General features: G+C 64.1%; 196 protein-coding genes, 2 tRNA genes and 5 pseudogenes (2 of these 203 only partly in view). 101 read left to right on the top strand and 102 right to left on the bottom strand.

Annotation, left to right across the window (positions count from 1 at the left end):
- The 5 genes and pseudogenes from J4G32_RS12740 to J4G32_RS12725 form a co-directional block, all read right to left on the bottom strand.
- A protein-coding gene (locus J4G32_RS12740) for a type I secretion system permease/ATPase (RefSeq protein WP_210493701.1) crosses the window boundary here: on the bottom strand, positions 1-1637 show its 5' portion. Its footprint begins 139 nt before the window's first position; the window shows 1637 of its 1776 coding nt (coding positions 1-1637); it begins with the start codon at positions 1635-1637; the stop codon falls past the left edge of the window.
- 517 nt (positions 1638-2154) lie between these two features.
- Positions 2155-2286 (bottom strand): hypothetical protein, encoded by a 132-nt coding sequence (locus J4G32_RS21975; protein WP_281413563.1) that lies wholly within the window; start codon positions 2284-2286, stop codon positions 2155-2157.
- Positions 2286-3329, bottom strand: coding sequence for a cytochrome d ubiquinol oxidase subunit II (gene cydB, locus J4G32_RS12735; RefSeq protein ID WP_210493700.1), 1044 nt, complete (start codon positions 3327-3329; stop codon positions 2286-2288). The genes J4G32_RS21975 and cydB overlap by 1 nt, the downstream gene beginning before the upstream one ends.
- Before the next feature lie 10 nt (positions 3330-3339).
- Positions 3340-4773: a cytochrome ubiquinol oxidase subunit I gene (locus J4G32_RS12730; protein WP_210493698.1), complete on the bottom strand. Its 1434-nt coding sequence runs from the start codon at positions 4771-4773 to the stop codon at positions 3340-3342.
- Positions 4774-4835: 62 nt separating this feature from the next.
- Positions 4836-5990 (bottom strand): annotated as a pseudogene (locus J4G32_RS12725) (DNA topoisomerase IB).
- 146 nt (positions 5991-6136) lie between these two features.
- Here J4G32_RS12725 and J4G32_RS12720 point away from each other — a divergent pair.
- The 5 genes from J4G32_RS12720 (at position 6137) to J4G32_RS12700 (ending at position 12057) form a co-directional block, all read left to right on the top strand.
- Positions 6137-7279 carry a glycosyltransferase gene (locus J4G32_RS12720; protein ID WP_246505056.1) on the top strand — a complete coding sequence of 381 codons (1143 nt, stop codon included), beginning with the start codon at positions 6137-6139 and terminating at the stop codon, positions 7277-7279.
- A complete protein-coding gene (locus J4G32_RS12715; RefSeq protein ID WP_210493697.1) occupies positions 7276-7926 on the top strand; it encodes a class I SAM-dependent methyltransferase in 651 nt (216 codons plus the stop codon). Before J4G32_RS12720 ends, J4G32_RS12715 begins: the two co-directional genes overlap by 4 nt.
- A 104-nt stretch (positions 7927-8030) precedes the next feature.
- Positions 8031-9338 (top strand): flavodoxin-dependent (E)-4-hydroxy-3-methylbut-2-enyl-diphosphate synthase, encoded by a 1308-nt coding sequence (gene ispG, locus J4G32_RS12710; RefSeq protein WP_210493695.1) that lies wholly within the window; start codon positions 8031-8033, stop codon positions 9336-9338.
- Positions 9339-9527: 189 nt separating this feature from the next.
- Positions 9528-11459 carry a potassium transporter Kup gene (locus J4G32_RS12705; RefSeq protein WP_210493684.1) on the top strand — a complete coding sequence of 644 codons (1932 nt, stop codon included), beginning with the start codon at positions 9528-9530 and terminating at the stop codon, positions 11457-11459.
- 43 nt (positions 11460-11502) lie between these two features.
- Positions 11503-12057, top strand: coding sequence for a GNAT family N-acetyltransferase (locus J4G32_RS12700; protein ID WP_210493683.1), 555 nt, complete (start codon positions 11503-11505; stop codon positions 12055-12057).
- 45 nt (positions 12058-12102) lie between these two features.
- On the opposite strand, the gene J4G32_RS12695 is transcribed toward J4G32_RS12700, so the two are convergent.
- The gene (locus J4G32_RS12695; protein ID WP_210493680.1) at positions 12103-13029 is read right to left on the bottom strand and encodes a polyprenyl synthetase family protein; all 927 of its coding nucleotides are present in this window, start codon (positions 13027-13029) and stop codon (positions 12103-12105) included.
- On the opposite strand from J4G32_RS12695, the gene mtgA reads away from it, so the two are divergent.
- The 3 genes from mtgA (at position 13028) to J4G32_RS12680 (ending at position 15936) form a co-directional block, all read left to right on the top strand.
- Positions 13028-13804 (top strand): monofunctional biosynthetic peptidoglycan transglycosylase, encoded by a 777-nt coding sequence (mtgA, locus tag J4G32_RS12690; RefSeq protein WP_210493677.1) that lies wholly within the window; start codon positions 13028-13030, stop codon positions 13802-13804. The genes J4G32_RS12695 and mtgA overlap by 2 nt on opposite strands.
- 136 nt (positions 13805-13940) lie before the next feature.
- Positions 13941-14126, top strand: a complete 186-nt coding sequence (rpmF, locus tag J4G32_RS12685) for a 50S ribosomal protein L32 (protein WP_210493670.1) — start codon at positions 13941-13943, stop codon at positions 14124-14126.
- 208 nt (positions 14127-14334) lie between these two features.
- Complete coding sequence (locus J4G32_RS12680; RefSeq protein ID WP_210493665.1) at positions 14335-15936, top strand: EAL domain-containing protein; 1602 nt, start codon at positions 14335-14337, stop codon at positions 15934-15936.
- A 24-nt stretch (positions 15937-15960) separates the two neighbouring features.
- Here J4G32_RS12680 and phaR read toward each other — a convergent pair whose 3' ends face one another.
- Positions 15961-16539, bottom strand: coding sequence for a polyhydroxyalkanoate synthesis repressor PhaR (phaR, locus tag J4G32_RS12675; protein WP_210493661.1), 579 nt, complete (start codon positions 16537-16539; stop codon positions 15961-15963).
- Positions 16540-16831: 292 nt separating this feature from the next.
- On the opposite strand from phaR, the gene J4G32_RS12670 reads away from it, so the two are divergent.
- The 3 genes from J4G32_RS12670 (at position 16832) to yddG (ending at position 19812) form a co-directional block, all read left to right on the top strand.
- A complete protein-coding gene (locus tag J4G32_RS12670; protein ID WP_210493655.1) occupies positions 16832-18010 on the top strand; it encodes an acetyl-CoA C-acetyltransferase in 1179 nt (392 codons plus the stop codon).
- Positions 18011-18151: 141 nt separating this feature from the next.
- Entirely contained in the window at positions 18152-18883 is a 732-nt protein-coding gene (gene phbB / locus J4G32_RS12665; protein WP_210493653.1) for an acetoacetyl-CoA reductase, read from the top strand.
- Between the two features lie 56 nt (positions 18884-18939).
- Entirely contained in the window at positions 18940-19812 is an 873-nt protein-coding gene (gene yddG / locus J4G32_RS12660; protein WP_210493649.1) for an aromatic amino acid exporter YddG, read from the top strand.
- On the opposite strand, the gene J4G32_RS12655 is transcribed toward yddG, so the two are convergent.
- Together J4G32_RS12655 and gloB are read right to left on the bottom strand one after the other, a co-directional pair.
- A complete protein-coding gene (locus J4G32_RS12655) occupies positions 19793-20545 on the bottom strand; it encodes a GNAT family N-acetyltransferase (protein ID WP_210493645.1) in 753 nt (250 codons plus the stop codon). The genes yddG and J4G32_RS12655 overlap by 20 nt on opposite strands.
- A 61-nt stretch (positions 20546-20606) precedes the next feature.
- Positions 20607-21374 (bottom strand): hydroxyacylglutathione hydrolase, encoded by a 768-nt coding sequence (gene gloB / locus J4G32_RS12650; protein ID WP_210493642.1) that lies wholly within the window; start codon positions 21372-21374, stop codon positions 20607-20609.
- Positions 21375-21488: 114 nt separating this feature from the next.
- On the opposite strand from gloB, the gene J4G32_RS12645 reads away from it, so the two are divergent.
- The 4 genes from J4G32_RS12645 (at position 21489) to J4G32_RS12630 (ending at position 25459) form a co-directional block, all read left to right on the top strand.
- Positions 21489-22238, top strand: a complete 750-nt coding sequence (locus J4G32_RS12645) for a class I SAM-dependent methyltransferase (protein ID WP_210493634.1) — start codon at positions 21489-21491, stop codon at positions 22236-22238.
- 120 nt (positions 22239-22358) lie between these two features.
- Positions 22359-23312 carry an acetyl-CoA carboxylase carboxyltransferase subunit alpha gene (locus tag J4G32_RS12640; protein ID WP_210493630.1) on the top strand — a complete coding sequence of 318 codons (954 nt, stop codon included), beginning with the start codon at positions 22359-22361 and terminating at the stop codon, positions 23310-23312.
- A gap of 199 nt (positions 23313-23511) precedes the next feature.
- Positions 23512-24879, top strand: a complete 1368-nt coding sequence (locus J4G32_RS12635; RefSeq protein ID WP_210493625.1) for a L,D-transpeptidase family protein — start codon at positions 23512-23514, stop codon at positions 24877-24879.
- A 160-nt stretch (positions 24880-25039) separates the two neighbouring features.
- Positions 25040-25459, top strand: a complete 420-nt coding sequence (locus tag J4G32_RS12630; protein WP_343232645.1) for a VOC family protein — start codon at positions 25040-25042, stop codon at positions 25457-25459.
- A 94-nt stretch (positions 25460-25553) separates the two neighbouring features.
- Here the strand turns inward: J4G32_RS12630 and secA are convergent, their stop codons facing one another.
- On the bottom strand, positions 25554-28358 hold the full coding sequence (gene secA / locus J4G32_RS12625) for a preprotein translocase subunit SecA (protein WP_210493612.1): 2805 nt from the start codon (positions 28356-28358) through the stop codon (positions 25554-25556).
- Between the two features lie 248 nt (positions 28359-28606).
- Here secA and J4G32_RS12620 point away from each other — a divergent pair, with 248 nt between their 5' ends.
- The 6 genes from J4G32_RS12620 to J4G32_RS12595 all read left to right on the top strand — a co-directional run bounded on the left by J4G32_RS12620 (position 28607) and on the right by J4G32_RS12595 (position 35356).
- Positions 28607-29512 (top strand): peptidylprolyl isomerase, encoded by a 906-nt coding sequence (locus tag J4G32_RS12620; protein WP_210493601.1) that lies wholly within the window; start codon positions 28607-28609, stop codon positions 29510-29512.
- Positions 29513-29673: 161 nt separating this feature from the next.
- Positions 29674-31065, top strand: coding sequence for a calcium-binding protein (locus J4G32_RS12615; protein ID WP_210493597.1), 1392 nt, complete (start codon positions 29674-29676; stop codon positions 31063-31065).
- Between the two features lie 195 nt (positions 31066-31260).
- Positions 31261-32502 (top strand): bifunctional glutamate N-acetyltransferase/amino-acid acetyltransferase ArgJ, encoded by a 1242-nt coding sequence (argJ, locus tag J4G32_RS12610; protein ID WP_210493594.1) that lies wholly within the window; start codon positions 31261-31263, stop codon positions 32500-32502.
- Between the two features lie 128 nt (positions 32503-32630).
- Complete coding sequence (locus J4G32_RS12605; RefSeq protein ID WP_210493588.1) at positions 32631-33071, top strand: (deoxy)nucleoside triphosphate pyrophosphohydrolase; 441 nt, start codon at positions 32631-32633, stop codon at positions 33069-33071.
- Between the two features lie 12 nt (positions 33072-33083).
- A complete protein-coding gene (locus J4G32_RS12600; RefSeq protein ID WP_210493583.1) occupies positions 33084-34004 on the top strand; it encodes a DMT family transporter in 921 nt (306 codons plus the stop codon).
- Between the two features lie 149 nt (positions 34005-34153).
- Entirely contained in the window at positions 34154-35356 is a 1203-nt protein-coding gene (locus J4G32_RS12595) for an autotransporter outer membrane beta-barrel domain-containing protein (protein ID WP_210493581.1), read from the top strand.
- A gap of 43 nt (positions 35357-35399) precedes the next feature.
- On the opposite strand, the gene J4G32_RS12590 is transcribed toward J4G32_RS12595, so the two are convergent.
- Positions 35400-35765 (bottom strand): DUF427 domain-containing protein, encoded by a 366-nt coding sequence (locus tag J4G32_RS12590; protein ID WP_210493577.1) that lies wholly within the window; start codon positions 35763-35765, stop codon positions 35400-35402.
- Between the two features lie 118 nt (positions 35766-35883).
- Positions 35884-36753: a methyltransferase domain-containing protein gene (locus J4G32_RS12585; RefSeq protein ID WP_210493571.1), complete on the bottom strand. Its 870-nt coding sequence runs from the start codon at positions 36751-36753 to the stop codon at positions 35884-35886.
- 182 nt (positions 36754-36935) lie between these two features.
- Here J4G32_RS12585 and J4G32_RS12580 point away from each other — a divergent pair, with 182 nt between their 5' ends.
- The 5 genes from J4G32_RS12580 (at position 36936) to nhaA (ending at position 40714) form a co-directional block, all read left to right on the top strand.
- Positions 36936-37661 carry a ComF family protein gene (locus J4G32_RS12580; protein WP_246505053.1) on the top strand — a complete coding sequence of 242 codons (726 nt, stop codon included), beginning with the start codon at positions 36936-36938 and terminating at the stop codon, positions 37659-37661.
- Positions 37662-37702: 41 nt separating this feature from the next.
- The gene (gene grxC, locus J4G32_RS12575; protein ID WP_210493565.1) at positions 37703-37957 is read left to right on the top strand and encodes a glutaredoxin 3; all 255 of its coding nucleotides are present in this window, start codon (positions 37703-37705) and stop codon (positions 37955-37957) included.
- Between the two features lie 15 nt (positions 37958-37972).
- Positions 37973-38836 carry a carbon-nitrogen hydrolase family protein gene (locus J4G32_RS12570; RefSeq protein ID WP_210493556.1) on the top strand — a complete coding sequence of 288 codons (864 nt, stop codon included), beginning with the start codon at positions 37973-37975 and terminating at the stop codon, positions 38834-38836.
- Between the two features lie 64 nt (positions 38837-38900).
- The gene (locus J4G32_RS12565) at positions 38901-39347 is read left to right on the top strand and encodes a DUF1178 family protein (protein WP_210493551.1); all 447 of its coding nucleotides are present in this window, start codon (positions 38901-38903) and stop codon (positions 39345-39347) included.
- Positions 39348-39469: 122 nt separating this feature from the next.
- Positions 39470-40714: a Na+/H+ antiporter NhaA gene (gene nhaA / locus J4G32_RS12560; RefSeq protein WP_210493548.1), complete on the top strand. Its 1245-nt coding sequence runs from the start codon at positions 39470-39472 to the stop codon at positions 40712-40714.
- On the opposite strand, the gene ubiG is transcribed toward nhaA, so the two are convergent.
- Positions 40664-41407 carry a bifunctional 2-polyprenyl-6-hydroxyphenol methylase/3-demethylubiquinol 3-O-methyltransferase UbiG gene (gene ubiG / locus J4G32_RS12555; protein ID WP_210493544.1) on the bottom strand — a complete coding sequence of 248 codons (744 nt, stop codon included), beginning with the start codon at positions 41405-41407 and terminating at the stop codon, positions 40664-40666. The genes nhaA and ubiG overlap by 51 nt on opposite strands.
- Before the next feature lie 143 nt (positions 41408-41550).
- Between ubiG and J4G32_RS12550 the strand changes: the two genes are divergently transcribed.
- The 6 genes from J4G32_RS12550 to J4G32_RS12525 all read left to right on the top strand — a co-directional run bounded on the left by J4G32_RS12550 (position 41551) and on the right by J4G32_RS12525 (position 48852).
- The gene (locus J4G32_RS12550; RefSeq protein WP_210493541.1) at positions 41551-42789 is read left to right on the top strand and encodes an aspartate kinase; all 1239 of its coding nucleotides are present in this window, start codon (positions 41551-41553) and stop codon (positions 42787-42789) included.
- 91 nt (positions 42790-42880) lie between these two features.
- Positions 42881-45148, top strand: coding sequence for a phosphoenolpyruvate--protein phosphotransferase (gene ptsP, locus J4G32_RS12545; protein ID WP_210493540.1), 2268 nt, complete (start codon positions 42881-42883; stop codon positions 45146-45148).
- Positions 45148-46236, top strand: a complete 1089-nt coding sequence (gene prfA / locus J4G32_RS12540) for a peptide chain release factor 1 (RefSeq protein WP_210493538.1) — start codon at positions 45148-45150, stop codon at positions 46234-46236. Before ptsP ends, prfA begins: the two co-directional genes overlap by 1 nt.
- Entirely contained in the window at positions 46233-46643 is a 411-nt protein-coding gene (gene fosX, locus J4G32_RS12535; protein ID WP_343232644.1) for a FosX/FosE/FosI family fosfomycin resistance hydrolase, read from the top strand. Before prfA ends, fosX begins: the two co-directional genes overlap by 4 nt.
- Positions 46640-47494 (top strand): peptide chain release factor N(5)-glutamine methyltransferase, encoded by an 855-nt coding sequence (gene prmC / locus J4G32_RS12530; protein WP_210493534.1) that lies wholly within the window; start codon positions 46640-46642, stop codon positions 47492-47494. The genes fosX and prmC overlap by 4 nt, the downstream gene beginning before the upstream one ends.
- A 371-nt stretch (positions 47495-47865) precedes the next feature.
- Positions 47866-48852 carry a DUF4167 domain-containing protein gene (locus tag J4G32_RS12525; RefSeq protein WP_210493525.1) on the top strand — a complete coding sequence of 329 codons (987 nt, stop codon included), beginning with the start codon at positions 47866-47868 and terminating at the stop codon, positions 48850-48852.
- 61 nt (positions 48853-48913) lie between these two features.
- Here the strand turns inward: J4G32_RS12525 and J4G32_RS12520 are convergent, their stop codons facing one another.
- Entirely contained in the window at positions 48914-49699 is a 786-nt protein-coding gene (locus J4G32_RS12520; protein ID WP_210493521.1) for an MOSC domain-containing protein, read from the bottom strand.
- Positions 49700-49741: 42 nt separating this feature from the next.
- Positions 49742-49990, bottom strand: a complete 249-nt coding sequence (locus tag J4G32_RS12515; protein WP_210493518.1) for a hypothetical protein — start codon at positions 49988-49990, stop codon at positions 49742-49744.
- 200 nt (positions 49991-50190) lie between these two features.
- Here J4G32_RS12515 and clpB point away from each other — a divergent pair, with 200 nt between their 5' ends.
- From clpB to J4G32_RS12495, 4 genes are all read left to right on the top strand, one after another.
- Positions 50191-52815, top strand: coding sequence for an ATP-dependent chaperone ClpB (gene clpB / locus J4G32_RS12510; protein ID WP_210493514.1), 2625 nt, complete (start codon positions 50191-50193; stop codon positions 52813-52815).
- A gap of 131 nt (positions 52816-52946) precedes the next feature.
- Positions 52947-53438 (top strand): hypothetical protein, encoded by a 492-nt coding sequence (locus J4G32_RS12505; RefSeq protein ID WP_210493508.1) that lies wholly within the window; start codon positions 52947-52949, stop codon positions 53436-53438.
- Between the two features lie 173 nt (positions 53439-53611).
- Entirely contained in the window at positions 53612-54700 is a 1089-nt protein-coding gene (locus tag J4G32_RS12500) for a TRAP transporter substrate-binding protein (protein ID WP_210493502.1), read from the top strand.
- A gap of 112 nt (positions 54701-54812) precedes the next feature.
- A complete protein-coding gene (locus tag J4G32_RS12495; protein WP_210493497.1) occupies positions 54813-54977 on the top strand; it encodes a hypothetical protein in 165 nt (54 codons plus the stop codon).
- Between the two features lie 55 nt (positions 54978-55032).
- Here the strand turns inward: J4G32_RS12495 and J4G32_RS12490 are convergent, their stop codons facing one another.
- Positions 55033-55896, bottom strand: coding sequence for a DMT family transporter (locus J4G32_RS12490; protein ID WP_210493494.1), 864 nt, complete (start codon positions 55894-55896; stop codon positions 55033-55035).
- 181 nt (positions 55897-56077) lie between these two features.
- Between J4G32_RS12490 and J4G32_RS12485 the strand changes: the two genes are divergently transcribed.
- Positions 56078-56977, top strand: coding sequence for a YihY/virulence factor BrkB family protein (locus J4G32_RS12485; protein WP_246505020.1), 900 nt, complete (start codon positions 56078-56080; stop codon positions 56975-56977).
- A gap of 19 nt (positions 56978-56996) precedes the next feature.
- Here J4G32_RS12485 and J4G32_RS12480 read toward each other — a convergent pair whose 3' ends face one another.
- Together J4G32_RS12480 and J4G32_RS12475 are read right to left on the bottom strand one after the other, a co-directional pair.
- Positions 56997-58943, bottom strand: a complete 1947-nt coding sequence (locus tag J4G32_RS12480; RefSeq protein ID WP_210493483.1) for a bifunctional 2',3'-cyclic-nucleotide 2'-phosphodiesterase/3'-nucleotidase — start codon at positions 58941-58943, stop codon at positions 56997-56999.
- 91 nt (positions 58944-59034) lie between these two features.
- The gene (locus tag J4G32_RS12475) at positions 59035-60189 is read right to left on the bottom strand and encodes a trans-sulfuration enzyme family protein (protein ID WP_210493479.1); all 1155 of its coding nucleotides are present in this window, start codon (positions 60187-60189) and stop codon (positions 59035-59037) included.
- A 70-nt stretch (positions 60190-60259) separates the two neighbouring features.
- Between J4G32_RS12475 and J4G32_RS12470 the strand changes: the two genes are divergently transcribed.
- Positions 60260-60766, top strand: coding sequence for a TspO/MBR family protein (locus tag J4G32_RS12470; RefSeq protein WP_210493474.1), 507 nt, complete (start codon positions 60260-60262; stop codon positions 60764-60766).
- A gap of 3 nt (positions 60767-60769) precedes the next feature.
- Here the strand turns inward: J4G32_RS12470 and hpt are convergent, their stop codons facing one another.
- The gene (gene hpt / locus J4G32_RS12465) at positions 60770-61336 is read right to left on the bottom strand and encodes a hypoxanthine phosphoribosyltransferase (RefSeq protein ID WP_210493467.1); all 567 of its coding nucleotides are present in this window, start codon (positions 61334-61336) and stop codon (positions 60770-60772) included.
- Positions 61337-61668: 332 nt separating this feature from the next.
- On the opposite strand from hpt, the gene ftsE reads away from it, so the two are divergent.
- The 5 genes from ftsE to J4G32_RS12440 all read left to right on the top strand — a co-directional run bounded on the left by ftsE (position 61669) and on the right by J4G32_RS12440 (position 65505).
- Positions 61669-62352, top strand: coding sequence for a cell division ATP-binding protein FtsE (gene ftsE, locus J4G32_RS12460; protein WP_210494289.1), 684 nt, complete (start codon positions 61669-61671; stop codon positions 62350-62352).
- Between the two features lie 5 nt (positions 62353-62357).
- Positions 62358-63332 (top strand): cell division protein FtsX, encoded by a 975-nt coding sequence (locus J4G32_RS12455; RefSeq protein ID WP_210493462.1) that lies wholly within the window; start codon positions 62358-62360, stop codon positions 63330-63332.
- A 184-nt stretch (positions 63333-63516) separates the two neighbouring features.
- Positions 63517-64158: a YdcF family protein gene (locus J4G32_RS12450; RefSeq protein ID WP_246505019.1), complete on the top strand. Its 642-nt coding sequence runs from the start codon at positions 63517-63519 to the stop codon at positions 64156-64158.
- A gap of 87 nt (positions 64159-64245) precedes the next feature.
- Positions 64246-64989, top strand: a complete 744-nt coding sequence (locus tag J4G32_RS12445; RefSeq protein WP_210493458.1) for a lysophospholipid acyltransferase family protein — start codon at positions 64246-64248, stop codon at positions 64987-64989.
- 78 nt (positions 64990-65067) lie between these two features.
- The gene (locus J4G32_RS12440; RefSeq protein ID WP_210493452.1) at positions 65068-65505 is read left to right on the top strand and encodes a hypothetical protein; all 438 of its coding nucleotides are present in this window, start codon (positions 65068-65070) and stop codon (positions 65503-65505) included.
- A gap of 13 nt (positions 65506-65518) precedes the next feature.
- Here J4G32_RS12440 and J4G32_RS12435 read toward each other — a convergent pair whose 3' ends face one another.
- Entirely contained in the window at positions 65519-66055 is a 537-nt protein-coding gene (locus tag J4G32_RS12435; RefSeq protein ID WP_210493448.1) for a gamma-glutamylcyclotransferase, read from the bottom strand.
- 76 nt (positions 66056-66131) lie between these two features.
- Between J4G32_RS12435 and J4G32_RS12430 the strand changes: the two genes are divergently transcribed.
- Positions 66132-67178 carry a DUF2125 domain-containing protein gene (locus J4G32_RS12430; RefSeq protein ID WP_210493443.1) on the top strand — a complete coding sequence of 349 codons (1047 nt, stop codon included), beginning with the start codon at positions 66132-66134 and terminating at the stop codon, positions 67176-67178.
- Here J4G32_RS12430 and J4G32_RS12425 read toward each other — a convergent pair.
- Genes J4G32_RS12425 through J4G32_RS12415 form a run of 3 tightly spaced genes read right to left on the bottom strand, consistent with a single transcriptional unit; the run spans position 67172 to position 70115 of the window.
- Positions 67172-68119, bottom strand: a complete 948-nt coding sequence (locus J4G32_RS12425) for a prephenate/arogenate dehydrogenase family protein (RefSeq protein ID WP_210493438.1) — start codon at positions 68117-68119, stop codon at positions 67172-67174. The genes J4G32_RS12430 and J4G32_RS12425 overlap by 7 nt on opposite strands.
- A complete protein-coding gene (locus tag J4G32_RS12420) occupies positions 68116-69216 on the bottom strand; it encodes a pyridoxal phosphate-dependent aminotransferase (protein WP_210493431.1) in 1101 nt (366 codons plus the stop codon). The genes J4G32_RS12425 and J4G32_RS12420 overlap by 4 nt, the downstream gene beginning before the upstream one ends.
- Positions 69217-69269: 53 nt before the next feature.
- The gene (locus tag J4G32_RS12415; protein WP_210493426.1) at positions 69270-70115 is read right to left on the bottom strand and encodes a chorismate mutase; all 846 of its coding nucleotides are present in this window, start codon (positions 70113-70115) and stop codon (positions 69270-69272) included.
- A 163-nt stretch (positions 70116-70278) separates the two neighbouring features.
- Between J4G32_RS12415 and metX the strand changes: the two genes are divergently transcribed.
- Both metX and metW read left to right on the top strand, forming a co-directional pair.
- Positions 70279-71448, top strand: coding sequence for a homoserine O-acetyltransferase MetX (metX, locus tag J4G32_RS12410; RefSeq protein ID WP_210493422.1), 1170 nt, complete (start codon positions 70279-70281; stop codon positions 71446-71448).
- A 5-nt stretch (positions 71449-71453) separates the two neighbouring features.
- Entirely contained in the window at positions 71454-72077 is a 624-nt protein-coding gene (gene metW / locus J4G32_RS12405; RefSeq protein ID WP_210494276.1) for a methionine biosynthesis protein MetW, read from the top strand.
- Between the two features lie 2 nt (positions 72078-72079).
- On the opposite strand, the gene xerD is transcribed toward metW, so the two are convergent.
- Both xerD and J4G32_RS12395 read right to left on the bottom strand, forming a co-directional pair.
- Entirely contained in the window at positions 72080-73012 is a 933-nt protein-coding gene (gene xerD, locus J4G32_RS12400; RefSeq protein WP_210493414.1) for a site-specific tyrosine recombinase XerD, read from the bottom strand.
- A gap of 13 nt (positions 73013-73025) precedes the next feature.
- Positions 73026-73181, bottom strand: coding sequence for a histidine kinase (locus J4G32_RS12395; protein ID WP_210493403.1), 156 nt, complete (start codon positions 73179-73181; stop codon positions 73026-73028).
- 116 nt (positions 73182-73297) lie between these two features.
- On the opposite strand from J4G32_RS12395, the gene J4G32_RS12390 reads away from it, so the two are divergent.
- The 3 genes from J4G32_RS12390 to J4G32_RS12380 are packed head-to-tail and all read left to right on the top strand — an operon-like array spanning position 73298 to position 76382.
- Entirely contained in the window at positions 73298-73924 is a 627-nt protein-coding gene (locus tag J4G32_RS12390) for a shikimate kinase (protein ID WP_210493398.1), read from the top strand.
- Positions 73921-75069 carry a 3-dehydroquinate synthase gene (gene aroB / locus J4G32_RS12385; protein WP_343232643.1) on the top strand — a complete coding sequence of 383 codons (1149 nt, stop codon included), beginning with the start codon at positions 73921-73923 and terminating at the stop codon, positions 75067-75069. The genes J4G32_RS12390 and aroB overlap by 4 nt, the downstream gene beginning before the upstream one ends.
- Positions 75066-76382, top strand: coding sequence for an HlyC/CorC family transporter (locus tag J4G32_RS12380; protein WP_210493395.1), 1317 nt, complete (start codon positions 75066-75068; stop codon positions 76380-76382). The genes aroB and J4G32_RS12380 overlap by 4 nt, the downstream gene beginning before the upstream one ends.
- Positions 76383-76417: 35 nt before the next feature.
- Here J4G32_RS12380 and J4G32_RS12375 read toward each other — a convergent pair whose 3' ends face one another.
- From J4G32_RS12375 to J4G32_RS12360, 4 genes are all read right to left on the bottom strand, one after another.
- Positions 76418-78226, bottom strand: coding sequence for a glucan ABC transporter ATP-binding protein/ permease (locus tag J4G32_RS12375; RefSeq protein ID WP_210493389.1), 1809 nt, complete (start codon positions 78224-78226; stop codon positions 76418-76420).
- 167 nt (positions 78227-78393) lie between these two features.
- Positions 78394-78894 (bottom strand): CAP domain-containing protein, encoded by a 501-nt coding sequence (locus tag J4G32_RS12370; protein ID WP_210493383.1) that lies wholly within the window; start codon positions 78892-78894, stop codon positions 78394-78396.
- The gene (locus J4G32_RS12365; RefSeq protein ID WP_246505017.1) at positions 78891-81383 is read right to left on the bottom strand and encodes a DUF3772 domain-containing protein; all 2493 of its coding nucleotides are present in this window, start codon (positions 81381-81383) and stop codon (positions 78891-78893) included. Before J4G32_RS12365 ends, J4G32_RS12370 begins: the two co-directional genes overlap by 4 nt.
- A 154-nt stretch (positions 81384-81537) precedes the next feature.
- Complete coding sequence (locus J4G32_RS12360) at positions 81538-81822, bottom strand: hypothetical protein (protein WP_210493378.1); 285 nt, start codon at positions 81820-81822, stop codon at positions 81538-81540.
- A gap of 237 nt (positions 81823-82059) precedes the next feature.
- On the opposite strand from J4G32_RS12360, the pseudogene J4G32_RS22190 reads away from it, so the two are divergent.
- Positions 82060-83364: pseudogene (locus J4G32_RS22190) on the top strand (glycoside hydrolase family 2 protein); the annotation flags it as partial.
- 1462 nt (positions 83365-84826) lie between these two features.
- On the opposite strand, the gene J4G32_RS12350 reads toward J4G32_RS22190, so the two are convergent.
- From J4G32_RS12350 to J4G32_RS12320, 7 genes are all read right to left on the bottom strand, one after another.
- Positions 84827-86062 (bottom strand): glycoside hydrolase family 1 protein, encoded by a 1236-nt coding sequence (locus J4G32_RS12350; protein WP_210493375.1) that lies wholly within the window; start codon positions 86060-86062, stop codon positions 84827-84829.
- 19 nt (positions 86063-86081) lie between these two features.
- Entirely contained in the window at positions 86082-87362 is a 1281-nt protein-coding gene (locus J4G32_RS12345; RefSeq protein ID WP_246505016.1) for a family 1 glycosylhydrolase, read from the bottom strand.
- 17 nt (positions 87363-87379) lie between these two features.
- On the bottom strand, positions 87380-88534 hold the full coding sequence (glf, locus tag J4G32_RS12340; protein WP_210493370.1) for a UDP-galactopyranose mutase: 1155 nt from the start codon (positions 88532-88534) through the stop codon (positions 87380-87382).
- Between the two features lie 4 nt (positions 88535-88538).
- Positions 88539-89756, bottom strand: a complete 1218-nt coding sequence (locus J4G32_RS12335; protein WP_210493366.1) for a glycosyltransferase family 1 protein — start codon at positions 89754-89756, stop codon at positions 88539-88541.
- Positions 89757-89952: 196 nt separating this feature from the next.
- Positions 89953-90264 carry a polyhydroxyalkanoic acid system family protein gene (locus J4G32_RS12330; protein WP_210493362.1) on the bottom strand — a complete coding sequence of 104 codons (312 nt, stop codon included), beginning with the start codon at positions 90262-90264 and terminating at the stop codon, positions 89953-89955.
- A 171-nt stretch (positions 90265-90435) separates the two neighbouring features.
- Positions 90436-90699: a hypothetical protein gene (locus J4G32_RS12325; protein WP_210493359.1), complete on the bottom strand. Its 264-nt coding sequence runs from the start codon at positions 90697-90699 to the stop codon at positions 90436-90438.
- Positions 90700-90874: 175 nt separating this feature from the next.
- The gene (locus tag J4G32_RS12320; RefSeq protein ID WP_343232649.1) at positions 90875-91180 is read right to left on the bottom strand and encodes a septal ring lytic transglycosylase RlpA family protein; all 306 of its coding nucleotides are present in this window, start codon (positions 91178-91180) and stop codon (positions 90875-90877) included.
- 438 nt (positions 91181-91618) lie between these two features.
- On the opposite strand from J4G32_RS12320, the gene crtI reads away from it, so the two are divergent.
- The 9 genes from crtI (at position 91619) to ispH (ending at position 102150) form a co-directional block, all read left to right on the top strand.
- Positions 91619-93169, top strand: coding sequence for a phytoene desaturase family protein (gene crtI / locus J4G32_RS12315; RefSeq protein ID WP_210493350.1), 1551 nt, complete (start codon positions 91619-91621; stop codon positions 93167-93169).
- A 9-nt stretch (positions 93170-93178) separates the two neighbouring features.
- On the top strand, positions 93179-93583 hold the full coding sequence (locus J4G32_RS12310) for a DUF2141 domain-containing protein (protein WP_210493344.1): 405 nt from the start codon (positions 93179-93181) through the stop codon (positions 93581-93583).
- A 6-nt stretch (positions 93584-93589) separates the two neighbouring features.
- The gene (locus J4G32_RS12305; RefSeq protein WP_210493341.1) at positions 93590-94678 is read left to right on the top strand and encodes an SAM-dependent methyltransferase; all 1089 of its coding nucleotides are present in this window, start codon (positions 93590-93592) and stop codon (positions 94676-94678) included.
- Positions 94679-94776: 98 nt separating this feature from the next.
- The gene (locus tag J4G32_RS12300) at positions 94777-96306 is read left to right on the top strand and encodes a phytoene desaturase family protein (protein ID WP_210494256.1); all 1530 of its coding nucleotides are present in this window, start codon (positions 94777-94779) and stop codon (positions 96304-96306) included.
- 92 nt (positions 96307-96398) lie between these two features.
- Positions 96399-97139, top strand: coding sequence for a lysophospholipid acyltransferase family protein (locus J4G32_RS12295; protein ID WP_210494246.1), 741 nt, complete (start codon positions 96399-96401; stop codon positions 97137-97139).
- The gene (locus J4G32_RS12290; RefSeq protein ID WP_210493336.1) at positions 97136-98242 is read left to right on the top strand and encodes a glycosyltransferase family 2 protein; all 1107 of its coding nucleotides are present in this window, start codon (positions 97136-97138) and stop codon (positions 98240-98242) included. The genes J4G32_RS12295 and J4G32_RS12290 overlap by 4 nt, the downstream gene beginning before the upstream one ends.
- 1 nt (position 98243) lies before the next feature.
- The gene (locus tag J4G32_RS12285) at positions 98244-99905 is read left to right on the top strand and encodes a squalene/phytoene synthase family protein (RefSeq protein ID WP_210493330.1); all 1662 of its coding nucleotides are present in this window, start codon (positions 98244-98246) and stop codon (positions 99903-99905) included.
- Positions 99905-101185 (top strand): hydroxysqualene dehydroxylase, encoded by a 1281-nt coding sequence (locus tag J4G32_RS12280; protein ID WP_210493325.1) that lies wholly within the window; start codon positions 99905-99907, stop codon positions 101183-101185. Before J4G32_RS12285 ends, J4G32_RS12280 begins: the two co-directional genes overlap by 1 nt.
- The gene (ispH, locus tag J4G32_RS12275; RefSeq protein ID WP_210493316.1) at positions 101182-102150 is read left to right on the top strand and encodes a 4-hydroxy-3-methylbut-2-enyl diphosphate reductase; all 969 of its coding nucleotides are present in this window, start codon (positions 101182-101184) and stop codon (positions 102148-102150) included. Before J4G32_RS12280 ends, ispH begins: the two co-directional genes overlap by 4 nt.
- On the opposite strand, the gene J4G32_RS12270 is transcribed toward ispH, so the two are convergent.
- Positions 102129-103484, bottom strand: a complete 1356-nt coding sequence (locus J4G32_RS12270) for an MATE family efflux transporter (RefSeq protein WP_210494239.1) — start codon at positions 103482-103484, stop codon at positions 102129-102131. The two genes, ispH and J4G32_RS12270, sit on opposite strands and share 22 nt — an antisense overlap.
- Positions 103485-103717: 233 nt before the next feature.
- Between J4G32_RS12270 and J4G32_RS12265 the strand changes: the two genes are divergently transcribed.
- The gene (locus J4G32_RS12265) at positions 103718-104695 is read left to right on the top strand and encodes an amidoligase family protein (RefSeq protein WP_210493306.1); all 978 of its coding nucleotides are present in this window, start codon (positions 103718-103720) and stop codon (positions 104693-104695) included.
- Complete coding sequence (locus J4G32_RS12260) at positions 104692-105417, top strand: gamma-glutamyl-gamma-aminobutyrate hydrolase family protein (RefSeq protein ID WP_210493302.1); 726 nt, start codon at positions 104692-104694, stop codon at positions 105415-105417. The genes J4G32_RS12265 and J4G32_RS12260 overlap by 4 nt, the downstream gene beginning before the upstream one ends.
- Here J4G32_RS12260 and J4G32_RS12255 read toward each other — a convergent pair.
- Positions 105396-106886 (bottom strand): response regulator, encoded by a 1491-nt coding sequence (locus tag J4G32_RS12255; RefSeq protein ID WP_210493296.1) that lies wholly within the window; start codon positions 106884-106886, stop codon positions 105396-105398. The two genes, J4G32_RS12260 and J4G32_RS12255, sit on opposite strands and share 22 nt — an antisense overlap.
- A gap of 133 nt (positions 106887-107019) precedes the next feature.
- Here J4G32_RS12255 and bglX point away from each other — a divergent pair, with 133 nt between their 5' ends.
- From bglX to J4G32_RS12230, 5 genes are all read left to right on the top strand, one after another.
- Entirely contained in the window at positions 107020-109263 is a 2244-nt protein-coding gene (bglX, locus tag J4G32_RS12250; protein ID WP_210493292.1) for a beta-glucosidase BglX, read from the top strand.
- A gap of 197 nt (positions 109264-109460) precedes the next feature.
- Positions 109461-110552, top strand: a complete 1092-nt coding sequence (locus J4G32_RS12245) for an ABC transporter ATP-binding protein (RefSeq protein ID WP_343232642.1) — start codon at positions 109461-109463, stop codon at positions 110550-110552.
- Complete coding sequence (locus J4G32_RS12240; protein WP_210493289.1) at positions 110545-111678, top strand: ABC transporter substrate-binding protein; 1134 nt, start codon at positions 110545-110547, stop codon at positions 111676-111678. Before J4G32_RS12245 ends, J4G32_RS12240 begins: the two co-directional genes overlap by 8 nt.
- Positions 111679-111777: 99 nt before the next feature.
- The gene (locus J4G32_RS12235; protein WP_210493285.1) at positions 111778-112611 is read left to right on the top strand and encodes an ABC transporter permease; all 834 of its coding nucleotides are present in this window, start codon (positions 111778-111780) and stop codon (positions 112609-112611) included.
- Complete coding sequence (locus J4G32_RS12230) at positions 112608-113522, top strand: ABC transporter permease (protein ID WP_210493282.1); 915 nt, start codon at positions 112608-112610, stop codon at positions 113520-113522. The genes J4G32_RS12235 and J4G32_RS12230 overlap by 4 nt, the downstream gene beginning before the upstream one ends.
- A 12-nt stretch (positions 113523-113534) precedes the next feature.
- On the opposite strand, the gene J4G32_RS12225 is transcribed toward J4G32_RS12230, so the two are convergent.
- The 4 genes from J4G32_RS12225 to J4G32_RS12210 are packed head-to-tail and all read right to left on the bottom strand — an operon-like array spanning position 113535 to position 120245.
- A complete protein-coding gene (locus J4G32_RS12225) occupies positions 113535-114749 on the bottom strand; it encodes an adenylate/guanylate cyclase domain-containing protein (RefSeq protein WP_210493277.1) in 1215 nt (404 codons plus the stop codon).
- Positions 114750-114797: 48 nt separating this feature from the next.
- A complete protein-coding gene (locus tag J4G32_RS12220) occupies positions 114798-118049 on the bottom strand; it encodes an error-prone DNA polymerase (RefSeq protein ID WP_210493272.1) in 3252 nt (1083 codons plus the stop codon).
- Positions 118046-119551, bottom strand: a complete 1506-nt coding sequence (locus J4G32_RS12215; RefSeq protein ID WP_210493267.1) for a DUF6504 family protein — start codon at positions 119549-119551, stop codon at positions 118046-118048. The genes J4G32_RS12220 and J4G32_RS12215 overlap by 4 nt, the downstream gene beginning before the upstream one ends.
- On the bottom strand, positions 119469-120245 hold the full coding sequence (locus J4G32_RS12210) for an ImuA family protein (RefSeq protein ID WP_246505015.1): 777 nt from the start codon (positions 120243-120245) through the stop codon (positions 119469-119471). Before J4G32_RS12210 ends, J4G32_RS12215 begins: the two co-directional genes overlap by 83 nt.
- A gap of 246 nt (positions 120246-120491) precedes the next feature.
- Between J4G32_RS12210 and J4G32_RS12205 the strand changes: the two genes are divergently transcribed.
- Both J4G32_RS12205 and J4G32_RS12200 read left to right on the top strand, forming a co-directional pair.
- Positions 120492-121211, top strand: coding sequence for a 4'-phosphopantetheinyl transferase family protein (locus J4G32_RS12205; protein ID WP_210493264.1), 720 nt, complete (start codon positions 120492-120494; stop codon positions 121209-121211).
- 40 nt (positions 121212-121251) lie between these two features.
- Entirely contained in the window at positions 121252-125241 is a 3990-nt protein-coding gene (locus tag J4G32_RS12200) for a Pls/PosA family non-ribosomal peptide synthetase (protein WP_210493262.1), read from the top strand.
- A gap of 118 nt (positions 125242-125359) precedes the next feature.
- On the opposite strand, the gene J4G32_RS12195 is transcribed toward J4G32_RS12200, so the two are convergent.
- The 5 genes from J4G32_RS12195 to J4G32_RS12175 all read right to left on the bottom strand — a co-directional run bounded on the left by J4G32_RS12195 (position 125360) and on the right by J4G32_RS12175 (position 133670).
- A complete protein-coding gene (locus J4G32_RS12195; protein WP_210493256.1) occupies positions 125360-126460 on the bottom strand; it encodes a hypothetical protein in 1101 nt (366 codons plus the stop codon).
- Positions 126461-126765: 305 nt separating this feature from the next.
- Positions 126766-128193: an FAD-binding oxidoreductase gene (locus J4G32_RS12190; protein ID WP_210493252.1), complete on the bottom strand. Its 1428-nt coding sequence runs from the start codon at positions 128191-128193 to the stop codon at positions 126766-126768.
- A gap of 168 nt (positions 128194-128361) precedes the next feature.
- Entirely contained in the window at positions 128362-130578 is a 2217-nt protein-coding gene (locus J4G32_RS12185) for a CHASE2 domain-containing protein (protein ID WP_210493248.1), read from the bottom strand.
- 70 nt (positions 130579-130648) lie between these two features.
- The gene (locus J4G32_RS12180) at positions 130649-133369 is read right to left on the bottom strand and encodes an Ig-like domain-containing protein (RefSeq protein ID WP_210493243.1); all 2721 of its coding nucleotides are present in this window, start codon (positions 133367-133369) and stop codon (positions 130649-130651) included.
- A gap of 224 nt (positions 133370-133593) precedes the next feature.
- A tRNA-Arg gene (locus J4G32_RS12175) sits at positions 133594-133670 on the bottom strand.
- A gap of 106 nt (positions 133671-133776) precedes the next feature.
- Between J4G32_RS12175 and J4G32_RS12170 the strand changes: the two genes are divergently transcribed.
- Together J4G32_RS12170 and J4G32_RS12165 are read left to right on the top strand one after the other, a co-directional pair.
- The gene (locus tag J4G32_RS12170) at positions 133777-134574 is read left to right on the top strand and encodes a thermonuclease family protein (RefSeq protein ID WP_210493238.1); all 798 of its coding nucleotides are present in this window, start codon (positions 133777-133779) and stop codon (positions 134572-134574) included.
- 6 nt (positions 134575-134580) lie between these two features.
- On the top strand, positions 134581-136005 hold the full coding sequence (locus J4G32_RS12165) for a M48 family metalloprotease (protein ID WP_210493232.1): 1425 nt from the start codon (positions 134581-134583) through the stop codon (positions 136003-136005).
- A 34-nt stretch (positions 136006-136039) separates the two neighbouring features.
- Here J4G32_RS12165 and J4G32_RS12160 read toward each other — a convergent pair whose 3' ends face one another.
- From J4G32_RS12160 to J4G32_RS12135, 6 genes are all read right to left on the bottom strand, one after another.
- The gene (locus tag J4G32_RS12160) at positions 136040-136912 is read right to left on the bottom strand and encodes an RNA polymerase factor sigma-32 (protein ID WP_210493220.1); all 873 of its coding nucleotides are present in this window, start codon (positions 136910-136912) and stop codon (positions 136040-136042) included.
- A 160-nt stretch (positions 136913-137072) separates the two neighbouring features.
- Positions 137073-137663, bottom strand: a complete 591-nt coding sequence (locus J4G32_RS12155; RefSeq protein ID WP_210493217.1) for a CarD family transcriptional regulator — start codon at positions 137661-137663, stop codon at positions 137073-137075.
- A gap of 344 nt (positions 137664-138007) precedes the next feature.
- Positions 138008-138346: a ferredoxin FdxA gene (fdxA, locus tag J4G32_RS12150; protein WP_210493213.1), complete on the bottom strand. Its 339-nt coding sequence runs from the start codon at positions 138344-138346 to the stop codon at positions 138008-138010.
- Between the two features lie 66 nt (positions 138347-138412).
- Complete coding sequence (locus J4G32_RS12145) at positions 138413-138715, bottom strand: RNA-binding S4 domain-containing protein (RefSeq protein ID WP_210493208.1); 303 nt, start codon at positions 138713-138715, stop codon at positions 138413-138415.
- Positions 138716-138727: 12 nt separating this feature from the next.
- Positions 138728-142090 carry a helicase-related protein gene (locus J4G32_RS12140; RefSeq protein ID WP_210493200.1) on the bottom strand — a complete coding sequence of 1121 codons (3363 nt, stop codon included), beginning with the start codon at positions 142088-142090 and terminating at the stop codon, positions 138728-138730.
- A 154-nt stretch (positions 142091-142244) separates the two neighbouring features.
- Positions 142245-143066, bottom strand: a complete 822-nt coding sequence (locus tag J4G32_RS12135; protein ID WP_210493196.1) for a DUF3108 domain-containing protein — start codon at positions 143064-143066, stop codon at positions 142245-142247.
- 249 nt (positions 143067-143315) lie between these two features.
- On the opposite strand from J4G32_RS12135, the gene rpmB reads away from it, so the two are divergent.
- Both rpmB and J4G32_RS12125 read left to right on the top strand, forming a co-directional pair.
- Positions 143316-143606, top strand: a complete 291-nt coding sequence (rpmB, locus tag J4G32_RS12130; RefSeq protein WP_210493190.1) for a 50S ribosomal protein L28 — start codon at positions 143316-143318, stop codon at positions 143604-143606.
- 82 nt (positions 143607-143688) lie between these two features.
- Complete coding sequence (locus J4G32_RS12125; protein WP_210493183.1) at positions 143689-144321, top strand: queuosine precursor transporter; 633 nt, start codon at positions 143689-143691, stop codon at positions 144319-144321.
- A gap of 6 nt (positions 144322-144327) precedes the next feature.
- Here J4G32_RS12125 and J4G32_RS12120 read toward each other — a convergent pair whose 3' ends face one another.
- From J4G32_RS12120 to J4G32_RS12105, 4 genes are all read right to left on the bottom strand, one after another.
- Positions 144328-145350: an esterase-like activity of phytase family protein gene (locus tag J4G32_RS12120; RefSeq protein ID WP_210493174.1), complete on the bottom strand. Its 1023-nt coding sequence runs from the start codon at positions 145348-145350 to the stop codon at positions 144328-144330.
- A 13-nt stretch (positions 145351-145363) separates the two neighbouring features.
- Positions 145364-147256: a cobaltochelatase subunit CobT gene (cobT, locus tag J4G32_RS12115; protein WP_210493169.1), complete on the bottom strand. Its 1893-nt coding sequence runs from the start codon at positions 147254-147256 to the stop codon at positions 145364-145366.
- A gap of 8 nt (positions 147257-147264) precedes the next feature.
- On the bottom strand, positions 147265-148251 hold the full coding sequence (gene cobS, locus J4G32_RS12110; protein ID WP_210493159.1) for a cobaltochelatase subunit CobS: 987 nt from the start codon (positions 148249-148251) through the stop codon (positions 147265-147267).
- A gap of 123 nt (positions 148252-148374) precedes the next feature.
- Positions 148375-149004 (bottom strand): J domain-containing protein, encoded by a 630-nt coding sequence (locus J4G32_RS12105; protein WP_210493145.1) that lies wholly within the window; start codon positions 149002-149004, stop codon positions 148375-148377.
- Between the two features lie 89 nt (positions 149005-149093).
- Here J4G32_RS12105 and J4G32_RS12100 point away from each other — a divergent pair, with 89 nt between their 5' ends.
- A complete protein-coding gene (locus tag J4G32_RS12100; RefSeq protein WP_210493136.1) occupies positions 149094-149360 on the top strand; it encodes a BolA family protein in 267 nt (88 codons plus the stop codon).
- 9 nt (positions 149361-149369) lie between these two features.
- Here J4G32_RS12100 and J4G32_RS12095 read toward each other — a convergent pair whose 3' ends face one another.
- Positions 149370-150536, bottom strand: a complete 1167-nt coding sequence (locus J4G32_RS12095; protein WP_210493131.1) for an acetyl-CoA acetyltransferase — start codon at positions 150534-150536, stop codon at positions 149370-149372.
- Between the two features lie 130 nt (positions 150537-150666).
- Between J4G32_RS12095 and J4G32_RS12090 the strand changes: the two genes are divergently transcribed.
- A complete protein-coding gene (locus J4G32_RS12090) occupies positions 150667-151086 on the top strand; it encodes an NUDIX hydrolase (RefSeq protein ID WP_210493126.1) in 420 nt (139 codons plus the stop codon).
- On the opposite strand, the gene J4G32_RS12085 is transcribed toward J4G32_RS12090, so the two are convergent.
- Positions 151066-151968: an EamA family transporter gene (locus J4G32_RS12085; RefSeq protein ID WP_210493121.1), complete on the bottom strand. Its 903-nt coding sequence runs from the start codon at positions 151966-151968 to the stop codon at positions 151066-151068. The genes J4G32_RS12090 and J4G32_RS12085 overlap by 21 nt on opposite strands.
- Positions 151969-152164: 196 nt before the next feature.
- Here J4G32_RS12085 and J4G32_RS12080 point away from each other — a divergent pair, with 196 nt between their 5' ends.
- The 3 genes from J4G32_RS12080 to J4G32_RS12070 all read left to right on the top strand — a co-directional run bounded on the left by J4G32_RS12080 (position 152165) and on the right by J4G32_RS12070 (position 155868).
- Positions 152165-153730: a D-alanyl-D-alanine carboxypeptidase family protein gene (locus J4G32_RS12080; protein ID WP_210493116.1), complete on the top strand. Its 1566-nt coding sequence runs from the start codon at positions 152165-152167 to the stop codon at positions 153728-153730.
- A gap of 94 nt (positions 153731-153824) precedes the next feature.
- A complete protein-coding gene (locus J4G32_RS12075; protein ID WP_210493111.1) occupies positions 153825-154721 on the top strand; it encodes a DMT family transporter in 897 nt (298 codons plus the stop codon).
- 4 nt (positions 154722-154725) lie between these two features.
- The gene (locus J4G32_RS12070) at positions 154726-155868 is read left to right on the top strand and encodes a CobW family GTP-binding protein (RefSeq protein ID WP_210493105.1); all 1143 of its coding nucleotides are present in this window, start codon (positions 154726-154728) and stop codon (positions 155866-155868) included.
- A gap of 7 nt (positions 155869-155875) precedes the next feature.
- Here the strand turns inward: J4G32_RS12070 and J4G32_RS12065 are convergent, their stop codons facing one another.
- The 4 genes from J4G32_RS12065 to J4G32_RS12050 form a co-directional block, all read right to left on the bottom strand.
- On the bottom strand, positions 155876-156649 hold the full coding sequence (locus tag J4G32_RS12065) for an ABC transporter permease (RefSeq protein WP_210493100.1): 774 nt from the start codon (positions 156647-156649) through the stop codon (positions 155876-155878).
- Position 156650: 1 nt separating this feature from the next.
- Positions 156651-157442 carry an ABC transporter ATP-binding protein gene (locus J4G32_RS12060; protein ID WP_210493099.1) on the bottom strand — a complete coding sequence of 264 codons (792 nt, stop codon included), beginning with the start codon at positions 157440-157442 and terminating at the stop codon, positions 156651-156653.
- A 55-nt stretch (positions 157443-157497) separates the two neighbouring features.
- Positions 157498-158541 (bottom strand): ABC transporter substrate-binding protein, encoded by a 1044-nt coding sequence (locus J4G32_RS12055; RefSeq protein WP_210493098.1) that lies wholly within the window; start codon positions 158539-158541, stop codon positions 157498-157500.
- A gap of 192 nt (positions 158542-158733) precedes the next feature.
- Entirely contained in the window at positions 158734-159195 is a 462-nt protein-coding gene (locus tag J4G32_RS12050; RefSeq protein ID WP_210493096.1) for an Lrp/AsnC ligand binding domain-containing protein, read from the bottom strand.
- A gap of 109 nt (positions 159196-159304) precedes the next feature.
- Here J4G32_RS12050 and putA point away from each other — a divergent pair, with 109 nt between their 5' ends.
- Positions 159305-162418 carry a bifunctional proline dehydrogenase/L-glutamate gamma-semialdehyde dehydrogenase PutA gene (gene putA / locus J4G32_RS12045; RefSeq protein WP_210493092.1) on the top strand — a complete coding sequence of 1038 codons (3114 nt, stop codon included), beginning with the start codon at positions 159305-159307 and terminating at the stop codon, positions 162416-162418.
- 106 nt (positions 162419-162524) lie between these two features.
- On the opposite strand, the gene J4G32_RS12040 is transcribed toward putA, so the two are convergent.
- From J4G32_RS12040 to J4G32_RS12010, 7 genes are all read right to left on the bottom strand, one after another.
- Entirely contained in the window at positions 162525-162926 is a 402-nt protein-coding gene (locus J4G32_RS12040; RefSeq protein ID WP_210493088.1) for a F0F1 ATP synthase subunit epsilon, read from the bottom strand.
- Between the two features lie 206 nt (positions 162927-163132).
- Positions 163133-164566 carry a F0F1 ATP synthase subunit beta gene (atpD, locus tag J4G32_RS12035; protein WP_210493084.1) on the bottom strand — a complete coding sequence of 478 codons (1434 nt, stop codon included), beginning with the start codon at positions 164564-164566 and terminating at the stop codon, positions 163133-163135.
- Positions 164567-164588: 22 nt separating this feature from the next.
- The gene (locus J4G32_RS12030; RefSeq protein WP_210493083.1) at positions 164589-165461 is read right to left on the bottom strand and encodes a F0F1 ATP synthase subunit gamma; all 873 of its coding nucleotides are present in this window, start codon (positions 165459-165461) and stop codon (positions 164589-164591) included.
- Positions 165462-165514: 53 nt separating this feature from the next.
- On the bottom strand, positions 165515-167044 hold the full coding sequence (gene atpA / locus J4G32_RS12025) for a F0F1 ATP synthase subunit alpha (protein WP_210493081.1): 1530 nt from the start codon (positions 167042-167044) through the stop codon (positions 165515-165517).
- Positions 167044-167616: a F0F1 ATP synthase subunit delta gene (locus tag J4G32_RS12020; protein ID WP_210493075.1), complete on the bottom strand. Its 573-nt coding sequence runs from the start codon at positions 167614-167616 to the stop codon at positions 167044-167046. The genes atpA and J4G32_RS12020 overlap by 1 nt, the downstream gene beginning before the upstream one ends.
- A 220-nt stretch (positions 167617-167836) precedes the next feature.
- Positions 167837-168400, bottom strand: coding sequence for a histidine phosphatase family protein (locus tag J4G32_RS12015; RefSeq protein ID WP_210493074.1), 564 nt, complete (start codon positions 168398-168400; stop codon positions 167837-167839).
- Positions 168401-168419: 19 nt separating this feature from the next.
- Entirely contained in the window at positions 168420-170582 is a 2163-nt protein-coding gene (locus J4G32_RS12010) for a primosomal protein N' (protein WP_210493066.1), read from the bottom strand.
- 56 nt (positions 170583-170638) lie between these two features.
- On the opposite strand from J4G32_RS12010, the gene J4G32_RS12005 reads away from it, so the two are divergent.
- On the top strand, positions 170639-171616 hold the full coding sequence (locus tag J4G32_RS12005) for a tyrosine recombinase XerC (protein WP_210493060.1): 978 nt from the start codon (positions 170639-170641) through the stop codon (positions 171614-171616).
- Positions 171617-171647: 31 nt separating this feature from the next.
- On the opposite strand, the gene lpdA is transcribed toward J4G32_RS12005, so the two are convergent.
- From lpdA to sdhC, 14 genes are all read right to left on the bottom strand, one after another.
- Positions 171648-173048: a dihydrolipoyl dehydrogenase gene (gene lpdA, locus J4G32_RS12000; RefSeq protein ID WP_210493056.1), complete on the bottom strand. Its 1401-nt coding sequence runs from the start codon at positions 173046-173048 to the stop codon at positions 171648-171650.
- Between the two features lie 88 nt (positions 173049-173136).
- A complete protein-coding gene (gene odhB, locus J4G32_RS11995) occupies positions 173137-174384 on the bottom strand; it encodes a 2-oxoglutarate dehydrogenase complex dihydrolipoyllysine-residue succinyltransferase (RefSeq protein ID WP_210493050.1) in 1248 nt (415 codons plus the stop codon).
- A gap of 63 nt (positions 174385-174447) precedes the next feature.
- The gene (locus tag J4G32_RS11990) at positions 174448-177408 is read right to left on the bottom strand and encodes a 2-oxoglutarate dehydrogenase E1 component (protein ID WP_210493046.1); all 2961 of its coding nucleotides are present in this window, start codon (positions 177406-177408) and stop codon (positions 174448-174450) included.
- A gap of 63 nt (positions 177409-177471) precedes the next feature.
- A complete protein-coding gene (sucD, locus tag J4G32_RS11985; protein WP_210493041.1) occupies positions 177472-178359 on the bottom strand; it encodes a succinate--CoA ligase subunit alpha in 888 nt (295 codons plus the stop codon).
- A 9-nt stretch (positions 178360-178368) separates the two neighbouring features.
- On the bottom strand, positions 178369-179568 hold the full coding sequence (gene sucC / locus J4G32_RS11980) for an ADP-forming succinate--CoA ligase subunit beta (RefSeq protein ID WP_210493039.1): 1200 nt from the start codon (positions 179566-179568) through the stop codon (positions 178369-178371).
- Positions 179569-179646: 78 nt separating this feature from the next.
- Complete coding sequence (mdh, locus tag J4G32_RS11975; protein WP_210493034.1) at positions 179647-180609, bottom strand: malate dehydrogenase; 963 nt, start codon at positions 180607-180609, stop codon at positions 179647-179649.
- Between the two features lie 226 nt (positions 180610-180835).
- Positions 180836-181471 carry a TetR/AcrR family transcriptional regulator gene (locus tag J4G32_RS11970; protein WP_210493026.1) on the bottom strand — a complete coding sequence of 212 codons (636 nt, stop codon included), beginning with the start codon at positions 181469-181471 and terminating at the stop codon, positions 180836-180838.
- Complete coding sequence (gene zapE / locus J4G32_RS11965) at positions 181468-182646, bottom strand: cell division protein ZapE (RefSeq protein ID WP_210493022.1); 1179 nt, start codon at positions 182644-182646, stop codon at positions 181468-181470. Before zapE ends, J4G32_RS11970 begins: the two co-directional genes overlap by 4 nt.
- Positions 182647-182702: 56 nt before the next feature.
- On the bottom strand, positions 182703-183338 hold the full coding sequence (locus J4G32_RS11960; protein ID WP_210493021.1) for an AprI/Inh family metalloprotease inhibitor: 636 nt from the start codon (positions 183336-183338) through the stop codon (positions 182703-182705).
- A gap of 45 nt (positions 183339-183383) precedes the next feature.
- Entirely contained in the window at positions 183384-183905 is a 522-nt protein-coding gene (locus tag J4G32_RS11955; protein WP_210493017.1) for a hypothetical protein, read from the bottom strand.
- A 74-nt stretch (positions 183906-183979) separates the two neighbouring features.
- A complete protein-coding gene (locus J4G32_RS11950) occupies positions 183980-184762 on the bottom strand; it encodes a succinate dehydrogenase iron-sulfur subunit (RefSeq protein ID WP_210493013.1) in 783 nt (260 codons plus the stop codon).
- Positions 184763-184802: 40 nt separating this feature from the next.
- The gene (gene sdhA, locus J4G32_RS11945) at positions 184803-186626 is read right to left on the bottom strand and encodes a succinate dehydrogenase flavoprotein subunit (RefSeq protein WP_210493008.1); all 1824 of its coding nucleotides are present in this window, start codon (positions 186624-186626) and stop codon (positions 184803-184805) included.
- A 12-nt stretch (positions 186627-186638) separates the two neighbouring features.
- The gene (gene sdhD, locus J4G32_RS11940) at positions 186639-187043 is read right to left on the bottom strand and encodes a succinate dehydrogenase, hydrophobic membrane anchor protein (RefSeq protein ID WP_210493002.1); all 405 of its coding nucleotides are present in this window, start codon (positions 187041-187043) and stop codon (positions 186639-186641) included.
- A 10-nt stretch (positions 187044-187053) separates the two neighbouring features.
- Positions 187054-187449 (bottom strand): succinate dehydrogenase, cytochrome b556 subunit, encoded by a 396-nt coding sequence (gene sdhC, locus J4G32_RS11935; RefSeq protein WP_210492993.1) that lies wholly within the window; start codon positions 187447-187449, stop codon positions 187054-187056.
- Positions 187450-187635: 186 nt separating this feature from the next.
- On the opposite strand from sdhC, the gene J4G32_RS11930 reads away from it, so the two are divergent.
- A complete protein-coding gene (locus tag J4G32_RS11930; RefSeq protein ID WP_210492987.1) occupies positions 187636-188523 on the top strand; it encodes a LysR family transcriptional regulator in 888 nt (295 codons plus the stop codon).
- A gap of 3 nt (positions 188524-188526) precedes the next feature.
- On the opposite strand, the gene folD is transcribed toward J4G32_RS11930, so the two are convergent.
- From folD to J4G32_RS11915, 3 genes are read right to left on the bottom strand one after another with little or no spacing between them, the layout of a single operon-like run.
- A complete protein-coding gene (gene folD / locus J4G32_RS11925) occupies positions 188527-189426 on the bottom strand; it encodes a bifunctional methylenetetrahydrofolate dehydrogenase/methenyltetrahydrofolate cyclohydrolase FolD (RefSeq protein ID WP_210492981.1) in 900 nt (299 codons plus the stop codon).
- Positions 189423-189737: a DUF167 family protein gene (locus J4G32_RS11920; protein WP_210492978.1), complete on the bottom strand. Its 315-nt coding sequence runs from the start codon at positions 189735-189737 to the stop codon at positions 189423-189425. The genes folD and J4G32_RS11920 overlap by 4 nt, the downstream gene beginning before the upstream one ends.
- Positions 189738-189745: 8 nt before the next feature.
- Positions 189746-190036 (bottom strand): YggT family protein, encoded by a 291-nt coding sequence (locus J4G32_RS11915; protein ID WP_210492973.1) that lies wholly within the window; start codon positions 190034-190036, stop codon positions 189746-189748.
- A gap of 190 nt (positions 190037-190226) precedes the next feature.
- Here J4G32_RS11915 and J4G32_RS11910 point away from each other — a divergent pair.
- Positions 190227-190302, top strand: a tRNA-Ala gene (locus tag J4G32_RS11910).
- Between the two features lie 193 nt (positions 190303-190495).
- Here the strand turns inward: J4G32_RS11910 and J4G32_RS22185 are convergent.
- The 4 genes and pseudogenes from J4G32_RS22185 to J4G32_RS11890 form a co-directional block, all read right to left on the bottom strand.
- On the bottom strand, positions 190496-190888 hold the full coding sequence (locus J4G32_RS22185; protein ID WP_210492971.1) for a DUF3489 domain-containing protein: 393 nt from the start codon (positions 190886-190888) through the stop codon (positions 190496-190498).
- Positions 190889-191551: 663 nt separating this feature from the next.
- Positions 191552-192880 carry a hypothetical protein gene (locus J4G32_RS11900; protein ID WP_210492965.1) on the bottom strand — a complete coding sequence of 443 codons (1329 nt, stop codon included), beginning with the start codon at positions 192878-192880 and terminating at the stop codon, positions 191552-191554.
- Positions 192881-192892: 12 nt separating this feature from the next.
- On the bottom strand, positions 192893-195718 hold the full coding sequence (locus tag J4G32_RS11895) for a hypothetical protein (protein ID WP_210492962.1): 2826 nt from the start codon (positions 195716-195718) through the stop codon (positions 192893-192895).
- A 183-nt stretch (positions 195719-195901) separates the two neighbouring features.
- A pseudogene (locus J4G32_RS11890) lies at positions 195902-196673 on the bottom strand (IS3 family transposase); the annotation flags it as partial.
- Positions 196674-196851: 178 nt separating this feature from the next.
- Between J4G32_RS11890 and J4G32_RS11885 the strand changes: the two are divergent.
- Positions 196852-198684, top strand: coding sequence for a caspase family protein (locus tag J4G32_RS11885; RefSeq protein ID WP_210492958.1), 1833 nt, complete (start codon positions 196852-196854; stop codon positions 198682-198684).
- Between the two features lie 3 nt (positions 198685-198687).
- Here J4G32_RS11885 and J4G32_RS11880 read toward each other — a convergent pair whose 3' ends face one another.
- The 3 genes from J4G32_RS11880 to J4G32_RS11870 form a co-directional block, all read right to left on the bottom strand.
- On the bottom strand, positions 198688-199152 hold the full coding sequence (locus J4G32_RS11880) for a hypothetical protein (RefSeq protein WP_210492955.1): 465 nt from the start codon (positions 199150-199152) through the stop codon (positions 198688-198690).
- The gene (locus J4G32_RS11875) at positions 199149-199967 is read right to left on the bottom strand and encodes a hypothetical protein (protein ID WP_210492953.1); all 819 of its coding nucleotides are present in this window, start codon (positions 199965-199967) and stop codon (positions 199149-199151) included. Before J4G32_RS11875 ends, J4G32_RS11880 begins: the two co-directional genes overlap by 4 nt.
- A 382-nt stretch (positions 199968-200349) precedes the next feature.
- Positions 200350-202005 carry an acetolactate synthase large subunit gene (locus tag J4G32_RS11870; protein ID WP_210494215.1) on the bottom strand — a complete coding sequence of 552 codons (1656 nt, stop codon included), beginning with the start codon at positions 202003-202005 and terminating at the stop codon, positions 200350-200352.
- A 558-nt stretch (positions 202006-202563) separates the two neighbouring features.
- Here J4G32_RS11870 and J4G32_RS11865 point away from each other — a divergent pair.
- From J4G32_RS11865 to J4G32_RS11855, 3 genes and pseudogenes are all read left to right on the top strand, one after another.
- A pseudogene (locus tag J4G32_RS11865) lies at positions 202564-202804 on the top strand (IS30 family transposase); the annotation flags it as partial.
- Between the two features lie 87 nt (positions 202805-202891).
- Positions 202892-203178: pseudogene (locus J4G32_RS11860) on the top strand (IS3 family transposase); the annotation flags it as partial.
- Between the two features lie 120 nt (positions 203179-203298).
- Positions 203299-204642: a metal-dependent hydrolase family protein gene (locus J4G32_RS11855; protein WP_210492949.1), complete on the top strand. Its 1344-nt coding sequence runs from the start codon at positions 203299-203301 to the stop codon at positions 204640-204642.
- A 467-nt stretch (positions 204643-205109) separates the two neighbouring features.
- Here J4G32_RS11855 and J4G32_RS11850 read toward each other — a convergent pair whose 3' ends face one another.
- The 3 genes from J4G32_RS11850 to J4G32_RS11840 form a co-directional block, all read right to left on the bottom strand.
- Positions 205110-205853, bottom strand: coding sequence for a TSUP family transporter (locus J4G32_RS11850; RefSeq protein WP_210492941.1), 744 nt, complete (start codon positions 205851-205853; stop codon positions 205110-205112).
- A 137-nt stretch (positions 205854-205990) separates the two neighbouring features.
- Positions 205991-207421, bottom strand: a complete 1431-nt coding sequence (locus J4G32_RS11845; RefSeq protein WP_246505014.1) for an acetyl-CoA carboxylase biotin carboxylase subunit — start codon at positions 207419-207421, stop codon at positions 205991-205993.
- On the bottom strand, positions 207384-207605 hold the full coding sequence (locus J4G32_RS11840) for a biotin/lipoyl-binding carrier protein (RefSeq protein WP_210492928.1): 222 nt from the start codon (positions 207603-207605) through the stop codon (positions 207384-207386). Before J4G32_RS11840 ends, J4G32_RS11845 begins: the two co-directional genes overlap by 38 nt.
- Positions 207606-207792: 187 nt before the next feature.
- On the opposite strand from J4G32_RS11840, the gene J4G32_RS11835 reads away from it, so the two are divergent.
- The 5 genes from J4G32_RS11835 to J4G32_RS11815 all read left to right on the top strand — a co-directional run bounded on the left by J4G32_RS11835 (position 207793) and on the right by J4G32_RS11815 (position 213491).
- Complete coding sequence (locus tag J4G32_RS11835) at positions 207793-209349, top strand: acyl-CoA carboxylase subunit beta (RefSeq protein WP_210492918.1); 1557 nt, start codon at positions 207793-207795, stop codon at positions 209347-209349.
- A 9-nt stretch (positions 209350-209358) separates the two neighbouring features.
- Complete coding sequence (locus J4G32_RS11830; RefSeq protein ID WP_210492913.1) at positions 209359-210102, top strand: acetate--CoA ligase family protein; 744 nt, start codon at positions 209359-209361, stop codon at positions 210100-210102.
- Entirely contained in the window at positions 210099-211601 is a 1503-nt protein-coding gene (locus J4G32_RS11825) for a CoA-binding protein (protein WP_210492905.1), read from the top strand. The genes J4G32_RS11830 and J4G32_RS11825 overlap by 4 nt, the downstream gene beginning before the upstream one ends.
- Positions 211598-212467, top strand: a complete 870-nt coding sequence (locus tag J4G32_RS11820; protein ID WP_210492887.1) for a TrmB family transcriptional regulator — start codon at positions 211598-211600, stop codon at positions 212465-212467. The genes J4G32_RS11825 and J4G32_RS11820 overlap by 4 nt, the downstream gene beginning before the upstream one ends.
- Before the next feature lie 88 nt (positions 212468-212555).
- Complete coding sequence (locus J4G32_RS11815; RefSeq protein ID WP_210492878.1) at positions 212556-213491, top strand: tripartite tricarboxylate transporter substrate binding protein; 936 nt, start codon at positions 212556-212558, stop codon at positions 213489-213491.
- Between the two features lie 59 nt (positions 213492-213550).
- Here J4G32_RS11815 and J4G32_RS11810 read toward each other — a convergent pair whose 3' ends face one another.
- Positions 213551-214453, bottom strand: a complete 903-nt coding sequence (locus J4G32_RS11810; RefSeq protein ID WP_210492871.1) for a LysR family transcriptional regulator — start codon at positions 214451-214453, stop codon at positions 213551-213553.
- 131 nt (positions 214454-214584) lie between these two features.
- Here J4G32_RS11810 and J4G32_RS11805 point away from each other — a divergent pair, with 131 nt between their 5' ends.
- Positions 214585-215616: a ketopantoate reductase family protein gene (locus J4G32_RS11805; protein WP_210492864.1), complete on the top strand. Its 1032-nt coding sequence runs from the start codon at positions 214585-214587 to the stop codon at positions 215614-215616.
- A 13-nt stretch (positions 215617-215629) separates the two neighbouring features.
- Here the strand turns inward: J4G32_RS11805 and J4G32_RS11800 are convergent, their stop codons facing one another.
- The 3 genes from J4G32_RS11800 to J4G32_RS22180 form a co-directional block, all read right to left on the bottom strand.
- Positions 215630-216682: an Ldh family oxidoreductase gene (locus tag J4G32_RS11800; RefSeq protein WP_210492859.1), complete on the bottom strand. Its 1053-nt coding sequence runs from the start codon at positions 216680-216682 to the stop codon at positions 215630-215632.
- A gap of 63 nt (positions 216683-216745) precedes the next feature.
- A complete protein-coding gene (locus J4G32_RS11795) occupies positions 216746-217903 on the bottom strand; it encodes a UxaA family hydrolase (RefSeq protein WP_210492854.1) in 1158 nt (385 codons plus the stop codon).
- Complete coding sequence (locus J4G32_RS22180; RefSeq protein ID WP_425515516.1) at positions 217900-218148, bottom strand: UxaA family hydrolase; 249 nt, start codon at positions 218146-218148, stop codon at positions 217900-217902. The genes J4G32_RS11795 and J4G32_RS22180 overlap by 4 nt, the downstream gene beginning before the upstream one ends.
- A gap of 315 nt (positions 218149-218463) precedes the next feature.
- On the opposite strand from J4G32_RS22180, the gene J4G32_RS11785 reads away from it, so the two are divergent.
- The 6 genes from J4G32_RS11785 to J4G32_RS11760 all read left to right on the top strand — a co-directional run bounded on the left by J4G32_RS11785 (position 218464) and on the right by J4G32_RS11760 (position 224804).
- Positions 218464-218922 (top strand): tripartite tricarboxylate transporter TctB family protein, encoded by a 459-nt coding sequence (locus tag J4G32_RS11785; protein WP_210492843.1) that lies wholly within the window; start codon positions 218464-218466, stop codon positions 218920-218922.
- 24 nt (positions 218923-218946) lie between these two features.
- Positions 218947-220434 carry a tripartite tricarboxylate transporter permease gene (locus tag J4G32_RS11780; protein WP_210492836.1) on the top strand — a complete coding sequence of 496 codons (1488 nt, stop codon included), beginning with the start codon at positions 218947-218949 and terminating at the stop codon, positions 220432-220434.
- 69 nt (positions 220435-220503) lie between these two features.
- Complete coding sequence (locus J4G32_RS11775; protein ID WP_210492814.1) at positions 220504-221721, top strand: mandelate racemase/muconate lactonizing enzyme family protein; 1218 nt, start codon at positions 220504-220506, stop codon at positions 221719-221721.
- A gap of 126 nt (positions 221722-221847) precedes the next feature.
- Entirely contained in the window at positions 221848-222852 is a 1005-nt protein-coding gene (locus J4G32_RS11770; protein WP_210494198.1) for a YeiH family protein, read from the top strand.
- An 829-nt stretch (positions 222853-223681) separates the two neighbouring features.
- Positions 223682-224302 carry a biotin transporter BioY gene (locus tag J4G32_RS11765; protein WP_210492807.1) on the top strand — a complete coding sequence of 207 codons (621 nt, stop codon included), beginning with the start codon at positions 223682-223684 and terminating at the stop codon, positions 224300-224302.
- A 205-nt stretch (positions 224303-224507) separates the two neighbouring features.
- Entirely contained in the window at positions 224508-224804 is a 297-nt protein-coding gene (locus J4G32_RS11760; protein WP_210494438.1) for a hypothetical protein, read from the top strand.
- Between the two features lie 210 nt (positions 224805-225014).
- Here J4G32_RS11760 and J4G32_RS21790 read toward each other — a convergent pair whose 3' ends face one another.
- The gene (locus J4G32_RS21790; RefSeq protein ID WP_246505013.1) at positions 225015-225410 is read right to left on the bottom strand and encodes a ParB/Srx family N-terminal domain-containing protein; all 396 of its coding nucleotides are present in this window, start codon (positions 225408-225410) and stop codon (positions 225015-225017) included.
- A 67-nt stretch (positions 225411-225477) separates the two neighbouring features.
- Here J4G32_RS21790 and J4G32_RS11750 point away from each other — a divergent pair, with 67 nt between their 5' ends.
- From J4G32_RS11750 to J4G32_RS11735, 4 genes are all read left to right on the top strand, one after another.
- Positions 225478-227322 carry a DUF3857 domain-containing protein gene (locus J4G32_RS11750; protein ID WP_210492797.1) on the top strand — a complete coding sequence of 615 codons (1845 nt, stop codon included), beginning with the start codon at positions 225478-225480 and terminating at the stop codon, positions 227320-227322.
- Between the two features lie 3 nt (positions 227323-227325).
- Complete coding sequence (locus J4G32_RS11745; RefSeq protein WP_210492793.1) at positions 227326-228225, top strand: transglutaminase family protein; 900 nt, start codon at positions 227326-227328, stop codon at positions 228223-228225.
- Positions 228226-228309: 84 nt separating this feature from the next.
- Positions 228310-229119: a transglutaminase-like domain-containing protein gene (locus tag J4G32_RS11740; protein WP_210492784.1), complete on the top strand. Its 810-nt coding sequence runs from the start codon at positions 228310-228312 to the stop codon at positions 229117-229119.
- 605 nt (positions 229120-229724) lie between these two features.
- Positions 229725-230686, top strand: the 5' portion of a protein-coding gene (locus J4G32_RS11735; RefSeq protein ID WP_210492775.1) for an ATPase domain-containing protein. It continues 538 nt past the right edge of the window; 962 of the gene's 1500 nt are visible here — the first part of the coding sequence; its start codon is at positions 229725-229727; the stop codon falls past the right edge of the window.

The raw sequence follows: 230686 nt of genomic DNA, 5'->3' as shown, positions 1-230686 counted from the left end.
ATGATGCCGACGAGATCGACATTGCCAAGCGCCGCCGGCCGATGGGTGATGACGATCACGATGCCGCCACGGTTGCGGACGGCCATGATGGCGCCGTTCAGCGCTTCGTCGCCTGCCCCGTCGAGGCTGGCATTGGGCTCGTCGAGCACGACCAGGAAGGGGTCGCCGTAGAGCGCGCGGGCAAGAGCCACGCGCTGGCGCTGACCGCCCGACAGAGATGCTCCGCCTTCGCCGATATGAGTGTCGTAGCCGTCCGGCAGGCCGAGGATGAGTTCATGGGCGCCGGCGGTCTGGGCCGCTGCGATAACGGCCTCCGGCGAAGGCTCTGCCTGGAAGCGGGCGATGTTCTCCGCCACCGTCCCGTCGAACAGCTCGACGTCCTGGGGCAGGTAGCCGATATGCCGGCCGAGATCGTCCGATTCCCAGTGCTCGATGGCCGCGCCGTCGAGGCGGATATCGCCGCGCAGGGTTGGCCATACACCGACAATGGCGCGGGCAAGGGTCGATTTCCCTGACGCGCTGGGCCCGATGAGACCGAGGCCCTGGCCGGCCTGCAATTCGAGGGAAGCCGCATGGACAATGGCCTGCTGGCCACCTGGGGCACCCACATAGATGTCCTCCAGGGTGAGGCGCTGGCGGGGCGCCGGCAGGGGCATGTGCAGTTCCTGGGCGGGCACGACCGACAGGATGTGCGACAGGCGATGATAGCCCTGGCGTGCCGCCGTGAAGCCCTTCCAGTTCGCCACCGCGATCTCGATGGGCGCGAGGGCCCGGGACATCATGATGGAGGCGGCAATCATCAGGCCGCCCGACATCTCGCCCTGGATGACCAGGTAGGCCGCGAGGCCAAGGATGCCGGATTGCAGGACCATGCGGAACACCTTGGCGAAGGCCGCGATGCCGGAGGTTGATTCGCTGGACGCAAGGGCCGCATCCACATGCTTGGTGTGAACCTTGGCATAGCGGTTGCCCAGGAAGTCGAGCATGCCGAGCGCGCGGATGACCTCGGCGTTGCGGCGGCTGCTCTCAGCCATCATCTGGCGTTCGGCACCGCTCTTGGCGAGTTCAAAGGCCGGGGCCTTGCTCTTGGCGTCGGTGTAGAGCGTCAGAATGATGATGACGATGCCGCCGATCACCGACATCCAGCCAAGCCAGGGGTGGATAATGAAACAGCCGATGAAGAAGATCGGCATGAACGGCATGTCGAACATGGCCGTCGGGCCGAGGCTCGACAGGAAGCCGCGGATCTGGTCGAGGTCGCGAATGGGCTGAAGGCTTTCGGACGCCTTGGCGCCCTTGAGCGGCATGGTCGCCACGAGATCGAAGACGCGGCGGGAGAGAATTTCGTCGAAGCGGGCGCCGATTCGCGCCAGCATCTTGCCGCGCAGGGCGTCGAGGCCGCCCTGCAGGAGGTAGGCGGCGAGCACGATCAGGGACAGACCGACCAGGGTGGAGATGCTCCGGCTCGACAGCACGCGATCGTAAAGCTGAAGCATATAGATCGACCCGGTCAGCGCCAGGATGTTCACGACTGCCGAAAACAGCGCCACGCCAACGAAGGAGGGACTGCACACTTTCAGCGCGTCGAGGACTTCGGTACTTTCTTGCCTGCGGCTTCTCGCTGCCTGCTTCATCATTCATATCCCATGGCGGGCCGATAAGCCGACTCCGCTCGGTCTCAGTTGCGTTACACCACGCAGGATTCAAGTCACCCTACATGAAATGAGCCGCCATGTGACGGCCTCTAAGTGGTTAGGCTTTATTTCTATGAAGCCCCTCGTCCAGCGCCTTGGCTGAGCGGTGAGGCCTTTCTGGGCCGGCGCTCAGCTTACGTTACGCTATGTCTTTTGTAACCCTATTCTATGTAACTCTGTCAATGAAAAGAGTCCGCGACCTTGTGTTCCAGCCCGTTCAGAGAGGCACACCCAAGTGCGCATTTTGCTTCAATATTACGTTTTAATCAATGGACCGACTCGCCGGCGCATGCGCCTGCCTGACCCGCGTGGACTGCCGTGTGTGGAAAATCACCGGGCGGAAACGCATCCCGACGCCGCGGACCCTCGTGCGCATTCATGGCAATCTTGAGGCTTTTTTTGAAATACCATCCTCTTCACAGTGACTTAGGCAAATTAACCGAGGAATTTTCGCCCATGTCTAGTGCGGAATGATGGCGCGCAGCCCGTAAACCAAGGCGGCGAAGACAATGAGGCTCGCCCCGTAAATCGCCACGAACCAGGCGAACCGTCGGCCTCCACCGCGGCCCGGACGGGAATGCAAGGTCGCCATCAGTGATATCCTCCGCCCTTGATCTCCTCGGCAACCTTGCCGCGAAAGACCCAGTAGGCGTAGGCCGTGTAGGCGAAGGTGAACGGCAGGACGATCGCAAATCCCACGAGGGCGAAAAGCTGCGACGAGACGGTGTTGGCCGTGTCCCAGATGGTCAGGGACGGCGGCACGATATAGGGGAAGAGCGTCACGCCCAAGCCGAGATAGCCCAGCATAAACAGGCTGATGGCGAGAAAGAACGGGCGCACGTGACGCCCCGCCGCAAGATCGGCATAGAGCCGATAGGCCGCAAAGGCCGTCACCAGCGGGATCGGGGCCAGGAAGGCGATGTTGGGCCACGCGAACCAGCGCGCGTCGAGATTTCGGCCGAGAAACGGCACCCAGATCGACACCACCGCCATGGCCATCATGGTGGCGACGAGAAACCGCAGCGCCATCCGGCGCGCCCAGATCTCCAACTCGCCCGTCGTCTTCATGACGCACCACGTCGCGCCGAGCAGGCCGTAGCCGCAGACCAGTCCGATGCCCGTCATGACGCTGAACGGCGTCAGGAAGTCCAGGACGCCGCCGGTGAACTGGTGGCCGTCATGGGAAAATCCCTGGACGAAGGCGCCCAGTACAAGCCCCTGAGAGAAGGTCGCCACCAGCGACCCGTAGTGGAACGCGTTGTCCCACAGGAATTTCGAGCGGTCCGACTTGAAGCGGAATTCGAATGCGACCCCCCGAAAGATCAACGCCACGAGCATCAGCGTGATCGGCACGTAGAGGGCGGGCATCAGGATCGCGTAGGCGATGTGGAAAACGGCGAACAATCCGCCGCCGCCCAGAATCAGCCAGGTCTCGTTGCCGTCCCAGATGGGGGCCACGGAGAACATCATCCGGTCGCGCCAGTTCTCGTCCCGGGCTCCCTTGAACAGGATGCCGACGCCCAGATCGAAGCCGTCGGCGATGACATACATGGCGACCGCCACGGCGAGAACACCGGCCCAGATCAGGGGGAGCCAGAACGCCAGTCCCTCATAGGCCATTCCGAAACCGAACATGGGCGCGCTCCTATCTGGCCGTCTGCGCTTCGTGGCCGGGCCCGCCCTCGATCCCCTCACTGGGGACGGAGAGCGGCCGCCGGGCCGTCTTCGTGAGGTCTTCGCCCGGCAGATCCTCCACCGGGTCAGGCCCCTTGCGGAGGAGCTTGGCCAGATAATAGGAGCCGAAACCGAACACGAAGGCGTAGACCACGATGAAGGTGAGAAGCGACGCGGTGACCGCGCTCGCCGAAATCGGCGAGACCGCGTCGGCCGTGCGCAGATGGCCGTACACGACGAAAGGCTGGCGACCGATCTCGGCCGTGAACCAGCCGAACAGCACGGCGCCGAATCCGGACGGCGTCATGATCATGGCGGCGCGCAGGAACAGACGATTCGAGAACAGCGTCCCCTTGAAGCGCAGGTAGAGGCTCCAGAGCGACAGGCCCAGCATGGCAAAGCCGATCCCCACCATGATACGGAACGAGAAGAAGACCGGCCAGACGGGCGGGCGGTCCGCCGCCGGCACATCCTTGAGACCGGGCACGACGCCGTCGAAGGAATGGGTGAGAATCAGGCTGCCGATCTTCGGAATCGCCACTTCGTAGTGGTTCGTCTCGGCGGCCTGATCCGGCAGCGCGAACAGCCGGAGCGGCATGTTCGCCTGCCGGTCCCAGTTGCCCTCGATGGCCGCAAGCTTGACCGGCTGGTGCTCCATCACCACCAGCCCGTGCATGTCGCCGATGAAGATCTGCAGGGGCACCGCCACCACGGCGAACCACAGTGCCATGGACAGGGACTTGCGGGCGCCGGCGAGCCGCGATTCGGGCTCCTTCCAGGCGCGCAGCAACATCCAGGCGGACATGCCCGCGATGGCGAAGGCGGTCGTCAGGTAGCAGGCCGTCACCATGTGGGCATAGCGTAACGGGAAGGACGGGTTGAACACCACCTTGAACCAGTCTGTCGGCACCGCCTTGCCGTTTTCGATGGCAAAGCCGTCCGGCGTCTGCATCCAGGAATTGGCCGACAGGATCCAGAAGGCCGAGATCAGCGTTCCCAGCGCCACCAGGCAGGTCGCGACGAAATGAAGCCGGTTGCCGACCTTCTCCCAGCCGAACAGCATGATGCCGAGAAACGAGGCCTCGAGGAAGAACGCGGTGAGCACCTCGTAGGCGATGACCGGACCGAGAACGTTGCCGGTGAACTCGGAATAGCGCGACCAGTTGGTGCCGAACTGGTAGCTCATGACGATGCCGGACACGACCCCGAGGCCGAACGACACGGCAAACACCTTCACCCAGAACCGGAACAGGTTTTTGTAGAGGGGATTGCCGGTCCGCAGCCAGTTGAATTCCAACGCCACGAGCCAGCTTGCAAGGCCGATGGTGAAGGACGGGAAGATGATGTGGAACGCGATCGTGAAGCCGAACTGGATCCGCGACAGCATCAAGGCGTCGAGTTCCATGGCGTTCTCCCTGCGGTCGTTCAGATCGTGGGGTCATATTCCCACGAAACCGCCCGGGACAACTAGGCTTTCAGTGTCGCAGACGCCCGTCTGGGCGTCTTTTTCCCCGCGGACTTACGCGCCTTGCGGACGTCGAGTTCCCGCTCGAGGCGGGCCTTCAGCAGGATCAGCACGGCGGCCTCTTCGGGCTTCAGTCCGGCGAGCTGATCGCGCAGTTCTGCCTCCACCTCTTCCTTGACGTCCAGCAACAGGTCGCCGTCGAGGTAGCAGTTGAGCACTTCTGGATGGATGTAGCACTTGCGGCAGATCGTGGGCGTGTTGCCCAGCCGCGAGGCGACGCTCTCGATTGCCGCCCGGAGGTTCTACTTGGCGCTGGCTTCGTCGTCGAATCGCTCGAACTCCGCGAGCGCGAGCGCTGCCAGAACGGTCCCGGCCCAGGTGCGGAAATCCTTGGCGGTGAAATCTTCGCCGGAGATCTCACGCAGATAGGCGTTGACGTCCGATGACGAGATGCTCTGCCTCTCGCCGTCCTCATCGAGATACTGGAACAGGTCCTGGCCCGGCAGGTCCTGGCAGGCCTTCACGATGCGGGCAACGCGGCGGTCCTTGACCTTCAGCCGCCATTCCTTGCCGCTTTTCCCCTTGAAGGCGAAGCGCAGTTCGGCGCCCGTCACGGCGACATGCGGGTCGCGCAACGTGGTGAGACCATAACTCTTGTTCTGCTTGGCGTAGTCGGAATTTCCCACGCGGATAAGGGTGTTCTCGAGAAGGTGCACCACGGTGGCCAGCACTTTCTCACGCGGCAATCCGCGCAGGCCCATATGCGCGTCGACCGCTTTGCGGATCGCCGGGAGCGCCTGAGCGAAGGCGAGCGTGTGCTCGTATTTGGTGCTGTCGCGGACTTCGCGAAACAAGGCGTGATAGCGATATTGCTTGCGGCCTTTGGCGTCACGGCCCGTCGCCTGGATATGGCCATTGGCCTTCTGACAGATCCAGACCTCGGTATAGGCCGGCGGAATGGCAAGCGCGCGGATGCGGGCGAGGGTCGGCTCGTCGTCGACCTTGCGGCCGGTCGATGCCACGTAGGAAAACCCCTTGCCGGCCCTCTTGCGCCGGATACCCGGCTGCTCGTCGGACACATAGGAAAGACCGGCGGTCTCGGCCGCGTCGCGCGGGTCGACCACATTGGCGACGGGAGCAGTGTTTTCAAGCAACATGGCGAGCCCTGGCTGACGGACGCGACGTCAACCTGATCCGGCCCTTTCTGTTCCTGCTGGCGGCAGCCCGTGTGATTGCCGGTTCCCTCATGGGCGTGCGCCGTCTAGAAGACCTCAGCTCCGCCTCGGGATCCCTCGTGACACCTTTGACAGCCCCTGTTCCGTCCGACCGAAAGCTTGTTTTCGTCGTCACCGAAGACTGGTTCTTTGCGTCGCATTTCCTGCCGATGGCGCGGGCTGCGCGCGAGCTCGGGCTGGCGGTCGTCGTCGTCACGCGGGTGCGTGCCCACAAGGAGATCATCGAGCAGACCGGCGCTCTGGTCGTGGCGCTCGAGGCCGAGCGCCGGAGCCTGAACCCGATGGCGGCGGGCTATGCGGCGGGCCAACTGGCGTCCATCCTGCGCGCGGAAAAGCCCGACATCGTCCATTGCATCGCCCTTCGGGGCATTCTCATCGGCGGCGCCGCAGCCGCCATGGCGGGCATCGACCGGCGCGTCTATGCCCTGACGGGCCTCGGGTTTCTTGGCGCGCGGCAGGATCTGTCCGGCCGCCTTGCCCAGCGAGGCGTCCGTCTCCTGGTGCGGGCGCTTGCCACCAAGCGGACCCGCTATCTGTTCGAGAACCGCGACGATCCGGTCCTCCTCGGACTCAATCCCGATGGACGCGATGTCACCATCGTCGGCGGCGCCGGAGTTGATCCCTGCCTGTTCTCGCCCTCCCCGCTGCCGCCCCAGCCGCCCCTTCGCATTGCGCTGGTGGCCCGCATGCTCTGGTCGAAGGGGATCGACCTCGCCGTGGCGGCCGTGGGGATTGCACGAAGCCGAGGGGCTGCGGTGGAGCTGTCCCTTTATGGTGCCCCCGATCCTTCCAATCCCAAGGCGATTCCGGCGGCGACGCTCGACGCCTGGAACCGGGAGCCGGGCGTGACCTGGCACGGCCCGACGGACGATGTGGCCGGGGTCTGGCGGGACCATCACGTCGCGTGCCTTCCCTCGCGCGGCGGCGAGGGCCTGCCACGCACGCTCCTGGAGGCGGCCGCCTGTGGCAGGGCGCTCGTCACCGCGGACGTCCCCGGCTGCCGGACGCTGGCCCGCGACGGCATCGAGGGCCTTGTGGTGCCGCCCGGCGACGTTGAAGCGCTGGCCGCGGCATTTGTCCAACTGGCGCAGGACCCGGACAGTGTCGCGCGGATGGGAGCTGCCGCCCGCGCGCGGGTTCTCGACGGGTTCACCGAGCGCGACGTCATGGAGGCCGTCAAAGGCCTCTACCGCGACTGCCTCGGGGCATGATCGAGAATCCCCAAGCCTTTATCCGCGCCGAGACCCGCCTCCTGCCGGTGCCGCATGCGCCCGAGATTTCCCTCTATGTCGCCGACGAGGCCACGGCGCTGTGGCAGAAGACCGAGGACGAACTGGGCACGATCGGTCTGCCCCCGCCATTTTGGGCCTTCGCCTGGGCCGGCGGTCAGGCGCTTGCCCGTTACGTGCTGGATCATCCGGATAGCGTCCGGGGGCGACGCGTGCTCGATTTCGCATCCGGATCGGGCCTCGTGGGCATCGCCGCCATGATGGCGGGCGCGGCCCACGTCACGGCGGCGGATATCGATCCGTTCGCGATCGCGGCCATCGGCCTCAACGGGGCTGCGAACGGGGTGTCGCTCACCGCTTGCCAGACCGATCTCGTGGGAAGCGATCTGGGATGGGACACGGTCCTGGCCGGCGACATCTGCTATGAGCGCGACCTCGCCCGCGCGGTGACGGACTGGCTGTTCGGCCTCCAGCGCCGCGGGGCCACCATCCTGCTGGGGGATCCCGGACGAGCCTACCTCCCGCACAGTCGGCTGGAGCTTTTGGCGCAGTATCAGGTGCCCGTCACGCGAACGTTAGAAGATGCCGATATCAAGAAGACGAGCGTCTGGCGGTTTGCCGAGACCTGATGGGTGCTGCCTGACGGGATGGTGTATAAGCCGATGCTTGACGCCTCGTGGCTTTGGCCCCAGCTAATCGGCGGCAGCCCGGAGCTGCCGCACTGGAATGCTCCATGACTCTTCTCGCTCCCTCGTCCGCCTCCCCTGTTTCGTCGGCCACCGACAGCTTTGACGCCAGCCTGGCGGGCCCTGCTCCCCGCCACCGTTCGGTCGGAGTTCGCGTCGGCTCGGTGATGGTCGGCGGCGGGGCGCCCATCGTTGTTCAGTCGATGACGAACACCGACACGGCCGACGCGGATGCAACCGTCGCGCAGGTGGCGGCCTTGGCGCGCGCAGGGTCCGAGATCGTGCGAATCACCGTCGATAGGGACGAGGCGGCAGCAGCTGTTCCACGGATCCGCGAGCGGCTCGACCGGCTCGGCGTCACCGTGCCGCTGGTCGGCGACTTCCATTACATCGGCCACCAGCTGCTGGCCGATCATCCGGCCTGCGCGGAAGCACTGGATAAATACCGGATCAATCCCGGCAATGTGGGCTTCAAGGACAAGAAGGACCGGCAGTTCAGCGCCATCGTCGAGATGGCGATCCGCTACGGCAAGGCCGTGCGCATCGGCGCGAATTGGGGATCGCTGGACCAGGAATTGCTGACCCACCTGATGAACGAGAACGCCGCGTCCGCGCAGCCCCGCGACATGCGCTGGGTCACCCGGGAAGCGATGATTCAATCGGCCTTGCTGTCAGCCGCCCGCGCCGAGGAAATCGGCCTTGGGCGGGATCGCATCATCCTGTCGGCCAAGGTGTCGGCGGTCCAGGACCTGATCGCGGTCTACCAGGATCTCGCCCGCCGCTCCGATTACGCCATCCATCTCGGTCTGACCGAGGCCGGCATGGGCAGCAAGGGGATTGTGGCCTCGTCGGCCGCCATCGGCATCCTCCTGCAGCAGGGAATCGGCGACACGATCCGGTTCTCCCTCACGCCGGAGCCCGGCGGTGACCGCACCGTCGAGGTCAAGACCGCGCAGGAGCTGCTGCAGACCATGGGCTTTCGGACCTTCGTGCCGCTGGTCGCCGCATGTCCCGGCTGCGGACGGACCACGTCGTCGGTGTTCCAGGAACTGGCGCGCGACATCCAGAACTGGATTTCGGCCTCGATGCCGGAATGGAAGCGGCAATATCCCGGCACCGAGAACCTGACGGTTGCGGTGATGGGCTGCATCGTCAACGGGCCGGGAGAGTCCAAGCACGCCCATATCGGCATTTCGCTGCCCGGAACCGGTGAACAGCCCGCAGCCCCCGTCTTCATCGATGGCCAGAAAGCCATGACGTTGCGCGGCCCCACTCTCGCGAAGGACTTTCAGGCCATCGTCCAGGACTATATCGAGCGCAACTACGCGCCGGCCGGGCGTGACGCCGCAGAATAGAAGCGATACAACGGTTTTGTCGGCTGGCAGCCTGCAACCGAATTCCGTTTTCAGTCCGATGGCAACGTGCTAGAGAGCCGCCGCGCCGCCAGACTGGCCGCTGCATCGAAGAGGAGAGGCCGCCCTTTTTTTGCACACGCAGAACCTGACACAAGGGCCGTCGGCGGATCGTTCCGCAAAGAAAATCACATGGCAGAACAGCAAGCTGTAGCGTCCGGGCACGTCGAGACTGTGTCCCCCGAGACGTCCGTCCCAGAACCGCATGCCAAGGCGAGCTTCTGGACGTTGATGCTGGGCTCGATCGGCGTGGTGTTCGGGGATATCGGAACATCCCCTCTCTACGCGTTCAAGGAATCGGTCGCGGCTGCGGCCGCCGGAGGGCCGGTCACGCGGGGGATCATCATGGGGGTCTTGTCCCTCATCCTGTGGTCCCTCGTCCTGGTCGTGACGGTTAAATACGTGTTCATCCTGCTGCGCGCCGACAACAAGGGCGAAGGTGGGACCCTGACCCTGGTGGCCCTCGCCCAGCGCGCGACCGGCAAGCGCCGCGGCGCCGTGCTGATGCTGGGCATCATCGGCGCGGGTCTGTTCTACGGCGACGCCGTCCTGACCCCCGCGATCTCGGTGCTGTCGGCCGTGGAAGGACTGAAACTCGCAGCGCCGAGCCTCGGTCCTTATGTGGTGCCAATCACCATCGCGATCCTGACAGCCCTCTTCATGGTGCAGAGCCGGGGCACAGGGCGGGTCGCCACCTTCTTCGGGCCCATCATGCTGATCTGGTTCGCCTCGCTGGCGGTCGCCGGCCTGCTGCATATTGCCGATGATCCGACCGTGGTGACGGCCATCAACCCGTTCCACGCCGTCATGTTTTTCGTCAACCACCCGGGTGTGTCGCTGGCCGTCCTGGGCGCGGTCTGTCTGGCTGTCACGGGGGCCGAAGCGCTCTATGCGGATCTCGGCCATTTCGGCGGGAAGCCGATTCGTACGGCGTGGCTCTATCTGGTTTTCCCCGCTCTCGTGATCAACTATTTCGGCCAGGGCGCGCTTGTGCTGTCCCAGCCGGACGCCGCCGAATCGCCCCTGTTCCGGCTGGTGCCCGACTGGGCGCTGCTGCCGATGGTGATCCTGGCGACACTGGCCACCATCATCGCCAGCCAGGCGGTCATCACAGGCGCGTTCTCGCTCACCCGTCAGGCGGTTCAGCTCGGCCTGCTGCCGCGCCTCGAAATCCGCTTCACCTCGGCCACCCATCAGGGCCAGATCTACGTCCCGCGCGTCAATTTCCTGCTGCTAATCGGCGTGATCGTGCTGGTGCTGATCTTCCAGTCCTCCAGCAACCTGTCGCACGCCTACGGCGTCTCGGTGTTCGGCGCCATGTCGGTGGACGCGATCCTGGCCATCATCGTGATCTGGAAAGGTTGGCGCTGGTCGCTTTCCCTCACCCTCGCCCTGATGCTGCCCTTCCTGTTCATCGACCTCTCGTTCTTCGGCGCCAATCTGCTCAAGATCTTCACCGGCGGCTATGTGCCGGTGATCCTGGCCTCCGTCATCATCGTGATGATGTGGACCTGGGTGAAGGGCACGGGAATCCTGTTCGAAAAGACCCGCAAGATCGATGTGCCGTTCCTCGAACTGGTGCGCATGCTGGAAAAGAGCCCGCCCCATCGGGTCAAGGGCACGGCGGTCTTTCTGACGAGCGACCCGGACACCGCGCCCGCCGCCCTCCTCCACAACCTGAAGCACAACAAGGTCCTGCACGAGAAGAACGTGATCCTGACCGTGCGCTCGGAAGACGTGCCCCGGGTCGAGATGGAAGACCGCGTCCGCATCGAGCCGGTCGGCGACGCTTTCTGGCGCATCCAGCTGAGCTACGGCTACATGGAAACCCCGAATATCCCGCGCGGGCTGGCCCTGCTGCGCAAACAGGGGTTCAAATTCGACATCATGGCCACGTCGTTCTTCCTGTCGCGCCGGTCGATCCGTCCGGCCTCCCATTCGGGCATGCCGCTCTGGCAGGACAAGCTCTTCATCGGGCTTGCCAAATCCGCCAGCGACGCCACCGACTTCTTCCAGATTCCAACCGGCCGCGTGGTGGAAGTCGGCACGCAGGTCACCGTCTGAGGATGCGCTGTCGTCACGACGCAGCGCCGCTATTTGAACCGTCATGACGCCATCCATCACGCTCCTTCGCCCCAGCCTGGACTGGCTTCCCGCCTACGAGGACGCTCTCGTGGCCGGCTGGTCGCCGAACACGGACCAGGATGTCAGCCGCGACCAGCTGCTGCAGCTGCGCCGCAATCCGCGCCGGTTTCTCGACGATCTGTATCATTCGCCGACCCTGCGGCTGCCCGACGGCCGCGAGGTGCGGCGGCTGCCGGCGCACGATTTCTGGATCAGCGACGGCGATTTCTGCGGCCGGATCGGGTTTCGCTACCAGCCCGGCACCGAGGATCTGCCGCCCAGCGCCATGGGCCATGTGGGCTACACCATCGTGCCGTGGAAGCAGCGTCGCGGCTACGCCACGCAGGCCCTGCGCCTCATCCTGCCCGTCGCCCGGGCGGAAGGCTTCCGAAGGGTCCTGCTGACCTGCGACGACGACAACGAAGCCTCGCAGAAAGTCATCCTGGCCAATGGCGGCGTGGCGGATGGGCAGGTGCCCCATCCCGGCCGCCCCGGTCATGTGAAACTGGCCTTCTGGGTGCCGACAATTCCGGTCTGAGTGGTTCCTGTCCGTTCGCGTGCCTCGCCAGCCCCCGAAAGCCCGTTAGCTCTGCCGCTCGACCACGAAGGCCACGGCGTCCCGCAACGTCCCGACATCCGCGTCGATGCCATCGAGGGCCGCATTCGCTTGCTCGACCAGACGGCGGCATTCGGCCTGCGCGCCCGCCATGCCGAGAAGATCGACAAGGGTCGCCTTGCCCTTCTCGAGGTCCTTGCCGGTGCGCTTTCCGAGAGCCTCGGCTGAGGATTCCCGATCCAGAATATCGTCCGCCACCTGAAAGGCCGCCCCTAGGGTCTGCCCGTAGGCGACGAGGCTCGCGTGAGTCTTGGCATCTGCCCGGCCGAGGATCGCCCCGGCCTCCACGGCGTAGGCCAGAATCGCGCCGGTCTTCATGGCCTGCAAGCGGCGCACCCCGTCCTGATCGGCTGTCACCGCGCCATAACGACCCTCGGCCGCAAGATCGAGCATCTGGCCGCCGACCATGCCGCCGAGACCCGACGCCCGTGCGAGGCGCAGCACGAGCTCGGATCGGATCATGGGATCGTCTGACGTCGCAGGATCGGCCAGCACTTCGAATGCGAGGGTCTGCAACGCATCGCCGGCAAGGATTGCGGTCGCCTCGTCAAAAGCCTTATGAACGGTAGGACGCCCTCTCCTAAGGTCGTCATCGTCCATGGACGGCAGATCATCGTGGACCAGGGAGTAGCAATGCAGCAATTCCACCGCGCACCCGGCCCGCAAGGGACCCGGCCCATCGGCGCCCAGCATCCGGGCGGTCTCGATGGTGAGAAACGGCCGCAGGCGCTTTCCTCCGGCAAGGGACGCGTGACGCAGGGCCCCCATGAGGCGCGCCGGTCGCGCGATTTCACCGGGCCGCGTCTCATCCGCTAGCAATGCCTCGAGGGTCGTCTCGACCTCCCCTGCGACTGCCAACAGTCGCGCCATAAAAGAGCTGGTGGAACGCATCATGTTCAGCCTGAATGCGGGCGGCGAGAATGCCCGGTCGGAGGAAAGCGGCGGCGATGACAAGGCAACCGGCGAGAGCCGGCGCAAGCCGATGACAGTCTTGCTGGCGCTTCGCCGCATCGTCCAGATCGGCCTGAGCCTGATCCTCTTATGGGTCGCGGCGGTCTTTTGGCTAGGTCTTTTGTACTGGGCGGTGCCGCCGGTCTCGACGCTGATGATCGGTCGGTGGGTGACGTTGCGACCGGTGGAGCGGAATTTTGTGCCGCTGGACCAGATTTCTCCTTCCCTGCCGCTCGCCGTCATCACGTCGGAGGACAGCCGGTTCTGCGAGCATGCGGGGGTCGACTGGGACGCGCTCCGCGACGTCGTGGAGGCGGCCGACGAGGACGGCCCGGCGCGCGGCGCGTCGACGATTCCCATGCAGACCGCCAAGAACCTGTTCCTGTGGAACGGTCGTTCGTACATCCGTAAGGGCCTCGAACTGCCCGTCGCCCTCTATCTCGACCTGATCTGGTCGAAGCGGCAGATGATGGAGACCTATCTCAACATCGCCGAATGGGGCGACGGCGTGTTCGGAGCGGAGGCCGCAGCGCAGCGCTATTTCCGCAAATCCGCCCGCGATCTGACCCGGCGGGAAGCGGCCCTTCTGGCCGCGGCCCTGCCCAACCCGCTGATCCGCAATCCGGGTCGGGCGTCCGCCCGCCACCAGCGCATGGCGACGCGGATCATGGGCCGCATGGAGGCGTCAGCCCCCGTCAGCGACTGCCTCAAGGAGTGAGGCCTGACGGCACATCCGGGCGGATTGGGGCTAGATATCTGCCCAAATACCTTGTATGAGGCGCAACCTTATTGAGATTGAGACGTGAGCGTCCCCCGGTTAGAGCGGGCGTTCCGCTGCTGACCGGAGTCGAAAAATGGCCGTTCCAAAAAGAAAAACGTCGCCCTCGCGGCGTGGCATGCGCCGCTCCGCCGATGCCTTGAAAGCCCCGACCTACATCGAGGACAAGGATTCCGGCGAGCTGCGTCGCCCCCACCACATCGATCTGAAGTCGGGCATGTATCGTGGCCGTCAGATCCTGACCGTCAAGACCGAAGCCTAAAGCATCGTCATCTTCGCGGACTTTCAGAACCGGCGTTTCGACGCCGGTTTTTTGTTGCCCGGCAGGCCGTTGAGGCCCGACGAACCGGTCCGCCTTTAGGGTTCCTTAAGCCTGAGGCCCGATCCTGCAATCCAACATTTTGGCCGGCGCGATCGGATTCGCGACCTCGCCCGGCCGCCCGGCATTGCAGTTCAGGATTTTCAGGGTCATGGCGACGACGCGGCAAGGCCGGACGGGGCTCTTTTCGGGCCAGACATTGAGACGGGGCCATGCGCCCCCGCTGGTGGAGCCGACCGCGGCCCTGTCGACACTCGGCGGCGTTACCTATGCGTGGGACCGCGCGACCGACCGTCTGAGCTGGGGACCAAACGCCACAGCCGTTCTGGAGCTGGCGCCCGATGCCCTGCCAATGACGGGGAGGGGCTTCAACGCCCTCGTTGAAAGCCTGGGCGGCCCGGTGCGCGATGAGGCGTCGGCCGACGCCGCCTACGATCTTCGCTACGCGCTTCGCATCTCCCCGAACAGTGCGATCCTGGTCCAGGATTCCGGCCGCCCGTTCTCGGGCCCGGACGGGACGATCGTTCGGGGTTTCCTCAGATCGGACCCGCTCTCGCGAGGCCAGGACAGCCTGCCGCGCGCCGTCAACGACCGCACCGCGCTGTTGCGCCGGCTGCACAACGATATCGCGGAGGCGCTCCGCTTTCCCCACACGGTGACGCTGATCGTCGGAGAAATCGTGGACGGCGATCTCGCCGAGCAGGACGAGCTCGCACGGCTCATCCGGCCGATCATGCGGCGGCGCGACCATCTCACCCTCCTCCCTGCGGGCCGATTTGCCCTCGTGCTGACCTCGTGCACCCCCGATAACGCCCTGATGGCCACTAGCCGTCTCGTCGAGGGGCTCACGACGCCGACGCGTCAGGTCCGGGCCGCTGCCATTCTGGCGCCCGCGCACGCCCTCGATGCCTGCCGCCTGCTCGCGCTGGTCGAGCGCGATCTCGACCAGATGGATGGGGGCTCCAGCGCCCTCCTTCACCAAGCGCGGGCCGATGTCCCCGTGCGCGCCACGCCCAAGGAACCGATCGACCTTGTGGGCCTGCTCAACGACCGGCGACTGGCGCTGGTGCTGGAGCCGATCGCCGACGCGCATGCGGACGGGTCGCCACTGGCAAGAGCCCGCCTCGCCATCGACGGCGGTGCTGTCGCGCCGCCCATCCTCGACCGCCCCGTCGACCCGGAGGTCGCCCTTCTGGTGGACGGCCGCAAGCTCGAGCAGGTCGCGTCCCACCTCGCTCGCTGGCCGGATGCGCGCATCGTCATGCCGATTGAGATCGCAACCCTGCGCGATTCGGAATGGCTCGCGATGCTGGCAGCCCACCTGGGCGCGCGGCCAGGCATCGCCTCCCGCCTCATCGTGGCACTGCCGGAAATGGTGCTGATTGAGAAGGCCAAGGTGCTGGGTCGCCTTGACGCCATGAAGGCCCTCGGGATCGGGCTCTCGCTGGATGGCTTCGGGGGTGGTTACGCCACCCATGCGCGCCTGCGCCGCCTGCCGATCGACCTCGTCTGCATCGATGCGGTGTTCACCCAGACCCTCGCCCGCTCCACCGCCGACCGGTTGTTCGTGCGCACCCTTGTCGATATCGCCCAGCATCTCGGCATCGCGACCGCCGGGGCTGGGATCGACGATGCGGCGGTGGCTGATATGCTGCGCGGGTGGGGAATCGACTACCTTGAGGGGTCGATCGCAGGACCGGCCGTTAAGGCCGAGCCGGAAAGAGCCTTGCCGCCCATGGCAAAGCGGGCCTGAGCGGGCCGCCCATCCGGATCTCGTCTACTTGCGGGCGAGTTCGTCGAGCTTGGCCTGCATGTCGGCCATCTGCTTTTTCAGCGAGTCGAGATCGGTGCCCTCGCTGGCCGTCTCGTCCTCGCGCTTCGGTCCGAACGTGCCGCCCGGACGACCGGTGAAGGGCGTGAAGAGCCGCATCGCCTCGGTGAACATGCCCATGTTCTTGCGCACCTGCTCTTCCATGGTGTGGAAGACCGAGCCGCCAAAGGTCGCGCTCATCTGCTCGCGCAGTTTCTGCTGGTCCCGCGACAGGTTGTTCATGGAAAATTCGAGATAGCTCGGCACCAGCGACTGGATGCTGTCGCCATAAAGGCCGATCAGTTGCCGCAGCACGGTCACGGGCAGGAGGTTCTGCCCCTCCTTGCCCTCCTGCTCGACGATAATCTGGGTCAGGACCGAGCGGGTGATGTCGTCGCCGGACTTGGCGTCGAAGACGACGAAGTCCTCGCCCAGACGCACCATGACGGCGAGATCCTCAAGCGTCACATAGGTCGAGGTGCCTGTATGGTAGAGGCGGCGATTGGCATATTTCTTGATAACAGTCGGTTTTGTGTCCGTCGCCATGGGTCGCGATACAGTCCTTGACTGGTCCGGACCATTCCGGACCGGTCCGGAAATTCCGGAGAGGGGCCGGACAATCCGGCACGGTGGCGCGCGTGGTCCCGATGGGGATTTTCGGCCTTCGCCCCAGCTTATAGGCCTTCCAGGCAGCGATCAAAGCCCCAAATGTCGAGCAGGCATTCGTCCCGCGCGGCGCTCGACCCTTGACTTCGCCTGTTTGCGGGCTTTGATCGCAGCATCCGTATAAGCGCTCGTGGGCTCCCGTCCGAAGAGCCCGCCATCACAGGAGTTGGAAATGTCCGGAGAGAATATCGTCATCGTGGGCGCTGCGCGCACCGCTGTCGGCTCGTTCAACGGCGCCTTCGGCAACACCCCCGCCCACGAACTCGGCGCCGCGGCCATCAAGGCCGCCCTGGAGCGCGCCAAGGTCGATCCCAGCGAGGTCGACGAGGTCATCCTCGGGCAGATCCTGTCGGCTGGCCAGGGCCAGAACCCGGCCCGTCAGGCTGCCATGGCGGCGGGCATTCCGCAGGAGAAGACGGCCTGGGGTCTCAACCAGTTGTGCGGCTCCGGGCTGCGCAGCGTGGCCCTCGGCATGCAGCAGATCGCCAATGGCGACGCCAAGATCATCGTCGCCGGCGGCCAGGAATCCATGTCGCAGGCCCAGCACGCTGCCTATATGCGGGGCGGCACGAAGATGGGCGACCTCAAACTCGCCGACACCATGATGAAGGACGGCCTCATCGACGCTTTCCACGGCTACCACATGGGCACCACGGCCGAGAACGTCGCGCAGAAATGGCAGCTCACCCGCGAGGAGCAGGACCAGTTCGCGACCGCATCGCAGAACAAGGCCGAGGCTGCCCAGAAGGCCGGCCGGTTCAAGGACGAGATCGTGCCTTTCACGGTCTCGACCCGCAAGGGCGACACCGTCGTCGACCAGGATGAATACATCCGGGCCGGCACGACGGTGGACGGGCTTGCCAAGCTGAAGCCCGCCTTCTCGAAGGATGGAACGGTGACCGCCGGCAATGCCTCGGGCATCAACGACGGCGCTGCCGCCATCGTGCTCATGAGCGAGGCCGAGGCGCAGAAGCGCGGGCTCAAGCCTTTGGCCAAGATCGTGTCCTGGGCGACCGCCGGCGTGGACCCGGCCGTGATGGGCACTGGCCCGATCCCGGCCTCCCGCAAGGCGCTGGAGAAAGCCGGCTGGAAAGTCTCCGACCTCGATCTCGTCGAAGCCAACGAGGCCTTCGCCGCGCAGGCGCTCGCCGTCAACAAGGACATGGGCTGGGATCCCGCGATCGTGAACGTCAATGGCGGCGCCATCGCCATCGGTCACCCGATCGGCGCGTCCGGCGGACGAGTGCTGGTGACGCTCCTGCACGAGATGGCCCGGCGGGACGCCAAGAAGGGGCTTGCTACGCTTTGCATCGGCGGTGGCATGGGCATCGCCATGTGCGTCGAGCGCTGAGCGAAACTCTTCTTCGCATGAACGCTTCTCTTGGCGGTCACAGTCGCTAAGCTATAGAAATGGACGGCCCGGCTCGATCCGGACCGTTTCCTCATAAAGCGGGTTCACCAGAGACCCGTTCGAACCGATCAGGGAAGGAAGATGGTCATGGCGCGCGTCGCATTGGTCACGGGGGGCACACGCGGCATCGGAGCCGCCATATCCCGCAGCCTGAAGGAAGCCGGCTATCTCGTGGCGGCCAATTACGCCGGCAACGACGAGGCCGCCCATCGCTTCAAGGACGAGACGGGCATTCCGGTCTTCAAGTTCGACGTGTCCGATCTGGGCGCCTGCGAGACCGGCATGCGGGCGGTCGTGGAGGCGCTCGGGCCGGTGGATGTCCTCGTCAATAACGCCGGCATCACCCGGGATGTCATGTTCCACCGCATGACCTTCGATCAGTGGTCGCAGGTCGTCCGCACCAATCTCGATTCCATGTTCACCTGCACGCGGCCGGTGATTGAGGGGATGCGGGAGCGCGGCTTTGGACGGATCATTCTGATCTCCTCCATCAACGGCCAGAAAGGCCAGTTGGGGCAAACAAACTATGCGGCCGCCAAGGCCGGACTTGTCGGCTTTGCGAAAGCGCTCGCGCTTGAGAATGCCGCCCGGGGCATCACCGTCAACGTCATCGCGCCGGGCTATATCGCCACCGAAATGGTCCAGGCTGTTCCGCCCGAGGTTCTCAAAACCAAGATCCTCCCGCTGATTCCCGTCGGCCGGCTCGGTGAGGCCGCCGAGATTGCCCGCGCGGTCGTGTTCCTTGCCGCCGACGAGGCCGGTTTCATCACCGGCGCGACGCTTGCGGCGAATGGCGGCCAGTACATGGCCTGATTCCCTCTCTGCCGCGGGAGCTTCCGGCAGCCGGCAGTTTCGGCTAAGCGGGGCGCATGACGACACGCAGCGCCACCGCCATCGGGTTTATCGCCGTCCTGTTCTGGGCGCTTCTCGCGCTGCTCACCGCCGCGACGGGCACGATTCCGCCGTTCCAGCTCGCCGCCATGACGTTCCTGGTGGGCGGGCTCGTCGGCGCGTCGACCTGGATCCTGCGTCCCGAAGGCCTGCGTGCCTTGCGTCAAAGGCCCGCCGTGTGGGCGCTGGGCGTCACTGGCCTGTTCGGCTACCACGCCCTCTACTTTGCGGCCCTGCGCCTCGCCCCTCCGGCCGAGGCGGGGCTCATCAACTATCTCTGGCCGCTGCTGATCGTGCTGTTCTCGTCGCTCCTGCCCGGCGAGCATCTGCGCCGGGCCCATGTGATCGGCGCGTTTCTGGGTTTTGCCGGCGTCATCGTCCTGATCGCCGGACGGGGCGCGCTGGAGGCGCGGGCGGAAAACTGGCCCGGCTATCTCTGCGCCTTTATCGCCGCCTTCGTGTGGGCCGGCTATTCGGTCCTGTCGCGTCGTTTTGGCCAGGTCTCCAGCGATGCGGTCGCGGGCTTCTGCCTCGCCACGTCCCTGCTCAGCCTGATCTGCCACCTGCTGTTCGAGACGACGGTCTGGCCGGCGACAAGCACGCAATGGCTGGCCCTGCTGGCGCTGGGCCTCGGCCCCGTGGGAGCTGCCTTCTATGTGTGGGATATCGGCATGAAGCGGGGGGATATCCGCCTGCTCGGCGTCGCCTCCTACGCAACGCCGGTCCTGTCGACGCTGCTGCTGGTGGCTGCGGGCTATGCGGAGCCGTCGATCACCCTGGCGGCGGCGTGCGGCCTGATCGTGCTGGGGGCGCTCGTCGCCACTGTTCCGATCAAGGGCCGCCGTCCATGACCCTGTGGGTATATTCGTAGGCGACCTCGAAGCCGAGAGTTGCGTAGAGCGAGCCGGCGATTTCGTTCTCGGCCCGCACCTGCAGGTAGGTGCTGTGCGCGCCCTGCGTACAACCCCAGGCAATCAGGCTGTTGACCACCCGGCGCCCCAGCCCAAGGCCCCGCAGGTCCGGCGCCACGACGATGTCATAGAGACCCACATAGCCGCGCTCGCAGACGCCCAATCCCCAGGCGACCGGACGGTCGTCGAGATGCAGGGTGGCAAAAGCGGTCTTCTGGCGGATCCGTGAGACGATCGCTGCGAGCTTGGCATCGTCGGCCTTGTCGCCGCCGTAGGAATGAGACGCGTCGCGCACCCAGCGCGCCGAAACAGCCTCCGCGAGGACAACTTCGGGATCAGGTTCGCAATCGCCGGCGACCGGGGCCACCAGCACCCGCGTCGGCTCGACCGCGATGAACCCCATATCCTTGAGCAGCGCATCGACGGACGCTTCCTCCAAGCCGTTGAGACGGAAGGTCGGCCGCAGGTTCGCGCGCAAAAACTGCGCCGTCATGTGCTCGACCAGAGGCGCGTCGAGGCGCGCGCCGCGCATCAGGGGCGTTACCGAATTGGCGCGCTTGGTGTAGCCGTCGGCCAGCCGCAGGATCCAGCCGTCATAGGTCTGGTACTCCAGCGAGGGCCACGCGTTCAGAAGGCGGCTCTCCAGCCCGAGGACGAGGGTGTGATCGGTCATGATCGTCTCACAATCCCTGACCAGCGCCGGCGTTCCGCAGCAGAGCGACAGGAGCCATTCTCTAGAACCTGTTCTTCCATTCCCGCAGAGCCTGAAACACCTCGACGGCCGGCGCGCCAGCGCGGTCGACAGACCGCGCGAGCGCCGCTTCGCCCGCGCGCAGGAAGGGGTTTTCGGCCTTTTCCGCGCCAATGGTCGAGGGCACGAGGAAACGTCCCTCGGCCTGCGCGGTGGCGGCCTCGGCCGCCCTTCGCTGGAGGGCCGCGTTGTCCGGATCGGCAGCAAGCGCAAAGCGCGCATTGGCCATTGTGTAATCGTGTCCGGAATAGACACGGGTCTCGTCGGGGAGTGCTGCCAGACGCTGGAGCGAGGCCCAGAACGCCGTGTAGCTGCCTTCCAGAAGCCTTCCGCAGCCGAGCGTGAACAGCGTGTCGCCGCAGAACAGAATCCTGTCGGCCGCAAACCAGTAGGACACATGGTCGTTGCAATGGCCCGGCGTGTCCCAGACCTCGCCGGTGAGAGCGCCCACCCTGACCGTATCGCCTTCCTTGACGAACACATCCGCGCCCGGGACCTGATCGCGCGCCTTTTCGGGCGCCACCACCCGGCAACCGAACCGGGCCTTGAGGGCCGGAATGGCCTGGATATGATCCGAATGCCGATGGGTGACGAGGATCTCCGACAGGGTCCAGCCGGTTTCTTTCAGCGCAGCCAGGATCGGCGATTCCTCCGGTGCATCGATGGCGGCGCATTGACCCGTCTCGCTATCGCGCATGAGCACGCCGATATTGTCGGACAGGCAACGGAAGACATGGATTTCGGCGGACATGAGGGCCTCGGCTTGCTGCATTCGGCGTTATCATGGGACAGTCGCACGGCCTGACCAGACTTGACAGGCAAGAGCGACCGCCACCGGCGGAAGAAAGAACGCGTTCGGGATCTGATGAGCATCGACATTACCGATTTGAGGAGTTTCTACGCAAGTCCGCTCGGCGTCGTCACGCGGCGCTATGTGGGCCGCGCCATCGCCCGGTTCTGGGGTCCGTTGACCGGTCTGCGGGTGCTCGGCCTCGGCTATGCGCCGCCCTATCTCGCCATCGCCCACGATCAGGCCGAGCGCACCCTGGCGTTCATGCCCTCGAGCCAGGGCGTCGTGAACTGGCCGGGGATGGGCGCTTCCGCCTCCGCCCTCGTGGACCCGCTGACCATGCCGCTCCCGGATGCCTGCATTGACCGGGTGCTGCTCATCCACGCCCTCGAGACGGTGGAAAGCCCGAGCGAGTTGCTGCACGAGATCTGGCGCATCCTGACGCCGGGCGGGCGCATCATCATGGTGGCGCCCAACCGGCGCGGCCTGTGGGCGCGGATGGACACCACCCCCTTCGGCTACGGCCAGCCCTATAGCCGCTCGCAGTTGAAAAGCCTGATGCGCCAGACCTGGTTCTCACCGGAAGGATGGGCCGAGACGCTCTATGTGCCGCCCCTGCGGAACCGCCTGCTGCTGCGGACCGCCCAGGCGTGGGAGCAGATCGGCATCGGGTTCTCGCTTCCCTTCGCGGGGCTCCACATCGTGGAGGCGACCAAGCAGCTCTATCGGCCGGGGGCCGTGCGGGCGGTGCGACGGTCGAGCCGGATGTCGCCGGTTTTCGTCCCGGCCTCCTCGCCCGCCTCCCGCATCGCCGCCAAGCCCTGACAGCGGCAATTTGGCGGCGTTGCAGCGTTATCTTGACTTGCGGATGGGGAATCGCCAGTGTCCCGCCGCCCGGCGAGGCTGCAAGGTCAGCGCCGGATTTCGTATTTTAAACAGGGTCTGATGCGCAGTTATCTCGATTTCGAAAAGCCCGTCGCCGAGCTCGAAGCCAAGGTTGAAGAGCTCCGGGCGCTCGGCGAAAACCGCGACGCCGTCTCGATTGCCGACGACATCAGCCGCCTTGAGACGAAGGCCGGCGAGGCGTTGAAGGATCTCTACGGGAAGCTGACGCCGTGGCAGAAGACGCTGGTGGCCCGCCACCCGCAGCGTCCGCACTTCGTCGATTACTGTGCCGGCCTGATCACTGAATTCACCCCCCTGGCGGGCGACCGGAAATTCGCCGAGGACGAGGCGATCGTCGGCGGCTTCGGGCGCTTTCGCGGCCAGGCCGTCTGCGTGCTGGGGCAGGAAAAGGGTGCGAGCACCGAAACGCGCATCCGCCACAATTTCGGCATGGCCCGGCCCGAGGGCTATCGCAAGGCCGTCCGGCTGATGGAAATGGCCGACCGCTTCGGCCTGCCCGTGCTGTCCTTCGTCGACACGGCCGGCGCCTATCCGGGCATCGAGGCGGAGGAGCGCGGGCAGGCCGAGGCCATCGCCCGCTCCACCGAGATGCAGCTTTCGCTCGGCGTCCCCAATGTGTCGCTGGTCATCGGTGAAGGCGGGTCCGGCGGCGCCATCGCCATCGCCACCGCCAACAAGGTGCTGATGCTCGAACACGCCATCTACAGCGTCATCTCGCCGGAAGGCGCGGCCTCGATCCTGTGGCGGGATTCGGCCCGCGCGCAGGATGCCGCCACCAACATGAAGATCACCGCCCAGGACCTCATGCGGCTCGGCATCATCGACGGGATCGTGGTCGAGCCCACCGGCGGTGCGCATCGCGAGCCTCAGGCGGCCATCAAGGCGGCGGGCGACGCCATAGAGGAGGCCCTGAACGATCTCGGCAATATGGGCCCGGCCGAATTGCGCGATCACCGGGCCGAGAAATTCCTCGCGATCGGCAGAAAGCTCTGACGTCCGTTTTGTCGCAGCCGATAAATTCCGTTGCAAATCCAGCGATTTTTGCCGTTTGATCCACCGGATTTTACCCGCTGTTCAGCATAACTCCGTTACGGCAACGCTTGCGGTAACAGCGAGTTAAGGCTAACGATCTAGACAGGTTGGGGAACTGCCCGGCGCAAGATCGGGCAGATCAAGAAATGCGGGGTCCCCCATGATGAAGCGTATCGCAGTGGCGGCGAGCCTCGTGCTCGCGCTTTCCGCCTGCCAGGACGAGGGCTACTCGCGCAGCTCCACGCGCCATCTGTCGCCCATTCCGCCGGCCACGATGGCGCTGATGGAAGAGAAGGGCATGTCCCGGTCGGACCCTATCCTCATCCGTTCCTACAAGAAGGAAGCGGAGATGGAGGTCTGGAAAAAGAACTCCACGGGCCGCTACGCTCTGCTCAAGACCTACCCGATCTGCCGCTGGTCCGGCCAGCTTGGCCCGAAGGTCAAGGAAGGCGATCGGCAGGCGCCCGAAGGCTTCTACACGGTCACGCCGTCGCAGATGAACCCGAACTCGGCCTATTATCTTTCGTTCGATACGGGCTTCCCGAACGCCTATGACCGCTCGTTCGGCCGCACGGGTGCGGCCCTCATGGTCCACGGCTCGTGCTCCTCGCGCGGCTGCTTTGCCATGACGGACCAGAACATCGCGGAAATCTACGCGATTGCCCGCGATTCGCTCTCAAACGGCCAACGGGGCTTCCAGTTCCAGTCCTACCCCTTCCGGATGACGGCCAAGAACCTGGCCCAGCACCGTCTCGACCAGAACATCGCCTTCTGGAAGAACCTGAAGGAAGGCTCCGACTACTTCGAGGTGACCAAAGACGAGCCCCGCATCAGCGTGGCGGCCGGTCGTTACCAGTTCAACGTGACCGACGAGACGGTCGTGGCCGCCCTCCACCAGAAAGCCCGCCAGGACGATCAGGCTGTGGCCGAGCTGGTTTCGAGCGGCGTCCAGCCTGTGAAGGTCGTCTATAACGACGGCGGTTCCCACGAATCCTTCGTGACCGCGATGGCGGGCACGGGCGGCTCGGACGGGTCCCTCGTGGTCGACACCCGCATGCGCGACAAGTTCGGCGATATCAGCCGTCCCGAAGGCCTGTCCTCGGGACCGCAGGAAATCGTCCTGGACGATACCGGCAAACCCAAGCGCGAAGCGCCCTCCACGGCGCTGGCTTTTGCGTCGGCCCCGAAGGTGGCGGCTGAGGCCCAGCCTGCTGCAGCTCCGGCACCGGCCTTCAAGCTCGCATCGGCAACGCCGCAGGCGCCTGCTCCTGTCAGTGCCAATGCCAATGCCGCTGCGGCGCCTGAATCGGACAGTCCGTTCTACAAGAAGATGCTCGGCGGAATCGGCGACCTGTTCAGCACGTCCGCTGCGCCGGCGCAGACCGCCCCGGCAGAGCCCGCTCAGGTGGCGACAACCCCCTTGCCGCCGCAGCGCACGGTGACGGCGGTCAAGCCCGCTGTCGCTCCTGCCGTTCCGCCCCGTCGGGCCCAGGCGCAGACGGGCGTCACCGTGGCGGTCGCCCAATAGGCGAAACGCTCATCTCGCCTATGAAAAGGCCCGCTTCCCAGCGGGCTTTTTTGTGAACGGCCTGCCATATTTCACCGACCTGGGGCAGGCTTGCGGGCGCCGCTCGATGATTGTTCGGCGGCGGTGTCAGCCTGTCTCTCTGCAGACGGGAGCGGACGGAATGGCTGACAAGCGCAATTGGTTGCTCGATCACACGGGCATCGGCGTCTCGGACATCGAGCGCTCGGCACGGTTCTACGCGCGGGTTCTCGAGCCGCTGGGCGTCGGGATCATCATGCGGATCTCGCGCTCCTTTGCGCCGACCTTCGAAGGCGATCCGGATCTGGGGGGCGTCGCCTTCGGCATCGATTATCCGATGTTCTGGATCGACCTGTTCCATCCCCATGGTGTCAGGCAGCACACGGCCTTCCGGGCTACGAGCCGCGCGCAGGTGGAAGCGTTTCACCACGCCGGGCTGGCGGCGGGCGCAACCGACAATGGCGGCCCCGGCCTGCGGCCCGGCTACGCACCCGGCTATTACGCGGCCTTTCTCCTCGATCCGGATGGCAACAACATCGAGGCGGTGCTCCGCGAGGACTAGCCTGAAGCCCGTCCACACACGGTGCGGGCTCGAGGCGAGCGGCACAAAAAAGCCCGGCTCAAGGCCGGGCTTTCGCGTTCATGCGTGAGGGCGGTCAGGCCACGAACTGGCCGTGGCAATGCTTGAACTTCTTGCCAGAACCGCACGGGCAAGGCTCGTTGCGTCCGACGCGGCCCCAGGTCGACGGATCGGACGGGTCGCGCTCGGCTGTCACGGTCTGGGGGGCCGCGACCGCGGCGTAGCCGTGGGCCTGACCCAGCGAGCCGCCCGCCATGGCCATCTCGTTCTCGCCCGTGGCGGGGTCGAGATGCTGGCCAAACATCGGCGGCAATTCGGCGGGCTCTGGCTGCTGGAACACCACCTGGATGCGCATGAGCTGGCCCGTGACCTGCTCGCGCAGATGATCCACGAGGCCATTGAACAGCTCGAAGGCTTCGGACTTGTACTCGTTCAGCGGATCGCGCTGGGCGTAGCCGCGCCAGCCGATCACCTGCCGCAGGTGATCGAGGGTGACCAGATGCTCGCGCCACAGATGGTCGAGGCTCTGGAGCAGCACCTGCTTCTCCACATAGGTCATGACATCGGCGGAATTTGCCTCGATGCGCTGGGTATAGGCCTCGTCCGAAGCCTTGGTGAGGCGCTCGCGGATTTCGTCATCGGCGATGCCCTCCTCCTTGGCCCAATCCTCGACCGGCAGGTCGAGATTGAGGAAGTTCAGCACATCGGCCTTGAGGCCGGCGACATTCCACTGCTCCGCGTAGGCGTTCTCGGGGATCGCGCGGCTCACCATGTCGTCGATGACGCCGTGGCGCATCTCGTCGATGGTGTCGCGGACACTCTCCTCCGCCATGAAGTCCTTGCGCTGCTCGAACACGACCTTGCGCTGGTCGTTCATGACGTTGTCGTATTTCAGGATGTTCTTGCGGATGTCGAAGTTGCGCGCCTCGACCTTGGCCTGGGCGCGCTCGATGGCCTTGTTGATCCACGGATGGATGATGGCCTCGTCGTCCTTCAGGCCGAGCTTGGACAGCATGTTGTCCATGCGGTCCGAGCCGAAGATGCGCATCAGGTCGTCCTGCAGCGACAGATAGAATTTCGACTTGCCGGGATCGCCCTGGCGGCCCGAGCGGCCGCGCAGCTGGTTGTCGATACGGCGGGATTCGTGCCGCTCGGTGCCGAGCACATAGAGGCCGCCGGCAGCGAGCGCCTTCTCCTTGAAGGAATCGATCTCGGCCTGGACTTCGATCTCGCGGGCCGCGCGCGCCTCGCCCTCGAGGCCCACAAGCTCGCGCTCGATGCGCATCTTGGCGTTGCCGCCGAGCTGGATGTCGGTGCCGCGGCCAGCCATGTTGGTGGCGATCGTGATGGCGCCGGGCACGCCCGCCTGCGCGACGATGAAGGCTTCCTGCTCGTGGAAGCGGGCGTTCAGCACCGCGAAGTGGCGGATGCCCTTGCCCTCGCGGGCCGCCTTGTAGAGCGGCTCGAGCGCGAGCGGGTTGTCGAAGTCGATCAGCGTGAAGCCGTCCTTGACGAGGAGTTCGGCCAGGTGCTCCGACTTCTCGATGGATGTCGTGCCCACCAGCGTCGGCTGGCCGCGGGCGGACGCGGTCTCGATCTCGCGGATGATACCTTTGTATTTCTCGTCCGCCGTCCGATAGACCTCGTCGTCCTCGTCGAGGCGGGAGACCGGGCGGTTGGTCGGCACCTCGACCACGTCGAGATTGTAGATCTCCATGAACTCGTCGGCCTCGGTGGAGGCGGTGCCGGTCATGCCGGCGAGCTTGGAATAAAGCCGGAAATAGTTCTGGAAGGTGATCGAGGCCAGGGTCTGGTTCTCGGGCTGGACCTGCACATGCTCCTTGGCTTCGAGCGCCTGGTGGAGGCCTTCCGAATAGCGCCGTCCCTGCATCATGCGGCCGGTGAACTCGTCGATGATCACGACTTCGTCGTTGCGGACGATGTAGTCCTTGTCCCGCTGGAACAGGGTATGGGCGCGAAGCGCCTGGTTCATGTGGTGGACGAGGGTGGCGTTCTGCGCGTCGTAGAGATCGCCGTCCTTCAGAAGGTCGGCCTCGCGGAGCAGCTGCTCGATCTTCTCCGTGCCGTCCTCGGTGAGCGACACGGTGCGCTGCTTCTCGTCGAGGTCGTAGTCGGACCGGTCGAGCCGGGGGATGACCACATCGATGGTGTTGTAGAGCTCGGAGCGATCATCGAGGGGTCCCGAAATGATCAGCGGCGTGCGCGCCTCGTCGACAAGGATCGAGTCGACCTCGTCCACGATGGCGTAGTTATGCCCCCGCTGGACCATCTGGGCCATCTCGTACTTCATGTTGTCGCGCAGATAGTCGAAGCCGTATTCGTTGTTGGTCCCGTAGGTGATGTCGGCCTGGTAGGCCTGGGCCCGCTCGACATCGTCGAGCCCGTGGACGATCACCCCGACGGTGAGTCCGAGGAAGCGGTAGATCTGGCCCATCCATTCCGAGTCGCGGCTGGCCAGGTAATCGTTGACCGTGACCACGTGGACGCCCTTGCCGGCGAGCGCGTTGAGATAGACCGGCAGGGTCGCCACCAGCGTCTTGCCTTCGCCGGTGCGCATCTCGGCGATCGAGCCCTCGTGGAGCACCATGCCGCCGATGAGCTGGACGTCGAAGGGCCGCTGCCCCAGGGTCCGCTTGGCGGCCTCGCGAACGGTGGCGAAGGCCGGGACCAGAAGGTCGTCGAGGGTCTTGCCGGCGGCGACCTCCGCCTTGAACATGGCGGTGCGGGCACGAAGTTCGTCATCCGACAGCGCCGCGAGTTCGGGCTCAAGCGCGTTGATCGCCGCGACCTTGGGCCGATAGGACTTCAGCCGGCGTTCATTGACCGAGCCGAAGATTTTCTTCGCAAAAGAACCGAACATCGAGAGCCTTCAGAACTACCAGGATTCAGGAGAAAAGCGGTTTGGGCCGCGTTATAGACTTAATTATGCAGGAACGCATCTTAAAGACTGTGCCGCAATGGCGCAGCCGGAAGTGCCCAAAGGCGGGCCGGAAACGCCTCATCGTGAGCGATCCTGTGACATAAATATGCCATCGCTTGCAAACGTAAACAGACTAGGTCATCGATCGACCCCGTTCGTGGGCGGTCCCGAGCTCACCAGAGGATCACATGTCAGTCTCAAACTCTCTTCGGAAAAGCCTTCTCGCCGCAAGTGCCGCACTGCCGCTGATGACCGGCGCCGCCCTGGCGCAGACGCCTCCCGCGCCGCCTCCGGCCGCCGCCGCTCCGGCGGCCCCCGCCGTTGCGGCCGATCCCGCCAAGGTCGTGGCGCGGGTGAACGGCCAGGACATCACGGAAGGGGACCTCGCGGTCGCAGCCGCCGATCCGGCCCTCCAGCTGCCGAACCTGCCGGACGAGCAGAAGCGTGAGCTGCTGACGAGCTACCTGGTCGACCTCAAGCTCGGCGCCCGCGCGGCCGAGGCCGCCAAGGTCGCCGACGGGGCGGATTTCGCCCGCAAGCTCGCCTATAACCGCGACAAGACCCTGCTCGATCAGTATCTCGACCAGGAATCGAAGAAGGCCGTGACGCCGGAGGCCGCCCGCAAGCTCTACGACGAAACCGTCAAGAGCATGCCGGCCGAGCAGGAGGTCCATGCCCGCCACATCCTCGTGGAGAAGGAAGAGGACGCCAAGAAGGCGCAGGCCCGGGTCAAGGGCGGCGAGGATTTCGCCAAGGTGGCGGCAGACCTGTCGACCGATCCCGGCTCGAAGACCGATGGCGGCGATCTCGGCTTCTTCACCAAGGATCGCATGGTCGAGCCCTTCGCCGAGGCCGCCTTCAAGATGGAACCGGGCCAGATCTCCGACCCGGTGAAGTCGCAGTTCGGCTGGCACGTCATCAAGGTCGAGGAAAAGCGCACCAAGCCTGTCCCGTCCCTCGACGAGATGAAGGAGCAGGTGAACACCTATCTGGAGCGCAAGGCCCAGCAGGACCTCATCGTCGGGCTTCGCGCCAACGCCAAGATCGAGCGGCCAGACGCCACCGGCAAGATGGTCGAGCAGAAGAAGCCCTGATCCGCCGCTGGGGCGGGAGGCAGCCTCCCCGACCTTTAATCTGAGGGCGGCCCTCGGCCGCCCTTTTCGACCGTGCCCTCGCCCGTTGCCCTTCGTTGCGAGAGTAGGAATCACACCGTCAAGCCTGGCAACCTGATTGCGGATCAATCATGGAGTGCCCCTTGACGGACTATCTCTGGGACCAGGACTACACGTCGCGAGACGACAACTCCCCGCTCTTATTTCTTGCAAAAGGCGATACCCTCGGCATCCGCGGGAACATATCGATTTCCTCTCTTGGATCGAACGCCCCGATTGCCCGGCTCGACGGCAATGCGACGGTGACGGTTTACAATCCCGCACAAATCGTCGCGACCGATACGGCTTTCATCTGCGGCGGGATGAACAACGTCATCGACATCCGCTACGGTGGGTGGATCACCGGTTTACACCAATACGGTATCTTCCTGCCAGGCTGGCATAACACGGTCATCCTCGGCCAATTTAGCATCGTGTCCAGCGGGTCCATGGGTTCGGGAATCGGCGGCATGGGCGCCATTGCCGGCGGAGGCTATACGACCTTTCAGAATTCCGGCGAGGTCACCGCGGTCATCAGCGGAACAGCTCTGAAGCTTTCAGCGGGACATAACGATATCAACAACCTCGGGTCGATCGAGGGCGCGTATCGTGCGATCGACATCAACGGCGACAACAATACGCTGGTGAATAAAGGGCGCATCGAATCACTATCCGATACGGCAATCTACATCCGCGAGCTTGAATTCGGGACGAACACCATCTCGAACGCGGGCGAAATTGTTGGCCGGCTGCAGAACAGCAATGCATACGGGACGGCGATCCACACGGACGGCCTTTCGCGCGACACGCTGGACAATGGCACAGACGCCAAATCCGGCTATATCAAAGGGGATGTCCTTCTCGGGGAAGACAACGACGTCCTGACCAACCACCACAGGAGCCAGATCGAGGGCCACATCGATCTCGGCACCGGCGACGATGTCCTGATCAACGACGGGAGCATCAACGGTTCGATCGATCTTGGTGCGGGCGACGATTCGTTGACCAACACTGGCGATATCGTGGGGGGCGTCGTTCTTGGCGACGGCAACGACCTCTATCGCAATTCCGGTGGGCTTTCTGGCACGATCGCCGGTGGCAACGGCATCGACGAGATCCACGCGGGCTATGGCGACAGCACGATTGACGGCGGGCTTGGCAGCGACCTCCTTGAAGGCGGTGCCGGGAGAGACACGTTCCTCTTCAGCTCGGAGCTCGGCCGTGACAACCGCGACACCATCACCGACTTCGACACCACGGGAGACAGCATTGCGCTCGACCGTGCCGTCTTTGGCGCCTTGTCGCGGAGCGGGCTCCCCGAGGATGATTTTGTGCTCGGGGCGGCGCCGAGAGATTTGTCCGATCGGATTGGTTACGACCCTGTCACCGGAAACCTCTGGTACGACCCCGACGGGAAAGGCCTGAGCCCGACGGTGATTTTCGCTCACCTGGAGACCGGCCTTGCTCTGACCGCGGCTCATTTCCTGATCACCTGACTGAGTGGGTACGGACAATGCGCGCTGCGCGGGGGGAAGATCTCGCGGCGACGCTAATTTTGTGGGGTGAGGATGTCGTGGCCGCTGGGCTCGCACCTCTTCCCCTACGAAGCGCGGGCTTGACAAAAAGCGGCAAAAAACAGCACTTCGCGAATCCCGACGGCTTCCCGGCTGGCCCCTTCCCCAGGTTCGCGCATGTCCAAGTCCATCTCTCCGCTCGCGCCCAAATCCTATCCGACCCTGCCCGCCATCGAGGGTGTGCGGATCGCGACGGCGGAGGCTGGCATCCGCTACAAGAACCGGACCGATGTGCTGTATGTGGCTTTTGCCAAGGACACGGCGGTTGCAGGGGTGTTCACCCGGTCGAAATGCCCCTCCGCGCCAGTCGATTGGTGCCGCAAGAACCTGGGCAAGGGGGGCGCCCGGGCGCTCGTCGTCAATTCCGGCAACGCCAACGCGTTCACCGGCAAGAAGGGCAGCGATGCGGTCAAGCTGACGGCGGATTTCGCCGCCAAGGCCGCGTCCTGCCGCGCCTCGCAGGTGTTCATCGCCTCCACCGGTGTCATCGGCGAGCCGCTCGATGCCATGAAGTTCAAGGGCGTGCTCGAGAGCTGCGAGAAGAAGGCCAAGCCCCTGGCCTGGGTCGATGCCGCCAAGGCGATCATGACCACCGACACCTTCCCGAAGGTGGCGACCCGCACGGCCATGATCGGAGGCGTCCCCGTCACCATCAACGGCATCGCCAAGGGCGCGGGCATGATCGCGCCGGATATGGCCACCATGCTGTCCTTCATCTTCACCGATGCGCCGATCGCAGCGCCCGTGCTGCAGGCGCTTTTGAAGAAGGGCGCGGACAAGAGCTTCAACTGCGTGACCGTCGACAGCGACACCTCCACGTCGGACACGCTGCTGTTCTTCGCGACCGGCGCTGCCGGCAAGCGCGGGGCTCCCGCCATCACGCTCCCCAGCGATCGTCGGCTGAAGGAGTTTCGGCAGGAGCTGGAAGCGCTTCTCTCAGACCTTGCCCAGCAGGTCGCCCGCGATGGCGAGGGTGCGCGCAAATTCGTCACCGTGAAGATCACCGGGGCGTCCGGCGCGATCTCGGCCAAGCGGATCGCCATGTCGGTGGCCAATTCTCCGTTGGTGAAGACCGCGGTCGCCGGCGAGGACGCCAATTGGGGCCGGGTGGTCATGGCGGTCGGCAAGGCCGGCGAGCCGGCAGAACGCGACAAGCTCGCGATCTGGTTCGGCGACATTCGCGTGGCGGTCAAAGGCGCGCGCGATCCCGCCTATGACGAGAGCGCCACCACGGCCTATATGCGCGGCCAGGAGATCACCATCCGGGTCGATCTCGGCCTCGGCCGGGGCGAAGCCACCGTGTGGACCTGCGACCTCACCAAGGAATATGTCGAGATCAACGGCGATTATCGCAGTTAGACATTTCCTCGCGCCGAAAGGCCTCTGCCTCAACGGGACGCGCTGTGTGCCAGCCGGACGCGAGGCATTTCAGGATCACTGTGAAGACGTGCTTGAGTGCCATTGAGCAGGGCCGACAGATGTGGTGAATGGGGACCAATCCCAGCGAGGCCGTCTTGCCCCCACTCAAACTCACCCTCGTCGTCGCCGTGGCGCTCATCGATGCGGATAACCGCATCCTTCTGGCGCAACGACCCGAGGGCAAACAGCTGGCCGGCCTGTGGGAGTTTCCCGGCGGCAAGCTCGAGCCGGGCGAACGCCCCGAGGAGGCCTTGATCCGGGAATTGCGAGAAGAACTCGGCATCGTCGTCAAGGAGGCCTGTCTCGCCCCGCTGACCTTCGCGAGCCACGCCTATGAGACCTTTCACCTGCTGATGCCGCTTTATGTCTGCCGGCGCTGGGACGGGTTCGTGCAGCCTCTCGAAGGCCAGGGGCTGGCCTGGGTGCGGCCGCAGGATCTGCGCCAATACAAGATGCCGGCTGCCGACGAGCCGTTGATTCCGCCCCTCGTCGACCTGCTGATCGTCTGAGGCGCACACGCCATGTCGGAAACCGATCGCAGCGGCGGTGCCGCTCCGCAGGACCTGACGCAATTGGTCCTGATCGCGAACCTGTTCGCCTGCTCGATGCTGTGGGCGACGGGCTTCCTCTTCATCAAGCTCAGCGGCGCCATCAACCCGTTCGTCATCGCCGCCATGCGCGGGCTGATCGGCGCGACGTCGCTGATGGCGTGGTTTGCGGTTGCGCGAAAATCCATCCTGCCCGGGCCTGGCGACTGGCCGGTCTGGCTGTTTCTCGGGACCTTCAATGGCTGGCTGCCGAACGTCCTTCTGGCCTATGCGCTCACCCAGATCACCACCGCGTCGGCGGCGATGATCCAGGCCTCGAGCCCGCTTCTCGTGGCCGTCCTGGCGCACCTGTTCTTCGCCGAAGAGCGGCTGACCCCCCGGCGCCTGGGCGGCGTCCTGGTCGGGTTTATGGGGATGGGCATCCTGATCGGGCCGGCGGCCTTTCCCGATAGCGGTCTCAGCGGCTGGGGCGTCATCGCGATGCTGGCGACAGCCTTGAGCTATGCGATCGCGAACGTTTTCGTGCGCACCGTCCGTCACGTCGAACCCGCACGGCTGGCCTTGGGCCAGCAGATCTGTTCTGCCATTCCGGCAACGTGTCTCGCGCTCGCCCTGTCGGGTCCGACGGCGTTTTCGCCGGTGAGCGCTCACCTGCCCCCGTTGATCGCCCTCGGCGTCGTCTCGACCGCGGCGCCCATCCTTTTGTTCATGCGGCTGATCCGGCGGGCAGGCCCGACCCGTGCCTCGATGGTGGGCTATCTGATGCCGCTGTGGACCGCCATTCTCGCGGTGCTGTTTCTGGGCGAGCATATTGGGTTGCGCGAGATGCTTGGAGGCCTCGTGGTGCTGGGCGGTGTGGCGCTGGTCACCTTCAGCGGGCGCAGCCGGACATAACCATCACGGAAGCGACGCCCAAAGCGGTTGTTATAACGCAAAGCACACGCTTAAGTTCCACCGAATAGAAAAACAACTCTTTGTTGACTCGCGAACGAAGACTCATAGGCTATCGTTGTCGTAACTTCATATCGTAACGGAGAAATCCCATGACCGATTACGTTCTCGACGGCCAACTGTTCTACAATGGCCCTCTCCCCGCCGTGTACGAACTCGCGCAAGGCGACTCATTTGCGTCGAAACCGCTTTCGCTGGCGATCATTACCAGCAACACTGCTCTCGTCCATGCGCGGGCTCCGGCATCCGTCACCCTCGATAGCACGATCGTCGTCGATCAGACGGCGAGCGCTATCACCAGTACGGGTTCGCTCGAATTCGCCGGATTGAATTACAGCTATCTGTCGTCCGGCAGCATCGCCCTGTTGTCTTCCGGTGGGTTCAACACCATCACCCTTGACGCGACCTCGGCGGTCTTCGGGTCGCGGATGGCCATCGTCTCAGGCGGCGACTCGATCCTGACGAATGCGGGCAAAATTGGTCCGCAGGATTATAGCGGTGACCCGCCCAAGGACTTTGCCAACGGCGTCCAGTTTCTCGGCGGCAACAACATCATCACCAACGAGGAGACCGGCCTGATCGGCGGTAACCTCAATGCTCTCACCATCCTGGAAGGTGGCAACACCATCAGCAATGGCGGGACCATTGCCAACCACATCGGGCCGACCATTGCGCTCGGCGAAGACACGGCCAATACGGGTGCCAATTACATCAAGAACGACGGGCTTATCATCAATTATGCGGATCAGGGGGTGGCCATCGAATCGGCCGGATCGTTCGACGACACCGTCATCAATGCGGGCACCATCATCGGCGCGGTCAATCTGGGCGCGGGAAATGACATCTACTTCAGCAGGGGCCTGCAGCAAGGCATTGTGAATGGGGGCGATGGCAACGACCGGGTCATCCTCGGGCAGAACACGACCCGCCTCGAAGAGGGCTTTTTAAACGGTGGGTACGGAGCCGATGTCCTGCGCGGCGGTCCGGAGAAGGACCACTTCATGTTCGACACCCCCTTCTCGCCACAGAATGCCGATGCCATCATCAATTTCGGCGTCGCGAACGACGTTCTCGAAATCAGTCATTACCTGACCAACCTGCCCGAGGGCGCCATCGCCGCCTCGGCATTCCAAATCGGCCCACAGGCGACCCGCCCGGAGGTGCGTTTCCTGTACGATCCGACGTCCGGCTTCGTCTCCTTCGATCCTGACGGATCCGGCGCGGCGGCTGCCGAAAGCATTGCCGTCCTTGGGCTGAACCTTGCGCTGAAGGCCAGCAACTTCCTCATCATCTGAGAATCTCGGACCCCTGCGCGCCCTCGCCGTCCCGGCGGGGGCGTCAGCTGGCGAATTCCTCGATGGCATCGACCTTGCCGGGATAGAACGCCAGGTAGCCGGCGATGCGCGCGACCTCCTCGCGGGGCGTCTCGTAGCTCCAGACCGCATTCTCCGCCACCAATCCACCGGCCGAGGCGGTGAAATACGAGGCGTCGCCCTTGAACGGGCAATGGGTGCGGTGGGACGTCGCCTCGAGCAGGTCCATGTGCGCATCCTGCCGCGGGATGTACTGAACGGGCGGCAACGAGCCTTCGCGCAAGGTCAGCGCCGCCGTGGTCTCCGCAATGATAAAACCGCCCAGCAAGACGCGGATGCGGTGCGGATTCTCCGTGATGGTGATGGAATGTCCAGAAGCGCCTTGTGTCATCGCCAACGTCCTCCGCGCCCGAGCGCTTGTCTTCATCATAACGCAGGCGGCCGCACGTCAACAGTCGCAGCGCGCCGCATTGGTGCCGATCTCGCGCCGTTTGACCGGCTCACCAGGGCTAGGCAGGCGGGGCGGGGTCCTGATCGTCCGGCACCCCGAGAGCGTCTGCGAGCCGCATGGTGGCCGATCCTGGCCGCAGAGGCTTCTGCTGGCTATCGTGGGGCGTCCATCCGGACAGCCAGATGATTTCGAAGGTCGCCGGCAATCGCCCGTCCGGGTCGGCAAAACGCTCACCATAGATCTCGGCGGCCCGCAGAAGCGTGGCCCTGCGCAGGGGTGTTCTGCGGCGATGGACAAGAGCGTTGGTCAGGCCCATGAGACGCAGGTCCCGCATGAGTGCGAACGGATCACCGTAGCGGACGCGGAGCACCTCCGAATCCGCTACCGGCAGCGCGAATCCGGCCCGCTGGAGCAGGCCGCCAAGGTCCTTCACGTCGGCAAACGGTGCGACGCGCGGGCTGGCGCCCCCCTCCAGTTCCGCCTCGGCCTGGGTGAAGGCTTGACGCAACTCGGTCAGCGTGCCGCCGCCCAGCAACGCGCCCATGAACAGGCCATCGGGTTTCAGGGCGCGGCGGATCTGGATCAGGCTGCCCGGCAGGTCGTTGACGCTCTGGAGCGACAACAGGGAGACGGCGAGATCGAAGCGCCCGCCTGAAAACGGCAAGCGCTCCTCGTCGCCCAGAATGGCTCCGGGTTCTGCGACCGGGCCGACCCTTGTGACCGTACCCAGCCGTCGCAAGGCATCCGCCGCCGCCGATGTGGGCGTTCCCACGTCGAGGATCAGGGGAAAGGGCCGGGAGACGGTGGATAGCCGCTCCATCAGATCCTCCACCGCACGCACGAGCAGAAAATCGGCGTAGCCCGCACGCAGGGCGCGGGCGAGACGGCGGCGTACCAGGGATCGGTCGAAGACGACGGGGCTTGTCATGCGTGTGGATATGGCCCGAATTCCCGACAGGGCCAAGACCCCCGCCCTCAGTCCACAAAGGCACACGCGAGAGACAGAGTAATGCAACATTGTTTCGCATGATTCAGTTTGACGCTATCATGCCGCCCATGAACCCCGCCGCGTCCGAACATGACGGTCACCTCGCATCGCTGGCACGACAGATGCGGGGCGCGGCGCGATTCCTGCTCGCGCTCGTCTATCCGCCCACCTGCATTGCCTGTCAGGCCGCGATCGGCGAACCCCACACGCTCTGCGCCTCCTGCTGGTCGAATCTTCGGCTGATCGAGCGGCCTTTTTGCGAACGGTTGGGCACCCCCTTTTCGGTGGATTTCGGCATGGCCCTGCAATCTCCAGCCGCTCTGGCGGATCCGCCGGTCTTCGCCCGTGCGCGGGCGGTGGCCGAATATGACGGGATCGCGAGCGCCCTGGTTCATCGGTTGAAATACGGCGACCGCCTCGAACTCGCCCGGGCGCTGGGCGGGATGATGACGCGAGCGGGCGCGGAATTGCTCGCAGACGCCGACGTCATCGTGCCTGTACCCCTTCATCGCTTTCGACTCTGGCAGCGGCGCTTCAACCAGGCCATGGCGCTGGCCGGCTGCATTGCCGCGAAGAGCGGCGTGGCCTGCAATCCGTTCCTGCTCGCCCGCGTGCGGCGCACCCGGCAGCAGGTCGGGCTGACGAAGGCGCAGCGGCAACAGAACCTGCAAGGGGCTTTCCGCGTTCCTGTGGACTGCCGCGCCCGTCTGGCCGGCAAGCGAGTCCTGCTGGTCGACGACGTGCTGACCACCGGGGCCACCGCCAATGCCGCCGCGCGGGCGCTCCTGCGAGGCGGGGCGGCGACCGTCGACATTTTAGCCTTTGCGAGGGTCGTGACGGAAAGCTGACCGCACCCTATATGACAACGCTTGAAGGAGACGCCTCGCGCATGCCCCCCATCACGATCTACACGAAAGACTGGTGCCCCTACTGCGCCGCCGCCAAGAAACTCCTCGGTGAGAAAGGCGCGTCGTTTACCGAAGTCGACATCGGCGCGAAGCCCGAAGAGCGCGCCACGATGATCGAAAAAGCCGGCGGTCGCACCAGCGTCCCGCAGATCTTCATCGGCGAGCGCCATGTGGGCGGCTGCGACGATCTCTACGCACTAGACGCCAAGGGTGAACTTGAGGCTTTATTGGCCTGAGGGAGAACCGCCACCATGAAGCCGACGACATTCACCGCGGCCTGCATCCAGATGCGATCCGGCCGCGATCCGCTCACGAATCGCGACGCGGTCGTCGGGTTCGTGCGCGAGGCGGTCGCAGACGGCGCGGATTTCATCCAGACTCCGGAGATGACCTCCCTGGTCGAACGGGATCGCGCCTCGCTGTTCGAGAAGGTCGGCCCTGAAGATCGCGACGCGACGCTTTCGGCATTGAGGGAGGTGGCGCGCGCGCACGGCGTGGTGGTGCAGATCGGCTCGATCGCCGTCAAGGTCGGCGACAAAATCGCCAACCGGGCTTTCCTGATTGGACGGGACGGCGAGATCGTCACGTCATACGACAAGGTCCATCTGTTCGATGTGGACCTGCCCAATGGCGAGAGCTGGCGGGAATCGGCCACCTATACGGGCGGCGACAGGGCGGTTCTGGCAGAAACCCCCTGGGGACGGCTTGGGCTCACGATCTGCTACGATGTCCGCTTCGCGGCCCTCTACCGGGCGCTTGCCGAGAATGGCGCCTCCATTCTGTCGGCGCCCGCCTGTTTCACGAAACAGACCGGCGAGGCGCACTGGCACGTTCTCCAGCGCGCCCGCGCGATTGAGACCGGGTCCTTCATGATCTCGGCCGCCCAGGCGGGCCTGCATGAGGATGGCCGGGAGACCTTCGGCCACTCGCTCATCGTCGATCCCTGGGGCCGGATCCTGGCGGAGGCCGGCGACCAGCCCGGCATCATCCTGGCGCAGATCGACATTGCATTGGTGGAGGATGCCCGCAGCCGCATCCCGACCTTGAAGAATGCCCGCCCCTTCCGGGTCGAGGTAACGCCAGCTTCCGTGCGGCCGGAAGTCGCTCTCGCCTGACCCCTCGTCCCTCATCCGTTCCCGGGAGCTTGGCCACGAGCCTTGGCATCCCCATCTGAATCTCATGATCAAGTATGCGCTCGCCTGCGAGCAGGCCCACGATTTCGAGAGCTGGTTTCCGACGAGCGATGCGTTCGACGAGCAGAGCCGCCGCGGCCTCGTGTCTTGCCCTTTCTGCCATTCCCTGAAGATCCACAAGCAGGTCATGGCGCCAGCCCTTACGCGCGCCGACAAGGCGCCGGCTTCGGCCGAACCGGTCCCGCAGCCGGTGGCGGCCCTGTCGGAGAAGGACCGGGATCTGCGGGCCATGATCAAGGCGATGCGCGAGCATGTGATGGCCAATTCCGAGAATGTCGGCCGCGGCTTTGCAGACGAGGCCCGCAAGATGCACTACGGCGAGGTCGACCACCGGTCCATCTATGGCGAGGCCAATGGAGAGGAGGCCCGATCGCTGATCGAGGAGGGAATCGCGGTGATGCCGCTGCCGATCCTTGCGGGCGATCGCAACTAAAGTGTTGGTCAGACGGCGTCGACTGGCGCGCAGACCGGTAACAGCGGCCCACACCGGAAGGTGAAGCCCGTGGGGTTCACAGGCCCCCGCCCTCCCCGTACAGAGGGAGCGGGAGATAAGCCATGAACCAACGACGTGACGACGGCCGCCCGTCCCGGCCTCACAGGCCCGCCTCGATGATGCGGCGTTTCCTGGACAGCGAGGCCGCTGGCGGGATCCTGCTGATGGCCGTCACGGTACTGGCGCTGATCTGCGCCAACTCGCCGCTTTCTCGCGCCTATTTCGACGCTCTCGGCACCTATGTGTTGGGTCTCAGTGTCCTGCATTGGATCAACGACGCCCTGATGGCGCTGTTCTTTCTGCTCGTCGGGCTTGAGATCAAGCGCGAGTTCCTCGACGGGCAGCTTTCCACCTGGCCCCGTCGCGTTCTCCCCGGCATCGCCGCGCTCGGCGGCATGGTGGTGCCGGCGCTCGTCTATGTGGCGGTCACCTGGAAGGAACCCGCGCTGCTGCGCGGCTGGGCGATCCCTGCGGCCACCGACATCGCCTTCGCGCTTGGCGTGCTGGCGGTGCTGGGCTCCCGGATTCCGCCGTCGCTTAAAATCTTCCTGACGGCCTTGGCGATTCTCGACGATCTCGGCGCCATCATCATCATCGCGCTGTTTTACACGAGCGACCTGTCGCTTCCGATGCTGGCGGCGGCTTTCGGCTGCATCGCGGTGCTGATTGCCTGCAACCGCTTCGGCGTGCGCTCGCTGGTGCCGTATCTGCTCATTGGCGCGCTGCTGTGGTTCTTCGTGCTCAAATCCGGGATCCACGCCACCCTGGCGGGCGTCGTGCTGGCGCTGACGATTCCGCTCGATCCGAACCCGAAGGCCACCCGGGCCGAGACCTCGCCGCTCCACCGGCTCGAACATGGGCTGCATGGCTGGGTGGCGTTCGCCATCATCCCGATTTTCGGCTTTGCCAATGCGGGCGTGTCGTTTGCGGGGTTCACCCCGTCCGCGCTTCTGGCGCCCTTGCCGATGGGCATTGCGCTCGGCCTCCTGATCGGCAAGCAGGTCGGGGTCTTCGGGTTCTCGATGCTGGCCTTCCGGTTCGGCCTCGCGGACGTCCCGGCGGGCGCCACGCGGCTGCAATGCTACGGAGTCGCGCTGCTCTGCGGCATCGGCTTCACCATGAGCCTGTTCATTGGGGCGCTGGCATTTCCCGACAGCCCCGCCCTGAACGACGCGACGAAGATCGGGGTGCTGGCGGGGTCGATTCTTTCGGCTTTGGCCGGGCTGGCCATCCTGCGATTCGCCCCGCGCGAAGCCCTACCCGCGCGCGGCGGTCAGCATGTAGTTGACCGCCATGTCGCCCGATAGGGACCAGGTGCCGTTGAGCGGATTGTAGACGACGCCGGTTTCATCCGAGACGGCAAAGCCTGATTGGTCGAGCGCTGCCCGCAGCTCGTCCGGGGTCACGAACCGCTCCCATTCGTGCGTGCCCTTGGGCAGCCATCCGAGCACGTATTCGGCGCCCACGATGGCGAAGGCGAAGGACTTGGCCGTGCGGTTGAGGGTCGCCATGGCGAGAAAGCCGCCCGGCTTCACGGCTGCCGCGCACGCTGTCACGAACGCCTGCACATCGGCCACGTGCTCGACCACTTCCATGGCCAGCACGATGTCGAAGGTCTCGCCTGCGGCAACAACGGCCTCGACGGTCTCGTTGCGATAAGCAACGGCCAGTCCGGCCTGTTCCGCATGCAGGCGCGCAACGGCGATGTTGGTGGGAGCCGGGTCGAGGCCCGTCACGTTGCCACCCAGGCGCGCCAACGGCTCGGACAGGACCCCGCCCCCACACCCCACATCGAGGATGCTCAGACCATCGAGGGACCGCGCCGAGCGCGGATCGCGCGCAAAACGACGGCAGGCCCCGTCGCGGATATAGGCCAGACGGACCGGATTGAACCGGTGCAGGACCTTCATGGGCCCCTTGGGGTCCCACCAGGTCTCGGCGATGCGCTCGAAGCGGGCCACCTCTTCGGGGTCGATCGTGGAGGAATGCCCCTCGGTCATGAAAACGTCCTTGCATCGCGTCGCCGGGGGCCAGCCGCGCGTTGACAGCGCGGCACCCCGCCGTCATGTATACGCCGCCTCCGCTCCGGCGAAGAGGCAAAGTTGACTTTCCTCGTCTTGCTCCACTGTCTGGCTTTTGTCCCATGCCTCGTCTCGTCATGAAGTTCGGCGGCACCTCCGTCGCCACGGTGGAGCGGATTCGCAATGTCGCCCGCCATGTGAAACGCGAGGTCGATGCCGGCTACGATGTGGCGGTCGTCGTTTCTGCCATGTCGGGCAAGACGAATGAGCTTGTGTCCTGGGTCAAGGACGCCTCTCCGCTCCACGATCCGAAGGAATACGATGCTGTCGTCGCCTCGGGCGAGCAGGTCACGTCCGGCCTTTTGGCGCTGGCCCTGCAGGAAATGAACGTGAAGGCCCGCTCGTGGCAGGGCTGGCAGGTTCCAATCCTGACCTCCGAGGCGCACGGGTCTGCGCGAATCGTCGGCATCGACGGCACCGCGATCATTCGCGGCTTTACCGATCATCGCGAGGTGGCCGTGGTGGCGGGCTTCCAGGGCGTGCACGAGCCGACGCGGCGGATCACGACCCTCGGGCGCGGCGGGTCGGACACGAGCGCGGTGGCGCTCGCCGCCGCCATCCAGGCCGAGCGCTGCGACATCTACACGGACGTGGACGGCGTCTACACAACCGATCCCCGCATCGTCACCAAGGCGCGGCGGCTCGACAAGGTATCCTATGAGGAGATGCTCGAGATGGCATCGCTCGGGGCCAAGGTGCTTCAGGTCCGCTCGGTCGAGCTCGCCATGATGCACCGGGTGCCGACCTATGTGCGCTCCAGCTTCGACGACCCGGCGGACCCGAAGCTCGGCACCCTCATCTGCGACGAGGAAGACATCATGGAACAGCAGGTCGTGACCGGCATCGCATATTCCCGCGACGAGGCACAAATTACCTTACGGAATGTCGCGGACAAGCCCGGCATCGCAGCCTCGATCTTCGTGCCGCTGGCGGACGCGAACATCAACGTGGACATGATCATCCAGGTGGTGTCCGACGACACGACCACCACCGACATCACCTTCACGGTGCCGACCGCCGATTACGAGCGCGCCTGCGCCGTTCTCAATTCCCACCGCGACGACATCGCCTTCCGGGACCTGCAGGGCGCCACCGACGTGGTCAAGGTCTCGGCCATCGGCGTGGGGATGCGCAGCCACGCGGGCGTGGCCGCCCGGGCCTTCAAAGCCCTTGCCGACAAGGGAATCAACATTCGGGCCATCACGACCTCCGAGATTAAGTTTTCGGTTCTGATCGACTCGGCCTACACAGAGCTTGCCGTGCGCACGCTCCACTCGCTATACGGCCTTGATCAAGCCTGATTGACGCCTCGTCACAAAGGCTGCGACACTCTTACCGCAGAGCCGCCGGGCCGTCCCGTCGGTTCGAAGAATGACGGGAACTCGACAGGTCATGCCCAGCGCTCCCGGCGGTCCGCGCCTTCTGCTGCGCCGCCTCCGCGAGATCATGGCGGAGCCGGTCGGAGCGCAGGATCGACTCGACAAGATCGTGATCCTCATCGCCGCCAACATGGTGGCCGAGGTGTGCTCGCTCTATGTCATGCGCGGCGACGGGGTTCTTGAACTTTTCGCCACCGAGGGCCTGAACCGGGAGGCCGTCCACCTCACCACCATGCGGGCGGGCGAAGGTCTCGTGGGCCTGATCGCCGCCACTGCCGAATCGCTGGCCCTGTCGGACGCCCAGAGCCACCCGGCCTTCTCCTACAAGCCGGAGACCGGCGAAGAAATCTACCACGCGTTCCTCGGCGTGCCGCTCCTGCGCGCCGGCAACACGCTCGGCGTCCTCGTCGTCCAGAACCGCACCTACCGGGTCTATGCCGAGGAGGAACTGGAGGCGCTGCAGACCACAGCGATGGTGCTGGCCGAAATGCTGGCCTCCGGCGAGCTTCAGGCCCTGGCCCCCATCGAGACCGGCACCGCTTTTCGAAGGCCGTTGCAGCAGCGGGGCACTGCGCTGGCCGACGGCGTCGGCCTCGGCCATGTGGTCCTGCACGAACCCCGCGTCGTCCTGAAGAACCTGATCGCCGAGAATGTCGAGGTCGAACTGGAGCGCCTGGAAGAGGCGATCGGCGACGTGCGCGCCTCCATCGACGAGCTGATCGAGCGCGGCGATGTCGCCCATCACGGCGAGCACCGGGACGTGCTGGAAACCTTTCGGATGTTCGCCCATGACCAGGGCTGGCTGCGCCGGATGCGTGAAGCCGTGACCTCGGGCCTCACGGCCGAGGCCGCGGTCGAGCGCGTGCAATCCGACAACCGCGCGCGGATGCTGCGCCAGACCGACCCTTATCTCAGGGACCGGCTGCACGATCTCGACGACCTCGCCAACCGCCTCCTGCACCGGCTGGTCGGCCGCGACATGGTGGCGTCAAAAGCCTCCCTGCCCGAGAACGCGATCCTCGTCGCCCGCTCCATGGGTCCGGCCGCGCTCCTGGATTATGACCGCTCGCGCCTGCGCGGACTCGTGCTCGAGGAGGGCGGCCCGACGAGCCATATTGCGATCGTCGCGCGGGCGCTCGGCATCCCGGCCGTCAGCGAGGTGGCCAATGCGACCTCGATCATGGAGCAGGGCGACGCCATCATCGTCGATGGCGGCACCGGCGACGTGCAGATCCGCCCCAGCGCCGAGGTCGAGGCGGCCTATGCCGAGAAGGCGCGCCTGCGCGCCCGGAGGCAGGAACAATATCTTAAGCTGCGGGACGTCCCGGCGGTCACCAAGGACGGCAAGCCGATCAATCTGCAGCTCAATGCAGGCCTGCTCGTCGACCTGCCCCATCTCGAGGATACGGGCGCGACCGGCATCGGGCTGTTTCGCACCGAGCTGCAATTCATGATTTCCGAGCGGATGCCGACGGCCTCCGAGCAGCAGGTTCTCTATGCGGCAGTGGTGGAAGCCGCCGGGGATCGGCCTGTGACCTTCCGCACCCTGGATATCGGGGGCGACAAGATCCTGCCCTACATGCAGGCGGTCGAGGAAGAGAACCCGGCACTCGGCTGGCGGGCGATCCGTATCGGGCTCGACAGGCCGGGGCTGCTGCGGATGCAGATCCGGGCGCTTCTCAAGGCGGCAGCCGGCCGCCACCTCAAGATCATGTTCCCGATGGTCGCCACCTGCGACGAATTCGTGCGCGCCAAGGTGCTGGTCGAGCGGGAGAAGGCCTATCTGTCCCGCCACGGCTACCCCTTGCCGGCCGATCTCAAGCTCGGCGCCATGCTGGAGGTCCCCTCCCTGCTGTTCCAGCTCACCGAAATCTGTGCGGTGGCTGATTTTCTGTCGATCGGTTCGAACGACCTGATGCAGTTCCTCTTCGCCATCGACCGGGAAAACCGGCGCGTGGCCGAGCGCTTCGATCCCTTGAGCGCGCCGATGCTGCGCGCCCTGAAACGGGTCGTCGACAAGGCGGCCTCCTCGGATTGCGAACTCACCGTCTGCGGCGAAATCGGCGGGCGGCCGCTGGAGGCCATGGCGCTGATCGGCCTCGGCTTCCGCTCCCTGTCCATGGCTCCGACCTCGATCGGACCGGTCAAGGCCATGCTGCTCGCCCTCGACGCGGACCTCGTCGGCACCCTGATCCGCGAAAAGCTGACGCTGGACGGGGGCGGCAATTCGCTGCGGCCGACGCTTTCGGCCTTCGCCAAAGCCCATGGTATTCCCGTCTGATGTCGATTGCGCCTCCGCAAGAACGCCTGCACGCCATTCTGGCCCGCCACGATATCGTCATGGCGACGCTGAATGCGGGCCCGGACACGGAAACTTTCGTGGCCCTGTCGCGCGAGCTTGCCGAGCTTGACGGGGTGGTGAAGGCAATCCGCGCCTATCACACCATGGAAGAGAACCTGCAGGGCCTGCAGGCGATGCTGGCCGACCCCGGCACCGATGCGGAAATGCGCGCGCTCATCGAGGACGAGTTGCCCGAAGCGCGGGAGGCTGTCGCACAGGCAGCCCAGGATCTGCGCATCATGCTCCTGCCCCGCGACGAGGCGGACGAGAAGAGCGCCATCCTGGAAATCCGCGCCGGCACCGGCGGCGACGAGGCCGCCTTGTTCGCCGGCGACCTGTTCCGCATGTATGCGCGCTATGCCGACCTGAAGGGCTGGAAGGTCGAGATCGTCTCCGAGAGCGAGGGCACGGCGGGCGGCTACAAGGAAATCGTCGCCGAGGTCAAAGGCCGCAACGTGTTCGCCCGGCTGAAATTCGAGAGCGGCGTGCACCGGGTCCAGCGGGTTCCCGACACCGAAACCTCCGGCCGCATCCACACTTCGGCTGCTACCGTTGCGGTCCTGCCGGAGGCCGAAGAGGTCGATATCGCCATCAACGACGCCGACCTGAAGATCGACACCATGCGGGCGCAAGGTGCCGGCGGCCAGCACGTCAACAAGACCGAATCGGCCATCCGCATCACCCACATGCCGACCGGCATGGTGATTTTCGTGCAGGACGAGCGCTCCCAGCACAAGAACCGCGCCCGCGCGATGGCGTTGCTCCGCGCCCGTCTCTACGACGCCGAGCGCAGCGCCAAGGACGCGGTCCGCGCCGCCGACCGCAAGTCGCAGGTGGGGTCTGGCGACCGTTCCGAGCGCATCCGCACCTACAACTTTCCGCAAGGACGGGTCACCGATCACCGGATCAACCTCACGCTCTACAAGATCGAGGAGGTGATGGCCGGCAACGCCCTCGACGAACTGATCGACGCGCTGGTGACCGAGCATCAGGCCGCCCAGCTGGCCGACCAGGACCAGGCGGCGTGATCGAGGGCCTCAGCCACCTCACCTTCATCACAGCCGACCTCGACCGAATGACGGCCCTGATCGAACAGGTGTTAGAAGGCCGCGAGGTCTATGGGTCAGGCGACCGCCCGTTCTCGATCGCGCGGGAAAAATTCTTCACCGTGGGCGAGCTGTGGATCGCCGTCATGGAGGGCGAGGCCCTTCCGACCCGCACCTACAACCATGTGGCATTCAAGATCCCGCCTGACCGGATTCCGACGTACCGGCAGCGCATCGAAGCCCTCGGCCTCACCATTCTCGAGGGACGCGCCCGGGTCGCGGGAGAGGGCCAATCCCTCTACTTCTACGACCACGACAACCACCTGTTCGAACTCCACACGGGGAGCTTGAGCGAAAGACTGGCGCACTATCGGGCGGGAGAGCCGTGACCGGGGTCTCGCGGGAGCAGGCCCTGCGGGGGCTGCGTGCCCGGCTGCAGGCCCAGGGGTTGCCCACGGCTGCCCTTGATGCGCGCCTTCTGCTCCTCGCCGCTCTCGACATCGACGCGACCGAACTCGCCGTGCGGGCAGGAGTCGTCCTGTCAGAAGCCGAGGCCAACCGGCTTGCCGCCTTTACGAAGCGGCGGCTGGCCTCAGAGCCGGTGGCGCGGATTCTCGGCGAGCGCGAATTCTGGGGCCTGCCCTTCGGCTTGGGCGCGGACACCCTGGTGCCGCGGCCGGATTCCGAAACCGTTGTCGAGACGGCCCTCGCCCTCTTGCCCGAGACACAGGCTGCCTACCGGATCGCCGATATCGGCACCGGTTCCGGCTGCCTGCTGGTGGCGCTGCTGCACGAGCGGCCCGCTGCCCTCGGGATCGGCATCGACCGGTCGGAGGGCGCGGTTCACAGGGCGCGGCAGAACGCAGCCCGGAACGGCGTCGGGTCCCGCAGCCTGTTCGTCGTCGGCGAGTGGGGCGCGGCGCTGCCCGGAGGGTTCGATCTGGTGGTTTCCAACCCGCCCTACATTGCGACCGCCGTGGTCGCGGGCCTCGCCCCCGAGGTGCGCGACTACGACCCCGCTCTGGCGTTGGACGGCGGCATCGACGGTCTCGACGCCTATCGGGCGATCCTCGCCGATGGCCACCGGCTCCTTGGCCCCGATGGCGTCCTCGTCCTGGAAATCGGGTTCGATCAGGAGGCCGCTCTGCGAGCGATGGCGGCTGCTTCCGGCTTCACGTTGGCGCGGTTTGCCAGCGACCTCGCCGGTCAACCACGCTGCATCGCCCTCAAACGGACATGATCGGGTGAGAGAAGCGATCATCGCCCGATGAGGATAAAGTGAAATATCGCTTGTTGGACCGAGCGGAACCCGCTAGATTTGCGGCAGATGACGTGATCGGTCTCAACAAATCGGCGGAACCCGTGTTACGGAAACCCCGGAAGATCGACCGTTATCAATCGCGCTGGCAGGGGCAAACTGAACAGCCGGGCGTGATCACCAGAACCCGACACTGAAGGACGGCCAAGGCTTTGGCCATGGCTTAACGACAGACGGTTGCCACGCGAACGGTGGGCGACGAGGCCCGTTCGGCGAACATGGGCTTGCATCCCGTGGGATTGCAAAACCAGCGAGGGTCGTAGACCAGAATGAGACCAGGACAGAACAGGCGCATGCGCGGTCGTAGCCGTAACAACAACAACGGCGGCGGCAACAAGGGGCCCAATCCCCTGACGCGCAGCTACGAATCCAATGGCCCGGATGTCAAAATCCGCGGGACAGCGCAGCACATCGCCGAGAAATACAGCCAGTTGGCCCGCGACTGCCAGACCAGCGGCGATCCGGTGGCGGCGGAAAACTATTACCAGCACGCCGAGCATTACATCCGCATCATCGCTGCCGCCCAGGAAGCCTTGCGCGAGCAATATGGCTATCAGCCACGCTCCGACGACGATGGCGACGACGACGGCTTCGGCAATGGCGATCGCCAGGGCTACGGCGACGAGATGGACCCGGCGTCCCAGCCCCAGCCCTTCGAGCCCCGCAATGGGGAGGGCGAGCGTCGCCCGCGTTTCGACCGCCAGGATCGTCCCGAGCGCCAGGATCGTCCCGAGCGCAGTGACCGTAACGACCGCCCCGAGCGAAATGACCGCCAGGACCGGCCGGACAACCGACCCGTCGAGCGCACCGACCGGCCAGAGCGCCGCGACCGCTTTCCGCGGGATCGTGGACCGCGCCCTGAATATGCCCGCGACGAGCAACCCCGCGCCGAGTTCGACCGCAACGACCGGCCGGAGCGGAGCGAGCGCGCCGACCCGGCTCCCCGCGTCGAGCGGACCGAACGGGTCGAGCGGACCGAGCGGGTCGAACGCCCAGAGCGTGCCGAGCGGGCCCCTCGTGGCCGCCCGCCCCGCGCGCGCGTCGAGGCGGAGGGCGCAGACCCCGTCGGCCTGCCGGCCTTCCTGACCAATCCCGTGCGGACACCGATCCTGCCCGGCATCGACGATGCTCCGGCTCCCCTCCCTAAGGCCGTCGACGCCGCCGAAGGCGAGGTTCGTCCCCGTCGCCGCGCCGTACGACGCCCGCGCCTGGCTGAGGGCGAGGCGGTGGCCGACGGCAACGTCAGCGACGGCTCAAACGAGAAGACACCGGCCGAATAGGATTGTCGGCATGGCATCAGGCTGAAGGGGAGAGCTTGGCTCTCCTCTTTTTTTTGGCACGTCAGTCGAGGGCGAGCGCGCCCTGTTCGCGGGCGAGGGTCTCTCCAGCCGCCAGCCGTCCTCCCGCCAAAACCTCCGCATAGATCCCGCAATCGCAGTGCCCATAGGCGGTCATCAGGGCTTTGGGAATGGCAAGATCACGGTCGCCCGTCGTCGGATCGACATTGGTCGCCGCGCACCGCACGATCCGCTTGGTCACCTTCAGGCGAAGGCCTGACGACGTGGCAAGGACCTGGCCCACGAGGTCGAATTCCGCCCACGGGGCGAGACCGTCCACGTGAACATTTCCGCGAAACCGCAGGGGATCGACTGGCGCGCCGATCACCTCGGCCAGTGCCTTGACGCTCGCCAGATTGATGAGGGAGACGAAGCCCCGTCGTGAATCGGTGAACCGGAATCCGGCAGGCGCCGTCAGCACCTTGGGCGGCCCGCGCAGTTCGCCGGGCATGAACCGGCGGAAGAAGGCCTCAATGGCAACGCGTCCCTCTCGCGTCGTGAGATCCCCCCGCGCCCGCTCCGAGCCGCCTTCGCTGATCGAGAGCGTGGACGTCTCGTCGAGATAGCGCGTTCTCAGCCGGGCCAGCGCCTCGTTCCGCATGAGCATCAGAAACTTGATCTTGGGCTGATGTTCGGGCTGGTCTGGATCGAAGCCGGAGAGGCCGTTCTCGATGGCAAAGAGGCGGTCACCCGGGAAATAGTCTCCCCGGTCGAGGATCGCCTGATCGAGACGCTCGGGGGAAAGGCCTTTGACGGGATAGCGGTGGAGGTCGACGATGCGAATGCTCATCGCTCATGGATAGATCGCGCCCCGTCGCCAAACAAGCGCGAGCTACGCGCCCGCGCGCGAGAGGACGTCGGGATCCTCGCCCTCCTCGTCCGCGCTTTTCGCCACGCCGCCCGCCTCGATCCCGGCCTCCTGCGCCCGTCGGCGCCCCGCCTCGGACGTATCCGCGAAGGTCTCGGGTGTCACCGACGGTCCCTCCTCTGGCGGACTTTCGGGGACGGCCATCCCCATTTCGGCATTTCGGGCCAGGTCGGCGCGGGCTTTTTCGGCTTCCGAACGCGGGTCTTTGGACATCATCGCGGCTCCCGGTGAGATGCGCGCCGTCATGGCGCTGGACATCGGTCAATGCCAGGGCGGAAGCTGCGGTTCCGCCCCTTGTTGTGGCTCATGCGCAACACCATTTTCCTGTCAGCGGATGCTTCGAACGAAGGTCCGATCTCACATGGCCCATTGTGCCTCCAAGAGGGCAATCGGCGCCGAACAGGGGTGAATTGATGAATTTCGAGAAATACACAGAGCGCGCCCGCGGCTTCGTTCAGGCGGCGCAGAACCTCGCCATGCGGGAAGGCCATCCGCAATTGTCCCCGGGGCATCTCCTGAAGGTGCTGCTCGACGATCCCGAAGGCCTGTGCGCCGGCCTTGTGGAGCGCGCTGGCGGCCGGCCGCCTGCCGCACGGGCGGCGGTCGAGCAATGGCTTGCCAAGCAGCCCAAGGTCTCCGGATCGGCCGCCCAGCCGCAGGCGACGCGCGACCTCATGCGCTTTTTCGATACGGTCGAAAAGATGGCCGACAAGGCGGGCGACTCCTATGTCACTGTCGAGCGCATGCTGCTGGCGCTTGCCACCGACAAGGATTCCGAGGCCGGCACGATTCTGGCCGAAGCGGGCGTGACCCCCCAGGGTCTCAACAACGCCATCAACGAGATCCGCAAGGGTCGCACGGCCGATTCCGCAACGTCGGAAAACGCCTATGACGCCCTGAAGAAATACACCCGCGACCTCACCGAGGCGGCCCGCGAGGGCAAGCTCGATCCGGTCATCGGCCGTGACGAGGAAATCCGGCGGACCATCCAGGTTCTGTCCCGGCGCACCAAGAACAATCCGGTGTTGATCGGTGAGCCCGGCGTCGGCAAGACCGCCATCATCGAGGGGCTCGCCCTGCGAATCGTCAACGAGGACGTGCCCGAGAGCCTGAAGGACAAGCAGTTGCTGGCCCTCGACATGGGCTCCCTCATCGCCGGCGCGAAATATCGCGGCGAATTCGAAGAGCGGCTCAAGAGCGTGCTGGAGGAAGTGACGTCCGCTGCGGGCGGCATCATCCTGTTCATCGACGAGATGCATACCCTTGTCGGGGCCGGAAAGTCCGAGGGGGCGATGGATGCCTCGAACCTGCTCAAGCCTGCCCTGGCGCGCGGGGAGTTGCATTGCGTCGGCGCGACCACGCTTGAGGAGTACCGCAAGCATGTGGAGAAGGATGCGGCGCTGGCCCGCCGGTTCCAGCCCGTTTTCGTGGCCGAACCTACGGTGGAAGACACCGTGTCGATCCTGCGCGGCCTGAAGGAGAAGTACGAGCAGCATCACGGCGTCCGGATCACCGACAGCGCGATCGTTGCGGCCGCGACCCTGTCCAACCGCTACATCACCGACCGCTTCCTGCCCGACAAGGCGATCGACCTGATCGACGAATCGGCAGCCCGCCTGCGCATGCAGGTGGATTCCAAGCCCGAGGAACTCGACACCATCGACCGCGAGATCGTGCGTCACAAGATCGAAGCCGAAGCCCTGAAGAAGGAGACCGATACCGCCTCCAAGGACAGATTGCAGCGCCTTGAAAAGGAACTCGCGGATCTCGAGGAGCAATCGGCTGCCATCACGATGCGCTGGCGCGCCGAAAAGGAGAAACTCGGCCGGGCCGCCGACCTGAAGAAGCAGCTCGAGGAAGCCCGCAACGAACTGGCCTCCGCCCAGCGGCAGGGCCTCTACCAGCGCGCGGGAGAGCTCGCCTACGGGGCCATTCCGGAACTCGAGAAGGAACTGGCCGAGACCGAGGCCGCCGAGAATGCGGGCGGGATCATGGAAGAGGCAGTCACTGCCGACCATATCGCCCAGGTGGTCTCCCGCTGGACCGGCGTCCCGGTCGAGCGGATGCTCGAGGGCGAGCGCGAGAAGCTTCTCAACATGGAGAAGGAACTGGCCAAGCGCGTCATCGGCCAGCGCGAGGCTGTGCACGCGGTGGCAACCGCTGTCCGGCGTGCGCGGGCCGGCCTGCAGGACCCCAACCGTCCCATGGGCTCGTTCATGTTCCTCGGCCCGACAGGCGTCGGCAAGACGGAGCTGACCAAGGCTCTGGCGGGCTTCCTGTTCGATGACGAGAGCGCGATGGTGCGTCTCGACATGTCCGAATACATGGAGAAGCACTCGGTCTCGCGTCTCATCGGCGCCCCTCCGGGTTACGTGGGCTACGAGGAAGGCGGCGCGTTGACGGAGGCAGTCCGGCGCAGGCCGTACCAGGTGGTGCTGTTCGACGAAATCGAGAAGGCGCATCCGGACGTGTTCAACGTCCTGCTGCAGGTCCTCGACGACGGACGTCTGACAGACGGCCAGGGCCGGACGGTGGATTTCCGCAACACGTTGATCATCATGACGTCAAATCTCGGGTCCGAATACCTCGTCTCGCAGAAGGAGAACGAGGATACGGATGCGGTGCGCGGCGAAGTGATGAGCGTGGTGCGCTCGCACTTCCGTCCGGAATTCCTCAACCGCGTCGACGAGATCATTCTCTTCCACCGGTTGAAGCGGTCGGAGATGGGCGCGATCGTCGATATCCAGATCGGCCGCCTGCAGAAGCTCCTCGACGAGCGCAAGCTCGTCATGGATCTTGAGCCGGAAGCCCGCGAATGGCTCGCCGAGAAGGGCTACGATCCGGCCTACGGCGCCCGTCCGCTGAAGCGCGTGATCCAGAAATACGTGCAGGATCCGCTGGCGGAGCTGATTCTCGCCGGCGAGATCAAGGACGGCGAGACCGTCACCGTCCGGACGGGCCCTACCGGCCTCATGATCGGCGATGTGCCGGCCGGAGGCAGTGCGGAGGGGCCGCCCGAAGGCGTGCGCCTCAACTAAGGCGCGCGAAAAAGGCAATCATATTCAATGGCCGGGCTCGTCCCGGCCATTGTCGTTTGCCCGGGAGATTGAGGAACCGCCTCTCTCGAGAACACGTTGCCCTCCTGTCACCAACAGGAAAGGAATCAGACATGGCTCAGGATAAACGAGGCCAGATCCCCGAACCCCAGATCGAGGACGGTCTCGATGAACTGACGAATGTCGGTGTTGGCGAAGATGGTCTGGCAGAGTCGACCACGCGCAACAGTGTCGGCGATGCGAAGCGGGCTGCCGCGAAAGCCACCGGCCTGATGGGCGCATCGCGAAAACTCGACCCGGATCTCGATATCCGTCATGCGGATGGCGGCCGGGTGAAGAGCGGGTCAGGCGCAGGCATTCACAGTTTCTCCGAGGTGCCGGCCGACGACAGCGCAGAGCCCGTGAGCCTGACGCTGTCGAACGAGGAGGTGGCGGCTATTCGTCCGACCACAGTTCTCAAGAGCCCGGCGCTGAGGCCGGAATTCACCCAGAACGACCCGAAGCCCATGGTCATGAAGGGCGGTGCTGAAAGCCGGCGCCGCGTTCCCGCACCGGGCACCATGGTGGACGTGCCGAAGGGCAAACTTCTGCGCGGGAAGGCCTGATATTTCACCAGAACGGTCACTGCTTGTGGCACGAACATGGCCGGGACCCACCCGGCCATGCGGCGTTTCAAGGGCGATCCGCCATCCCGGCGTCGTCACGGGTGACATCGACGGCACGTTCGGGTTTAGTCGCCCCTCAGCCCCAAGGGCGCACGACCAAGGAGGACAGTGCCATGGATAGAAGAACCGTACTCAAGGGCGCAGGACTTGCCGCCGCAGCGGGCGTCGCCTCCCCGGCGATCGCGCAATCGGCCCCCGAGATCAGATGGCGGATGGCCTCGAGCTACCCCAAAAGCCTCGACACCTTGTTCGGCGCAGGCGCGCAGGTGGCCAAGCGGGTGGCAGAGGCCACCGATAACAAGTTCCAGATTCAGGTCTTTGCGGCGGGCGAGATCGTCCAGGGCCTGCAGGTCATGGACGCGGTCCAGAGCGGCACCGTGGAATGCGGCTACACCCTGTCGAGCTACTATATCGGCAAGGACCCGACCTTCATGTTCGAAACCTCGGTGCCGTGGGGTCTGAACGTGCGCCAGCACAATGCCTGGATGCAGTTCGGCGGCGGACTTCCGCTCGTTCGGGAGTTCATGAAGGACTACAACATCATCAGCTTTCCGGCGGGCCAGACGGGCGCGCAGATGGGCGGCTGGTTCCGCAAGGAGATCAACTCGGTCGATGATCTCAAGGGCCTGAAATTCCGCATCGCCGGCATGGGCGGTCAGATCATGCAGCGCCTCGGCGTAGTGCCGCAGGTGCTCGCCGGCGGCGACATCTACCCGGCCCTCGAGCGCGGCACCCTCGATGCGGTCGAGTTTTCAGGGCCGTATGACGACGAGAAACTGGGTTTCGTGAAGGTCGCCAAATACTACTATTACCCGGGCTTCTGGGAAGGGTCGGCACAGCCGTCGCTCTTTGTGAATCTCGAGAAGTGGAACGCGCTTCCGGCGCATTACAAGGCCATCGTCGAGCTGGCCTGCGCCGAAGCCAACGCCACCTGCGTGATGAAATACGATGCCGAGAACGCTGACGCGGTCCGTCGTCTCGTCGGACAGGGCGCCCAGTTGCGCGCCTTTCCCAAGGATGTGCTGGACGCCAGCCACAAGGAGGCCTTCAAGCTCTACGGCGAGATCGCGGCCGGCAACGAGAAGTTCAAGAAGATGTACGAGTCCTGGAACGCGTTCCGCGAAAAGGAATACACCTGGTTCCGCATCGCCGAGCTGCCATTCGACTATTATAATTACACCCAGCAGGGCCAGCCGCGCTGACGCGTGAGGGCCGGCGTGCCACGGTGCGCCGGCCGCGTCGGGCGATCCACAATCCCAGCGCGGCGTTGACCAAGGCAAAAGGGGGCTCGACCCTCGATCATGGAGAATCAGCATGAGCGATCAGAAGAAGATTCTCGACGCCGAAAATGTCGAGCAGGCCAAGGACGACAAGAAGCTTCCGGAGAACTCGAAGGAGAGTCTCGACCGCAAGCTCGACGAAGCCGAGGAAGAAAGCTTTCCGGCGAGCGATCCGGTGTCGGTCAAGATCACCAAATAGGCGGCGTGGCGCCCGCGCGTCTTTCAAGAACCCCGGTGAAAGCCGGGGTTTTTCGTCATGGGCGACTGGCCACGGCAACGCCGATGGCGGCACAGCCCATGCCGACGACCTGGATCAGACTGAGCGTTTCGCCGAACAGAAGATAGGCCATGACGGCGGCAACCGGCGGCACCAGGTAGAGGAGCGTCGCCACTCCCGTCACGGCTCCGTGGCGGATGAGATAGAGCAACAGACCGATGGCGCCGATGGACAGGCCCAGCACCGCCCAGGCGAGCGCGCCGATGAGCGGCCAGGACATGTCCATGTGGGCGTTCTCGGTCAACAGGACCATCGGCGCGGTCACGGCGGCAGCGCCCATATACTGGATCGTTGCGTTGACGCGCATGTCGAGGGCGCCGGCGGTGCGTTTCTGCCAGATGGTGCCCAGGGTGATCGACAGCATGGCGAGGATCGCCGCGAGGAGCGCTGCCGGCGGCGCGCCGTCGCCCAGCTTCGGCAGGATCACCAGCACCGCCCCGAGAAAGCCGAGCCCGATTCCCAGCCACCGCCGCGGAGACACCCGTTCGCCGAGCAGCGGCAGGGCGAGAAGTCCGGTGACGAGCGGCTGGAGACCCGCCACGAGAGCCGTGATTCCCGCAGGCAGGCCATGCTTGACCGCCCAGAACACCCCGCCGAGATAAAATCCGTGCAGCAGAACCCCCGCCACCAGCGCATTGCGCCAGCTGCGCGCATCACGGGGAAACGGCACCCGGGCGGCGGCGACGAGCCCGACCAGCACGACAATGGCCAAGGCGTAGCGGGCGAGCAGGAAGGTCAGGGGCTCGGCATGCGGGGCGACCGTGCGAGCAACGATGAATCCGGTCGCCCAGATCACCACGAAAAGAGGAGGCGCGAGGCGTGCAAGCAGCGACGGTGTCATGGTCTTCCGATCCGGCCCAGGGCAGGATCTGGCCGTAACAGACTTTCGTTCAAAAGGTCCGCATTTGATGCGTCCTTAACCTCATGTCATGAAGATCCACCTATATTCGACAGATCGGCGATGTCCGGCCTTGCCGGAGGCCCGTCCTCGCGCCAAGTCCGGCAGCCCGGGAGATGTCCGATTGACCCGCCGCCTGCGCCTGTTGTTTGAAGTTTTCTGGATCGCGATCAATCGCTTCCTCGTGCACGACGCGTGGGCGATCGCGAGCCACATCGCCCTGTCGGTCCTGACCTCCCTGTTTCCGTTCCTCATCCTGATGACGGCGCTGGCGAGCCTGTTCGGGGCCGGGTCCCTCACCGACGAGGCGACCGGCATCATTCTGGAGGCGTGGCCGCGCGAAGTGGCCCAGCCCATCGCCGACGAGATTCACAAGATCCTCACCGGACGGCGCAGCGACATCCTCACCTTCGGTCTGGTGCTGGCGCTGTATTTCTCGTCCAGCGCCGTGGAAGCCCTGCGGGTCGGTCTGAACCGCGCCTATGACGTTAAGGAAATGCGGCCCTGGTGGGTGACGCGCCTCGAATCCATCGCCTTCGTCATCGGCGGCGCGTTCGTGATGCTGGTGCTGGCGTTTTTCGTGGTGCTCGGCCCCTTTGTCTGGCGGGTCGTTCTGCACTGGCTGCCGGCGCTTCAGTTTCTCGACGGCCTGATCGATTTCCTGCGGATCGGGGTTGCCACTGTCGTGATCGTGGCGGGGTTGATGATCGCCTACAAATTCGTGCCCTCAGGCCGCCGTCGCTGGCGGTCCATCCTGCCCGGCGTCGCCACGACCCTGTTCCTGTGGCTTCTCGGCGGCCTGGGATTTGGCTGGTATCTGGAATTCTATCCCGGCGCCTATGCGTCCACCTATGGGGGCCTTGCGACCGCCATGGTGGCGCTGGTGTTTCTCTATACCCTCGGGGCGATCTTCCTGTTCGGTGGCGAGCTCAACGGCACCATCATGGTGGCCCGCCGCGCCCGCCCGCTGGTCGAGCCAGCGCCGGACCAGATCGACGAGCCGGTCGTCCTGCCGCCGATATAAACCGCGGACGCGTCCGGCGTCACCCGACGATGCGATATTTCACGAAACCCTCGGGCGCGTCGCCCATCTTTTCGATGGTGATGCCCGCCGGCTGATAAGCCGACGCGTTGGGACCGGTGAGGAATGTCGCCGTGACATTCGATGGCGGTGTTGCGAGCGACCAGGAGCCGTCTGGTTTCGGGGCCACTTCCTTGCGCTCGATGATGTACCGCATGATCGCGTCACGGGTGAGATCGGGCGCATCGAGGACGATGGTGGTGCCGTCCGCACCGGGGAAATTGCCGCCGCCACCGGCGCGGTAATTGTTCGTCGCGACGATGAAAACCTGATCGTCAGCGACCGGCTTGCCGTTATAGGACAGGTCCTTGATGCGATGCGCGTCGGCATTGATGAGCTTGCCATCATTGTCGTAGCGGGAGGCCTGGGTCGGGTCGATCTTGTAATGGACCCCGGCGATGACGTCGAAATTGTAGGCCGGGAATTTCGCGTTGATGATGTCCTGCTCGCCGCCCTTGGCCACATCGATCTGGTTGTAGATCCCGGCCGAGCGCTCGAGCCATTCGCGCACCTGGGCGCCGGTCACTTTCACCGCGCGGATGGTGTTGGGATAGATGTAGATGTCGGCCATGTCCTTGATGGCGAGCGGCCCCACCTTGATCTCGGTGAAGTAGTTCGGCCCGCCGCGCCCGCCGGCCTTGAAGGGGGCGGCCGCCGAAAGCAGCGGCAGGTCCTTGAAGGGCGTGGTCTTCAGCAGGTCGGCCACATACCAGGCCTGCGCCTCGGCCACGAGTTTGACGGACGCGTCGTCGGCCACGAGCGAATAATAGGAATGGATCGGCACCGCCGTGGAGCCGACGGGCTCGCGGACATATTTGAGCGTCGCGTCGTGATCGGCCTGCACGGCCGCCACCACCAGCGCGTCCGATCCGACCTTGGCCACGACCTTGCGATCGACTCGCTCGTAGATGGGCCGCAACTCGGTCTTGAAGGCCGCCACCTTCCAGCCGGCCGAACCCTTGGTGAGGTCGAGATCGATGATCCCCAGGTGGCTGCCCCAGAACCCGGCCATGACGGCGGGCTTGCCGTGCAGGGTGCCTGCTTTCCCATCGACACCCGGGATGTTGTCGAATTCCTTGCCGCCGGGGAAGGTGAAATGCTGGTGGCCGGTCAGGATCACGTCGATCCCGTCGACCTTGGCCAGATGCAGCGCGGCGTTCTCTTCGCCGCCCTTGCGCTCGCCCCCGGCAATGCCCGAATGGCACAGCGCCACGACGATATCGGCGCCGGCTTTCTTCACGTCGGGGACATGCTTCTGCGCCGCCTCGACGATGTCCACCGTGGTCGCCTTGCCGTCGAGATGGGCCTTGTCCCACTGGACGATTTGCGGCGGCACGAAGCCGATGACGCCGATCTTGATCGGGTGCCTGGCGCCTGATTCATCGACCACCTCGCGCTCGAAAATGAGCCAGGGCCGGCGCAGAGGCTCACCATTGGCCTTGATGACGTTGGCGCAGACCAGCGGGAATTTCGCGCCGCCCAGCGAGTTCTGCAGGAAGTCGAGGCCGTAATTGAACTCGTGATTGCCGAGCGTACCGCAATCGTAATTCAGGGTGTTCATGGCCGCGACCATGGGATGGACGTCGCCGGGCTTCATGCCGCGCCGGTAGGCGACGAAATCGCCGAGCGGCGAGCCCTGGATCAGGTCGCCGTTGTCGAACAGCAGAGTGTTCTTCGCCTCCGCGCGGGCCGCGGTGACGAGTGTCGCGGTGCGCGCGAGGCCAACGGTCTCGTCGGCGGCATCGCGGTAATAATCATACGGCAGAATATTCACATGGAGGTCGGTGGTTTCCAGCACCCGCAGCTTGACCACCGGATCGGCGGCCCAGCCGGCACGCGGCATCGCCGTCAGCGCGGCGGCCGCAACACTTGTCTGGAGAACACGGCGGCGGGTGATGGTCGACGTCATGGGACGATCCCTCGTATGAAACAGCGTTCGCATAACAGAGATCATCGGACGAATGATGACAAGGGCCAATTGCGCCGGCCGGACCTTCCGCCTAGGACGCCCCCAGCGCCTCGTCGAGATCCCGGAAGAGATCCTCCACATCCTCGATGCCGGTCGACAGCCGGAGAAGATCGGGCGGGCACGGGGTGCCCGGCCCTTCGATAGAGGCGCGGTGTTCGATCAGGCTCTCGACACCCCCGAGGGACGTCGCGCGTTTCCACAGCCGGACGCCGGCAGCCGTGCGAATGGCCGCGGCCTCGCCCTCCGACACCTGGACGGACAGCATGTAGCCGAAGCCGTTCTCCATCTGGCGGGCCGCGACGTCGTGGCCGGGATGCTGCGGCAGGCCGGGATAAAGAACCCGGGCGATCCTAGGATGCGCGGCAAGCCGCTGGGCGAGCGCCATCGCACTTTTGGCCTGGGCGGCCTGGCGCAGATGAAGGGTGCGCAGACCGCGGATCAGCAGGAATGCCTCGAAGGGCCCGAGAATGGCGCCTTGGCCTTTTCGGTTGGTGACGATCTGCGCCCAGAAATCATCCGCCCTGGCGCCGGCCAGAACGCCCGCCACCACATCCGAATGGCCGTTCAGCACCTTGGTGGCCGCATGCATGACGATGTCGGCCCCCAGCGTCAGGGGCCGTGTGTGATAGGGCGACGCGGTGGTCGAATCGACTGCCAGACGGGCGCCGGCCGCGTGGGCGATTTGAGCTGCACCCGCTATGTCGGTGATGGTCCAGAGCGGATTTGAGGGCGTTTCCACCCAGACGAGCTTGGTCTGACCGGGGACGACCGCCGTCTTGAGGGTGTCGAGATCGTCCGTCTCGACGAAGTCGATGCGCAGGCCCCAGCGGGTCGCCTCGGTGAGCAGCCAGTGGCGGAGCGCCCAGTACATGACCTTGGACGCCACCACATGGTCGCCCGGCGAGAGGGCCTGGAAGACTGCCGTCGCGGCCGCCATTCCGGACGAGAACAGGAGCGCGCCGGCCTCCGCCTCCTCCAGCATCGCCAGCACGGCCTCGGCCTCGCGGATGGTGGCGTTGTCCGGCCGCCCGTAGACGAAGCCGGACGAGTAGCCGTTATCTGCGTCGCGAATGTAGGTGGTGGCGACGTGAATCGGCATCACCACCGCTTTGGTGACAGGATCCACGTGACCGAGCGCCTGCGCGGTGAGACTGCGCTTCGACCATTGCGGACGCGATGACGGCATGGGAACCTCCAAGGGGGGGGGCGGGTTGCGGACGTGAACCGGCCCACCCCTTACAGGGAATCAGACGATCATGCATCCAAGTCCCAGCGCGTTCTCCGGCACGCCCACGCCGCCCTTCCGGCGCTTCCTCATCGCGGTGATCCCGGTTGCGGCAGCAAGCGTCCTCGGCAGCCTGGCAACGCTGCCGAATATCCCGACCTGGTACGCCGGGCTGGTCAAGCCGGGGTTCACGCCGCCGAACTGGCTGTTCGGCCCGGTCTGGACCCTGCTCTATGCAATGATGGCCTATGCCCTGTGGCGCATTTTGTCCCTGCCCGCCGGACAGCCGGGACGGACGGCCGCGGTGACGACGTTTTTTGTTCAGCTCGCCCTGAACGCCTTGTGGTCCTGGGCTTTTTTCGGCGCGCATAGCCCGCTTGCCGGACTCATCGTCATTCTGGCCATGATTGTGGCCATCATCGCGACGATTCGCGCCTTCTGGCCGCTCGACCGGGCAGCCGCGTGGCTGCTGGTCCCCTATCTCACGTGGGTCAGTTACGCGACGGCGCTCAACGCTGCGGTGTGGCGGCTCAACTGAGCCTCAGGTCTGGTCGAACAGGTCGGGACCGCTGTCCAGATGATCGACCACGCCCACGAAAGGCAACTGGCGGTAGGAATGGGACACATCCATGCCATAGCCAACCACGAACACGTCAGGGCATTTGAAGCCGACGAATTCGGCATCGATGGAGACCGCGCGCTTGCCGGGTTTCTCAAGCAGGACGGTGGTCAGCACGCGGCGCGCACCCCGTGCCATCAGCAGGTCCTTGGCGAAGGTCACGGTCCGGCCTGATTCGAGGATATCGTCCACCAGCAGCACGTCGCGGCCGCGCACATCGCTCTCGACATCGCGCAGGATCGCCACCTGCCCGGACGACACCGTGCCGTCGAGATAGCTCGACAGGTGCACGAACTCCACCTGCGGCTCCAGACCGACCCGATACAGGGCGCGGATGAGATCGGCCGCATACATGAAACTGCCCTTTAGGATCGCCACGACGAGCAGGTTCTTGGGCTCGGCAGCCGCGATCTCGTGAGCCAGTTCCTCGATGCGGCTGGCGATGGTCTTTTCGTCGAAGAGTACCCGAATGCGGGGAGAGGCCGTCATGGTCGATCCGTCCAGACACAGGGGCCGCAACAGCTTCGGCCCGGGGAATTGCTCTCATTCACGACCATGGCGCGCGGGCGAAGTCAAACGACATCCGCAATGCTCCCTCAAAGTCCGCAACCTGCCGATGTGAGCGGTTCATCCGGCGGCCAAGATCCGCTAGCATGGGCCGAACCACCCTGACGCCGGTCTTGAAAGCGCATCTTGCATTGACCGGATTGTTAAGGTGGAAAGGCCATACCTTGGCGAATCGCCTCACCGGCGGCGCAGCGGCGCCGTCCCTTTCAACCCTGCAAAGGATGGCTCGACAGCGCGTGAGAGCGTACTACGACATGGACGAGGACGAGGGCCCCCCGGTCGTGCAGCTGGAGAATGTCGGCGTGCGCTACGGCATGGGCCCCGAGGTTCTGCGCGATCTCACGGTGTCGATCGAGCCCAATTCCTTCCAGTTCCTCACGGGGCCATCGGGAGCCGGCAAGACGACGCTCTTGCGGCTGATCCTGATGTCGGTGCGGCCGACCCGCGGGCTCGTCTCACTGTTCGGCCAGGACGTCTCCAACATCTCCAAGGACAACCTCACCGGCCTGCGCCGCCGCATGGGCGTGGTGTTCCAGGATTTTCGCCTGCTCGATCATCTCACCACCTATGAGAACGTCGCTCTCCCCTTGCGCGTGCAGGGCAAGGAAGAGGCGAGCTACAGGGCGGAAGTGGTGGAGCTGCTGCGCTGGGTCGGCCTCGGCGACCGCATGCATGTGCTCCCGCCCGTCCTATCCGGCGGCGAGAAGCAGCGCGCCGCCATTGCGCGCGCGCTCATCGTGCGGCCCGACCTGCTGCTGGCCGACGAACCGACCGGCAACGTCGATCCCTCGCTTGCCAAGCGCCTCCTGCGCCTGTTCATCGAACTCAACCGGCTCGGGACCTCGGTGGTCATCGCGACCCATGATTTCGGCCTGATGGACCAGCTCGACGTCCGCCGCCTCGTTCTTGGCGACGGCCGGCTGCATATCGACGAATGAGCCGGATGGTCAAAAAACGCGTGGCGCCCAAGGCGAAACCGGCAGAAGCCGCAGGCGCCAAGCGCGCCCTGCCGACATCCCTGCGGCGCAACGCGCCCCTCGTGCCGGTCGATTCGGCCGGCGGACAGGCTCTCGCGGCGGTTATCGCCATCCTGACATTCCTCGCAGCCCTCTGCGCCGGCGGCGCGGAACTCGTCGCCACCAGCTCGGCCCAGTGGCGGTCCGATATCGCCCGGGAAGTCACCATCCAGGTCAGGCCCAACGCGCAGCGCTCCATCGACGCGGATGTGGAGCGGGCCGTCTCGCTTGCGCGCCAGACCACCGGCGTCGAGAGCGCCCTGCCCTTCAGCAAGCAGGAATCCGAGCGCCTGCTCGAACCCTGGCTCGGAACGGGGCTCGATTTCAACGACCTGCCGGTCCCGCGCCTGATCGTCATCAAGCTCGCGCAGGAGGTTCGGCCGGATTTCACGAAGCTCCGGCAATCGCTCAAGGATCAGGTTCCCGGCGCGACGCTGGACGACCACGCCCTCTGGGTGTCGCGCCTGTCCACCATGGCCAACACGATCATCGCCGTCGGCGTGGTTCTGGTGGGACTGGTCCTGGTCGCAGCCGGCCTTGCCGTCACCTTCGCGACCCGGGGCGCCATGGCGGGCAACCGGGAGGTTGTCGATGTGCTGCATTTCGTCGGCGCCAACGACGACTTCATCGCCAGGGAATTTCAGCGGCGCTTCTTCAAGCTCGGCCTCAAGGGCAGCGCCGCCGGAGCGGGTGTCGCCATGGTGCTCACCACGATCCTGGGGATTGTCTCTCAATCCTGGCGAGCGAGCCCGACCGGCGACCAGATCGAGGCCCTGTTCGGATCCTTCAGCATCTCATGGCGGGGATACGGCGTCGTTGTTTTGATCGCGCTGGTGGTCGCCCTGGTGACGGGAATCGTCTCCCGGTTGACAGTGAGACGGTTTCTTAACGGTAATGGTTGACGATGCCGGCCATGACAAGCTTGCCTCGCCATTGCCTCATTCTGCAGTATTGTCCAACGTGATGACCTCGCAAGCGCAGCATATGGCGGCTTTTGGCGCCACAGACAGCAAAGAGGCCGTGGGTTGGGGCTGGACGTTGCCCGGATCGCCTTCTCTTCCCTCGAGGCGATCGATGATCCGACACATGGCGACCTGCGGTTTCTACGGCTTCATGACGTCGGTGATCGTTGGTTTTCTGGGCTTTCTGGTATTCGTCTACAGCCTCGACCGGTTTGAGCAGAAGCCCGAGACGCGGGCTGACGGCATTGTGGCCATGACCGGTGGCGCGCAGCGCATCGGGGATGCGATCGACCTTCTGGCGCAGGGCTATGCCAAGCGTCTGCTGATTTCCGGCGTCAACGAAAAAACCAGCCGCGAAGAGATTTCCCGCCTCAATCCGGGTCAGCGCCGCCTCTTCGATTGCTGCGTGGATCTCGATTACCGCGCGCGCAACACCATCGGCAACGCCATCGAGACCCGCCGCTGGGCCGAACGCAACCATTTCGCCGCGCTCATCGTCGTGACGTCGAACTACCACATGCCGCGCACCCTCGTGGAACTCGACCACGCACTGCCGAACCTGCAGAAGATCCCCTATCCGGTCGCGGCCACCATCGATCCGCACGAATGGTGGAGCAATGCCGGCACGGCCAAAGTGCTGTTCTCCGAATACGTGAAGTTCGTCGCGGTCTGGCTGCGCACCCGGTTCGAGACCGATCCGGAGCGGTCCAAGGTTGCCAAGATCCTCGGCAAGCCGGTTCATTACGCCGCGGTCGAACCCCACTGAGCCGCCGAAAAGCGGTGGCCACCGGCCGGTGGAATGCTAGAGTGACGTCACGCGGGGCATGAAGCCCCGCTTTTTTTGTCGAGACCCATGCTGATCCTGCGCTCGCTTCTTTTCAACATCGCGTTCTATGCCAACCTTGTCTTCTGGATGATCGTCCTGCTGCCGGCATTGGCAATGCCGCGGCGGTTTTTCATCCGGGGTGCGAAATACTGGGCGTGGTCGTCCATGTGGTTCATGCGGGTGATCGCCGGCACCAAGGTCGAGTTTCGCGGTCTCGAGCGCATTCCCGCCGGCGGCCTTCTGGTGGCCGCCAAGCACCAATCCGCGTGGGAGACGTTTGCGCTGCTGACCCTGTTTGCCGACCCGGCGTTCATTCTGAAGCGGGAGCTGATGTGGATCCCGTTTTTCGGCTGGTACACCTGGAAGGGCGGGTCCGTTCCGGTCGACCGCAAGGGCGGCGCGCAGGCCTTGATGAAAATGATGGCCCGCGCCAAGGTGGAAATCCAGAATGGCCGCCAGATCCTCATCTTCCCTGAAGGAACCCGCCGACCCGCCGGCGCTCCGCCTGTCTACAAGGTCGGCGTCGGCCATCTGTACCAGGCCCTCGGGGCGCCGTGCCTCCCCATCGCGCTCAATTCCGGCCTGTTCTGGTCGCGTCGGAAATTCCTTCGTCATCCCGGCACCATCGTGGTCGAGATCCTCGAACCCATCGCCCCGGGATTGCCGCGCGGGGTCTTCTTCCAGCAGATGCAGCAGCAGATCGAGACCGCCTCCGACCGGCTGCTCGCGGAAGGACGCCTCGAACTCGGTCACGCGGACGCCAAGCCCTGAGGCGGTCCCTCATTGCGAGATGACGCCGGGCGTGGTTCGGGCTTGACGGAACGGTCGGTGATTCTTACCTTGGAACAAATGACGAACAAACGAATCGTGTCTTGGTCCATGGCGATGCGGGATTTCCGCAACGAACGAACGCGGAGGGCTGGCGTGCGGGAGGAGCGGTTGCGGGCCACGGTGGGTCTTCGGTCGGCCCCGGCGCTCAGCGCGTGGCGGGGGCGCTCGGGACGGCGCTACATCGTCGGTGTGCACGCCCTCGTGGCAGCCGAGGTCATGGATGTGACCGACGCGGTGATCATCGCGGTGAGACGCGATGCGGCCGGCGCCGCCAGTGTGATCGCCACCGCCACGGTCGGCCCCCTGTTCGGCGAGGAAGCGCGCGCCGCCTGGCTTTCCCGTGTCCAACATCTGGGCGCAACCGAGATGCATGTGCATCGTCTCGCCTATGATGAGCCCGAACGCCGCGCCCTCATGGACGACCTCATTCAGGACGAGACACGTCAGGCTTGCTGAAAAACCCACCCGGTTAGGGCGCCGTGGCGATCGCCTCGGTAACCTGGCGCAGCAGGGGGTCAACCACCCCCATGCCGAGCAGGTGCTCGTAGGTGGAGCGCACATAGTCGGGGTTCTCGCCGGAGATGCCGCGGCCGCCACGGACGATCTGCACGACATCCTCGAAGGCAAGCCGCCCCGCATATTGCGGATGCTTGCGGTCGGCCACGTAGGCGAGAGCCGGAACCGTTCGGCCATCCGGCAAGCGCACCGGCAGGTGGCGTTCGAGGTACACGGCCGTCGCCTGCTCTCTTTCTCGCAGATACCGGATCGTCGCCTCAACTTCGCCATCCGGGACCCGGAAAGCCACGCCATGGCAGCGGCCGCCACGGTCGAGTCCCAGCACGAGCCCCGGCCGTTCCGGCGTCCCGCGATGAACATGCGATCGAATGCACAAAGCGCGATGATAGCCGAACAGATGGGCATGACTCTGCTCGACAAACGGGAAGCCAGGCCGCCACATGAGCGAGCCGTAACCGAAGACCCATAGATCGCCGCTCGGCTCCATCATGCCTTCCGACCTGCCTCGTCCTTGCCTGGATCGGGCGCTAGCAGTTACGAACTGACGACACAACAGGAGATTCTGGATGGAAGACGTCGCAGCGGCCGGAGAACGCCGCCACAGCCGGTTCTGGCTCTACACGCCTTTCGTCCTGCTGTTCTTGCTCGCCATCGCCTGGAGCATCGCGTGGTTCGTGGTCCGGAACCGGGCCACGGCATCCCTCGATACCTGGCTTGCCTCCGAGGCCCGCGGCGGCCGGGAATGGACCTGCGCCGACCGGGAGGTTGGCGGCTATCCGTTCCGGATCATGCTCACCTGCGGAGCCCTGACCCTGAAACAGGGTCCGGTGACGGCCTCGCTCGGCCGGGTCACTTCCGTGTCCCAGGTCTATCAGCCCGCCTTCGTGATCACCCAGATCGACGGACCGTTGCAGGTCTCAGACGGCCAGGCGACCCTCGAGGGATCCTGGGACCTGCTGCAGAGCAGCATCCACGCCTCCTCGCGCGGACTTCAGCGCTTTTCGCTGATCGCGGACGCCCCCCGGTTTACCCTGACGGGACTGGGCGCCGACCCCGTGGTGAGCAACAGCCGCCACCTCGAACTCCACGTCAGACCAAGCCCCTCGCGAAGTGCCGAAAAGGCGTTCGATGCAGCCATCTCCCTGAAGGAAGCTCAGATTCCCGCGCTCGACCGGCTGGTGGGCGGAGCAGAACCGGCCGATTTCACCCTCGACGCCACGGTGACGCAGGCGGAAGGCATTCGCGGCCGGCCTGTGGCGCAGGAACTCGAGCGCTGGCGCAGCGCCGGCGGCCTGCTCGATGTGGTGATGCTGTCCATCGCCAAGGGCCCTCGGCGGGCAGAGGCCAAGGGCGCGTTCGCGCTGGACGAGCGCCATCTGCCTACGGGCCAGTTCACCGTGTCGGCGGCGGGCCTCGATGGGCTCATCGGCAACCTGACGGGCGGGCGCATTGGCGGCTCCCTGCTCGGCGCCCTGTTCGGTCAATCACCCCGCGGGGGCGCCCAGGCGGCGCAGCCGGCCCTCGTCCCGCTGCCGCCACTGCGGCTCGAAAACGGCAAGCTCGCCATGGGGCCGTTCGTCGTCCCGGGAATCCGCCTGCAGCCGCTCTACTGACCGTCGCGGCGGCGGCCGAAATCGGGCTCTGGCGTTTCCTGACCTTCGGAGATGATGCCGCGCCGGATCGCGCGGGTCCGCGTGAACAGGTCGTGCAGCTTGTCGCCCTCGCCCCACCGGATGGCGCGGGCGAGCAGCGCGATGTCCTCGTTGAGGCGTCCCAGCATCTCCAGGACCGCCTCCTTGTTGTGCAGGAAGACATCCCGCCACATGGTCGGGTCGGAGGCTGCAATCCGGGTGAAATCGCGAAACCCGCCGGCCGAAAACTTGATCACCTCGGACTGCGTCACTGTCTCGAGATCGGCCGCCGTGCCGACGATGTTGTAGGCAATGAGATGCGGCACATGGCTGGTGATCGCCAGCACCAGATCGTGGTGCTGGGCGGTCATGACCTCGACGTCCGACCCGAGCGCCGACCAGAAAGCCCGCATCCGCTCCACGGCGTCCTCATCGGTCCCCTCCGGCGGCGTCAGGATGCACCAGCGCTTGAGGAAGAGCGTCGCGAAACCCGCATCGGGACCCGAGTATTCCGTACCGGCAACCGGATGGGCCGGAACGAAGGCGACGCCTTCCGGAAGGTGGGGCTGGACCTGGGCAATCACAGAGGCTTTCACCGATCCGACATCGGACACGATGGCGCCCGGTTTCAGGCTGCCCTTCATGGCCTCGGCCACCGCCGCGCAGGCGCCGACGGGGACGCACAGAACGACCAGGTCGGCATCCCGCACACCCTCTGCCACATCGGTCGTCGCCCTGTCGGCGATGCCCAGTGCGGTCACCCGCGCCACGGTCGCCGGGTCCTGGTCGATGGCCACGATCGTGCCGGCGAGATGGCGGTGCTGACACGCCCTCGCAATCGAGGAGCCGATCAGGCCGAGCCCGATCAGCGCCACGCGGCCGAAAAGCGGCGTCTCCAGCGGTGGGCCGAGACGGTCGCTCATTTCGCGCCCGCGAGAAAATCGCGCAGCGCCGCGACGACGAGGCGATTGGCCTCCTCCTCGCCGATGGTCATGCGCAGCGCATCCGACAGGCCATAGGCGTCGACCCGGCGCAGGATCAGCCCGCGGGCCGACAGGAAAGCGTCGGCATCCTTGGCGGTCTTGCCCGCATCCTTGGGGAAATGAATGAGGATGAAATTGCCGACACTCGGCGTGACCTTGAGGCCCAAAGCTTCGATCTCGCCGGTCACCCAGGCCAGCCATTTCTCGTTGTGCACGATGGCGTTCGTCACATGGGCGTCGTCCTGGATCGCCGCAATGCCGGCCGCGATGGCAAGGCCGTTGACGTTGAACGGTCCCCGCACGCGGTTGACCGCATCAATCACATGCGCCGGACCGACCATCCAGCCGAGGCGGACATTGGCGAGGCCGTAGATCTTCGAGAAAGTGCGCGTCATCACCACATTGTCGGTGGTGGCCACCAGTTCGAGACCCGCCTCGTAATCGTTGCGCCGGACATACTCCGCATAGGCCGCATCGAGAACCAGCAGCACGTTCGACGGCAGGCCCGCATGGAGGCGCTTGACCTCGTCGAACGGCAGGTAGGTGCCGGTCGGATTGTTGGGATTGGCCAGGAACACGATCCTGGTCCTGGGCGTGACTTTCGCCAGCAACGTATCCACATCGGCCGTGTGGTTCGTCTCGGGCGCGACCACGGGGACGCCACCGGCGGCCAGAATGGCGATGCGATAGACGAGAAAGCCGTGCTCGGAAAAGAGACCTTCGTCGCCCGGCCCCACATACGTGCTGGTGATCAGCGAAAGCAGCTCGTCGGACCCCGATCCGCACAGGATGCGGGCCGGATCCAGGCCATATTTGGCACCGATTGCTTCCCGCAGGCGGAGCGCCGAGCCGTCGGGATAGAGTTCGAGATGGTCGAAGACCTGGATCGCCGCAATCGCCAGGGGCGACGGGCCGAGCGGCGTCTCGTTCGAGGACAGCTTGTGGATTTTCGCGACGCCCGCTGCGGCCGCACTCTTGCCGGGAACATAGGCGTCAATCTGGAGGACGCCGGGACGGGGTTCGGGACGTGCGGACATGGAAAATTCCTGGAAATCGTCTGTTGCTCAGTGCCTCTAGCGCAGGTCGCGGTCTATTTCACGCGGAAACGTTCGGCGTGCCCCCCGACCTCGACCAACTCGTCGAGGCTTGCCCCCGCGTCCATGAGAGCGCCCCGGAGGGCCTTCGCGTCAATGGTGCCCGGAATGGCGATCAGTTCGGACAAGCCGCTCGCATCGGCAGCGCTTGCCACCACCTCGCCGCCGAGCCGCACGAGGGTCTCGCCCGCCCCCCGATGCCAGCGCTCGAACTGCGCGGCGTAGAGCACCACGTCGCGAACGGCCGCATCGGCCAGGGGCTTGGAGATGACAAAAACCGGCGTCCCGGCCGGATGGCCCGGCCGTTCGATGAAGGGGAGCCTGGCGATGATCTTCGGGCTGTCGGGCTCGGTGAGGATGCGCCACCACGCCCCGCTCGACGCGCCTTGATCGAGCCGGAAGACGCCGAGATCGCCGCGCGAGGTCGCCACCGCCTCGATCACCGCCGCAGCACTTGGGTGCGTCAGTAACGGCACCGTGAAGCCGAAATGGAACCGCGCCGAATCACGCATCGGGGCATCGCCGCCGGAAATGTCGGCGTGCACCGCATAGGGCGCCTGGACATAGGTGAAGGTGGCGATGATGACCCGCCAGATGCCTTCCGCCGTATCGAGAGGAAGAAGCCCCTCGTGGCGTTCGGCCAGCGCCCGCATCATCGAGGCTTCGCGCCCCGGACGGAAGGCTGATCCGGAATCCCCGGTTTTCTTCACGGCGATCAACCGGTCGATGATGCGCCCGCGCTCCATGAGGAGGCGGTGCATCGATTCATCGATGCGATCGATCTCCTGGCGCAATGCGGCGAGCGCGGGAGCGGGGACGGTGACGGGCGTCTCGGATGACATGGGCGACATTCCTCACGGGCGCGTTCTTTTCGCAGTCTCGACAGGGCCTGCCAAGCCTTCATTGCGACGGCCCGGCGGCCCGCCGTGGGACCTCATGCGCGTTGACGGGCCGGCCGGTCCGCACTACCGCTGTTCGAAAGACCGAACACGTCCGTCGGATCAGATGTCCTACAGCCCATTGCCTCTTGAGCCGAGAAACCAGATCGACGCTCCGTCGAGCCCTGTGGCGCGCTTCGGACCCGACGCGCCGCTGGTGATGGATGCGGGGATCGCGCTGGCGCCGTGGCAGATCGCCTACCAGACCTATGGCACGCTCAATGCCGACAAATCGAACGCGGTGCTCGTCTGCCACGCGCTCACCGGCGATCAGCATGTGGCCAATGTGAGCCCTGTGACGGGCAAGCCCGGCTGGTGGAGCACCATGGTGGGTCCGGGACGGCCGGTGGATACCGACCGATTCTTCGTCATCTGCTCGAACGTTATTGGCGGCTGTTCCGGCTCGACCGGACCCGCAAGCCTCGACCCCGCCACGGGACGCCCGCACAACCTCAATTTCCCCGTCCTGACCATCCGCGACATGGTGCGGGCGCAGGCGGCCCTCATCGACCGGCTGGGCATCGCGAGCCTGTTCTGCGTGCTCGGCGGTTCCATGGGCGGCATGCAGGTGCTGCAATGGGCCGCGACCTATCCGGAACGGGTTTTCTCGGCGCTCCCCATCGCGACGGCCGCCCGGCACTCGGCCCAGAACATCGCGTTTCACGAGGTCGGACGACAGGCGATCATGGCCGATCCGGACTGGCGCGGCGGCAGATATCTCGACGAGGGCACAAGGCCGTCGAAGGGGCTCGGCGTCGCGCGCATGGGGGCGCACATCACCTATCTGTCGGAACTGGCCCTGCACCGGAAATTCGGCCGCAACTATCAGGACCGCTCGGCCCCCACCTTCTCGTTCGACGCGGATTTCCAGATCGAGAGCTACCTGCGGTATCAGGGCCTCTCCTTCGTCGAGCGCTTCGACGCCAACTCCTATCTGTATGTGACCCGCGCGATGGATTACTTCGATCTGGCGGCCGATCATGGCGATCATCTGGCGCGGGCGTTCAAGGGCTCGCCGACGCGCTTCTGCGTCATCTCGTTCACGTCCGACTGGCTGTTTCCAACCTCCGATTCCCGCGCCATCGTCCACGCGCTGAACGCGGCGGCCGCCTCCGTGGGTTTCGTCGAGGTCGAGAGCGACAAGGGACACGACGCGTTCCTGCTCGAAGAGCCCGAAATGTTCGCGGCCGCCCGGGGGTTCATCGACGCGGCTGCCCGCGCGCGAGGCTTGACGTGACGGAGATGCATGCCGTCGACACCGCGACCGCCCGGCTCGATTTTCTGCTGCTCGCCGACATGGTGGCGCCGGGCTCAAAGGTGCTGGATATCGGCTGCGGCGACGGCACCCTGCTGTCCCTCCTGCGCGACCGGAAAGGTGTCGACGGACGCGGCATCGAGATCTCGCGCGAGGGCGTCAATGCGTGCCTCGCCAAGGGCCTGCCCGTCATCCAGGGCGACGCCGACACGGACCTTGCGGATTATCCCGACGACGCCTTCGACTACGTCATCCTGTCCCAGACGATCCAGGCGACACGGCAGCCGAAAATCGTCTTGGAACATCTGCTGCGCATCGGCCGGCGGGCCATCGTGTCGTTTCCGAATTTCGGCCACTGGCGCGTGCGCCTCGACCTGCTCGTGAACGGACGCATGCCGGTGACCGACAACATGCCGTATTCCTGGCACGACACGCCCAACATCCATTTCTGCACGATCCGTGATTTCCTCACCCTGTGCACGGAAGTCGGCGCGCAGATGGAGCGGGCAGCGGCCCTCGATGCCGGCGGCAAACCGGTGCGCATGATGTTGCCGTGGTGGGCCTGGAACATGCTGGGCGAGCAGGCGGTGTTCCTGCTGAAGCGCCGCTGACCCTATCGGCTCTCGTCGGAGAGCGGGTGAAGATCGCGCACCATGCTTTTCAGCCGCTCGTCGAGCACATGGGTGTAGATCTGGGTCGTCGAGATGTCGGAATGGCCCAGCAATTCCTGCACGATCCGCAGGTCCGCGCCGTTCTGCAGCAAGTGGCTGGCGAAGGCGTGGCGCAGCACATGCGGGCTGACCGTATCGGAGCGCAGACCAGCTGCCGCAGCCACATCCTTGAGATCCCGCGCGAAGGCTTGGCGGGTGAGATGCCCACTGGCGCTGTCGGCGGGAAACAGCCAGGGCCCGGTGGCCTTCTTGTCCTGCTCGAGAAGCGCCAGATATTCCCGCGCGCGCTCCCGCGCGGCTTCCGTCAACGGCACCAGCCGCTCCTTGGCGCCTTTGCCCCGCACCACCAGGAAGCGCTCGCGGGTTCTCGCCGCACTGCGCGGAAGCGCCACCAGTTCCGACACCCGAAGGCCGGTCGCATAGAGGAGTTCGAGCAGGCACACCATGCGAGCGGCGCGCAGATGCTCTCCGGGTGATTGCGGGGTGACTGTCATCGCCGCCTGGGCGGTCTGGAGCAGGCGGTCGACCTGATCGACTGACAGAACCTTCGGCAAGACCCGTCCGCGTTTCGGGGCGGACACGGCCGCCGTCGGGTCTTGCGGCGCGTAGCCTTCCACATAGAGAAACTTGTGGAATTGCCGCACCGCCGACAGCCGCCGTGCGGCCGAGGAGGCTTTCAGGCCACGCTCCTCCAGCCCGGCCATGAACCCGCGCAACGCCGCCGCGTCCGCGGTGTCGGGAGTCGAGCGGATTTCCGCAAGGTAATGCAGGTAATCCTCGAGATCGCGCCGGTAGGCATCGAGCGTATTCTTCGAGGCGCCACGCTCGGCCGCCAGCATATCCATGAAAAGACCGGCATGGCGCGCGCCCGTCATGGTCGTTGCCCGCTCATCGGCTCGGTGGGGATGGCAGGCGCTGGCTGGGGATCGGGACGCTGATCTCGCGCGGCGTCGGGTTCACCATCGTGGCAAGATAAAAGACCGCCCCGAAGCCGAGGCCCGCCAGGATCAGAACAACGAACAGAAACCGGAACAGAGTCGGCACGGGCGCCTCTTGGAAGCTTTGATCGCTACAACCACGCATAGGCCACCGTGGCAAGCCTTAACGGTAGAGCCGCATCCTCTGTGACAGAAGCGCGCCCCCATGGTAGGAGTTCTCCCATGAACGATATCAGCCGCTTCCATCCGCCCGATGAAGCTGGCGAGCCGGATGACGTCCCCCAAGGCGGCCACCCCGTGAGGCGCCGCCTCGGCACACGGTCGCTTGTGCTCGTCGGCCTTATGGGAGCGGGAAAAAGTACCGTCGGCCGACGGCTGGCGCAGAAGCTCGGCCTGCCCTTTCGCGATGCCGATCACGAGATCGAATCCGCCGCCGGCATGACGATTCCCGACATCTTCTCCATCCATGGGGAAGGGCATTTCCGCGACGGCGAACGCCGGGTCATTGCCCGTCTGCTCCAGGAAGGCCCCATGGTGCTTGCAACCGGCGGCGGCGCCTACATGAACGAGGAAACGCGGCTCGCCATCGCGCAGCATGGCATCTCGGTGTGGCTGCGGGCCGACCTCGACGTGCTGATGCGGCGCGTCCGCAAACGGGCAACCCGCCCGCTGCTGCAGACGGCCGATCCCGAGGGCACCATGCGCCATCTGATGGCCGTGCGGCATCCGGTCTACGCCCTCTCCGACCTCGCGGTCGACTCGCATGAGGCGCCGCATGACCGGGTCGTGGGCGACATCATCGAGGCCCTCGAACGCTTTCTCGACCAACGACGGAGCTCTGCGGAGTGATCACAGAAGCGACCCGGACGCTGCGCGCGTCCGTCAAGACGGTTCACGTCCCCCTCGGCGACCGAGCCTATGACATTCTGGTCGGACGCCATGTGCTGGACCTCGCGGGGGAGCGTATCGCCGCGCTGGGAGCCCGCGCGGTTGCGATCGTCACGGACGAGAATGTCGGTGCGCTCTACGCCGCCACGCTCGCGGAGGCTTTGGAGAAGTCGGGCCTGCGGGTGGGCATCGTCACCGTTGCGCCTGGTGAGGCGACCAAATCCTACGCGTCCCTCGAGCGGGTGTGCGATGCGATTCTCGAATCACGGATCGAGCGCGGCGATCTCGTGATCGCGCTCGGCGGCGGCGTCGTGGGCGACCTTGCGGGTTTCGTGGCCGCCGTCACCCGCCGCGGGATGCGGTTCGTCCAGATCCCGACCTCCCTTCTAGCGCAGGTCGATTCGTCGGTCGGCGGCAAGACCGGCATCAATTCCCGCCACGGCAAGAATCTCGTGGGGGCCTTCCACCAGCCGAGCCTCGTTCTGGCCGACACCGCCCTCCTCGATAGCTTGCCGTTGCGGGAGATGCGGGCAGGCTATGCGGAGGTGGTGAAATACGGCCTGATCGACGACGCCGCCTTCTTCGCGTGGTGCGATGCGAACTGGCAGGGCATCTTCGAGGGCGGTCCCGAACGGGACGAGGCGGTCGCCCGCTCGTGCCGGGCGAAGGCTATCGTGGTGGTGCGCGACGAGCGCGAGGACGGCGATCGCGCCCTGCTCAATCTCGGCCACACCTTTGGCCACGCGCTGGAGCGGATCACCCGTTACGATTCGGCCCGTCTGGTGCATGGGGAGGGCGTGTCGATCGGGCTCTGCCTCGCCTTCCGATTTTCGGCCTTCCTTGGCCTGTGTCCTTCCTCAGATGCCGCGCGGGTCGCGGAGCATCTCACCCGCGTCGGTCTTCCGACACGGCTCCAGGACGTACCCGGCGGCTGCGGAACCGTCGCCGACCTGCTTGACGGCATGGCCCAGGACAAGAAGGTCAAGGCCGGAGCCCTCACGTTCATTCTGGCGCGCGGCATCGGCCAGAGCTTCATCGCCCACGGGATCGAGGTCGAATCGGTCCGCACATTCCTCAACGGTGAAATGGCGTCGGCCGTCTCATGAGCGTTCTTTCGCTGGCGGAGATCTGGGCGGCCGGGCTGATCGTGGTCCTGTCGCTGACGGCGTCGGCCTTTTGCGCTGCAGCCGAGACGGCCTTCACGCTGGCCTCCCGGTCGCGCATGCGGGCGCTCGGCAATGCGGGCGACCCGCGAGCCGAGGCCGTCACCGGTCTCCTGCAGATGCGGGAGCGCTTCGTCGGCACGATTCTCATCAGCAACAACATCGTGCGGATCGGCGTTGCGGCCTTCGCCACCTGGATTCTGACGCAGACGAGCGGCAGCATCGGGGCGATCTACGCCATCGCCATCGTGACCGCCCTTGTGGTGGTGTTCGCCGAAATTCTCCCCAAGGCCATCGCCACGGCGATTCCCGAGCGGGTCGCGTTGGCCCTGGCAAAGCCCATGTCGTGGGTCGTGTCGGTGCTGGGGCCTGTCTCCATCGGCATCGAGCGCGTGGTGCGGCTGCTGCTGCGCACCTTCGGTTTGCGGCTGGGCGAGAACGCGCCCATCCTGTCGGCCAACCAGGAACTGCGCGACCAGCTCGACCTGCTGCACGAAGAGGGCGGCGTCGCGAAGATCCAGCGGGACATGCTGGGCGGCCTGCTCGACCTCGAGCACATGACCGTCTCCGAGGTGATGGTTCACCGCACCAAGATGCGTACCATCAACGCTGACCTGACCGCGCAGGAGATCGTGCGCGAGGTGCTGTCCTCTCCCTACACGCGCATGCCCCTGTGGCGCGACAGCCAGGAGAACATCATCGGCGTGCTGCATGCCAAGGATCTGTTGCGTGCGCTCGACGCGGTGGGTGGCGACGCCAACCGCCTGTCCATCGAGGCGATCGCGCTCGAGAGCTGGTTCGTGCCTGACACCACGTCGCTGCGCGATCAGCTCAAGGCCTTTCTGGCCAAGAAAACGCACTTCGCGCTCGTCGTCGACGAATACGGGGAGGTCATGGGTCTCGTCACGCTCGAGGACATCCTTGAGGAGATCGTCGGCGACATCAAGGACGAGCACGACCTGTCCGTGCAGGGTGTCCGCCCGCAGCCCAACGGCGCGGTCAATGTGGATGGGTCCGTCACCATCCGGGATCTCAATCGCGTCATGGATTGGAACCTGCCCGACGAGGAGGCCACGACGGTGGCGGGCCTCGTCATCCACGAAGCCCGCACCATTCCCGAGATGGGGCAGATCTTCACCTTCCACGGCTACCGGTTTCACGTGCTGCGCAAGTCGCGCAACCGCATTACGGTGCTGCGCATCGTTCCCCTGACATCCGTGCCCGTGATGGGCGCCGCCTCGGCTGCGGCAGGCTAGAAGGGCCACGCCGGCAGGCGTTGCTCCGCGCGCCTTCAGGCGCCTTCGAGCGGCAGCTTCGCCTTGGCGCGTAAAGGCTTTGCCGTGGGCTCGGTGGACATGAACTGCGCGTGGGCGAGTTCGGCAAAGCGGCCGCCGCGTTCCACAAGCTGGTCGAACGTCCCCGTCTCGATGACGCGTCCCTGATCGAAGACCAGAATGCGATCCGCATTGCGAATCGTGGCCAGCCGGTGGGCGATCACGAAAGTCGTGCGACCCTTCATGACTTCGTCGAGGGCAAGCTGAAGTTTCTTCTCGGTGGCCGCATCGAGCGCGCTCGTCGCCTCGTCCAGAATGAGGATGGGCGGATTCTTCAACAGCGCGCGGGCGATGGACAACCGCTGCCGCTCGCCGCCCGACAGGGAGCGGCCGCGCTCGCCGACGATCGAATCGAGACCGTCGGTCTGGCGTGCGATGAACTCGATCGCCTGGGCGCGCTCGAGCGCCTCGATCATCTCCGCGTCGGTGGCCTCGGGACGGCCGACCTGGAGATTCTCGCGGATCGAGCGGGCAAACAGCATCGGTTCCTGAAAGACCACGCCAATGTTGCGCCGCAGGGACGACAATGTCAGGTCGCGGATGTCGTCATTGTCGATTCGGATCGCGCCTGATTGCGGATCGAAGGCCCGGTGCAGCAATCCGAGCGTCGTCGATTTGCCCGATCCGGTCGCCCCGACAAGCGCGACGTTCTCGCCCGGCATCACGGTGAACGACACGTCCTGAATGGCCGGCCGCTTGCCATCATAGGAAAAGCTCACGCCGTCGAACGCGACCTTGCCTTCGAACCGTCCCACATCCTTGGCGTTCGGCCGATCGTGGACGGCGGGCGCCGTATCGAGGATCTCGAAGAATTCGCGCATCTTCGGCGCCTGCATGAAGAGCTGGTTGATGAAACTCACCGCCTGTTCGAGCCGTGCGATGAGCATCGTGGCAATGCTCATGAACATGACGATCTCGCCGATTGACGCCAGACCACCGAGATGCAGGCCGGTACCGACCAGAAAGACGGCCGTGACCGTGATGGTGGCGGCGGCCCGCGAGGCGACGGAGGCCACGGCCCACCACGACAACACCGGATTCTGCGCCTGCAGCAATTGCTGAATGATCGCGCGCAGCGAGCCCGCTTCCGCCTCGATCCGTGTGAAGGACTGAATCACCGGCACGTTGCCGAGCGCGTCGGAGGCATGCTCGGCGAGGCTCGAATGGTAACGCTCCACCGTGCCCTGGAGGCTCTCGGTCTTGCGCACGACGAGCGTCGTCAGGATCGCGAACACAACCATCAATCCGACAAGCAGAAGACCGAGCCGCCAATTGAGGAACACCGTCATCGGCAGCAGGATGAACAGCGCGATCAGGGCCGAAAAATGCTCGCGGAAGAAGCCCAGCCAAAGCCATGCCATGCCGTTCGAGCCCTCGAGCATCACCTTCAGCACGCGGCCGGAATGGGTCGAGGTGTGAAAGGCCAGCGGCAGTTCGAGCACGTGCTCGAAATAATTGGCCACAACCGCCAACCGCCGGCGGTGCGACAGCCGGTCTGCATAAAGCGCCACAAGAACGCCTGCGCCGATGGAGAAGAACGCGAATGCGACCCAGGCGATAATCAGCGGCATGAGGGCCGTGAAGGTGACGACCGGCGTGCCCGGGATCTGCGCCCGTGTCAGAACGTCGATGATACGGCCGAACAGGATGGGCTCGGCAAAGGCGGAAATCGCAAGCGCCACATTGGCGAGCGCCAGAAGCGCCCCCACCCTGATATCGCCGCCAAGCTGGCCGAGAACTCGGATGTAGAGGCGGATCAGCCACATGGGAACGTTACCTTAGACGAGGATCTTCGCCGAACCATGACCTAACGCCTCTCGCGGGCATTCGGTCGCCATCCTGTCCCGAAATCGGCCTTCACCATAGCAACGAAAGTGCAGCCGTCCATCCCGCACCGATGCGACTGTCATGCTCTGCTGGGCGCCGGGCTGGCCTACCGCCGGTCGGAGGCGACCACCATGACCCAGTAGACCTTGTATTTGGAGTTCGGCGTATAGGCCGTCGCAATCCCGATCCGCGTTGCCTGCGAATCAAGGAGAACGCGATTATGCTGCGGGCTCTCCCGCCATCCCGAGAACGCCTCGGCCAACGTATAGTAGCCGGCCGACAGGTTCGCGGCCGGATTTCGAAACCCCGCCGACGCGAGGCGCGCCTTCACCGCCTCGGCGGAGCTCGGCTTGTCGGCCGCGGCCATCGCCCGCGCTTCAGCCTGAGCGATCGCCTGCAGATCGGCATCGACCGCGAGCGGCCCGAGACCCTTGTTCTGGCGGTAGCCGGTGATCATGTCGCGGGCCATGGCCGCGTCCACGGTCGCGTCCGCCCTGGCCATGGGCAGATAGAAGCTCGGCGTGGTGGCCGTAGGCTTGGGGGGTGGCGCGGAGCAGGCCGACAGGGCGGCCGCCGTGAGAACCAGAAGGAGGAGGATGCGTGTCATGCGGGCGATTTATCCTTGAGAAGGGTTAAGCCTTCCTCCTCATCCGCCATCTTGATGGGTTGATCGGTGGATTCTTCTTCCGATGCGGCGGCGGGCGTCGCGGGAAGGCCCATCCCGTCCTTGCGGAGCTTTCGGAAGATATCGAAATAGAGGTCGCTCGCGATCCTCCCCGCCGAGTCGATGTCGTCGACGAAGCAGACGAGATCGAAGTCGAGGGTGTTCTCCGTGACCTTCTTGAAGATCACGCGCGGGGAAGGCTCGCTCATGATTTCCCGGTGTGCGAGTGCACAGGTGCGCATGATCTCCGCCACCTTGTCCGGGTCCGCGCTGCGGGGGACGGGGATCGACACGAGCACCCGGCCAATTCTGTCATTGCGCACCCGGTTGCGCACGATGCCGGATATCAGATTGGAATTGGGCACGATCAGGGTCGAGCGATCCGCCGTCTGGATCTCGGTCGAGCGCACGTTGATGCGGCGCACATAGCCCTCGCCGTCTCCCACCACCACCAGGTCCCCCACCCGAATCGGTCGTTCCCACAGCAGGATCAGGCCGGAGATGAAATTGTTGACGATGGATTGAAGACCGAAACCGATACCCACCGACAATGCGCCGGCCACGATCGTCAGCCGCTCGAGACTGAGGCCGAGATAGCCGAATGCAATCACGCCCGCGGTGATAATGCCCACATAGCCGGCGGCCGTGCGGATCGAGTTCCGCAGGCCCGCATCGAGATCTGTCGCGGGCAAAAAGGTGTTGTCGAGCCAGCGCTGGATCACGCGGGTGATCGTGAAGACGATCGCAAACAGAAGGGCCGCGATGAGGATCGACGAAATCGAAATCGTCACATCGCCCACGTTGAAACCGAAGAACACCGCCCGGACCGAGCCCATGAGGTCGGTGGATTCGACACCCCAGGGCGCCAACACGAGCAGGAGCGCGATAATGATCAACGTCAGACGGACAGCTCCGGTGGCCAGAACGCCGATCTGCTCCAGCGAGCGACGCCGCAGACCCGTATTGGCCTGGAGCGTGGTGACGATGCGACTCTGCGTTCGGAAGGTGTTGCCGATGAACTCGTCGGCCATGTTGATGGCGAGGATCAGCAGCGCGAGGAGAATGGAGATCCACGCGCCCTGATCGACCAGGAACGAGGCCAGCGCCACATAGCCACCAAGGACGCTCCCCACGATGAGCGTCACCACCACCCAGCCCAGGCTGCGAAGTGGGCCGCCCAAGGTGAACTCGGACGCCACGAACGGGCCAAGGCAGGCCTCGTCCTCTGTGGCCCGATTGGCAAACCGTCGGAGCAATTCGGCGAGGATCAAGGCCATGGCGAGGGCGAAGACGCCGCGGGTGAGAACCGTGATGGGCAAAGCCGCCGCGATCGCCTGGTTGAACGATTCGAGGATCTTGCCGATCGCCAGAACCGTCGCGAGGGTGACGCCGAAACTTATGATACGGGGGGCCGAGGCATCTGCCACCGTCACAAGCCGCCAGCGGGGGGCGTCAGGCGCCAGGATGGCGTCGATCAGGGCCCGCACGAACGCCACGAACGCCACTCCCCGCAGCACCGAAGCCACGACGAGTTCGAGTCGCGGCGGAAAGATGTTGGCGGCATCGAACGCGATCCAGACGATCCAGCTGCCGAAGATGGGCAGAAGAGCGCCCAGGCAAAGAGCCGCGAGAGCTGCCAGCAGCCGCGAACGCCGGGACGGATCGAGTGCCTCCGGATCCCGTCGCACGAAGCGCCTGGCGAGAATACGCCGCCCCTCATAGAGCGCGACGCCCGCCCCAACGGCCAGCCCCAGCACCAGAAGGGCACCGATGGTGGCGTTGCGCCGGATCTGGTCGAGCGTATCCGAGAGGGTAATGCCCTGGGCGCGCAGTTCCCGCGGAATGGCATAGATCACGCTTTTCCAGAGTTCCGGACTGAGGATGCTGTCGCTTTGCTCGAACAGCGCGCGGGCAAAGCCTGATCGGCGCAGGTCGCCGATTTGCGTGCCCAGCTGCTCGGCCTGGAGCAGAACGGCCCGCGCCAGACGTTGGGTCTCGTCGAACTCGGCGACCGCCGCCTCCCGCTCGGCGCGGTCGCGCGCGGCGTCAGCGCCCTCCTCCGGCTCGCCCTCTTTGGGCTTCGGCCCCAGCTGCCCGAGGCGGGCCTTGCTGGCCTCAAGACGCGGTCCCTGCTCGGCGATGATGCCCCGGATCGCCTCGACCATCGGTTCGATCTGGAGGCGGAGCGCCTGCAATTCTGCATCGGAATGACGACGCGACTGCAGCCCGAGTTCGGTCTGGGTGAGATTTGCCTTGAAGCTGTCGAGCCTGGCGCGCGCGGCCCGGGTGTCAGGGGCGGCGACTTTGACCGGATCCGCCGCCGGCGCCGGCGCGGCCTGGGCAAGCGGGGCGGAAGGAGGCGAGGCCGCCGGCTGGGCGACGGCGACAGTTCCGGCGCAAAGCATCAGAAGGCTCGCGAGTGCGCGCCGCATTCGTCTGCTTGCCGTCATCTGGAACCCACCTTGCCGTTTCGCGCCATCGCGGCCCTTTGCAGGCTCGTTATGCGAATCATTAAGGCGAAAACTCGCCTTTCGGAGATGGGAGCGCAAGACCGGCCGGAGGGTCTCCCCACCGGCCAAATGCCTGCTACTGGGCGGTGGCGGGGCGCGGTGTTGCCGGGGTCGCGGGGGCCGAACTGCCTGAATTGACCGGCGGTGTGGTGGAAGACGGCGCGGTCGACCCGCTGGGCGAGCCCGTAATTGCGGCCCGCGATGCGTCCTGGGCCGGCGAATCAGGCGACGTCTTGGTCACCCACGTCAGGTAGCCTCCGATCGCGATGCCGCAGAGAATCATTGCCGCAATCAGCACCACCAGCACGGGACGCCCCGAAGGACCCTGCCGCGCGCGCTCGTCGGTTACAATCTTGGCCATTTAATCCTCATGGTGCGATGTTGTTTCGCAGGGTCGCTGGACCCGGCTGCGACGATGGAACGTGCAAACACTTGCGCCGGTTCCGCATATTAAGAGTGGCAGACGCGGTGCTTTCTGCGATCCTGCCCCGGCACCGGGAAGGACAGGCGCCTGTTCGACCGGCTTTGGACCCAGGACTGAGGTCATGTTTTCGCCGTCTCGATGACCTTGGGTAGACGCTGTCTTTGAGGATTCGTCATGAAAGACAACCGCATCAGCCTGGACGGCACATGGGAATTTCTACATGTTGCCGACGACCGCCTCAGCGGCCCGGCCGAAGTCAGACAGATCACCGTGCCGAGTCCGTGGCAGGCGCAGTTCGCGGATCTTCGCATGCGCGCCGGGATCGGCATTTACCGACGTACCCTCGATATCCCGGGCGATTGGCTCCACGATACGGTGTGGATCCGGTTCGGCGCTGTTTTTCACAACGCCCGGGTGTTCATCAACGGCGAACTGGTCGGAACGAACGAGGGCGGGTTTCTGCCCTTTTCCTACGAGATCACGCAGCATCTGCGTCCCGGTCTCAACGAGATCAAGGTTCGGGTGGATTCCCCCACCGACAATCCGGCGGAATTTCCCGATTCACCCTTCGCGGAAATCCCGTTCGGCAAGCAGAGCTGGTACGGACCGCTCTCGGGCATCTGGCAGCCGGTCTATCTCGAGCGCCGGGTCGCCGAGCACATGACACGGCTGAGGCTGATCCCCGATCGCGAGACCGGCCAAGTGAACGCGAACGTCTTTTTCGCAAGTCCCATCGCGCAGGCCTCGCGGGTAGGCGTGCACGTGCGCGATCCCCATGGCGTCATGGTGCGCGAGGAAACGCTTGCGGCAGCGCCGGGCGTCACGAGCATTCCGTTCACCTTCGTGATACCCGATGTCCTGTCCTGGTCGCCGGACACACCCCATCGCTATGAGATCACACTGACCCTCAATTGTGGCGGCGACATCCTGGACACGATCTCCGACCATTTCGGATTTCGCACCATCGAGACCCGCAACGGTCATTTCTATCTGAACGGTGAGCCGCTGTATCTCCGCGGAGCGCTCGATCAGGATTACTACCCCGACACGATCTGCACCGTGCCCTCGGTGGCCTTCCTCGAGGATCAGTTTCGCAAGGCCAAGGAACTGGGCCTCAACTGCCTGCGCTGCCACATCAAGGCGGCCGATCCCCGCTATTATGAGGTGGCCGATCGGCTTGGCATGCTGATCTGGACGGAGCTTCCCAACGGCGGCATGGCGACAGAGCGGTCCCGCGGTCGGAAGGAACGGCTGCTGAAAGGGATGGTCGACCGCGACAGCAACCATCCGTCGATCATCATCTGGACGATCATCAATGAGAACTGGGGCGTCGATCTCGTCTACGATTCGGACCATCGCGAGTGGCTGAAGCGCACCTATGCGTGGCTGAAGGGATACGACACCACGCGGCTTGTGGTCGACAACTCGCCGCTCGCGCCGAGCTTCCACGTGGAATCCGATATCGCGGATTATCATTTCTACGCGGCCATCCCCGATCATCGCGACGAATGGGACACCTTTGTCGATGAACTCGCCGCGCGTCCCTCGTGGCTTTACTCGCCCTACGGCGACAGCGTGATCACCGGCCGCGAGCCGTTGATGTGCTCGGAGTTCGGCAATTGGGGCCTTCCTTATCCAAAGGATCTGCGCAACGGAGCGGACGAGGAGCCGTGGTGGTTCGAGACAGGCCACGATTGGGGCGAAGGCGTCATGTACGCGCATGGAGTCGAGAACCGTTTCGCGGATTGGAGCCTCGACCGTGTCTTCGGCAACTCGCGGCGGTTCGTCATGGCGGCGCAATGGCAGCAGTTCCGGGCATTGAAATACCAGATCGAAGCCATGCGCCGACAGCCGACGCTCGCCGGATACGTCATCACGGAACTTCACGATTGCCACTGGGAATCCAACGGCCTGCTCGATATGCGCCGCAACCCGCGGGTGTTTCACGAGCTCTTTCCGATCATCAACAGCGACACGGTGATCGTCCCGAAATGGCAGCGGGTCACGTATTGGAGCGGTGAGAGCATCGGGGTCGACATCTCGCTGGCGCACGGAGCGGGCGCCCCGCTCGATGGCTGCGAACTCACGATCACCGTGGGAGAGCAGACTTTGCTGTTTCCCATCCCGCGCCTTGACGCCCCGACCGTTTTCAACCTCGGGCGCGTGGTGCTCAACGCACCTGAGCTGCCGGAAGCCGGATTGCGGCGGATGTCATTCGAATTGCGCAACCCGGACGGACGGACATTGGCCAGCAACCATCTGGACCTTGCGATCCACCCGCGGCGGACCCATTCGCCCCATGCCGACCAACGCGTCTGGGCGGCGGACGAGGATCTGCGCGAGCGCCTTGAGGCGATGGGCTACGCGCTGGCGCGCGGACTGGGAGAATCCACTCTGGTGGTCGCGCGAAACCACGACACGGCGATAGCCGATCATGTTCGACAGGGCGCAAGCCTCCTGCTCCTGCCCGAGACCGAGATCAGCCTCTATCCGTTCTTTCCGCATTGGCAGAATGTCCGCGTGAAGGCCCGCGACGGCACGCTTTGGCGCGGGGACTGGGCCTCGTCCTTCGCATGGCTCCGCCGGGCGGATCAGTTCTCGCATATTCCGTCGGGCCCGCTCCTGGACGAAACCATGGACCGGGTCCTGCCCGATTTCGTCATTGCCGGTTGCAATCTTCTCGACTTCCAGGCCCGCGTCTTCGCCGGGCTTGTCGTCGGATGGATCCACAAGCCCGTCGCGCTCGGCGTCGAGCGGACCTACGGGCGTGGCCGAATCGTCGCCTCGACGTTGCGTCTGTTTCAGGACCTGCCTTTGGCAGATCCCACCGCCACCAGCCTGTTCGATGCCCTCGCTGGGCTGGCGGTCGAAGCGCGAGCGACTCGAATTGAGGCCGCTGTCCGGGCCGCCGAAGCCGCCGCCTGAGTCGGCAGGAGACGGTTTAGGACGTCGGGGCCGCAACCCTGATCCGCTCGCCGGACGGGCGCAGGAGGCTGACCGGTTCCAGTGTGCGTTCGCGATGCTTGAGCCTGCGCGTGTGGAGCGTGTCGAGGTGCTGCGCATCTCGAAAGGCGTCGAGCATGGGCTGGTGGGCGATCCGTTCCCCATGCGGCTCCGCCTGGGATGCGGGATCCCACAGGCCCATCGGGGTCCAGTCGGCCGGTGAATGCCATTCCGGCATTCCCAGAATCGGATAGAGGCACACCGCGTGAAGCGGGACGCCTTCGCGCAGAAGTGCTTCGGCCTCCTGCGCTACCTCTTGCAGCCAGGGTCCACGCTTGTCACCCACATGACTGGTCTCGGTGATCATGAGGTCGCCGCCATAGCGTCCTGACACGGTGCGCACCAGATCGCGCAGCTTCAAACGACGTGAATCGCCATCCTCCAGAGGCGGGATGGTGCCGCAGCTGAGGGGCTCGACGCGCCATTCCCACTGGTTGGTCCAGTAATAATTGATGCCCACGATATCCAGATGCGACCGGGTGCCGCCCAGTTCCGGCATGAGCCGACCGCTCAGCATGTCCCAGGCCTGGAAGACAAGCCGGTCGTTGAAATCTTCGGCTTCCTCGTCCCAGTCACGGTTGTCGAAGGGCAAGGCCACGCGACAGAGGGGATCAGCGTTGACGATCCGCGCATCGGGCCGGACATAGCGGATCGCATCGATGCCCTGGATGGCAGCGCGCACCAGCGCGACCTTCAGGTCCCAACCGCGGCCGATGCTGTGGGGGGCGAACAGGCCCCGCTCACCTGCGGCGAATGCCATGAAAGAAGGCTCGTTGATGGGGGTGAAATACAGGGTGCCGGGCGTGCGCGCGGCTGCATAGCGGGTTGCGGCATAGCAGTACTCAGCGAACCGGGCGCCGAAATCGTCGCTCCAAAGATCCACATGCTGCGGGTAGCCGTAGTGGAAGAGGTCCCAGATGACCTCTATGCCATGACGCTCCGCTGCACGCATGAACGGCTCCACCGAGGAAAAATCGAACCGACCGTTACCGAGATCGATCAGCGGCCAGCGCATGACCTCACGCACGCCCCGGATGCCAAGCGCGGCGAGCTTGCGATAATCCGCATCGACGGTCCGGTCATGACCGGTGGCTGCCACCTGGTCAAACCAGTCGCCATGGCGGTTGTAACCGGTCGATCCTTCGAACCCGGCTAAAAAGAAGCTGCGAAACATGAGGAATTTTCCCCGAAACTCAAGCTCTGCCGGATGACAGAGGGCCGACCGAGGATGCTCCGCCTGCGACGTAGCCCTGGTAAGAACCGACGAGAGCGGTAGGAGTTCGATTCAAAGTTGCGGGATCGAGATCCCAAAGACCCATGCGGGCGAAGTAATGCGCCGGTTCCCGCAGACCTTGCCTGTAGGCCCAGGCCACCAGATCGAACACGGGCCACCACGTGTAGCCTACCAGGGGAACGCCCTCGCGGCGCAGGGTCGCGACGGCGCCGACAGAATCGTCCAGCCAGCGCTGTCGCTTGGCGACCGACCCCATCGAGGCGGTTTCGCTGATGATGAGCGGGACGCTATAGCGCTCGTGATACAGACGGCCCAGGCGCGCCACGAGATCGCCCGAGGCATAGGGCTGCCTGATCCTCACCCGTCCCTGACCCTCGCGTTGGAGACGCTTCTGCGTAAACATCGGATAGAGATTCAAGCCGATCAGGGGCAGATCGATGGCGTTCTCGCCAAACCACGCGAGTTCCGCCTCCGTCGCCCCCTGCTGCAGGAGCCACGACCACAGGCTGTGATCGCGGTCGACGCGACCGCTGACCAGATCAAGCGCCAGAAAGACAATCTCCTGTCGTTGCGCGGCCTCCCCCGCCAGTGATTCGTCCCCGGTGTCGTAGACGTCCGTGGCATCCACATGGACCGGGACGATTTCGGGATCGACCATCGCAAGATTCTGGACCGTGCGGACGATCCCGCGGGCAATCGCCAACATGACAGCGACAAAGCCTCGCCAGCCGCGGCGGTAAGGGGGCCACCACCCAAGACGCCCGCAATACCACGCGGTCACACGCGGCTCATTGAGAGGCGTGTACCAGATGATCCGGCCTGCATAGCGGTCAGCCACCCGGCCTGCGAATTCGGCGACATATTCCGGATAGTCCGGGTGCAGATAGGCGTTCTCGATCCACGGCGGCAGGCCGTAATGCACCAGGTCTACGATTGGATCGATCCCGCGATCGAGCAGGCCGCCGAGCGCTACGTCGGCGAAGCCCCAATCCCAGACGCCCCGTTCCGGTTCGACCCGGTGCCAGGGAATGCCGTAGCGAACCGCCGTCAGACCGAGGCTCCCCATCAGATCGAGATCGGACAGGCAGCGATCGTAATGTCCCGTGAGGGCATATTCGTCGAGCGTCCGACCGGTGAGGGGCCAGGGCGCGGTCACGAACGTGTCCTCGATGCCGGCCATCCACAGAAACGCCTCAGGCGCGGTGAGACGTCCAAGCTGTGAGCGCGGAACCACGCCCATCCCCCGCACTCCCGGTTTCAGGATGCGAGGGCCGCCGGCGGTGACGCGTGCGCGACAGCCGGTCCGTCGCCGGAGATCGGAATGGATTCATTGATGCGCCTGAACGTGGCAAGGGCCTGCCCGACAATCTGATCCATGTTGTAGTAGCGATACGTGGCGAGCCGACCGACGAACCACACATTGGGCGTCGCCAGCGCCAGCTTTTCGTACTTCTTGAAAAGCTCCTGATTTTCAGGCTTCGGAATCGGGTAGTAGGGATCGCCCTCGGCCGACGGAATCTCAAAGGTGAGCGCGGTCTTGGGATGCTCCTGCCCGGTGAGATACTTGTATTCCGTGATCCGCGTGTACTCGTTGGTCTGCGGATAGTTGACGACCGCGACCTCCTGAAAGCGCGGCTGGTCGAGTGTAACGTGCTCGAAACGAAGGGAGCGATACGGCAACTTCCCGAACCGGAAATCAAAATATTCATCGATTGGCCCGGTGAAGATGAGGCGACGATGCGGGATCACGTCGCGGACATCGTCATATTCCGTCTGCGTCATCACGTCGATGTTGGGATGAGCGAGCATCCTTTCGAACATGCGGGTGTATCCGTGCTTCGGCATGAACTGGAATTCGTCGCCGAAATAACGGTCATCCCGGTTTGTGCGTGTCGGCACCCGCGCCGTGACCGACTTATCGAGCTCCGACGGATCCAGTCCCCACTGCTTGCGCGTATAGCCGCGGAAAAATTTCTCGTAGAGCTCCCGCCCGACCGCCGACACCACCACGTCTTCCGACGTTTTGATCTCGTCAACCTTTTCGGCACGCTCGGCAAACCAGCCTTCGAGCTGTTCCGATGTCAGGTCGAGATCATAGAGCGTATTGACCGTGTCGAGGTTGATCGGAATGGGCACAAGCTTGCCGTCGACGGCGGCAAGCACGCGGTGCTCATATGGCCGCCACTCGGTGAACAGCGACAGGTGATCGAAGATCGCCTTGGCATTGGTGTGAAAGATATGCGGACCATACTGGTGGATGAGCAGGCCACTCTCGTCATAGCGATCATACGCATTGCCGCCCACGTGGTTGCGCCTGTCGATGAGAAGCACACGTTCGTTCCGCTGTGATGCGAGACGCTCCGCGAGCACGCTCCCGGCAAAGCCCGCCCCGACTATCAGCCAATCATACATGCGATCACTCCGCCGCCGTTGTGGCGTAGACTCGTCCGGACGCCGCACGCGCGTCGCTCGCATCGGTGCCCATCGCTTGCATCATCAGCCGCTCCATCGCGGTCCATGTCTTGTCCCATGAGCCCGATGCCAGATGACGATCGACCTTCGCCAGCCATGCATCGGCGGGCCGCTTCAGAATCATGTCGATCTTGGCCACCATCTCGTCGGCGTCGCGGCCGATTTCAACGAGCCCCTTGTCGCCATAGGGGTTGATGACGTCCTTGATAGCGGTCGAAACCACCGGGATGCCGGCAGCGAGGAATTCCGGTGTCTTGGTCGGGCTGATGAACTTTGTCGCCTCGTTGAGGGCGAAAGGCATGAAGCCCACATCCCAGCCGGAGAGATATTGCGGAAGTTCGTCATAGCTCTTGCCACCGAGCCAGTGAATATTCGGCCTGCGCAGCAGCGTGGCAGGGTCGATCTTCACGACCGGTCCGATCATGACCAGGTTGAGATCCGGCCGGCGCTCGGCAACGGCCGCCACAAGTTCGAGATCCATCCGTTCATCGACCACACCGAAGAAGCCAAGCCGGGGCGAGGGAATGTCCGCCTGATCGGCGGGATCGGAAAGGCCGCTGCGGGCTTTCGCGAAATGGGGGAAATCGATCGAGGACGGAAAAGCATGAACGCTGCGGTGGCGATCTCTTTTCGCCTCGTAGAGACTCATGCCACCCGTGAACACCAGGTCGGCGCGAGAGAAGAGGGCATTCTCCAGGCTGATGAGCTCGTGCGACGCGCCACGAAACATCGAAAGCTCGTCCATGTTGTCATAGACACACAGATCGCATTCCAGATCGCTCGTGAAAGCGAGCGCCATGGGCGTGTAATACCAGAATACGCGCTTCTCCTTGGCGCTGCGACCAATCAGCGCCTCGATCAGGTCGTGTTGCTCGGCAATCACATCCTCAGGCGCAAGACCTTCCGGCAGCACCGGCACGGCGATCGTGATCCCATGAGGCCGTTTGCTGACATTCATATGAGGCCTGGCACCGGCCTCGAAGACCGGCTCTTCCACGAACAGGACGTCAAAGTTCTCTGACGCGCGCGTCAGGAGATGTTGCGGACGCTGCCACACGAAATCCCAGCGCAGATGCGAGAAACACACAAAAAGCGGCTTTGACGCGACAGGCAAAAGCGTCGGGCGCAGAGTACGCAGGTGGATGGTCGAACGCTCAGGCATGGCGCATTCCTCAAAGCAGACGTGCGGCGGCGATCGGGCCTGGAGACAGCCCGGCGAATGAAAACGGAATTGTCGAATAGACGAGGCCGGACCAAGCGTCCGAGCCACCAGAACAGGAACGCCCCGCCATCGTCGGCGGTTCCTTGCCCGTTCATCTGGATGAACGGGCATTCAGCCGCAGGGGCAGACCTAAGTGCTATTTTTTCTCAAGCAGAAGCGTGCCCTGCTTCTGGATAAAATGCTTCGCCTTTTCGGCGGCCATCGCCAGGATCCAGGGAAGCTTCACTTCCACAAGCACCCGATCGTCCATAACGTCAAGGTGTCCATCGATCGACTGGCCCAGGGCGCCAACTCGAAATGCCATGCGATCGTCGGTCCAGTTCTCGTCGATCGACGCGATTTTGTCCCCGAATTGCGACTTCACGCTTCCCAGGCCGCCCCGAAGACGGCGGGTCGCCTCGGCTTTGCCGAGAGTGTGGGGGATCGACACAGTGACGGGTTTGGACATGAACACAGGGCTCCATTTCGGAAACGACAAGCCGGGGTCGCGGCAATCGGTTCCACGGCGGCGCCTTGGCCATCATTACTCGCAGGCAGAACAGAGCCGGCCGCGTGAGGCTGGCGCGCTCGCCAAAGGTGCGTCGGGGCAGACCGCGCGACCCTAGCCGCCAGCCCCCATTCAGGCCTGGGCGACGAAGAGATCGAGATCAGACGCGGGCAAGCGGTCGTCGATGGCATACCGGCTTGCCGGTTTGGAGACCCGCCATGGAAGCAGCGTCGAGGCATGGATGGCCTCCGACGGCCGCAGGCGTCGGGCGGTGCCGTCGGCCTGAACCTCGTCCAGAACCACGAAGCCGAAGATGGTCAGCCGCGTGGCTATATCCTTGGTGACACGGTCATGCGCCGCGATGGCCAGAGAACCGGCACCGTAGACGGCGTCCATCAGGGAACGTTGGTCCCGCCGCGGGGAGGCCGTCGAGCGGCCGCCCGGAAAGCGGATAACGTTCGTCGGCTCAGACGATCTCGGTTCCATTTACACAACCCTTGGTCACGAATCGTCCCGAGGATCGCTGGAATGGATTAAGAACCGCCTAACCCGGCTCCGCAGAGAGACATGGCTAGTCGACCCGGTGAAGAGATACGTACGCGGTTCCAGTCGAGGTCAGGCCAAGTTCCTGCGCGGGCTCTTTGGCAAGATCGATGATGCGGTTACGGGTGAACGGGCCCCGGTCATTGACCCGGACGACAACCGAGCGGCCATTCTTCTCGTTCACGACCCGCAGCTTGGTGCCGAAGGGAAGGGAGCGGTGCGCCGCCGTCATCGCTCCAGAATTGAAGCGTTCACCACTCGCGGTGCGTCGGCCGTGGAAGCCGGGCCCATACCAGGACGCCGTCCCTTTCTGGAGTGTGGCCGAGGTCGCAATTTTGTTTTGAGAAACAGATCCGGTAACCGAAGGATCAACTGAAGTAGTATTACATGCAGCAACAAATAGCAGAGGCGTCAAAATGGACGCACGAGAGAGTATATTCTTCAAGGATTTGGCTCCCCTTCCTTGGTGTAAGGCGCGCAATCAGCCGCCTAAAGAGGCGAGAATATGACAAGGTCATTTTTCCCTTGTTTTGCTTTACTTTCCGGACTGCAAAATATGCCGCGAGAATAGCCTTAAGCGTGGCATTAATAGAAAATTATAGCCTGAACAATGTTTCTATTGGCTGCTGACGGTTTGGTCACCGCGACGATACCGCTGAGCCACGGCTTACCCGGGGGACTGGTTAAGTTCCCGCCCTGATCTAGTTCACGGGCACGGCCTCTCGACATCACGCTCACCGGCGCTTGGGCACAAGCGATAAGGACCCTGTTCATGCCAGTTTCAACGTCATCCCAACCCGTCGCGATCGTCGGCGCAGGCCCTGGAGGCCTTGCGGCTGCGATGCTTTTGGCGCGAGACGGCGTTCCGGTGACGATCTTCGAGCAGGGGAACTGTGTTGGCGGACGAACACGCACCTTCGAGGCGCCGGGCGGATTTCGATTCGATATCGGCCCCACCTTCTTTCTCTACCCGAAAGTCCTCCGTGAGATCTTCGAGGTCTGTGGCGAGAATCTCGACGACCATGTGGAGATGCGGCGTCTCGACCCGCAATATCACCTGGTCTTCGAGGGCGGCGGCGAGATTCGTGCGACGCCCGATCTTGACCGGCTCGAGACCGAGATCGCCCGCCTCGCACCTCAGGACGCGGGAAATGTCAGGCGATTCCTGGCGGATAACCGCGAGAAGCTCGAAGCCTTTCGGCCGATCCTCGAACAGTCGTTTTCAAGCCCCGCAGACCTCTTCTCGCCGGCGATGCTCGCGGCCCTGCCGAAGCTGCGCCCCTTCGCCAGCGTGGACGCCGACCTCAAGCGCTACTTCTCCGACCCCCGCGTCAGGCTCGCCTTCTCGTTCCAGACAAAGTATCTGGGCATGTCGCCGTTTCAGTGTCCCAGCCTGTTCACGATTCTGTCGTTCCTCGAATACGAACATGGGGTCTATCACCCTATCGGAGGGTGTGGGGCCGTCTCCGAGGCCATGGCGAATGTGGCCCGCAAGCTCGGCGTCGACATCCGCCTCAACGCGCCGGTGGGCGAGATCCTCTATGAGGGCGGCGAGGCTGTGGGCGTCGAGAGCAAGGGCGAGCGCTTCCAGGCGTCGTCGGTCGTCGTCAACGGTGATTTTGGCCACGCCATGCGCAAGCTCGTCCCGCAGGCCATGCGACCGAAATGGAAGGACAGCAAGCTCGCGCGGGCCAAGATCTCCTGCTCGACCTTCATGCTGTATCTCGGAATCGAGGGGGATGTGGGCGACCTTGCCCATCACACGATCCTGTTGTCGCGTGACTATGAGCGCAACATCACCGAGATCACGGACGGCATCCTGCCAGACGATCCATCCATCTATGTCCAGCATGCGGGCGCAACCGACCCATCGATGGCTCCGGACGGTCACACGAGCCTGTATGTTCTGGTGCCTGTCCCTAACCTGCGGGGCGAGATCGATTGGGCGCGGGAGAAAACGCGCTATCGCAAGCTCGCGCTGGACCGGCTGAAGCATCTGGGCATCGGCGATATCGAGAGCCGCATCCGCTACGAGCGCGTGGTGACACCCACGGACTGGGAACAGGACTTTTCGGTCTTCGACGGCGCAACCTTCAACCTTGCGCATAACCTGACGCAGATGCTCTATTTCCGACCGCACAATCGCTTCGGCCATAACGTGTATCTGGTTGGTGGCGGCACGCATCCCGGCAGCGGATTGCCGGTGATTTACGAAGGCGCCCGCATCACGGCGCGCCTGCTGATGGAAGACCGCGCCCGCCAACGCGCCGGCAAGGGACGTGGCCGAACGCGTGCGGGTTCACTCGATGAAGCAACGACCTGAGGGACAACCATGCGTCTTCGAATTGCTGCGCCGCTCCTGATCTTCGCCATCTCGTCCGCCAATGCGGCGACCCTCGTCATTCGGGCTGAGGGCGTCGCGTCGCAACAGGGGATGGTCTATGCCGGAATCTGCGACACGAGTTTCGACGAGGCGACCTGTCCCTACAAGGATCGGGCGGCCGCCAAAGCCGGAACCGTGGAAATGCGCATTCGGAACGTCAGGCCGGGCTCCTACGCCATAGCAGTCTTCCACGACATCAGCGGCGACGGGAAACTGAACCGAAACTTTATCGGGTTGCCCAACGAGCCTTACGGTTTCTCCAACGATGTCGGACGCAGGGGAGCGCCCGATTTCAAGCGGGCCCTTATCGAGGTGAAGGAACCGGTCACCACCATTACCGTGCCGATCCAGTAGCGCGCCATGCTCTGGCGCGCTTTCGCGATGCTTGCTCACGGGGCGCGGCGGGTTGGCCTTCGGCCGGCAGCCGTGCCGCCGCCAAGCCGGCTCTGTCAAAACCCCGAACAGGTGCTGAGGACGTTCGAGCGGGTCGACGAGGCGATCTGGTCGTCACAGGCTCTCATCGCCTGTGCGCAGAGCGGCCTCATCGCCTATCTGGACAGGCCGACGACGATTTCGTCCCTGGCGACATCCCTCGATCTGCCGCAGGAGATCGTTCACAATCTCGTGGGCGTGCTTGCCGGTTTCGGCCTGGTCACGATCGACGGCGATCGGATCCTCGCCGCACCCGGCTTTCTGCCGTTCACCGGCCAGCAGGGGGCCCCTGTATTTGACGGTGCGGTGCGCGCGCCTCTGCTCCAGGCGGAGCATTTCCGAAAGCACTTGGCGGAAAGGACGCTGAATCTGGAAGGCTGGACGCACACAGACCCGGCCGTGATCGAAGCGCAGGGAATCCTGACGCGATTGTGGACGAAGGCGGCGATTGCGAAGTTGCGCTACCTGCCAGGCCTGGCCGAGCGACTGAATCGCGGAGGTGCGCTTCTCGATGTCGGAGCGGGAGCGGCCGGCCTGTCGATCACCCTGTGCCAGGCCTTTCCAGCGCTGACGGCGACAGCACTCGAGCCCGCCTCGGCGCCTGCGGCGATCGGCGAGCACCAGATCCGATCGGCCGGACTTGGGGACCGGATCAAGCTACGCCGCCAGCGGGTCGAGGAGATCGAGGACGTGGCGGCGTTCGACCTGGTTTTCCTGCCACAGATGTTTCTCCCGGATGCGGTGATCGACCCCGCCCTCGCGGCGCTCTTCAGGGCCATGCGGCCAGGCGCCTGGGTGCTCGTGCCGGTGATGGCGCGCAGGGGACAGGATCTGCCATCGGCGATTGCCCGGCTGAAGACCCTGCTCTGGGGCGGCAATGCCCGTGACGTCGATATGGTGGCTGAGCGACTTGCCGCAGCGGGCTTTGCGCCCGTGATCCGGGCTCCGGGACGCCAGGCCATCCGGATGATCTGTGCGCGGCGGCCATTTCATGCCACGCTTGCCACCTTGAAGTAGCCGCTCGTCAGCCTAGAACCAGAACAGTGGTCGTTCGGATCCTTATTGACGGTCCGAATCCGCCCTCGCCCATCCGTGTTGGAGAACGTCTCGTGAAGATCGAAGCCCATTCAGTGGCGATTATCGGAGGCGGCCTGGGAGGCCTTGCCGCCGCCTGCGTGGCGGCCGCCCGCGGGCATCGGGTCAGCGTCTACGACAAGAATGCCTGGTTCGGCGGCAAAGCGGCGGTGCTTCACGAAGGCGGATTCCGGTTCGATATGGGGCCGACAATCCTGACCGTCCCGCGCGTCCTCGAGCGAATCTTCGCCGAAGCCGGCCGGAAACTGTCCGACTATCTCGAACTGGTGCGCCTAGACCCGCAATGGCGCTGCTTCTTCGACGACGGAACCCGCATCGATCTCGAAGCCGATGTCGACGCGATGGCAAACGTCATGGAGCGCTTCGCGCCCGGCAAGAACGTCGGCGACGGGTATCGCAAGTTCCAGGACCTCTCCGAGAACCTGCATACCATCTCGAACCGATTTTTCTTCTGGAAGCCGGTGGAGGATCTGTTCGACACCATCAACATCCGCGCCAACATGAATCCCGGAACCTTGAAGGACGTGCTCGCCCTGCGGATGGGATCGTCTGTTGCCGGGACGATCCGGTCGAAGGTGAAGGACGAGCGTCTGGCCCAGATGCTGGACCATTTCACCCAATATGTCGGCTCTTCGCCCTATGGCTCCCCGGCCGTTCTATGCGCCATCGCGCATATGCAGGCCGCCGAAGGTGTGTGGTATCCGGTCGGCGGAACCCGTGCGGTCGCCGAGGCAATGATGAAACTGGCGGGCGAGCTCGGCGCAACCTTCCATCCGGAATCCGACATCCAATCGCTGACCATTGAAGGCGGCGCCGTCAAGGGTATCGTCACCGCGACGGGGGAGAGCATCGCGTTCGACAGCGTGATCTCCAACATGGATTCCATCAGGACCTATCGCGAACTGGTGGGCGGCGAGGTCGGCGAGCATTACGCCCGCAAGGATTTCGAGCCCGCCTGCTCGGGCGTTGTGCTCTATCTCGGCCTGAAGAAGCGCTACGATCACCTGCTCCACCACGATTTCGTGTTCTCGCGCGATCCGAAGGAGGAGTTCGATTATATCTACCACAAGGGCGAGCCCGCTCCCGATCCCACCTGCTACATCGCCGCTCCGTCGGCCACCGATCAGAGCGTCGCGCCGGAGGGCGGCGAAGCGCTATACGTACTGGTTCACACGCCCTATCTGCGGCCGCATCACGACTGGAACGCGATGTTCCCGGCCTATCGGCAAGTCATTCTCGACAAGCTGAAACGGACAGGCGGGATGGACGACATTGAGGACCGCATCATCGTCGAGCGACATCTGACGCCGCAGGATATCCACGACCGGTACAAGGTGCTGAATGGAGCGATCTATGGTCTGGCAAGCCACGGCAAGTTCATGGGCGCCTTCAAGCCGGGCAACCGGAGCCGGCAGGTCAAGGGTCTGTATCTTGCCGGCGGCGCGGCCCATCCGGGCCCCGGCATGCCCATGGTGATGATGTCCGGCTGGATCGCCGCCGACGCCCTCGATTCCGACGTCCGGGGCGATGCGGTGCGGAACGCATCGTGACGGATGGCGCAGGCCTCTCCGGACATGGCAGCGACCGGATCTCCGGTTCGCCATCTCCGGTCGCACGGCGGTCTGTGCTCATTCATCGGTTCATGGTGTCGTATTTCGCCCGTTACCTGCGACGGCATTTGAACGGTCTTCACATTGCCGCGTGGGGCCTGCCGCCCGACCTCTCCACTGGGCGGTTGATCGTTTACTCGAACCACCCCGCATGGTGGGATGCGGCGCTCTACGTGCTGGCGGCTGACCGCTTCTTTCCCGACCACGAGAGCTATGCTCCCATCGACGCCGAGATGCTTCGGCATTACGGCGTCCTGTCGCGGATCGGGGCGTTTGGGGTCGATCTCGAAAGCCGGAAGGGTGCGACGCAGTTTCTCACCGCCAGCAAAGAGATTCTCGCCTCCGAAAACAGGGCGCTGTGGATCACGGCGCAGGGCGGTTTCAGCGATGTGCGGCAGCGTCCTCTTGGGTTGAAACCGGGGCTCGGGCGACTGATGGACATCGCCCCATCGGCCACGGTTCTTCCGCTCGCGATCGAGTACAGCTTCTGGTCTGAGCGCGGCGCCGAAGCCTTCATTGCTTTCGGCCCCCCGCTTCGTGCAGCGGATCTGTCGGCCGCACCTCGCAACGAGCGCTTCGCCACGCTGGACGTGGCCCTGACCGCAACACTCGATCGGCTGGCTGCGGACGTGCAGTCGCGCGACCCCGCGAAATTTCGCCCGGTTCTCAGCGGCAAGGCCGGCATCGGCGGCGTCTATGACGGCTGGCGGCGTGCGACGGCGCTTCTGCGGGGCAGACGGTTTGACCCCTCTCACCAGGGGCGCCCGTCATGAGCCAGGCTGCACATTATCTGGTTCTTGTGCTGGCGGCGTTCCCCGCTCTTCTTGCGCTGATGAACCTGTCCATCCTGCGCGCCACGCCAAGGGCCTCGCCGGACACCGACACGCTCGTCTCCATCCTGATCCCCGCCCGCAATGAGGCTGGCAACATCGCGGCGGCACTCGATGCGGCGCTGGCGAGCGTCGGCATCGCCATTGAAGTCCTGGTAATGGATGACGGCTCGACGGATGGAACCGGGCAGATTGTGGCGGAATACGCTGCGCGCGACACGCGGGTACACCTGCATCTGGCGCCGTCCCTGGCCGATGGATGGACCGGCAAGGTCCATGCCTGTCATCACCTCGCGCAGGCTGCGAAGGGCACCCATCTTCTGTTCGTCGATGCGGATGTGCGCCTCTGCCCGAACGCAGCCGCCATGCTCGCGGGTCATGCCCGCAAGAACGCGATGGCCCTCGTCAGCGCGGTGCCGCGGCAGATCATGAAAAGCGTCGGGGAATGGCTGACGGTCCCGACCATCAATCTGCTGCTTCTGGGTTATCTGCCGATCGGCTTCATGCGCCTGTCACGCGATCCGGGACTGGGCGCTGCCTGCGGCCAGCTTGTGCTGGTGGACGCGCAGGCCTACCGCGCCGTCGGCGGTCATGCGGCGATCCGCGCTCTCCTTCATGATGGCATCCAGCTGGCGCGCCTGTTCCGGCGCAAGGGCCATATGACAGATCTCATTCAAGGCGACCGACTTGGGACATGCCGGATGTATCGTGGATTTGACGAGGCGTGGGACGGCTTTGCCAAGAATGCGCGCGAAGGCATGGCCACGCCCGTCGGCTTGCCGATCTGGACCCTTCTTCTGCTGGGGGGGCACGTTGCTCCGTTCGTCCTGCTTGCCTTCCAGCCGACCGTGCCTATCATTCTCGCGGTCATGCTGACGGTCGGCCTGCGAGCCCTGATCACCCTGAGCACGCGGGAAAACCCGGTCTCGATCCTCTTTCATCCCTTCACCATTCTCGTCGGCCTTGCGATCCAGTGGAGTGTGCTCCTCGGCATCGGCACGGCACGACGGCCAGGGTGGAAGGGACGGCTCTATCCGGCGGCATAGAATGATGCGTGAAGCCCGGCCACCTGCCACCAAACAGCCGCGCGACGAGAATTTTCCGGTCGCGTCCCTTCTGCTGTCCAGGCATGATCGCGCAGCCGTTCTGGCCTTCTATCGCTTTGTGCGTCTGGCAGACGACATCGCGGACTCGGACCGCCTGACAGCGGACGACAAGATCGCACAGCTCGCGGCCCTTGAGAGCGGACTCACAACGGGCCTTTCGACCTGCGCGGAAGCCGAAAGCCTGCACGCCGTCGACGCGGCTCATGGCGCCGGCGTGGCCGAGGCGAGGGCGATGCTCAAGGCCTTCCGACAGGACGCCACCAAAGATCGTTACGCGGATTGGGCGGAGCTGATCGAATACTGCCGACACTCCGCCAACCCCGTCGGCCGCTTTCTGCTGCGGCTTCATGGCGAGCCGGAGAGTGCGAACGCTGCTGCCGATGGCCTTTGCACGGCCCTGCAGATCCTCAATCACCTTCAGGATTGCAGCAAGGATGCCCGGGATCTCGACCGGATCTATCTGCCCCTGCCGTGGCTCGACCGGGCCGGCGGCCAGATGGCCTTTTTCGACCCCAGCCGTCCGGAACATCGGCGCAGGATTCTCGATACCGCGCTTGATCGCGTCGATCATTTGATCGACGTCGCCGAGGCCCTTCCCGGACAATTGAAGAGCCGACGTCTGCGCGCCCAGAGCGTCGCGACCCTGGCACTGGCCAAGCGGCTGCGCGACCGGCTGCGCAGCCGCGATCCTGTCCGCGAGCGCGTGGAGGTCACCAAAGCGGACGCAGCCGCGGCCTTCCTGCAGAGCGTCGGCGACCGGGTGTTTGCGCGGACAAGACGCGACCGTGACATCACGGCCGCGATCGTCAATCGGTCCGGCTCCTCTTTCCGCCTCGGCATGCAAAGCCTGACGGACGAGAAGCGCCGCGCGATCCACGCCGTCTATGCGTTCTGCCGCGCGGTGGATGACATCGCCGACGGGGCCGCCCCGGTCCGGGAGAAAGAGGAGTTCCTCGACTGCTGGCGGCAGGAAATCGACACGCTCGACACGCGAGCGGTGAGTCCGGTCGGACGGGAGCTGGCCCATGCCGCGGCTCGTTTTGCCTTGCCGTTACACGAGTTTCACGCCGTGCTGGACGGGATGGCCACGGACAGTGCCGACCGTCTCCGTTTCGCCCAGGATGCCGACCTTGCGCGTTACGCTCGACAGGTTGCGGGCTCCGTGGGTGCGCTGTCCGTGCGCATTTTTGGGGCCAAGGACGCGCACGAATTCGCACTCGATCTGGGTCACACCTTGCAGCTGGTCAATATCCTGCGCGACGTCGATGAGGATGCCGAACGCGATCGCGTCTATGTCCCCCTGTCGCGATTGAACGCATGGGGTGTTGCGGACGGGACGGCTTCCGCCATGGTGTCCGATCCGCGCTTTGCGAGGGCGTGCGAGGAGCTGGCGCGCGAGGCGGCTGCCGGTTTCGCCGCGGCCGATCGCTCCCTTCGATCTCTCGACCGGGCGGCCCTGAAACCCGCAATCCTCATGCTGGAGAGCTACCGGCTGATCCTCGATCGGCTGATCGCGCGCGGATGGACTGAGCGACGCGGCCGGTTGCGGCTGACCACGGGCGATCGCCTGCAACTGCTCGGCCTCGCGATGAGGCCAGCCTGATGGTGGCGCATACGCACATCGTGGGCGCCGGCGTTGCGGGTCTGAGCGCAGCCTTGGCCGCGTCCCGCAGCGGCGACCGCGTGACCTTGTATGAGGCGGCGCCCCAGGCCGGCGGCCGCTGCCGCACCCTTTTTCCGCCCGACGGTTTTCACCATGACAACGGCACTCATGTGCTGTTTACCGGCAACCGTGCGGCCATTCGGCTGCTCGACGAGGTTGGCGCGCGCAACCAATGGATCGCGCCGGAGCCGGCCGGGCTGCCGCTTTACGACGGCCTTACGGGAGTGACGCGACATGCGGGCCTCCAGCCGCTGTCATGGCGACACCGCAATCGCCGACCTCCCGGTCTGACCCTCGCCGACATCCCCCGCTTTGCCCGGCTCTTTTTTTCTGTTGTCGATCGGCCGGTAGGTCAGATCTTTGAAGGCAGTCAGGCGCGCGACACGTTTATCGAGCCGCTTACGGTCGCCATTCTCAATACGCCGATGGCGCAGGCCTCCGCCAAACGGTTGCGACGGGGCCTGTGGCGGCTCGCATTGCCGGGTGCCGCCCGGCTTCTCGTTGCGCAGTCCGGCCTGACGGCCGATCTCGTAGAGCCCGCCCTGCAATGTCTGTCCACGCGACAGGTCCGGTTTCTCCCGTCGCATCGGCTCCGCGCCGTCGAAACCGACGGAAGACGGGCAACGCGCCTGCGCCTGTCCGACAGTCTTGTGGCACTGGGCCCGGAGGATCGCGTGATCCTTGCCTTGCAACCTCAGGAGATCCGGCGGCTCCTTCCGTGGCTCACAGTCCCGACGCAATTCGAACCAATCCTGAACGTGCATTTCCGTCTCGAAGGACTGGTCACGCCACGCCTGATCGGCCTGACCGGCGGCCTTGCTCAATGGATGCTTGTCCGAGCGGACCATGTGAGCGTGACCGTATCAGCCGCCGGCACTGTCATCGATAGCGACACGGATGTGCTAGCCGCCGACATATGGCGCGAAATCAGTCCGGTCCTGATCGCGCTCGGCATCGACGCCGGAACCGGCCCGATGCCCGCATCGAGGCTCGTCAAGGAACGTCGCGCCACCATCAGCCAGTGCGCGGGGCCACTGCCCCAGCCGCCCGTCCGTCCGTTGACGAATCTGACCTTGGCTGGAGACTGGATCGGATCGCTGCCCGCCACCATCGAGAGCGCGGTGATTGCCGGCGAACGGGCCGTGGCGGCGTTGGGCAGGCGCCTCTGGCGCACCCCGGTGCGGGCTGCACAAGCGACGACGACGGAGGAGGTTGCATGAAGCGTGGGCTGGAACCCTTGACTGTGCTGCTGGCAGCGCCGCGTGGGTTTTGCGCAGGCGTGGAACGGGCAATTCAGGCGGTCGAGGACGCCCTCGCGCAAACGGGCAAGCCGGTCTATGTGCGCCACGAGATTGTCCACAACGGTTTCGTGGTCAACGCCCTGAAACGAAAAGGCGCAGTGTTCGTCGACGAGTTGTCGGAGATTCCCGACGGCGCCGTGGCGATCTTCAGCGCCCATGGGGTGTCGCGCGAAGTCGAGCGTGAGGCGGCCGGCCGCGATCTGGCGGTTCTCGACGCGACCTGTCCGCTCGTGCGTCGCGTGCATGTGGAAGGAAGACGGCATGCCCAAGCCGGGCGCGACGTCATTCTGATCGGCCACCGGTCGCACGTGGAGGTGGAGGGAACGATCGGCCAGATTGCCGGGATCGTCCACGTGGTCGAAACCGTCGAGGATGTTCGCTCGGTCTGCGTCAGCGATCCTGATCACGTGGCCTACGTGACGCAGACGACCCTGTCGGTGGACGACACCCGCGGCATCATCGCGGCGCTCAGAATGCGTTTCCCGGCGATCCAGGGCCCCGACACCAAGACGATCTGCTATGCCACGCAAAATCGCCAGCTGGCGGTGCGGGTGATCGCTGCACGGGCCGAACGCGTCATTGTCTGCGGGTCGGGCAATTCGTCCAACACCGCACGGCTGCGCGAAGTCGCAGAGAGCCACGGACGGCCCGCGCTTCTGATGCAGGACCCGCGCGATCTCACCTTGTCGTTCATCGACGGCGTCGCGGTGATCGGTCTCACGGCGGGCGCATCGGCGCCCGAGCAGATGATCAATCAGGCGCTGGCACGTCTTGCGGAATGGCGGGATTTGTCAGTCGAGGAGGTGCGCGTTACCCATGAGGGCACGCGCTTTGCCCCCGTCGACCTGTCCTTTCTGACCCATCAGGCCGCCAGTGTCTCCTGAGCCGGCAGGACGACGAGACCGAGACGGTCGCGCCGGAGCCAGCGCCACAGCATCAGCGACGCGACCACGGCAAGACCGGTCGCCAGTCCGATCCAGATTCCGACTCCTCGAAGGGGCGTGAAGAAGGCCAGCCAGATCCCGAGCGGCAAGCCGACGCCCCAATACCCGATGGCGGCGTACACCATGGGCACGCGGGTATCCTGCAGGCCCCGCAGCATTCCGGCCCCGACGACCTGGGCTCCGTCGACCAGCTGGAACAGGGCCGCCAGGATGAGGAACGACACCGCAAAGCCAATGACCGGCGCGTTTCTGGGATCGGCCATATCCAGAAAGGCCCCGATCAGCGCATGGGGCGCCATCAGCATGAGAGCCGCCGTGAAGACCATGAACCCGACCCCAAGGGCGAACCCGCTCCAGCCGGCGCGCGTCACCCCGTCCCGATCCTGCCCGCCAAAGGCGCGGCCGACGCGAACGGTGACGGCCTGGCTGATTCCGAACGGCACCATGAAGCACACGGACGCGATCTGCAGCGCAATGGCGTGGGCCGCCAGTTCGTTGGCGCCGAGGCGCCCCATCAACAGGGCGGCGGCGTTGAAGATCGTCACCTCGAAAGCCATTGTGAGGGCAATGGGCAACCCGATGCGCCAGAGCCCCCGGTAGCGGGCCCAATCCGGTCGCCAGAACCGGCCAAAGAGATGGTATCGCCGCAACTGGCGGTCGTGGCTGATGACGATGGCCAGCGCGACGAACATGAACGTGCTCGAGATCACCGTGCCGATTCCCGCGCCGATCAGCCCGAGGGCCGGCAGGCCAAAATGGCCCAGCATCAACCCGTAGGCGGCTGCGAAGTTGACCGGAATGGCCAGCAATCCGATCACCAACGCCCATCCGGGCCGCTCCAGCGCAGACAGGAACGACCGCAGGACAAGGTAGAGCAGGAAGGGGAGCAGGCTCCATTGCAGGGCGCGCATATAGGAGGCTGCAGCCTTCGCCAGGCTCGGCTCCTGGCCGGTGGCCAAGAGAATGGCCTCGCCGTTCCAGGTGATGATCCAGATCGGGACAGCAACCGTCACAGCCACCCAGAACCCCTGCCTCACCGTCCGCCGGACCTCGCGAACGGAGTGGCGGCGACGTCCAAGCTCTTCGGCAATCACGGGCGCGGTCGCGCTGACGAGGCCGATGCCGAAAATCAGGAAGGCGAAATATAGATTGGTCCCGAGCGCTCCGGCCGCCAGGGCATCGGAGCCCAGCCAGCCCATGAGGATCACGTCCGAGGTCATCAGGGAATGCTGGGCCAGGTTGGTGAGAATCAGCGGCCAGCTCAAGGCGAGCATGGCGGCCATTTCGAGTTTCCAGGCCGTATTCTTTGTTTTTTGAGGTCTTTTGGGCATCATAATGCGGTCTTTTAGGACGAAACGCGCGAAAAAGGCCACCGCAAAGGCCCGGCGGGCGAAGTTCACAGGCGGCAATGCCCGCCGATGGCGCGCTTCCGGACTGTCCCATCGGGAACTTGGCAGCACGGCCCCCGTTCACTGGTTCACCCTCCAACCCTGTCACGGAGCTTCCCATGGCGCAGGTGGCCCTTTCCACCGCGATCGCGTTCAGCCTCCCACCGGCCATTACAAACGGCGACGGGCAGATGCGCACGGTCGGAGTCGAAGTCGAATTTGCCGGCCCGTCGGCGGAGAAGACGGTCCGGGCCCTGCAGGAGAGCCTGGGCGGCGAGGTCATTGAGATCGATCCCCATGCCTTCACGCTCGTGGGGTCGGCCATCGGCGACGTAACCGTCGAGCTCGACAGCCGCATGTTGCATCCCGGCAAGACAGGGAGCGGGACTCTCACCGTCGTGCCGAAGCTTGCCGCCTGGTTCGGCTTTGCGGCAAGCTATCTCATCCCATGCGAATTGGTGACCGGTCCGATCGCCGTCGACCGTCTGCAGGAGGTCGATCGGGTCCTGTCGAGTTTGCGGGCGCTCGGCGCCAAGGGAACCCAGGACGCGGCCTTCTACGCGTTCGGCCTGCACTTCAACCCTGAAATCCCGCGCCAGGATGCCGAGACGGCACTGGCTTTTCTCAAGAGTTTCGTCCTGCTCAATCCCTGGCTGCGCCGGGAAGTCGCGCCTGACGCGACCCGGGAATTCCTGGGTTTCGCCGATCCCTTTCCGGCCGCCTACGTGCGCAAGATTACATCCCCCCAGTATTGGCCGGCGATGGACGCTTTCATCGACGATTATCTGGCGGCCAATCCCACCCGCAACCGGGATCTGGACCTGCTGCCCTTGCTGCTGCACTTCGACGAAGCGCGCGTCCGTGCGGTTCTGCCGGGCGAAAAGATCAACGGCCGGCCGACCTTTCACTACCGCCTGCCCGATGCGCGGGTCAGCGACCCTGGCTGGAGCATGGCGCCGGACTGGAACCGCTGGGTCGCGGTGGAGCGGCTGGCCTCCGACAGGCAGCGGTTGGAATCGGTGTGCGCCGCCTATCTGGATTTCGACGGCCAAGACAAGAGCTGGGCCGAAATCGTCGAGCAGATCGCGCGGCCATGAGCAGACCACTCATCGGCGTCACCACATCACGGCGCGGCGGGTGGCGCAGCTACCTGATGCACCGACTGGCGATTGGACGAGCAGGCGGGCGCGCCGTTCGGCTCGTCCCGGGAGATGCCCGCCCGATGGAGCCGCTCGACGGTCTGGTGATTGGCGGCGGGGACGACATCGGAGCGGAGATCTATGGCGGTCAGGTTCTGCCTGATGTGCGCATCGATCCCGACCGGGATCGGCTTGAACTGGACCTCCTGAAGGGTGCACTGCCGTCAGGCCTGCCCGTACTGGGAATCTGCCGCGGATCGCAGATGATCAACGTCGCGCTCGGGGGCACACTGCACACGGATATCTATGCGGTCTACGAACAGGCGCCAAAGATGCGTACCGTGCTGCCGAAGAAGCGGGTCTCCATCATGCCGGGCACGCGGCTCGACCGAATTCTTTGCTGCAATCCGTGCCAGGTGAATGCCCTGCATCACCAGTCCGTCGACCGCCTCGGCAAAGGTCTCGCGATCGCCGCCCAGGACGAGAGCGGCATCGTGCAGGCGATCGAAGCCGAGGCCGGCCCCTTTCTGCTGGGCGTTCAATGGCATCCCGAACTGCTGTTCTGGAAAGCCCAGCAACAGCGGCTCTTTTCAGCTCTTGTTGATGCGGCGCGACAGAGCGCGAGCGCCCCGGCCACAGGCACCCCTGCGGCCCACGATCAAGGCGCGCGGCGCGCCTGATTGGGAAACAGGGCCACCACTTTCACCTCGCCGGCAAAGCGCAGCTCTCGCTGAATGGCCGCATGGAGATCACGGCTCACAATGGGCTTGTGCAGGAGTGGGAACTCACTCTGTTCCTCAGCGACGAGCGGGTTGCCGGTGAAGAGCACGATCGGCAAATCAGGGAAGCTCTGCCGCACCTCGCGGGCCAGCATCACGCCGCTCATGGTGCCTGGCATCGACACATCCATCAGAACCAATTCGGGCGTCCTGGCGCGCAAGCTGCGGAGGGCCTGGCCCGGATCGGTGGCCACATGGGTGACGTAACCGAATTCCTCCAGCATCGTCTGGACCGCAAGCGCCACCTCGACCTCATCGTCCACCACCAGAATTTCCAGTGCCGAGCGGATTTTTTCGGACGGACTTGGGTCATCGTCTGCCGCAGCGGCGCCAAGACGCGCCGGCAAATCCGCACGCCGCAGATACAGGGTGATGGTCAATCCATTGCCGTTGCTGCGCACCTCCGTCGCCCCGCCCAGCCGATGGAGGAAATGCAGACCCCGGTTAAGGGTCATCGACGCTCCCTTATCCAGATCCTGTGGGCTGAAGGCGTCTGCCCGCGCGCGGCCTGCGACGGGCAGTTCCGAACCGTCGCTGCTGTCGATCATCACCCGGACGAAATCGCCTTCGAGAAGTGGGTCGGACAGGGCGCCCCGCTGAACCTGCTGGTTGGACGCCTCGATCCGGATGGCGCCACCCTGTGCGAGGGCGTCGCGCGCATGCGCGCTCAGCGTCACGATGGCGGTCTCCAACTCGTCCGGGTCGACCGCGACGGGCCAGAGGTTATCGCTCAAGGAGACCCGCAACTCCACGGTATCGCGGAGCAGGGACCGGCTGAGCAGCGCCGCAACAGATTGGATCCGCGCCCCCAGGTCGATGTTTTCAACATGCGGCCCCTGCTGGCGGGAGAAGGCGGTTGACCGCGCGAGCAAGGCTGCTGCCTGGTCAGCAGCCACAAGGGCCGAGAGCAGCTTGCGCTGCAGGATGGGCTGCTCTTTCATCTGGCGCGCGACCGCGTCGATATTCGCGCTGATCACCATCAGCCGGTTGTTGAGATCGTGAACGATCCCATCCCGCAACCGGTCCACCGCCTCGGCCTTCTGCGCGCGCCGAAAAGCGATGTCGTCCTCGGGTTCAGGGGTCGGATTGCGTCCCACCGATACGGTTTCGCTTGGGTTGGCAGCGTTGTGCCGCGGCACCAGCCGCCCGATCCGGGCTGCTGCATCTGACGGACCTTGCCGAACGCGTGTCATCTCCCGGGCGATCAGGACGGTGCTTGCCGTCACGACGGCCATGAAGGCGACCACGGTCGCCATCATCCAGTCCGGCTCACCGCTGAAGGCGGCGGCGACCAGAACAAGCGCCGATCCGATCAACAGCACGGCCAGGGCAGACAGGAGAAAGCGCGGTTGGAACGGAGGCTGATCCATGGCTTTGACGACTAAGGGTATTGACGGAGCGGCTGGCAAGCGCCAATGCCACGAATTGTCCTCGCATTGCACAGCCTTCGCAAGGACGTTTTTCCACGCTGGCCACAGGAGGCTTGTTCTGAAGGACACCATTATGAGGGCTTTCCGTTTCAGACCTCTGAAGGCAGCCCTCGGCGCCTGCGCTGTCCTGTCGGCCATGATCTCGGCCGCCTGGGCCCAGGAGGACGTGGAAAGCCGCGTCTCGCGCCTTTTGGCCACAATGACCCTTGAGGAGAAAGTCGGCCAACTCAACCTGATTTCTCACGGCCCTCCCTTGCGCTGGGCGGACATTCAGGAAGGACGAAGCGGGGCCCTTCTCAACTTCAACAATGCCCAGGATGTCGCCCGTGCCCAGGCGCTCGCGCGTCAGTCGCGCCTGAAGATCCCGCCCCTGTTCGGCCTCGACATCGTTCATGGTTTCCGGACGCAGTTCCCGGTTCCGCTTGGAGAAGCTGCGGCCTTCAACCCGCGCCTGTCACGTCTGGCCGCAGAATGGGCTGGCCGCGAGGCCTCCTATGTCGGGGTCAACTGGACCTTTGCCCCCATGGCCGACCTGTCGCGGGACAGTCGCTGGGGCCGGATTGTCGAGGGTTTCGGCGAGGATCCCTATCTGGGCTCGGTCCTGACCGCCGCGCGGGTCGAGGGCTTCCGCGCGGGCGGCCTTGCCACCGCCACCAAGCACTTCGCGGGCTACGGCGCCCCACAGGGCGGGCGCGACTACGACACCACTTATATTCCGCCGGCGGAGATGTACGACACCTACCTGCCGCCCTTCCGTGCGGCCCTCAATGCTGGTTCCATGAGCTTCATGGCGGCGTTCAATGCGCTGAACGGCGTGCCGTCTGCGGCCAATCCCTGGCTCCTGACGGAGGTCCTGCGCGACCAATGGGGCTTCGATGGCTTTGTCACGTCGGATTGGGCGAGCATCCAGGAGTTGCTCGGCCACGGCATCGCGGCAGACGGTGCAGAGGCCTCCCGCAAGGCCCTTCTGGCCGGCGTCGACATGGACATGATGGGCCAGCTCTACATCAAGCATGTGCCGACGGAGGTTCGCGCCGGCCGGATCCCCGAAGCCGTTGTGGACGAGGCCGTCAGGCGTGTGCTGCGCACGAAGGTCCGCCTCGGCTTGTTCGAGAAGCCGGACATCGATCCGACACGGGTCGATTCCATCTTCCCCACGGCGGAATCGCGACAGGCCGCCCGCGAGGTCGCGCGCGAGACGATGGTGCTGCTGAAGAACCGCGACGCTGTCCTTCCGATCGCCCCAACCACCCGCTCGATCGCCGTGATCGGCCCGCTGGCGAACGCGCCGCGCGACCAGATCGGGCCGCACGGGGCCCGCGGTCATCAGGAGGACAGCGTCTCCATTCTGACGGGCGTGCGGGACCGCGCCCAGCGGGCAGGGATTGCCGTTCGGCAGGCTGACGGCTGCGATCTCATGTGCCGGACCACCGACCAATTGCCGGCAGCCCTCGCCGTCGCGCGCGAATCGGATCTGGTGATCGCGGTCTTCGGCGAACCGCAGGAGTTGTCCGGCGAGGCCGCCTCGCGCGCTCATCTGACGCTGAGCGGCAAGCAGGCCGAGATTCTGGAAGCGCTTGCGGCCACCGGCAAGCCGGTCGTGCTGGTGATCATCGGCGGCCGACCGCTGGAGCTGGGCAAGCTGGCCGACACGCTGCCGGCCATTCTCATGGCATGGTACCCGGGCACCGAGGCTGGCACCGCGGTTGCGGATATTCTCTTCGGCGACGCCAATCCGAGCGGAAAGCTGCCGCTCAGCTGGCCGCGCACGATCGGCCAATTGCCACTCTACTACAACCGCCTTCCAACGGGCCGCCCGACGCTTGAGAACAACCGCTTCACCCTGAACTACATCGACGAGGCGATCTCGCCGCTCTACCCCTTCGGCTGGGGCCTGAGCTATTCCGCCTTCGCCTATTCGGATGCCACCATCGGACAGGCGAACCTGTCGGCGGGCGATCAGCTCGAGGCGAGCGTGACGCTTACCAACGGGAGCGACCGTGCGGGTCAGGAGGTTGCCCAGCTCTATATCCGCGATCCCATTGCAACCCGCAGTCGACCGCTCCGGCAATTGAAGGCCTTCGAGAAGATCCTGCTGCAGCCGGGCGAATCCCGGCGGGTGACCTTGCGGGTGCCGGTCACCGATCTCGGCTTTCATCTCGACGACGGGACCTACGTGATCGAGGAAGGCGCGATCCAGGTTTTCGTCGGGGGAAATGCGAATGCGCCGGCGATCGGCGAGGCGCGCATCCGGGAAACGACGCGGATTCCCTTCAATCAAAGGCGCGCCGGCCTACCCCTCTCGACCGCCCAGTAAGCACACCCTCCCAACGCCTGACCTCGAGAGCGTCGCCCTGTCATGGGCAGGCGACGCCAAAGGGCTGCTGTCCTCGTCGTGGAAGTGTCACACGGCCGGTGTACGGATTGTCACACTCTCCCTTCCCCCCGAACCGGGATTGTGGTTTGCTGGCTACATAAGAACGCGGAAAGCGTGTCTGGGAGGTTACGGCCATCGTGGATCATTCTGCTTTTCCGGCGATCGACATCGATCGCCTCCACGTCAGCTATGGCTCACAGCCCGTGCTGCATGGCGTGAACCTGTCCGTCGCGGCCGGTGAATTCATCGCCATCCTCGGCTCGTCCGGGTGCGGAAAGACGACGCTTCTGCGCACCATTGCGGGCTTCCAGAAAGCCACCGACGGGGCGATCCGCCTGTTTGGGCGGGACGTGGTCAACATGCCGCCCGAAAAACGCGGCATGGCGATGATGTTCCAATCCTATGCGTTGTGGCCGCACATGACGGTGCTGGGCAATGTGGGCTACGGCCTGCGCCTCAGGGGCATCGCCAGGGACGAGATCCGCCAACGGGTGGCCGCGATCCTCAAGATGCTGAACCTGTCGGGCCTTGAGGACCGCAAGGTCACGAACCTGTCGGGCGGGCAGCGCCAGCGCGTGGCGCTCGGCCGGGCGCTCGCCATCGAGCCGGAGATCCTGCTCCTCGACGAGCCGCTCTCCAATCTTGACGCCAAGGTGCGCATCCAGCTGCGGTCCGAGATCAAGTCCCTGCAGAACCGGCTCGGCTTCACGGCGATCCATGTGACCCACGATCGAGAAGAGGCCATGACCATGGCGGACCGGATCGTCGTGATGGATGCGGGGCGGATCGCCCAGATCGGCTCGCCGAAGGAAGTGTTCGACCATCCCAGCTCTCCGTTTGTCGCGAGCTTCATGGGCGCAGAGAACACGATCGCGCTCGATGTCCGGCCTGCGGCCGACGGCGTCGAGGTGAGCGTGGAGAACGGCCGTTCCGCATCATGGAACGGGTCGGGCGTCATGGGTCCGGTCACGGCCTATTTCCGCGACGACGTTGCCTCCCTGGACGATCCGGATGCGCTGATCGACGGGTCCATCATCCTGCCCGGACGCATCACGCAGAGAACCTATCCGGGCGGCCATTACCGCTATGTGGTGGCCATCAAGGACCGTCATTTCACCGTGACGGACGATCGCTATCACGAGCTCGATCGCGCGGTCGGCCTTCGCCTTCCGCTCGCATCCCTGCACCTGTTCCCTACCCTTGAGACCCCGGGAGAAACCCATGCATAAGACGATAGTGGCGGCTGGCATTTCGGCCGTTCTGCTGGCCGGTCCGGCCAGCGCCCAGACCCTCAACGTCGCCACCGCCGGCGACCAGAACATGGTCGACTACATCAAGGACTATCTCGGCCCGATGTTCGAAAAGAGCCATCCGGGCGTCAAGGTGGTGGCGGTCGGCACCGGACCCGGCGACGGTGGTTCGCAGAAGATCTTCGAGAAGCTCGATGCGCAGAAGAAGGCCGGGGCGAATTCGGACTTCGACGTCGTGGTCATCCACCAGAAGGCCGCCGGCACGCTGGTGAAGGACGAGCTGATCAAGAAATACCGGGACACGCTGCCTACCGGCAAGCTGGTGACCCGCGACACCGCCAACAACTCGCTCGGCACCGACGTCAGCGGCTATGTGATGCCGATGTTCCATTCGCAGACGGCCATCGCCTACAACCCCGATCTCGTGAAATCGCCGCCCAACAGCTACGCGGAACTGAGCGAATGGGTGAAGAAGAACCCCAAGCAGTTCGGCTATAACGGCATCAAGGGCGGCATGTCGGGCGTGGCTTTCGTGACCGGCTGGGTCTCGGCCTTCGGCGGCGATGCCGCCAAGCTCGAGGTCGGCCCCTATGACGCCGCCACCAAGGCCAGCTGGGACAAGGCCATGGGCGATCTCAAGGAGTTCAACAAGAACGTCGTGATCACCCCCGGCAATGCCGGCACCCTCGACATGCTGAACCGCGGCGAGATCGCCATGGGGCCGGTCTGGGTCGACATGTTCTATACCTGGAAGGCCGAAGGCAAATTGCCGCCGAACACCCGCCTGAAGCTCGTCTCGCCCGGCATGCCCGGCCAGCCGATGTATTACGCGGTTCCGGCCAAGACCGGCCAGGAAAAGCTGGCTGAGGAATTCATCGCGCTTGCCACCAGCCCCGAGGTGCAGGCCGAGGGAATCGTCAAGCGCTTCAACTGGTATCCGGGCATCGACGCCAACAACGTGCAAAGCAAGCTCGACAAGGCCGACTGGGACAAGCTCTTCGTGGACATCACCCCCGAGGCGCTCGCCGCCAACGGCAAGGCGTTCCCGATCGGGCCCTACTTCAACGACATTCTCGAGACCTACGAGAAAAAGGTCGCCAACTGATTGGGTGATCCATAACGGTCGGCTCGCACGGTTCGTGCGGGCCGACCGCTTTCGCTCTTCGACTTCCTGCCGTCTCCGGCATCGGGACCCAATCGTACCATGACGCGACCGTCCTTCTTTGGTCTGATCCTGATCGCCCCGGCGCTGGCGATGATCGCCGCGCTGTTTCTCTACCCGCTTGGCTTCTCGCTGGTATCGGCCTTCACGGTGCCGGGCGGCGGCTTTTCGCTGACGCATTTCGAGAAGGCCATCGATCTCTATTCGACCGATATTCTCTTCACGCTCTTCATCGTCATCCTGTCGACCCTGCTCACAGCCGCGATTTCGATTGCGATCGCGGGAGCGCTGACACTCGGCGAAACGCCGTGGCTGATCGCCTCCTTGCGGTTTCTCTATCGCTGGCCGCTGTTCATCCCGTTCATCGTCGCGGCCCAGTGCATGCGGACGTTTCTGGCCAAGAACGGCCTGATGAACAACTCGCTGGTCGCCATGGGCGTGCTCGAACCGCTTCAGACGACGAGCTTTCTGGATTGGCGCGGTATCGTCATCACCTTCGTGTGGAAACAGGTGCCGTTCGTGACCCTGATGCTCGCCGGCGCGATGGCCTCCATCGACCGGGCGACGATCGAGGCGGGGCGCAATCTGGGGGCGTCGCGCCTGCGCGTGCTGTTCGAGATCGTCCTGCCGCAGGTGACGCAGACCCTCCTCGTGGGTCTCGTCCTGTCGTTCGTGACCATGCTGTCGGTGCTGTCGGTGCCCATGATGGTGGCCGGATCGCAGCCCACCATGATGACGGTCGACATGGCGTTCCGCATCAACTCCTATGGGGATTACGCGACCGCCAATGCGCTCGGCGTGATCTCCTACGCCATCGCGGGCGCCGTCGCCTGGATCTATCTGCGCCACAACGTGAAGCGCGAGGTCGGCGCATGACGACCGATCATCCCCTCACCGCCCCTCGCGTCGCCGGAGCGATTCCGGCGTTCAGGAAACTCCCTCAAACGCGCGCGCGGGCGCCCTCGGCGTCAAGCGTCCGCTGGGGCGGCTATCTGGGCACGATCCTGAAGGGCCTCGGCCTTGCGGTCTTCGCCTTCATGCTGTTCGGGCCGCTTGCCAACCTTGCCCTGTGGTCGGTGGCGGAGCGCTGGTACACGCCCTTCAAGCTGCCGGTGACCTATGGGCTTCGCTATTGGGAGGTGGTCTTCCGGCCGACCGGCGACGCCATGTCGTCCCTGGCGACCAGCGTCAGCATTGCGTGCCTGACGGTGGTGGTGGCGCTCGCTGTCTCGGTGCCGGCGGGTTATGCGCTCGCGCGGCTGAAACTGCCCCTCCGCACGCTGCTGATGATCGTCTTCCTGCTGCCGCAGGCCTTTCCGTCGGTGGCGATCTACATCAACGTCGCGCGGGTGTTCTACACCTTGGGATTGACCGGCACGATTCCCGGCGTCGTGCTTGTTCATGCGGCCCATGGTCTGGTCTATTCGGTGTGGATTGCAGCCGCGGCCTTCGCGGCGGTCGACCGGGATCTCGAACTGGCGGCGCGCAATATCGGCGCTTCGCCGCTGCGCACGTTCTTCACCATCACCCTGCCGCTGGCGGCCCCCGGCATCATGGCGAGCGCCATCTTCGTGTTTCTCGAATCGCTCGACGAGTTCACCGGCACCTTCTTCGTCGGCGTGCCGCAGGTCACGACGCTGCCGCTGCTGCTCTACAATGCCAGCATGGGCGGCAATTATCAGATCGCGTCGATCACCGCGTTGATTCTGCTGGTGCCCTCGGTGCTGTTCATGCTGTTCATCGAACGTTTCCTGAAGGCCGACGTGCTCAGCAAGGTCGGCCAGTAGCGGCCTCTCCTCTCACAAGGCCGCCGGATCGAGCGTGAACAGCTCCTGCGCGCGGCCAACGCCCCGCAGGGCGAAGCGGCCGAGCGAAACGAGATTCTGGCGCTGATCGAGGGGCGTCGCGGCCACGAAGTCGGACGAGATGGCGACGCCGCGATCAACCGAGCGGCACATGGAAGCGATGCGACTGACCTCGTTGACGGCAGGGCCCACCACCGTGAAATCGAGCCGGTCCTCGCTGCCGATATTGCCGTAGAACACATCGCCGATATGCAGGCCGAGATAGACCGAGGTGACCGGCCGCTCTTCGGCGTTGCGGCGGGCGTTGAGGGTGGTGATGTCGCGGCGCAGGTTGCGGTGCGCTTCGAGCGCGCAGCGGCACGCATCGCCCGGATCGTCGGCCTTGAAGATGGCGAGAATGCCGTCGCCGATAAGCTTCAGCACATCACCACCTGCCGCATGGATCGCCGAGATCACCGCATCCGCGTAATCGTTCAAGAGCGGGATCACCTCGCCGGGCGCCGCCGCATCCGTGATGGCCGTATAGCCGCGCAGATCCGAGAACCACAGAACCGCGCTGATGCGATCGGCAACGCCGCGCGAGATGCGTCCGCTGAGCACCCGCTGGCCGGCATCCCGGCCAAGATAGACCTGCACCAGGGTCTGGGCAATCCGCGCCAGCGACGCGCATTTGATCGCCAGCGCGAGCTTGGGCACGAGATCCCGCAGGGCCGCCAGATCCGGCTCTTTGAAGCCACCCGGCTCTGCGGTCAGCCAGTGGGAGTAGAAGCAATCCATTTCGCCGATGACGCCGTCGCTGGCGAACCGGTGCACGAGGGCCAGGTAGGCGGAATAGCCTTCCTCGCTGAAGGTGCCGAGGTTGGAGAATTGCAGCGGCGCGCCCGGCGTCAGGGCGCAATGGAACTCGTCAGCGCCCGTGGTGAGGAGGTGATAGAAGACGCTGCGCTGCCAGTTCGCCGCGGCCTCGCCCTCGTTGGTCCGCCCGTATTCCACCACGGCGTCTTCGGTCACGTCGTCGCTGCGCCACCGGAAGGCGCGGCCCTCATAGGTGGGATGAAGCGTGTCGATCAGCGTGATGGCCCGCGTCAGGTGGAGGCCTGCTGACTGACATTTCGTGCAGAACCCTTGCAGCAGCTCGGTTTCCGACGCGCCGGAGAGGCCGCGTTGGATGATCCAGGCGGCGATGTGATCGATGTCGTTTTTATCCATCCGGCCATTCTGGGCCAGCACAGGCAAAAATCCACCCCTTGATAGGAGCTAACGGAAATCCCGGGTCTTGATCTTGATGCCGCTGCCGAGGCGCAGATCCGGAATGTAGATCTCCCGCGCCTTGCGGCCCAGTGCGGGGCCATCGCGCGGATCGGGCCCGCCGCCGCGCTTGGCCTCGTCGCCCCGACCATGCCGCAAGGGAAAAGGCTCCTGCCGGTCACCGACGGATTTCAGGGATTCCGAGAAATCGATCATGTGTTCGGAAACCACGTGGATCACGTCCTTGGTCCGCTGAACCTGCCCCCGGCAGGCAATCATGCCGGCCGACAGGATCAGGCGCCGCTGCTTTTCGAACCGGGACGGCCAGACGATGAGATTGGCGATGTCGGTCTCGTCCTCGATGGTGATGAACATCACGCCTTTGGCCGAACCCGGTTTCTGCCGCACCAGCACGAGGCCCGCCACCGTCACCCGCTGGCCGTGGCGGGCCGAGCGCAGGTCGGCGCAGCGCAGGATGCGGCGCTCATCGAGATCGTGCCGCAGGAAGGCGACCGGATGTTGACGCAGCGTGAGGCCCTTGGAGCGGTAATCCTCCACCACCTCGCGACCGGTCGTCATGGGGGTGAGGGCAACCGCCGGCTCCACCGATTCCGGCACCCGCTGCTCGTCGCGATCATCCGCGGCTGCAAAAAGCGGCAGGGGTTTGTCGCCCAGGCCCTTGACCTGCCACAGGGCATCGCGGCGATTGAGGCCGAGGGACCCATAGGCATCGGCCTCGGCCAGGCGCTCGAGAGCCGCCACCGCGACCCCCGCCCGCCGCCAGAGATCCTCGACGGATTCGAACGGTGCGATGCCCCGGGCGGCAACGATCCGCTCGCCTTCCGCACCGGCCAGGCCCTTGGCCATCCGCAATCCCAGCCTGACCGCAAGGGAGCCGTGATGCTCCTCGAGGGTGCAGTCCCATTGCGAGCGGTTGATGTCGACCGGTCGGATGGCGACCCCGTGCTGCCTTGCGTCGCGCACCAATTGGGCAGGCGCGTAGAAGCCCATCGGCTGGGCATTGAGCAACGCGCAGCAGAACACATCTGGATGGTGGCATTTCATCCATGACGACGCATAGGCGATGAGCGCGAACGACGCCGCGTGACTTTCCGGAAACCCATAGGAGCCGAAGCCTTCGAGCTGTTTGAAGATGCGCTCTGCGAAGGCCTGTTCGTAGCCGCGCTCGCGCATGCCATCGATGAGCTTGCGCTGGAATTTCGACACGTCGCCCTTGAACTTGAAAGTCGCCATGGAGCGCCGCAGCTGGTCAGCCTCGGAGGCCGTAAACCCCGCGCATTCGATCGCCACGCGCATCGCCTGTTCCTGGAACAGCGGCACGCCGAGCGTCTTGCCCAGCACCCGTTCCAGCTCCGGGGTCGGATAGGAAACCGTCTCGCGGCCTTCCCGTCGGCGGATATAGGGATGCACCATGTCGCCCTGGATCGGCCCCGGCCGCACGATGGCGACTTCGATGACCAGATCGTAGAACTGGGTCGGCTTCATGCGCGGCAGCATGGCCATTTGCGCGCGGCTTTCGATCTGGAACACGCCCACCGTGTCGGCCTTGCAGATCATCGCGTAGGTGGGGCCGTCCTTGGGGGGGATCGACGCCATGTCGTGCGACAGGCCCTTATGCGCCTTCAGCAGATCGAAGGCGCGGCGCATGCAGCCGAGCATGCCGAGCCCAAGCACATCGACCTTCATGAATTTCAGGGTTTCGATGTCGTTCTTGTCCCATTCGATCACCTGCCGGTTTTCCATGGCGGCCGGCTCGATGGGCACGAGATCGTCGAGACGGTCCTGCGTCAGCACAAAACCGCCCGGATGCTGCGACAGGTGACGCGGCGCGCCAATCAGGGCGCGCGCCAGATCGAGGGTGAGGCGCAGGCGCGGATCGTCGAGATTGAGGTTGAGATCCTTGACCTCCCGTTCGCTGACCCCCTCGGTGCTCCATCCCCAGACGAGGCCTGAGAGAGCTCCGGTGACATCCTCCGGCACGCCCAGAACCTTGCCGACCTCGCGCACCGCGCCCCGCGCCCGGTAGCAGCTCACCACCGCCGTCAGGGCCGAGCGCTGGCGGCCGTAGGTGTCGTAGATCCACTGAATGACCTCTTCGCGCCGCTCATGCTCGAAATCCACGTCGATATCGGGCGGTTCGTTACGTTCCTGCGAGATGAACCGTTCGAAGAGAAGCTCGGTGCGCACCGGATCGATGGAGGTGATGCGCAACACGTAGCAGACCGCCGAATTGGCCGCCGACCCCCGCCCCTGACACAGGATTCCCCGGCCCCGCGCAAACGTCACGATGGCATGGACGGTGAGGAAATAGGGTGCGTATTTCAGGCTCTCGATCAGCCGCAATTCGTGCCGCAATTGCGCCGTGACGGCATCCGGAACACCCTCCGCATAGCGATCCCGCGCGCCCGCCCAGGTCAGGCGCTCCAGTTTCTGCTGCGCGCTCTCACCCGCTTCCGTTTCGGACGGATATTGGTAGGCCAGCTCATCGAGGGAAAAGCAGCAGCGCCGCACGATTTCGTCCGTTCGCGCGACCGCCTCGGGATGCCGCTCGAACAGCCGCGCCATCTCCATTCCATCCTTGAGAAACCGGTCGGCATGGCGTTCCAGGCGGAAGCCTGCGGCATCGATGGTGCAGCCCTGTCGAATGCACGTCACCACGTCCTGCAACAGACGCCGATCCGGATGGTGGTAGAGAATGTCGCCCATTGCCACCGTGCGCACGCGGGCGGCCTGCGCTGCCTGTTCCACATGCCAGAGACGCAGATGCTCGTCCGCGCCGAACCGCCGGACCAGCGCCAGATAGGCGCGGTCGCCGAAGGTGGCCTTCAGCCGGGACAGATTGCGGGCAAGCGTGTCGTTCGCCTCGTCGCCCAGCAGCACGCCAAGAAGGCCCTCGCTCCAGGCCACCACATCGTCCCAGGAAAGGTCGCATTTGCCCTTCCCGGCCCTGCCCTTGCCAAGACTCAACAGCCGGCACAGACGCGCATAGGCGGCACGATCGGTGGGATAGACCAGGAGCGACGTGCCATCCACGAGATCGAGCCTGCAGCCGACCACGAGGCGCAGGCCGGTTTCCTTCGCGGCCTCGAAAGCCTTGACGATTCCCGCCAGCGAATTGCGGTCGGTGATGCCCAGGGCCTTCAGGCCAAGCTGCTTGGCCTGCTCGAACAATTCGCGCGGGCTCGAGGCTCCGCGCAGAAACGAATAATGGGTCGTGACCTGAAGTTCGGCGTAGCTCATGCGAAAATTCCATGCAGCCACCAGCGCGCCGATTGATCGGCCGGGGCATCGCGGAAAATCCAGAACCGCGCGCCCTTCTCGTCTTCCACCCGATAATAATCGCGCAGCAGAAAATCGTCCTGCGCCCCGCGCCACCATTCGCCGGTGATGCGTTCCGGGCCGTCGGCCTTGATGACCCGGTGGCGCACGCGCCGCCAGACGAAGAAGGCGGGCGGATGATCGGGCAGCAGCGCGGTTGCGGTGACCCGCTCCGGATATTCCAGCAGCCGCGTCGGCCGCGACAGGGTGGCGGGCCAAGCCTGCCCGGTGAGGGGCGCAAGCGCGGAAATTCGCTTCACCGAGCGCTCCGGAATGTGGCTTTCGACAGGCTCCAGCCGATAGATGCGTTTCGGCCCGAGGCGTGCGCCGAGGCGATCCACCAGCCGGCTGAGATCCACCGGCGATCCCTCGGCAATCCCCATATCCTGGGCCTCGACCTGATCGGCGCTCAGGGGCTCCACCTGGCTCGCCACGAGCTGGGCGGCCTCGATGCCGAAACCCGGATCGACGGTCTCCAGGCGTTCGTCGAAGAGTTTGGCCAGATGCGGCGCATCCCGCGTCGCCCGGGCGGTCCCGACCCGCAGGGCCACGTTATGCCGGTCGATCCGCTCGAAGATCAGATCGAGCCGGCGCACGCCGCGATCCTGTTCGGCGAGGTCCTGGCACAGGGCCGCGGCCAGCCGATGGAGCACATCCTTGAGATCGGCGAGCTGCCCGATCGGTTCGGCAAAGACCAGACGCCGGGCCGGTGTCTCTTTGGGCACCAGCGGATTGAGCGGCTCGAAGGCATGGCCGTGCAACTGGTCAAGACGAAGCCCGACCTCCTTGCCGAACCGGCGTGTCATGGGAGCGCGGGGCATCGCGGCCAATTGCCGGATCTGTTCGATTCCCAACCGGTTCAGGCCCTCGAGGATCGAATCGGCCAGGCGCAGGCCCGCCACCGGCAGATCGGCGACAGCCGCTATCGTGCGCTCGGACGACACGACGGCGTGGGACCCGTAGCGTGCCATGGCCCAGGCGGCCCCCGGCGTGTCGGCGACGCTGGCGCGCGCATGAATGCCCTGGGCGGACAGCCTGCGGATCAGGTCGGCCAGCAGCTTCTGCTCGCCGCCGAAGAGCGCGGAGGATCCGGCGATGTCGATCCAGATTCCGTCCGGCGGATCGGGGGCCACGACGGGCGAATAGCCGATGCACCAGCGCGCCAGCTCGACCAGGGCCGCCGCGTCCTGATCCGGCAGGGCCGTGGCGATGTGGAGATTGGGCACGAGGGCCTGGCTGTGCGCCACGGTCTGCCCGACCCGCAACCCGAGGGCATGGGCTGCGTGATCGGCCGCGCCGACGAGACGGCGCGAGCCTTGCGTGATGACGGTGACCAGCGGCTCACCCGGCGGCGGCGCGGCGCCTTGGCGCCTGATCCGGTCGGTCGGCCAGGTCGGCAGGTAGAGCGAGACGACCCTTCGCATCGCAGGCCTCGAGAATCCAGGAGTACGGTTCACCGCCGCGGCAGCGCAGAAGGTCCACATGCCAGCGGGCACGTCCCAGGCCCGGGGCCGGCGGCGCCTGCGAGATGAAGGGCGAGATCTGCCAGCGCGTGACGGCGGCGGTGGGCAGACCGGTCAGATCCCGCTCGGCCATCGTCCACCAGCGCCGCAGGGCAAAAACCGGAACGCCCGATGTCTCGGCGGCCAGTTGAAGACGACGCGAGGCGGTCAGACCCAGCCGGGTCACTTCGCCGATCACCGCGCCCAGCCCCTTCTCACGAAGGCCCTCTTCCATGGCCGGCAGAATGTCCGGCTCGCGAAAGGTCTCCGCATAGATCACCCGGTCCGGGTGCAACCCTGCATTCACCAGGCCCGGCGCAAACAGATCGCGCCGGTTCAGGCACCATAGGATCGGCCCCTTGAGGCGGGCCGCGATCCCTGCCGTAAAAAGCGTGGCCGAACCGGAGAATTCCGCTGCCGGCCCCCCTTCGGTGATCTCATGCAGGGCCCCCCGCGGCAGCCCGCCCCCGGGAAGCCGCCGATCGAGAGCCTTCACGCCGAAGGACAGCGTTTCCCGCTGGCGAAAATCTCCATCCAGCCGCCTGATTTCCTGCCGCAAGGCGGCAAAAACGTCCTTCTGCCCGGCACGCATGGACCTTGCCCAACTCATTTTCATTCATGATGTTCTTATTTTGTTCTTTAGGGATTGGAGAGTCAACCGGAGTCTTGGAGCCTATTGGACGTTTGCCTGCTCCGGCTCAGGCCGGCAGTTGGGACGCGCCGTCCCTGTCCCTTGAATCGCTCCTGTATCGCTCCTGAATCGCTTTTGGACCGCAGCGCCGACCCGCCAGCCTGCGCGTCATTGTTCACGCGCCCTTCAGGAACCTCCGCCTAATGTCGCGGCTTGCTAGGATGTTTGCCGATGATTTCGGTTTTCTCGTTCGATCGCGGTCACGCTTCGGCACGGCTCGAGGCCGCATGCCTTGAGGCGTTCGACGCGTCTGCGCAGACATGGGAGCGCGACGCAGCCGCCCGCTTTCGCCGGACCGAGGCGGGCGCTGCCTATCGGTTCGGCCATGGCGCCCTGCGTCTGGCTCTCCGCGAAGCCACCAGAACATCTCCGACCCTGTCGTTGGACAGCACCGGCAAGCCCTTCTGCGTCGACGGCCCCGCTTTCAACATGAGCCACGCCGGCCCCTTGACGGTCATCGCCGTCTCGGCGCGGGCGCATGTGGGAATCGATGTGGCGATCTTGGAATCGGACGATCAGGCGTCGCCGCTCTCCATCGCCGTGACGGATGAGGAAATGCCGCTCCTGCCGCATCTGGCACACGATCCTCGCGAGGCCGAAATCGTCCTCTGGAGCCTCAAGGAGGCGGCCTTGAAGCTGACCGGCGAGGTCATGATCTCGCCGCAGGACATCGCGGTTTACCGCAAGGGCGACGTTTTCGCGGTGCGGGCCTCGCGCTCGGGACGCGGGCCGTTCCCCCATGTCTGCGTCCGCCTCAAACCGTGGCTGAACCATTCCGTTGTGGCGCTGGCCGCCTACGAGGCCGTGCCGGATTTCAACGTGACCGAATGGCAGGATCAAACCTTTTGCAATGACGAAATGCTAAGTGCGTTCGCACGAACCTTGGACTAAAAGCGACCCTGTTTCACCCCAACGCCGATATGGCTCCCCCATGAACAATCCGCTTCGCGGTCCCGACCGCCCCGATCTCCTGCGCGAAGACACGCTCGTCGACCTCTTCGACGCCAGCGTCCTCGCGAATCCGGGCAACACCGCCATCATCGACGGGAACATCCGACTGACCTACGCGACCCTCGACGAGGCGGCGCGGCGGCTGGAAAACGGGCTGGTGGCCAAGGGCATCGGACCGGGCGACGTGGTCGGCCTGTGGATGCCGCGAGGCTGGGAACTGCTGGTCACCCAGGTGGCGATCGCGCGTTCGGGCGCAGCCTGGCTCCCGTTCGATTCCGAGGCGCCCATCGATCGGATCGCGACCTGCCTGGAAGACGTTCAGGCCAAAGCCCTCCTGGTTCCGGACGAGTGGCGCCCACAGGCAACGGCCGGCGTCACGGTTCTGACGCCACAATCGCTTCTGGCCGAGGAGGCACCGCCGGCCCCGACTGCCCGCGAGCGGGGGCTCACGGCCGATCACACCGCCTATGTGATCTACACCTCGGGTTCGACCGGACGTCCCAAAGGCATCCGCATCACCCATCGCAACATCTGCCATTTCCTGCGCAGCGCCAATGCGCTCTACGGGATTCAGGGCGATGACGTGATGTTCCAGGGCAGCTCGGTGGCGTTCGACCTGTCGATGGAAGAGATCTGGATTCCCTATCTGGCCGGCGCGAGCCTCTGGGTTGCCGGAAAGGACCTCCTGAGCGACACGGATATGCTCGCCGCCGCCATGCGGGAGGCCGGTATCACGGTCATCGACACCGTGCCGACCCTGCTCGGCATGCTGGGCGACGATGTGCCGTCGCTGCGCCTTGTCATCCTCGGGGGCGAGGCCTGCCCGCCCGCGCTAGTCAATAAATTCGCCAAGCCGGGCCGTCGCCTCTTCAACAGCTATGGGCCGACCGAGGCGACCGTGGTGGCAACCGCCGCCGAACTGACAGCCGGCGACGCGATCACCATCGGCACGCCGATTGCCAATTACACGTGCTACGTCGTCGACGATTCCCTCAAGCTCGTCGAACCCGGCGCGGTCGGCGAATTGCTCATCGGCGGCCCCGGCATTGCGACCGGCTATGTGGGCAGGCCGGATCTGACGGCCGAGAAGTTCGTTCCCAACCCGTTCTCAACCGGGGGCCTCGATCCCGTCCTGTATCGCTCGGGCGATGCCGTCACGATCGATGCGGCGGGACAGATCCTGTTCCAGGGGCGGATCGACGACCAGGTCAAGATCCGCGGATTCCGCGTTGAACTGGGCGAGATCGAGACCGTTCTCGCCACCCTGCCGGGCATCGCCCAGGCGGCGGTCGCCCTGCGCAACGACGACGGGCTCGACCGGTTGGTGGCCTTCCTGATCCCCGAGCCCGGGATCCTGCCGGATTCGCCCCAGCTCCGGCTCGCGCTGCGCGAGCGGCTGCCCGCCTACATGGTTCCGGCCCATTTCGAAACCGTCACCGCCTTTCCGCGCCTTGCCGCATCCGGCAAGATCGACCGGAAGGCGCTGAGGATCGCCCCGCTCACCGCGGCCCTGCCGTCGTTCGAGCAGGATGAGCCCGAAACCGCCACCGAGGCCGCCCTCCTCGAGGCGGCAAGGAAGATCTTCCCCGATCAGGCGGTTCCGCTGACCGCAGACTTCTTCCTCGATCTCGGCGGCCATTCCCTCCTTGCCGCCCGCTTTGTCTCCCTTGTCCGCACCGTGCCGCATCTGGGCGCCATCACGCTCCCGGACGTCTATACGGGCCGCACCTTGCGGGGCATCGCTTCGATCGTCGAGATGAAGCTGCGCTCGCACGATGCGGCCGCGCAGGGCACCTTCGAACCACCGCCGCGCATGCGCCGGTTCCTGTGCGGCCTCGCGCAGACGGCCGCCATGCCAATGCTCCTGACGCTGATGTCGGCCCCGTGGCTGTGCATCTTCATCGGCTATTCGCTGATCTCGGGCGAAGACGCCTCGATGGTGCGCGACATGGCGGTGGTGTTTGGCGCCTACATGGCCGTCAACGTGTTCACCACGGCCTTCGCGGTGGTGGCCAAATGGGCCATCATCGGCCGGATCAAGCCCGGCCGTTACCCGCTCTGGGGCACCTACTATTACCGTCTCTGGCTCGTGCAGCGGATCCTCAGCCTTGTCCACATCAAGTGGTTCCAGGGCTCGCCCGCCATCCGCATCTATCTGCGGCTGCTGGGCGCCAAGGTTGGCCGTGAGGCGCTGATCGCCGAAATCGACGCGGGCGCCATCGATCTCGTGACCATCGGCGACCATGCCAGCGTCGGCGGCAAGGTGACGATCGCCAATGCGCGCGTCGTCGGCCAGGAGCTGATCATCGGCCCGGTCACGATCGACAACGACGCCTGCATCGGCACGTCCTGCGTCATCGAGAACGATGTCTTCATCGGCGAAGGCGCGGAACTCGCCGACCTGACCTCCCTGCGCGCCGGGACGCGCGTGGATCCCTGGCATGCCCTTCGCGGATCGCCGGGAACATTCGTGCGGGTGCTCGATCCCCATCATCTGCCAAAGGCAGCCGAAGCAGGCCCCGTACGCAAGTTCGCCCTGACGGTCTTCTACGTGGTCATGCTGATCCTCGCACCGCCCATCGCGCTGATCCCCATCGTGCCGGCCTTCGACCTGATGGAGAAGGTCGACTCGTTCATCAATCCGCTGATCGGCATCAATTACCTCTTTTACATGCCGGCCCTGGCGCTTCCCGCCGCAGCCGTCATGATCTTCGCCACGGTGCTGCTGATCGCGGCCATCCGCTGGCTCCTGCTGCCCCGCCTGCGCCCCGGCGTCTACTCCGTCTACAGCGGCCTCTATGCGCGCAAGTGGATGGTGTCGCTCGCGACCGAAGTCATGCTCGAAGTGTTGTCGTCGCTGTTTGCGACCGTCTACATGCGCGCGTGGTACCGTCTCATGGGTGCCAAGATCGGCAAGGGATCCGAGATCTCGACCAATCTCGCAGGACGTTTCGACCTGATCGACATCGGCGACCAGAATTTCGTGGCCGACGACGTGGTGCTGGGCGACGAAGAAATGCGGCGCGGCTGGATGACGCTCGGCAAGGTCACCACCGGCTCGCGGGTGTTCATCGGCAACGACGCCGTCGTGCCCCTCGGCAGCGCGCTGGCGTCCGGTGCTCTCATCGGCGTCAAGTCGCAGCCTCCGGCAGGCGGCCAGGTCGGCTCGGACGAGACCTGGTTCGGCTCTCCGCCGATCCAGCTTCCGGTCCGGCAGCGCTTCGCCTCGGCCGCGACCGATACCTACGAGCCCTCCCGCTGGCTGAAGCTCGGCCGTGCCCTGTTCGAAGCCTTCAACATCACCCTTCCGACCGCCCTGTTCATCACCTTTGCGACGATGGCCATGGAGGTGCTGGCACCGTCGGTTCTCGACGGGCGCTGGGGCACGGCGCTGGCGTTGTGCGTCGTGGCAAGCGTCGTGATCGCCGTCGTGCAGCTCTTCGTGGCGGTCGGCTACAAATGGCTTCTCATGGGCGTCTACCGTCCGACCATGCACCCCATGTGGTCGTGGTGGGCCCTCAAGACCGAGGCCGTCGCCGTCATGTATTGGGGCATGGCCGGCAAGGCGATCCTCGAGCCTTTCAGGGGCACGCCGTTTCTGCCCTGGGCGCTTCGCCTGTTCGGCGCCAAGACCGGCAAGGGTGTGTTCATGGACACGGCCGACATCACCGAATTCGACTGCGTGACCATCGGCGACTACTCGGCCATCAACTCCAATGCCTGCCTGCAGACCCACCTTTATGAAGACCGCCTGATGAAGGTCGGTCGGATCGAACTCGGTGAAAGCGTGACGGTGGGCTCCGGCTCGACGGTTCTCTACGACACCTCGCTCGGCCGGCTCTCGAGCCTCGGGCCGCTGACACTGGTGATGAAGGGTGAGTCGATCCCGGCCGGCAGCGACTGGTGGGGGTCGCCCGCCCAGGTTCCGACGCAGGCGCCGATTCTCTCCCCGGAAGGCGCTGCCGCCTGACATTCCCGGGCTGGCCGCGCGCCAGCCCGTCAGAGACGCGGTTGCGTGGCCGCTGCTGTCTCGCACGACAACAGAGCACCACGCAGATCAACGACCGTCACGACTGGATCGCCTCGCCTCACGGAGCGTAGGTGACAGACCACTGCACATCGACCCCATAGTGGAAATCGTCATCAGTCGTCGAGACGGGGCAATCCATCGTAAAGCCAACCAGGACGGGCACATTCTCGGAAAGTCGCCCTGTGGGCAGCGGGAGGGTCCGGTCTCCCTGGGCTCCCTCATCAGCCTCTAACACACCATCATGTTCGACGCCCCAGGACTGGACGGAAACCTCCGCCTCCTCGGGCGATACGGCCGTCAGCGGGCCCACATGGGCAAAGCCGACCGTGTAGGGGCGATCCGTCTCGTTCCAGTCATCGATGTCCTGCGTTGGCAGATGAAAGTCGGGCCGCACGAGAACCGGGTTGTTGAACGCCCCGGTATAGATGCGAAACCAGAACTCGCCCTCGCCCTCGCTGAAGGGATCACCGTCGTTGTAGATGTGGATCGTCGGAAACACGACGGTGAGCTGGCGGCGCAACGTGACTAAATCCCACTGTCTCAGGTCCCAGTTGCCGAACCTGTCGGTCACCATCGTCACGGCGAAGTAGCCGTTGCCCGGGAGCAGCGGCTTGATCTCGACCACATGGTTCGTCGAGAGGCCGAGGGGCGCCGTCGGTGCCCCATCGGGCTCGACGGGATGGGGGAGGCCATCGGCATCGATGAGCGGTGCCTTGCGCGATGCGCCGATCATCACGATCTCGGTCGGTCGGTTCGTGGCGACCTGATGGGCGTACCAGGTTCCGCCGAAGGCGCGGTTCTCATCGGTGATGAGCGCTGCGGCACGCGGTTTCAGGAACAGGCAATAGACCGTCAAAATCAGCGTTCGAAACTCTTTGCCCGTGCCGGGCCGCTGCTGCTGCGTAAAGAGCCCAACCTCATATTTCTGGCCGGGCGTCAGGGTAATCGGATAGCTCGCCGCGCGATCGGCCTCATCACCAAGCCCAGTGCGAAACTGGGGATCGATCAACGCCCACGCGCCGACCGTCGACCCGCTGGAAAAGCGCTCCCAGAGCTCGTCGTCGAGGTTCTTCTCGTAGCTGATGGTCGTCGTCGCATCGGTCGCACCCGCTCCAATGTCGACAAACAGGATATCCGGTTTGGCAGCAAGTGTGCCCATGGCAACCTCCAGCAAGGTGTTTCATCGCTCACCGGCTGCTTGCTCCAGCGGCCCCGTCGGTTCAGGCCGCCGCTTGCAGCCTGGGGAGAAAGCCGGTCGCAAAGGTCGCGGCCAGCGGGAGCCGGGTCCGTCGCTCTCTCCGGTGACAGGGGGAGACGGACCGCAGCTTCATCATACCGGTCCTGGCGGCCGCCCGCAGTTGCCCCTTCGGACCATGTCCGATATCGTCAAGATCGGCGTCCGGACCCCTTGCCATACCCCTGTCGGCTGGCCGCGCGGAGCGTGCCGGCCCGCTTTGGCAGAACTTACGCAGCCATCGGTTTCACGTTCTGATTCAGGCGGAACCGGTTCTGTGGATCGTAGCGCCGCTTGATCTCCGCCAGGCGCCGATAATTCGGCCCGTAGGCGGTCTCGACCCGGTCATGCTCGTCTTCCGGCATGAAATTGATGTAGGCGGTGGCGGCCGCATAGGGCTGGGCCCTCTCGAACACGTCCCGTGCCCAGCCAATGCCGGCGCTGTCCATCGCCGGCTCACGCCAACGGGAATGCACATTCATGACGAAATGCGAATGGCGCTGGGGGAAGGCGGTCGCCTCGACAGCCACCCGGCCCGCAGCCCCACCCACATGCCCGATGAAGATCTCGCATTCCGGCCCCGGCAAGGCGCGGATGGCGTCCAGGAGGATGCCGATCGTCGCGTCGGAGAGCGCCAAGAAATCGAGGCTCTTCCAGTAGTTCCGGGCGCCGGGCGTGAGCAAGGGATCGAAGGCCTGCTGCCATCCTGTGAAGGGAGTGGGGCCAACCACATCGGCAATCGGCGTGCCGATCGCGCGCAGGCGCGCGGTGGCCGCCTCGCCGGCCGCCAGGTCGCCGCAATAGCACATCGCCAGCACGATGACCGGCTTCCCGTGCCATTCCGGCGGAAGAAACGGCAGCGGTGGGGCCTCGCGCATCACCGCCCAGCAAGTCAGCTCATCCGGGGCCGTTTCGAGGGCCTCGCGGTATTGCCGGAGAACCGTCTCTGCCGCATCGAACGGATGCACCACGAGCCCGGCAAGGACCTGCGGTCCGATGGGGTGCAGCGTGAAGACAAACGACGTCACGATTCCGAAATTGCCGCCCCCGCCGCGGAGCGCCCAGAACAGCTCTGGGTTTTCCGTGTCGCTGGCGCGCACCCGCTCGCCCTCGGCCGTCACGACGTCCGCCGCCACGAGGTTGTCGATCGTCAGTCCACATTTACGCGTGATCCAGCCGAAGCCCCCGCCCAGCGTCAATCCAGCTATGCCCGTCGTCGAGTTGATCCCCGTTGGAAGGGCGAGGCCGAACAATTGGGTTTCCCTATCGACATCCGCCAAGGTCGCGCCGGGCTCGACGACAGCGCGCTCGGCACCGGCATCCACCCGCACCGATGTCATCTGCGACAGGTCTATCATGAGACCGCCATCGCACACGCAACTGCCCGCGATGTTGTGACCGCCGCCCCTGACCGCCACCAGCAGGCCGTTATCCCGGGCGAACTGCACGGCGTGGACGACGTCATCGGCGTTGGCGCATTGAACGATCAAGGCGGGCCGGCGATCGATCATCGCGTTCCAGATGACGCGGGCCTCGTCGTAAGACGGGTCGCCTGCTGTCAGCACCTTGCCGTGCAAGCGCGCCGAAAGCGCCGCGATCGCCGCGTCGTCCACCGTCGTCTGTCCAGCCTGCAGGGTCACGAAAGTCACATCCGTCATGGTCGGCTCCTCCCGGTATAGGTGATGAAGCTGCCCCCGCGACCGATAGTCTGCGCGCCGCCCCGACACGACACAAGTGCGCATTCGGGCGGATCGGCGCGCCTTGAGCGCCGCCCTGCGGCGGCGCTGGACTTCGGCGAATCCGCATCTCCCTCGGCCTTGCCGCACTCACTTGATCTCGATCGCAAAGACCCCGTTCCAATGGTCGGGCGGAGGGGCGTCCATCAGACTGCGGATACGATCCACATAAACCGCGTAGTATCCGTCCAGACCGAATTTCCGGCCGATATCGCGACACGCCATGATCGTCTCGAGCGCCACCGCCCACTCGCGGCGCCGATAGGCCGACAGCATCGCCTTGTTCAGGCTCGAGAACTCCTGGAAGGCAGGACTTGCCGCGACATCGGCACGACCGACGATCGTGAAGATTCGCTCCGGCTCGGTCTTGCCCTTGACCTGCAACCGGTCGAGCTCGACCACCGCAAACCGCTCCCGCGCCGCCCTGGCCGTTCGCTTGCCGATGATGATGGGCACGCCGTACAGCTTTGACAGCCCCTCGAGGCGCGCCGCCAGGTTCACCGTGTCTCCCAAGACCGAGTAGTTGAAGTGCAGATCGGATCCGAAATTGCCGACGACGCATGTCCCGGTATTGAGCCCAATGCCGATCCGCAACGGCGGCACCAGGATTCCCTCCCCCGCCTCGAGCTGACGCTGGCGGTTGAGCAATGCGAGGCTTTCCAACATCGCAACCGCGGCATCGCAGGCGTTCAGTTCATGCCCGGAATCGGGTAGCGGCGCGTTCCAGAACGCCATGATGGCGTCGCCCATGTACTTGTCGATCGTTCCTTTCCGCTCGATGATGTCATTCGTCAGAGGCGTAAAGAGGCGGTTGATCAGCGCGGTCAGGCCCTGGGGATCGTCCCCGTACAGCTCCGAGATCGCCGTGAAGCCGCGGACATCGGCGAACAGAACCGTCAGATCGCGCTGCTCACCGCCAAGCGTCAGTTTCTCGGGCGACTGCGCCAGTTGCTCGACAAGAGCGGGCGAGATGTATTGGCCGAAAGCCGAGCGGATCCGGTGCCGGTCCGCCGACACGCTCATGTAATTGGTGCAGACCAGAATCGAGTAGACAAGCAGACTTGCAAACAGGGGAAAGCTGTAATCGATCAGGAGATCGAGGTACGAGAAGCAATACCATGAGACGCCGATGGTCAGGGTGGCGATCCCTCCGCCGAGGATGAACAACGTTCCGGCGCTCACCTTGGGGGCGAGGGCGATGAGCGTGAGACTCAGCAGGGTCGCCAGACCGATTTCGACGAACGCCGTATAGCTCGGCCGGCTCAAGGTCGCTTGCGAAAGCGCGCTCTCGAGGAGTTGCGCATGAAGTTCAACCCCGGGCGTTGCGGGGTGGACGGGCGTGATCTTGAGATCGAGAAGGCCGGCCGCGGAGGTCCCGATCAGCACCAGCTTGCCCGCAATCCGATCGGCAGGAACCTTGCCCTGAAGCAGATCGAGCGCCGACAGATACCGGTTCGGGTCCGGCGGCGAGAAGTGGATCCAGACCCTTCCCTTCCCGTCGGTGGGTATTTCCAAGCCCTGCACGCCGACACTGCGCACACCGCCTTCATCGGATTTGATGAGAATGGCGCCTGATCCGGTCACCACGCGCAGCATGTCGAGCGCCAGCGACGGGACGACTGTTCCGTCGGCGATCGCCACCACGGGAACGCGCCGGATGGTGCCGTCGCCTTCCGGAATGATGGAGAAGATCCCGCGTCCTTGGGCCGCGGTCTCAAGCACCGGAAGATTGCGCAGAAGGCGCGGAAACCGGACGAGATCAGGGCGCGGATCGGGCCCGATGACCGCGATGCCCGTCTGAATCGCGGTCGGCTCGGCAGACCCCGCACCGGCGACACGATATCCTGATTGGCCGAGGATCACGTTGGACCGACGAATGGCGGCGGCGAAAATCGCGTCGTTGCCAGGAAGGTTCCGGAGCTTGTCGCGCGTCGCGTCATCCAGCCCCCTGAATGTTTCGACGGCGACCTCCGGAGAGCCCCGATCCGGCTCGGGAAAGAGCACGTCAAAACCGATGGCGACGCTTCCGGCCGCGGCAATGCGTGTGACCATGTCGGCCATGATCGTGCGCGGCCATGGCCATTGGCCGAGCGCCTGCAGGCTCGGCTCGTCGATATCCACAATGACGACGGGCCGCGCGGGCGTGAGTCGCGGCTGGAGCAGTTGATAGACGTCGAAGGCCCGGTGTCGAAGCGCCTCGACCGGCGCCGGGTCCCAGATCCGAAGGGCGATCAGATTGACCAGCAGCAGAAGGCCCACGATTCGCCCGAGCCCGAAGCGCCGGAGCCTGCGCAGAACGCGCCTCATGGCCGGGCCGGTGCGAGGCGGGAACAACCGAATTGTCCGTCGGCTGCATGTCGCCGGTGCACGGGAACGCTCACAGAATGAAGTCGGTGGAGCGCGGCAACGCCCCGGCGATCGCGAGCTGCGTCGTCAAGGTCTCGCCGTCGGCAAACGTGATCGACGCCGTCACGCGGTTCTGATCGCCCACCGTCCGGGCGAGATCCGCCAGTGTCACGTCGAGTGCAAGGCCGGTCGAGGTCATGACCAGGTCCTCGGGTCCGATATCGGCAATTGCCCTGCCGTTCACGAACACATCGAGGTCGACGACCCTGCCGCTCTGCCGGGGAGACAGGGAGAACGCGGCGCCGAGTTGCTGGCCGAAGGCGACTCTCTCGGCGCCACCGGTGTTGTCGATCATGTCGAGAATGGAAAGGTCGACATTGTCGCCGATTCCGAACGCTGCGATCTTGGCGTGATGGATGCCGTTCAGATTGGCAAGATCATTGGCGAGGGCGCCCATCCCGCTGCCATCCGACAGGAAATAGACAAGGTTCTGCTCGCCGCCCTGATCGAGCGTCTGGAGTTTCTCGGAGGCCGCTCGGAGGGCGTGTTCGAAATTCGTCTCGCCTCCGGCCTTCAGGCTTGCGAGGAAACTGGCGAGCGTCTCGCTTCCCGCGCTGTCGAGGGCGACTGTCACCGCCGCCGTGTTGCTTGCATCCTGCGCAGGATTCGCTTCGTGCGCGGGATTGGCGCTGCCATTGAACGGAATGACCGTCACCGTGACGTCAGCGGGCGAGAACCCGAGGCTGCGAATCCGCTCGGTGAGCCCAAGCAGATTCGCGATCTCTGCATCCAGAATCGTGTTGGACCGCCCGTCCTGGTTGAGATCACCCACCGGAGCGCCGGCAAAGTCCCCGGACGTGCTCTCCGATACATCCACGACATACAAAATGTTCATCTGCGGCTGGGCGACAGGGCCGAGACCGACGGCGATGCGCAGATCCGCGGTGGCTGCCGTGGTTTGCGACGGCCCGTCGAGGGTAAGAGAGACGGACTGGTGGGTGTCGGCAAGCGTGCTGCTGGTTTCAGCGGTCACGTGCTTCGACGAGAAGGTGCCGGCGCCACGAATCTGCACGCTGGCCGTGGCGGTGTCCGTGCCGCCCCGGTCGTCCGAAACCGTATAGGTGAACGAAACGGTTGCGGTCTCGCCGGTGCTCAGCGCGCGGAAATCATCTCCCGGGTCAAAGATCAGATGCCCCGACGGGTCCTTCACGACGCTGCCTTCGGTCGGCGCGGTCCACCGGACGATCCGGAGGGAATCGCCGTCGATATCGGAATCGTTCGCCCCGAGGGCAAGCACAGTCTTGTGGCTTTCGTCGACGCCCGCAACGTGATCGCTCCGGGCGATCGGCGCATCGTTCCGCCCGGTGACGACCCATGACACCGAGGTGGGGATCTGCGTGCGGAAATCCGACACGGTGTAGTTGACCGTGATGGTGATTTTTTCCCCGGCCGCCAGGTGCTGGTAGGCCGGATGCGACGGGTCGAGCGCAAAGGTTCGCGTCCCGTCGACAAACGTCACGCCGGGCGGCAAGGAGGCGGGCACGGCGACCACAGCTGCCTTCACATTGACGACCTGAGAGAGCGCCATGGCGAGCGCTTGAAGGCCGATCTGCGGACCGTCTTCGGTCGCGGCGCCACGGATCGCCACCGGCGATCGGGTGGACATGGGGGAGATCGTCGGCAGGATGGCGGGCGTCAGGAAGATCGGCGCCACGGCCGGAAAGGGCCCCGTCTCGATCAAGGGCTGATGCGCGTTGATGGGAATCAGGACGGGAATCCCATCATCGTCGCTGCTGCCGCGCCGCTGTCTCGGCTCCGTGGCGAATGTCCGAAAAAGCTCGCGGACGAAGTCGGCATCGGAGCGGATCTCGTCCCCGGTTTTGAACACCTGTGTGACCCGTAGATCGGAGGCCGCCATCGGCGCGATGATCGTCGCCACGTTTGCGTCGGACATCGACGCGAGCACGCGGGACAGGTCATGCTTGTCGAGGATCGTGAACGAGCCCACACGCCCATCCGGTTCGGTAAGCAGGGAGAATTTGGTCGTTCCGCTGAAGGCCGAGATCTCCGCTTTCACCGCCGTTCCCCGGATGGCCATGGTCGCGACAGGCGTTTCGACCTTGAGGTCGCCCGTTTTGGCCACCATCCCGGCCACGAACCCGATCACGCCCTGCACGAGGGTAATCACCGCCGCGTTCTGGTGGGATTCAGCCGCATAGACCATCTCGGTGAGCACGATGCGCGCGCTCGACGACAGCGTAAACACCGTCCCGTCGCTGAACTTGATGGTGAGCGACGAACCAGACGCCGTCTGGACGACATCGCCTTTTGCGACAACATCGCCAAAGTTCAGGGAGATCGGCACGCCGTTGCGAAGCACGGTGGCGGAGCCGGAGACTTTCTCCACGCGTCCGATCGGCTTCAAGGTTGCGGCGGCAGCGACGACCTGAGCGTATTCGCCGGGGTTCTCAGGCCCCGCCAGCGCCTCGACAACGGATCCCTTGAGGTCAGCGCCCTCCGGGGAGGCAATCGTCGCGCGCCTGTCGTCCTTGAAGTAGTTGTAGACGATCGCCGTCTTCTTGTTCGGCCCCACGAGCACAAGATCGACCCCCGACCGCTTGAAATCGGCCGTGAAGAGCATGTCTGCGTCAGGAAAGACGAGGGAGGAGCCGTCAGCACCATTGTCCGGCGACGTCCCGGCGGCATCGATCTGAATCGGGTGAACACTGGCGCCGTCCCGAACTTCGTGCACAGCAGACCCTTTGTTTTGAGGATCATACCAATTTTACGGGAGCGCTCCTATCGGTAAGTATTCACAGCCGTCCGGACCGACGACATCTTGATGCGCGGCAGGTCACGGCGGGATTCTCGCGCAGCGTGGGAAGGCGCATGCCAAGCGGCGCGGCTTGTGCAGCCCGTCTCGGAGGGGGCGACCACCCCTCGGTCGAGGGCCGATGTCTTCAGCACTTGTAAAACTGGCGATCCCGGGAAGACTCGAACTTCCGACCTACGGTTTAGGAAACCGCCGCTCTGTCCGGCTGAGCTACGGGACCGCATGGGGGATTGATTAGCACAATTCGCAATCCCGTAAACGGGTGTTAGGCTCCCCGGCGCAGCCTGTGGAGGGACCTGGCTTTGGGGTGGCGTGGGGGCTCGGGGGTGCGGAGATGGCGGGCCTTTATCGTCGTCGGGCTGCTGGGGGCGGTATGGGCGACGACTTTATCTGCGGCCGAGCGGGTCGCGCGGCCCGCTCCTGCTTCTTGCTCCTCTCCGGGCGATTGGGATGTCATTGCGGGGGTGTCGGCGGAAGGCGATCTGCTGATGCTGGCGGGCGGGCCTGCCCGGCTTGGTGCTGTCCGGCTTCCTGATGACGGCCCCTTCCGGGATGAGGCGCTGGCCTACCTCCGCGGCCACAGCGGCGCGCGCGTGCGCGTCCAGGGGCCGGCCGGCCGGGACCGCTGGTCGCGTCGCACCGTGCGCCTGCTGCGGGACGATCAGGCCGAGGAGGCCGATCTCGGCCGGAGCCTGATCGCCCGCGGTCTTGGCCTCGCCGACCCACAAAGCGCCGATCCCGCCTGTCCGGACGATTTTCTCGCGCAGGAAGAGGCGGCGCGACAGCGAAGTCTTGGTGTCTGGGCCGATGCTGGCTATAAGCCTATCGGCAGCGAGCAATTGGACCGGCTGACAGCGCGCATCGGCACCTTCGCCCTCGTCGAAGGGCGGGTGCGCAGTGTCGGGGAGCGCCCGCAGCGGACATATCTGAACTTCGGAGGGCAATGGGCAGACGATTTCACGGTCATCATTCCGAAAAGGACATGGAAGCGGATGACAGAGCGCGGCATCGATGCCGCGGCGTTGAAGGGGCGTCAGGTCAGGGTCCGAGGCATTTTGGAGGCTTGGCAAGGCGCGTCTCTTACCGTTGAGATACCGGACATGATCGAACGGCTGCCGCGCTGAGTGAGTATGAGCGAAAGACCTCTGAACCAACGACCGGCCATCGCGGCCCTCCTCGCCGGCCTGCTGCTTTCAGGCTGTGCGGGCCTCGACGGCTCGACGCCGCTGCCGGCCGATGCGCCGCGCGTCGTGGGTGCCGACCGCCCGCGGGATCGCGACCACGAGCGCCTGGTGGCGGCCTTTGGCGGCGAGGCCCGGGCGCCTCAGGCCCAGCGCCTCCTCACCGAGATCACCAAGCGGCTGGTCGATGCCAGCGACCGTCCGGATGAATCCTTCCAGATCACCATCCTCAACTCGCCCGCGGTCAACGCTTTCGCGCTGCCGAACGGCCGGCTCTACGTGACGCGGGGGCTTCTGGCGCTCGCCAACGACACCTCGGAGATCGCGGCCGTTCTGTCCCATGAAATTGCCCACGTGACGCTTCGACATGCGTCTCAGCGCAGCGAGTTGCAGGCTCGTTCGACCCTGATCAAGCGCGTCACCGAAAATGTGCTGAACGACGCCAAGGAGGCGGCCGCGATGCAGAACGAGTCCCGCTCGACCCTGGCGAGCTTCTCGCGCTCGCAGGAGCTCGATGCCGACCAGGCGGGCGTGAAGGTTCTCGCGCGCGCCGGGTTCGACCCCTACGGCGCTTCCCGCTTCCTGACCGCGCTCGGACGCTCCGCGAGTGGCTCGGACGGTAGCGCTGACATGATGGCAAGTCACCCGAGCACGAAGGAACGGGTCACCCTTGCGCTCCAATCCGCAAGGCGGGCGAATGCGCCCGGCGTCGGAGAGGCCGGACGGGTCGAGTACCTGACGGCGATCGAGGGCATCGCCTATGGCGACGACCCGGCCGACGGTGTCGTGCGCGGGCGGCGGTTCATCCATTCCCGGCTTGGGGTGGCGTTCGAGGCGCCCGAAGGCTTCAGCCTCGAGAATACCTCTCAGGCCGTCCTCGGGGCATCATCCGACGGGTCCCGACGTCTCCTCTTCGACGCGGCCGACACGCCCAACGGCCAGAGCCTGGAGGAGGTCCTGCGCACCACCTGGAACGACACCATCGAACCTGGCAGCCTGCGAACCGAGACCATCAACGGCCTGCCGGTCGCCACCGGTCTCTCGGTCGGCAAGGAATGGTCATTCCGCCTCTCGGCGATTCGCATCGGCAACACGACGTTCCGGCTGATCATGGCCGTTCGAACCGGCGCCGGCGACCTCGACGCCATCTTCCAGCGCACGTTGGCGACGGTGAGGCAGGTTCAGGCCGACGAGGCCCGCGCCATCCGGCCCCTGCGTATCGACGTGGTGACGGCTCGCGACGGAGACACGGCCCAGAGCCTGTCGGACCGCATGGCGGTGGATCGGCCCCTCGACAAGTTCCTGCTGATCAACGGGCTCGATCGAGGCGATGCCCTGAAGGTGGGCTATCGCTACAAGATCGCCGTCGAATAGGAACCCATGACGTTCAGCGCCTGGCGCCGCGATGTCAGACGAAAGTGCCGTAGGCGTGTGGGTAGCGTTCCTCGAGTGCGCGCTTGAGTTTTTCGAGTGCGCGGTTCTCGATCTGGCGGACGCGTTCCTTTGAAATCCCGAGCCTGTTGCCGAGAAATTCCAAGGTCACCTGCTCCTCGTCCAACCGGCGCGCGCGCAGGATCCGCAATTCCCGCTCGTTCAGCACTTCGAGCGCCTGCTTCAGCCAAAGCACCCGGCGCTCCGTATCGATGACGTTGCTCACGCTTTCGTCCGGGAGAGGGCTCCCGTCGACAAGAAATTCGACCCTTTCGGCCGAATTGGACGAATCCGCATCCATCACCGGAGCGTTCAACGACGTGTCCGGGCCCGAAAGCCTGGCGTCCATCAGGGCGACGTCTGCCCGGGACACGCCGATCGCCTTGGCGATCTTTTCGTGCACCTCATAGGAGATCCGCTCCTCGCCGCTGCGGGTCAGTTTCGCGCGCAGGCGCCGAAGGTTGAAAAACAGGGATTTCTGGGCAGAACTTGTCCCACCGCGGACGATGGACCAGTTCCTCAGGATGTAATCCTGAACGGAAGCCCGGATCCACCAGGTAGCGTAGGTGGAAAACCGAACCTCCCGCTCCGGCTCGAACCGTGCTGCGGCCTCGAGCAGGCCCACATGGCCCTCCTGGACCAGATCCGCCATCGGTAAGCCGTAGTGCCGGAAGCGGGCCGCAATGGCGATCACGAGACGCATGTGAGCGGAGGTCAACTGATGGAGCGCGCCCTCGTCGCGGTCGTCTTTCCAGCGGACCGCCAAAAGGCGCTCCTCCTCGCGTTCCAGGAACGGAGCGTTCATGGCAGCGCGGACGAATTTGCGACGAACCCCTGAGATTTCTCCCATCGCGTCCTCCTTTGGCTTGCTCTCAACGGACAGTGCGAGAAAAAGTTCAGGCGAAACAGCAGAGCCTGCTCAGATAGACCGCCATCGAGCCGCGACAAGCCTAGCCACAATAAAAAACCCGGCACAAGGCCGGGCTTTCTGATGGTCAGGAAGCGTGCAATCAGGCCGCTTCTTCCTGGACGTCTTCCCCTTCGGCCTCGGCTTCCGCATCGACCTCACCCTTGCCAGCGCGGCGCGGGGATTTGGCGAGGCTCTGCTCGATCAACTTCAGGGATTCGGTGTCGGTGATCTTGTTGACGGCCGAAATTTCGCGCACGACCCGGTCAAGGGCGGATTCGTAGAGCTGCCGTTCGCTGTAGGATTGCTCCGGCTGCGCATCCGACCGATAGAGGTCGCGAACCACTTCCGTCACGGCGATGAGGTCGCCGGAATTGATCTTGGCCTCGTATTCCTGCGCGCGGCGCGACCACATGGTGCGCTTCACACGCGCCCGACCGGTGAGGACCTCCAGAGCCTTCTCGACAAGGGCCGGCTCGGCAAGCTTGCGCATGCCCACGCTGGCGGCCTTGGCTGTCGGGACACGCAGAACCATCTTGTCCTTGTCGAACGAGACGACGAAAAGCTCCAGCTTGAAGCCCGCGATCTCCTGCTCTTCAACATTGGTGATACGGCCGACGCCGTGAGCGGGGTAAACAATTGCTTCGCCGGTCTTGAATCCCAGGCGGTGGGCGGACTTCTTGGCGGTCGTCATGCGAGAGAGGCCTCCTTGCACTCCCCCGCCGCGCGACGGGGGTGGTTCGTTCGACCGGTCAGATCCGGAAGAACTGTCATGATGATTGCGGAACGTCGTCTTCCGCTGATATGCCTGAACGGACCGGCAACTAGAAAAATGCCCACACCCTCGAAAAGAGGCAATCGAAACTACCTGAAGACAAGGGGCGTGCGTTTCGCTTCATCTTATAAACCGTCGGTCTGCGGATTTTACGCACGTCGGGCACGAGCGACGGCATGCACGAACCCTATCACAGGTCGTCCGCAAAAGCAAAATATTTCAATGACAGCATAAAGATGCGGCGGCTCCGCTCAAGCTTCCTGTCAGTCACCCTCGCCGGGCTCGGGTGAGAAATATTTCGCAAATTTCCCGTCGACACCGTCGAATTCTTTGGCGTCCGAAGGGGCATCTTTCTTCTGGGTAATATTGGGCCAGCTCTTGGCCATCTCGGCGTTGATCTTCAGCCATTGCTCGAGGCCGGGCTCTGAATCGGTCTTGATCGCCTCGGCGGGGCATTCTGGCTCGCAGACACCGCAGTCGATGCACTCGTCAGGATGAATGACGAGCATATTGTCGCCTTCGTAGAAGCAATCGACTGGACAGACTTCGACGCAGTCCATGTATTTGCACTTGATGCAATTTTCAGTGACGACGTAGGTCATGAGGGTCCTTCGCAGGCGTTCGGCGCTGGCGGTTCGGGTGAGGCGAAACGAATGGCCGCCGCCGCTCTAGCCGCTGTCGGGGTTCGTGACAAGCGCCGCGTCGTCGCTGCCAAGGTCTTCATAGAGAAGGCGGGCTTCGGAGGCCGGGCCGCGACGGGTGCCGCGATCGCGCACGCGGATCACAAGTGTGCTGCGGTCGAGCGCCAGCGTCACGACGTCGCCAACAGCCAATCCCTTGGCAGGGTCCGTCGCCCGCTGCCCGTTGACGCGGACATAGCCGCTTCCGACAAGCTTGGCGGCCAACGTGCGCGACCTGGCAAACCTGGCGAACCAGAGCCATTTGTCGAGTCGCTGCCTGTCCGCGCGCACGCAGGCAGGATCCTATTTCTTTCCTTCTTCAAGCTGCGCCTTGAGGGCCAGCAGCTTGGCGAAGGGCGAATCCGGATCCGGCAGCTTTTCGCGACGCTCCGGCGGCGCATCCCGTCGGCCCTCGAAGCGCTTCTCAGGACGTCCAGGCCGCCTGTCGTCCGGCCGGCCTCCGCTCGGGCGTGGTGGCCGGCCCTGGGGCCTGCCGCCTTCGCCCTGCGCCTCGCGACGATCTGGTCGGCGATCAGGACGACGATCCTGCCGGGGCGGGCGATCTGCGCTCGGGCGCTCGCCGGCGGGTTCGCCGCCGGGCCGCGCATCCTGCCGGGGCGCTGAGGCATCGCCGTTGCGCGGACGGCGGTCGTTGCGGTCGGTCCGCTGGCGCGCCGGGCGCGCCTGGGCACCCTCATGGCGACGCTGCTGACGCCAGACTTCGATCAGGACCGGTTCGGCAGTCGCCTCTGCAACGGGTTCCAGGGAAGGCGCACGGGTGTCGGCGACCGGTTCCGCTTCGTCGCCGGTGTGATCAGCGCTCAGGGCCTCGTCAGCGCTCTGGGCCTCGAGAGGTACCTGGACCTCACTGGGCGCTTGAGCCTCGGCAAGTGCCTGGACTTCGGCAGGTGCCTGGACTTCGGCAGGTGCCTGGACTTCGGCAGGTGCCTGGACCTCGGCAAGTGCCTGGACCTCGGCAGGTGCCTGGACCTCGGCAGACGTCTGAGCAAGAGGGGTCTCGGGCGACGGCTCGCCGGCCACCGGGGCCTCAGGCTGAGACTCAGCCAAAGCGGCCTCGCTTTCCGCGGCGGCTGCCGGGGCGTCGTTTCGGCCCTCGGCTTCCGCAGCCACTGCCGGTTCAGCGTCGTGGCCGGGCACCGGCTGTTCCACCGCCCGCGGCGGGCTGACGAGCGGGACCGTGATCGCGGGGCCAACCCGCCGATCGACCGCATAGCCCAACGATTTCAGAATGGTTGCGAAGTCCTCCCCCGCGCAGCCTACCAGGGACGTCATGGCCACGGTGGCGACGAAACCGTCCCCATCGGCCGCACCCGCCGGCGGCTCACCGGGGGTGATTCCGGGGCGATAGGACATCGCCGGACGGATCAGGTCGGCCAGGCGCTCGAGAATGTCGACGCGCACGGCGCGGCCGCCACAGACCCGGAAGCCGGCCGCCCGGTAAAGACCGCCGACGATCTCGGTATCGACGGGAATGGAGGTCCGGCCGGATTGCGCCAGATGGGCGATCTCGTCGATGCCCTTCTGGTCGAGACCGCCGTTCTGCAGCGCCCAGAGCTGGGCGGCCAGGATGCGGGGCGCAGGTTTCAGCAGCGCGGGCAGATACAAGTGGTAGGCGCCGAAGCGAATGCCGGCCTTGCGCAGGGCGCCACGGCCTTCCTGCTCGAGGGAGCGGACATCGTTGAGGACCTTCGAGCGCTCCAGGACGCCAAGGGCTTCCACAATCTGGAACGCGATGCCACGGGCGAGGCCCGTCAGCTCCTGCGAGGTCTCAAGCTCAAGGAGCGGGCCCAGAAGCCGCACGATATAGGCCCGAAGCCAGCCGCGCAGGCGGGTCTCGACCTTTTCGCGGGCGCCGCCGTCGAGGTGCTCATCCGACAGGATGCGCACGCGCGGATCGAAGATCCGGTCGCCCTGCTCCATCCGCGCCACCGGGTCGCCCATCCAGCGGATCGTGCCGTCATGCGACAGGACCAGCATGGCGTCGGGCGTTTCGGCGAAACGATCCGCCCGCGCCCCGATCTCGCCGGCGAGCGCTTTGCTGGCGGCATTGCGAAGGGTCTTGGCCTCGGCCGGATCGGCCTGGGGGTCGGGCACGAAGTGGAAGCCGTGCAGGTGACCGATATGTTGACCTTCGACGGTAACATCGCCGGTGGCCGTGATTTCCGCTTCGAGCATCGTTTTCTCTCTCAAGCGCCGCATGAGAACGCTCGTGCGCTTGTCGACAAAGCGCTGGGCGAGACGTTCATGTAACGCGTCCGATAGCTTGTCCTCTACCTGACGCGCAACACCCTGCCAATGCTCAGGATCACGCAACCAGTCGGGACGATTGGCGAGGAACGACCAGGTTCGGACCTGGGAGATCCGGTTCGACAAGGTGTCGATGTCCCCGTCGGTGCGGTCCATCGCGTTGATATGTCTGGCGAACCAGTCCGGCGGGATGGCCCCGTCCTTCATCAGGAAGCGGTAGATCTGGCCCACCAGATCCGCGTGAATCTGCGGAGAAACCTTGCGATAATCGGGCACCTGACAAACCTGCCAGAGCCGCTCCACGGCAGAAGGCGAGCCCGCGAACCCGACGATGTCGGCCTCGCGGGCCAGAAGTTCGAGCGCCGCGAGGTCCTCGCCCATGGGTGCGCGCACCAGCCCCGGCTCCCGCGGATGCTCGACGAGGCTCTTGCGCAACCGGGACAGGGACGAGAAATCGAGGTCGGGATTGCGCCATTGCAGGATCCGGACCGGCTCGAAGATATGATTCTCGAGGGCCTCGACCGTGTCCGCATCGAACGGCGGACAGCGCCCGGTGGTGCCGAACGTCCCGTCCCGCATGTGGCGGCCGGCGCGCCCGGCGATCTGCGCAAGTTCCGCATGGTGAAGCTTGCGGAAGCGAAACCCGTCAAATTTCTTGTCGGACGCGAAGGCCACATGGTCGACGTCGAGGTTGAGGCCCATGCCGACAGCATCGGTGGCCACCAGATAGTCGACGTCGCCGGATTGGTAGAGGTCGACCTGGGCGTTGCGCGTGCGCGGCGACAGCGCCCCCAGCACGACCGCCGCCCCGCCGCTCTGGCGCCGGATCAACTCGGCGATGGAATAGACCTCCTCGGCCGAGAACGCGACGATCGCGGTGCGCCGCGGCAGGCGCGAGACCTTCTTCTCGCCCGCGAAGGTCAGTTGCGACAGGCGCGGCCTCGTCGTCACGTGGACGCCCGGGATCAGCGCCTCGATCAAGGGCCGCATGGTGTTGGACCCGATCAGCAACGTCTCCTCGCGGCCGCGCTGATTCAGCAGCCGGTCGGTGAACACATGGCCGCGGTCGAGGTCGCTGGCGAGTTGCACCTCATCGACGGCCACGAAGGCAACGTCGAGGTCGCGGGGCATCGCCTCGATGGTCGAAATCCAGTAGCGCGGCCGGTCCGGCTTGATCTTCTCTTCGCCGGTGACAAGGGCGACGTTGTGAACGCCGACCCGCTCGACGACGCGCTGATAGACCTCGCGGGCCAGAAGCCGCAGCGGCAGGCCGATCATGCCGCTTTCGTGGCCCAGCATGCGCTCGATGGCCAGATGGGTCTTGCCGGTATTGGTGGGGCCAAGCACAGCCGTGACGCCGCGCGCGCGCAATTGCGGGATGAGGGAGCGACGGACCATCGGTGTTCGCGGACTATCCCGGTCAGGAGGAAAGGGCTGCCTGTCGCGGAGACGACGGGGCGGGCCCTGAGGCAAGGATCCGGCCATGCGCCGGGCCGCAGCTTACATCGTTATATGGGGCTCGAAGCCTCCTCCGCCAATGGCGAGGGCGTCGCTAGTCGAGGGAGATCGGGACGACCTTGGCGTTGCCTTCCATGGCCCAGCGGGAGGCTTCCACGACGCTGAGGCCAACCATGGTGCGGACGGCAATCCGCAATGGCACGAGAACGCGCTGCGCCGTGAGGGGCGCCAGCCAGACCGACATGTCCTTGTTCTCTTCCATGAACTTGGTGGCAGGACGCAGGGAGCGGTGGCCCGAGATCGGGATATACCGGGCTTTGCACACGAGAACCGGGCCCTTGTACCCAACCTTGTCCACAGTCTTGGTGCCATCATAGGACAGCACCACGTCGAACCGGGCCGCTCCGTCGAAAACCGGGATGGTGCGGTTGCAATTGGCCGCATTCATCAGGTCGCCGCTGGCCATGGCGGGCATCAAGAGCGCGCTGACGGGGTCGACGACGCCGAGCTTGTCCCCGTCTTTCACAGGCACCCGGTCAGGTTTCTCGTCGATCGGCGGGGTGATCTCGACGGCCGCCACATTGCCCGACGTCAGTCCCATGCGAACCGTGCGCTGGTCACTGGAGGAGCGGGAGGTCACGGCGAAAGCGGCAGGCTGCGGCCGCGGCCCGGCAATCGCGCCATTGGCGGTGGCCGCGCCCTTGCCGCCGGTCAGCATCTTGGCAAGCCCCGAGAGCTTCACGGCCGCCAGCATCTTGTAGCGCGAGCCCTCGAAGGTCGACGAGAGGTCGGCGGTGCCCAGCGACAGCCCCGCCAGGGTGATGTCATAATCGACCTTGAGAGTCTGCGCCTCGAGGCGCGATCCTGTGGCCAGGACAGCAAGGGCGATGACGGTGGAGACGGCGATCTGGCGCATGGATGTGTCCCGGGCGATTCGGCTCAACAGAATCGCTGGCGTGCATTGTCACGAAATTTAGTATAAATCGTGACCAGCAGATTGCAAAAAACCCATCGGGTCTCGCGGGCCATTCTTGACGGGCACCCTGCTTTCAGCCTATAGGCTCGCACCTTCCAAGGACTTCTGGTGTCCGGCGGCGCGGGATCTGCGAAGCAAACCCGTTGCTTTTGACGCTTTGACGCCGTTTTTGACAATAGGATCGAAACCATGTCGCGCCGTTGCGAACTGACTGGCAAGGCCGTGATGAGTGGCCATCTCGTGAGCCACTCGAACCATAAGACCAAGCGGAAGTTCCTGCCGAACCTCTGCAATGTCACGCTGCTCTCCGACACGCTGAAGCGGTCGGTGCGCCTGCGCATTTCCGCCAACGCGCTCCGCTCCGTCGAGCATCGTGGCGGTCTCGATGCCTTCCTCGCCAAGGCGAAGGGTGACGAGCTGTCGCAGAACGCCCGTACCATCAAGCGCGAAATCGAGAAGAAGCTCGCTGCCGCGAGCTGATCCTTCGATCACGGCATGTTGCAGGCGGGTGGCTCTTGGGGCTGCCCGTTTTGCGTTTTCGGCCAGCCCTCAGGTGGTTCTCATGCGCGCCTTGACCCCATCCGACCGTCGGGACTTCGGCATCGCCCTTGCGGCCATGACGCTCATCGTGCTGGCGTCCAATATTCTGGTTCAGTATCCGTTCGGCCATCTGGGCCTGCAGGATTATCTGACCTGGGGCGCGTTCACCTATCCGTTCTCGTTCCTGATCACCGACCTGTCGAACCGCCGCTTTGGCCCCGCCGGCGCGCGGCGTGTGGTCTATGCGGGTTTCGTCCTGGCGGTGGTCCTCTCGGTGGCCCTGGCGACGCCGCGAATCGCCATCGCGTCGGGCGCCGCCTTCCTGGTTGCCCAGCTGCTGGATATCCGGATTTTCGCCCGCCTGCGTGATCGCGCCTGGTGGCTGCCGCCCTTCGTCTCCTCCGTCATCTCGTCGGCGCTCGACACCGTGCTGTTCTTCTCGATCGCATTCTATTGCGGCCCGATCCCCGGTCTCGGCCTGACGATCTCCGATCTCATGGGAAGCGTGGGCATCGCCGACAGCTGCATCGCCCTGCCCTGGACGAACCTCGCCATGGCCGATTACGCCGTGAAGCTGCTGCTCGCCGCCCTGTCGATCGCGCCTTATGGGGCCGTCCTTGTGCTGATGCGGCGGCTGTCGCCGCAGCGCGCCTGAGCCCGCTTATCCGACCAGTGCGAATTCCAGCAGCAGCGTGCGCTGGAAGCCGTTGAAATTGTCGTCGGAGATCATCGTCAGCACCGTGTCGGCGCCCTCCCGGTGGACCGACAAGCCTTCCATGTTGTCGATCTGCTGCGACGCGTCGCTCTGGAAGATGACGGCGCCATCGAGGCGACGTCCCGCCCGGATGGCGTCGGTCGGAACGCGACGGAGGCGGGTGGCGAAGCCCGAAAAGAGCGAGAACCGCCGCTCCAGCAGCACCAGTTCGCCGGTCGGCAGGAACGCCATGTCGGAGATATCGAAGCCGTCCGAGCGGCTGACCTCGAAGGTCCCGCGCGCCGGCCCGGTCAGGATGTAGCCCCGCGTCGGCGTCTCGTCGCCCGGCGACGACCGTTCGGCCACCGCCAGCACGGCGCCGGCGAGCGCCGAGCCCGGCGGGGCCACGGCCAGGGCCTCCAAGCCCGCATTGCCCGGCAGGCTCCTGGTCTCGTCCGGGATCCGGATCAGGTCCCCGCCCGACAGAACCTCGCCGTTCCAGGAAAAGCGCATGACGGCATGATGGCGCTCGATACCGATGAAAGCGGTGGTGCCCGAAATCGCCAAACTTTCCGTGTCGTAGTAGCGCGACGCGCGCAGGAGCTTTCCATTGGCGAAGGCGAGCGGCGAGAGCACCGGCGCGGCGAGCCCAGTCATTCGTCCGTCAGCCGTTGCGACGCGGGCGCGCAGCCATTGGGCGTTGTCGGACAGAGCCACCAACTCGCCGCCATCGGCGGAGCGCCACAATCCCGAGAACCCGCCGAATTCCCGGGCGCTGGATCGCAGGTGCAGCCCGGACCGGAAAGCCAGTTCGCCAAACCTCACCCGGTCAGGTTCGGCGACCGAGAAGCGGTCGATGGAGGTGGCCTGGATCGGGATGGATGTCGGTTTCGGAAAGACCGGCGGCCGCTGCGCCCAAGCCGTGCCGGCCAGCGTCACCGCGCCGACCGTTCCGCCGCCGAGCAAAAACGAGCGACGGCTCAGCCTCATCGACGGGTAGCGGTCACGCGAAGGCCTTGCGGCGTGCGCCGCGCGCCGTCGAGGGCGCCTTTTCCTCGAACAGTTCGGCGAGCTTCTCGGTCATCACGCCACCAAGCTCTTCCGCGTCGACGATCGTGACCGCGCGACGGTAATAGCGGGTGACGTCGTGGCCGATGCCGATGGCGATCAGCTCCACGGGCGAGCGGGTCTCGATCTCCTCGATGACGTAGCGCAGATGCCGCTCGAGGTAGTTGCCGGGATTGACCGACAGGGTGGAATCGTCCACCGGCGCGCCATCCGAGATCACCATCATGATCCGGCGTTGCTCGGGACGGGCCAGCAGGCGTTTGTGGGCCCAGTCCAGCGCCTCGCCGTCGATGTTCTCCTTGAGGAGGCCCTCGCGCATCATCAGCCCGAGATTCTTGCGCGCCCGCCGCCAGGGCGCATCGGCGGATTTGTAGATGATGTGGCGCAAATCGTTGAGACGCCCGGGATTGGCGGGTTTGCCGCTCTGCAACCACGATTCCCGCGCCTGCCCGCCCTTCCACGCCTTGGTGGTGAAACCCAGGATCTCGACCTTCACGCCGCAACGTTCGAGCGTGCGCGCCAGAATATCGGCGCAGGTCGCCGCTACCGTGATCGGGCGTCCGCGCATGGAACCGGAATTGTCGATCAGCAGGGTCACGACGGTGTCGCGGAAGTTCGTGTCCTGCTCGTGCTTGAAGGTCAACGGCTGGAACGGGTCCATCACCACCCGCGGCAGCCGCGCGGGGTCAAGCGTCCCCTCCTCGAGATCGAACTCCCATGCCCGGTTCTGCTGCGCCAGAAGGCGGCGCTGCAAGCGGTTCGCCAACCGGCCCACCACGCCCTGCAGATGGGCGAGCTGCTTGTCCAGATAGGCGCGAAGGCGCGTCAACTCATCCGAATCGCAGAGTTCCTCGGCAAAGATGACCTCGTCGAACTTGGTGCTGAAAGCCTTGTAATCCGGCCCGCGATGGTCGTTGGCGCGGGACGGCGGACGCATGGATTCGGCGGCGTTCTCGGAATCGGCCTCGTCGGCTTCATCGGGCATTTCCCCGGACGGCCCGTCCGAATCCTCGCTCGCCCCCTCCTCCATCTCGTCGCTGGCGTCCTCGCTGACCTCCATGTCGGCGCGGTCGCCTTGCGATTCCTGCTCGGATTCGCCCTCGCCCTGCTGTTCCTGCTGATCGCTGTCGTTCTCTTCGTCATTGTCCTCGTCGTCGGAATCAAGCGACGAGTCGTCGGCCATCTCCAGCGACGTCAGCAGATCGCGGATGCCGCGGGCGAAATCGCGCTGGTTTTCGATGTTCTTGAGGAGCGCATCGAGATCCTCTCCGGCGCGCTCCTCGATGAAGTCGCGCCACAGCTCGACGAGTTTCGAGGCGGCAGCCGGCGGCCTTGCACCGGTGAGGCGCTCGCGAACCATCAGGGCGACCGCATCCTCGATGGGCGCATCCGCCCGGTCGGTGATGTCCTCGAACTTGCCGCCGCGGTGATAGCGGTCCTCGAGCATCGCCGTGATGTTGGACGCCACACCGGCCATGCGGCGGGAGCCGATGGACTCGACGCGCGCCTGCTCGACCGCATCGAAGACAGCGCGGGCGGCCTGACCTTCGGGCGCGAGCTTGCGATGCAGCGTGCCGTCATGACAGGCCAGCCGCAACGCCATCGAATCCGCATTGCCCCGCAGGATGGCCACGTCCTCGGCCGTCAGCCGCCGGGGTGGCTCCGGCAGGCGGATCTTGTCGCCCATGAAGGCGGGCCGGTCCGACGCGAAGGTCACCTCGAGGTCGGGCTTTCGCGCCAGGGCCTTGATGCAGCCGGCGATGGAGCGCTTCAGCGGCTCGGCCGGCGCTTCTTTTTTCTCACCTGGCTTGCGGTTCGAGAGGGACATTGAGATCCTTACGACAGGGCGATGTTCACGGAGCTCTCGGGCAGTTCCTTGCCGAACGAACGCTGGTAGAATTCAGCCACGAGCGCCCGCTCGAGTTCATCGCACTTGTTGAGGAACGTGACGCGGAACGCGAAGCCCGTCTCGCCGAAAATCTCGGCGTTCTCGGCCCAGGTGATGACCGTGCGCGGGCTCATGACGGTGGAGAGATCGCCGTTCATGAAGGCGCTGCGGGTGAGATCGGCCACCCGCACCATCTTGTTGACGATGTCGCGCCCGTTCGGGTCTTCCTGATAGTGCTTCGCCTTGGACAGGACGATATCGACTTCCTTGTCGTGCGGCAGGTAGTTGAGGGTCGTGACGATCGACCAGCGGTCCATCTGACCCTGGTTGATCTGCTGGGTGCCATGGTAGAGGCCCGACGTATCGCCGAGGCCGACGGTGTTGGCGGTGGAGAACAGCCGGAAGGCGGGATGCGGCCGGATCACCCGCTTCTGATCGAGAAGCGTCAGCTTGCCGGCCTGTTCGAGCACGCGCTGGATCACGAACATCACGTCCGGGCGGCCGGCGTCGTATTCGTCGAAGACCAGCGCCACGTTGTTCTGCAAAGCCCAGGGCAGGATGCCATCCTGGAAGGCCGTGATCTGCTTGCCGTCCTGCAGCACGATGGCGTCCTTGCCGACCAGATCGATGCGTGAGACATGGCTGTCGAGGTTGACGCGCACGCAGGGCCAGTTCAGCCGCGCCGCCACCTGCTCGATATGGGTCGACTTGCCGGTGCCGTGGTAGCCGGTGATCATGACGCGGCGGTTGCGCGCAAAGCCCGCCAGGATGGCAAGGGTCGTCTCGCGATCGAACAGGTAATCCGGATCGAGATCCGGCACGTGCTCGTCGCTGGACGAGAAGGCAGGAACATCCAGATCCGAGTCGATTCCGAAGACTTGCCGCACGGACACCTTCATGTCGGGCAAAAGGGTCGCGGGTTCGGTACTTGCCATGATCTCGGGCCTCTCGGTCGGTTTTTGTCGGATTGTCACAAGCGCTGAGGGTGTCTTAACAACCTCACCCGGAGGGCGCAAACCTCATTGGCGCATTCCAGGACTGTCTCGCGGGGCTTTTTTTCAGGTCATCCCGGCGGTCTTGAGCACATCATGCGCCTTGATGATGTCGCGGAGCCGTTCCTCGAAGGACCGGTCGCCGCCATTGGCATCGGGATGGAAGCGCTTCACCAGCAGCTTGTATTGCGCCTTGATGGCGGGGCCGTCGGCGGTCTCGTCGAGGCCGAGAACGTCCAGCGCGCGCTTGGCCGCTCCCGTGTAGCGAGGACGCTTGGGCTGGGCGGGAGCGGGCCGAAAGCGAGCCTGCGTGAAGTCCTTCCCATGGAGCACACCCAGCGGATCGCTATAGGCCCATTCGCGCGGGAGGTGCGGCGACCCGTCCTGGGCGGCCTTGCTCGTGGGGTTGACGCCCATGGCCCACGTCGGCCGGTGACCGATCACCGCGTCTTTCTGGAACGCCACCACGGCGTTGTCGGACATGCCCGCGAAGTAATTGTAGGAGGCGTTGTACTCGCGCACGTGATTGAGGCAGAACTGCCAGTACTTGCCCTCCGCATCCCGGCCCTTGGGCGCGCGGAATTCCCCGGCCAGATTGCACGCGGGGTGGTCGCAGACCGGACCGGTGGTTTCCCGCGGCTCGTCGCGAGCGGGCTTGATTCGGATCCGGTTGAAGAAGGGCGAGTTGAGATTCATGACCTGGCGATTATGAGTGGCTTGAGGCAAAGAGCCAAGGCCCGAGCGCTTTTGGCCGCAGACCGGATAGAAAAGGGAACCTTGAGACCATGACACTGTCCGACTGGATCACCCAAATGCTGCAGCAAAGCCTGCAACCCACGCGCCTCGACGTCATCGACGAATCAGAACAGCATCGCGGACACGGCGGCTTTCGGGAAGGCGTTCAAACGCATATTCGTATCCATATCGTGTCCGATGCCTTCACCGGCAAGAGCAGGCTGCAGCGTCACCGCCTCGTCAACGAGACGCTGGCAGGCGCCTTCGACCGGGGCCTCCACGCGCTCGCCATCGACGCGAAGGGACCCGGCGAATAGGCCAAGACCTCACTTGATCCGTTCGAGCACGCTCACGTAATTGGCGACCGCTGCCCCGCCCATATTGAAGATCCCGCCCAGAACCGGGCTCTTCACCTGGATCCCGCCGGCCTCCTCGCAGAGCTGCATGGCCGAGAGCACATGCATGGAGACGCCGGTGGCGCCGATCGGATGCCCCTTGGCCTTCAGGCCGCCGGACGGGTTGACCGGCAATTTGCCGTCCCGGTTGGTCCACCCTTCCTTAACGGCACGAGCCCCCTCGCCGCGCGGCGTCAGACCCATCGCCTCATATTCGATCAATTCGGCGATGGTGAAGCAATCGTGGGTTTCGACAAAAGACAGGTCGTCCAGCGTGATGCCAGCCTGGGTCAGCGCGCGCTGCCAGGCTTCGGTGCAACCCTCGAAATGGACGATGTCACGCTTCGACATCGGCAGAAAATCCTGCGCGTGAGCGGTCGCCCGGAAGGCCACGGCGCGGCGCATGCGAAGCGCCGTCTCCGTATCGGCCAGCACCAGGGCTGCCGCTCCATCCGAGACGAGCGAGCAATCGGTGCGCTTCAGGGGGCCGGCCACGAATGGATTCTTGTCGCTCTCCGCGCGGCAGAAATCGTAGCCCAGATCCTTGCGCATCTGGGCGTAGGGATTGTCGACGCCGTTCTTGTGGTTCTTGGCGGCGATCAGCGCCAACGCATCGGACTGATCGCCGTAGCGCTGGAAATACTGGCCGGCGATCTGGCCGAATACGCCGGCAAACCCGCCCTTGGTGTCACCATCCTCGGGGAGGTAGGAGGCTTTCAGCAGGATGTTGCCGATCTCCGGACCCGGCGTCGTCGTCATTTGCTCGACGCCGACGACCAGCACCGTCCTGGCGCGCTTGGCCTCGATGCTCTTGATCGCCTGGTGAACCGCCGCCGATCCCGTCGCGCAGGCATTCTCGACCCGGGTCGCCGGCTTGAAGCGGAATTTGTCGCTGGCCTGGAAGACCAGGGAGGCGGTGAAGTCCTGCGCCGAGAAACCGCCGTTGAAATGGCCGAGGACGACCTCGTCCACATCTTCCGCCCCGATGCCCGCATGCGCGAGGGCCTCATTCGTGACCCGCACGATCAGGCTTTCGACCGTCTCCGTGTCGTGTTTCCCGAAGGGCGTATGGGCCCAACCGACGATGCAGGCTGTCATGGCGATCTCCGATAAGGCGTTGAACGCAAGATGGGGTTATTTTACCAAGCCAGCAAGGGCGGCGCGGTCGAGGAGCCTCTCTAACAAGCGTTTGATTTTTCTCAAACTGCCGTTCGAAGGAGCCATCCGCATGATCGAGGTTGTGGTGGGGCTGATCCGGGATGAGAGGGGCCATGTGCTGCTGGTCCGGAAGGCCGGGACGCACGTCTTCATGCAGCCGGGCGGCAAGCGGGATCCGGGCGAGGACGATCTCACGGCGCTGGCGCGGGAACTCGACGAGGAACTCGGTTGCGGCATCCTGCCAGGCTCGGCCCGGCCATTGGGCCTCTGCGAAGCTGAGGCCGCCCATGAACCGGGACGTCGTGTCCGGGCGGCCGTTTATGCCGTCGCGGTGACAGGCCGGATCTCCTGCAAGGGCGAAATCGCCGAGTCCCTGTGGCTCGACCCGTCCGCGCCGGGGGACGTTCCGCTCGCCGCCTTGACGCGCGACAGCATCCTGCCCCTGGCCCGGGCGATCAATGACGAAACGTCAGCGCTGACCGAGCAATAGGAGCCCGACTCCGAGGATGATGAGCACCATGCCGGCCAGCTCCCGCCGCGTGGTCACGTGCCCCATGAAACGCTGTGACACGAGCTGGGCCATCACGACCTCGACGAGGGCCAGGGTGCGCACATTGGCGGCGGTGGTGAGCGCAAAGCCGATGAACCAGAACTGGGACGCCAGCGCGCCGAGAAAGCCCGCGCCCAGCGACGGCCGCCAGGCACCGAAGCTTGCCAGAAGGGCCCTGCGGTCGAAAACGCCAAGCCAGGCGACGAGGATGGCAGTCTGGAGACCCAGGCCCCAGGCGAGCGTCGTCGTCGCCCGCATGACGGACGAACCCTGGTCGAGCGACAGGATCGCCCCCCTGAAGCCGATGGCCGCCAGTGCGAAAAAGGCCCCGGACGCAATGCCGAAGATCATCGGGCGCAGGCCCGCATGCTTGAGGTCCGTGCCGGGCTTGATGGACATCACCAGCACGCCGGCAGTTGCGATGACGATCGCCATGGCGATCTGGGGCGTGATGTGGTCGCCCAGAAGGACAAGGCCGAAGAGCGCCACCTGGACCGGCTCGGTCTTGGTGTAGGCCGTCACGACCCCGAAGGAGCGCTGTCGCATGGCCGACAGCATCAAGCCGGTGGCCAGGATCTGCGAGACGGCGCCCGCCAGCACATAGGCGAAGAATTCCGGATTGACCGCGGGCAGGATCTCTCCGCCGATCAGGCGCAAAAGCGCGAGCGACAAGAGCGCGAAGGGGAAACCGTAGAGAAACCGGACCTGGGTGGCGCCGACCGTTCCGATTGTCTCAGTCAGGCGGCGCTGCGTCGCATTCCGGGCGGTCTGAGCGGCCGCGGCCACGAGCGTGACGGGGATCCAGAGGAGGGAGAGGCTCATGGTCGATCTTCAATTCGCGCAACTCTTGCCATGCTCTTGCCATGGAATCTTCAGACAGGGAGGAGGTTAGAGGCGAAAATGCTCTCCCGGCCTAGTCAAATCGGCGGTCCGGGACTAAAAATGCCTCGACAAGACAAGCGGGGCCGCTGCGGCGCACTCCCCTTTTTCCGCTGTTTTGACTTTGGAGCCGTGTCGCATGAGCGCCAATCGAGCCGTTCGTCTTGTAGCGTTCGCCATCGCCGCCTTCACCAGCGCAACGGCGCTTGCAGGTGGGCCGGCGCTGGTGGTCGAACTTGAATCAGGCAAGGTGCTCCATGCGGAGCGCGCGACCGACCCGTGGTTTCCGGCCTCCATCACCAAGCTGATGACCACGTACGTGGCGCTGGACTTCATCCGCACCAATCAGGCGAGCCTCGAGACCCTGCTCACCGTCTCGGACAGCGCAGCCGCCCAACCGCCTTCCAAGATGGGCTTCAAGCCTGGCACCCAGGTCCGCCTCGACAACGCCCTCAAGATCCTGATGGTGAAGTCGGCCAATGACGTCGCAGCCACGATTGCCGAGAATCTCGGCGGCTCCATCGAAGGCTTTGCAGACCTCATGAACAGCAACGCGGTCCGGCTGGGCATGCGCGACAGTCACTTCGCCAATCCGCACGGGCTGCCGGACGAGCGCAACCAGACCACGGCGCGCGACATGGCGATCCTCGCCCGCGCCCTTTTGACGGAATTTCCCGCCTACCAAGAGCTGTTCCATATCGGGGCGATCCAGTACGGCCGCCGCATCATGCGCAACACCAACGGGCTCATCGGACGCTATCCGGGCGCCGACGGCATGAAGACCGGCTTCATCTGCTCGGCCGGCTTCAACGTGGTGGCGAGCGCCACCCGCAACGGACGCCATCTCATCACCGTGGTGATGGGCGCGCCCTCGGCGAACGAGCGGACCATGAAGGCTGCCGAATTGTTCGACCGGGGCTTCAACAACCAGGCCGGCTGGACGAGCCCGACGCTTGCCGCCCTGCCCGCCTCCAACGCCACCTCCCCGCCTGACATGCGCTCGGTCATCTGCGACCGGCGTGGCCCGATGCCCAAGGAAGAGGACAGCCCGACAACGCTTGCCGGGGACAATGGCGGGGTTCCGAATCTCTTCTCGTCCGACATGCTCGCTTTTGCCGGTGGAGCCCAACCCCTGCGCACGAGCCTGGGACCGCGCTCGGCCGTCCAGCCGGAGCTCGTCTGGGTCGGCCTGAACCCACCCTCCGAACGCGATCTCGCGGCCGAGGCCGCCAAGGAAGAGGCGGCCCTCAAGGCGAAGGACGCCAAGGCCCAGAAACTCAAGGCCGCGCAGGAAAAAGCCGCAAAGAGCAAGGGCAAGAAGGACAAGTCCGCTGTGGAGGCGGTGGCGACCGACGATGCTGCGGACGACAAGCCGGCCGCGTCCAAAGGCAAGGCCCGGGCCGTCATCAGCGTGAAGCCTGTCGCCGGGCAGGCCGCAGCGCCCGCTGCCAAGACTTCGGGGGACAAGACTTCGGGAGACAAGACTTCGGGAGACAAGACTTCGGCGGCCAAGACCCCAGCGGCCAAGACCTCGACTGACACGGCGAGCCCTGCCAAAGCGGCGCCGGCCAGGAATGCCGCCGTGAAGGATCCGGCCCCGGCGAAGGATCCGGCACAGGCAGGCAAGGCCGCGCCAGTCACCGACCCCAAGGCCAAGCCGAAGAAAGCTGCCGTTCCGGCAAAGCCCAAAACCACCGTCGAATAGACGCTGGACCAAGCCCCCGGGACCGGAACCGGCGGCAGGGACCTTGCAATCGCGCTGGAAGCAGGCGAACGGTGGGCTCCACCGTGGTCGCCGCATGTTCTCCTCATTCGCCTCACATGGCCTCCTGCTCGCGCTTGCTTCTGCGAGCCTCTATGGCCTGAACATTGTCTATGCCGGGGCGGCGTCGCTGGCCGGCGTGCCGGGGCCTGCGCTCGTGGTCTACCGGGTCCTGCTGATGCTCGTGCTGATCTCGGCCGCGTCAGTCGTGGCGAAGAGCCGGATGAAGGTCGCGGAGGGCGAACGCGGCATCGTCCTGGTGCTGGGCTTGTCGACGGCCGCGGTAGGGCTCTGCTACCTGTCGTCGGTGGCCTTTATTCCCGTCACCGTCGCGGCCGTGCTGTTCTATGCCTATCCCTCGCTGATCGTGCTTGCCAGCCCGCTTGTGGAGGGTACGCCGCTGACCGCCCGCCTGCTGGGCGTCGTGGCGCTGGCCCTGCTGGGCGTTGTGATGGTGGTGGGGCCCGCGTTCGATCATCTCGATTGGCGGGGTCTGGCGTTGGCGCTGGCGGCGGCCGCCGCGACCGCCACGCAGTTCTTCGCCGCCGCCCGCTGCCGCAAGACCCCCATCGTCGCCAAGGTGTTCTGGGTCCACCTGATCGTGCTGCCGACAGCGCTTGCCGTCGGCATGCTCACCGACAGCCTCGTGTCGCCGCGCATGTTGGCCTTTGCTCCGCTGGCGGTGGCCATGACCATCGGCGGATATCTGTTGGGATTCCTGTTGCAGGTCGCCGCTCTGGGCCGCCTTTCGGCGGCGACGGCCGGGATCGCCTATTGCATCGAGCCCGTCGTCTCGGCTGTCGCCTCGACCCTCGTGCTCGCCGAGACGCTGACACCGGTACAAATCCTCGGGGGCTCCCTCGTGCTTTGCGCCATCGTCACCAATATCATCTCGGAGCGGCGTCCCGCCGCGCCTCTTGTTCCAACGGATTGAACCGATGTCCGACCGCCCCGCCGGCCCGCTGCCGCCCATTCCGCTGACAATCCTCACCGGGTTTCTGGGGGCGGGAAAGACGACGCTGCTCAACCGGCTGGTGCAGGACCCGGCGATGCACGACACCGTCGTCATCATCAACGAATTCGGCGAGATCGGTCTCGACCATCTGCTGGTGGAGACGGTCGACGACGGGATGATTCTGCTGTCCGCCGGGTGCCTGTGCTGCACCGTGCGGGGCGACCTGATTTCGACGCTCGAGGATCTCCTGCGCAAGCGCGACAATGGCCGCATTGCGCCGTTCCGCCGCGTCATCATCGAAACCACGGGCCTTGCCGATCCGGCGCCGATTTTGCACGCGGTCCTGTACCATCCCTATCTGTCGATGCGGTATGCGGTCGAGGGCGTCGTTACCGTGGTCGATGCGGTCAACGGAGAGCGCACGCTGGACGCCCATCGCGAGGCCGTCCGACAGGCGGCGGTGGCCGAACGGATCGTCATCGCGAAAGCGGACCTCCTCGCGGACAAGGCCGATCTTGCTCGCCTGCGCGACCGACTGCAGGCGCTCAATCCCGGCGCGCGGATCCTGAGCGCGGATGCACCCGTCGAGGCGATCGTCGCCGGCGGCCTGTTCGGCCTCGACGGCAAGATCGCGGATGTGCGTGACTGGCTCAGCGCGGAGGCGGTCGAGGAGGCCGAACAGAGGCACCACGCGCACCAGCACGGCCATCACGCGCACGGGCATGGGGGCCATCATCATCATCACGACGTGAACCGGCATGATGCCGGCATTCATGCCTTCTGCCTCACCAGCGAGCGGCCGATCCGACAGGGTGCGCTCGACACGTTCCTCGATTTCCTGCGTTCGTCGCAAGGCGCGAAGCTGCTGCGGGTGAAGGGTCTGGTGGCAATCGCCGAGGACCCCGAGCACCCCGTCGTGATTCACGGCGTCCAGCACGTCATCCATGTCCCGGCGGTGCTGCCGCGCTGGCCGAGCGAGGATCGCCGCAGCCGGGTCGTGTTCATCGTGCAGGACCTTGCCCGCGAGCCGGTCGAAAAACTCTGGAATGCCTTCATCGGCGCACCCGGCATCGATCAGCCGGACGCCGCGGCGCTGTCCGACAGTCCTCTCTCGCTGCGGCGCTAGCGGCGCTCTAATTCGCCATTTCGGAGCGTTGCGCCCACCCCGTCATCGCGCGCTCCACGGACGCGGTCGCGGCGTACATGATGACGCCCAGAACCGCCAGCACCACAAGCGCCGCCCAGACGAGCGGCACCTCGAACGCGGCAGACGCGCGGGTGAGCAGATTGCCGATGCCGACATTCGAGGCGTTCTGTTCGCCGATCACCGAGCCCACATAGGCCAGGGTGATGGCGACCTTCAGCGAGCCGAAGAAATAGGGCATCGCGCGCGGCAGCCCGACCTTGAAGACGATGTCGCGCTTCGAGGCGCCCAGCGCCCGCAGCACGTCCTCCATCTCCGGCTCGACGGTCGAGATGCCGGTCGCCACGTTGACCACGATGGGGAAGAACGAAATCAGGAACGCCGTCATCACCGGCGGCACCCAGCCGACGCCGAACCAGAACACGAGGATCGGCACGACCGCGACCTTGGGGATGGCGTTGAAGCCCACGAGAAGCGGATAGGTGCCGGCATTGATCAGCCGTGACGATCCCAGCACCATTCCGAGCCCAAGGCCGAACGCTACCGCCATGCCAAAGCCGGCCAGCGTCATCCACAGGGTGAACACGGCGTGATAGGCAAGCTGCGTGCGGTATTCCCAGATCGCCATGGCGATGGTGGAGGGCGCGGGCAGCACGAAACTGGACACCCCGAAGGCCCGGCAGACGATTTCCCAGGCGGCGAAGAACGCAAACGTGAAGACCCAGGGCGCAAGGGCAAGCTTGCGTTTCGTGCTCAGTGCCATGTCAGCCTCCGGCCCGGGCTTGCGCGATATGGGCGCGCAAATCCTGCACCAGCGCGGAAAAGGGCGGTGTGTAGGTGATGTCGAGTTCGCGCGGCCGTGGAAAGTCCACTTCGCGCTCCGCCACGATCCGACCCGGCCTGCTGCTCATGCAGAAGATCCGATCGGCCAGGAACGCCGCCTCGCGCAGATCGTGCGTGACGAGAATGATGGTGACCTTTTGGGCCGCATGCAGATCCCGCATGACGCACCACAATTCCTCGCGCGTGAAGGTGTCGAGCGCGCCAAAGGGCTCGTCCAGCATCAACAGCTTGGGCTCGTGGATCAGTGCCCGACACAGGGAAGCGCGCTGCTGCATGCCGCCGGACAATTGCCACGGGAACTTGTCGCCCTGCCCCTTGAGCCCGACCGAGGCGAGCAGACGCTCGGCCTTGTCCACATATTCGGCCTTGTGTCGTCGCAGGCGCGACCGGTGCGGCTCGACGATTTCCAGCGGCAGCAGGATGTTGTCGAGGGTGGTGCGCCAGGGCAGCATGGTCGGATTCTGAAACGCCATGCCGGCGAGCTTGACCGGCGCTCCCACCTCACGACCACCCACGATGACGGTGCCCTCGCGGGGAAATTGCAGCCCTGTCGCCAGCTTCATCAGGGTGGACTTGCCGCAGCCCGACGGTCCGACGATGGCGGCGAACTCCCCCTCCATGACCTTGAGGTTCAGATGCGCGACAGCCGGAGCCCCATCTTCCGCGCGCGCGTAGACATGGGTGACGTCCTGGATCTCGACGAAAGCCGCCACGCGAAGGCTCCGTTTCTGCGCTGGGGTCGACAGCGGCGCGCGAGGGGTGATGACGCTAGGGAGAGACCTTGCGCTGTTCGGCGGGCGGGAGGAATTCTTCGGTGAACACCTCCTCGACCGCGGGCTTCTTCTTGTAGGTGAAGGTCAGCCCGATCTGGTCGAGGGACTGGGCGAACCGGTCCTTGGCGATGCCGCCGAAGCCGTTGGCCTTGACCCACGGCGTGAGGATGTTCTGGTCGAGCACCATCTTGAGCCGCTCGAGTTCCACATCCTTCTTGGCCACATCGTTGCGCTTGATGATGGAATCGACAGCTGCCGACGGGTCCTTGATGGTGTCCTGCACGCCCTTCATGATCGCCCGCAGAAGCCCCTTCACGGCCTCGGGCTTTTCCTTGGCGAATTTCTCCGACACGATGATCGTGTTTCCATAGAGATCGACGCCGTAATCGCTCATCAGCAAGACCACGATATCCTCGGCGGGAACGCCCCGGGATTTCAGGTTGATGTAGGACGACATCGAGAAGCCGAACACCGCATCCACGTCGCCCTGGGCGAGCATCGGCTCGCGTACCGGGAAGCCGACATTCTCGAACTTCATGGTGGAATCGTCGATTTTGTTGACCGACTTGAAGATCGGCCATTGGGCAAACGCCCCATCGGCCACGGGCGCTCCGAACTTCTTGCCCTGCAGGCTCGCCACATCGGTGCTGATGCCGCGGCTCTTGCGGCCGATCAAGGCGAAGGGCGGGCGATCGTAGATCACCATCACGGCCTTGATGTCGGTGCCGGGATTCTCGTCGCGGAACCGCACCAGCGAATTGACGTCCCCGAAGCCCGCATCATAGGTGCCGGAGGCAACCCGGGAGATCGGCTCGCGAGAGCCCGCCGCCGGATCGATCGTCACGTCGAGGCCTTCGGCCTTGAAGTACCCTTTATCGAGGGCGACCGCGAAGGGGGCGGCCGGGCCTTCCCAGCGCCAGTCGAGGCTGAAGCGGACGGGCGTCTGCGCCTGCGCGCCGGCGGACAGGAACAGCGCCGCAGCGCCTGCCAAGATGGCCGCACAGGCGGCGGCAGCCCTCGTCGAACGATCAAAACGCATTGGCCAGAACCCTCTTCCCTCGGTGCCGGTCCGCGCGCGGACCGGGCATTGTCAATGACGAAGCAATCTTCATGCCAGCCGCGCGTTTCGCCCGCGGTCCCGGTTTTCCGGCATCATGCCAGCAGATCCCGGCGACGCGTCAAGGCACAGTGACGTCCGAACCGGCAGATGTCGCGGATTTGAGCAGGCCGGCTAGACCGGCAAAGCGCCATCGTTCTTGACCTCCTCCATCACCGCGTAGGTGCGGGTCTCCTTGACGCCGGGAAGCGCCAGAAGAATCTCGCCGAGGAAGGCTCGATAGGCGCTCATGTCGGCGACCCGGGTCTTGACGAGATAATCGAAGCCGCCCGCCACCATGTGGCATTCGAGGACCTCCGGCGCGCGGCGGACCGCTGCGGCGAATTTCTCAAACACGTCCGGCGTCGTCTTATCGAGGGAGACCTCGACGAAGACGAGCAGTTCGAGGCCGAGCTTGTGGGGGTCGAGGCGCGCCCCGAAGCCCGCGATGTAACCGTCTCTTTGAAGACGCTTCATCCGCTCGCCCGTGGAGGTGGGCGAGAGCCCGATCTTGTCGGCCAGATCCACATTGCTGATCCGCCCGTCGGCCTGGAGTTCCTTCAGAATCCTGCGGTCGATCCGGTCGATATTCGCCATATCAGCGGCCTTTACAGATATTGTCCGGATTTTCTAAGGGAGATTGCGCCATAATGCCATCGAAACGCGGCTCCTTGACGCTTATAGTGGGGCATCACCGGAGCCTGCCATGACCCCGACCCTTTCGCCACGTCCCGATGCCCGCCCTCAGCCGTTCAGCCCGCCCTACGCAGAGGACGACGCCACGATCGCGGCCCGCCTGTTGCCGCAGGCCCAGCTGTCGCCAGAACGGGAACAGCGGGTGGATGCCCATGCGACCCGCCTGATCGAGGCGATTCGGGCCAAGGGCTCCGGGCTGGGGGGCGTCGAGGAGATGCTGCGGGAATACGCGCTCTCCACCAAGGAGGGGCTGGCCCTCATGGTGCTGGCCGAGGCCCTCCTGCGGGTGCCCGATGCGGCCACCGCCGACCGGCTCATCGAGGACAAGATCGGCCAGGCGGATTTCGCCGCCCACGAGTCCAAATCCGACGCCTTCCTGGTCTCGGCCTCGGCCTGGGCACTTGGCATCACGGCCCGGATCATCCAGCCCGGCGAGACCCCCGAGGGAATCCTGCGTCAGCTCACCAAGCGCCTCGGCACGCCCGCGGTTCGTACGGCGACGCGGCAGGCGATGCGGGTCATGGGCAACCATTTCGTGCTCGGCCAGACCATCGAGGAAGCGCTCAAACGCGCCGGCTCCGGCAAAGCGCGCCACTACCGCTACTCGTTCGACATGCTGGGCGAGGGGGCCCGCACAGCCGACGATGCAAAGCGCTATTTCGACTCGTACGCAGCCGCCATCGACGCCATCGGCGCATCGGGCGGCAACGAGGCCTTGCCGAACCGTCCGGGCATCTCGGTCAAGCTGTCGGCGCTTCATCCCCGCTACGAGGCCACGAGCCGCGAGCGCGTCATGCGCGAACTCGTGCCGCTGGTCGTCGCGCTGGCCCAGAAGGCCAAGTCCTACGACCTGAAATTCACCATCGATGCCGAAGAGGCCGACCGCCTCGAATTGTCCATGGACGTGATCGAGGCGGTGATGGCCGATCCATCCCTTTCCGACTGGATCGGGTTCGGCCTTGCCATCCAGGGCTATCAGAAGCGCGCTCCGGCCGTCATCGACGCCATCGGCGCCCTGGCCGAGCGCTACGACCGGCGGCTCATGGTGCGGCTTGTGAAGGGCGCCTATTGGGACACCGAGGTGAAGCGCGCCCAGGAACGGGGGCTCGACGATTATCCGGTCTTCACCCGCAAGGCGATGACGGACCTCAACTATCTCATGTGCGCCGAGAAGCTGCTGGGAATGCGGCCGCGGATCTATCCGCAATTTGCCACCCACAACGCCCTGACCGTGGCGTCGATCATCGAGCGCGCGGGCGGGACGGACGGGTACGAGTTCCAGTTGCTGCACGGCATGGGCGAGGCCCTCTACACCCGGCTGCGCGAGGACAACCCTGATCTCGCTTGCCGGATCTATGCGCCGGTGGGCGGCCACAAGGACCTGCTCGCCTATCTCGTCCGCCGGCTCCTCGAGAACGGCGCCAACTCCTCCTTCGTGTCGGTGGCAGCCGATGACGCGGTGCCGATTCAAGCCCTGTTGAAGCGGCCTGCCGACATCATCGGTTCGCCCGAGCGGGCGCGCCACCCGCGCCTGCCGCTGCCGCGCGACCTGTACGGGCCCGACCGCGCCAATTCGAAGGGGGTGGAATTCGGCGACCGTCGCGCCCTCGCCGCGCTGATGGAGGATGTGAAGGCGGCCTCGGGCCGCTCCTTTGCGGCCGCACCTGTCGTCGATGGCGCCAACCTCACCGGATCGGCGCGCGCCGTGACAAGCCCGATCGCTGCGGCGATCACCGTTGGCACGGTCGTCGAGGCAACGCCTGATCAGGCGGACCAGGCGATGAAGGCGGCGCAGGCCGGCTTTGCCGGCTGGAACCGGACCAACGCCCATGTGCGAGCGGCCGCCCTGACGCGGACGGCCGATCTTCTCGAGGCCCGGCGCGGGATCTTCCTGCACCTGCTCCAGGCGGAGGCCGGCAAGACCCTCGACGATGCCCTCTCGGAGGTGCGCGAGGCGATCGATTTCTGCCGCTATTATGCGGGTGAAGGCCGAAAGCATTTCGGCACCGGGGAGCCGATGCCGGGTCCCACCGGCGAGAGCAATAGTCTGCGTCTGCGCGGAAGGGGCGTCTTCGTGGCGATCTCGCCGTGGAATTTTCCGCTCGCCATCTTCATGGGCCAGATCTCCGCGGCCCTCATGGCCGGAAATGCGGTGGTGGCCAAACCGGCCGAACAGACGCCGCTCATTGCAGCCGAGGCCGTCCGCCTGCTCCACGAGGCTGGCGTGCCCTCCACCGCCCTTCACCTCCTTCCCGGAGATGGTCGGGTCGGCGCGCGCCTTGTGGAACACCCCGCTGTGGCGGGCGTCGTGTTTACCGGCTCGACCGAGGTGGCGCGTCTCATCAACCGAAGCCTTGCGGCCAAGAACGGGCCGATCGTGCCGCTGATCGCCGAGACAGGCGGCATCAATGCGATGATCGTCGACGCGACGGCCTTGCCCGAGCAGGTGGCAGATGACGTGATCACCTCGGCGTTCCGTTCCGCCGGCCAGCGTTGCTCGGCGCTCAGGCTGCTCTGCGTGCAGGAGGATGTGGCCGACCGGATGATTGCCATGATCGCCGGCAATGCCCGCGAGCTGAAGATCGGCGATCCGCGGGAGATCGCCACCCAGGTGGGCCCGGTGATTGACCAGGAGGCCAAGGACAGGCTCGACGCGCATGTGGCTGCGATGACCCGCAGCGCCAAGGTCCATTATGCGGGGACGGCGCCGACAGGCGGGACCTACGTGGCGCCCCATATCTTCGAGATCGACAGCCCCGCCGCGCTGACCGAGGAGGTGTTTGGCCCGATCCTGCATGTGACGCGCTTCAAGGCTGGCGATCTCGGCGCGGTCCTTGAGGCCATCGATGCCACCGGCTACGGCCTGACCCTCGGCGTCCACTCGCGCATCGATTCCACCGTTGACCGGGTGATTGAACGGCTGTCGGTCGGCAATGTGTACGTCAACCGGAACATGATCGGGGCGGTCGTCGGCGTGCAGCCCTTCGGTGGCCACGGCCTGTCCGGCACCGGCCCGAAGGCGGGCGGCCCCCACTACCTGCCGCGCTTCGCCACGGAACAGACGGTGACGATCAACACGGCCGCGGCCGGCGGCAACGCCAATCTCATCGCCATGGGCGAGTGATCGCTAGACTGGCGAGCAGACGGACGGTTCAAAAACGAGAAAACCCGGCGCATGGCCGGGTTTGGACTCATCACTTGGAAACGGCTTGCCCCGAAGGCAGGCCCTTTCAGTAGCTCAAGGCCACCTTCGCGTCTTCCAACTGCACGACGGCGGATTCGGCCGCATGCTTGGCGACGGGGTCGTTGGTGGCGTCGTAGACCATCTGCGCATGCAGGATTTCCTTGTCGAGGATCTCCTGGGTCAGCTCTTCTGCCGGTAGCGCACGCTCGGCCAGCACGGTCAGTCCGGTCGGATTGATGTCGGCGAACCCGCCGCGGATCAGGATGCGCTTGCCGTTTCCGGGGCTGTCGGTGATCACCAGAAAGCCGGTCTTGAGCGTCGTCATCGTGGGCGCGTGGCCCGCAAGCACGGTCATCTCGCCCTCGGTGGCCGGCAGAATCACCGCATCGACCATGCCGGAAAACAGCACGCTTTCCGGCGAGACAAGCTCGAAATTGAAATTGGCCATGGCGCTTCTCGTCATCCTCTCCGGCGCGCAGCCGCGCCGGATGTGAACTCTGGAGCACGTTGGTGGCGAAACCTTCGCCATCCGATCATGCGGTCAAATAACCGTCCCGGACGCCGCCTCCGCTTTCTGGGCGCGGCAGATGTTCGGGACGCTCTCGTCGCGAGAGGTCCGGCCCGCTTGAAGGCGACCCGGACCGATCGATAGCCTCAGGCCGCTTCGCTGGCGAGACGCTGAGCCTTTTCGACTGCTTCCTCGATACTGCCGACCATGTAGAAGGCGGCTTCGGGGAGGTGGTCGTACTTGCCTTCCACCAGGCCCTTGAAGCCCTTGATGGTGTCTTCGAGCGCCACGAGCTTGCCGGGGGAACCGGTAAACACTTCGGCGACGAAGAACGGCTGGCTCAGGAAGCGCTCGATCTTGCGGGCGCGGTTGACCGTCATCTTGTCCTCTTCCGACAGCTCGTCCATTCCCAGAATGGCGATGATGTCCTGGAGCGACTTGTAGCGCTGGAGAATCTGCTGGACCTCGCGAGCGGTGTTGTAGTGCTCCTCGCCGAGGATGGCGGCCGAGAGCATGCGCGAGGTCGAGTCCAGCGGGTCCACCGCCGGGTAGATGCCCTTTTCGGCGATCGAGCGCGACAGAACGGTCGTTGCGTCAAGGTGCGCGAAGGAGGCGGCAGGCGCCGGATCGGTCAAGTCGTCGGCCGGCACGTAGATGGCCTGCACCGAGGTGATCGACCCCTTGGTCGTGGTGGTGATGCGCTCCTGCAGCGCGCCCATGTCGGTCGCGAGCGTGGGCTGATAACCCACCGCCGAGGGAATGCGGCCGAGAAGGGCCGACACTTCGGAACCGGCCTGGGTAAAGCGGAAGATGTTGTCCACGAAGAACAGCACGTCCTGACCCTGGTCACGGAAGTTCTCGGCAACCGTCAGGCCGGTGAGCGCGACGCGGGCGCGGGCACCCGGGGGCTCGTTCATCTGGCCGTAGACAAGGGCGCATTTGGAGCCTTCGCCGCCGCCCAGCTTGTTCACGCCGGACTCGATCATCTCGTGATAGAGGTCGTTGCCCTCGCGGGTGCGCTCACCGACGCCGGCGAACACGGAATAGCCGCCGTGCGCCTTCGCGACGTTGTTGATGAGCTCCATGATCAGAACGGTCTTGCCGACGCCGGCGCCGCCGAACAGGCCGATCTTGCCGCCCTTGGCGTAGGGCGCGAGAAGGTCGACCACCTTGATGCCGGTGACGAGGATCTGGCCCTCGGTCGACTGCTCGGCATAGGAGGGAGCCGGCTGATGGATCGAACGCATGCCTTCCGACGGGATCGGACCTGCCTCGTCGACCGGCTCGCCGATGACGTTCATGATGCGGCCCAGCGTCCCCGCACCGACGGGCACCGAGATCGGCGCGCCAGTATCGGTGACGTCCTGTCCGCGCACGAGGCCCTCGGAGGTGTCCATCGAGATGCAGCGAACGGTGCTTTCACCGAGCTGCTGGGCGACTTCGAGGACCAGGCGATTGCCCTGGTTCGTGGTCTCGAGCGCATTCAGGATCTCAGGCAGGTGGCCTTCGAACTTCACGTCGACGACGGCGCCGATGACCTGCGTGATCTTGCCGGTGGGCTTGTTGGCGATATTGGCCATGGGTGGCTCCTCTCGGGTGTCGTCAGAGCGCCTCGGCGCCCGAAATGATTTCGATCAGTTCCTTGGTGATCATCGCCTGACGCGACCGGTTGTAGGTCATCGTCTGCTTCTTGATCATCTCGCCCGCATTGCGGGTGGCATTGTCCATGGCGCTCATGCGGGCGCCCTGTTCGGAGGCGGCGTTTTCCAGAAGCGCGCGGAAGATCTGAATGGTCAGATTGCGCGGCAGGAGCGTGGCCAGGATCTCGCCCTCGTCAGGCTCGTAATCGTAGACCGAATCGGCCGCGACGCCCTGCGCCTCGATCTGCGCCGGAATGATCTGCTGCGCGGTCGGGATCTGGGCGATGACGGAGCGGAAGCGCGAATAGAACAGCGTCGCAACGTCGAATTCGCCCTGATCATAGAGCGCCAGGACCTTCTGGGCGATCATGTCGCCCTGCTCGAAGCCGAGCTGGCGGACGGAGCGCAGGTCGATGAGGTCGATGATCTGCTCGGAGAACTGGCGACGCAGGACATCATAGCCCTTCTTGCCGACGCAGATCATCTTGACGGTCTTGCCATCGGCCATCAGCCGGTTGGCGTGATCGCGCGCCAGACGAGCGATCGAGGAATTGAACGCTCCGCACAACCCGCGTTCGGCCGTGCACACGACCAGAAGGTGCACGCGATCGGAGCCCGTGCCGGCAAGCAGACGGGGCGTCTCCGGCCCCATCGTCACACCGGACGCGATGTTGCCGAGAACCACCGCCATGCGTTCGGCATAAGGCCGCGCCGCTTCCGCCGCAGTCTGCGCGCGGCGCAGCTTTGCGGCGGCCACCATCTGCATGGCCTTGGTGATCTTCTGCGTCGCCTTGACCGAGGCGATACGGTTGCGAAGGTCTTTCAAGCTCGGCATCGAGCAGCCCTACCTCTCCGGTGACCCGGTTCGATGAAACGAGAACGGAGTCTTTAAGAGAAAGACTTGGTGTAGTTCTGCACGACGTCCTTGAGCTTGGCTTCCGTCTCGCTCGAAAGATCCTTCGAGGTCCGGATCGAGTCCAGGATCTCGACGTGCTTGCCCCGCACCAGCGACAGCAATCCATCTTCGAAGGCGCGCACCCGGTTGACGGGCAGGCCATCGAGATAACCGTTCACGCCGGCATAGATCACGGCCACCTGCTCTTCCATCTTCAGCGGCGAGAATTGCGGCTGCTTCAGGAGTTCGGTGAGCCGGGCGCCGCGGTTCAGGAGGCGCTGCGTGGTGGCGTCGAGATCCGAGCCGAACTGCGCGAAGGCCGCCATTTCACGGTACTGCGCGAGCTCGCCCTTGATCTTGCCCGCGACCTTCTTCATCGCCTTGGTCTGCGCCGCAGAACCCACGCGCGACACCGACAGGCCGACGTTCACGGCCGGGCGGATGCCCTGGTAGAACAGGTCGGTCTCAAGGAAGATCTGACCGTCGGTGATCGAGATCACGTTGGTGGGAATGTAGGCCGACACGTCGTTGGCCTGGGTCTCGATGACCGGCAACGCGGTGAGCGAACCCGAGCCCTCGGAATCGTTGAGCTTTGCAGCACGCTCGAGCAGGCGCGAGTGAAGATAGAACACGTCGCCCGGATAGGCTTCGCGGCCGGGCGGGCGGCGCAGGAGAAGCGACATCTGGCGATAGGCCACGGCCTGCTTGGACAGATCGTCATAGGTGATCACGGCATGCATGCCGTTGTCGCGGAAATACTCGCCCATGGCGCAGCCGGCGAAGGGCGCCAGATACTGCATCGGGGCCGGGTCGGACGCGGTCGCCGCCACGATGATGGAATATTCCAGCGCGCCGTTCTCTTCGAGAACCTTCACGAACTGAGCCACCGTCGAGCGCTTCTGGCCGATCGCCACATAGACGCAATACAGTTTCTGCGATTCGTCGGTGCCCTGGTTGAGGGCCTTCTGGTTCAGGATCGTGTCGAGCGCGATCGCGGTCTTGCCGGTCTGACGGTCACCGATGATCAGCTCGCGCTGGCCGCGGCCGACCGGGATCAGGGCGTCGATCGACTTGAGGCCGGTCGCCATCGGCTCGTGCACGGACTTGCGGGGAATGATGCCCGGAGCCTTGACGTCGACGAGGCGACGCTCGGTGGCCACGATCGGGCCCTTGCCGTCGATGGGGTTGCCGAGCGCGTCGACGACGCGGCCGAGAAGCCCCTTGCCGACCGGCACGTCCACGATGGTGCCCGTGCGCTTGACGGTCTGGCCTTCGGCGATCTCACGATCGGAGCCGAAGATCACGATACCGACGTTGTCGGTCTCGAGGTTCAGCGCCATGCCCTGCACGCCACTCTCGAACTGGACCATCTCGCCGGCCTGGACATTGTCGAGGCCGTAGCAGCGGGCGATGCCGTCGCCAACGGACAGGACTTGTCCTACCTCGGTGACCTCGGCCTCGGTGCCGAAGTTCTTGATCTGCTCTTTGAGGATCGCGGAGATCTCAGCGGCTCGAATGTCCATCAGTGGACCTCTTTCATCGCTAGACGAATGGAATTGAGTTTGGTGCGCACCGAGGCATCCACCATGCGGGAGCCCATCTTGACGATGAGACCACCGATGAGGCTCGGGTCGATTCTGACGTCCAGTGAAACGTCAGACTTGGCGACGTCGCGCAACGCCGCCTTGATTTCGGACATGACCGTGTCGGAAGGCTGTTCGGCCAGCGTCACGTGAGCGCGTACGATGCCCTTCGAGGTCGCGACAAGATCGCGGAAGGCGCGGATCATGTCTGGCAGCACGAAGAGCCGGCGCTTGCTGGCGACGAGGCGGATGAATTTTCCCGCAAGGCCCGAAATCTCGGCCTTGTCGAGGATCGCGCCGACAGCCTGCACCTGCTGCTCGACCGTGAAGGCCGGGCTGCGGATCAGGCGGCGGAAATCGTCGCTGTCATCGATCATCCGGCCGAGCCGGGCGAGATCGGCCGCGACGGCATCGATGGAATTCGCTTCCTGAGCGACTTCGAACAGCGCCGAGGCATAGCGCAACGCTACACCCGACAGGAGAGGTCCTTCTTGGGAACCGCTTTGCGCCACTTGAATCGTCTCTCTCAAGGCTTGACGGATTTCAGACCTGCAGCGCCTTCACGAAAAGGCCGCGGGGAAACCCGTCGATCGGTGGAAATGAGCCCGGGCAGGTGTCTCTACGCCCGCCAAGCGGGGGTGCACTAGCATGGGTTTTTCCGAGGCGCAAGGCGATCCCGGCCCCGCGCGGCCGCTGTTTCTCCGGCAAATGACCTCGCAGGCAGGCAACGTGTCAGAGTTCAAGCGTGGCGATCTCGCAATTTTGCAGATGACGCCCCGTCAGGTGCGAGAAGAAGGTCCCGTGTCCGACCACCGCGATCAGGCGCTCCGGACGCTCCGTCAGCCACTGCCTGAACGCCGCGACGCGCGCTGTCAGGACGCTGTCGGGCTCGACGACGATACCCCGCGCATCCGCCTCCCCGTCCCGATGCCACCAGGTCTCATCCAGATGCGAAAAGGCGAGGCCGGGGAAGGCTTCGGCGAGCAGGGCCGGGGCGCGCCCGACATCGCAGCTATTGGCGAGGTGCTCCCGATGAAGGCACTCGACCCTGATCCGCTGCCGCGACGGGTGGTCGCCGAGCAGCCCCAGCGTGGTCTGCAGCGCCCGCGTCAGCGGGGACGTGACGATGAGCTCATAGTCGATCGCGCGCAGGGCAACGGCAGCCGCCGCGACCTGCTGTTCGCCAAGCGGCGACAGAACGGCATCGAAATGGAGCGGATCGACCCCGCCCGCGGCCTCGAATTGCGCGTTGAAGGTGGATTGCCCGTGGCGGATGCAATGGACGACCTTTTTCATCGAAAACTCTCTGGCTGATCTAGAGGAAGCTCTGCGGATCCACGTCGATGGCGATCCGGACGCTGCCGCGCGGTTTCGGGCAGCGTGCCAGCCACGCGCGCAGATAGGCCTGAAGGTCGACCTCGCGGTCGGTCTTGACCAGGAGCCGGTAGCGGTACCGCCCGCGAATGAGTGCCAGCGGCGCCTCGGCCGGGCCCAGGACCGTGATCCCCGCCGAAGGCTCCGCGACCTTGGCCATCGCGCGGGCATGCAGTTCCGCCGCCTCCCGGTCGACCGCCGACACGATGAGGGAGGCGAGCCGTCCAAACGGCGGCAGTCCGGCGAGTTGTCGAACGCGGGTTTCCTCGGCGTAGAACCGTTCGGCCTCGCCCGAGGCCAATGCTGCAATGACCGGATGGGCCGGCTGCCAGGTCTGCACGAGGGCCCGCCCGGGCTTCTCGCCCCGCCCTGCCCGCCCGGTGACCTGCTGCAGCAGCTGGAAGGTCCGCTCGGCAGCCCGTGGGTCCCCGGAGGTCAGCCCGATATCGGCGTCGAGCACACCCACCAGGGTCATGAGCGGGAAGTTATGGCCCTTGGCCACCAGCTGCGTGCCGATCACGATATCGCATTCGCCAGCCGCGATGGCCGCGAGTTCGGTGCGCAATCGCTCAGTGCCGCCAGGGAAATCGCTCGAGAGGACGATCCGCCGCTGATTCGGGAAAAGCTCGGCCGCCTCCTCGGCGATCCGTTCGACGCCGGGTCCGCAGGAGGTCAGCGAATCGACCGTGCCGCAGGCAATGCAGGCCTGGGGCGTGCGCTCCACGTGACCGCAATGATGGCACACGAGGGACCGGCGGAAGCGATGCTCCACGAGCCAGGCGGAGCAATTGGGGCACTCGTAACGGTGAGCGCAGGCGCGGCAGAGGGTGAGCGGCGCGTAGCCCCGCCGATTGAGGAACAGCAGCACCTGCTCGCCGCGTCCCAGCGTCTCATGCATGGCGGTGATGAGGCTCGGAGACAGCCAGCGCCCTGGCGGAATGGTCTCGGTCTTGAGATCGATGGTGCGGATCTGCGGCATCTGTCGTCCGCCATAGCGCTCCGGCAGCCGCACGTGCCGGTAGCGGCCGCGCTCGACATTGGTCCGACTTTCGATGGAAGGCGTCGCCGAGGCGAGGATCACGGCTGCGTTCTCGATCCGACCGCGCACCACGGCCATGTCGCGGGCGTGATAATGGACCCCGTCCTCCTGCTTGTAGGCGGTCTCGTGTTCCTCATCGACCACGATGAGGCCGAGATCGCTATAGGGCAGAAACAGCGCCGAGCGGGCGCCGGCCACGACCTGCACGTCCCCGGACGCGATGCCCGCATAGATCCGCTCGCGCTTGCGGCCGGTCACGCCGGAATGCCAGGAGGCGGGGCGAACACCGAACCGGGCGGTGAAACGATCGAGAAATTGCGCCGTCAGGGCGATTTCCGGCATCAGGATCAGGGCCTGCCGTCCCTGCCGAACCGCCTCGGCCACCGCCTCGAAATAGACCTCGGTCTTGCCCGACCCGGTCACGCCTTCGAGCAGGGCGACGGGCGGCGGCTGCTCCCCCATAAACCCGACCAAGGCAGCAGCCGCGTCGCGCTGCTCGTCGGACAATCCGGTCTGGTGATAATCGGGATCGGGACGTTCGGCGGCCGGTTCGGGCTTGAGCGCGACGGTCTCGAGGGTGCCCTCGTCAACCAGGCCGTCGATGACGCCGGTGCTGACGCCCGCCTCGTGCGCGAGGTCCCGCTTCAGCCGGACGAGCCCGTCGGCTGCCACCGCCAGCACCCGCTGCCGGGTCGGCGTAATCCGTGCAGGGGCAGGTCCGGCGAGCCGGACGCCGACCCGCACCATCTCGGCGCGGTCGGGATCCGGAAGCTTCAGGCCCATGCCGAGCGCGGAGCCCTTGGGCGCCAGGGTGTACCAGGCGACCCAATCGAGAAACTTTCGCATGCTCGACGACAGGGCCGGTGCGTCCACACGGGCCGTCACCGGCTTGAAGTTGCCGCCGGGCCCAGGGCGCAGGGCCCAGACGACGCCCACGACCTCGCGGGTTCCAAGCGGCACCTGCACCACGTCGCCCTCGGCGAGCAAAAGGCCGTCGGGCACGGCGTAGCTGTAGGCCGTGTCCAGCGCCAGGGGGATGAGGACATCGGCGATGCGGGGTGTCATTCGGCTCGGATTAACCTGTCCATGCTATCCTGTCTGCCCTTGCACAAAGCAGGAACATGTCAAGCAACGATTCGCCCTCTCCCCTCGATCTCGCCATGCCCGGCGCCCCCGACACCCGTCGCGAGGCCGTGCAATGGCTGACCTCGCTTGCCAAGGAAAGGCGCCTCTCGCCCAACACGGTGGAGGCCTATGGGCGCGATCTGCGGCAGTTCCTGAGCTTTTTGACCGGTCACCTTGGCGAGCCCGCCGGGGTTTCGGCCATCCTCGCCCTCAAGCCGCTGGATATCCGGGCGTTTCTCGCCGCGCGCCGCATGGAGGCGGTGCAGAGTCGATCACTGATGCGCCAACTGGCCTCGCTGCGCTCGTTCGCCCGCCATCTCGAACGGGAAGGGCATGGGACTGCATCCGCCTTCGCGGCGATTCGCACGCCCCGGATGGACAAGAATCTGCCGCGGCCGCTCTCGGCCGCCTCGGCAGTCGCCGTCACAGAGACCGACCTGCGCGCCGGCGGCGACCGCAAGCCGTGGATCGTCGCCCGGGACGCGGCGGTCCTGTCCCTGCTCTACGGCGCGGGCCTGCGCATTTCCGAGGCCTTGGGCCTGCAGCGGCGCGATGCGCCGATCCATGGCACCGATTCGCTGACCGTCACCGGCAAGGGCGGCAAGATGCGCAGCGTACCGGTGATGCCCGCGATCCAGCGTGCCGTTGAGGAATATTTGCGGCTGTGCCCCTACGCGGTTCCACCGGAGGGGACGCTCTTCGTCGGCGCCCGCGGCGGTCCGCTCTCGCCGCGGATCATCCAGCTGGCGGTCGAGGAAATGCGCGGCATGCTGGGCCTTCCCGACAGCGCCACGCCGCATGCGCTGCGCCACTCCTTCGCGACGCATCTTCTTGCCCGCGGCGGGGACTTGCGGGGCATCCAGGAACTGCTGGGCCACGCCTCGCTGTCCACGACGCAGCTCTACACCAAGATCGACGCGACGCGCCTGATGGAGGCCTTCGACTCGGCCCACCCGCGCGCCCAGAAACGCTGAGCGGGCCGCACGGCGTGAAAGGCCCGAAGCCTCACATGTGGATGGCGCGCTTGTCGACCGCCAGGGCTGCTTCCTTCACGGCTTCCGACAGGGTCGGGTGCGCATGGCAGGAGCGCGCGATGTCTTCCGACGAGCCGCCGAACTCCATCGCCAGCACCGCCTCGTGGATCAACGTTCCGGCTTCGGCGCCGATGATGTGCACGCCCAGCACCTTGTCGGTCGTGGCATCCGCCAGGATTTTCACGAACCCGTCGGTAATGTGGTTGGCCTTCGCGCGGCCATTGGCCGTGAACGGGAACTTGCCCACGTTGTAGGCGGTGCCGGCGGCCTTGAGTTCTTCTTCGGTCTGGCCCACTGAGGCCACTTCCGGGAAGGTGTAGACGACGCTCGGGATGATTCCGTAATTCACGTGGCCCGCCTTGCCGGCGAGAATTTCGGCCACGGCCATGCCCTCGTCCTCGGCCTTGTGGGCCAGCATCGGGCCGGCGATCACATCGCCGATGGCATAGATGCCCGTGACGTTGGTGGAATAGTGCGCGTCGGTCTGGATACGGCCCTTGGCGTCCTTCTGGACCCCGATCTCGTCCAGCCCCAGGCCTTGGGTGTAGGGCACCCGGCCGGTTGCCACGAGCACCGCGTCGGCCTCGATGGTCTCAGGGGCTCCGCCAGCCGCCGGCTCGAAGGTGAGGGTCGCGCCCGCGCCGGTCTTTTCGACCTTGGTGACCTTCTGGCCGAGCTTGAACTGAAAGCCCTGCTTGGTGAGCAACCGCTGGAACTGCTTGGCGATCTCGCCATCCATGCCGGGCAGGATGCGGTCGAGATACTCGACCACGATGACCTCCGACCCGAGTCGGCGCCACACCGAGCCGAGTTCGAGGCCGATCACGCCCGCGCCGATGACCACGAGCCGCTTCGGCACGGCGCTGAGTTCGAGCGCGCCAGTGGACGAAATCACGACCTTCTCGTCGATCTCCACACCCGGAAGGCGCGTCACGTCGGACCCCGTCGCGATGACGATGTTCTTCGTCTGCAGGACCTGGTTGGTGCCGTCCTCGGCCGTCACCTCGACCTGCCCTGCCGCAGCGATGCGGCCGGTGCCGAAAAAGACGTCAACCTTGTTCTTCTTCAGGAGGAATTCGACGCCCTTGGTGTTGCCGTCGACACCCTCCTGCTTGAAGGTCTGCATCTGCGCCAGATCGAGGGTCGGCGCGCCGACGATGACACCCATGGCGGGGAAATGCGCGCTTGCATCCTCGAAGGCGTGGGAGGCATGCAGAAGGGCTTTCGACGGGATGCAGCCGATATTCAGGCAGGTCCCGCCATGAGTCTTGCGCTTCTCCACCACGGCCGTCTTGAGGCCCAGCTGTGCGGCGCGAATGGCGCACACATAGCCGCCCGGACCAGTTCCGATAACGATGAGATCGTAGGACACGGTTCGCCCCCTTGGACGTCAGGGCCGGGCTCGCCCGGCGTCAGGTCGTTTATGCCCGCGTCGACCCGGGCACGATGGATGAAAGTCGTCAGAGATCGAGCACGAGGCGGGCCGGATCTTCCAGCGCCTCCTTGACCCGCACCAGGAAGGTCACCGCATCCTTACCGTCGACGATGCGATGATCGTAAGACAGCGCCAGGTACATCATCGGCCGGATCACGACCTGGCCGTTGCGGGCCACCGGACGGTCCTCGATGCGATGCATGCCCAGAATGCCGGATTGCGGCGCGTTCAGGATCGGGGTCGACATGAGCGAGCCGTAGATGCCGCCGTTGGTGATCGTGAAGGTGCCGCCCTGCATCTCGTCGATGGTGAGCTTGCCGTCACGGGCGCGCTTGCCGAAATCCGCGATCTTCTTCTCGATCTCGGCGATGGAAAGCCTGTCGGCGTCGCGCACGACCGGAACCACAAGACCCTTCTCGGTGCCGACCGCGACGCCGATATGGTAGTAGTTCTTGAACACGAGATCCTGTCCGTCGATCTCCGCATTGACGGCCGGCACGTCCTTCAGCGCCTGGATCACCGCCTTCGAGAAAAAGCCCATGAAGCCCAGCTTCACGCCATGCTTTTTCTCGAAAATCTCCTTGTACTGGCTGCGCAGGTGCATCACCGCGCCCATGTCCACGTCGTTGAACGTGGTCAGCATGGCGGCGGTGTTCTGCGCATCCTTGAGCCGGCGCGCGATCGTCTGGCGCAGCTTGGTCATCTTCACGCGCTCTTCGCGCGACGCATCGTCGGCGGCGGACGGTGCACGGGCCTGAACGGGAGCAGCCTGCGCGGGTGCCTGGGTGCCGCCGGTGGCGATTGCCGCCAGCATGTCGCCCTTGGTGACGCGACCGTCCTTGCCGGATCCGGGAACATTGCCCGCATCCACCCCGCTCTCGGCGGCAATGCGCGCGACGGCAGGGCCGTTATCCTTCGCCACCGATGGCTGGGCCGCAGGGGCAGCAGGGGCTGGAGCAGCTGCCTTCGGAGCTTCCGTCTTGGGGGCCTCGGTTTTCGGAGCCTCGACTTTGGCCGCAGGCGCAGCCGCTGCTCCCCCTTCGGTGATCGAGCCCAGCACGGCGCCAGGACCAACCGTTTCGCCATCCTTGGCCAGGATATCGCCGAGGGTGCCGCTCGCCGGCGCGTTAACCTCGAGCGTGACCTTGTCGGTTTCGAGCTCGACCAGGGGTTCGTCGGCCTTCACCTGGTCGCCGGGCTTCTTGAACCAGCGGCCAATGGTGGCCTCGGAAACGGACTCGCCAAGGGTAGGTACGCGGATTTCGGTGGCCATGTTCGTCTTAATTGTTCGGGGCCGTGCGTGGCCCGTGGATGGGATCGAAGTCTCTTGCGGCCATTAAGCCGCGAAAGCCTCGTCGAGGAAAGCCTGCAATTGAATGAGGTGCTTGGACATCAGGCCCGTGGCTGTCGCGGCCGAGGCCGAGCGTCCCACATAACGCGGACGATCAACCTTGGCGCCGGCGGTCTTGAGAACCCATTCCAGATAGGGCTCGACGAAGCTCCACGAGCCCATGTTCTTGGGCTCCTCCTGGCACCACACCACGTCGGCCTTCTTGAACCGGGCCAGCTCCACCGCCAGCGACTTGGCCGGGAAGGGGTAGAGCTGCTCGACGCGCATCAGGTAGACATCGTCGATGCCGCGCTTCTCGCGCTCCTCATAGAGGTCGTAATAGACCTTGCCGGTGCAGATGACGACGCGGCGGATCTTCTCGTCCTTCACGAGCTTGATGGCCTCGCCCGGGCGCTGCGCATCGTCACGCAGCACACGGTGGAACGAGGTGCCCTCGGCGATGTCGTCGACGCGCGAGGTCGCGCGCTTGTGACGAAGCAGGCTCTTGGGCGTCATCAGGATGAGGGGCTTGCGGAACTCGCGCTTCAACTGCCGGCGCAGGATGTGGAAGTAGTTGGATGGGGTGGTGCAATAGGCCACCTGCATGTTGTCCTCGGCGCACATCTGCAGCCAGCGCTCGAGACGCGCGGAGGAATGCTCCGGACCCTGTCCCTCATAACCATGCGGCAGCAGACAGACGAGGCCCGACATGCGCAGCCACTTGCGCTCGCCAGACGAGATGAACTGGTCGAACACGACCTGCGCCCCGTTGGCGAAATCGCCGAACTGCGCTTCCCAAAGGGTGAGGGCATTGGGTTCGGACAGGGTATAGCCGTACTCGAAGCCGAGCACCGCCTCCTCCGACAGCATGGAGTTGATGACCTCGTAGCGGCCCTGTCCCTCCTTGATGTGGTTGAGGGGCGTGTAGCGCTCTTCGTTCTCCTGGTCGATCAGCACCGAATGGCGCGACGAGAAGGTGCCGCGCTCCACGTCCTGACCCGACAGGCGGACGCGGTGATCCTCGAGCAAAAGCGAGCCGAAGGAGAGCGCCTCGGCCATTGCCCAATCGATGCCCTCGCCGGTCTCCATCATCTTCTTGCGGTTGTCGAGGAAGCGCTGGATCGTCCGGTGAAGGTGGAAGCCCTCGGGAATTGTGGTGAGCGCGTGGGCGATCTCGTTCAGCGTTTCGACCGGGACACCGGTCTGTCCGCGGCGCGGATCGTCCGAATCCTCGCGGACGGCCTTGAGCCCCGACCAGCGCCCATCGAGCCAATCGGCCTTGTTGGGCTTGTAGCCCTGCGCGATCTCGAATTCGGCTTCGAGCTTGGAGCGCCAGGCGTTCTTCATTTCGTCGAATTCGCCCTCTGTCACCGTGCCCTCGGCGATCAGCTTCTTCGAATAGATCTCGAGAATCGAGGGATGCGAGCGGATCTTGCGATACATCAACGGCTGCGTGAAGGCCGGCTCGTCGCCCTCGTTATGGCCGAAGCGGCGGTAGCAGAACATGTCCACCACCACGGGCTTCTGGAACTTCTGCCGGTATTCGGTCGCGACCTTGGCGGCGAAGACCACCGCTTCCGGATCATCCCCGTTCACATGGAAGATCGGCGCCTCGACCATCTTGGCAACGTCCGACGGATACGGCGAGGAGCGCGAGAAGCGCGGATCGGTGGTGAAGCCGATCTGGTTGTTGATGATGAAGTGGATCGAACCGCCGGTGCGATGGCCGCGCAGGCCCGAAAGGCCCAGGCATTCAGCCACGACGCCTTGGCCGGCAAACGCCGCATCGCCGTGGATGAGAAGCGGCATCACGGCAGTCCGGTTGTCTGGCGAGCAACCGTGCTGGTCCTGCTTGGCCCGCACCTTGCCCAGCACGACCGGATCGACGATCTCGAGATGCGACGGGTTGGCGGTGAGCGACAGGTGGACGTTGTTCTGGTCGAACGACCGGTCGCTCGATGCGCCCAAGTGATACTTGACGTCCCCCGAGCCTTCCACGTTGTCGGGCGCGAAGGACCCGCCCTTGAACTCGTGAAACAGGGCGCGGTGGAGCTTGCCCATCACCTGGGTCAGCACGTTCAGACGGCCGCGATGGGCCATGCCGAGCACGATCTCCTTGCAGCCGAGATTGCCGCCGCGCTTGATGATCTGCTCCAGCGCCGGAATCAGCGATTCGCTGCCGTCGAGGCCGAAGCGCTTGGTGCCGGTGTATTTCAGGTCGAGGAACTTCTCGAAGCCTTCAGCCTCTACCATCTTGTTGAGAATCGCCCGCTTGCCCTCCCGGGTGAACGTGATCTCCTTGTCGGGCCCCTCGATGCGCTCCTGCAACCAGGCCTTTTCGGCAGGGTCCGAGATGTGCATGAACTCGACGCCCAGCGTCTGGCAATAGGTGCGCTCGAGGATGGAGACGATTTCGCGGATGCTCGCGAATTCGAGGCCCAGCACATTGTCGATGAAGATCTTGCGGTCCCAGTCGGCGTCCGTGAAGCCGTAATGCGACGGGTGCAGTTCCTCGTCGCTGGGGCGCGGGTTGATGTCGAGGGGATCGAGCTTGGCGTGCAGATGGCCGCGCACCCGATAGGCCCGGATCAGCATGATCGCGTGAATGGAATCCCGCGTCGCCTGCAGGACTTCAGCCTGGTCGATGGGCCCGCCCTTGGTCTCGGCCTTCGCCTTGATCTTGTCGCCGACCGCCTTCTCGACCTGGGCCCAGTTGCCATCCATGGCCGAGACCAGATCGCCGTTGGCGGCCACCGGCCAGTTGGGCTTCTTCCAGGACGCGCCGCGTGCGCTCTGCTCGACGGCCTGCTTGTCGTCCTTCAGCGCGCCGAAGAAGGCCTGCCATTCCGGGTCGACCGACGACGGGTCCTTCTGAAAGCGGGCGTACAGATCCTCGATATAAGGCGCGTTCGCCCCATAGAGGAAAGCCGTGTTGAGAAAGGTTTCGTTGGCGTCCTGGCGTGCCATGGCAATGCTCGATCCAAATGTCTTTAAGGGCCGCCGCGCACGATTCGCGACGGCCTGTCGTGGTTATTGGCCCTTGAGGACCTCAACGAGGGTTTTTCCAAGGCGCGCCGGCGACGGCGAGACCCGGATGCCGGCTGCTTCCATGGCGGCGATCTTGTCTTCCGCGCCGCCCTTGCCGCCGGAAATGATCGCGCCCGCATGACCCATGCGACGGCCGGGAGGCGCCGTGCGGCCGGCGATGAAGCCAACCATCGGCTTCTTGCGGCCTTTGCGCGCCTCGCGTTCGATGAAGGCTGCTGCCTCTTCCTCGGCCGAGCCGCCGATCTCGCCGATCATGACGATCGACGTGGTCTTGGGATCGGACAGGAACATGTCGAGAATGTCGATGAACTCGGTGCCCTTGACCGGATCGCCGCCGATGCCGACCGCCGTCGTCTGACCCAGACCCTCATTGGTGGTCTGGAACACCGCTTCGTAGGTCAGCGTGCCGGAGCGCGACACGATGCCGACCGAGCCGGGCTTGAAGATGTTGGCCGGCATGATGCCGATCTTGCACTCGCCGGCGGTCACGATGCCCGGGCAATTGGGGCCGATCAGGCGCGACTTCGAGCCCTCGAGCGCCCGCTTGACGCGGACCATGTCGAGCACCGGAATGCCTTCGGTGATGCAGACGATCAGCGGGATTTCGGCCTGGATGGCCTCGCAGATTGCATCGGCCGCGCCCGGCGGCGGAACGTAGACGACGGAGGCATCGGCGCCGGTGGCTTCACGGGCTTCCAGCACGGTGTCGAAGACCGGCAGGTTGAGATGCGTCGAGCCGCCCTTGCCGGGCGACGTGCCGCCCACCATCCGGGTGCCGTAGGCAATCGCCTGCTCGGAATGAAAGGTGCCGTTCTTGCCGGTAAAGCCCTGGCAGATGACCTTGGTGTTCTTGTCGATGAGAATGGACATCTGAGCCTCTTACTTTCCGCCGCGGACAGCGGACACGATCTTCTGGGCGGCATCGTCGAGATCATCGGCCGGAATGACGTTGAGACCCGACTCGCGGATGATGGTCTTGCCTTCTTCCACGTTCGTGCCCTCAAGCCGTACGACCAGCGGCACCTGGAGGCCGACGGTCTTCACCGCCGCGATGACGCCGCGTGCGATCACGTCGCACTTCATGATGCCGCCGAAGATGTTGACGAGGATGCCCTTCACCTGCGGGTCGGCCGTGATGATCTTGAAGGCCGCCGTGACCTTCTCCTCGGACGCGCCGCCGCCCACATCGAGGAAGTTCGCCGGCTCTTCGCCATAGAGCTTGATGATGTCCAGCGTCGCCATGGCAAGGCCCGCGCCGTTGACCATGCAGCCGATCGTGCCGTCGAGCGCGATGTAGGCGAGATCGTATTTGGACGCCTCGATTTCTTTGGCGTCCTCTTCGGTCAGGTCGCGCAGCGCCACGATCTCCGGGTGACGGTAGAGCGAGTTGGAATCGAACGAGATCTTGGCATCGAGCGCCCGCAGGTGGCCGTCGGTGGTGACGATCAGCGGATTGATCTCGAGCATCTCAATGTCCTTCGCCACAAAGCCGTTGTAGAGCTTCGTGACGATGTCCTCGGCCTCTTTCACGAGCGGGCCCGTGAGGCCCAGCTTCTTGGCCACCAGCCGGCCGTGATGCGGCATGACGCCGGTCGCGGGATCGACCGAGAAAGTGAAGATCTTGTCCGGCGTATCGTGGGCAACCGCCTCGATATCCATGCCGCCCTCGGTGGAGACCACGAAAGCAACGCGGCCGGTGGCGCGATCCACCAGCATCGAGAGGTAGAGTTCGGTCTCGATATCCGAGCCGTCCTCGATATAGAGCCGGTTGACCTGCTTGCCGGCATCGCCCGTCTGGATGGTGACGAGCGTGTTGCCCAGCATTTCCTTTGCGAAGGTTTTCACCTCCTCGATGGACCTGGCCAGACGCACGCCGCCCTTTTCGCCGGCTGCCGCCTCCTTGAACTTGCCTTTGCCGCGGCCGCCCGCATGGATCTGGGACTTCACGACCCAGAGAGGTCCACCGAGCTCCTTCGCGGCAGCCTCCGCTTCGTCCGCGGAGAAGATCGCCCGCCCCTTCGAAACCGGAAGGCCGAATTCTTTCAGGACGGCTTTGCCCTGATATTCATGGATGTTCATGGTGTCGCGCTTTCAGTTTGCGAACGGCGAAGGCGTCAAGGGATCGAGGGGGGACACCGGGTCCCCGCCGGATCGTCCTTAAGCAAGCGCCGGATTGATCTGCTTGCAGGCATCGACGAGGCCCTGCACGGACGCCACCGACTTGTCGAACATGGCCTTCTCGTCGCCGGTGAACGCCACTTCGACGATCCGCTCGACGCCCTTGGCGCCGATGACGATCGGAACGCCCACATACATGTCCTTGATCCCATATTGGCCTGACAAGTGCGCGGCGCAGGGGAGCACGCGCTTCTTGTCATGGAGATAGCTCTCGGCCATCGCGATCGCGGAGGCGGCCGGCGCATAGAAGGCCGACCCGGTCTTGAGCAGGTTGACGATCTCGCCGCCGCCCTTGCGGGTGCGCTCGACCATGGCGTCGAGCTTCTCCTGCGTGGTCCAGCCCATCTTGATGAGGTCGGGAAGCGGAATGCCCGCGACCGTCGAGTAGCGCACCAGCGGCACCATCTCGTCGCCGTGGCCCCCGAGCACGAAGGCCGTCACATCCTTGACCGACACGTCGAATTCCTCGGCGAGGAAGTGGCGGAAACGGGCGGAATCGAGAACGCCTGCCATGCCGACGATCTTTTCGGGCTTGAGGCCCGAGAACTTCTGCAGCGCCCACACCATCGCGTCGAGCGGGTTGGTGATGCAGATCACGAAAGCGTCCGGCGCATGCTGCTTGATGCCGTTGCCGACCGCTTCCATGACCTTCAGGTTGATGCCGATCAGGTCGTCGCGGCTCATGCCCGGCTTGCGCGGCACGCCCGCGGTCACGATGATCACGTCGGCGCCGGCGATGTCGGCGTAGTCGTTGGCGCCCTTGTACTTCGCGTCGAACCCATCGACCGGAGCCGATTCCGCGATGTCGAGACCTTTGCCCTGCGGAACCCCTTCGGCGATGTCGAACAGAACGACGTCGCCGAGTTCCTTCAAGCCGACCAGATGGGCGAGCGTTCCGCCGATCTGGCCAGCGCCGATGAGCGCGATCTTGTGACGGGCCATGGGATGTCCTTGAGTTGAAGAGGCGCAGCGCCTTTTGAAAAGAGTGCCGCTGTGTGACTCAGAAATGGGTCCGCTTCAAGCCAGCAAAAGGTTAATCCGTAACGCTTTGCGGCGAATTGCGAAGATGGCGGGCGAGGAGTTTTGAAATAAAGTTGGGATGTCAGCGACTTACAGGGACGACGGCGCGAGGTCGCCGGGGGTTACATTTTCCAAAATTTGTCATTTCTTAAACGTAGCCTTTGGCCAGCGCTCGCAGAACAACGCGGATGAGGGCCGCCATCCGCTGGTCCGCAAGGTCATCCGGCATCTCCCCATCCAGCCGGATCGAGACCGGGTTGATGAAACGGAACGTGACGTCTGTGATCAACAACAACGCGCGGTCGCGGTCGCGCGGATCGAACTTGCCGGTGACCGTCCCTTCGTCGAGAACGCGCTCGGTGAGTTGGCGCATCCGCGCCCGGTGCCGGCGCACGATCGCCCGGCGGGTCTGCGTCGCGGCGCAATAGACGTCGAACAGATGCGGGTCATCCCGCAGGAGATCGCGGTGCGTGCGGGCCCAGGCCTGCAGCAGGCGCTCGAGCTTGTCGTCGGCCGGATCCGGCGCATCGGCGATCGCCGCGATCAGGGTCTCGACCCGTTTCAGCCATTGCCCGGCAACCGCGTCGATCAGCGCCGCCTTGGAGGCGAAATAGCGATAGACATTGGCATGGGTCATGCCCGCCGCGTCTGCGATCCCTACGACCGTGACCTGCGCGGCGCCGAATTGCTTGAGATGTTGCCCGGCGAGCGCCAGCAGACGTTCGTCCGGCGGATTCGACGGATCGGGCAGCCGCTCGGGGGAGCCGCCGCGCGGCCGCTTCATGTCTCAACCAGGCCGGCGGACTGGCCGGAGCCTGTCGAATCCGGCTTTCCGTGCGGAAGCGCCAGATAAGCCTCCGAACGCATCTCGATGAGCCGCGACGCCGTCCTGTCGAATTCAAAGGCCTCCCGTCCGCTATCGGCACGGTAGAGATCGGGCGCGTCGGCATCCGCCGAGGCCAGGAGTTTGACGCGGGCATCGTAGAGCGCGTCGATGAGCGTGATGAAGCGTTTGGCCTCATTGCGCCGGTCGAAGGACAATTGCGGGATATTCTCCACGATGACCGTGTGGAACCGCTCGGCGATGGCGAGATAGTCCGACGCCCCGAGAGGCTTCGAGCAGAGATCACTGAACGTGAATCGCGCCACGCCGCCCGCGGCCTCCGGGACGTCCACGGGATGGCCCCGCACCGTGAGCGTCATCGGCACCCCCTGGCTTTTGCCGGAGATGTTGCGGAAAGCCTGGCTCAAGGCCGCGTGGGCGGTGGCATCCGCCGGGGTGTGGAAGACAAGACCGCCGGCGAGCTTCTCGAGGCGAAAATCCGCCCGCGCGTCCAGCCGCATGACGGCCATGCGCTCCTGCAGGAGAGCGATGAAGGGGAGGAACAGGGAACGGTTGAGGCCGCCCTCGTAGAGCCGTTCAGGTTCAACGTTGGATGTCGCCACAACGACGACGCCCTGGGCAAAAAGGGCCGTGAACAGGCGCCCCAGGATCATCGCATCGGCGATGTCCGTGACGGTGAATTCATCGAAGCACAAGACCCAGGATTCAGCCGAAAGGTCCACCGCGACCGGCCCGATCGGATCGTCGCCCTTGACCTCGCCGGCCTTCAGCTTCGTGCGCCAGGCATGGATGCGCTCGTGCACATCGGCCATGAACGCATGGAAATGGACCCGGCGCTTGCGCTGCACGGGAAGCGCCTCGAAGAACAGGTCCATCAGCATGGTCTTGCCGCGACCAACCGAGCCCCACACGTAAAGTCCCCGTGGGGGCGATGGGTTACGTTGCCCGAAGAGCCACCCGAGAGCGCTGGTCTTTCGCGCCAAGCGGTAGCCCGCCAGCCCCTCGGCCAGCGTCTCGAGATGCCGCAACAGGATGACCTGCGACGGATCGCGCTCGATTGCGCCTTCGCGCACGAGGGCGTCGTAGCGGGAGGTCACGGATTGGGGGGAAGACATGGGAGGCCGGGTCACAACCGACCGATTACCTTATCCGCGCGTCCGAGCGCAAACCCTTATCGCGACAGCGACAGGGGCGCTCCCGACTTGGCGATGGCGCCGCTCAGGGCACCCGACGAGCCGCGCAGACGCGCCGCGACCGAACCGCCCTGCTGGTAGAGGTAGACTTCGCCGTCGCGGAAGTCCCAGGCATTGATCTTGGACAGGTCCTGGTTCGCGCAACCGGACGCGGAAGCGCGGTAGAGATCAAGCGCCGGCGAACTCGAGAGCTGGATCCGGCACGACCCGCCCGACGCATCCTTGGCGGTCCAGTTTCCGACCATCGCGGTGCGATTGCCGGCAGGGGCCGGTGCAGGCGTCGGAGCGACCGGGGCGATGACGGGTGGCAAGGTCGGCGGCAAGGACGCCATGTCTGTCGGAGCCGCGCCCGGGGCCGGGGCCGGCATCAACGGCGGTGGTGGAGCGCTGCCCCCGACGGGTCCAAGCGGCCGGGATTCGATCGGCGCCAACGGCGCTGAACTGACCGACGACGAGGGGACGGCTTCGATGGGCTGCTCCATTGTCATCGTGGGCGCGGCGTTGGCTGAGCGGATCGGCTGTCCGCCATATCCACCGACACGCGCCGACGAGCACGCGCCGAGCGCGAGAATGGCACAAAGCGCTGCGGCGGTTCGAAGGGTGTGACGGCTCATCGTTACCTCGGTGTGGTCCGGCGTCGGGAATGGCAGCATCTCAGGCTAAGTCAAGCTGAGCCGGTCTCCAAGAAGCCTGACAGCAGCAATTTGTTCCGGCGTGGCGGATCCGCCCGCTTGAATGGTGCGCTCGGCCAAGGCACGAAAATCCCGGCGCTGGTCTTTGTCGAGACCCTCTCGCCAGAGCTTTGAAAACCTCAGGGAGAGCATGTCCGCGTCGCTCGCATGGCCCGCAACCCATTGGGCGAAAATGAACGTTTCGTCGACGGTCTGCAATCCCATCACGTCGCGCATGGCTGACTTGATCGTGCTGTCCGAGGGAGCGGCCGATAGCGGGGCCAATGCTCCAAGCTTGATGAGCATCGCAACCGCCGCCACCGCCGGGTCCTCCACAGCGGCCAAAGGGGAGCTCTCGGCTTTTCTGAGAAACTGCCTTCGACGGTACCGTCCACGAAGTCGCTGCGCGGAATCGACGATATCTGCCGCGGCCGCCCCGGCTTGGCGCAGGCGAACGAGCCAGAAAAGTCCCGCCCCCAACACGGCGACGAGGGCTATGACGACCGGCATCACGCTCTCCAGGATCGGCTTCAATCCCAGAGAGATATAATATTACAACGACAATTCCTAGGGCGCCCGCCGGACTAGACGGCGCGCTCCACCATCATCTTCTTGATTTCGGCGATCGCCTTGGCGGGGTTGAGACCCTTGGGACAGGTATTGGCGCAGTTCATGATCGTGTGGCAGCGATAGAGGCGGAAGGGATCGTGAAGGTTGTCGAGGCGACCGCCTGTGCCCTCATCACGGCTGTCGATGAGCCAGCGATAGGCCTGCAGCAGCGCCGCCGGACCAAGGAAGCGGTCGCCGTTCCACCAGTAGCTGGGGCACGACGTGGTGCAGCAGGCGCACAGGATGCACTCGTAGAGCCCATCGAGCTTGGAGCGCTCCTCCGGCGTCTGGCGCCATTCCTTTTCGGGCTCTGGCGTTTCGGTCTGGAGCCAGGGCTCGATGGAAGCGTGCTGGGCAAAGAAAGTGGTCAGGTCCGGCACCAGGTCCTTCAGCACGGGCATATGCGGCAGCGGATAGATCTTGACGCTGTCGGCCTTGCAATCGTCGATGCCGAGGGTGCAGGCGAGCGTGTTCTCGCCCATGATGTTCATGGCGCAGGAGCCGCAAATGCCCTCGCGACAGGAGCGGCGGAAGGTCAGGGTCGGGTCGACGTTGTTCTTGATCCAGATCAGCGCATCGAGAACCATCGGGCCGCAATCGTCACGGTCGACGTAATAGGTGTCGATCTTGGGGTTGGCGCCGTCATCCGGGTTCCAGCGGTAGATGCGGAATTCCTGCACGCGGTTGGAGTTGGCCGGCTTTGGCCACGACGTTCCTTCGGTGTAGCGGGAATTCTTGGGGAGTTGGAACTGAGCCATATCTATCCTCTTGTCGTCTCGCCCGGCTGACGGCCGACGCTCAATACACGCGCGCCTTCGGCTCGATATACTGGATCTCGTTCGACATCGTGTAGGTGTGGACCGGCCGGTAATCGATCGCCGCCTTGTGCGAGTGATCGTCGAGCCAAGCCAGGGTGTGCTTCATCCACGTCTTGTCATCGCGATCCGGGAAGTCTTCGCGCGCATGGGCGCCGCGCGATTCCTGACGGTTCAGCGCGCCCTCCATGGTCACGACGGCCTGCTCGATCAGGTTGTCGAATTCGAGGGTCTCGATGAGATCGGTGTTCCAGATCAGCGAGCGGTCGGTGACCTTGATGTCGCTCGTGCCGCTCCAGACCTTGTGGATGAGTTGCTGGCCTTCCGCCAACACGTCGCCTGTGCGAAACACCGCGCAATTGTTCTGCATGGTCTTCTGCATCTCGAGGCGCAGTTCGGCGGTCGGCGTGCCGCCATTGGCGAAACGGAACCGGTCGAGCCGCGAGAGGGCCAGCGCATCGGCCGTCTTGGGCAGGTCGGCGTGCTTGTCGTCCGGCGTGAGGATTTCGGCGCAGCGCAGGCCCGCCGCCCGTCCGAACACCACAAGGTCGATCAGCGAATTGGAGCCGAGGCGGTTGGCGCCGTGAACGGACACGCAGGCGGCTTCGCCCAGCGCCATCAGGCCGGGCACCACCGTGTCCGGGTTGCCGTTCTTCAGGGTCAGCACTTCGCCGTGATAATTCGTCGGAATTCCGCCCATGTTGTAATGGACCGTCGGCAGGACCGGGATCGGCTCCTTGGTGACATCGACGCCCGCGAAGATCTTGGCGCTTTCCGAAATGCCCGGCAGGCGCTCGTGCAGGATCTTGGGATCGAGGTGATCGAGGTGCAGGTAGATGTGGTCCTTGTTGCGGCCCACGCCGCGCCCGGCGCGGATTTCCATGGTCATCGCGCGCGAGACGACGTCACGCGAGGCGAGGTCCTTGGCGGACGGCGCGTAGCGCTCCATGAAGCGCTCGCCCTCCGAGTTCGTCACATAGCCGCCCTCGCCGCGAGCGCCCTCGGTGATAAGGCAGCCTGCGCCGTAGATGCCGGTCGGATGGAACTGCACGAACTCCATGTCCTGCAGCGGCAGGCCGGCCCGCAGCACCATCGCGTTGCCGTCGCCCGTGCAGGTATGCGCGGACGTCGCGGAGAAATACGCCCGGCCGTAGCCGCCGGTGGCCAGGATGGTCATCTTGGCACGGAAGCGGTGGATCTCGCCGGTCGTCATGTCGAGCGCCACGACGCCGATGCAGCGGCCCTCGCTGTCCATCATCAGGTCGAGGGCGAAATACTCGATGAAGAAATTCGTGTGGTTGCGGACCGCCTGCCCGTAGAGGGTGTGGAGGATCGCATGGCCCGTGCGGTCGGCCGCCGCGCAGGTGCGCTGAGCCGTGCCCTTGCCGTAGTCGGTGGTCATGCCGCCGAAGGGCCGCTGGTAGATTTTACCCTCGTCGGTGCGCGAGAAGGGCACGCCCCAATGCTCGAGCTCATAAACCGCGTCAGGCGCATTGCGGCAGAGATATTCGATGGAATCCTGATCACCCAGCCAGTCCGACCCCTTGACGGTGTCGTACATGTGCCAGCGCCAGTCGTCCGGGCCCATATTGCCGAGCGAGGCGGAAATGCCGCCCTGCGCCGCGACCGTGTGCGAGCGGGTCGGGAAGACCTTCGAGATGCAGGCCGTGCGAAGGCCAGCCTGCGAGCAGCCAACCGTGGCGCGCAAGCCTGCGCCGCCCGCCCCGATGACCACCACGTCGAAGGTGTGATCCACGATGGTATAGGCCTTGCCGTTCACGGCAGCGCCGTTCGTTCCTTGGGCCATGTGAGAAGCTCCTTAAACCAGGATCCGGCCGAGGCTGACCTTGAGGATCGCGTAGAGGCAGGCGATCGCGATGATGGCCGCATAGAAATTGTTCGCCAGCAGCGCCGCGAGGCGCAGGCCGGTCGCGTGGACGTAATCCTCGATGATGACCTGCATGCCGAGGCGCATGTGCAGGCACACCGACACCACCGCGAGCGCCAGGATGATGGCGACGAGCGGATGGGAGATGATCGCGATCGCACGGGGATAGGGCGAGCCCGCGAGAGCCGCCACAATGATCACGAACGAGATGATGAGGGGGATGTTGGCGATCGCCGTCACCCGTTGCAGCCACCAATGCTCGACCCCGTGGCCCGATGGGCCCAGGCCCTGCACGCGGGCGAACGGAGTGCGCATGGACACGCGTTTTTCGGCCATGTTTGTCTCCTCAGAACAGCAGGAAGGCGACCACCCAGATGGCGACCGTCAGGGCGATCGACGCGATCAGGGTGAAGCGGGCCATGGCCATGCGGGTGCCGGGTTCCATGCCGGTGCCGGTATCCCAGACCAGATGGCGCACGCCGCCAAGCATGTGGTGCAGGAGCACCCAGGTGTAGACAAACAGGATCAGCAGACCCACCGGCGAACCGAAGAACCATTGCACGGCATCGAACGCCCGCGGGCCGGACGCCAGCGCCACGAGCCAGATCGCGACCAGCGCGATGCCGAAATAGAGTCCGGTCCCGGTCACGCGGTGGAACACCGACATGGCCATCGTCCAGGTCCAGCGATAGACTTGCAGATGCGGCGACAGCGGTCGCGCCGTCACCTTTGCCTCAGCCATGGAATCCACTCCTGATCGCGCAGTTTGGAAGGTTTCGTATCTGAACCGCTGCCGTATCGCAATGTGCGTTCGGGCATCAGGGATGACAGAATCTAAACTTCGTGAGACGCGAAGTCTGGACTATCCTCGGCAGAGGGGCAATTTGTAATAATTCTTATCTGCCTTCGCCAATCACGAAGGAACCCGATGGTGTTCGACCTGATCGATCTCAGTCTCTACCGCCATGTGGTGGAGGCCGGCAGCATCACCCGCGGGGCGGAGCGTGCCAATCTGGCACTGGCGGCCGCCAGCACGCGGATCCGCAACATGGAGAAGTCACTCGGCACGCCCCTCCTGCTGCGGGGACGGCAGGGAGTCGAGACGACGCCTGCCGGGCGCACGCTGCTCCAGCATGCCCGGATCCTTCTCTCTCAGGCGGAGCGCCTGCGGGAGGATCTCGGCACCTATACGGGCGGCCTGACGGGGCAGATCCGCATCCTGTCGAACACCAATGCGCTGACCGAGTTTCTTCCTGAGGCTCTGGGCACGTTTCTCACGGCCCACCCGCAGGTCAGCATCGACCTGGAGGAGCGCCTGAGCGACGAGATCGTCGGGCTGATCGCCGGCGGCGTCGGCGATATCGGAATTGTGGCCGGCACGGTGGATACCGGCAGGCTTCAGACCTACCCGTTCCGCAGCGACCGGTTCGTCCTCGTGCTGCCCGGCCACCATCCGCTCGCTGCCACCCGCGAGATCGCCTTCGCCGAGGTGCTGAACCACGATTTCGTCGGTCTAGACCGGGCGAGCGCCCTGCAACGGTTTCTCGCCGACAAGGCGAGCCGCATCGGCCAGCCGCTTCGCCTCAGGGTGCAGCTGCGCAGCTTCGATGCGGTCTGCCGCATGGTGGAGGCGGGTGTCGGGCTCGGCATCGTGCCGGAGACCACGGCCCAGCGAGCCTCGCGCACGATGGCCATCGCCACCATCGGCCTTGCGGATACGTGGGCGACGCGCGACCTCACCCTGTGCGTGCGGGCGCTCGCCGATCTGCCGCCCTCGGCCCTGCGGCTCGTCGAGCATCTGCGCCGCAACCCCTAGGACTCACGCGGCGTCGAGGGCCGGCATGGGCAGGCCCCGCCGCTGGCAGGCGGCCTGCAGAGTGTTGCGCAGCAGGCAGGCGATGGTCATCGGCCCCACCCCGCCGGGCACCGGGGTGATGGCCCCCGCGACAGCGGCTGCTTCCGCAAAGGCGACATCGCCCACCACCCGGGTCTTGCCCTCCCCGGCCTGCGGGTTGGGCACGCGGTTGATGCCCACATCGATGACGATGGCGCCGGGCTTGATCCAATCGCCCCGCACCATGTCGGGCCGCCCGACCGCCGCCACCAGAATGTCCGCCCGCCGGCACACGGCCTCGAGATCGCGGGTGCGCGAATGGGCGACCGTGACCGTGCAGCTCTGCCCGAGCAGCAGTTGCGCCATCGGCTTGCCGACAATGTTCGACCGTCCGATCACCACCGCGTCGAGGCCGGCAAGGTCGGGGCGGACCGACCGGATGAGCAGCAGGCAGCCGAGCGGCGTGCAGGACACGAAGCCCGGAACGCCGGTCATCAGGCGTCCCGCATTGATCGGATGAAACCCGTCCACGTCCTTTCCCGGGTCGATCGCCTCGATGACCTTCTGGGAATCGATCTGGGCCGGCAGGGGCAATTGCACCAGAATGCCGTCGACGGCCGGATCGGCATTGAGACGGGCGACCAGCGCCAGCACCTCGGCCTCGCTGGCGGTGGCGGGCAGCAGGTGCTCGAAGGATTCCATGCCCACCTCGACGGTCTGGCGGGCCTTGTTGCGCACGTAGATCTGGCTTGCCGGATCAGACCCGGCGAGCACGACCGCAAGCCCCGGCACCACGCCGTCACGGGAGAGGTCCGCAACCGCCCCGGCAACCCGGCCGCGCAGGCCCGCCGCATAGGCTTTTCCGTCGATGATCGTGGCGCTCATGATGTGGCTCCCCTCAAGCCGGCGAGGCGGGAGATCAGATCCTCCGGGTCGCCGTCCAGCACGAATGTCTTTTGGCGCGCGGTCGCGCCCGCTTCAAGCCGCACGGAAGAGGCCGGCAGGCCGATTGCCTTGGCAAGAAGCCGTCTCACCGCCTCGGTGGCCTTGCCATCTTCCGGCACCGCCCGGACCCGGATCTTGAGCACCGCCTGCCCGTCGGACAGCGTCTCAATCCCGTCCACCGCATCCCGCCCGCCGCGCGGCGTCACCCGCACCCGCACCGAAACGCCGCGAGGATGGGGACGCCACGGCATGGAGACCCCTAGAAGGCGATCGGCAGGAGATAGTCCTGGATCAGCTTCTGGATGAAGATGATGAGAAGGATCAGGATCACCGGCGAAATATCGACCCCGCCGAGATTGGGCAGGATATTGCGGATCGGCCGAAGGGCCGGCTGGGTGACCGCATCGAGAAAGGTCAGGATCTGGCGGACCAGCTCATTGCGGGTATTGACCACGTTGAACGCCACCAGCCAGCTCAGAATCGCCGAGGCGACGATGAGATAGACATAGAGCTGGAGGGCCATCAGGATGATTTCGAGCAGCGCGCGCATGGGGATCCCGGAGATCTCGTCGGAGGAAGACGTTGCTCATGTAGCCTCCCTGGCCCGCCCCCACAACCCGACAGCGCAAGAGGGCTCCATTTGCCGAGGGACAGACGCCCCCGCCCTCCCCTTTCGTCCCGATTGACAGCCCCGCGGCCCCAAGCCTAAAAGTTTCGCCGCCTGGACCACGCAACCGGCCGGGGCTGTAGCTCAGATGGGAGAGCGCTGCAATCGCACTGCAGAGGTCAGGGGTTCGATTCCCCTCAGCTCCACCACCGAGTCCCTTTGGATTGGCGGCAGGTTCCGGGTGCGTAGAAACCCACGACATTTCCGTCGGTTAGCCGGGCGATATCGGGTCTGCGAAGCCTGTATTGGCTCTTGCGCGGCGCTTTTCGAGAACGCGCGACGGTCAGTCTGCATGGGCGGAATTCCGTTTCCCGGAATGCTCCCACGACAGGCGGCTCACTCTCACGCCACCGACGCCCCAATGGGGTGATTGATGGAATCGTACCCTTCGGTGGGCGCTGGATCTCGCTGTGGGATATGCCGAGCGACCTGCGTTGCCCGGCCCAGGACTGCGGCAGGTCCATCAGTCGGGTCGCGCCAACGCCCTGCGGCTGTCGAGCTGCTTTGTGGCGAAGGCGCATCACGCACTATCAAAGCTGCTGGCGTCACTGGTCTCCAGAATGCGATAGACCGAGCCTCGTGCAGGATTTGATCGATCAAGCGCCACGATGTCGGAGCGTTTGCGCAAGCCGTCATGGCCGCCCGTGTCGGATGCTCCATCCATCCGATATCAGCCGTGAGCTCAGTCAGGCTTGCCCCCTCCACCTTCTGCAGCAGGCCGATGACAGTCGACAATTACTGCCTGTCCGCGGCCTGGCTTTCTCGAACAGCATAACATGCGGTTGGGAATCCGTTGCCTCCCCGCCCTCCTCCGCAATAGTCCTCACACCTGCCGCACTCAGCTTCAAAGCATCAATCCGACCGTCATCATCAAGCCGCCACGCGGGCATGTCGGCCCTTGCCCTGAGCTTGCGCACCCGTCCCAACGCCATCAGCTTCTGCGCAACCTGCTTGAAGGCAGCACCCTCGAGTTCGTTTGACACAACAAGGCAGCGGTCGCTCCGCTCGTACGCTCCGGAGGATCAAATCCTGTGTGCCACTAAAGGTGATGGTCATGACGATCCGCCTGGAGCACCCGACAATCCGGGCCTCTCACCAGGCAAAGCCCCGGATCGTTTGAACGATCAGGGGCAGGTCATGCGTGCGGACCAGCCGCTCCCCATAGCAATGCTGGGTTCAGACACGAAGGCCAGTCATTTGTGCAGAGAAAGCGGGCAATGCAGGAAAGCTTGCCGTGTCGCCAACTAAATCGGCATCAGAAACCGCACACCAAGCATCTCATGTGCGATTCATCCGATTTGATCCGCCTTGCCCACCTGAGCTGACAAGAAGAAAATGAATTAGCTCGTGGGGGTCGGCCAGAGACTGGGGATGACGACACGAGCTGACCCCTTCGCATTATGGTTGTCGCATACACTCCCACGTATATTCCGGCGGGAAGAAGTCGTGCGCGCCCTCTGACAAGGCCCCGTGGTCGAGATCTTTCTGAGTGAGCTTTTCGTCGTATCCTCCGGACCATCCGACAAGCTCGTGCTTCCAGATCAGACGAATAAGGGCGTCATAATTATTGCTGTCTTTCCATAGGCGCCGGAGAAAGGTTTTTCCTTTTGCAGAATTGGCTGAAAACCAGATGCCCGCCGTCGTTGCGCTTTTCGGCGGCCCTTTTCCGTGCAGCGCCTGAAAGGCCGAAGCGCTTGAATATACTGAACCGCGCGCCGGCAATGTCGAGATCAGGCTATTCAACTCTGCAAGATAGGCCGGATCGATGTCGTTCGAAGCGACTGTGCCGTCGTGGAGCCCAGCGGCGAGAATGCGAAGATGCGTCAGCGCCTGGTATTCCCTTGAACCGAACAGCGTGATGAGCTCGTCGAAGCGCAAACCCAGCTTGCCTAGGATAGCGGGGCCGCTCGGCGACCCAGCACCTGACGCTGCATAGCAGGCGATGCGCGCCATACTGGCGCTCTGCCTGACTTTCGCTATCGCCGCAGCAATTCGCTGTTCTGGATAGAGACAGTCGAACAGGAACGCCCCGCGCAGCCGCCTCAGGTCGACAAGATCGTTGCGGATCGTGTCCGACCATCCCAAGTAGCCGGTGCTGAAGCCGATCATCCTGTCGACGACGAAATCGACAGAATACTTCGGAAAGGCGCGATCCAGCAGATGGCGTATCTGAGACATGGTGATGCCGACGCCCCATGGATTGGCGCCCTTTGGCACGAAATCATACCGCGCTTCGACTCCCGGTACGTTGATAAACACGCAGTCCGGGCTATTGTCAGCGAAGAATCGCAGCCCATGCCGTGTCATCTCGGTGCCAGTGCCAAAGAAGAGGAGGATTTTAACCTCTAGATGCACACCAGCGGCGATCAGATTGTCGGCTTTTTGGCGTGTCGCCGGCGGCACATAAAGCGCAATTCCGTGGTCGTAATTCTTTACCTGTGCTGGGACGTTGGCAGGGAACGGTAGTCCCTTCTTTTGTGCCAACGGATTAAAGTGACTCGCCTCGACCGTATCCATGAGCACGATAAGATGCTTGTCGCCGGGATAGAGCTGCTTCTGGGCGGCACCTGCAAGCGAAGTTGGCTTCGGCGTACCCGATGTATCGTCAAAGAGGTGTGCATGCTTGTTGAGAAAACACCCTTTGAAGTCGCCACCCGTTATGACCGGTCCATCCTCCTCCTTATGATACGACAGGAAACCCAGCCCAGCACCACCGCGTGAACGCATAGGTAAACGCCGTCAGGCTGGGTCGGCAATGGGCGGCATTTGTCGCCCAGAGATGGGATCGTATCTTACCGGCACCGGCACCACCTGGTCGGTCGGCAGGATCTCGACCCATTGGTCGAAGACCTCGAAAGCGCCGCCGTCACCGGAGACGCGAAATCCTCCCTCGAGCGGGTAAAAGCCATGTTCGTAGACCTTGTCAACCGGAGTGGCCGAAACCCGGTTATCGTCGTTGATTTCCTCGACCGGAACATTTGCGTCGCGGTGCTTCTGCGAAACGACGTCGCATAGATGGTTGATGGCGTCGCGCACAGTGACTGTCGAGCCGGTGTGCGGGATGTGATCTATTCCGCCTTCCAAGGGCATGTAGTCCTTTTCGAGACCTTCCGATCCCTCGACATCGAGGCCTTCCAGCCAACTTATGGCAGCGCGTTCCATACCCGGACGGATCGGAATGACAGCTTTGACCCAGGGCGCGTTGAGGAATGCATTGCGCAGGTTGTCTCCATCGAGCTGGAGCAACCAGCCTAACGAACTGCCAAGCTTGGCCGGCGCCGATTCTTCAGTGATGTAATAATTGTCAGCTCTGTTTTCACCACCCCAGCCCACCGTATCGCGGTTTGAAATTGCGCTGGCACGCGGTCTCCTTACTTTCACGGACGTACCAGCTACTATTTTCGCGGCAGCGGCAGCGGTAACGGTTCCGTGCACAGTGGATGATGCGATGTTCACTGTTTCCAGCGCTGTCTCACGCCGCTCTTCATCGCCGGGAACGCCACCCAGCGCCTGATCCGACCGGTGGAGCCGGGGTCGCCACCATTCCGGCGCGACGAAGTAGAGCATTTTATCAATATCGAAGATAGTGTTGAGCAGTTCTGCCACCACATGATGAGTCCGAGCGTCGGGATCTCTGAGATTTGGAGACAACATGTCCTGGATGAGTTTGCGATAGACGACGATCCGCTCCTCCTCTCTGAGGTCGTTGAACGGTCTTGGCTCGATGCGGCTCATCACCTTGATGCGTTCGCGAGCCGCGTCGACGAAGGCCTTCTCGAACTCCAGCTTCGACTTCTCGCTGAACTTATCGGTCTTCGTCTTGTTTTTGGCATCGATGTCCGTCTTTGTCGCCTCAGTCGGTTCCCATTTGACGACCGCCTGGATGCGGATGGGCGAGTTGCCGCGGAAATTAATGTGTCTCAGATAAATGCCGAATTTGTAGAATCCGTCGACATCGGCGCCTCCGTCAATCTCGCTAGCCTCGACCAGCACATCGTTCCCTAAATAGTCGAAAGACAGTTGGCTATATCGATAACCTGCCTGTCCAGCGACCGCTGTGAATGGGCTGAAATAAGCCTGAATGCGCTCGATATCGCCCTCGTTTGTATCGTGGTCCGCCTCTTTGCCATTCTTGTAGCTCTCGTCCAGATCGCCTCTGTCACCGGAGGTCTGGACGAAGGGGATATCGATATCGAGCCGGGTCTCAAGCATTGTGGGGTAAGGTATCGCCTCCGGAGGGGGCACCGTTCCCACCTCAGGACCCTTGGCGAGGTGCACAAGCTGCGCGATGCCGAGTTGACGGCCCGGATCGTCCACATAGGTCTGCCAGCACAGATATGTTCCAATATCCTGGATCTGGACGCCGACCTGGCGCATCTTGCGCCGCATCTCATAGTTGATGAGTTCGTCAGTCGTATTGCTGAGCAGGTAGCGCTTGCTCGACGTGTCTGTTGTCTCCGTAATTGTCTTGAAGGTTGACTTGAAGCTGTTGCGGATCTCGGTCGACAGCTTCTCAGTCTGCTGGCGCGACCGGCGGTGAGAATCTTCTCGTGCTTTGCTTTGGCTGGAGTTCAAGTCAATCGTGGCCGTGGCACTCGCACTGCCACCGACCCAGCCCTGATTGACAGTCGAACTCACGCCGAACTTAGTGTCCTGTTTGTTGTCTTGCTTGACCGCCTCGGAAATTTCATCTTCCTGCGTTACACTCTTCTCTGTCTTGGAGATCGTCTCGAACTCCGCTTCAGTCGTTCGCTCGACATAGGTTTTTCGAGTTTGAACTTCAATGAGTTCCACCTGGCTCCCTGGACTGAGCCACACATGACCGACAGGCGTACCGAGGAAGGTGTCGAGCTCGAAAAAATACTGCCTGAACAGATGGACAACGCCGATTGGTGAGAGACTTATGCGCTGGATGTCCTTGTTGGGATCGATCATGTCCATCGGATTTGAATAGTCGAACGCGCGAAACAAATCCGGCCGGATCGTTTTGGAGAACACCATATTCTTGAGGCGGTTGTACTGCTTTGTCTCCTTGAGATGGATCAGATAGGCGGCGGTCGTTGACTCCCGATCGAGTTGCTCGGCGATCTGCTCCGTCAGGGCCTGTTCTTCGTGACCATTGCGCTTCTGCTTGATGTTGTCCTTGTAGAAACCCATGACCTGTGGAGCGACGCGCTCATTGAGCAGCCTTTGGACGCGCGTCTCGTCGATCGCCTTGTCCCATTCGTCCGGAGTAGCATCGCGGTCGACGGGGAGGTCCGCAGTGATCTCGTCCACAATGAAACTGGCCGATGGCTTGCGTGTCTGACCGCCCAAGGGAGAGGGACCGAAATTTTTCAATTTCTCCACGAAACGCTTGTCGTTGAGTTCCAGCGCGAAGCTTCCCCTGAGTGAGCCTTTGATCATCTCGGAAAGACGACGCTGATCCGTTGTAAATCCCCTCGTGTAGCGGTCCTTGGTCCGCTTCGATTCCCAGCCGAGGAGGCCCTGATAGATACCGAAAATCTCGCTCGCGTAAGGTAGGACGCCCCTATAGGCGGACAGATCTCGAATCGCTCGCATCATTTCACCTCAGATATAGGAAAAGAACGAAGCACAGACGGAATTTACTTGCGGTCTGACTGTGGATCAAAGCAACCAGATAGGCAATTAGGAAAATGTTTCCTCGTCGACGTTCCTTTCCTTCCTGTCCTTTGATCGTAGGCAGAGTTTCAGGGACAGCGGTCCAAGGATGTCAGCATCAAGGGCGATCACCGTCTGTTCTTCCTCTAGGGTGTAGAAGATCTCGCCATTAAGCGGTTCGTCGCGGAGTTTCGAATTGAAGCTTTCGCAATAACCGTTTTCCCACGGGCTGCCGGGCTCGAAGTAGGCTGTCTTCGCCCCCACCGCGTTGATCCAGTCGCGAGCCGCTTTGGCGATGAACTCCGGGCCGTTGTCTGACCGAATATGGCCTGGGACACCCCGCAGGATGAACAGGTCCGAGAGCACATCGATGACATCAACAGAGTTCAGCTTTCGGATGGCCCGGATCGCGAGGCATTCGCGGGTGAACTCGTCGATCACGTTGAGCATGCGGAACCTGCGTCCATTGTGGGTGCGATCCTCGACGAAGTCGTAGGACCAGACATGGTTGGGATACGCGGGTCGCAGACGGATGCACGACCCTTCGTTGAGCCAGAGCCGTCCCTTCCTCGGCTGCTTCTACGGCACTTTCAGCCCCTCCTGTCGGAAGAACCGGTCGACCCGTTTGATGTTCACCATCCAACCCGCATGCCGCAGCAGGGCAGCAATGCGCCGATGGCCGCAACGGCCGTACTCAAGGGAAAGCGCGATGATGTCGGCAGTCAGCGGCGAGGATCATCTTGTCGAGCGTGAGGTCCGAGGCGGCGCGACGGAGCTTGGCGTTCTCCGCCTCAGGCTCCTTCAATCGCTTGACCTGATCACCCTTGAGCGCGCCATATTCCTGACGCCAGCGCTAGTATGTTACTTCCCTGACGCCAATCGACCGAACGGCTTGCGCACCACTTCAAAGGGGGCAGACGAGGACGGTCCCAAATATGGGGTGTTCCGGCACTCAGCTAAGCGCCTATACTGCCGATCGAACTCCATGGGAATTCGGGATGGCGATGCGACGTAGATTGATCAGCTCCGCCTCTTTGCTCATTTTTTTAATCGCAGCGACCACGCCAAGACCAATTATGGCACAGGGCGCAGGCGACCTCTCCACCTGTGCCGATGAGCGTGTCAAGACCAACGTCCTGCCGATGGCCGCGATGAGGGTGGCGGAAGCCGCATGCGGGCGCGTCCTGGCAGGTGGACCCAATGATGCCGACCGTCAGAAAGCTGCCTTCTATCGCAGCGTGATGCGCTTTCTTCAGGTCGTAACGAAAGGCGCTGCGAACATCCAGCAGCCCAATGGCTCGGTCGCCTATTCGCCACCGACCCTCGCGCAAGTGCGTGAGGCGCTCGAAGACATTGACACTGCGATCAGCATCGATGGTCCGCTGAAGGCGGAGGCCTTGTCATTTCGCGTCGCCATCAATCAGGTCATCGGTCGGACCTCGGAGGCAGCCGCCGATATCGGCCAGGCGATGCAGCAGCCACAGCAAAGTGCGTCGCCATACGTCCAGCGCGCGCTGCAACACGAGCGAGACGGCGACGTCAACGCGGCGCTTGCGGATCTCGACCGCGCACTGCAGATCGACCCCAAGACGGCCGCTGCACTTTATGCGCGTGGCGAACTCCTGCGTCGACTCGGCGTGCTGGACCGTGCCCGGGCTGATTTTGCTGCCACCATCGCGCTCGGCCCGCCGTTCCGTAGCCTGGCTCTGACCAGAAAATCCGAGCTCGAACTGCGTGCTGGTGATTTAAGGGCGGCCTATGACGACATCATCGCGGCCACGCGCGAGCCCAGCAACATGCCAAAGACCGAGGCCGCGGACGCTCGCGCCACGCTCCTGATCCAGGCGGCCAGTCTCGCTCTCGACAAGCTGAAAGAGCCCGACATCGCCGAGAAGCTCTTCGTTGATGCACAGAAGCTGACGCCGAAGCAGTGGGGCCCGGCACTAGGCCTCGCCCGCGTCGCGGAAAGCCGCGGTGACAAGCCTAAGGCGATCGCGATCTACAAGCGTATCATCGCGTCAACGAAAGCGACGCCTAATCTCTATGAGCGGCGCATGGCCGTCATCTTCCTCAAGATGCTCACCGAGCCATTGCTGCGCGAGACACAAGGGATATTCCGTGACGCCGCCGATCTCGGCGTCTATGGCGGCAAGGGCTCGCCGGATGGCCTCAAGCGCGTCGCCTTCATCATAGGCGAGAGTGACTATAGCGAACTCGCGAGCCTGCCCAACGCCCGCCGCGACGCGGCCGTGATGGCCAATGCGCTGGCCGAGCTAGGCTTCGACACCGTCGAGTTCGGCGAGAACCTCAAGAAGGGCGATCTGCGCAAGGTGCCTGCGATCATCGCCGAGAAGGCGGCGCTGGCTGATGTCGTGCTGGTGTTCTATGCCGGTCATGGCGTCGAAACGGGAGGCGCCAACTACCTCATCCCGGTCGATGCGGTGCCCGATAGCGACGAGCATCTCGCCAATGAGGCGCTGGCGCTCGCCGATCTTTCGGCCGCTGCGGGCAAGGCGAAGCGCGGGGCGCTCGTCATCGTCGATGCCTGCCGCGACGACCCCTTTGTCGAGGCCCGCGAGGTGGCCCGCTCGCGCAGCACCGGGGGCCGCACTGGCGCTGCCCTGCCTGCCCGACTGCATGCCGGCCTCGCACCCACTCCTGCGCCCGCACCCAACAGCGTCGTTTTCCACTCGACCCAAGCCGGACAGACCGCACTCGACGGCGCTGGCCTAGACAGCCCGTTCGTGCGCGCCTTTCTCGAGACCTTGTCGGCGCCCGGACGACAAATCGATGCCGTCGTCAGGGACACGACGGCGCGCGTGTCCGACCGCACCGAGGGCAAGCAGGTTCCGGCCGCCTATGGCACTGCGCCTGCAATCGCACTGCTGCCGCCGGCACCGAAACGCTGAGGGCTATTTCGGGGCGTCGACCGTCAGCGTGATCTGGCTGCGGCCGATACGGCCCTCCTTGTCAGTCGCCTCAATCTCGACGACATGCCTGCCCGGCGGAACCACGACGGATGGGGCATCGATCCCGTCTGCCGTGATGAATGCCTTCACGCGCGGCGTCAGGTCGATGGAGGGCTGGCGCTGATAGGTGATGCGCACACTGGCCGGATCGACCGGCACGCCGTTGCGTGGCTTGAACTTGACCGCGAACCGGAATGGCCCATCGAGCCCGATGGGCGGGGGCGCCAGGCGGTCGACGCCCGGTCCACGGGTGATGTTGCGCTCTGGCCCGCTTACCGCTCCCATAGGCGGGAGACGGGCCTCGTCAACGGTAATCAGCGGGATCGGCTCTGCGGCTCGTGCAGGCAGCAGGCTCAAGGCAGCCAGAACCGCAAGCAGGAAGAACGATATCGGGCGCGCGTGCATCATCGGGTCACTCCCAGAAGGCCGGCCGCTAGGCCGGTGATGGCGGATATCACGGTGCTGACGAGCAGGATCGTCAATTCAATCGCTTTAAGCGTATCCGTCGGCACCTTGCCGTTGACGGCGATGACGCTTTCGCGGAGGCGCGGCAGCGAGGTCAGGCCGCGCGCCGAGAGGGCGACCTGCGTCACGCGCAGCAGCATGCCGCAAAACAGCGAGGCGCTTATACTGAGCGCATAGAAAAACGTCTCGCGCCACGCGGTCGGGCCTTGTGGAATGATCGGCATCGAGTCTATCCAGCCAAGCAGCGCGTTCATGGCGCCGACTGAAACGACCGAAAACAGGATGGCGGCGCTGGTGTCGATCCATGTCAGGCGCGGGCGCCTGCCGAAATAGACCATACCCACAGCAAACGGGATCGCGATCGAAGCGAGCCGCAACACGGCGAGCGGCAGGTCAAGCCAGACCACGACCGTCCAATAGGCTGCCATCAACGTCATGAAACCTAGGGCGAACGCCCAGACGCGGCGGTGACCGACGGGCAGCGCGGCAGGTGCCGGCACCTCCACTATCGCTTCAACGTTGTCGACTGCCCCGGCCTGGAAAGCTGGCGCCGACAGCGCGCCAAGCGGCGCGGCCTGGTGTGTTTCTACCGCCGCGAGACGCGCCTCGAGGTTGTCGAGACGTCGCAGCAGCGGGAGGATCGGCGTGAGATCACGCCCGCAGCAACGGCAAGAAATAGCGCCGCCATTGATCACGGCATCGCAGTAGGGACAGGAGTACTGCTCTCGTAGCGGCCCTGAAGACAATTCGACGCTCAAAGACGCACATTCCGCTCAAGCAGTTATCAAAAAGAACCGTAACGTATCAAAACGGCGTTGTCACGGGAATGAGCGATTTGAGCTTGGCAGATTAGGTGGGGGCACGCAGCCCAATTCTATTACGCCCCGTCACCAGTTCCCGCCTGAGACTATCCGGCACGGCTCTATCTGCGCGTTCACCTTGCGCTACCGCGATGTCGGGGAGTTGCTGGCGGAGCGCGGCCTCGGCCGCCGCGGCGGAGCAAAGCCACGCTACCCGCTACGACAGATGCCCAACGATCTTCCTCTGCGCCGTCGCCCTCTCACCTACCTTTCGCTTTGGCCTATGAGGCCTGAGCCTAATTGGGCTCGTGTGTACAAATTCAGGACGTTCCCGTTGGATTCACGCGCACTCGACGCTTGGGGGCCGGTTTCGCAATTCCTCGACGAGGACGCGGGTGTTCTCGGAATAGTCGATCGGCACGTCAACCAGATGAACGCCGCCACCACGGAAGGCGGCTTCGAGCGTCGGCAAGAGGTCCTCGACCGCGCTGACGCGCGAGCCTTTTGCACCGTAGGCTTCGGCATACCGGACGAAGTCGGGATTTCCAAAGGTCATGCCGAAATCTGCGAAGCCGTCGACGGCCTGCTTCCAGCGGATCATGCCATAGGCGCTGTCGTTCAGTATCACGACGACGAGGTTCAGCCCGGTTCGGACTGCGGTTTCCATCTCCTGCGAGTTCATCATGAAGCCGCCATCGCCGCAGACCGCCATAACGCGTCGCTCGGGATAGAGCATCGAGGCCATCATCGCAGAGGGCAGGCCCGCGCCCATGGTTGCCAGCGCATTGTCGAGCAGGAGCGTATTCGCCACATGGGTGCGATAGTTCCGCGCAAACCAGATTTTGTACATGCCGTTGTCTAGGCAAACGATGCCGTCCTCTGGCATGACCTTGCGGACGTCGTGGACGATGCGCTGCGGCGTGATCGGAAAGCGATCCTCTTCGGCCCGGTCGTTGATCCGGGATAAAATCTTTCGACGCAGGCCGAGCATGGTCTCGTCCGGCTTGAGTTTCCCTTCCAGCTTATCAGCGAGCCCTTTCACCGCTGCGCCAATGTCGCCGATCACCTCGATATCCGGTTGATAGACCTGCTCCACTGTGGCCGACTGGTAGCCGATATGGATCACTTTCGGCCCGCCTGCACTACTCATCAGGAAGGGCGGCTTCTCGACCGTGTCGTGGCCGATGGCGATGATGACGTCGGCCCGCGCAACCGCTTCGTGTACATAGTCGCCCTCTGAGAGAGCAGCCGTTCCCATATAGAAGTTAGAGCCGCCAGTGACCGCACCCTTGCCCATTTGAGTGTTGAAGAATGGCAGTTGCGAACGCCGGACAAAGCCGGAAAGAGCATCGACGAGCCGCGGCCGGTTGCCCGCCGCCCCGATCATGACAAGCGGGCTTCGGGCCTCGACGATCAGCGAGACGGCTCTGTCGATCGCGGACGGGGATGGCAGCGGTAAGTCGATCGGATGAACAGAGACAGGCCGCGCATCGTCGATCTCCTCCGCAGCGACATCCTCCGGCAGTTCGAGGTGGACAGGGCCGGGCCGTTCTTCCGCCGCAACGCGGAAGGCGTCTCGCACAACGGCCGGGATGCTGGCGGCACTAATGATCTGGCGGGTCATCTTGGTTAGCGGCTTCATCGACGCGATGACGTCTACGATCTGGAAGCGTGCCTGCTTCGCGCTCATGATAGGCTTCTGGCCGGTGATCAGGATCATCGGCATAGCGCCAAGATGAGCAAAGGCCGCGCCGGTCGAGAAATTCAGCGCTCCCGGCCCCAACGTCGCGAGGCAGACTCCTGGCCTGCCCGTAAGCCGGCCATGGGTAGCGGCCATGAAGGCAGCCGCCTGCTCGTGGCGCGTCAGGACCAGCTTGATGCTGGATGTTCGCAGCGATTCGAGGACGTCGAGGTTTTCCTCGCCTGGCACGCCGAAGATGCGGTCGACGCCCTCATTCTCCAGCGCCGCGACCAATATGTCCGACCCCTTTTGCATCGCTCTTACCCTCGAGTTGCACTCCGGCAATATCGGCGGCCGAGCGCACTTAGACAAGGACTCGACGGGTTGCTGCGTCATTTGTTCCAACGCCCGACGACCAGTTATATACGGTACTATCCGTGCCCGGCTTTGCCGGGGTTTGCCGCATCAAGGCGGATGATCTGTTCCACTGCCCGCGGATCGCCCTCGAGGGACTGGTAAACTGGCTTTGGACGAGGGCCTAGAGCTTGCTGAGCCGGCGAGGAACGGTGTTGGTCTGGATCGTCACCTTCTAATTCAGAGCCGCCCTGACAATCGTGCCGAGGCCTTCTGGCCCTTCTGTCGGCCTTTGCCCCCGCGGCCCGGTTGGAAGCGCGTATGTATTGGCGGTTTGCAGTACCCGACCTCATAGGTCTGTTGAGCAACCGCGGCGTCGGTGCTGTCGCCTCGAACCTCAGCCCCGGCAGCATCGCCCTGATCGGGATGCTTCGGGTTGCCTCGACACTGATCTGCTCCCAGTATCTTGATCGGGTTGGCCTTCTCGGGAGAGTTGGGTCTTTGCTTCACGCGAGCCATCGCCGTTCCCTGACGTGGGACCAATGTGCTGAGATGGCAAAGCATGCGACACTCAGGATCGACACCGGCATCCAGGTCTACTTCTGCGATCCCCAGAGCCCTTGGCGGCACCAATGAGAATACCATTGGACTGCTGCGACAGTACATTCCCAAGGGCACAGAACTGAGCGCCCATCGTACCGAAATGATCGTGGCCGTTGCCGCGACCCTCAACGCCAGGCCGCGAAAGACAGTTTGCTGAAAGACACCAGCGGAGGCTCTTGGCCGATGGCGAGAAGAAGACAACAAAACGCTGTTGCGGCGACCGATTGAATCACCCAAAAAGGCCAGCGTACGCGACGCTGAGCGCCTGGCCGAAGCGGGCATCGAGCCCTCTGTCGACAGCTTTAGTGACAGCTACGACAACGCCCTCGCCGAGACTATCACCGGCCTCTACAAGGGTGAGGTAATCCAAAGCCGCGGAACCTGGCGGAGCTTTGAGGCCGCCGAGTTTGCGACGCTGACCTGTGTCGACTGGTTTAAAAATCGCCCGCCGTTGGAGCCCACCGGCAACCTCCCGCCGGCTGAGGAGAGGAACGCTACTACGCCATGCTGGAGCCAGTCATGGCGGCATGACCCAAACGAAACCGCTTTCGGGAAACCCGGGGCGCTTCCGCGTACGGCGATTGTCCGCACAATGACCGTAGGGTACAGATAGCCTTCATGAGCTGCGTAGAACGGGACAGAGGAACAGTTATGGCGATGTCGATCGGGGCGTTTCTTGTCGCTGGCCTAGCGGCGCTCAGTTTCGTCGCCCCGTTGCACGCTCAGACCGCGCTCTCGCCTCCGGTGGTATTTGATCATGTTCGGGTCTTCGACGGCTTAGGTCTGACGGCTCCGATGAACGTCCTGGTCGAGGGCAATCAGATTGCCAGGATTTCGGCAGAACCGATCACGACAACGGACCAGGCAATCCGCATCTCGGGCGAGGCCCGGACCCTCATGGCCGGACTGATCGATGCGCACTGGCATACCTTTATGGCGCGACCGACAATGGTGATGGCGTCAACGGCACCCTTGACACTGATCACCTTGATGGCGGGGGCGGAAGCCGAAGCGACGCTGCTGCGGGGCTTCACCAGTGTTCGGGACCTCGGCAGCCCCTCATTCGGACTCAAGATGGCAATCGACAGAGGTGTCGTCGTTGGTCCACGCATATGGCCGTCAGGAGCCATGATTTCGCAAAGTGGCGGCCACGGCGATTTCCGCATGCTTCACGAAGTGCCTGCCACCCCGGACACGCTGAGCTATCCCGAACGGATCGGCATGTCGGCTATCGCCGATTCGCCAGATGAGGTGCGCAAACGCACCCGAGAGCAATTGCTGCAGGGTGCCAGCCAGGTCAAGCTAACCGTTGGCGGCGGCGTATCGTCTCCCTATGGCCCGATCGATACAGTCCAGTTGAGTGTTCCTGAAATCCGGGCGGCGGTCGAAGCTGCAGCCAACTGGGGCACCTATGTGACGGTGCACGCCTATACTCCCGAGGCTATTCGAAATGCCATCGAAGGGGGCGCCAAGGTCATTGATCACGGTCAGCTTGCCGACGAAGCGACCGCAAAACTGATGGCTGACAACGGGACGTGGTGGAGCCTTCAGCCCTTCCTGCCCGACGAGATGGCGAATGCGCAACCGGATGCCGCCGGTCGAGCGCAAGCGGCAGAAGTCCGCGCGGGAACCGACAATGCCTATCGTCTGGCAAAGCAATTCGGAGTGAAGGTCGCCTTTGGCACCGACATTCTGTTCGACGGCGCGCGGGCGGCTCGGCAAGGCGCGCAGCTGCAGACGATGACGCGATGGTATACGCCAGCGGAGGTGCTGAGAATGGCAACCGCCGACAACGCAGCACTGTTGGCGCTGTCCGACCGGCGCAATCCCTATCCCGGCAAGCTGGGGGTCGTCGAAGTCGGCGCTCTGGCCGACCTGCTTCTGGTCGACGGTGATCCAATCGCTGACATCTCGTTGTTGTCAGACCCGTCCAAGAACTTGCTGGTGATCATGAAGGACGGACGCGTCGTCAAAAACGCGCTGCTGGCGAACTAGATCAGATTCGACGTACTCCGGATCATATCCGGCTGCGGAGAAGTAGTTTTCGCACTCGTCGGGTCTGAAAGCGGAGAGGCGGTCGGCGATGACGGCCCAGAGGTCGTCGATGGCCTCGCGTACGCCGCCGATCTTGTGGAACGGAAGATTATTCATGACGACAGTGTCCCGGGAGGCAGCTCCGCTGCCCGAACCTGCTCGGTAAAGGCAAGGACGGCAGGGCCGCTCATCGTCCCGTCAAGCAGCATCCGAGCGGCGACCCACTCAGCCGCAGCCCCGCCGTAAAGGTCGTCGTCTTCCAATGTCCTTTCGCCGACGACCGTTTCTGGCGCGTCGGTTTCTCCCAAGCCAATCCCTCACCGCGGGGGGGCCGCCCGCGACATCGTAGTATGGCCGCCGTGGCGTCTTAATGAGAACTTCTGTTCTTGCCAGCAAAATTCTGTTGCTCTCCCTCGTTCTTGCTCCTCTTAGCCGGTTGAAAGCAGATAGACACCTTGCCCGAGGTAGATGGCGCCGATAGCACTAACGAGAAAGAGCGTGCCGCGTCGGAAACCGTTGTTCGTGAGCCGCAGGAGGATGTGGTGTCCCACGAGCGAGCCGGCGATCGAGAATGGAGCCGCGATGCCGATCGACGTCAGCTCCGCCGTCGATAGAAGCCAGAGTGAAGCGGAATAGAAGACGATTTTTGCCAAGTGCGATAAAACCTGCAGCGCAGCTTTGGTCGCGATGATCTGGCGGCGGTCCATGGATGTCCGGATAAAGAACACGTCGACGATTGGCCCGGCGACGCCGACGCCGATATTCAATCCACCAGATAGGAATCCACACAGCGTAGCATGGAACGGTCGCGTCGCGTCGAGGTGCGCCCAACGCGTGGGGATCCACGCGGTGATGGTGAGAAGGCCCACGCCAATCGAAACAGACGCCCGGTCAGGTGTGTAGTTCACGAAGGCCAGCAAAAGCAGCGAGGCCCCTAGGCCAGCTGTAGAGAAGCGAATAATGCGCCAGTCGATCCATGCCCTGGCAAGATACGCGCGCGATACATTGGCGACTAACTGCAACACGCCCTGCACGGCGATAGCAGTGGCGGCCGGCATGATAAGGAGCAGCATCCAGAGAAGCAGCATCCCACCGACCATTCCGAATACCCCGGAGAGGGTTGAGGTCAGCAGGACGGCGCCGACGAGGAACGCTCCGATCAGAAACGTCACGTACGTTCCGACCCAGGGGGGCTGGCTCGGATCGATGAGAGAACTACTTTCGCGGTTCTGAATTCTTTGAAATCTTCATCCATTGAGGAGGCTTGCCGAGGATTTTTTCGTATTCAGACTCAAACACGCAAGGCTAGTCACGTCTGCGAGCGCTCTATCTCCTCCGCTGCCGCGAGGAGCCGGGTTTTGTGCATGTCAAGAAATCTGGTGTGTAGATCTGCGGCGACGAAAGACTCGTCGCGAAGGCAGGCTAACAGGAAGCTGCGATTGGTCTTGATTCCCTCAACCGTCAGATTTTCGAGTGCCGAAATGGCAGTCTGCACGGCGGCAGCACGTGTTTTCCCGTGGGCTATGATCTTTGCAACCAGCGGATCATAGAACGGCGTCACCATGTCCCCTTCGCGGTATCCTGTATCGACCCGAAGTCCCGGCAATGGCTCCGGCAAGCGGAATATTGTCAGCCGACCCGGCGATGGAAAGAAGGATTTGGCAGGGTTTTCTGCATAGAGACGACATTCGATGGCACAACCCTCGGTCTCCAGAGTGTGAGGGATCGTCACACCCGTTCCGCCCGCGGCCAATTTAAGCTGCATGGCAACGAGGTCGACGCCGGTGATCATCTCCGTGATCGGATGCTCGACCTGGATGCGCGTATTCATCTCAAGGAAGAAGAATTCAAAGCTCTCAGCATCCACGATGAACTCGACGGTTCCTGCGCCCGCGTAATTTGTCTCGCGGCACAAGGACAGCGCTGCTTCGCACATGCGGTCGCGCACTCGGCTCGCCAAATTTGGCGCAGGCGCTTCTTCGATCACTTTTTGAAAGCGGCGCTGGAGAGAACAATCACGGTCAAACAGATGCACGGCACGGCCATCACCTAAACCGAAAACCTGGATCTCCACATGGCGGGCTTTCGGGAGATACCGCTCAAGATAGACATCGCCGTTGCCAAACGATTTTTCAGCCGCAGCCTGAACACTCGCGACCAATGCGGCAAGTCCGTCTGGTCCATCGGCCTGTCGCATGCCGATTCCCCCGCCTCCGGCCGCGGCCTTGATGAGCAGGGGAAAGCCGACTTTCTCCGCCGCTGCCTCGACGCCGGCAAGCTCTCCGATCTTGAAGCGAACGCTGCCACGAACAACCGGCACGTCCGCCTTAGCGGCGGTGCCGCGGGCCGTCTGCTTGTCGCCCATCTGCCGTATCGTTTCCGGAGCAGGGCCGACCCAGATAAGTCCATGTTGAATCACGGCCTCGGCGAAAGCAGCATTTTCAGAGAGGAACCCGTAGCCGGGATGAACAGCGTCTGCACCACTCTCCAACGCTGCTTCGAGAATACGCTGCATGTTAAGATAACTCAGCGTCGGCTGAGCGGGACCCACGGCGATGGCCTCGTCTGCCATCTGCGCATGTAACGAATCCCTGTCGGCCTCGGAATAGATCGCCACGGTGGAAATGCCGAGCGCTTGCGCGCTCCGGATGATGCGGCAGGCGATTTCGCCTCGATTGGCGATCAGAAGTTTTCGCACGATGTCATTGCTCCAGGCGAACGACGACATCGCCGTCAGCAACCATATCACCTTCCGCTACGAGGATTTCGCAGACCTTCCCGGAGTCACTGGCAGCGACGGGAATTTCCATCTTCATAGCCTCAATCAAAATAAGCGTGTCGCCCTCCTCTACGTCCTGTCCCACTTGCACGAGGATCTTCCAGATAGATCCCGTCATTTCACTGCTCACATCAATCTTCGCCATATCGCCCTCCCTCGACTCCGCTTATCGCTCGTAGCCCCAAATTTAAGGCGTTGCAAGAACAACTACTTTCTGTGAGGATGTCCCTGTTGGCGGCCGTGTTCCGATCATGGCTGGCACGCGGGAGTCGAGAATCGCAGTATCGTAGTTATGTATACAACTACTTTTGGACGTTGAGGATCTGCATCGAATGGCCACGAACGAAGCGATGGGAAGTGTCGAAGGCGCGTTGGATGAATTGGCAACGCGCCGTTCGAAGGCGCTCTCGATGGGCAGTCCCAAACGTTTGCAGGACCGTCGCGAGGCGGGTGTGCTTAACGCCCGAGAGCGCTTGGATTACATCCTTGACGAGGGCAGTTTCTTCGAAGTCGGACTACTCGCGACGTCGAACCGACCTGAGATGCGCGACCGGACGCCCGCCGATGGCAAGATTGCGGGCTTCGGTCGAATCAACGGCCGGCAGGTCGCGATCGTATCGAACGATTTTACCGTGCTCGGCGCATCTTCGAGCGTCATTAACGGCAAGAAAATCAAACACGTGAAGGACGCTGCCGCCTCGCGCGGCATGCCGCTCGTAATGCTGGGAGAATCTTCGGGCGCCCGCATGCCTGACCGCATGGGAGCATCCGGACGATCGATACTCGGTCAGGACGCATTCGAGTTTCGCAGGCGACGTGAAATGCCGCTCGTCTCCGCCTTGCTCGGTGATTGCTACGGCTCATCAACATGGTACGCGTGCATGTCCGATTTCGCTGTGATGCGGAAGGGCGCCACAATGGCAGTGGCAAGCAGCCGCGTGACTTCTGTCGCTATCAATCAACAGGTCGATCCTGAAGAGCTGGGCGGCTGGAAGCTGCATACTGAAAAGACCGGCCTTGTTGATTACGCGGTTGCGACAGACGAAGAAGTACTGGCCATCATAAAGACGTATCTCGCCTACATGCCTCAAAATCAAGCGGAGACGGCCCCGCTAGTGGCGGTACCCGCGGGGTCGGACGATACGCCAGAAAGCGTTCTCGAACACTTTCCGGAAAGCGCATCTCAGGTTTACGATTGCCGCAAGATCCTGAGCACACTTGTTGATCGCGACAGTTTGTTCGAACTGAAACCCAAATTCGGCCGTTCCATCGTAACTGCTCTCACCCGTATCGGCGGTCGTAGCGTTGGCGTTATCGCGAACAACCCAATGGTACGCGGCGGGGCCATTGACGTGGACGCTATGCGCAAGGCGACAAGTTTTCTCGTTCTGTGCGATTCATTCAACATCCCCATCGTATTTTTCGTCGACCAGCCGGGTTTCCTGATCGGAGTCGAGGGAGAAAAGCGATGGGCTCCAGGTCGGATCATGAACTGGATGAATGCGCTGTCGCAAGTCACAGTTCCCAGGATCGTCGTCACATTGCGCAAGAACTATGGACAGGCCTACCTGAATATGGGCGGTGGTCGTCATTCCGAGCTTGCAGCAGCGTGGCCCACCGCCAATTTTGGGTTCATGGATCCGCGCGTTGGTGTCAACGTGCTTCATGGCATCAAGCGCGATGATGATCCCGAGCGATTTGACAAGCTTGTGGCGGAAATCGCGCAGGATAGTTCCGCCTTCGCGCTGGCTGGGTTGTTCGAGGCACAGGCCATCATAGACCCTCGGGAGACGCGCCGCTTTCTGATTTCGGCTCTGGCGATCCAATGCTCGGGCCCGAAGGGCGGCGTGGGTCAACATCATCTGTGCAACTGGCCGACGAGCTACTGAGAGGTGAGCATGCAACAGGCTTCCATTGCGAAAGTTCCCTCCGTAACCGTGGGCCGGATTCTCGACGAAGCGATCACGAGACGCCATTCCGCGCTCGACGAACACAGCGCAAAGGCGATCCTTTCAGAGATCGGAATTGATGTACCCAAAAGGGTCCGCATTGCCCCCGGCCAAGCGGTGGCCTCAGCCTTGTCGGGGTTGCGGCCGCCCTTTGTGCTGAAAGGTCTCGCGAGCCAAGCTATTCACAAGAGCGACATCGGCGCCGTGGTCCTCGGCCTTTCGGATGCCGCTGCCGTGGAATCGTGTTGCGCCGAGATTCACCGAAAGATGGTTCACGCCGGGTATGAACTCACTGGCTATCTCATCGAAGAGATGGCCTCACCAGGCATCGAGATTGTGATCGGCGGTGTTACAGACCCACAACTCGGCCCGATGTTGATGGTTGGCGCAGGCGGCGTCTACGCAGAAATCCTCAAGGACGTTTCGTTTCGACTCTGTCCGATAGATGCCCGCGACGCGCATGAGATGGTGAGCGAGCTGAAAATTGCTCCCATCTTGAATGGTGCGCGGGGACGTTCGGCTGTCGACATCAAGCGCATTCACGCGGCCCTGCTGGCGCTTGGAGGCGAGAGCGGCTTTTTCACAACGTATGCCGCGCAAGTGACCGAGTTCGACCTCAATCCTCTCATTGCTAGTCCTGACGGATTGATCGCTGTCGATTCCCGCATGGTCCTCGCAGGAGGCGAAAGGTGACTTTGGTTCCACGCGTTGAACAGCGCGCCTCCGACGAATTCGCCCCCTTGTTTCGACCAAAGGTGATCGCTGTCGTCGGGGCATCCGCTACGGGAACGACAGCTGGGAACCGCTTTATCCGGTTGTTAAAATCAGGCGGTTACGCCGGCCGGATCGTACCGATCCATCCGAAGGCGGACGAGATCGAAGGTATCACCGCATATCGGTCGATCGGGGATATGTCGGAAATCGCGGACTATGCCTATCTGACCGTACCGGCGGAGCGGGTTGAGGAGGTTCTTGCCTCGGCAGGAGGGAAGCTTCGCTTTGCTCAAGTCATGGCAAGCGCGAGCGCCGAGGCTCACCACGCGTGGGAAGAACGGCTGCGCGACCTCTGCTATCTGGGGGGCTTTCGCCTGATCGGACCGAACTGTATGGGCACTCATTCGCCGCGTGGGGGCTACACCTTCATGGAAGGCGTCAACACGGAGGCAGGCTCCGTCGGCATCGCCTGCCAAAGTGGCGGGCTAGGAATGGATATTCTGCGACGAGGTCAGAATCTCGGGCTCCGATTCAGTGGCTTGGTGACACTCGGCAATTCGATCGATGTGAGCCCGTCCGATCTCTTCGAATTCTATTTGCAAGATCCTGATACAAAGGTCGTCGGCCTCTACATAGAAGACGTGAAAGACGGCCAGCGCTTCCAGCAGCTTGCCCGGCTCAACCGAGGCCGCAAGCCCGTTGTGCTTCTAATCGGCGGCGTCACAGGTCTCGGTCGAAAAGCGGCAGAGTCGCATACGGGGGCGCTCGGTGGCACGGAGCAGGCGTGGGGAGCTTTGGCGCGGCAGACCGGCATGGTCCTCACCAACACCCTGGACGAGTTTCTTGACGCCCTCCAGCTCTGTCTGTGGCTTGCGCCGAAGTCGGCCAGGCAAGAGCCTGAAGTAACGCTATTCGGAAACGGCGGAGGCACCAGTGTGCTTGCGACGGATTCGCTCGATCGCGCAGGCTTCAAACTGGCTGTTCCAACAACGCAAGCCCGGCTCGAATACACCAGGATCACGCTTCCGGCAGGTGCGAGCCTTGAGAACCCGATCGACCTGCCCGCAAGCGTACTGAAAGAGCAGGATGGCCGGGTAACGGCCAAAATCCTGGATATCGACCGGCGCTGCACGAATCCCTACGCTACGATCATCCACCTTAATCTTCCAGTTATCATGGGCTACCGTCACGTCGCCGACTTCTTGCCAAACCTGATGAACTCTGTCTTCGGCGCGGAAGAAAAGTCTCAGGATAGGCCACATTGCGTCCTGGTCCTTCGCTCAGATCGGAGCGAGGAAGTCGATGCGTGGAGGCGAAGCTTCAGGAATGTGGCCGCAGAGAGAGGAGTCCCAACGTTCGACGAAATCCCACAGGCAATTGATGCCCTTTCCGTCTTTCGTCGATATGAGTCGTTTCTATCGGCGACGGGTGTTGGCTCAGCCAGGGTTCAATCGCCGCTCTCGAGGGATAGTAAATGATGGCGACGAAAACGAAGGCTACCGAGACGACAGACGCCCTCTTGGAGGATTTCAAGCGACTGGGCTTCACGGTCTATGAGGCCAAGGTCTACATGCAATTGCTGACGGAGAGCCCTGCGACCGCCTATGAGATTGCAAAGGCGAGCGGGGTGCCGCGACCAAACACCTACAATGCGCTCGAATCGCTCAGTAAACGTGGAGCGGTGCAACCGATCAGCGAAAATCCCGCGCGCTATGTCGCCTCCCCGCCTCAAAGGCATCTGGGAAACCTCGCCCGCCAGAACTTGGCGATTTGTGACCGGCTGACTGATGAGCTCGCGCGACTGAAAGTGCCAGAAGACGATCAATATGTCTGGAATGTTCAGGGTGAGCAGGCGATCGACCGGAAGATCAACGCTCTCATCCGAGAAAGCCGCGTCAGCTTACGCATCAAAGCCGCGGATGACGTGCTTCGAATTTACTCCGACGAGCTGCGTGCTGCGGCACAACGCGGCGTCGAAGTTCTCATCATTTTGTTCGGCAAGGACCCCGAGGAGTTTCGCTTTACCAAGAACTGCAGAGTCTATCTGCACGAGGGGAATGGCGTGCGCATCGGCAGCGCTGACAATCTCTTCACATTGACGATCGACCACAACCAAGCGGTCACCGCGACCACCGATAAGATGACGGCGTTCTACACGCGGAACAACGCGGTCGTCCAAATGGCTGATTCCCTTATTCGGCACGATTATTACATGGCAGAGATTCACATGCGTTTCGGTCCGCAGATCGACGATGTCTTCGGACCGCACTTAAGAGATCTCCGTCTCAGCATCTTCTCTCTGGAGCAGGCACTCACCTTCCGGGAAAAGGTAGGGTTGAAGTAGCAGAAGACTACGTGTCGCCACCGAGCGACGGCAACCTCTCGCAGGCAAAGGTACGCGAAACCCAAATACGTCAAACAGGAGGAAACTTATGCGTTCTAAAACCATCATTCTCGCGGCGGCGCTCGCGGCCGGTCTGGCGGGAGCCGCTCACTCCCAGGCTTATCCGACGAAAGCGATCAACTGGGTCATTCCCTTCTCGCCGGGCTCCGGTGCAGACACGTTTGCCCGGACATTAATCACCGCCACGTCAGATGTGCTCAAGCAGCCAATCGTGCCGGTTAACAAGGATGGCGGCGGCACCGCGATCGGAGTGGCCTATACCCTTGCACAGGCCCCCGACGGATATACGGTCTTTAGCCAGTCCGACACGCTGTTATTGGGGATTACCGGAGGTCAATGGCCGGTCAAGGCTGACGCCATCGTACCGGTCGCCCGCATCAACGCTGACTACAAGACACTCGTGGTTCCTAAAAATAGCCCGCTGAAGACCTATGACGATTTCCTAGCCGCGGCGAGAGCCAAGCCTGGTGGTATCAAGGTTGGCGGTGTCGGCGCCAAAAGCTGGTCATCGTTTTTTGTGAACAAGCTCTCGAAGGGCGCAGACATCAAACTCACCTACGTCCCCTACGATGGTGGCAGCGGCGTCGTTTCGGCGGTCCTCGGCGATAACATCGATGCCGCCGTGGTAACGAGCAGCAACGTCAACGCGCAGGTCGATTCCGGAGACCTGCGGATGCTTGCACTCAGCTTGGGCAAGCGGGCGGAAGATCGGCCCAATGTGGCGACCTTCCTCGAAAAGGGGCACGCTAACATAAACGACGAGGTGTTATGGAGAGGCGTGTTTGCCAAGGTCGGCACGCCTGATTCCGTACTTAAGACGCTCAGCGATGCCCTTGAGAAAGCGACAAAAGATCCCCGCTGGATCCAGTATATGAAACAGCAGCGTCAACAGGAAGCTTTCATGCCCTACAAGGAATTCGGTGAGTACTTCAAGGAACAGATCAAGGAATTCTCAGCACAGTAAACTCGGCAATTGACCCGCTTCGGCTAAGGGGCGGGTCAATCCGTGCCGCGTCCTTCTGATCACACGATTTCATCCCTGCTTGGCGAGCTTCGTAACATGTCGAGCATTGATTGCACCGATTTAGGCGCATGCCGCTCAGAGTGTCTTAGAACAGAGAATTTGCGGACCGGCAATTGAAGGTTGACCTCGTAGAAGTTTCCTTCTGCCATGCGTGGGAAGACAGCACGCTTCGACAGAACGGTGGCGCTGGCTCCGGCGTCGACTGCGGCGAGGCAGGCCTCGTTCGACGGCATTTCCAGGATTGTCGGCAGCCGCGCCGGATCCATGCCCAGACCGATCAGGTTCGCCTCGAATTCGGAGCGCGTTCCGGACCCGGGTTCGCGCATCACCCATGTGGTGGTGGGAAGGTCGGCGACACTAATCTCTCGGCCGTCAGCCCAAGGATGATGCTTACTTACAATAAGGACGATTCGGTCGCTTGCCACAACCTCCTGGATAAGGTCGCGCGAATCGACCTTGCCCTCCACCAGTCCTAGATCCGAGTTGCCCTCTAGGACGGCGGCCGCGACCGTCGTGGTGTTGCCGAGATGAAGCTTTATTTCGACGCGCGGATAGCGTTCTCGATAGCGGACGAGGTGAGGCGGGAGCCAGTAACTTGCCACGGTCTGGCTCGCATGAAGTCGAAGAACACCAGATGCAGCACCCCCGAGATCCACGAGAAAACGTTCCGCCTGCTCTGCACGACCGATAACATTGCGCGCCTCGACCATGAATAATCGCCCCGCCTGCGTCAGCTCGATCCGGCGGCCGACGCGATTGAACAGCGTGACCGAGTGGCGCGCTTCAAGCAACGCGATGGCGGCACTCACGGCGGACTGCGTCATATTAAGTGCCTGTGCCGCCTTGGTGACATGCTCACGTGTGGCGACTTCCAGAAAGATGCGGAGTTGATCAAGTGTCATGGTTGTTCATCAGCATTCGTCTGAAGCGAACGTTACCAAATTAAATATCTGTTGGATTGCAGATCTGTCCACTGGCAAAAGTGTTTGGAGATAAATCGCGCCAGGACTGGGTCGCTGAGAGGATGAACGGAATGCGAATCGCGATCGTCGGCGCAGGGGCTATTGGAGGGTACTTCGGTGCCAACATAATCCGGGCCGGTCTTGACGTCACTTTAATAGATGCATGGCCCGAGCACGTCGAGCATGTGCGCCGCCATGGGCTGACCGTGGAAGGCATGTCGGGAAACACTAGTCTGAATGTGAAGGCCGACATCCGCCACGTCGGAGACGTTCAAGGCTTGATTCGGGAGCCGGCTTTCGATGTGGTTTTCATCGCGGTGAAATCTTACGATACATTGTGGGCGACGCAACTCATTCTACCCTACCTCGCGGAGGATGGAGTAGTCGCGTCTCTTCAAAATTCTCTTAATGAAGGCGAGATCGCGTCGATCGCAGGATCCGAACGCACCTATGGCTGCGCCATCACGGCACTCGCCTGCGAGCTCAGAGAGGCAGGACTTGTGCGCCGCCATTCGCCGACAGGCAGCGTGAGCGTTGGCGCGATAGATAGCAAAAACCGGGCAAACTGCGAGGTGATCGCAGGAATACTCAATCACGCCGAATCGAGTGTCGCGATTGACAATCTCATCGGCGTGAAATGGTCGAAGCTCGTCATCAATGCGATGCGTAATGGGCTGTCGGCCATGACTGGTATGACAGGGCTGGAGCGCGACACGGATCCCGTGACGATCGAACTAGGCATGCGACTTGGAGCACAGGCGGTTCAGGTCGGGCGAGCCCTCGGTTACGAGCTCGTGGACACCGGTTTTTCGTTCGACACACTCGTGGCGACAGCGAGCGGGGACTGTGACGCCATCCGAATAATCCGATCTAGAATGGCCGAAATTTCAGGTGCCCGAAGCAGCGACCAAAGACCTTCGATGGCGCAGGATATTCGCAAGGGACGGAGAACTGAGACAGATGCCATTAATGGACTCGTCGCCCGGCTGGGCCGCGAAGTGGGCGTCGATGCCGGTGCAAATCAGAAGGTCCATGAGACGATCCAGCGGATCGAGCGCGGCGAACTCCAGCCATCGCCGGCGCTGGCGGCAGGGATCGTCTAATCGCCCCTTCGTGTCAGAGGGTCGGGGACGGTGACGCGATACCGAGTTCGGCAGCGAGTTCGGCAAGTGGCCGCAGTACCTCGTTCCCGAGGGGAATCCCGATACGGCGCCTCTCCGATTCGGTGGAACCGCTGCGCTCACCCGGATAGGTCACTTCTTCGACACCCTCGGCAGGCGGGAGTGCCTTCAAACGGCCGATTGCCGTTTCCATGCGCGACTCGAACTGGCCGAGAGGCATAAACGCCTCGATTTTCATCACAAGGAAGAAGTGACCGACATCTGCCGGGCCAGTAAAGTCAACATTCCAGTCGCGCACCTCTCCCGCAAAGCCCGAACCGGCCAACACACCCGCGAGGATGTCCACCATAAAGGCGATGCCCGAACCCTTTGCGCCTGCGAACGGGAGCATGAGGCCACGCAATGCGGCTTCGGGGTTGGTGGTTGGCGCACCTTCGTTGTCGAGCGCCCAGCCTTCCGGGATGGCTCGCCCTTCCTGGGCGGCTCGACGTATGTGCCCACGAGCCGCGACGCTTGCCGCCATATCGAGCGACCACGGGGAGTATCGACCGGCCGGAACTGCGAGAGCGAATGGATTGGTGCCGAAAAGAGCCGCCCGGCTCCCGTGCGGCGCGAGCGAGGGCGCACCGGGCGACATCGCGATAGCGACACAGCCGCGGGCCGTAGCTGGCACCGTGTAGACCGACGCCGCACCGAAATGATTGCTGCGTCGCACCGTTGCGGCGCCGATACCCAGGGTATCGGCGGCCCGCATGCAGGCTTCTACTGCGATGCTTGCGGCAACCGGGCCCATGGCGTTGTCCCCGTCGACGATCGTGCTGAACGGCATCGGAGAACTTGAGCGAATTTCCGGCCGAGGGTTGATCAACCCGGCGCGAATGCGTTTTAGGTAGGCCGGAATGCGCGCGACCCCGTGCGTATCGATGCCCCTCAAATTTGCTGACACGAGAGCGCGGGACACTACGCAGGCATCCGTAAGAGGCATCCCGGTACTGGCAAAGCAGCGCGTCCCGAAATTCTCGAGGTCTGATTCGGTAAATCGTCGCAAGGGAGCCTCCGCGTGGCGTCTCCGACCGGCCAGTGAGGCCGATCTTTTGCTACATTGCGATACTCAAACGGTGGGCTCGATACGGCTGATGGCGATATCCTCTTCCCCAAGGATTTCCGCTTTCGTGTAGCGTCCGCTCGCCACACTCAACGTAAACTCGAGGAGGCGCCTGCCGGCAACCTCAAGCGTCTCGCCCTGCAGCATTGGTGACACATCCACGTCGACGTTATCGCGCAATCGTTCGGCAGTCCGCGGATTTCCCGTGACCTTGACGGTCGGCGCGATGAGATTGCCCATGATATTCATCTGCCCGGTCGAAAACAGAATGATCTGCGCTCCGCCTGCCGCGAGACCTGTCATCGATTCCGCCGCTGGTGCAGCTGTGTCCATGACGTAGAGCCCTTTTCCTTCCGCAGGGGTCGCATAGTCGAGGACGCCCTGAATCTCAGTAGTGCCACCTTTGATGATCGCGCCGAGTGACTTCTCCTCGATCGTTGTGATCCCGCCGCGGATGTTATCCGGCACTGGATTCGCGCCACGGATATCGACTCCGCGAGCTACAGCGCTGTCCTCGATCCGGCGTACGGCAGCCCATATTTCGGCGCTGATGGCCTCGGTCTTCGCACGCTTCACCAAAACCTGCTCGGCGCCCATCCATTCCGAAGTCTCCGACAGATATACCGTGCCCCCGCTCGCGACGACCTGGTCGGCAACGTAGCCAAGCGCAGGGTTGGCGGCGATGCCGGAGGTCGTGTCGGTCCCGCCGCATTCGACGCCGAGCACAAGTTTCGACAGGGGCACGAATTTCGCACGCTCTGCGCTGGCCGCTTCCACCATCGGAATGAGCTTGCGGATGCCAGCGGCCAATGCCTCCACGGAGCCGCCTATATCCTGAACGGAGATATGTTCGACCGGCTTTCCGCTTTCAGCGATGGCGGCGGCTACCTTTTCGGCAGAGACCCGTTCGAGGCTGATCACAAGAACCGCCGCAATGTTGGGATTGGCGGCCAGGCCCACCTGCGTACGGCGATAGAGCACGTCGTCGGCGCCGAACTGCCCCCGGCCATACCAGACCGGGATAGGCAGCGTGCCCTTAACCAGCTGCGCCAGATGTTTCACAACACCATTCACATTGTCCATCACTGCCAGAATTGCGACATGGTTGCGGATGCCGACCGAACCATCCGGGCGCTCAAAGCCCCAAAAGCCAAGCTCGCTCATGACGCGCTCCCCCTATCGCCACGTCCGCGCTGGCTCTCGACATTATGGGTATGGACACACGCCCCCACCGCGATGTCGCCTCTGGCAAGGCCGATCGACTCGCCGTACTTCAGAATGTCCCCTCCATCGGCGATCGAGACGAGAGCCACCTTGTGTCCGAACGGAATAGTCTCAGTTGCAACAACGGATCGAGACGGTGACTCGACGCTCTCGCCCGGCGCTATGTCGCCGATGGCCGTCGCCACATTATCCCTTTCGTCCAGTACAATAACCCTCGCCACGACGTCCCCACTTCCTGTTCCGTACAAACTTCGCGATGCCTAGGTGCCGGTTAAAGTTCAAAAAATCGACCAACGACACAGCCTCTGTCGCTGTCCAACGGTTCGAGTCGAACACATCAATCGGCTGACGCGATCGTTTGTAACGTTTTCATCGCAAATCGCGATAATCGTCCTTGCAAATTAATTGAGGGCCGTCAATCATTGCGTTGTTGCAATGACAACACCGAAAACAACGCAGGCTCAAGCCCTAAAATCGAGCGATGCGTGCGGGGAGACGCGATGACCACAAGACACGCCAATTGGGTTTTCCTGGCAGGGTTCATTCTTGTTGGAGCCTTCTATGTCTACGACAGCTTGGTTGTAGCAGCCAGCAACGAAGGCGCTGGTCTTGGTCCAGTTAAATTCCCCATCGTCCTCGGATTGATGCTGATCGCGCTATCTCTCGCGGATGTCTTCGTTTCTGTCCGGAAACGCGACGTGGAGGACGACGAACTCCTTGAGGTGAGAAACGCAGAAAAGCTCCTCATGACAATCATTCTGACTGGGCTGTACTTCACCGTCTGGTCCGTCACCGGGCAATTCTATCCGACCACAGCCATCTTCTTTTTCGTCCTGGTGATGCTGTATCAGCCGAATCGCACGCTGCGAACGGCCGCAACTGTCGCCGTCGTATCGGCTCTATTCACAACAGCTCTCTACCTGGTGTTCGGCCTCGCGTTCAGCGTCCAGATGACCTGACGACGATTGCAGATTGGTGTCGTCATGGATTTTTTGTCTTACGATTTCACAAGCCTTTTCTCGGCGGCGAACCTCATCGCAATCGTTTTCGGGACATTGGTTGGCCTGATCATTGGCGCCCTCCCCGGTTTGGGCGCGACGGTCGCAGTCGTGCTCCTTCTACCTCTCACATACTCAATGGAGCCTCTGGCATCCATCCTGTTGCTGATCGCCGCTTACCAGGGCGCAGAATATGGTGGGTCGATCTCGTCAATTGTGCTGGGGATCCCCGGAACCCCCGCTGCCGTCGCCACTGTTCTCGACGGCAACGCGATGGCCAAGAAGGACATGGCCGGCAAGGCATTGGCCTACTCGCTCTCCAGCTCGACGATAGGCGGGATTATCGGAGGTCTCGTACTGTTGTTTCTCGCGGTGCCCTTGGCGAGACTTGCCGTGCGCTTCTCCGATCCGGAGTTTTTCCTGATCGGTATCGCGGGCCTCCTTGCTGTTGCGGCCCTCAGCTCCAAGAGCAAGCTCAAGAGCGCAATTTCGGTGGTTCTTGGCCTAATGGTCGGTACCATTGGACTGGACACGTTTACAGGTGCGTTGCGTTTCACTTTCGGCAGACTCGAGTTGCTAGAAGGTGTCGGAATGATTGCATTACTGACCGGAATGTTTGCGTTCTCCGAGATCTTTTTCATGATCAGCAATGATCTCGACAAGCGCTATTCGGCGGGTTCGAAAAAACTTAGCACTGGTCTCACTTGGCCCGAATTCTGCGGGGTTTTTCGCAGCACCATGATTGGTGGAGCCATCGGTTCGGTCGTAGGGCTTTTTCCGGGAATGGGCGCCGGTCCTGCTTCCTGGTTCGCCTATATCCACGCAAAGCGGTCGTCGCGTTTTCCGGAGGCGTTCGGTGAAGGCAATCCGGACGGCATCGCCGCCCCCGAGTCTGCTAACAACGCCGTCGTAGGCGGCAGCCTTGTTCCGCTTCTCGCGCTAGGCATCCCCGGATCGCCAGCGACAGCCATCATTCTCGGGGCATTTATCATCCATGGAATTCAGCCAGGGCCCAATCTCTTCACCAATAGCGCGGACTTGGCAAAGGGTTTGTTTTACGGGTTTCTGTTGACGACCGTTGCGATGTACCTTGCAGGCCGCATGGTAACCAATCTGTTCGCCCGTGCGCTGACCGTCCCGAATAATTACCTGATTCCGGTTGTCCTGGTACTGTCCATCGTCGGGATATACGCCTCAAAGGGGTTGTACTTCGATTTGTGGGTGGCACTCGGGGTTGGCGTGCTTAGCTACTTCCTGAAGAGACTGCACTACTCACTGCCATCTTTTATCCTGGCCTTTATCCTCAGCCCGATCATCGAGGAGAGCCTCAGACGTTCAATGCTTCTTTCCGATGGGAGCTATTCGATTTTCGTCACACGACCATACGCATTGACGATCCTTCTCATGATCATCGCCTTCATCGCGTTCTCTCTCTGGGGAGTTCGTAAGCGCTGGCTCGCGGCCTCGGATTAGGGTCCGCCGACTGCAGATGCGCTGCCGGTCGGAGCGCGCGCTCCGAATAACTTCAAGGGAAAAACGACAATGTCACAAACGCAGGATGTGAGCATCGCTCTCCCCCGTCGTCGTATGAAGATCACAAAGGTCGAGCCGATCAGTCTTTACGTTCCGATCGAAGACGAGATCGAGGCTCCCGTCGCCGTGCCGCACGCGGCAGACCTCACGGACATAATCTTCAGCGGCTATCGCACGACGCTAGTGCGCATCGAAACTGATTGCGGATTGACGGGCGTGGGAGAGTGCATGGTCAGGCTTGCACCTACCGCCACGCGGGCGATTATCGATGACATATCCGCCATCCTTATCGGCCGGGACCCGCTCGATCGCGAAGCAATCTGGGAACTACTCTTTGGCATCATGATGAATCGCGGCCACAACCGGGGTATGTTTGTGGAGGCGATCAGTGGCATCGACATCGCGCTCTGGGACTTGGCGGGAAAATTCCTCGATCTACCACTCTACACGCTGTTAGGCGGGCGCCATCATGAAAGGCTGGCGGCCTATGCGTCGTCACTGCGCTTTCGCGCGCGAGATGAAGTGATCGCTCAGGCACTCGACTTTAAGAAACGCGGCTTCCAAGCCATGAAGATTAAGATCGGACGCAATCTCGAGAAGCCTCAGGCTGACATCGAGTTCGTCGCGGCCATAAGAGAGGCAGTCGGCCCCGACGTTCGGCTCATGGTCGATGCCAATTGCGCCTACAGCGAAGATCTCGCGACCGCACTCCAGGTTGGCCGTGCGCTGGAGAAGCTCGATATCTTCTGGTTCGAGGAGCCAATCGCACCGAATGACATCGAGGGCTACGTCCAGCTAGCCTCAGCGCTCGACATCCGCATCGCCGCGGGGGAAGCGGATTTCATGTCCTTCGGCTCGCGAGAATTCTTCCGGCGCCGCGCCATCGATATCGTGCAGCCGAACATCTCGCGCACGGGTGGAATAACTGAGGCGCGCCGGATCGCTGCCATGTCACGGGCGTTTCATATCCCGTACGCGCCCCATACGGGAAGTTGTTCGGCAGTCTGCTTGGCAGCAACCCTTCAGTTCGCCGTATCGCTTCCGAACTTCTTGACGTTTGAATTCATGCAAAGTGACTGGTCGAAATCGCAACCCAATCCCCTACGCCACGACCTCCTCCTCCATCCGGTTGAAAAGCTTGTCGATGGCTTCATGGAAGTGCCGGAGCGCCCCGGCATCGGCGTGGAACTCAACATGGACATCGTTGACCGCTACCGTATGGCCTAACGTGGTTTTCGCAAGGCGGATTCGCTTCTCCTCAGCCGAACGATCGAGGAGCAGGCATCGTAAATCGACGGTATGCCGCATGAAAGAGACTGGCGGCCGTCGAGAAGGGATTTAGAGTTGTTGACGATGCAGTGGGCGCGCACCAGTCCAGGAGTTTTCCTCTGCACGGCTGTGGCTGCCGTCGCGATTGGCTTGCAAGGACTTCAGGAAACACTGACTGCGCGGCCCTGGGTCGAGGCTCTTGTCATTGCGATCCTTCTTGGCACCGCGGTAAGAACGTTATGGACGCCGAGCCAACGATGGCTGCCAGGCATTGGCTTCAGCGCAAAGACACTTCTTGAAATCGCCGTAATGCTCCTCGGAGCCTCCATCAGCTTTCAAGCAGTTGCGCAAGCGGGAACAGAACTCTTGTTCGGCGTGGCGTTGGTCGTCATCCTGGCGATCGCCGCAAGCTATTCTCTCAGCCGTCTTCTGGGCCTGCCAAAACGTATGGCTGTCCTTATTGCCTGTGGCAACTCGATCTGTGGAAATTCCGCTATCGCGGCTGTCGCGCCGGTAATTGGTGCGCGGAGCGAGGATGTCGCCTCGTCGATCGCTTTCACCGCCATCCTCGGCGTCGTCGTTGTTCTAGCTCTGCCCCTTTTGGTTCCGCTGTTAAGTCTTACGGAGATCCAGTACGGAGTGTTGGCTGGTCTAAGCGTCTATGCCGTACCGCAGGTGTTGGCGGCTACGATGCCAGTCGGCATTGTCAGCACTCAGATCGGGACTCTCATCAAACTCGTACGAGTCTTGATGTTGGGCCCTGTCGTCATCGCACTGTCCCTGATCATGGGAACCCGCACCGAGGTGAGGGCAGGATTCTCGCTCAATCGCTTCGTGCCTTGGTTTATCTCGGGATTCCTGGCCTTAGCCGCATTGCGGTCAGCGGATTTGATACCCGACATAGTCCTGGCTGCTATTGTACCTGCCGCAACATTGCTGACCATCGTATCGATGGCGGCTCTCGGGCTCGGCGTTGACATCAGAGTTCTCGGCCGCGTCGGTGGACGGGTAACCATCGCCGTAACGCTGTCGCTCATGATCCTTGTGGGAATTAGCTTGGGACTGATCGCCGCGCTCGGCGTGGCCTGACGGTTACCTGATTGCGATTGGCGTGGCCGCTGCTTCCGGCGCAGGCTCACGTGCATCGCCGGAGCGATCTATCACGTTACGATCCGCTCTCTCAAGGCGCACTGGCAAGTGGCCGCCAGGCGTGTAAACCACGTCTAGCGGTGCATTGCCGTTTCGCACGCATTCTCTGCGCGTGTCCCTAGACCATGTTGACTCGCCGAAAAGACACTGCGCCGATGACGCGGCAAATGTCCTACTACTGAGCTAACAGGCCTTTCTTTGCGATGGTGGCTGCCAGATATTCCTCCCTCCCTTTCGCCTTGTGGACCAGCGGGTTTCGCGATTTGCGTCGACAGCCAAGGACACATGTTCTGATGAGGGCTAATTGAAAGCTGGCTCGGCATCAACGTCGCGAGAATGAGCTGCCGGTAATTTCGCTCCAAGCGCCAGGTCGAATTTGTAATCTGCGGCCGGGTCGTGATGCGGTGCGGCTCGAAAATAATTCCGGAGCCATAACACGATCTCGCGAATCTCGCCTAGACATCCTAATCGATGCGCAAGTTCTTGGAATAAGGTGGGCGGCGTCCGAAAGCCCAGGCCGAGAGCTATCCGTGTGATTGTATAGATCTTCGGCAGGAGAAAATGCCCGTGGCTTCTAGGGATGTCGGCGTTTGCACACTTGAGGGGCGATCCCGAATGCCTCCTGAGTCACGGGCGCCAGATGACTTCTGCCGCAGTAGCGAGCTGACCAACAGCAGGCTACTGCTGCGGCTTGATGCCGACGCTTGCGCCGCCTATAAAGCAGAAGCTTTTCCTCGGGATGAGCATTCCCTTTTTTTGGAGAGATCCGATGAATAACGGTGCCGATTCATTGCCTGTTTCGAGAACTCTTTTGGGCCTTTTCTGGCCAGCCCGAAACGACGTTGGCTTTTTGGCGCTACGCGCAATGGTTCTGTTGGCGCTCGGTTCCGCCCTCCTGACGGTCTCGGCCAAAACCCAGGTGCCACTTCCTTTCGTGCCAATGACAATGCAGACAATGGTGGTGCTGTTGATCGGAGCGACCTATGGTTCCCGCCTTGGAGCGGCGACGATCGCGCTTTATCTGCTGCAAGGCGCGCTTGGCATGCCGGTTTTCGCCAATACCCCTCCAGTGATCGCGGGCCCGGGATATTTCGCTGGGCCGACAGGCGGTTTCTTGGTTGGGTTTCTGGCAGCGGCGTGCGTCATGGGATACATGGCGGAACGGGGATGGGACCGCACTCTCGCGCGCGTTGCAGTGATGATGACCCTCGGGCACGCAGTCATTCTTCTCGCTGGCTTCGGCTGGCTCTCTGTTCTGCTTCCGGTCGCCGAGGCATGGAGTGTCGGCATCGTCCCGTTTATCGCCGCAACGATCGTCAAGACGGCACTTGCCGTTGCGCTGATGCAGGCGGCTTGGTCTGTGATCGGTCGAAGCAAAAGGACAATCTGAGCGGTGACGCCCGGCCTCAACGAAAAGCCGCCCGCGAGGGCCTCTTTTTGCTGTGATGCGATGCCGCGCGGAGCATTCTTCAAATACTCGGGCGTTAGCGTAAAAGTACCGACATGCGCAGCCGCATCCCGGACCAGGGCGGAGCCCACCTCGAAGGGGGCATGCAGCCACTTGTGCCTCGAGCGCGACGTGGGCCGAACGGCTCGTGGCGCGCATCGACGCGATTGCCGGCTCAAGGGCTGAGGTCGTGGTGCACATTGTGGCGGCGCTCGAGGCTCACGTTCCGTTCAACGAGGCGCGGATTGCGCGGATGAGTGACCCTGCCGGGCTGAACGCGTGGGCGAATTATCACCTCGGGCTTGGCCATCTCTACCGTTTCACAACGGCCGATACGGCTCTTGCGCATGTCTGCTTCGAACGAGCCCTCACGGCCGATCCGCAATTCGCGCGCGCCTATGCAGGACTGTCTTTTACCAGCTCCTTGAGGCCTTGTTGCGCCTAACCGACAATCCCGATGTGGCGGCTCGCAACGCGCGGCGTCGGCTGTCGCCGCAACCGATGCGGTGGTTACCCAAAATCCAGATGTCGCCCGGCTTGGCGTGAGGCTTGGAGGGGACCGGTGGGATGACGTCGTCGGGATCGTTTTGCCCACCGAGCGTCACATCGAGCTCACCGGTGGAGAAGCCGAGAATGGTCAAGTCCATATGGAAATCTAGGGTCGCGAGTGCGGCGAGCTCGACCTCAGAAGGTCGAGGTCCCAGCGGGCCCCAAGCGCGATCTTGTTGTCCGCCAGTCGCAAGGCCCTCGCCTGTGCCTCGGTCAGTCCCACCGGCGCGATGGTCGGCACGTCGGCCAAGCCCATTGCCTTGGCTGCACGCAGACGCCCGTGCCCGGCGATGACCACGCCTGCTGGATCGATCAGGATCGGATTGGAGAACCCGAACCCCCTGATCGAGGCGACGATCTGCTCGATCTGGCCTTTCGCGTGCGTGCGAGCATTGCGGGGATCAGATTTACTAGCCGAATTAGTTGTAGTCGGGGAGCTAAATCCGAGTGCAATCGGCGCTGGTCCTTGGTTTGCCCCCCAAACCCTAGACCTCCGCGTCATTTCCCCGTACCTCCGCACGGTCACCCACAGGACGGCCTGATCCGTCCCTGCCGCTTCGGAGCCTCCCATGCCGTTTGCCGTCTGGCGTCTCGTTCTTCTCGTGGCGATGCTGTGCCTGGGCCGAAGCGGGGTGGCGGAGGCACGAGAGTTTCATCAGCAGTTCCAGGCGGCCTACCTGATCAACCCCGATCTCACCTTCACGGTGGTGACGACCCGGGATATCGAGGTGCTGACGGACCAGGCGGTGGCGGAATACGGGCAGCTGTCGCAGACCTACAGCCCCGATTTCGAAACCCTGACGGTGCTGGAGGCCTGGATCGATCAGCCTGGCGGCGCGCGCGTGACTGTGCCGGCGGCCAGCATCTTCACCCGGCCGAGCGCGGCGTCCCGCGATGCGCCGGGCTTCGTCACCTCCGACACGCGCACCATCGTGTTTCCGCAGGTCGAGAGGGGCAGCCGCCTTCATCTCAAGACGCAGCAGATCACCGCGCGCATTCCACTCACCGGGTTCAACGCCATCCTGACCGCGTCGGCGGGCGGCAGCGTCGCGATCTCCGCCACGTTCAGCGCGCCGGCCAGCGTGAAGCTGACCTGGGGCCGGCGAGGCGGGTTTGCGGTGACGGACAACGTCCAGGATGGCACCCGCACCCTGTCCGTGCAGTTCAGCGAGGATCAACCCGGCGCGTTGCCTGAACCGCACATGGTCTCGATGCTGGACATCGAGCCGATGTTCATCGTCACCACCCTGCCGGGCTACGAGGCGCTGGGCGCATTGTATTTCGCGCAGAATGCCGGCAAGGCCGACGTGACGCCGGCCGTGCAGCAACTGGCCGACCGGATCGCCGCCGGACGCACCGGCCTTGCGGCGGCTGAAGCCGTCTATGACTGGGTGGCGGGCAACATCCGCTATCTGGCAGTGTGGCTCGATCCCGATGCGGGGTTCGTGGCTCATTCGGCCGATGCGGTGATCGCGGCCGGCTACGGGGATTGCAAGGACCATGTGGTGCTCATGCAAGCCCTGCTGTCGGCGCTGGGCATCCGGGCCGAGCCCGCTCTGGTGAACTGGGACAGCCGTATGACGCTGCTGCCGCATTGGTCGGACGCCGCCTTCGACCACGTGATGGCCTACCTCCCGGATTTCGACCTTTATGCGAACCCGACCAACGCCTATGCGCGGTTCGACGCCCTCGATATCGGCCTGTCGAACAAGCAGGTGGTGATCGCCAACGCCACCGGCGAGATCCGCCGCACGCCGATCTCGACGCCCAGCCAGAACCGCTACACCTTCGCGTCCTCGGTCGCGCTGGCAGCGGACGGCACGCTCACCGGCCACACCCGCATCGGCATGGCGGCCCGGGTCGATACCAGCATGCGCCGGGCAGTGGCCGACGCGCGCTCGCCGGAGGATCTCGCGAGCCGCCTCATCGCGCTGACGCCCGAGGGCGGTTTCGGCGGGATGCGCACGCCCGATCCCCGCCAGATCGACCGTCCGTTTGCCGTCGAGGGGGAGTGGACGAGCCCGCACGGGGTGGTCATGACCGGCGAGACGCCAGCTTTTGCGGTGCCGGTGGGGCTCGATTTCCTGCCCTATACCACCTTCCGGCAATATCTCGCCGCCGACGGCCAGCGCCGCTATCCGATCATCATCGGGGCGGCGGAATCGACCTGGACCACCGATCTGACCTTTCCGCAGGGGGCGAGCGCGCTCTCCGTGCCGCCGGCGATCGCCCTGACGAACGCGGCGGGATCCTATGCGGCGAGTTACGCCTCGACGGATGCGGGCCTGCGCGTCCGCCGCCACCTGATCATCAACAAGGATGTGTATGCGGCCGACGAGTATCCTGAGCTTCAGGCTCTGCTATATGCTTTCATCGACGACGCGCGATCTCCCCTTTTGATGACGAAACCCTGATTCATGACGATCCTCTCCGTCCGCCACGTCACGACCTACCGCTACAAGCGGCCGGTCTCCTTTGGCGAACACCGCATCATGTTCCGGCCGCGGGACAGCTACGACCAGCGGCTGATCCGCTCGGAGATCGAGATCGGGCCGTATCCAGGTTCGCTGCGCTGGATGCACGACGTGTTCGGCAATTGCGTCGCGCTCGCCCGCTTCACCACGCAGGCGACCGAGCTGCGGTTCGAAACCAACATCACCCTCGATCACGTTCCGGCCAACGCGCCTGACTTCCAGATGGAAGATTATGCCCGCACCTATCCGTTCTCCTACAGTTCGGAGGAAATGCCTGACCTCACCCGGCTGATCGAACCGCAATTCCTCGATCCCGACCGAAGGCTGCATCACTGGGTGCAGCGCTTTCTCAAGCGCGGTCGCGTCAACAGCACCAGCGAATTGCTGATGACCCTGACCTACGGCATCAAGGAGAGCTTCACCTATGCGCGGCGCGGCGAAAAGGGCACGCAGGACCCGTTGACGACGCTCAACCTGCGCAGCGGCACCTGCCGGGACTTTGCCGTGCTGATGATGGAGGCGGCGCGCTCGCTGGGGTTCGCGGCCCGCTTCGTCTCCGGCTATATCTATAGTCCGGGCGACAGCGCCGAATCGTATCTTGGCGGCGGGTCGACCCATGCCTGGTGTCAGGTCTACCTGCCGGGCGCCGGGTGGGTCGAGTTCGATCCCACCAACGGTATCATCGGCAATCGCGACCTGATCCGCATCGCGGTGGCGCGCGATCCCCGCCAGGCGATACCCCTGTCGGGCACCTGGGTGGGACACCCCGACGACAGCCTCGGCATGAGCGTGGAGGTCCATGTGCGCGAAGAAAGTGCACTGCAGTCCCCCTCTTGGCTGTAAAAATCGGCTTTTTGCGGCATCAAGCCGTAACAAATTCGCCAGCTCAAGCGTTAGGGTTGCTGTCTGTCAAAGGGAAGGCACGCGATGAAGATCAGAGCCGGGTTCACCATCACCCTTGGATGCACCGCCCCGACTCCTTTTATCTTTCTGCTCAACGTTCATCCCAGCCGTGAGCCGGATCTGATCACCGCCGATCGCATCGACGTGACGCCGGATGTGGACGCACAGGCCTATCGCGACGGGTTCGGCAACCGCTGCCTGCGGCTGGTGGCGCCCGCCGGCGAGATCACGCTGCACAGTGATTTTCTCATTGCCGATACCGGGCGCGAGGATGAAGTCGATCTCTCGGCCCCCCAGCACGAGGTCAACGACCTTCCGCCCGACGTGCTCGTCTATCTGCTGGGCAGTCGCTATTGCGATACCCAGCATCTGACCGAAATCGCCTGGAAGTTGTTCGGCGGCACAGCGCCCGGCTGGCCCCGTGTGCAGGCGATCTGCGATTTCGTGCATGAGCGCATCCGTTTCGACTACATGCGGGCCGATTCATCCCGCACGGCGTTCAACGGCTATACGGATGGCGAGGGCGTGTGCCGGGACTTTGCTCATCTGGCCGTAACACTGTGCCGCTGCATGAACATTCCGGCCCGCTACTGCACCGGGTACCTGGGCGATATCGGCATTCCGGCGGTGGACGATCCGATGGATTTCAGCGCCTGGTTCGAGGCCTATCTGGGTGGGCGCTGGTACACGTTCGATGCCCGCCACAACACGCCGCGCATCGGGCGCATCCTCATGGCCACCGGCCGCGACGCCACCGACGTCGCCCTGTCGACGGGCTTTGGCGCATCCCAGCTCGTGCGATTTGATGTCATCACCGACGAAGTCATCGACTGATCGGGAGCAACGCCTTCTGAGGACCTTCAACCCAAGAAAAAAGGCCGCCCTTGCGAGCGGCCCGAAGTTTAGGGAGGAAACGCCCAAGAAGGGCAACAACACTGCGACGCCAATCGCCGTGCTGCACTGCAATAAGTAGTTCCTGCCTGAACCTTTTGCAAGATGAAAAGGACAGCACCTCTGCCCTTTTTTTGCTCTTCGAAGCGGTCTGACGCTTGACGCGCCGGCGTCGGCAACTGCCCCGCCGCTGCGCTAAAAGATTCATGATCGCGGCACTGCCGCGACTTGCGAGAGTCATTCGGTGTCACACGATGCACTCCCTCCACGCGACAGGCGTCCTCTGTTACTGCGAAATATTATTGCAATAAATTTCGCGGGGACGGGCTGGACAGTTTTGAGGCGGGCGCGTGAGCGCCGCTTCCCTTTGCGATTGTGGCGAAACGAAAATTTCCCTTCGGCGTTTAGTCCCGACGAAACAGGGCAGTTCCTTGCTCCTCTCTCCCTCCGGCTCGATGCGACGCCCCCATCGACACCGCGTGGCGGGGGCAGATCGGACGCTATTGAACCCTTTGGAATGGCGTCGAAGCGCCGAAGCGGAGCCGACTATGATCTCTGAAAGACCGGGCGTTTCAAAAGCCCTCACCGGCCTTTCAGGTCTTGACGACATCCTGTCTGGCGGCTTGTCGCGCGGCCACGTGTTTCTGCTCGAGGGCAGCCCCGGTACCGGCAAGACAACCATCGCCCTGCAATTTCTGCTCGAAGGTGCCCGGCGCGGCGAGTCGGGCCTCTACATCACGCTTTCGGAGACGGCGCGCGAATTGCGTGAGAGCGCCGCGTCACACGGCTGGTCGCTCGACGCGCCGATCGAGATCTTCGAGCTGGTTCCGCCCGAGAGCCTTCTCGATGGGGATCAACAACAAAGCCTGTTGTATTCCTCCGATCTCGAGCTGGGCGAGACCACCAAGGCGATGTTCGAGGCGATCGAACGGTCGAAGCCCAGCCTGATCGTGCTCGACAGCTTGTCAGAGATTCGCCTGCTGGCGCAGAGTTCGCTGCGCTACCGTCGCCAGATTCTGGCGCTCAAGCATTATTTCGCGCGTCACGGTTCAACCGTTCTCATGCTGGACGACCTGACGACCGACGCCAATGACAAGACCGTCCACAGCGTGGCCCACGGCGTCATCCGGCTGGAGGAAATGGCGCCCGATTACGGCGCGGAGCGTCGGCGATTACGCGTGATCAAGTATCGCGGCCAGGCGTTTCGCGGCGGGTACCACGACTTTGTGATCGCCCATGGGGGCATCCAGGTCTTCCCGCGGCTCGTCGCCGTCGAGCACAAGACCGGATTTACCCGGGATGTGCTGAAAAGCGACATCCCGGAACTGAACGCGCTGTTGGGCGGAGGGATCGAGCGGGGATCCAGCACACTTGTGCTAGGCCCGTCGGGTACAGGAAAATCGCTTTTGGTGCTGCATTTTGCAGTGGCGGCGATCGGACGTGGGGAGCGCGCCGCGTTGTTCATCTTCGACGAGGAGCTGGGACTGCTGTTTGCCCGGGCGAAGAACCT

The sequence above is a fragment of the Microvirga antarctica genome (assembly GCF_017921815.1).
In the GTDB taxonomy this organism is placed as follows: domain Bacteria; phylum Pseudomonadota; class Alphaproteobacteria; order Rhizobiales; family Beijerinckiaceae; genus Microvirga; species Microvirga antarctica.
This window is presented reverse-complemented; position numbering and strand designations above follow the sequence as displayed.

Coding starts and splice junctions, on each gene's coding strand:
- J4G32_RS21975 (WP_281413563.1), bottom strand. CDS start 2,286: ATGGCGACCTTGCATTCCCGTCCGGGCCGCGGTGGAGGCCGACGGTTC.
- cydB (WP_210493700.1), bottom strand. CDS start 3,329: ATGTTCGGTTTCGGAATGGCCTATGAGGGACTGGCGTTCTGGCTCCCC.
- J4G32_RS12730 (WP_210493698.1), bottom strand. CDS start 4,773: ATGGAACTCGACGCCTTGATGCTGTCGCGGATCCAGTTCGGCTTCACG.
- J4G32_RS12715 (WP_210493697.1), top strand. CDS start 7,276: ATGATCGAGAATCCCCAAGCCTTTATCCGCGCCGAGACCCGCCTCCTG.
- ispG (WP_210493695.1), top strand. CDS start 8,031: ATGACTCTTCTCGCTCCCTCGTCCGCCTCCCCTGTTTCGTCGGCCACC.
- J4G32_RS12705 (WP_210493684.1), top strand. CDS start 9,528: ATGGCAGAACAGCAAGCTGTAGCGTCCGGGCACGTCGAGACTGTGTCC.
- J4G32_RS12700 (WP_210493683.1), top strand. CDS start 11,503: ATGACGCCATCCATCACGCTCCTTCGCCCCAGCCTGGACTGGCTTCCC.
- mtgA (WP_210493677.1), top strand. CDS start 13,028: ATGTTCAGCCTGAATGCGGGCGGCGAGAATGCCCGGTCGGAGGAAAGC.
- J4G32_RS12695 (WP_210493680.1), bottom strand. CDS start 13,029: ATGATGCGTTCCACCAGCTCTTTTATGGCGCGACTGTTGGCAGTCGCA.
- rpmF (WP_210493670.1), top strand. CDS start 13,941: ATGGCCGTTCCAAAAAGAAAAACGTCGCCCTCGCGGCGTGGCATGCGC.
- J4G32_RS12680 (WP_210493665.1), top strand. CDS start 14,335: ATGGCGACGACGCGGCAAGGCCGGACGGGGCTCTTTTCGGGCCAGACA.
- phaR (WP_210493661.1), bottom strand. CDS start 16,539: ATGGCGACGGACACAAAACCGACTGTTATCAAGAAATATGCCAATCGC.
- J4G32_RS12670 (WP_210493655.1), top strand. CDS start 16,832: ATGTCCGGAGAGAATATCGTCATCGTGGGCGCTGCGCGCACCGCTGTC.
- phbB (WP_210493653.1), top strand. CDS start 18,152: ATGGTCATGGCGCGCGTCGCATTGGTCACGGGGGGCACACGCGGCATC.
- yddG (WP_210493649.1), top strand. CDS start 18,940: ATGACGACACGCAGCGCCACCGCCATCGGGTTTATCGCCGTCCTGTTC.
- J4G32_RS12655 (WP_210493645.1), bottom strand. CDS start 20,545: ATGACCGATCACACCCTCGTCCTCGGGCTGGAGAGCCGCCTTCTGAAC.
- gloB (WP_210493642.1), bottom strand. CDS start 21,374: ATGTCCGCCGAAATCCATGTCTTCCGTTGCCTGTCCGACAATATCGGC.
- J4G32_RS12645 (WP_210493634.1), top strand. CDS start 21,489: ATGAGCATCGACATTACCGATTTGAGGAGTTTCTACGCAAGTCCGCTC.
- J4G32_RS12640 (WP_210493630.1), top strand. CDS start 22,359: ATGCGCAGTTATCTCGATTTCGAAAAGCCCGTCGCCGAGCTCGAAGCC.
- J4G32_RS12635 (WP_210493625.1), top strand. CDS start 23,512: ATGATGAAGCGTATCGCAGTGGCGGCGAGCCTCGTGCTCGCGCTTTCC.
- J4G32_RS12630 (WP_343232645.1), top strand. CDS start 25,040: ATGGCTGACAAGCGCAATTGGTTGCTCGATCACACGGGCATCGGCGTC.
- secA (WP_210493612.1), bottom strand. CDS start 28,358: ATGTTCGGTTCTTTTGCGAAGAAAATCTTCGGCTCGGTCAATGAACGC.
- J4G32_RS12620 (WP_210493601.1), top strand. CDS start 28,607: ATGTCAGTCTCAAACTCTCTTCGGAAAAGCCTTCTCGCCGCAAGTGCC.
- argJ (WP_210493594.1), top strand. CDS start 31,261: ATGTCCAAGTCCATCTCTCCGCTCGCGCCCAAATCCTATCCGACCCTG.
- J4G32_RS12605 (WP_210493588.1), top strand. CDS start 32,631: ATGGGGACCAATCCCAGCGAGGCCGTCTTGCCCCCACTCAAACTCACC.
- J4G32_RS12600 (WP_210493583.1), top strand. CDS start 33,084: ATGTCGGAAACCGATCGCAGCGGCGGTGCCGCTCCGCAGGACCTGACG.
- J4G32_RS12595 (WP_210493581.1), top strand. CDS start 34,154: ATGACCGATTACGTTCTCGACGGCCAACTGTTCTACAATGGCCCTCTC.
- J4G32_RS12590 (WP_210493577.1), bottom strand. CDS start 35,765: ATGACACAAGGCGCTTCTGGACATTCCATCACCATCACGGAGAATCCG.
- J4G32_RS12585 (WP_210493571.1), bottom strand. CDS start 36,753: ATGACAAGCCCCGTCGTCTTCGACCGATCCCTGGTACGCCGCCGTCTC.
- J4G32_RS12580 (WP_246505053.1), top strand. CDS start 36,936: ATGCGGGGCGCGGCGCGATTCCTGCTCGCGCTCGTCTATCCGCCCACC.
- grxC (WP_210493565.1), top strand. CDS start 37,703: ATGCCCCCCATCACGATCTACACGAAAGACTGGTGCCCCTACTGCGCC.
- J4G32_RS12570 (WP_210493556.1), top strand. CDS start 37,973: ATGAAGCCGACGACATTCACCGCGGCCTGCATCCAGATGCGATCCGGC.
- J4G32_RS12565 (WP_210493551.1), top strand. CDS start 38,901: ATGATCAAGTATGCGCTCGCCTGCGAGCAGGCCCACGATTTCGAGAGC.
- nhaA (WP_210493548.1), top strand. CDS start 39,470: ATGAACCAACGACGTGACGACGGCCGCCCGTCCCGGCCTCACAGGCCC.
- ubiG (WP_210493544.1), bottom strand. CDS start 41,407: ATGACCGAGGGGCATTCCTCCACGATCGACCCCGAAGAGGTGGCCCGC.
- J4G32_RS12550 (WP_210493541.1), top strand. CDS start 41,551: ATGCCTCGTCTCGTCATGAAGTTCGGCGGCACCTCCGTCGCCACGGTG.
- ptsP (WP_210493540.1), top strand. CDS start 42,881: ATGCCCAGCGCTCCCGGCGGTCCGCGCCTTCTGCTGCGCCGCCTCCGC.
- prfA (WP_210493538.1), top strand. CDS start 45,148: ATGTCGATTGCGCCTCCGCAAGAACGCCTGCACGCCATTCTGGCCCGC.
- J4G32_RS12525 (WP_210493525.1), top strand. CDS start 47,866: ATGCGCGGTCGTAGCCGTAACAACAACAACGGCGGCGGCAACAAGGGG.
- J4G32_RS12520 (WP_210493521.1), bottom strand. CDS start 49,699: ATGAGCATTCGCATCGTCGACCTCCACCGCTATCCCGTCAAAGGCCTT.
- J4G32_RS12515 (WP_210493518.1), bottom strand. CDS start 49,990: ATGTCCAAAGACCCGCGTTCGGAAGCCGAAAAAGCCCGCGCCGACCTG.
- clpB (WP_210493514.1), top strand. CDS start 50,191: ATGAATTTCGAGAAATACACAGAGCGCGCCCGCGGCTTCGTTCAGGCG.
- J4G32_RS12505 (WP_210493508.1), top strand. CDS start 52,947: ATGGCTCAGGATAAACGAGGCCAGATCCCCGAACCCCAGATCGAGGAC.
- J4G32_RS12500 (WP_210493502.1), top strand. CDS start 53,612: ATGGATAGAAGAACCGTACTCAAGGGCGCAGGACTTGCCGCCGCAGCG.
- J4G32_RS12495 (WP_210493497.1), top strand. CDS start 54,813: ATGAGCGATCAGAAGAAGATTCTCGACGCCGAAAATGTCGAGCAGGCC.
- J4G32_RS12490 (WP_210493494.1), bottom strand. CDS start 55,896: ATGACACCGTCGCTGCTTGCACGCCTCGCGCCTCCTCTTTTCGTGGTG.
- J4G32_RS12480 (WP_210493483.1), bottom strand. CDS start 58,943: ATGACGTCGACCATCACCCGCCGCCGTGTTCTCCAGACAAGTGTTGCG.
- J4G32_RS12475 (WP_210493479.1), bottom strand. CDS start 60,189: ATGCCGTCATCGCGTCCGCAATGGTCGAAGCGCAGTCTCACCGCGCAG.
- J4G32_RS12470 (WP_210493474.1), top strand. CDS start 60,260: ATGCATCCAAGTCCCAGCGCGTTCTCCGGCACGCCCACGCCGCCCTTC.
- hpt (WP_210493467.1), bottom strand. CDS start 61,336: ATGACGGCCTCTCCCCGCATTCGGGTACTCTTCGACGAAAAGACCATC.
- ftsE (WP_210494289.1), top strand. CDS start 61,669: ATGGACGAGGACGAGGGCCCCCCGGTCGTGCAGCTGGAGAATGTCGGC.
- J4G32_RS12455 (WP_210493462.1), top strand. CDS start 62,358: ATGGTCAAAAAACGCGTGGCGCCCAAGGCGAAACCGGCAGAAGCCGCA.
- J4G32_RS12450 (WP_246505019.1), top strand. CDS start 63,517: ATGGCGACCTGCGGTTTCTACGGCTTCATGACGTCGGTGATCGTTGGT.
- J4G32_RS12445 (WP_210493458.1), top strand. CDS start 64,246: ATGCTGATCCTGCGCTCGCTTCTTTTCAACATCGCGTTCTATGCCAAC.
- J4G32_RS12440 (WP_210493452.1), top strand. CDS start 65,068: ATGACGAACAAACGAATCGTGTCTTGGTCCATGGCGATGCGGGATTTC.
- J4G32_RS12435 (WP_210493448.1), bottom strand. CDS start 66,055: ATGATGGAGCCGAGCGGCGATCTATGGGTCTTCGGTTACGGCTCGCTC.
- J4G32_RS12430 (WP_210493443.1), top strand. CDS start 66,132: ATGGAAGACGTCGCAGCGGCCGGAGAACGCCGCCACAGCCGGTTCTGG.
- J4G32_RS12425 (WP_210493438.1), bottom strand. CDS start 68,119: ATGAGCGACCGTCTCGGCCCACCGCTGGAGACGCCGCTTTTCGGCCGC.
- J4G32_RS12420 (WP_210493431.1), bottom strand. CDS start 69,216: ATGTCCGCACGTCCCGAACCCCGTCCCGGCGTCCTCCAGATTGACGCC.
- J4G32_RS12415 (WP_210493426.1), bottom strand. CDS start 70,115: ATGTCATCCGAGACGCCCGTCACCGTCCCCGCTCCCGCGCTCGCCGCA.
- metX (WP_210493422.1), top strand. CDS start 70,279: ATGTCCTACAGCCCATTGCCTCTTGAGCCGAGAAACCAGATCGACGCT.
- metW (WP_210494276.1), top strand. CDS start 71,454: ATGCATGCCGTCGACACCGCGACCGCCCGGCTCGATTTTCTGCTGCTC.
- xerD (WP_210493414.1), bottom strand. CDS start 73,012: ATGACGGGCGCGCGCCATGCCGGTCTTTTCATGGATATGCTGGCGGCC.
- J4G32_RS12390 (WP_210493398.1), top strand. CDS start 73,298: ATGAACGATATCAGCCGCTTCCATCCGCCCGATGAAGCTGGCGAGCCG.
- J4G32_RS12380 (WP_210493395.1), top strand. CDS start 75,066: ATGAGCGTTCTTTCGCTGGCGGAGATCTGGGCGGCCGGGCTGATCGTG.
- J4G32_RS12375 (WP_210493389.1), bottom strand. CDS start 78,226: ATGTGGCTGATCCGCCTCTACATCCGAGTTCTCGGCCAGCTTGGCGGC.
- J4G32_RS12370 (WP_210493383.1), bottom strand. CDS start 78,894: ATGACACGCATCCTCCTCCTTCTGGTTCTCACGGCGGCCGCCCTGTCG.
- J4G32_RS12365 (WP_246505017.1), bottom strand. CDS start 81,383: ATGCGGCGCGCACTCGCGAGCCTTCTGATGCTTTGCGCCGGAACTGTC.
- J4G32_RS12360 (WP_210493378.1), bottom strand. CDS start 81,822: ATGGCCAAGATTGTAACCGACGAGCGCGCGCGGCAGGGTCCTTCGGGG.
- J4G32_RS12350 (WP_210493375.1), bottom strand. CDS start 86,062: ATGTTTCGCAGCTTCTTTTTAGCCGGGTTCGAAGGATCGACCGGTTAC.
- J4G32_RS12345 (WP_246505016.1), bottom strand. CDS start 87,362: ATGGGCGTGGTTCCGCGCTCACAGCTTGGACGTCTCACCGCGCCTGAG.
- glf (WP_210493370.1), bottom strand. CDS start 88,534: ATGTATGATTGGCTGATAGTCGGGGCGGGCTTTGCCGGGAGCGTGCTC.
- J4G32_RS12335 (WP_210493366.1), bottom strand. CDS start 89,756: ATGCCTGAGCGTTCGACCATCCACCTGCGTACTCTGCGCCCGACGCTT.
- J4G32_RS12330 (WP_210493362.1), bottom strand. CDS start 90,264: ATGTCCAAACCCGTCACTGTGTCGATCCCCCACACTCTCGGCAAAGCC.
- J4G32_RS12325 (WP_210493359.1), bottom strand. CDS start 90,699: ATGGACGCCGTCTACGGTGCCGGTTCTCTGGCCATCGCGGCGCATGAC.
- crtI (WP_210493350.1), top strand. CDS start 91,619: ATGCCAGTTTCAACGTCATCCCAACCCGTCGCGATCGTCGGCGCAGGC.
- J4G32_RS12310 (WP_210493344.1), top strand. CDS start 93,179: ATGCGTCTTCGAATTGCTGCGCCGCTCCTGATCTTCGCCATCTCGTCC.
- J4G32_RS12305 (WP_210493341.1), top strand. CDS start 93,590: ATGCTCTGGCGCGCTTTCGCGATGCTTGCTCACGGGGCGCGGCGGGTT.
- J4G32_RS12295 (WP_210494246.1), top strand. CDS start 96,399: ATGGTGTCGTATTTCGCCCGTTACCTGCGACGGCATTTGAACGGTCTT.
- J4G32_RS12290 (WP_210493336.1), top strand. CDS start 97,136: ATGAGCCAGGCTGCACATTATCTGGTTCTTGTGCTGGCGGCGTTCCCC.
- J4G32_RS12285 (WP_210493330.1), top strand. CDS start 98,244: ATGATGCGTGAAGCCCGGCCACCTGCCACCAAACAGCCGCGCGACGAG.
- J4G32_RS12280 (WP_210493325.1), top strand. CDS start 99,905: ATGGTGGCGCATACGCACATCGTGGGCGCCGGCGTTGCGGGTCTGAGC.
- ispH (WP_210493316.1), top strand. CDS start 101,182: ATGAAGCGTGGGCTGGAACCCTTGACTGTGCTGCTGGCAGCGCCGCGT.
- J4G32_RS12270 (WP_210494239.1), bottom strand. CDS start 103,484: ATGCTCGCCTTGAGCTGGCCGCTGATTCTCACCAACCTGGCCCAGCAT.
- J4G32_RS12265 (WP_210493306.1), top strand. CDS start 103,718: ATGGCGCAGGTGGCCCTTTCCACCGCGATCGCGTTCAGCCTCCCACCG.
- J4G32_RS12260 (WP_210493302.1), top strand. CDS start 104,692: ATGAGCAGACCACTCATCGGCGTCACCACATCACGGCGCGGCGGGTGG.
- J4G32_RS12255 (WP_210493296.1), bottom strand. CDS start 106,886: ATGGATCAGCCTCCGTTCCAACCGCGCTTTCTCCTGTCTGCCCTGGCC.
- bglX (WP_210493292.1), top strand. CDS start 107,020: ATGAGGGCTTTCCGTTTCAGACCTCTGAAGGCAGCCCTCGGCGCCTGC.
- J4G32_RS12240 (WP_210493289.1), top strand. CDS start 110,545: ATGCATAAGACGATAGTGGCGGCTGGCATTTCGGCCGTTCTGCTGGCC.
- J4G32_RS12235 (WP_210493285.1), top strand. CDS start 111,778: ATGACGCGACCGTCCTTCTTTGGTCTGATCCTGATCGCCCCGGCGCTG.
- J4G32_RS12230 (WP_210493282.1), top strand. CDS start 112,608: ATGACGACCGATCATCCCCTCACCGCCCCTCGCGTCGCCGGAGCGATT.
- J4G32_RS12225 (WP_210493277.1), bottom strand. CDS start 114,749: ATGGATAAAAACGACATCGATCACATCGCCGCCTGGATCATCCAACGC.
- J4G32_RS12220 (WP_210493272.1), bottom strand. CDS start 118,049: ATGAGCTACGCCGAACTTCAGGTCACGACCCATTATTCGTTTCTGCGC.
- J4G32_RS12215 (WP_210493267.1), bottom strand. CDS start 119,551: ATGCGAAGGGTCGTCTCGCTCTACCTGCCGACCTGGCCGACCGACCGG.
- J4G32_RS12210 (WP_246505015.1), bottom strand. CDS start 120,245: ATGAAAATGAGTTGGGCAAGGTCCATGCGTGCCGGGCAGAAGGACGTT.
- J4G32_RS12205 (WP_210493264.1), top strand. CDS start 120,492: ATGATTTCGGTTTTCTCGTTCGATCGCGGTCACGCTTCGGCACGGCTC.
- J4G32_RS12200 (WP_210493262.1), top strand. CDS start 121,252: ATGAACAATCCGCTTCGCGGTCCCGACCGCCCCGATCTCCTGCGCGAA.
- J4G32_RS12195 (WP_210493256.1), bottom strand. CDS start 126,460: ATGGGCACACTTGCTGCCAAACCGGATATCCTGTTTGTCGACATTGGA.
- J4G32_RS12190 (WP_210493252.1), bottom strand. CDS start 128,193: ATGACGGATGTGACTTTCGTGACCCTGCAGGCTGGACAGACGACGGTG.
- J4G32_RS12185 (WP_210493248.1), bottom strand. CDS start 130,578: ATGAGGCGCGTTCTGCGCAGGCTCCGGCGCTTCGGGCTCGGGCGAATC.
- J4G32_RS12165 (WP_210493232.1), top strand. CDS start 134,581: ATGAGCGAAAGACCTCTGAACCAACGACCGGCCATCGCGGCCCTCCTC.
- J4G32_RS12160 (WP_210493220.1), bottom strand. CDS start 136,912: ATGGGAGAAATCTCAGGGGTTCGTCGCAAATTCGTCCGCGCTGCCATG.
- J4G32_RS12155 (WP_210493217.1), bottom strand. CDS start 137,663: ATGACGACCGCCAAGAAGTCCGCCCACCGCCTGGGATTCAAGACCGGC.
- fdxA (WP_210493213.1), bottom strand. CDS start 138,346: ATGACCTACGTCGTCACTGAAAATTGCATCAAGTGCAAATACATGGAC.
- J4G32_RS12140 (WP_210493200.1), bottom strand. CDS start 142,090: ATGGTCCGTCGCTCCCTCATCCCGCAATTGCGCGCGCGCGGCGTCACG.
- J4G32_RS12135 (WP_210493196.1), bottom strand. CDS start 143,066: ATGCGCCAGATCGCCGTCTCCACCGTCATCGCCCTTGCTGTCCTGGCC.
- rpmB (WP_210493190.1), top strand. CDS start 143,316: ATGTCGCGCCGTTGCGAACTGACTGGCAAGGCCGTGATGAGTGGCCAT.
- J4G32_RS12125 (WP_210493183.1), top strand. CDS start 143,689: ATGCGCGCCTTGACCCCATCCGACCGTCGGGACTTCGGCATCGCCCTT.
- J4G32_RS12120 (WP_210493174.1), bottom strand. CDS start 145,350: ATGAGGCTGAGCCGTCGCTCGTTTTTGCTCGGCGGCGGAACGGTCGGC.
- cobT (WP_210493169.1), bottom strand. CDS start 147,256: ATGTCCCTCTCGAACCGCAAGCCAGGTGAGAAAAAAGAAGCGCCGGCC.
- cobS (WP_210493159.1), bottom strand. CDS start 148,251: ATGGCAAGTACCGAACCCGCGACCCTTTTGCCCGACATGAAGGTGTCC.
- J4G32_RS12105 (WP_210493145.1), bottom strand. CDS start 149,004: ATGAATCTCAACTCGCCCTTCTTCAACCGGATCCGAATCAAGCCCGCT.
- J4G32_RS12100 (WP_210493136.1), top strand. CDS start 149,094: ATGACACTGTCCGACTGGATCACCCAAATGCTGCAGCAAAGCCTGCAA.
- J4G32_RS12095 (WP_210493131.1), bottom strand. CDS start 150,536: ATGACAGCCTGCATCGTCGGTTGGGCCCATACGCCCTTCGGGAAACAC.
- J4G32_RS12090 (WP_210493126.1), top strand. CDS start 150,667: ATGATCGAGGTTGTGGTGGGGCTGATCCGGGATGAGAGGGGCCATGTG.
- J4G32_RS12085 (WP_210493121.1), bottom strand. CDS start 151,968: ATGAGCCTCTCCCTCCTCTGGATCCCCGTCACGCTCGTGGCCGCGGCC.
- J4G32_RS12080 (WP_210493116.1), top strand. CDS start 152,165: ATGAGCGCCAATCGAGCCGTTCGTCTTGTAGCGTTCGCCATCGCCGCC.
- J4G32_RS12075 (WP_210493111.1), top strand. CDS start 153,825: ATGTTCTCCTCATTCGCCTCACATGGCCTCCTGCTCGCGCTTGCTTCT.
- J4G32_RS12070 (WP_210493105.1), top strand. CDS start 154,726: ATGTCCGACCGCCCCGCCGGCCCGCTGCCGCCCATTCCGCTGACAATC.
- J4G32_RS12065 (WP_210493100.1), bottom strand. CDS start 156,649: ATGGCACTGAGCACGAAACGCAAGCTTGCCCTTGCGCCCTGGGTCTTC.
- J4G32_RS12055 (WP_210493098.1), bottom strand. CDS start 158,541: ATGCGTTTTGATCGTTCGACGAGGGCTGCCGCCGCCTGTGCGGCCATC.
- J4G32_RS12050 (WP_210493096.1), bottom strand. CDS start 159,195: ATGGCGAATATCGACCGGATCGACCGCAGGATTCTGAAGGAACTCCAG.
- putA (WP_210493092.1), top strand. CDS start 159,305: ATGACCCCGACCCTTTCGCCACGTCCCGATGCCCGCCCTCAGCCGTTC.
- J4G32_RS12040 (WP_210493088.1), bottom strand. CDS start 162,926: ATGGCCAATTTCAATTTCGAGCTTGTCTCGCCGGAAAGCGTGCTGTTT.
- atpD (WP_210493084.1), bottom strand. CDS start 164,566: ATGGCCAATATCGCCAACAAGCCCACCGGCAAGATCACGCAGGTCATC.
- J4G32_RS12030 (WP_210493083.1), bottom strand. CDS start 165,461: ATGCCGAGCTTGAAAGACCTTCGCAACCGTATCGCCTCGGTCAAGGCG.
- atpA (WP_210493081.1), bottom strand. CDS start 167,044: ATGGACATTCGAGCCGCTGAGATCTCCGCGATCCTCAAAGAGCAGATC.
- J4G32_RS12015 (WP_210493074.1), bottom strand. CDS start 168,400: ATGAAAAAGGTCGTCCATTGCATCCGCCACGGGCAATCCACCTTCAAC.
- J4G32_RS12010 (WP_210493066.1), bottom strand. CDS start 170,582: ATGACACCCCGCATCGCCGATGTCCTCATCCCCCTGGCGCTGGACACG.
- J4G32_RS12005 (WP_210493060.1), top strand. CDS start 170,639: ATGTCAAGCAACGATTCGCCCTCTCCCCTCGATCTCGCCATGCCCGGC.
- odhB (WP_210493050.1), bottom strand. CDS start 174,384: ATGGCCACCGAAATCCGCGTACCTACCCTTGGCGAGTCCGTTTCCGAG.
- J4G32_RS11990 (WP_210493046.1), bottom strand. CDS start 177,408: ATGGCACGCCAGGACGCCAACGAAACCTTTCTCAACACGGCTTTCCTC.
- sucD (WP_210493041.1), bottom strand. CDS start 178,359: ATGTCCATTCTCATCGACAAGAACACCAAGGTCATCTGCCAGGGCTTT.
- sucC (WP_210493039.1), bottom strand. CDS start 179,568: ATGAACATCCATGAATATCAGGGCAAAGCCGTCCTGAAAGAATTCGGC.
- mdh (WP_210493034.1), bottom strand. CDS start 180,609: ATGGCCCGTCACAAGATCGCGCTCATCGGCGCTGGCCAGATCGGCGGA.
- J4G32_RS11970 (WP_210493026.1), bottom strand. CDS start 181,471: ATGAAGCGGCCGCGCGGCGGCTCCCCCGAGCGGCTGCCCGATCCGTCG.
- zapE (WP_210493022.1), bottom strand. CDS start 182,646: ATGTCTTCCCCCCAATCCGTGACCTCCCGCTACGACGCCCTCGTGCGC.
- J4G32_RS11960 (WP_210493021.1), bottom strand. CDS start 183,338: ATGAGCCGTCACACCCTTCGAACCGCCGCAGCGCTTTGTGCCATTCTC.
- J4G32_RS11955 (WP_210493017.1), bottom strand. CDS start 183,905: ATGCCGGTCGTCATAGCCCTCGTCGCCGTGTTGGGGGCGGGACTTTTC.
- J4G32_RS11950 (WP_210493013.1), bottom strand. CDS start 184,762: ATGGCTCAGTTCCAACTCCCCAAGAATTCCCGCTACACCGAAGGAACG.
- sdhA (WP_210493008.1), bottom strand. CDS start 186,626: ATGGCCCAAGGAACGAACGGCGCTGCCGTGAACGGCAAGGCCTATACC.
- sdhD (WP_210493002.1), bottom strand. CDS start 187,043: ATGGCCGAAAAACGCGTGTCCATGCGCACTCCGTTCGCCCGCGTGCAG.
- sdhC (WP_210492993.1), bottom strand. CDS start 187,449: ATGGCTGAGGCAAAGGTGACGGCGCGACCGCTGTCGCCGCATCTGCAA.
- J4G32_RS11930 (WP_210492987.1), top strand. CDS start 187,636: ATGGTGTTCGACCTGATCGATCTCAGTCTCTACCGCCATGTGGTGGAG.
- folD (WP_210492981.1), bottom strand. CDS start 189,426: ATGAGCGCCACGATCATCGACGGAAAAGCCTATGCGGCGGGCCTGCGC.
- J4G32_RS11920 (WP_210492978.1), bottom strand. CDS start 189,737: ATGCCGTGGCGTCCCCATCCTCGCGGCGTTTCGGTGCGGGTGCGGGTG.
- J4G32_RS11915 (WP_210492973.1), bottom strand. CDS start 190,036: ATGCGCGCGCTGCTCGAAATCATCCTGATGGCCCTCCAGCTCTATGTC.
- J4G32_RS11900 (WP_210492965.1), bottom strand. CDS start 192,880: ATGCGTTCACGCGGTGGTGCTGGGCTGGGTTTCCTGTCGTATCATAAG.
- J4G32_RS11895 (WP_210492962.1), bottom strand. CDS start 195,718: ATGATGCGAGCGATTCGAGATCTGTCCGCCTATAGGGGCGTCCTACCT.
- J4G32_RS11885 (WP_210492958.1), top strand. CDS start 196,852: ATGGCACAGGGCGCAGGCGACCTCTCCACCTGTGCCGATGAGCGTGTC.
- J4G32_RS11880 (WP_210492955.1), bottom strand. CDS start 199,152: ATGATGCACGCGCGCCCGATATCGTTCTTCCTGCTTGCGGTTCTGGCT.
- J4G32_RS11870 (WP_210494215.1), bottom strand. CDS start 202,005: ATGCAAAAGGGGTCGGACATATTGGTCGCGGCGCTGGAGAATGAGGGC.
- J4G32_RS11855 (WP_210492949.1), top strand. CDS start 203,299: ATGGCGATGTCGATCGGGGCGTTTCTTGTCGCTGGCCTAGCGGCGCTC.
- J4G32_RS11840 (WP_210492928.1), bottom strand. CDS start 207,605: ATGGCGAAGATTGATGTGAGCAGTGAAATGACGGGATCTATCTGGAAG.
- J4G32_RS11835 (WP_210492918.1), top strand. CDS start 207,793: ATGGCCACGAACGAAGCGATGGGAAGTGTCGAAGGCGCGTTGGATGAA.
- J4G32_RS11830 (WP_210492913.1), top strand. CDS start 209,359: ATGCAACAGGCTTCCATTGCGAAAGTTCCCTCCGTAACCGTGGGCCGG.
- J4G32_RS11820 (WP_210492887.1), top strand. CDS start 211,598: ATGATGGCGACGAAAACGAAGGCTACCGAGACGACAGACGCCCTCTTG.
- J4G32_RS11815 (WP_210492878.1), top strand. CDS start 212,556: ATGCGTTCTAAAACCATCATTCTCGCGGCGGCGCTCGCGGCCGGTCTG.
- J4G32_RS11810 (WP_210492871.1), bottom strand. CDS start 214,453: ATGACACTTGATCAACTCCGCATCTTTCTGGAAGTCGCCACACGTGAG.
- J4G32_RS11805 (WP_210492864.1), top strand. CDS start 214,585: ATGCGAATCGCGATCGTCGGCGCAGGGGCTATTGGAGGGTACTTCGGT.
- J4G32_RS11795 (WP_210492854.1), bottom strand. CDS start 217,903: ATGAGCGAGCTTGGCTTTTGGGGCTTTGAGCGCCCGGATGGTTCGGTC.
- J4G32_RS11785 (WP_210492843.1), top strand. CDS start 218,464: ATGACCACAAGACACGCCAATTGGGTTTTCCTGGCAGGGTTCATTCTT.
- J4G32_RS11780 (WP_210492836.1), top strand. CDS start 218,947: ATGGATTTTTTGTCTTACGATTTCACAAGCCTTTTCTCGGCGGCGAAC.
- J4G32_RS11775 (WP_210492814.1), top strand. CDS start 220,504: ATGTCACAAACGCAGGATGTGAGCATCGCTCTCCCCCGTCGTCGTATG.
- J4G32_RS11770 (WP_210494198.1), top strand. CDS start 221,848: ATGCAGTGGGCGCGCACCAGTCCAGGAGTTTTCCTCTGCACGGCTGTG.
- J4G32_RS11765 (WP_210492807.1), top strand. CDS start 223,682: ATGAATAACGGTGCCGATTCATTGCCTGTTTCGAGAACTCTTTTGGGC.
- J4G32_RS21790 (WP_246505013.1), bottom strand. CDS start 225,410: ATGACGCGGAGGTCTAGGGTTTGGGGGGCAAACCAAGGACCAGCGCCG.
- J4G32_RS11750 (WP_210492797.1), top strand. CDS start 225,478: ATGCCGTTTGCCGTCTGGCGTCTCGTTCTTCTCGTGGCGATGCTGTGC.
- J4G32_RS11745 (WP_210492793.1), top strand. CDS start 227,326: ATGACGATCCTCTCCGTCCGCCACGTCACGACCTACCGCTACAAGCGG.
- J4G32_RS11740 (WP_210492784.1), top strand. CDS start 228,310: ATGAAGATCAGAGCCGGGTTCACCATCACCCTTGGATGCACCGCCCCG.